This window comes from Salarchaeum japonicum, assembly GCF_020614395.1.
Lineage (GTDB): Archaea > Halobacteriota > Halobacteria > Halobacteriales > Halobacteriaceae > Salarchaeum > Salarchaeum japonicum.
In genome coordinates, this window is sequence record NZ_CP085324.1 from 1,842,371 (window position 1) to 2,057,735 (window position 215,365).

Annotated in this window: 246 protein-coding genes, 7 tRNA genes and 1 pseudogene (2 of these 254 cut by a window edge); 113 read left to right on the top strand and 141 right to left on the bottom strand. The window is 68.4% G+C overall.

Features of this window, described 5'->3' with window-relative positions; translation table 11 throughout:
- The 3 genes in view from LI334_RS10310 to lonB are tightly spaced (at most 46 nt apart) and all read right to left on the bottom strand, a layout consistent with a single transcriptional unit that may run on beyond the window.
- Positions 1-310 carry the 5' portion of a zinc ribbon domain-containing protein gene (locus LI334_RS10310; protein ID WP_227260742.1) on the bottom strand. The gene continues 152 nt to the left of window position 1, outside the view, so only the first 310 of its 462 coding nucleotides appear in the window; it begins with the start codon at positions 308-310; its stop codon lies off the left edge, out of view.
- Between the two features lie 30 nt (positions 311-340).
- Positions 341-1,024 carry a CPBP family intramembrane glutamic endopeptidase gene (locus tag LI334_RS10315; protein WP_227260743.1) on the bottom strand — a complete coding sequence of 228 codons (684 nt, stop codon included), beginning with the start codon at positions 1,022-1,024 and terminating at the stop codon, positions 341-343.
- Positions 1,025-1,070: 46 nt separating this feature from the next.
- Entirely contained in the window at positions 1,071-3,113 is a 2,043-nt protein-coding gene (gene lonB, locus LI334_RS10320; RefSeq protein ID WP_227260744.1) for an ATP-dependent protease LonB, read from the bottom strand.
- 175 nt (positions 3,114-3,288) lie between these two features.
- Between lonB and LI334_RS10325 the strand changes: the two genes are divergently transcribed.
- On the top strand, positions 3,289-3,801 hold the full coding sequence (locus LI334_RS10325) for a nicotinamide-nucleotide adenylyltransferase (protein WP_227260745.1): 513 nt from the start codon (positions 3,289-3,291) through the stop codon (positions 3,799-3,801).
- A gap of 138 nt (positions 3,802-3,939) precedes the next feature.
- Entirely contained in the window at positions 3,940-4,548 is a 609-nt protein-coding gene (locus LI334_RS10330) for a trimeric intracellular cation channel family protein (protein ID WP_227260746.1), read from the top strand.
- Here the strand turns inward: LI334_RS10330 and LI334_RS10335 are convergent.
- Positions 4,540-5,871 carry an APC family permease gene (locus tag LI334_RS10335; protein WP_227260747.1) on the bottom strand — a complete coding sequence of 444 codons (1,332 nt, stop codon included), beginning with the start codon at positions 5,869-5,871 and terminating at the stop codon, positions 4,540-4,542. The genes LI334_RS10330 and LI334_RS10335 overlap by 9 nt on opposite strands.
- Before the next feature lie 48 nt (positions 5,872-5,919).
- The gene (gene thsA / locus LI334_RS10340; protein WP_227260748.1) at positions 5,920-7,485 is read right to left on the bottom strand and encodes a thermosome subunit alpha; all 1,566 of its coding nucleotides are present in this window, start codon (positions 7,483-7,485) and stop codon (positions 5,920-5,922) included.
- Between the two features lie 107 nt (positions 7,486-7,592).
- Here thsA and LI334_RS10345 point away from each other — a divergent pair, with 107 nt between their 5' ends.
- Entirely contained in the window at positions 7,593-8,408 is an 816-nt protein-coding gene (locus LI334_RS10345) for an amidohydrolase family protein (RefSeq protein WP_227260749.1), read from the top strand.
- 56 nt (positions 8,409-8,464) lie between these two features.
- On the opposite strand, the gene LI334_RS10350 is transcribed toward LI334_RS10345, so the two are convergent.
- From LI334_RS10350 to LI334_RS10360, 3 genes are all read right to left on the bottom strand, one after another.
- Complete coding sequence (locus LI334_RS10350; RefSeq protein ID WP_227260750.1) at positions 8,465-9,379, bottom strand: glycosyltransferase family 2 protein; 915 nt, start codon at positions 9,377-9,379, stop codon at positions 8,465-8,467.
- Positions 9,380-9,440: 61 nt separating this feature from the next.
- Positions 9,441-10,145, bottom strand: coding sequence for a class I SAM-dependent methyltransferase (locus LI334_RS10355; protein WP_227260751.1), 705 nt, complete (start codon positions 10,143-10,145; stop codon positions 9,441-9,443).
- A gap of 53 nt (positions 10,146-10,198) precedes the next feature.
- Entirely contained in the window at positions 10,199-10,630 is a 432-nt protein-coding gene (locus tag LI334_RS10360) for a PPOX class F420-dependent oxidoreductase (RefSeq protein ID WP_227260752.1), read from the bottom strand.
- A gap of 109 nt (positions 10,631-10,739) precedes the next feature.
- On the opposite strand from LI334_RS10360, the gene LI334_RS10365 reads away from it, so the two are divergent.
- Genes LI334_RS10365 through LI334_RS10380 form a run of 4 tightly spaced genes read left to right on the top strand, consistent with a single transcriptional unit; the run spans position 10,740 to position 12,942 of the window.
- Positions 10,740-11,003, top strand: a complete 264-nt coding sequence (locus LI334_RS10365; protein ID WP_145843932.1) for a helix-turn-helix domain-containing protein — start codon at positions 10,740-10,742, stop codon at positions 11,001-11,003.
- Positions 11,004-11,034: 31 nt separating this feature from the next.
- A complete protein-coding gene (locus LI334_RS10370) occupies positions 11,035-11,793 on the top strand; it encodes an MBL fold metallo-hydrolase (RefSeq protein ID WP_227260753.1) in 759 nt (252 codons plus the stop codon).
- A 42-nt stretch (positions 11,794-11,835) separates the two neighbouring features.
- Positions 11,836-12,480 carry a YkgJ family cysteine cluster protein gene (locus LI334_RS10375; RefSeq protein WP_227260754.1) on the top strand — a complete coding sequence of 215 codons (645 nt, stop codon included), beginning with the start codon at positions 11,836-11,838 and terminating at the stop codon, positions 12,478-12,480.
- A 54-nt stretch (positions 12,481-12,534) separates the two neighbouring features.
- Positions 12,535-12,942, top strand: a complete 408-nt coding sequence (locus LI334_RS10380) for a TRAM domain-containing protein (protein WP_227260755.1) — start codon at positions 12,535-12,537, stop codon at positions 12,940-12,942.
- Here LI334_RS10380 and LI334_RS10385 read toward each other — a convergent pair whose 3' ends face one another.
- The gene (locus LI334_RS10385; RefSeq protein ID WP_227260756.1) at positions 12,943-14,610 is read right to left on the bottom strand and encodes a radical SAM protein; all 1,668 of its coding nucleotides are present in this window, start codon (positions 14,608-14,610) and stop codon (positions 12,943-12,945) included.
- A 132-nt stretch (positions 14,611-14,742) separates the two neighbouring features.
- Here LI334_RS10385 and LI334_RS10390 point away from each other — a divergent pair, with 132 nt between their 5' ends.
- Both LI334_RS10390 and LI334_RS10395 read left to right on the top strand, forming a co-directional pair.
- Positions 14,743-14,901, top strand: a complete 159-nt coding sequence (locus tag LI334_RS10390; protein ID WP_227260757.1) for a DUF7559 family protein — start codon at positions 14,743-14,745, stop codon at positions 14,899-14,901.
- Positions 14,898-15,269, top strand: a complete 372-nt coding sequence (locus LI334_RS10395; protein ID WP_227260758.1) for an Hsp20/alpha crystallin family protein — start codon at positions 14,898-14,900, stop codon at positions 15,267-15,269. The genes LI334_RS10390 and LI334_RS10395 overlap by 4 nt, the downstream gene beginning before the upstream one ends.
- Here the strand turns inward: LI334_RS10395 and LI334_RS10400 are convergent.
- Positions 15,266-16,363 carry an NAD(P)/FAD-dependent oxidoreductase gene (locus LI334_RS10400; protein WP_227260759.1) on the bottom strand — a complete coding sequence of 366 codons (1,098 nt, stop codon included), beginning with the start codon at positions 16,361-16,363 and terminating at the stop codon, positions 15,266-15,268. The genes LI334_RS10395 and LI334_RS10400 overlap by 4 nt on opposite strands.
- 111 nt (positions 16,364-16,474) lie before the next feature.
- Here LI334_RS10400 and LI334_RS13070 point away from each other — a divergent pair, with 111 nt between their 5' ends.
- On the top strand, positions 16,475-16,606 hold the full coding sequence (locus tag LI334_RS13070) for a hypothetical protein (protein WP_255473799.1): 132 nt from the start codon (positions 16,475-16,477) through the stop codon (positions 16,604-16,606).
- On the opposite strand, the gene LI334_RS10405 is transcribed toward LI334_RS13070, so the two are convergent.
- Genes LI334_RS10405 through LI334_RS10425 form a run of 5 tightly spaced genes read right to left on the bottom strand, consistent with a single transcriptional unit; the run spans position 16,596 to position 20,519 of the window.
- Positions 16,596-17,054: a hypothetical protein gene (locus LI334_RS10405; protein ID WP_227260760.1), complete on the bottom strand. Its 459-nt coding sequence runs from the start codon at positions 17,052-17,054 to the stop codon at positions 16,596-16,598. The two genes, LI334_RS13070 and LI334_RS10405, sit on opposite strands and share 11 nt — an antisense overlap.
- Positions 17,055-17,096: 42 nt before the next feature.
- Positions 17,097-17,690: an NUDIX hydrolase gene (locus LI334_RS10410; protein WP_227260761.1), complete on the bottom strand. Its 594-nt coding sequence runs from the start codon at positions 17,688-17,690 to the stop codon at positions 17,097-17,099.
- Positions 17,691-17,716: 26 nt separating this feature from the next.
- Positions 17,717-18,175, bottom strand: coding sequence for a DUF7109 family protein (locus LI334_RS10415; RefSeq protein ID WP_227260762.1), 459 nt, complete (start codon positions 18,173-18,175; stop codon positions 17,717-17,719).
- Positions 18,176-18,198: 23 nt separating this feature from the next.
- Positions 18,199-19,293, bottom strand: coding sequence for a glycosyltransferase family protein (locus tag LI334_RS10420; protein ID WP_227260763.1), 1,095 nt, complete (start codon positions 19,291-19,293; stop codon positions 18,199-18,201).
- A gap of 26 nt (positions 19,294-19,319) precedes the next feature.
- Positions 19,320-20,519, bottom strand: a complete 1,200-nt coding sequence (locus tag LI334_RS10425) for an MFS transporter (RefSeq protein WP_227260764.1) — start codon at positions 20,517-20,519, stop codon at positions 19,320-19,322.
- Positions 20,520-20,601: 82 nt separating this feature from the next.
- Between LI334_RS10425 and LI334_RS10430 the strand changes: the two genes are divergently transcribed.
- Complete coding sequence (locus LI334_RS10430) at positions 20,602-20,769, top strand: HVO_0758 family zinc finger protein (protein ID WP_227260765.1); 168 nt, start codon at positions 20,602-20,604, stop codon at positions 20,767-20,769.
- A 15-nt stretch (positions 20,770-20,784) separates the two neighbouring features.
- Here LI334_RS10430 and LI334_RS10435 read toward each other — a convergent pair whose 3' ends face one another.
- The 10 genes and pseudogenes from LI334_RS10435 to LI334_RS10475 all read right to left on the bottom strand — a co-directional run bounded on the left by LI334_RS10435 (position 20,785) and on the right by LI334_RS10475 (position 30,421).
- Positions 20,785-21,660: an SDR family oxidoreductase gene (locus LI334_RS10435; protein WP_227260766.1), complete on the bottom strand. Its 876-nt coding sequence runs from the start codon at positions 21,658-21,660 to the stop codon at positions 20,785-20,787.
- Positions 21,660-22,091, bottom strand: a complete 432-nt coding sequence (locus LI334_RS10440) for a DUF5791 family protein (protein ID WP_227260767.1) — start codon at positions 22,089-22,091, stop codon at positions 21,660-21,662. The genes LI334_RS10435 and LI334_RS10440 overlap by 1 nt, the downstream gene beginning before the upstream one ends.
- A gap of 38 nt (positions 22,092-22,129) precedes the next feature.
- Entirely contained in the window at positions 22,130-24,904 is a 2,775-nt protein-coding gene (locus tag LI334_RS10445) for a DUF7286 family protein (RefSeq protein WP_227260768.1), read from the bottom strand.
- Positions 24,904-25,329: a DUF7262 family protein gene (locus LI334_RS10450; RefSeq protein ID WP_227260769.1), complete on the bottom strand. Its 426-nt coding sequence runs from the start codon at positions 25,327-25,329 to the stop codon at positions 24,904-24,906. Before LI334_RS10450 ends, LI334_RS10445 begins: the two co-directional genes overlap by 1 nt.
- Complete coding sequence (locus LI334_RS10455) at positions 25,326-25,703, bottom strand: DUF7285 family protein (protein ID WP_227260770.1); 378 nt, start codon at positions 25,701-25,703, stop codon at positions 25,326-25,328. The genes LI334_RS10450 and LI334_RS10455 overlap by 4 nt, the downstream gene beginning before the upstream one ends.
- A complete protein-coding gene (locus tag LI334_RS10460; RefSeq protein ID WP_227260771.1) occupies positions 25,684-26,142 on the bottom strand; it encodes a DUF7283 family protein in 459 nt (152 codons plus the stop codon). The genes LI334_RS10455 and LI334_RS10460 overlap by 20 nt, the downstream gene beginning before the upstream one ends.
- 25 nt (positions 26,143-26,167) lie before the next feature.
- Positions 26,168-27,844 (bottom strand): type II secretion system protein, encoded by a 1,677-nt coding sequence (locus LI334_RS10465; protein WP_227260772.1) that lies wholly within the window; start codon positions 27,842-27,844, stop codon positions 26,168-26,170.
- Positions 27,841-29,628 (bottom strand): type II/IV secretion system ATPase subunit, encoded by a 1,788-nt coding sequence (locus LI334_RS10470; protein ID WP_227260773.1) that lies wholly within the window; start codon positions 29,626-29,628, stop codon positions 27,841-27,843. Before LI334_RS10470 ends, LI334_RS10465 begins: the two co-directional genes overlap by 4 nt.
- A gap of 77 nt (positions 29,629-29,705) precedes the next feature.
- Positions 29,706-30,056, bottom strand: a pseudogene (locus LI334_RS13135) (DUF7311 family protein); the annotation flags it as partial.
- Positions 30,053-30,421, bottom strand: coding sequence for a DUF7310 family coiled-coil domain-containing protein (locus LI334_RS10475; RefSeq protein ID WP_227260774.1), 369 nt, complete (start codon positions 30,419-30,421; stop codon positions 30,053-30,055). The gene LI334_RS10475 and the pseudogene LI334_RS13135, both read right to left, overlap by 4 nt.
- A gap of 75 nt (positions 30,422-30,496) precedes the next feature.
- On the opposite strand from LI334_RS10475, the gene LI334_RS10480 reads away from it, so the two are divergent.
- Positions 30,497-31,570, top strand: a complete 1,074-nt coding sequence (locus LI334_RS10480) for a tubulin/FtsZ family protein (RefSeq protein WP_227260775.1) — start codon at positions 30,497-30,499, stop codon at positions 31,568-31,570.
- Positions 31,571-31,727: 157 nt separating this feature from the next.
- Here the strand turns inward: LI334_RS10480 and LI334_RS10485 are convergent, their stop codons facing one another.
- Complete coding sequence (locus LI334_RS10485; protein ID WP_227260776.1) at positions 31,728-33,065, bottom strand: alkaline phosphatase family protein; 1,338 nt, start codon at positions 33,063-33,065, stop codon at positions 31,728-31,730.
- 239 nt (positions 33,066-33,304) lie between these two features.
- A complete protein-coding gene (locus tag LI334_RS10490) occupies positions 33,305-33,838 on the bottom strand; it encodes an inorganic diphosphatase (RefSeq protein WP_227260777.1) in 534 nt (177 codons plus the stop codon).
- A 111-nt stretch (positions 33,839-33,949) separates the two neighbouring features.
- Between LI334_RS10490 and LI334_RS10495 the strand changes: the two genes are divergently transcribed.
- Positions 33,950-34,297, top strand: a complete 348-nt coding sequence (locus LI334_RS10495; RefSeq protein ID WP_227260778.1) for a PadR family transcriptional regulator — start codon at positions 33,950-33,952, stop codon at positions 34,295-34,297.
- Here LI334_RS10495 and LI334_RS10500 read toward each other — a convergent pair.
- Positions 34,294-34,845: a DUF7108 family protein gene (locus LI334_RS10500; RefSeq protein ID WP_227260779.1), complete on the bottom strand. Its 552-nt coding sequence runs from the start codon at positions 34,843-34,845 to the stop codon at positions 34,294-34,296. The genes LI334_RS10495 and LI334_RS10500 overlap by 4 nt on opposite strands.
- Entirely contained in the window at positions 34,838-35,431 is a 594-nt protein-coding gene (gene rnhA, locus LI334_RS10505; protein ID WP_227260780.1) for a ribonuclease HI, read from the bottom strand. Before rnhA ends, LI334_RS10500 begins: the two co-directional genes overlap by 8 nt.
- A 118-nt stretch (positions 35,432-35,549) precedes the next feature.
- Here rnhA and LI334_RS10510 point away from each other — a divergent pair, with 118 nt between their 5' ends.
- The 6 genes from LI334_RS10510 (at position 35,550) to LI334_RS10535 (ending at position 40,356) form a co-directional block, all read left to right on the top strand.
- Entirely contained in the window at positions 35,550-36,503 is a 954-nt protein-coding gene (locus LI334_RS10510; protein ID WP_227260781.1) for a transcription initiation factor IIB, read from the top strand.
- A gap of 56 nt (positions 36,504-36,559) precedes the next feature.
- Entirely contained in the window at positions 36,560-37,279 is a 720-nt protein-coding gene (locus LI334_RS10515) for a phosphoglycerol geranylgeranyltransferase (RefSeq protein ID WP_227260782.1), read from the top strand.
- Between the two features lie 94 nt (positions 37,280-37,373).
- Complete coding sequence (locus tag LI334_RS10520; protein WP_227260783.1) at positions 37,374-37,877, top strand: hypothetical protein; 504 nt, start codon at positions 37,374-37,376, stop codon at positions 37,875-37,877.
- A 35-nt stretch (positions 37,878-37,912) separates the two neighbouring features.
- Entirely contained in the window at positions 37,913-38,740 is an 828-nt protein-coding gene (locus LI334_RS10525) for a pantoate kinase (RefSeq protein WP_227260784.1), read from the top strand.
- A gap of 37 nt (positions 38,741-38,777) precedes the next feature.
- Positions 38,778-39,530: a 4-phosphopantoate--beta-alanine ligase gene (locus LI334_RS10530; RefSeq protein ID WP_227260785.1), complete on the top strand. Its 753-nt coding sequence runs from the start codon at positions 38,778-38,780 to the stop codon at positions 39,528-39,530.
- 31 nt (positions 39,531-39,561) lie between these two features.
- Positions 39,562-40,356: a DUF7551 domain-containing protein gene (locus LI334_RS10535; RefSeq protein ID WP_227260786.1), complete on the top strand. Its 795-nt coding sequence runs from the start codon at positions 39,562-39,564 to the stop codon at positions 40,354-40,356.
- Here the strand turns inward: LI334_RS10535 and LI334_RS10540 are convergent.
- Both LI334_RS10540 and dcd read right to left on the bottom strand, forming a co-directional pair.
- Positions 40,353-41,258 (bottom strand): thiamine-phosphate synthase family protein, encoded by a 906-nt coding sequence (locus LI334_RS10540; protein ID WP_227260787.1) that lies wholly within the window; start codon positions 41,256-41,258, stop codon positions 40,353-40,355. The genes LI334_RS10535 and LI334_RS10540 overlap by 4 nt on opposite strands.
- Entirely contained in the window at positions 41,255-41,842 is a 588-nt protein-coding gene (gene dcd / locus LI334_RS10545) for a dCTP deaminase (protein ID WP_227260788.1), read from the bottom strand. The genes LI334_RS10540 and dcd overlap by 4 nt, the downstream gene beginning before the upstream one ends.
- 88 nt (positions 41,843-41,930) lie before the next feature.
- On the opposite strand from dcd, the gene pth2 reads away from it, so the two are divergent.
- The 9 genes from pth2 (at position 41,931) to LI334_RS10590 (ending at position 46,616) form a co-directional block, all read left to right on the top strand.
- Entirely contained in the window at positions 41,931-42,269 is a 339-nt protein-coding gene (pth2, locus tag LI334_RS10550; protein ID WP_227260789.1) for a peptidyl-tRNA hydrolase Pth2, read from the top strand.
- Positions 42,269-43,645, top strand: coding sequence for a tRNA pseudouridine(13) synthase TruD (gene truD, locus LI334_RS10555; protein WP_227260790.1), 1,377 nt, complete (start codon positions 42,269-42,271; stop codon positions 43,643-43,645). Before pth2 ends, truD begins: the two co-directional genes overlap by 1 nt.
- Before the next feature lie 54 nt (positions 43,646-43,699).
- Entirely contained in the window at positions 43,700-44,308 is a 609-nt protein-coding gene (locus tag LI334_RS10560) for a VOC family protein (protein WP_227260791.1), read from the top strand.
- Positions 44,309-44,350: 42 nt separating this feature from the next.
- On the top strand, positions 44,351-45,103 hold the full coding sequence (locus LI334_RS10565) for a DUF2103 domain-containing protein (protein WP_227260792.1): 753 nt from the start codon (positions 44,351-44,353) through the stop codon (positions 45,101-45,103).
- Positions 45,104-45,161: 58 nt separating this feature from the next.
- Positions 45,162-45,446 (top strand): 50S ribosomal protein L37ae, encoded by a 285-nt coding sequence (locus LI334_RS10570; protein ID WP_227260793.1) that lies wholly within the window; start codon positions 45,162-45,164, stop codon positions 45,444-45,446.
- Positions 45,446-45,580 carry a DNA-directed RNA polymerase subunit P gene (locus LI334_RS10575; protein WP_227260794.1) on the top strand — a complete coding sequence of 45 codons (135 nt, stop codon included), beginning with the start codon at positions 45,446-45,448 and terminating at the stop codon, positions 45,578-45,580. Before LI334_RS10570 ends, LI334_RS10575 begins: the two co-directional genes overlap by 1 nt.
- Positions 45,567-45,815, top strand: coding sequence for a KEOPS complex subunit Pcc1 (locus LI334_RS10580; protein ID WP_227260795.1), 249 nt, complete (start codon positions 45,567-45,569; stop codon positions 45,813-45,815). Before LI334_RS10575 ends, LI334_RS10580 begins: the two co-directional genes overlap by 14 nt.
- 162 nt (positions 45,816-45,977) lie before the next feature.
- Positions 45,978-46,376, top strand: coding sequence for a prefoldin subunit beta (locus tag LI334_RS10585; RefSeq protein WP_145843972.1), 399 nt, complete (start codon positions 45,978-45,980; stop codon positions 46,374-46,376).
- Positions 46,377-46,616 carry a DUF3194 domain-containing protein gene (locus tag LI334_RS10590; RefSeq protein WP_227260796.1) on the top strand — a complete coding sequence of 80 codons (240 nt, stop codon included), beginning with the start codon at positions 46,377-46,379 and terminating at the stop codon, positions 46,614-46,616. It abuts the gene before it with no gap.
- A 6-nt stretch (positions 46,617-46,622) separates the two neighbouring features.
- On the opposite strand, the gene LI334_RS10595 is transcribed toward LI334_RS10590, so the two are convergent.
- The 3 genes from LI334_RS10595 to LI334_RS10605 are packed head-to-tail and all read right to left on the bottom strand — an operon-like array spanning position 46,623 to position 49,723.
- Entirely contained in the window at positions 46,623-48,485 is a 1,863-nt protein-coding gene (locus tag LI334_RS10595; protein ID WP_227260797.1) for a DUF2070 family protein, read from the bottom strand.
- Between the two features lie 3 nt (positions 48,486-48,488).
- Entirely contained in the window at positions 48,489-49,034 is a 546-nt protein-coding gene (locus tag LI334_RS10600; RefSeq protein ID WP_227260798.1) for a GMP synthase subunit A, read from the bottom strand.
- Between the two features lie 44 nt (positions 49,035-49,078).
- Entirely contained in the window at positions 49,079-49,723 is a 645-nt protein-coding gene (locus tag LI334_RS10605; protein ID WP_227260799.1) for a DUF7097 family protein, read from the bottom strand.
- Positions 49,724-49,804: 81 nt separating this feature from the next.
- On the opposite strand from LI334_RS10605, the gene LI334_RS10610 reads away from it, so the two are divergent.
- On the top strand, positions 49,805-50,152 hold the full coding sequence (locus LI334_RS10610; protein WP_227260800.1) for a DUF192 domain-containing protein: 348 nt from the start codon (positions 49,805-49,807) through the stop codon (positions 50,150-50,152).
- A 60-nt stretch (positions 50,153-50,212) separates the two neighbouring features.
- The gene (locus LI334_RS10615) at positions 50,213-51,568 is read left to right on the top strand and encodes an FAD-dependent oxidoreductase (protein WP_227260801.1); all 1,356 of its coding nucleotides are present in this window, start codon (positions 50,213-50,215) and stop codon (positions 51,566-51,568) included.
- Positions 51,569-51,823: 255 nt separating this feature from the next.
- Here LI334_RS10615 and LI334_RS10620 read toward each other — a convergent pair.
- A tRNA-Ser gene (locus tag LI334_RS10620) sits at positions 51,824-51,908 on the bottom strand.
- Positions 51,909-51,996: 88 nt separating this feature from the next.
- On the opposite strand from LI334_RS10620, the gene LI334_RS10625 reads away from it, so the two are divergent.
- A complete protein-coding gene (locus LI334_RS10625; protein WP_227260802.1) occupies positions 51,997-52,947 on the top strand; it encodes an AAA family ATPase in 951 nt (316 codons plus the stop codon).
- Here the strand turns inward: LI334_RS10625 and LI334_RS10630 are convergent.
- The 4 genes from LI334_RS10630 to LI334_RS10645 are packed head-to-tail and all read right to left on the bottom strand — an operon-like array spanning position 52,944 to position 56,183.
- Positions 52,944-53,441, bottom strand: a complete 498-nt coding sequence (locus LI334_RS10630) for a DUF7519 family protein (RefSeq protein WP_227260803.1) — start codon at positions 53,439-53,441, stop codon at positions 52,944-52,946. The genes LI334_RS10625 and LI334_RS10630 overlap by 4 nt on opposite strands.
- Entirely contained in the window at positions 53,438-54,703 is a 1,266-nt protein-coding gene (locus LI334_RS10635; RefSeq protein WP_227260804.1) for a DUF58 domain-containing protein, read from the bottom strand. The genes LI334_RS10630 and LI334_RS10635 overlap by 4 nt, the downstream gene beginning before the upstream one ends.
- Positions 54,700-55,254 carry a DUF7269 family protein gene (locus LI334_RS10640; protein ID WP_227260805.1) on the bottom strand — a complete coding sequence of 185 codons (555 nt, stop codon included), beginning with the start codon at positions 55,252-55,254 and terminating at the stop codon, positions 54,700-54,702. Before LI334_RS10640 ends, LI334_RS10635 begins: the two co-directional genes overlap by 4 nt.
- Positions 55,251-56,183, bottom strand: a complete 933-nt coding sequence (locus LI334_RS10645) for a DUF4129 domain-containing protein (RefSeq protein ID WP_227260806.1) — start codon at positions 56,181-56,183, stop codon at positions 55,251-55,253. The genes LI334_RS10640 and LI334_RS10645 overlap by 4 nt, the downstream gene beginning before the upstream one ends.
- An 83-nt stretch (positions 56,184-56,266) precedes the next feature.
- On the opposite strand from LI334_RS10645, the gene LI334_RS10650 reads away from it, so the two are divergent.
- From LI334_RS10650 to LI334_RS10685, 8 genes are read left to right on the top strand one after another with little or no spacing between them, the layout of a single operon-like run.
- The gene (locus LI334_RS10650) at positions 56,267-58,414 is read left to right on the top strand and encodes a type II/IV secretion system ATPase subunit (RefSeq protein WP_406675874.1); all 2,148 of its coding nucleotides are present in this window, start codon (positions 56,267-56,269) and stop codon (positions 58,412-58,414) included.
- Positions 58,411-60,228: a type II secretion system F family protein gene (locus LI334_RS10655; protein ID WP_227260808.1), complete on the top strand. Its 1,818-nt coding sequence runs from the start codon at positions 58,411-58,413 to the stop codon at positions 60,226-60,228. The genes LI334_RS10650 and LI334_RS10655 overlap by 4 nt, the downstream gene beginning before the upstream one ends.
- A complete protein-coding gene (locus LI334_RS10660) occupies positions 60,225-60,932 on the top strand; it encodes a DUF7289 family protein (protein WP_227260809.1) in 708 nt (235 codons plus the stop codon). Before LI334_RS10655 ends, LI334_RS10660 begins: the two co-directional genes overlap by 4 nt.
- A complete protein-coding gene (locus LI334_RS10665) occupies positions 60,925-61,368 on the top strand; it encodes a DUF7266 family protein (RefSeq protein WP_227260810.1) in 444 nt (147 codons plus the stop codon). Before LI334_RS10660 ends, LI334_RS10665 begins: the two co-directional genes overlap by 8 nt.
- Entirely contained in the window at positions 61,365-62,027 is a 663-nt protein-coding gene (locus LI334_RS10670) for a DUF7263 family protein (protein WP_227260811.1), read from the top strand. The genes LI334_RS10665 and LI334_RS10670 overlap by 4 nt, the downstream gene beginning before the upstream one ends.
- On the top strand, positions 62,020-62,421 hold the full coding sequence (locus LI334_RS10675) for a DUF7262 family protein (RefSeq protein ID WP_227260812.1): 402 nt from the start codon (positions 62,020-62,022) through the stop codon (positions 62,419-62,421). The genes LI334_RS10670 and LI334_RS10675 overlap by 8 nt, the downstream gene beginning before the upstream one ends.
- A complete protein-coding gene (locus LI334_RS10680) occupies positions 62,409-62,921 on the top strand; it encodes a DUF7261 family protein (protein WP_227260813.1) in 513 nt (170 codons plus the stop codon). Before LI334_RS10675 ends, LI334_RS10680 begins: the two co-directional genes overlap by 13 nt.
- A gap of 31 nt (positions 62,922-62,952) precedes the next feature.
- Positions 62,953-63,891, top strand: coding sequence for a glycoside hydrolase family 26 protein (locus LI334_RS10685; protein ID WP_227260814.1), 939 nt, complete (start codon positions 62,953-62,955; stop codon positions 63,889-63,891).
- A 7-nt stretch (positions 63,892-63,898) separates the two neighbouring features.
- On the opposite strand, the gene LI334_RS10690 is transcribed toward LI334_RS10685, so the two are convergent.
- The 5 genes from LI334_RS10690 to LI334_RS10710 all read right to left on the bottom strand — a co-directional run bounded on the left by LI334_RS10690 (position 63,899) and on the right by LI334_RS10710 (position 68,447).
- Positions 63,899-65,275, bottom strand: coding sequence for a glycosyltransferase family 2 protein (locus LI334_RS10690; RefSeq protein WP_227260815.1), 1,377 nt, complete (start codon positions 65,273-65,275; stop codon positions 63,899-63,901).
- 65 nt (positions 65,276-65,340) lie between these two features.
- Positions 65,341-65,934: a thioredoxin family protein gene (locus LI334_RS10695; RefSeq protein ID WP_227260816.1), complete on the bottom strand. Its 594-nt coding sequence runs from the start codon at positions 65,932-65,934 to the stop codon at positions 65,341-65,343.
- Positions 65,935-65,988: 54 nt separating this feature from the next.
- Positions 65,989-66,483, bottom strand: a complete 495-nt coding sequence (locus LI334_RS10700) for a hypothetical protein (protein ID WP_227260817.1) — start codon at positions 66,481-66,483, stop codon at positions 65,989-65,991.
- Complete coding sequence (locus LI334_RS10705) at positions 66,480-67,253, bottom strand: nucleotide-binding protein (protein ID WP_227260818.1); 774 nt, start codon at positions 67,251-67,253, stop codon at positions 66,480-66,482. The genes LI334_RS10700 and LI334_RS10705 overlap by 4 nt, the downstream gene beginning before the upstream one ends.
- Before the next feature lie 39 nt (positions 67,254-67,292).
- Positions 67,293-68,447, bottom strand: coding sequence for a M24 family metallopeptidase (locus tag LI334_RS10710; RefSeq protein WP_227260819.1), 1,155 nt, complete (start codon positions 68,445-68,447; stop codon positions 67,293-67,295).
- Positions 68,448-68,537: 90 nt separating this feature from the next.
- Here LI334_RS10710 and LI334_RS13075 point away from each other — a divergent pair, with 90 nt between their 5' ends.
- On the top strand, positions 68,538-68,663 hold the full coding sequence (locus LI334_RS13075; RefSeq protein WP_264476812.1) for a hypothetical protein: 126 nt from the start codon (positions 68,538-68,540) through the stop codon (positions 68,661-68,663).
- 232 nt (positions 68,664-68,895) lie between these two features.
- Here LI334_RS13075 and LI334_RS10715 read toward each other — a convergent pair.
- Positions 68,896-68,969: transfer RNA gene (locus LI334_RS10715), tRNA-Tyr, on the bottom strand.
- Between the two features lie 118 nt (positions 68,970-69,087).
- Here LI334_RS10715 and LI334_RS10720 point away from each other — a divergent pair.
- The 3 genes from LI334_RS10720 to ftsZ all read left to right on the top strand — a co-directional run bounded on the left by LI334_RS10720 (position 69,088) and on the right by ftsZ (position 71,134).
- Positions 69,088-69,612 (top strand): double zinc ribbon domain-containing protein, encoded by a 525-nt coding sequence (locus LI334_RS10720; protein WP_227260820.1) that lies wholly within the window; start codon positions 69,088-69,090, stop codon positions 69,610-69,612.
- 154 nt (positions 69,613-69,766) lie between these two features.
- Entirely contained in the window at positions 69,767-69,931 is a 165-nt protein-coding gene (locus LI334_RS10725; protein WP_145844010.1) for a ribbon-helix-helix domain-containing protein, read from the top strand.
- A 3-nt stretch (positions 69,932-69,934) separates the two neighbouring features.
- On the top strand, positions 69,935-71,134 hold the full coding sequence (gene ftsZ / locus LI334_RS10730) for a cell division protein FtsZ (RefSeq protein WP_227260821.1): 1,200 nt from the start codon (positions 69,935-69,937) through the stop codon (positions 71,132-71,134).
- Positions 71,135-71,194: 60 nt separating this feature from the next.
- Here ftsZ and ncsA read toward each other — a convergent pair whose 3' ends face one another.
- Positions 71,195-72,163, bottom strand: a complete 969-nt coding sequence (gene ncsA, locus LI334_RS10735; RefSeq protein WP_227260822.1) for a tRNA 2-thiolation protein NcsA — start codon at positions 72,161-72,163, stop codon at positions 71,195-71,197.
- Positions 72,164-72,281: 118 nt separating this feature from the next.
- Here ncsA and rbcL point away from each other — a divergent pair, with 118 nt between their 5' ends.
- Positions 72,282-73,529 carry a type III ribulose-bisphosphate carboxylase gene (rbcL, locus tag LI334_RS10740; protein WP_227260823.1) on the top strand — a complete coding sequence of 416 codons (1,248 nt, stop codon included), beginning with the start codon at positions 72,282-72,284 and terminating at the stop codon, positions 73,527-73,529.
- 128 nt (positions 73,530-73,657) lie between these two features.
- Here the strand turns inward: rbcL and LI334_RS10745 are convergent, their stop codons facing one another.
- Positions 73,658-74,464 carry a class I SAM-dependent methyltransferase gene (locus LI334_RS10745; RefSeq protein ID WP_227260824.1) on the bottom strand — a complete coding sequence of 269 codons (807 nt, stop codon included), beginning with the start codon at positions 74,462-74,464 and terminating at the stop codon, positions 73,658-73,660.
- Between the two features lie 257 nt (positions 74,465-74,721).
- The gene (locus tag LI334_RS10750; protein WP_227260825.1) at positions 74,722-75,555 is read right to left on the bottom strand and encodes a deoxyribonuclease IV; all 834 of its coding nucleotides are present in this window, start codon (positions 75,553-75,555) and stop codon (positions 74,722-74,724) included.
- 86 nt (positions 75,556-75,641) lie between these two features.
- On the opposite strand from LI334_RS10750, the gene LI334_RS10755 reads away from it, so the two are divergent.
- On the top strand, positions 75,642-76,175 hold the full coding sequence (locus tag LI334_RS10755; protein WP_227260826.1) for a redoxin domain-containing protein: 534 nt from the start codon (positions 75,642-75,644) through the stop codon (positions 76,173-76,175).
- Here LI334_RS10755 and LI334_RS10760 read toward each other — a convergent pair.
- The 4 genes from LI334_RS10760 to LI334_RS10775 are packed head-to-tail and all read right to left on the bottom strand — an operon-like array spanning position 76,168 to position 80,705.
- A complete protein-coding gene (locus LI334_RS10760; protein WP_227260827.1) occupies positions 76,168-76,965 on the bottom strand; it encodes a lipoate--protein ligase family protein in 798 nt (265 codons plus the stop codon). The genes LI334_RS10755 and LI334_RS10760 overlap by 8 nt on opposite strands.
- A gap of 28 nt (positions 76,966-76,993) precedes the next feature.
- Entirely contained in the window at positions 76,994-77,311 is a 318-nt protein-coding gene (locus LI334_RS10765) for a tRNA-binding protein (RefSeq protein WP_227260828.1), read from the bottom strand.
- Positions 77,312-77,352: 41 nt separating this feature from the next.
- Positions 77,353-79,653: a TRAP transporter permease gene (locus LI334_RS10770; protein ID WP_227260829.1), complete on the bottom strand. Its 2,301-nt coding sequence runs from the start codon at positions 79,651-79,653 to the stop codon at positions 77,353-77,355.
- A gap of 8 nt (positions 79,654-79,661) precedes the next feature.
- Entirely contained in the window at positions 79,662-80,705 is a 1,044-nt protein-coding gene (locus LI334_RS10775; RefSeq protein WP_227260830.1) for a substrate-binding domain-containing protein, read from the bottom strand.
- 191 nt (positions 80,706-80,896) lie between these two features.
- On the opposite strand from LI334_RS10775, the gene LI334_RS10780 reads away from it, so the two are divergent.
- A complete protein-coding gene (locus LI334_RS10780; RefSeq protein ID WP_227260831.1) occupies positions 80,897-81,799 on the top strand; it encodes a serine/threonine-protein kinase RIO2 in 903 nt (300 codons plus the stop codon).
- Positions 81,800-81,907: 108 nt separating this feature from the next.
- On the opposite strand, the gene LI334_RS10785 is transcribed toward LI334_RS10780, so the two are convergent.
- The 6 genes from LI334_RS10785 to LI334_RS10810 all read right to left on the bottom strand — a co-directional run bounded on the left by LI334_RS10785 (position 81,908) and on the right by LI334_RS10810 (position 86,738).
- Positions 81,908-82,462: a signal peptidase I gene (locus LI334_RS10785; protein ID WP_227260832.1), complete on the bottom strand. Its 555-nt coding sequence runs from the start codon at positions 82,460-82,462 to the stop codon at positions 81,908-81,910.
- Positions 82,463-83,614: a hypothetical protein gene (locus LI334_RS10790; protein WP_227260833.1), complete on the bottom strand. Its 1,152-nt coding sequence runs from the start codon at positions 83,612-83,614 to the stop codon at positions 82,463-82,465.
- A complete protein-coding gene (locus LI334_RS10795) occupies positions 83,611-84,594 on the bottom strand; it encodes a hypothetical protein (RefSeq protein WP_227260834.1) in 984 nt (327 codons plus the stop codon). Before LI334_RS10795 ends, LI334_RS10790 begins: the two co-directional genes overlap by 4 nt.
- A 154-nt stretch (positions 84,595-84,748) precedes the next feature.
- Complete coding sequence (locus LI334_RS10800) at positions 84,749-85,336, bottom strand: TasA family protein (RefSeq protein ID WP_227260835.1); 588 nt, start codon at positions 85,334-85,336, stop codon at positions 84,749-84,751.
- An 89-nt stretch (positions 85,337-85,425) separates the two neighbouring features.
- Positions 85,426-86,139 (bottom strand): TasA family protein, encoded by a 714-nt coding sequence (locus LI334_RS10805; protein ID WP_227260836.1) that lies wholly within the window; start codon positions 86,137-86,139, stop codon positions 85,426-85,428.
- Between the two features lie 14 nt (positions 86,140-86,153).
- Positions 86,154-86,738: a TasA family protein gene (locus LI334_RS10810; RefSeq protein ID WP_227260837.1), complete on the bottom strand. Its 585-nt coding sequence runs from the start codon at positions 86,736-86,738 to the stop codon at positions 86,154-86,156.
- A gap of 363 nt (positions 86,739-87,101) precedes the next feature.
- On the opposite strand from LI334_RS10810, the gene LI334_RS10815 reads away from it, so the two are divergent.
- The 3 genes from LI334_RS10815 to LI334_RS10825 all read left to right on the top strand — a co-directional run bounded on the left by LI334_RS10815 (position 87,102) and on the right by LI334_RS10825 (position 88,797).
- Positions 87,102-87,686 carry a DUF7344 domain-containing protein gene (locus LI334_RS10815; protein WP_227260838.1) on the top strand — a complete coding sequence of 195 codons (585 nt, stop codon included), beginning with the start codon at positions 87,102-87,104 and terminating at the stop codon, positions 87,684-87,686.
- Positions 87,687-87,726: 40 nt separating this feature from the next.
- On the top strand, positions 87,727-88,077 hold the full coding sequence (locus LI334_RS10820) for a hypothetical protein (protein ID WP_227260839.1): 351 nt from the start codon (positions 87,727-87,729) through the stop codon (positions 88,075-88,077).
- Positions 88,078-88,221: 144 nt separating this feature from the next.
- Positions 88,222-88,797 carry a 50S ribosomal protein L15e gene (locus LI334_RS10825; RefSeq protein WP_227260840.1) on the top strand — a complete coding sequence of 192 codons (576 nt, stop codon included), beginning with the start codon at positions 88,222-88,224 and terminating at the stop codon, positions 88,795-88,797.
- Positions 88,798-88,801: 4 nt separating this feature from the next.
- Here the strand turns inward: LI334_RS10825 and LI334_RS10830 are convergent, their stop codons facing one another.
- The 3 genes from LI334_RS10830 to LI334_RS10840 are packed head-to-tail and all read right to left on the bottom strand — an operon-like array spanning position 88,802 to position 91,554.
- Entirely contained in the window at positions 88,802-89,311 is a 510-nt protein-coding gene (locus tag LI334_RS10830) for a CNNM domain-containing protein (protein WP_227260841.1), read from the bottom strand.
- Positions 89,312-89,340: 29 nt separating this feature from the next.
- Positions 89,341-91,080, bottom strand: a complete 1,740-nt coding sequence (locus LI334_RS10835) for a MutS-related protein (RefSeq protein WP_227260842.1) — start codon at positions 91,078-91,080, stop codon at positions 89,341-89,343.
- Between the two features lie 36 nt (positions 91,081-91,116).
- The gene (locus LI334_RS10840) at positions 91,117-91,554 is read right to left on the bottom strand and encodes a GtrA family protein (protein ID WP_227260843.1); all 438 of its coding nucleotides are present in this window, start codon (positions 91,552-91,554) and stop codon (positions 91,117-91,119) included.
- 104 nt (positions 91,555-91,658) lie between these two features.
- Between LI334_RS10840 and LI334_RS10845 the strand changes: the two genes are divergently transcribed.
- Positions 91,659-92,300, top strand: coding sequence for a DsbA family oxidoreductase (locus LI334_RS10845; RefSeq protein ID WP_227260844.1), 642 nt, complete (start codon positions 91,659-91,661; stop codon positions 92,298-92,300).
- Here the strand turns inward: LI334_RS10845 and LI334_RS10850 are convergent, their stop codons facing one another.
- Positions 92,301-92,648, bottom strand: a complete 348-nt coding sequence (locus tag LI334_RS10850) for a thioredoxin family protein (RefSeq protein WP_227260845.1) — start codon at positions 92,646-92,648, stop codon at positions 92,301-92,303.
- A gap of 164 nt (positions 92,649-92,812) precedes the next feature.
- A complete protein-coding gene (locus LI334_RS10855; RefSeq protein ID WP_227260846.1) occupies positions 92,813-93,019 on the bottom strand; it encodes a cold-shock protein in 207 nt (68 codons plus the stop codon).
- Between the two features lie 383 nt (positions 93,020-93,402).
- Here LI334_RS10855 and LI334_RS10860 point away from each other — a divergent pair, with 383 nt between their 5' ends.
- Positions 93,403-94,641, top strand: a complete 1,239-nt coding sequence (locus LI334_RS10860; RefSeq protein ID WP_227260847.1) for an MFS transporter — start codon at positions 93,403-93,405, stop codon at positions 94,639-94,641.
- Here the strand turns inward: LI334_RS10860 and LI334_RS10865 are convergent.
- Complete coding sequence (locus LI334_RS10865; RefSeq protein WP_227260848.1) at positions 94,638-95,399, bottom strand: NAD+ synthase; 762 nt, start codon at positions 95,397-95,399, stop codon at positions 94,638-94,640. The two genes, LI334_RS10860 and LI334_RS10865, sit on opposite strands and share 4 nt — an antisense overlap.
- Positions 95,400-95,525: 126 nt before the next feature.
- Here LI334_RS10865 and mutS point away from each other — a divergent pair, with 126 nt between their 5' ends.
- Positions 95,526-98,105 (top strand): DNA mismatch repair protein MutS, encoded by a 2,580-nt coding sequence (mutS, locus tag LI334_RS10870; RefSeq protein WP_227260849.1) that lies wholly within the window; start codon positions 95,526-95,528, stop codon positions 98,103-98,105.
- Here the strand turns inward: mutS and nucS are convergent.
- Together nucS and LI334_RS10880 are read right to left on the bottom strand one after the other, a co-directional pair.
- Positions 98,102-98,803, bottom strand: a complete 702-nt coding sequence (gene nucS / locus LI334_RS10875; protein WP_227260850.1) for an endonuclease NucS — start codon at positions 98,801-98,803, stop codon at positions 98,102-98,104. The two genes, mutS and nucS, sit on opposite strands and share 4 nt — an antisense overlap.
- 30 nt (positions 98,804-98,833) lie before the next feature.
- Positions 98,834-99,124 (bottom strand): FmdB family zinc ribbon protein, encoded by a 291-nt coding sequence (locus tag LI334_RS10880; protein ID WP_227260851.1) that lies wholly within the window; start codon positions 99,122-99,124, stop codon positions 98,834-98,836.
- A 78-nt stretch (positions 99,125-99,202) separates the two neighbouring features.
- Here LI334_RS10880 and LI334_RS10885 point away from each other — a divergent pair, with 78 nt between their 5' ends.
- Genes LI334_RS10885 through LI334_RS10895 form a run of 3 tightly spaced genes read left to right on the top strand, consistent with a single transcriptional unit; the run spans position 99,203 to position 102,474 of the window.
- Entirely contained in the window at positions 99,203-100,009 is an 807-nt protein-coding gene (locus LI334_RS10885) for an alpha/beta fold hydrolase (RefSeq protein ID WP_227260852.1), read from the top strand.
- 32 nt (positions 100,010-100,041) lie between these two features.
- On the top strand, positions 100,042-101,061 hold the full coding sequence (locus tag LI334_RS10890) for an AIR synthase family protein (RefSeq protein WP_227260853.1): 1,020 nt from the start codon (positions 100,042-100,044) through the stop codon (positions 101,059-101,061).
- Between the two features lie 24 nt (positions 101,062-101,085).
- Entirely contained in the window at positions 101,086-102,474 is a 1,389-nt protein-coding gene (locus LI334_RS10895; protein ID WP_227260854.1) for a dihydrolipoyl dehydrogenase family protein, read from the top strand.
- 117 nt (positions 102,475-102,591) lie between these two features.
- On the opposite strand, the gene ubaA is transcribed toward LI334_RS10895, so the two are convergent.
- Genes ubaA through LI334_RS10935 form a run of 8 tightly spaced genes read right to left on the bottom strand, consistent with a single transcriptional unit; the run spans position 102,592 to position 112,180 of the window.
- Positions 102,592-103,407 (bottom strand): SAMP-activating enzyme E1, encoded by an 816-nt coding sequence (gene ubaA / locus LI334_RS10900; protein ID WP_227260855.1) that lies wholly within the window; start codon positions 103,405-103,407, stop codon positions 102,592-102,594.
- A 30-nt stretch (positions 103,408-103,437) separates the two neighbouring features.
- Entirely contained in the window at positions 103,438-104,418 is a 981-nt protein-coding gene (locus tag LI334_RS10905; RefSeq protein WP_227260856.1) for a PLP-dependent cysteine synthase family protein, read from the bottom strand.
- A 25-nt stretch (positions 104,419-104,443) separates the two neighbouring features.
- A complete protein-coding gene (locus LI334_RS10910) occupies positions 104,444-105,751 on the bottom strand; it encodes an outer membrane protein assembly factor BamB family protein (protein WP_227260857.1) in 1,308 nt (435 codons plus the stop codon).
- Between the two features lie 41 nt (positions 105,752-105,792).
- Entirely contained in the window at positions 105,793-108,855 is a 3,063-nt protein-coding gene (locus LI334_RS10915) for an FAD-binding and (Fe-S)-binding domain-containing protein (protein WP_227260858.1), read from the bottom strand.
- Between the two features lie 51 nt (positions 108,856-108,906).
- On the bottom strand, positions 108,907-110,136 hold the full coding sequence (locus LI334_RS10920; RefSeq protein ID WP_227260859.1) for a CaiB/BaiF CoA transferase family protein: 1,230 nt from the start codon (positions 110,134-110,136) through the stop codon (positions 108,907-108,909).
- A gap of 38 nt (positions 110,137-110,174) precedes the next feature.
- Positions 110,175-110,999 (bottom strand): fumarylacetoacetate hydrolase family protein, encoded by an 825-nt coding sequence (locus LI334_RS10925; RefSeq protein WP_227260860.1) that lies wholly within the window; start codon positions 110,997-110,999, stop codon positions 110,175-110,177.
- Positions 110,996-111,340 carry a cupin domain-containing protein gene (locus LI334_RS10930; RefSeq protein WP_227260861.1) on the bottom strand — a complete coding sequence of 115 codons (345 nt, stop codon included), beginning with the start codon at positions 111,338-111,340 and terminating at the stop codon, positions 110,996-110,998. Before LI334_RS10930 ends, LI334_RS10925 begins: the two co-directional genes overlap by 4 nt.
- Positions 111,341-111,388: 48 nt before the next feature.
- Complete coding sequence (locus LI334_RS10935) at positions 111,389-112,180, bottom strand: SDR family oxidoreductase (protein WP_227260862.1); 792 nt, start codon at positions 112,178-112,180, stop codon at positions 111,389-111,391.
- Positions 112,181-112,278: 98 nt separating this feature from the next.
- Here LI334_RS10935 and lhgO point away from each other — a divergent pair, with 98 nt between their 5' ends.
- Positions 112,279-113,481, top strand: a complete 1,203-nt coding sequence (lhgO, locus tag LI334_RS10940) for an L-2-hydroxyglutarate oxidase (protein ID WP_227260863.1) — start codon at positions 112,279-112,281, stop codon at positions 113,479-113,481.
- Between the two features lie 33 nt (positions 113,482-113,514).
- The gene (locus LI334_RS10945) at positions 113,515-114,534 is read left to right on the top strand and encodes a mannonate dehydratase (RefSeq protein WP_227260864.1); all 1,020 of its coding nucleotides are present in this window, start codon (positions 113,515-113,517) and stop codon (positions 114,532-114,534) included.
- A gap of 14 nt (positions 114,535-114,548) precedes the next feature.
- Here LI334_RS10945 and LI334_RS10950 read toward each other — a convergent pair whose 3' ends face one another.
- Both LI334_RS10950 and LI334_RS10955 read right to left on the bottom strand, forming a co-directional pair.
- Positions 114,549-115,760 carry a mandelate racemase/muconate lactonizing enzyme family protein gene (locus LI334_RS10950; RefSeq protein ID WP_227260865.1) on the bottom strand — a complete coding sequence of 404 codons (1,212 nt, stop codon included), beginning with the start codon at positions 115,758-115,760 and terminating at the stop codon, positions 114,549-114,551.
- Entirely contained in the window at positions 115,757-116,863 is a 1,107-nt protein-coding gene (locus tag LI334_RS10955; RefSeq protein ID WP_227260866.1) for a mandelate racemase/muconate lactonizing enzyme family protein, read from the bottom strand. Before LI334_RS10955 ends, LI334_RS10950 begins: the two co-directional genes overlap by 4 nt.
- Before the next feature lie 108 nt (positions 116,864-116,971).
- On the opposite strand from LI334_RS10955, the gene LI334_RS10960 reads away from it, so the two are divergent.
- From LI334_RS10960 to LI334_RS10975, 4 genes are all read left to right on the top strand, one after another.
- Positions 116,972-117,421, top strand: a complete 450-nt coding sequence (locus LI334_RS10960) for a universal stress protein (RefSeq protein ID WP_227260867.1) — start codon at positions 116,972-116,974, stop codon at positions 117,419-117,421.
- A gap of 105 nt (positions 117,422-117,526) precedes the next feature.
- Positions 117,527-118,576, top strand: coding sequence for a substrate-binding domain-containing protein (locus LI334_RS10965; protein WP_227260868.1), 1,050 nt, complete (start codon positions 117,527-117,529; stop codon positions 118,574-118,576).
- 75 nt (positions 118,577-118,651) lie between these two features.
- Complete coding sequence (locus LI334_RS10970) at positions 118,652-120,646, top strand: TRAP transporter permease (protein WP_227260869.1); 1,995 nt, start codon at positions 118,652-118,654, stop codon at positions 120,644-120,646.
- Positions 120,643-120,867, top strand: coding sequence for a hypothetical protein (locus LI334_RS10975; protein WP_227260870.1), 225 nt, complete (start codon positions 120,643-120,645; stop codon positions 120,865-120,867). Before LI334_RS10970 ends, LI334_RS10975 begins: the two co-directional genes overlap by 4 nt.
- Positions 120,868-120,884: 17 nt before the next feature.
- On the opposite strand, the gene LI334_RS10980 is transcribed toward LI334_RS10975, so the two are convergent.
- Both LI334_RS10980 and LI334_RS10985 read right to left on the bottom strand, forming a co-directional pair.
- Entirely contained in the window at positions 120,885-122,333 is a 1,449-nt protein-coding gene (locus LI334_RS10980) for an acetyl-CoA hydrolase/transferase C-terminal domain-containing protein (protein WP_227260871.1), read from the bottom strand.
- Positions 122,334-122,405: 72 nt separating this feature from the next.
- Positions 122,406-123,566: an acyl-CoA dehydrogenase family protein gene (locus tag LI334_RS10985; RefSeq protein WP_227260872.1), complete on the bottom strand. Its 1,161-nt coding sequence runs from the start codon at positions 123,564-123,566 to the stop codon at positions 122,406-122,408.
- Positions 123,567-123,653: 87 nt separating this feature from the next.
- On the opposite strand from LI334_RS10985, the gene LI334_RS10990 reads away from it, so the two are divergent.
- A complete protein-coding gene (locus LI334_RS10990; RefSeq protein ID WP_227260873.1) occupies positions 123,654-124,127 on the top strand; it encodes a FlaD/FlaE family flagellar protein in 474 nt (157 codons plus the stop codon).
- A 4-nt stretch (positions 124,128-124,131) separates the two neighbouring features.
- Here LI334_RS10990 and flaJ read toward each other — a convergent pair whose 3' ends face one another.
- The 6 genes from flaJ to LI334_RS11020 are packed head-to-tail and all read right to left on the bottom strand — an operon-like array spanning position 124,132 to position 130,200.
- The gene (gene flaJ, locus LI334_RS10995; protein ID WP_227260874.1) at positions 124,132-125,871 is read right to left on the bottom strand and encodes an archaellar assembly protein FlaJ; all 1,740 of its coding nucleotides are present in this window, start codon (positions 125,869-125,871) and stop codon (positions 124,132-124,134) included.
- Positions 125,872-127,554, bottom strand: coding sequence for a type II/IV secretion system ATPase subunit (locus LI334_RS11000; protein WP_227260875.1), 1,683 nt, complete (start codon positions 127,552-127,554; stop codon positions 125,872-125,874).
- Entirely contained in the window at positions 127,555-128,295 is a 741-nt protein-coding gene (locus tag LI334_RS11005) for an ATPase domain-containing protein (RefSeq protein WP_227260876.1), read from the bottom strand.
- Positions 128,296-128,308: 13 nt separating this feature from the next.
- Positions 128,309-128,764, bottom strand: a complete 456-nt coding sequence (locus LI334_RS11010; protein WP_227260877.1) for a flagellar protein G — start codon at positions 128,762-128,764, stop codon at positions 128,309-128,311.
- A complete protein-coding gene (locus LI334_RS11015) occupies positions 128,764-129,204 on the bottom strand; it encodes a fla cluster protein FlaF (protein WP_227260878.1) in 441 nt (146 codons plus the stop codon). The genes LI334_RS11010 and LI334_RS11015 overlap by 1 nt, the downstream gene beginning before the upstream one ends.
- A gap of 6 nt (positions 129,205-129,210) precedes the next feature.
- On the bottom strand, positions 129,211-130,200 hold the full coding sequence (locus LI334_RS11020; protein ID WP_227260879.1) for a FlaD/FlaE family flagellar protein: 990 nt from the start codon (positions 130,198-130,200) through the stop codon (positions 129,211-129,213).
- A gap of 96 nt (positions 130,201-130,296) precedes the next feature.
- On the opposite strand from LI334_RS11020, the gene LI334_RS11025 reads away from it, so the two are divergent.
- Positions 130,297-130,908: a hypothetical protein gene (locus LI334_RS11025; protein ID WP_227260880.1), complete on the top strand. Its 612-nt coding sequence runs from the start codon at positions 130,297-130,299 to the stop codon at positions 130,906-130,908.
- On the opposite strand, the gene LI334_RS11030 is transcribed toward LI334_RS11025, so the two are convergent.
- Positions 130,905-131,357, bottom strand: a complete 453-nt coding sequence (locus tag LI334_RS11030) for a DUF7500 family protein (protein WP_227260881.1) — start codon at positions 131,355-131,357, stop codon at positions 130,905-130,907. The two genes, LI334_RS11025 and LI334_RS11030, sit on opposite strands and share 4 nt — an antisense overlap.
- A gap of 73 nt (positions 131,358-131,430) precedes the next feature.
- On the opposite strand from LI334_RS11030, the gene LI334_RS11035 reads away from it, so the two are divergent.
- Genes LI334_RS11035 through LI334_RS11055 form a run of 5 tightly spaced genes read left to right on the top strand, consistent with a single transcriptional unit; the run spans position 131,431 to position 133,541 of the window.
- Entirely contained in the window at positions 131,431-131,610 is a 180-nt protein-coding gene (locus LI334_RS11035) for a hypothetical protein (protein WP_227260882.1), read from the top strand.
- Between the two features lie 39 nt (positions 131,611-131,649).
- Complete coding sequence (locus LI334_RS11040) at positions 131,650-132,216, top strand: hypothetical protein (RefSeq protein WP_227260883.1); 567 nt, start codon at positions 131,650-131,652, stop codon at positions 132,214-132,216.
- A 26-nt stretch (positions 132,217-132,242) separates the two neighbouring features.
- Positions 132,243-132,392 carry a hypothetical protein gene (locus LI334_RS11045; RefSeq protein WP_227260884.1) on the top strand — a complete coding sequence of 50 codons (150 nt, stop codon included), beginning with the start codon at positions 132,243-132,245 and terminating at the stop codon, positions 132,390-132,392.
- A gap of 1 nt (position 132,393) precedes the next feature.
- Positions 132,394-133,140, top strand: coding sequence for a hypothetical protein (locus tag LI334_RS11050; RefSeq protein WP_227260885.1), 747 nt, complete (start codon positions 132,394-132,396; stop codon positions 133,138-133,140).
- A gap of 47 nt (positions 133,141-133,187) precedes the next feature.
- Positions 133,188-133,541 carry a hypothetical protein gene (locus LI334_RS11055; RefSeq protein WP_227260886.1) on the top strand — a complete coding sequence of 118 codons (354 nt, stop codon included), beginning with the start codon at positions 133,188-133,190 and terminating at the stop codon, positions 133,539-133,541.
- A 384-nt stretch (positions 133,542-133,925) separates the two neighbouring features.
- On the opposite strand, the gene LI334_RS11060 is transcribed toward LI334_RS11055, so the two are convergent.
- The 4 genes from LI334_RS11060 to LI334_RS11075 form a co-directional block, all read right to left on the bottom strand.
- Complete coding sequence (locus LI334_RS11060) at positions 133,926-134,537, bottom strand: archaellin/type IV pilin N-terminal domain-containing protein (protein WP_227260887.1); 612 nt, start codon at positions 134,535-134,537, stop codon at positions 133,926-133,928.
- 202 nt (positions 134,538-134,739) lie between these two features.
- Positions 134,740-136,056, bottom strand: a complete 1,317-nt coding sequence (locus LI334_RS11065; protein WP_227260888.1) for a hypothetical protein — start codon at positions 136,054-136,056, stop codon at positions 134,740-134,742.
- Positions 136,057-136,112: 56 nt separating this feature from the next.
- The gene (locus tag LI334_RS11070) at positions 136,113-136,625 is read right to left on the bottom strand and encodes a SprT-like domain-containing protein (protein ID WP_227260889.1); all 513 of its coding nucleotides are present in this window, start codon (positions 136,623-136,625) and stop codon (positions 136,113-136,115) included.
- 38 nt (positions 136,626-136,663) lie between these two features.
- The gene (locus tag LI334_RS11075) at positions 136,664-137,410 is read right to left on the bottom strand and encodes a pirin family protein (protein WP_227260890.1); all 747 of its coding nucleotides are present in this window, start codon (positions 137,408-137,410) and stop codon (positions 136,664-136,666) included.
- Positions 137,411-137,611: 201 nt separating this feature from the next.
- Between LI334_RS11075 and sod the strand changes: the two genes are divergently transcribed.
- Positions 137,612-138,214 (top strand): superoxide dismutase, encoded by a 603-nt coding sequence (gene sod / locus LI334_RS11080; protein ID WP_227260891.1) that lies wholly within the window; start codon positions 137,612-137,614, stop codon positions 138,212-138,214.
- A gap of 124 nt (positions 138,215-138,338) precedes the next feature.
- On the opposite strand, the gene LI334_RS11085 is transcribed toward sod, so the two are convergent.
- Entirely contained in the window at positions 138,339-138,839 is a 501-nt protein-coding gene (locus LI334_RS11085) for a flavin reductase family protein (RefSeq protein ID WP_227260892.1), read from the bottom strand.
- A 120-nt stretch (positions 138,840-138,959) separates the two neighbouring features.
- A complete protein-coding gene (locus LI334_RS11090; protein ID WP_227260893.1) occupies positions 138,960-139,922 on the bottom strand; it encodes a winged helix-turn-helix domain-containing protein in 963 nt (320 codons plus the stop codon).
- Between the two features lie 204 nt (positions 139,923-140,126).
- Between LI334_RS11090 and LI334_RS11095 the strand changes: the two genes are divergently transcribed.
- Positions 140,127-140,519: a hypothetical protein gene (locus LI334_RS11095; protein WP_227260894.1), complete on the top strand. Its 393-nt coding sequence runs from the start codon at positions 140,127-140,129 to the stop codon at positions 140,517-140,519.
- A gap of 250 nt (positions 140,520-140,769) precedes the next feature.
- Here LI334_RS11095 and LI334_RS11100 read toward each other — a convergent pair.
- A tRNA-Ile gene (locus LI334_RS11100) sits at positions 140,770-140,844 on the bottom strand.
- A 174-nt stretch (positions 140,845-141,018) separates the two neighbouring features.
- Positions 141,019-141,091, bottom strand: a tRNA-Arg gene (locus tag LI334_RS11105).
- 184 nt (positions 141,092-141,275) lie between these two features.
- On the opposite strand from LI334_RS11105, the gene LI334_RS11110 reads away from it, so the two are divergent.
- From LI334_RS11110 to LI334_RS11120, 3 genes are all read left to right on the top strand, one after another.
- Positions 141,276-142,661, top strand: coding sequence for a single-stranded DNA binding protein (locus LI334_RS11110; protein WP_227260895.1), 1,386 nt, complete (start codon positions 141,276-141,278; stop codon positions 142,659-142,661).
- A 104-nt stretch (positions 142,662-142,765) separates the two neighbouring features.
- A complete protein-coding gene (locus LI334_RS13115; RefSeq protein WP_227260896.1) occupies positions 142,766-143,197 on the top strand; it encodes a histone family protein in 432 nt (143 codons plus the stop codon).
- Entirely contained in the window at positions 143,194-144,210 is a 1,017-nt protein-coding gene (locus LI334_RS11120) for a histone deacetylase family protein (protein ID WP_227260897.1), read from the top strand. Before LI334_RS13115 ends, LI334_RS11120 begins: the two co-directional genes overlap by 4 nt.
- Here LI334_RS11120 and cca read toward each other — a convergent pair.
- Positions 144,189-145,538, bottom strand: coding sequence for a CCA tRNA nucleotidyltransferase (cca, locus tag LI334_RS11125; protein ID WP_227260898.1), 1,350 nt, complete (start codon positions 145,536-145,538; stop codon positions 144,189-144,191). The genes LI334_RS11120 and cca overlap by 22 nt on opposite strands.
- 97 nt (positions 145,539-145,635) lie before the next feature.
- On the opposite strand from cca, the gene LI334_RS11130 reads away from it, so the two are divergent.
- Positions 145,636-145,708: transfer RNA gene (locus tag LI334_RS11130), tRNA-Asn, on the top strand.
- A 288-nt stretch (positions 145,709-145,996) separates the two neighbouring features.
- A complete protein-coding gene (locus LI334_RS11135) occupies positions 145,997-146,584 on the top strand; it encodes a DUF309 domain-containing protein (protein WP_227260899.1) in 588 nt (195 codons plus the stop codon).
- Here the strand turns inward: LI334_RS11135 and LI334_RS11140 are convergent.
- The 3 genes from LI334_RS11140 to azf all read right to left on the bottom strand — a co-directional run bounded on the left by LI334_RS11140 (position 146,581) and on the right by azf (position 148,519).
- A complete protein-coding gene (locus tag LI334_RS11140) occupies positions 146,581-146,811 on the bottom strand; it encodes a hypothetical protein (protein WP_227260900.1) in 231 nt (76 codons plus the stop codon). The genes LI334_RS11135 and LI334_RS11140 overlap by 4 nt on opposite strands.
- A 38-nt stretch (positions 146,812-146,849) precedes the next feature.
- Positions 146,850-147,710, bottom strand: coding sequence for a M48 family metallopeptidase (locus LI334_RS11145; protein ID WP_343750114.1), 861 nt, complete (start codon positions 147,708-147,710; stop codon positions 146,850-146,852).
- A 65-nt stretch (positions 147,711-147,775) separates the two neighbouring features.
- Positions 147,776-148,519: an NAD-dependent glucose-6-phosphate dehydrogenase Azf gene (gene azf, locus LI334_RS11150; RefSeq protein ID WP_227260902.1), complete on the bottom strand. Its 744-nt coding sequence runs from the start codon at positions 148,517-148,519 to the stop codon at positions 147,776-147,778.
- A gap of 89 nt (positions 148,520-148,608) precedes the next feature.
- On the opposite strand from azf, the gene LI334_RS11155 reads away from it, so the two are divergent.
- Both LI334_RS11155 and LI334_RS11160 read left to right on the top strand, forming a co-directional pair.
- A complete protein-coding gene (locus LI334_RS11155) occupies positions 148,609-148,944 on the top strand; it encodes a dihydroneopterin aldolase family protein (RefSeq protein WP_227260903.1) in 336 nt (111 codons plus the stop codon).
- Positions 148,945-148,975: 31 nt separating this feature from the next.
- Positions 148,976-149,371: a DUF5790 family protein gene (locus LI334_RS11160; protein ID WP_227260904.1), complete on the top strand. Its 396-nt coding sequence runs from the start codon at positions 148,976-148,978 to the stop codon at positions 149,369-149,371.
- Here the strand turns inward: LI334_RS11160 and LI334_RS11165 are convergent, their stop codons facing one another.
- Positions 149,372-150,109 carry a creatininase family protein gene (locus LI334_RS11165; protein ID WP_227260905.1) on the bottom strand — a complete coding sequence of 246 codons (738 nt, stop codon included), beginning with the start codon at positions 150,107-150,109 and terminating at the stop codon, positions 149,372-149,374.
- A gap of 94 nt (positions 150,110-150,203) precedes the next feature.
- Here LI334_RS11165 and LI334_RS11170 point away from each other — a divergent pair, with 94 nt between their 5' ends.
- The 3 genes from LI334_RS11170 to LI334_RS11180 are packed head-to-tail and all read left to right on the top strand — an operon-like array spanning position 150,204 to position 153,399.
- Positions 150,204-150,362 (top strand): DUF7563 family protein, encoded by a 159-nt coding sequence (locus LI334_RS11170; protein ID WP_227260906.1) that lies wholly within the window; start codon positions 150,204-150,206, stop codon positions 150,360-150,362.
- 47 nt (positions 150,363-150,409) lie between these two features.
- Positions 150,410-152,251 carry a UvrD-helicase domain-containing protein gene (locus tag LI334_RS11175; protein WP_227260907.1) on the top strand — a complete coding sequence of 614 codons (1,842 nt, stop codon included), beginning with the start codon at positions 150,410-150,412 and terminating at the stop codon, positions 152,249-152,251.
- Positions 152,251-153,399: a M24 family metallopeptidase gene (locus tag LI334_RS11180; protein WP_227260908.1), complete on the top strand. Its 1,149-nt coding sequence runs from the start codon at positions 152,251-152,253 to the stop codon at positions 153,397-153,399. The genes LI334_RS11175 and LI334_RS11180 overlap by 1 nt, the downstream gene beginning before the upstream one ends.
- Here the strand turns inward: LI334_RS11180 and LI334_RS11185 are convergent.
- Positions 153,396-153,623: a DUF7533 family protein gene (locus LI334_RS11185; RefSeq protein WP_227260909.1), complete on the bottom strand. Its 228-nt coding sequence runs from the start codon at positions 153,621-153,623 to the stop codon at positions 153,396-153,398. The two genes, LI334_RS11180 and LI334_RS11185, sit on opposite strands and share 4 nt — an antisense overlap.
- Before the next feature lie 76 nt (positions 153,624-153,699).
- On the opposite strand from LI334_RS11185, the gene LI334_RS11190 reads away from it, so the two are divergent.
- A complete protein-coding gene (locus LI334_RS11190; protein WP_227260910.1) occupies positions 153,700-154,290 on the top strand; it encodes a riboflavin synthase in 591 nt (196 codons plus the stop codon).
- On the opposite strand, the gene LI334_RS11195 is transcribed toward LI334_RS11190, so the two are convergent.
- Positions 154,287-155,306 (bottom strand): PrsW family intramembrane metalloprotease, encoded by a 1,020-nt coding sequence (locus LI334_RS11195; RefSeq protein ID WP_227260911.1) that lies wholly within the window; start codon positions 155,304-155,306, stop codon positions 154,287-154,289. The two genes, LI334_RS11190 and LI334_RS11195, sit on opposite strands and share 4 nt — an antisense overlap.
- A gap of 250 nt (positions 155,307-155,556) precedes the next feature.
- On the opposite strand from LI334_RS11195, the gene LI334_RS11200 reads away from it, so the two are divergent.
- Together LI334_RS11200 and LI334_RS11205 are read left to right on the top strand one after the other, a co-directional pair.
- Positions 155,557-155,949, top strand: coding sequence for a DUF7532 family protein (locus LI334_RS11200; RefSeq protein ID WP_227260912.1), 393 nt, complete (start codon positions 155,557-155,559; stop codon positions 155,947-155,949).
- The gene (locus tag LI334_RS11205) at positions 155,946-157,340 is read left to right on the top strand and encodes a DUF402 domain-containing protein (RefSeq protein ID WP_227260913.1); all 1,395 of its coding nucleotides are present in this window, start codon (positions 155,946-155,948) and stop codon (positions 157,338-157,340) included. The genes LI334_RS11200 and LI334_RS11205 overlap by 4 nt, the downstream gene beginning before the upstream one ends.
- Here the strand turns inward: LI334_RS11205 and LI334_RS11210 are convergent.
- Genes LI334_RS11210 through LI334_RS11220 form a run of 3 tightly spaced genes read right to left on the bottom strand, consistent with a single transcriptional unit; the run spans position 157,333 to position 159,533 of the window.
- On the bottom strand, positions 157,333-157,701 hold the full coding sequence (locus LI334_RS11210) for a hypothetical protein (protein ID WP_227260914.1): 369 nt from the start codon (positions 157,699-157,701) through the stop codon (positions 157,333-157,335). The two genes, LI334_RS11205 and LI334_RS11210, sit on opposite strands and share 8 nt — an antisense overlap.
- Positions 157,702-158,082 carry a NifU family protein gene (locus LI334_RS11215; protein WP_227260915.1) on the bottom strand — a complete coding sequence of 127 codons (381 nt, stop codon included), beginning with the start codon at positions 158,080-158,082 and terminating at the stop codon, positions 157,702-157,704.
- Between the two features lie 26 nt (positions 158,083-158,108).
- The gene (locus tag LI334_RS11220; protein WP_227260916.1) at positions 158,109-159,533 is read right to left on the bottom strand and encodes an LVIVD repeat-containing protein; all 1,425 of its coding nucleotides are present in this window, start codon (positions 159,531-159,533) and stop codon (positions 158,109-158,111) included.
- Between the two features lie 77 nt (positions 159,534-159,610).
- Here LI334_RS11220 and LI334_RS11225 point away from each other — a divergent pair, with 77 nt between their 5' ends.
- Together LI334_RS11225 and LI334_RS11230 are read left to right on the top strand one after the other, a co-directional pair.
- Complete coding sequence (locus tag LI334_RS11225; protein WP_227260917.1) at positions 159,611-160,351, top strand: SDR family NAD(P)-dependent oxidoreductase; 741 nt, start codon at positions 159,611-159,613, stop codon at positions 160,349-160,351.
- Positions 160,352-160,517: 166 nt separating this feature from the next.
- Positions 160,518-160,991, top strand: a complete 474-nt coding sequence (locus tag LI334_RS11230) for a YbaK/EbsC family protein (protein WP_227260918.1) — start codon at positions 160,518-160,520, stop codon at positions 160,989-160,991.
- A 187-nt stretch (positions 160,992-161,178) separates the two neighbouring features.
- Here LI334_RS11230 and LI334_RS11235 read toward each other — a convergent pair whose 3' ends face one another.
- The gene (locus LI334_RS11235; RefSeq protein ID WP_227260919.1) at positions 161,179-161,751 is read right to left on the bottom strand and encodes an LURP-one-related/scramblase family protein; all 573 of its coding nucleotides are present in this window, start codon (positions 161,749-161,751) and stop codon (positions 161,179-161,181) included.
- 94 nt (positions 161,752-161,845) lie between these two features.
- Here LI334_RS11235 and uvrA point away from each other — a divergent pair, with 94 nt between their 5' ends.
- Both uvrA and LI334_RS11245 read left to right on the top strand, forming a co-directional pair.
- A complete protein-coding gene (gene uvrA / locus LI334_RS11240) occupies positions 161,846-164,803 on the top strand; it encodes an excinuclease ABC subunit UvrA (RefSeq protein ID WP_227260920.1) in 2,958 nt (985 codons plus the stop codon).
- 116 nt (positions 164,804-164,919) lie between these two features.
- The gene (locus LI334_RS11245) at positions 164,920-165,582 is read left to right on the top strand and encodes a lactate utilization protein (protein WP_227260921.1); all 663 of its coding nucleotides are present in this window, start codon (positions 164,920-164,922) and stop codon (positions 165,580-165,582) included.
- Between the two features lie 60 nt (positions 165,583-165,642).
- Here the strand turns inward: LI334_RS11245 and LI334_RS11250 are convergent, their stop codons facing one another.
- Positions 165,643-166,764: a serine hydrolase domain-containing protein gene (locus tag LI334_RS11250; protein WP_227260922.1), complete on the bottom strand. Its 1,122-nt coding sequence runs from the start codon at positions 166,762-166,764 to the stop codon at positions 165,643-165,645.
- A 72-nt stretch (positions 166,765-166,836) separates the two neighbouring features.
- Between LI334_RS11250 and LI334_RS11255 the strand changes: the two genes are divergently transcribed.
- Together LI334_RS11255 and LI334_RS11260 are read left to right on the top strand one after the other, a co-directional pair.
- Positions 166,837-167,100: a hypothetical protein gene (locus LI334_RS11255; RefSeq protein ID WP_227260923.1), complete on the top strand. Its 264-nt coding sequence runs from the start codon at positions 166,837-166,839 to the stop codon at positions 167,098-167,100.
- 43 nt (positions 167,101-167,143) lie between these two features.
- The gene (locus tag LI334_RS11260; RefSeq protein ID WP_227260924.1) at positions 167,144-168,235 is read left to right on the top strand and encodes a geranylgeranyl reductase family protein; all 1,092 of its coding nucleotides are present in this window, start codon (positions 167,144-167,146) and stop codon (positions 168,233-168,235) included.
- Here the strand turns inward: LI334_RS11260 and ygfZ are convergent.
- Complete coding sequence (gene ygfZ / locus LI334_RS11265) at positions 168,232-169,305, bottom strand: CAF17-like 4Fe-4S cluster assembly/insertion protein YgfZ (protein ID WP_227260925.1); 1,074 nt, start codon at positions 169,303-169,305, stop codon at positions 168,232-168,234. The genes LI334_RS11260 and ygfZ overlap by 4 nt on opposite strands.
- 46 nt (positions 169,306-169,351) lie before the next feature.
- A complete protein-coding gene (locus LI334_RS11270; RefSeq protein WP_227260926.1) occupies positions 169,352-169,639 on the bottom strand; it encodes a DUF6432 family protein in 288 nt (95 codons plus the stop codon).
- 86 nt (positions 169,640-169,725) lie between these two features.
- On the opposite strand from LI334_RS11270, the gene LI334_RS11275 reads away from it, so the two are divergent.
- Positions 169,726-170,634, top strand: coding sequence for a DUF7093 family protein (locus tag LI334_RS11275; protein ID WP_227260927.1), 909 nt, complete (start codon positions 169,726-169,728; stop codon positions 170,632-170,634).
- Between the two features lie 41 nt (positions 170,635-170,675).
- Positions 170,676-171,071 carry a DUF5611 family protein gene (locus LI334_RS11280; protein ID WP_227260928.1) on the top strand — a complete coding sequence of 132 codons (396 nt, stop codon included), beginning with the start codon at positions 170,676-170,678 and terminating at the stop codon, positions 171,069-171,071.
- Positions 171,072-171,073: 2 nt separating this feature from the next.
- On the opposite strand, the gene LI334_RS11285 is transcribed toward LI334_RS11280, so the two are convergent.
- A complete protein-coding gene (locus LI334_RS11285) occupies positions 171,074-171,427 on the bottom strand; it encodes a cell division protein SepF (RefSeq protein WP_227260929.1) in 354 nt (117 codons plus the stop codon).
- A gap of 90 nt (positions 171,428-171,517) precedes the next feature.
- On the opposite strand from LI334_RS11285, the gene LI334_RS11290 reads away from it, so the two are divergent.
- Positions 171,518-172,201, top strand: coding sequence for a DUF1028 domain-containing protein (locus tag LI334_RS11290; protein WP_227260930.1), 684 nt, complete (start codon positions 171,518-171,520; stop codon positions 172,199-172,201).
- Here LI334_RS11290 and LI334_RS13140 read toward each other — a convergent pair whose 3' ends face one another.
- Together LI334_RS13140 and LI334_RS11295 are read right to left on the bottom strand one after the other, a co-directional pair.
- Positions 172,202-172,393: a DUF7835 family putative zinc beta-ribbon protein gene (locus tag LI334_RS13140; protein WP_454824378.1), complete on the bottom strand. Its 192-nt coding sequence runs from the start codon at positions 172,391-172,393 to the stop codon at positions 172,202-172,204.
- A gap of 55 nt (positions 172,394-172,448) precedes the next feature.
- Positions 172,449-172,928, bottom strand: a complete 480-nt coding sequence (locus LI334_RS11295) for an RNA-binding protein (RefSeq protein ID WP_227260931.1) — start codon at positions 172,926-172,928, stop codon at positions 172,449-172,451.
- 105 nt (positions 172,929-173,033) lie between these two features.
- Here LI334_RS11295 and LI334_RS11300 point away from each other — a divergent pair, with 105 nt between their 5' ends.
- From LI334_RS11300 to LI334_RS11310, 3 genes are all read left to right on the top strand, one after another.
- Positions 173,034-174,323 carry an RNB domain-containing ribonuclease gene (locus tag LI334_RS11300; protein WP_227260932.1) on the top strand — a complete coding sequence of 430 codons (1,290 nt, stop codon included), beginning with the start codon at positions 173,034-173,036 and terminating at the stop codon, positions 174,321-174,323.
- A gap of 66 nt (positions 174,324-174,389) precedes the next feature.
- On the top strand, positions 174,390-175,169 hold the full coding sequence (locus LI334_RS11305) for a response regulator (RefSeq protein ID WP_227260933.1): 780 nt from the start codon (positions 174,390-174,392) through the stop codon (positions 175,167-175,169).
- Between the two features lie 114 nt (positions 175,170-175,283).
- Positions 175,284-175,958: a type IV pilin N-terminal domain-containing protein gene (locus LI334_RS11310; RefSeq protein WP_319799817.1), complete on the top strand. Its 675-nt coding sequence runs from the start codon at positions 175,284-175,286 to the stop codon at positions 175,956-175,958.
- A gap of 316 nt (positions 175,959-176,274) precedes the next feature.
- Here LI334_RS11310 and LI334_RS11315 read toward each other — a convergent pair whose 3' ends face one another.
- Complete coding sequence (locus LI334_RS11315) at positions 176,275-177,339, bottom strand: tyrosine-type recombinase/integrase (RefSeq protein WP_227260934.1); 1,065 nt, start codon at positions 177,337-177,339, stop codon at positions 176,275-176,277.
- A 485-nt stretch (positions 177,340-177,824) separates the two neighbouring features.
- Between LI334_RS11315 and LI334_RS11320 the strand changes: the two genes are divergently transcribed.
- The 12 genes from LI334_RS11320 to LI334_RS11370 all read left to right on the top strand — a co-directional run bounded on the left by LI334_RS11320 (position 177,825) and on the right by LI334_RS11370 (position 185,361).
- Positions 177,825-178,103 carry a transcriptional regulator gene (locus tag LI334_RS11320; protein ID WP_227260935.1) on the top strand — a complete coding sequence of 93 codons (279 nt, stop codon included), beginning with the start codon at positions 177,825-177,827 and terminating at the stop codon, positions 178,101-178,103.
- A 382-nt stretch (positions 178,104-178,485) separates the two neighbouring features.
- On the top strand, positions 178,486-179,007 hold the full coding sequence (locus LI334_RS11325; RefSeq protein WP_227260936.1) for a type IV pilin: 522 nt from the start codon (positions 178,486-178,488) through the stop codon (positions 179,005-179,007).
- Positions 179,008-179,109: 102 nt separating this feature from the next.
- Positions 179,110-179,514 (top strand): hypothetical protein, encoded by a 405-nt coding sequence (locus LI334_RS11330; protein WP_227260937.1) that lies wholly within the window; start codon positions 179,110-179,112, stop codon positions 179,512-179,514.
- Between the two features lie 32 nt (positions 179,515-179,546).
- Positions 179,547-179,768 (top strand): hypothetical protein, encoded by a 222-nt coding sequence (locus LI334_RS11335; RefSeq protein ID WP_227260938.1) that lies wholly within the window; start codon positions 179,547-179,549, stop codon positions 179,766-179,768.
- Between the two features lies 1 nt (position 179,769).
- Positions 179,770-179,922, top strand: a complete 153-nt coding sequence (locus LI334_RS11340) for a hypothetical protein (protein ID WP_227260939.1) — start codon at positions 179,770-179,772, stop codon at positions 179,920-179,922.
- Positions 179,919-181,775 (top strand): hypothetical protein, encoded by a 1,857-nt coding sequence (locus LI334_RS11345; protein ID WP_227260940.1) that lies wholly within the window; start codon positions 179,919-179,921, stop codon positions 181,773-181,775. Before LI334_RS11340 ends, LI334_RS11345 begins: the two co-directional genes overlap by 4 nt.
- Positions 181,776-181,779: 4 nt before the next feature.
- Positions 181,780-181,911 carry a hypothetical protein gene (locus LI334_RS13090; RefSeq protein WP_264476813.1) on the top strand — a complete coding sequence of 44 codons (132 nt, stop codon included), beginning with the start codon at positions 181,780-181,782 and terminating at the stop codon, positions 181,909-181,911.
- Between the two features lie 31 nt (positions 181,912-181,942).
- The gene (locus LI334_RS11350) at positions 181,943-182,536 is read left to right on the top strand and encodes a hypothetical protein (RefSeq protein ID WP_227260941.1); all 594 of its coding nucleotides are present in this window, start codon (positions 181,943-181,945) and stop codon (positions 182,534-182,536) included.
- Positions 182,537-182,538: 2 nt separating this feature from the next.
- Complete coding sequence (locus tag LI334_RS11355; RefSeq protein WP_227260942.1) at positions 182,539-183,306, top strand: hypothetical protein; 768 nt, start codon at positions 182,539-182,541, stop codon at positions 183,304-183,306.
- The gene (locus LI334_RS11360; protein WP_227260943.1) at positions 183,299-183,574 is read left to right on the top strand and encodes a hypothetical protein; all 276 of its coding nucleotides are present in this window, start codon (positions 183,299-183,301) and stop codon (positions 183,572-183,574) included. The genes LI334_RS11355 and LI334_RS11360 overlap by 8 nt, the downstream gene beginning before the upstream one ends.
- Entirely contained in the window at positions 183,571-184,716 is a 1,146-nt protein-coding gene (locus tag LI334_RS11365; RefSeq protein ID WP_227260944.1) for a hypothetical protein, read from the top strand. The genes LI334_RS11360 and LI334_RS11365 overlap by 4 nt, the downstream gene beginning before the upstream one ends.
- 381 nt (positions 184,717-185,097) lie before the next feature.
- Positions 185,098-185,361 (top strand): DUF7692 domain-containing protein, encoded by a 264-nt coding sequence (locus LI334_RS11370; RefSeq protein WP_227260945.1) that lies wholly within the window; start codon positions 185,098-185,100, stop codon positions 185,359-185,361.
- A 7-nt stretch (positions 185,362-185,368) separates the two neighbouring features.
- Here LI334_RS11370 and LI334_RS11375 read toward each other — a convergent pair whose 3' ends face one another.
- From LI334_RS11375 to LI334_RS11435, 13 genes are all read right to left on the bottom strand, one after another.
- Complete coding sequence (locus LI334_RS11375) at positions 185,369-186,082, bottom strand: HNH endonuclease (protein ID WP_227260946.1); 714 nt, start codon at positions 186,080-186,082, stop codon at positions 185,369-185,371.
- Between the two features lie 304 nt (positions 186,083-186,386).
- A complete protein-coding gene (locus tag LI334_RS11380) occupies positions 186,387-188,186 on the bottom strand; it encodes a helix-turn-helix transcriptional regulator (protein WP_227260947.1) in 1,800 nt (599 codons plus the stop codon).
- On the bottom strand, positions 188,186-188,386 hold the full coding sequence (locus LI334_RS11385; RefSeq protein ID WP_227260948.1) for a sigma-70 region 4 domain-containing protein: 201 nt from the start codon (positions 188,384-188,386) through the stop codon (positions 188,186-188,188). The genes LI334_RS11380 and LI334_RS11385 overlap by 1 nt, the downstream gene beginning before the upstream one ends.
- Complete coding sequence (locus tag LI334_RS11390; RefSeq protein ID WP_227260949.1) at positions 188,383-188,550, bottom strand: hypothetical protein; 168 nt, start codon at positions 188,548-188,550, stop codon at positions 188,383-188,385. The genes LI334_RS11385 and LI334_RS11390 overlap by 4 nt, the downstream gene beginning before the upstream one ends.
- Complete coding sequence (locus tag LI334_RS11395; protein WP_227260950.1) at positions 188,543-188,770, bottom strand: hypothetical protein; 228 nt, start codon at positions 188,768-188,770, stop codon at positions 188,543-188,545. Before LI334_RS11395 ends, LI334_RS11390 begins: the two co-directional genes overlap by 8 nt.
- A complete protein-coding gene (locus tag LI334_RS11400) occupies positions 188,767-189,033 on the bottom strand; it encodes a hypothetical protein (protein ID WP_227260951.1) in 267 nt (88 codons plus the stop codon). The genes LI334_RS11395 and LI334_RS11400 overlap by 4 nt, the downstream gene beginning before the upstream one ends.
- Positions 189,030-189,236 (bottom strand): hypothetical protein, encoded by a 207-nt coding sequence (locus LI334_RS11405; protein ID WP_227260952.1) that lies wholly within the window; start codon positions 189,234-189,236, stop codon positions 189,030-189,032. Before LI334_RS11405 ends, LI334_RS11400 begins: the two co-directional genes overlap by 4 nt.
- Positions 189,237-189,413: 177 nt before the next feature.
- A tRNA-Ala gene (locus tag LI334_RS11410) sits at positions 189,414-189,485 on the bottom strand.
- Between the two features lie 146 nt (positions 189,486-189,631).
- Entirely contained in the window at positions 189,632-189,940 is a 309-nt protein-coding gene (rpsJ, locus tag LI334_RS11415) for a 30S ribosomal protein S10 (protein WP_227260953.1), read from the bottom strand.
- Positions 189,941-189,947: 7 nt separating this feature from the next.
- Positions 189,948-191,213 (bottom strand): translation elongation factor EF-1 subunit alpha, encoded by a 1,266-nt coding sequence (gene tuf / locus LI334_RS11420; RefSeq protein ID WP_227260954.1) that lies wholly within the window; start codon positions 191,211-191,213, stop codon positions 189,948-189,950.
- Positions 191,214-191,350: 137 nt separating this feature from the next.
- Complete coding sequence (locus LI334_RS11425) at positions 191,351-192,295, bottom strand: homoserine dehydrogenase (RefSeq protein ID WP_227260955.1); 945 nt, start codon at positions 192,293-192,295, stop codon at positions 191,351-191,353.
- Entirely contained in the window at positions 192,296-192,826 is a 531-nt protein-coding gene (locus LI334_RS11430) for an amino acid-binding protein (RefSeq protein ID WP_406675860.1), read from the bottom strand.
- 455 nt (positions 192,827-193,281) lie between these two features.
- Complete coding sequence (locus tag LI334_RS11435) at positions 193,282-195,468, bottom strand: elongation factor EF-2 (RefSeq protein WP_227260957.1); 2,187 nt, start codon at positions 195,466-195,468, stop codon at positions 193,282-193,284.
- Positions 195,469-195,609: 141 nt separating this feature from the next.
- Here LI334_RS11435 and LI334_RS11440 point away from each other — a divergent pair, with 141 nt between their 5' ends.
- Positions 195,610-196,371, top strand: a complete 762-nt coding sequence (locus LI334_RS11440; RefSeq protein ID WP_227260958.1) for a DUF5781 family protein — start codon at positions 195,610-195,612, stop codon at positions 196,369-196,371.
- A gap of 41 nt (positions 196,372-196,412) precedes the next feature.
- Here the strand turns inward: LI334_RS11440 and LI334_RS11445 are convergent, their stop codons facing one another.
- The 8 genes from LI334_RS11445 to LI334_RS11480 all read right to left on the bottom strand — a co-directional run bounded on the left by LI334_RS11445 (position 196,413) and on the right by LI334_RS11480 (position 205,683).
- On the bottom strand, positions 196,413-197,024 hold the full coding sequence (locus LI334_RS11445) for a 30S ribosomal protein S7 (RefSeq protein ID WP_227260959.1): 612 nt from the start codon (positions 197,022-197,024) through the stop codon (positions 196,413-196,415).
- Entirely contained in the window at positions 197,021-197,449 is a 429-nt protein-coding gene (locus LI334_RS11450; RefSeq protein ID WP_227260960.1) for a 30S ribosomal protein S12, read from the bottom strand. Before LI334_RS11450 ends, LI334_RS11445 begins: the two co-directional genes overlap by 4 nt.
- An 84-nt stretch (positions 197,450-197,533) precedes the next feature.
- Entirely contained in the window at positions 197,534-197,959 is a 426-nt protein-coding gene (locus tag LI334_RS11455) for a NusA-like transcription termination signal-binding factor (RefSeq protein ID WP_227260961.1), read from the bottom strand.
- Positions 197,959-199,143, bottom strand: coding sequence for a DNA-directed RNA polymerase subunit A'' (rpoA2, locus tag LI334_RS11460; protein ID WP_227260962.1), 1,185 nt, complete (start codon positions 199,141-199,143; stop codon positions 197,959-197,961). The genes LI334_RS11455 and rpoA2 overlap by 1 nt, the downstream gene beginning before the upstream one ends.
- Positions 199,143-202,061 carry a DNA-directed RNA polymerase subunit A' gene (locus tag LI334_RS11465; protein ID WP_227260963.1) on the bottom strand — a complete coding sequence of 973 codons (2,919 nt, stop codon included), beginning with the start codon at positions 202,059-202,061 and terminating at the stop codon, positions 199,143-199,145. The genes rpoA2 and LI334_RS11465 overlap by 1 nt, the downstream gene beginning before the upstream one ends.
- A gap of 1 nt (position 202,062) precedes the next feature.
- Positions 202,063-203,889 (bottom strand): DNA-directed RNA polymerase subunit B, encoded by a 1,827-nt coding sequence (gene rpoB, locus LI334_RS11470; RefSeq protein WP_227260964.1) that lies wholly within the window; start codon positions 203,887-203,889, stop codon positions 202,063-202,065.
- Position 203,890: 1 nt separating this feature from the next.
- Positions 203,891-205,453 (bottom strand): DNA-directed RNA polymerase subunit B'', encoded by a 1,563-nt coding sequence (locus LI334_RS11475; protein ID WP_227260965.1) that lies wholly within the window; start codon positions 205,451-205,453, stop codon positions 203,891-203,893.
- Positions 205,453-205,683, bottom strand: coding sequence for a DNA-directed RNA polymerase subunit H (locus tag LI334_RS11480; protein WP_227260966.1), 231 nt, complete (start codon positions 205,681-205,683; stop codon positions 205,453-205,455). The genes LI334_RS11475 and LI334_RS11480 overlap by 1 nt, the downstream gene beginning before the upstream one ends.
- Positions 205,684-205,867: 184 nt before the next feature.
- Between LI334_RS11480 and LI334_RS11485 the strand changes: the two genes are divergently transcribed.
- Together LI334_RS11485 and LI334_RS11490 are read left to right on the top strand one after the other, a co-directional pair.
- Positions 205,868-205,940 (top strand) — tRNA-Asp (locus tag LI334_RS11485).
- 226 nt (positions 205,941-206,166) lie between these two features.
- Positions 206,167-206,580, top strand: coding sequence for a group I intron-associated PD-(D/E)XK endonuclease (locus LI334_RS11490; protein WP_227260967.1), 414 nt, complete (start codon positions 206,167-206,169; stop codon positions 206,578-206,580).
- On the opposite strand, the gene artA is transcribed toward LI334_RS11490, so the two are convergent.
- Both artA and LI334_RS11500 read right to left on the bottom strand, forming a co-directional pair.
- Positions 206,570-207,448, bottom strand: a complete 879-nt coding sequence (artA, locus tag LI334_RS11495; protein ID WP_227260968.1) for an archaeosortase A — start codon at positions 207,446-207,448, stop codon at positions 206,570-206,572. The two genes, LI334_RS11490 and artA, sit on opposite strands and share 11 nt — an antisense overlap.
- Before the next feature lie 39 nt (positions 207,449-207,487).
- Positions 207,488-208,489 (bottom strand): ATP-binding protein, encoded by a 1,002-nt coding sequence (locus tag LI334_RS11500; protein ID WP_227260969.1) that lies wholly within the window; start codon positions 208,487-208,489, stop codon positions 207,488-207,490.
- A 76-nt stretch (positions 208,490-208,565) separates the two neighbouring features.
- On the opposite strand from LI334_RS11500, the gene LI334_RS11505 reads away from it, so the two are divergent.
- Positions 208,566-209,018, top strand: a complete 453-nt coding sequence (locus tag LI334_RS11505) for a DUF7382 domain-containing protein (RefSeq protein ID WP_227260970.1) — start codon at positions 208,566-208,568, stop codon at positions 209,016-209,018.
- Here the strand turns inward: LI334_RS11505 and LI334_RS11510 are convergent.
- From LI334_RS11510 to LI334_RS11530, 5 genes are read right to left on the bottom strand one after another with little or no spacing between them, the layout of a single operon-like run.
- Entirely contained in the window at positions 209,015-209,755 is a 741-nt protein-coding gene (locus LI334_RS11510) for a protein-L-isoaspartate O-methyltransferase family protein (RefSeq protein WP_227260971.1), read from the bottom strand. The genes LI334_RS11505 and LI334_RS11510 overlap by 4 nt on opposite strands.
- Before the next feature lie 25 nt (positions 209,756-209,780).
- Entirely contained in the window at positions 209,781-210,695 is a 915-nt protein-coding gene (locus LI334_RS11515; RefSeq protein ID WP_227260972.1) for a methyltransferase domain-containing protein, read from the bottom strand.
- A gap of 30 nt (positions 210,696-210,725) precedes the next feature.
- Positions 210,726-211,358, bottom strand: coding sequence for a protein-L-isoaspartate(D-aspartate) O-methyltransferase (locus LI334_RS11520; RefSeq protein ID WP_227260973.1), 633 nt, complete (start codon positions 211,356-211,358; stop codon positions 210,726-210,728).
- Positions 211,358-212,011, bottom strand: coding sequence for an HVO_0476 family zinc finger protein (locus tag LI334_RS11525; protein WP_227260974.1), 654 nt, complete (start codon positions 212,009-212,011; stop codon positions 211,358-211,360). Before LI334_RS11525 ends, LI334_RS11520 begins: the two co-directional genes overlap by 1 nt.
- Before the next feature lie 39 nt (positions 212,012-212,050).
- Positions 212,051-212,998, bottom strand: coding sequence for an aminopeptidase (locus LI334_RS11530; protein WP_227260975.1), 948 nt, complete (start codon positions 212,996-212,998; stop codon positions 212,051-212,053).
- A gap of 80 nt (positions 212,999-213,078) precedes the next feature.
- On the opposite strand from LI334_RS11530, the gene LI334_RS11535 reads away from it, so the two are divergent.
- The gene (locus LI334_RS11535; RefSeq protein WP_227260976.1) at positions 213,079-214,086 is read left to right on the top strand and encodes a type II glyceraldehyde-3-phosphate dehydrogenase; all 1,008 of its coding nucleotides are present in this window, start codon (positions 213,079-213,081) and stop codon (positions 214,084-214,086) included.
- A gap of 43 nt (positions 214,087-214,129) precedes the next feature.
- On the top strand, positions 214,130-214,498 hold the full coding sequence (locus LI334_RS11540) for an Hsp20/alpha crystallin family protein (protein WP_227260977.1): 369 nt from the start codon (positions 214,130-214,132) through the stop codon (positions 214,496-214,498).
- Here LI334_RS11540 and LI334_RS11545 read toward each other — a convergent pair.
- Positions 214,485-215,330, bottom strand: a complete 846-nt coding sequence (locus LI334_RS11545; RefSeq protein WP_227260978.1) for an ATP-grasp domain-containing protein — start codon at positions 215,328-215,330, stop codon at positions 214,485-214,487. The genes LI334_RS11540 and LI334_RS11545 overlap by 14 nt on opposite strands.
- Positions 215,330-215,365, bottom strand: the 3' portion of a protein-coding gene (locus LI334_RS11550) for a 50S ribosomal protein L16 (protein ID WP_227260979.1). The gene runs 501 nt beyond the window's last position; only the last 36 of its 537 coding nucleotides appear in the window; the start codon falls outside the window, past its right edge; the stop codon is at positions 215,330-215,332. Before LI334_RS11550 ends, LI334_RS11545 begins: the two co-directional genes overlap by 1 nt.

Here is a 215,365-nt window from a genome sequence, read left to right on the forward strand (position 1 = left end):
CGTCCGCGAGCGCCGCGTCGCGGTCTGCGGCCTGCGCGACCGCGAGGAAGTAGGCGTCGGCGGCGCTGAGAACGCGAATCACGAGCAATGCGATAGTGAGTTCCATCGGGATGGTCGCCGTCTCGAACACCGCGAGTCCCTGCTCCTCGAACGCGGTGAGGAGTTCCGTCGGCGTGAGGAGGTACGCGATGGCGACGGCGAGGGTGACCCACGCGAACGCGCGAATCCACGCGCGGCGGTAGAGCTGGCCGAGACCGGGGTAGACGAACGAGAGGGCGGCGGCGAGGATGCCGCGTCGGTTCAGAGCCACGAGTACGCGAGTACTCCGCGCGCCGACTCCTTAATCCCCCCGGGTCGCGTGGCCGACGAGTTCGACGGCGTTCACGAGCGCGTGCGCGACGACGACGGCGACGAGGCTGTTCGTGAGGACGAAGACGGCGGCGAGCGCGACGCCGAGCACGCCGGCGACGACGACGCCGGCCACGCCCTGCGCGCCGTGCGCGAGGCCGAACAGGGCGCTGGAGAACGCGACCGCGACGACGACGGGCGTGTCGAACCCGGCGAGCACGCCGACCAAGGCGGCGCGGAAGAGCAGTTCCTCCGCGAGCGCCACCAGCGGCAGGACGCCGCCGAGCAACGCCACCCATCCCCGGGTGGACGCGGGCGTGAGGAGGTCGGTAAGGGCGTCCGAGTAGGGGACGCCGAGCGCGTCCGCGGCCCGCGCCGCCCCCGCGTTCCCGGCCGCGAGCACGACGCCGGCGAGCACGCCCGCGATCACCGCCTCGGGGAGCGGGCGCGTACCGACGCCGAGCAGGTCGCGGGGAACGTCGAACAGCCACGCCGTCGCCGCGACGACGACGAGGAGCGTGCCGTGCGTGAGCGCGACGTTCGCGTACAGCACGCCCGCCGACACGTCGGTCGTGTCCGGGACGGCGTCCGCCGGTGTCGCACGCGACAGCGCGACCACCGCGAACGCGAGGAAGACGCAGACGCCGAGGAACGCCGCAGTCGCGGGACTACTCATTCGTGAATGCTACACGACACGGTATCAAAAACGGGACGGAAGCGATTTACTGGGGGCTCGGACTGCTGTTCGGGCCGACCTGCTGGTCGAGCGCCTTCCCCGTGATGGACTTCAGGCGCGTGACGAGCGAGTCCTTCTCGGGTTCCCCGACGAGCGCCACGTCCAGCACTTCGCTGAGGTGGCTGACGGGGATGACCTCTATCTCGTCCTTGTACTCGTCCTCGATCATCACGTCCTGTTCGTTCGCCTTCGGGATGATGACCTTATCACAGCCGGCTTTCGCCGCGGCCTCGATCTTGTGCGTGACGCCGCCGACGGGCAGCACGTCCCCGCGGACGCTGAGGCTGCCGGTCATCGCGAGACTCTGGTCGATGGGGATGTCCTCCAGCGCGCTGATGACGGCCGTCGCGACCGTAATCGAGGCGGAGTCGCCCTCGACGCCCTCGTAGGACTGCACGAACTGGATGTGGATGTCCTTGTCCGCGATGGACTCGCCCGTGTACTTCTTGATGATGGCGGAGACGTTCTCCACGGCCTCCTGGGCGATTTCCTGGAGTTTCCCGGTGGCGAAGATTTCGCCGCCCTCGCCCTGCCGGGGCGTGACCTCGGCCATGACGGGCATCATGATACCGGAGTCGCCGCCCATCACCGCGAGTCCGTTGACGCGGCCGACCGCGTCCTGCTCCGTCGCGCGGAGTTCGTAGTCCTTCCGGCGCTCGATGTAGTCGTCCGCGACCTGCTGTTCGATGCTCCGCGAGCGCTTCTTCGCCTCCAGGACGTCCGCGCGCTGGGTCTTCTCGTGGCCCTTCGACTTCGCGATGTCGCCCGCGACGCGGACGAGACCGCCGAGGTTCCGGAGTTCGAGCGTCAGGCTGTCCTTCCGGCCGGCGCGGCGCTTCGCTTCGAGGATGATTTCGCTCACCGCGTCCGGTTCGAAGTGCGGGAGGCGGCCGTCGTTCTCCACCTCTTGGGCGACGAACCGCGCGTACTTCCGCCGCATCTCCGGGGTGTCGTCGATGGTGTCCTCCATGTACACCTCGTACCCGTACCCCTTGATGCGGGAGCGGAGCGCGGGGTGCATGTTCTCCATCGCGTCCATGTTCCCGGCGGCGACCATGATGAAGTCGCAGGGGACGGGTTCGGTCTGCACCATCGCGCCCGAACTGCGCTCGGACTGGCCGGTGATGGAGAACTCGCCCTCCTGAATCGCCGTCATCAGCTTCTGCTGGCTGCGGACGTCGAGCGTGTTGATTTCGTCGAGGAACAACACGCCCTTGTTCGCCTCGTGAATCGCGCCGGACTCCACGCGTTCGTGCGCGGGCGTCCCCATTCCGCCGGACTGGAAGGGGTCGTGGCGCACGTCGCCGAGGAGCGCGCCGGCGTGCGCGCCGGTCGCGTCCTTGAACGGCGCGGTCTGCCGGTCGGCGTTGTTGATGAGGAGTTTCGGCACCATCGCGTCCCCGCCCTGGTTCGTGTAGCGGAACGCGAAGTAGAGGATACCGGCCGCGAGAATCCCCATCAGCGGCTGGAACGCGATGAGGAACGCGTACCCGATGACGACCGCGATGATGACCCACATCAACAGCGACCGCATCTGGTTGCGTTTACGGGACTCCTCGCGGTGGGCTTCCACAATCTGGTCGCCCTTCCCCGCGGGGACGGTGCGAACTTTCGGTTCGTTCGAGTCGTCGGGGTTGTGGTAGACGAGGATGTCCTGGAGGTTCTCCTTCGGGAGGAGCTGGCTCATCGCCTTCGCCAGCATGGACTTCCCCGTTCCCGGCGACCCGATCATCATCACGTGACGGTGCTGTTTCGCCGCCCGCAGCACGATGTCGCGGGCGTCCTCCTGGCCGATGACTTGGTCGACCAGGCGGTCCGGGACCTTGATGTCCGAGGTGTCGTCGACCTTGAGGCCGCCGAGGAGGTCGTCCTCCGCCGCGTCCTCGTCGATTTCGACGTCACCCTCGACGTCGACCTCGCTACCGAGGTCTTCGAGGTCCCCGATGGGGTCAGCAGGCTCCTCGGGTTCGTTCCCGTGGCTGCCGTACTCGTTCTCGGGGGGTGAGTCTGTCGGGGGCTCGTTGCTCATAGAAGTCTACTCAGTACACGAAGGGAGGGTCGGGCGACTGATATACTTTCTCCCTCCGGCGAACGCGCGAGCGCCGTAATCAGCCGCGTAGAGCCGCTAGAACGCCGTTCTCGATTCGGGAGGTGTCGCGGACTCGTCACGCTTATGCGGACGCGCCCGCTCTGTCCGCTAACGAATGACGCGCGGGTTCTACATCGGCCGATTCCAGCCGTACCACGAGGGCCACCATCGCGTCGTCGAAGCCATCTCCGACGAAGTGGACGAACTCGTCGTCGGCGTCGGAAGCGGCGACAAATCCCACAGCACGCGCAACCCCTTCACGGCGGGCGAGCGCGTGATGATGATAACGAAAGCGCTCGTGGACGTGGACGTCGTCACGTACGTCGTCCCCATCGAGGACATCAACCGGAACGCCGTCTGGGTGAGCCACGTCCAGTCCATGACCCCGAAGTTCGACGTGGCGTACTCCAACAACCCCCTCGTCATCCGGCTGTTCGGCGAGGCCGGCGTCGAAGTCCGCCAGTCCCCGATGTTCGAACGCGACGTGCTGGAGGGAACCGAAATCCGCAACCGAATGGTGCAGGACGAGGACTGGCGCGAACTCGTCCCCGACCCCGTCGCCGGCGTCATCGACGAAATCGACGGCATCGAACGCATCCGCCAAGTCAGCGACACCGACGCCGGATAGGAGATGGACGTCTTCGACGTGATGAACAACGTCAGACCGAAGGCCTGACTGGCGCACAACACCGAATACCTGCATGGACGTATTCGGTGTTATGAACGACGCAAACGCTTCGCGTTTGCTGGCTCATCACGCGAAGACATGAACGTCTTCGACGTGATGAACGCGGTCGGGTTGGTCGCGTTCGCGATCGTCGGCTCTCTCAAGGCGAGCGACGCCGACCTCGACCTGCTCGGAATCGCCGTTCTGGGGTTCTTGACGGCGCTCGGCGGCGGTATCACGCGGGACGTGCTGGTGGGGCGGACGCCGGCGGCGCTGTCGGGGAGCGGGGACGTGCTGTGGACGTTCGTCGGGGTGCTGGTGGCGCTCGCGCTGGCGGTCGTGGTGGACGAGCGCGGCCTGCTGGACAGCCCCGCGCTTCTGGTGCCGGACGCGGTGGGGTTAGCGGCGTTCGCGGCGACGGGCGCGCTCGTCGGCGTTTCGGCGGGCGTGTCGTCGTTCGGGGTGGTGGTGCTCGCGACGTTGACGGGCGTCGGCGGCGGCACCATCAGCGACGTGCTGCTCGACCGCGTGCCGTTCGTCCTCACGGAGGACTTCTACGCGTCCTGTGCGCTCATCGGCGGCGTCCTGTTCGTTCTCGCCGTGGACGCGGGCGTGGGGCGGCGGACGGCCGCGCTCGCCTGTGCGGGCGTCGTGTTCGCGCTCCGCCTGCTCGCGGTTCACCGCGAGTGGCGGCTCCCGTCAGTGTAGGCCGTCCTCGATGCCGTCCTCGACGGCGCTGGCGACGCGCGCGAGTTTCCGTCGCTCGAAGTACGTGACCTCGACGACGAACACGGCGAGCGCGGTGAGGACGACCGCGCCGAACACGTTCGGTTCGCGGGTGGCGAGGTGGTAGAACATCAGGGGCGCGAACACCGCGCACCCGAGCGCGCCGAGCAGGGGAGGGAGCCAGGACACGCGGTCGTCGTGGCGCTGGGTGAACGCGAGCGCGCTCATCACGCCGAATACGGCGATGAAGGCGAGGGACGCGAACGACGTGATGCCGTCGAGGCTCCCGTAGACGGTGAACGCGACGGTGACGATGCCGAGCAGGACGAGCGTGCGCTCGGGCGCGCCGTCCGCGCCGGAGTCCCCGACGCGGTCGGGGAGGAGGTTCTCGTCTATCATGCCCTTCGCGAAGTGCGCGCCGGAGAAGAGCGTCGCGTTGATGGCGCTCCCCGTGGACACGAGCGCGGCGACGGAGACGACGGCGTAGCCCGCGCTCCCCATGAACGGCTCCGCGGCTTTCGCGAGCGCGACGTGCTTGTATTCGAGTATCTGGGCGGGCGTGAGGAGGCTGGTGGTGACGACGGCGACGAGCACGTAGACGAGGACGGCGACGGCGATAGCGGCGTACACCGACCGGGGGATGGTGCGGTCGGGGTCGCGGATGCTGTCGCGGTCGTAGAACAGCAACTGCCAGCCCTGGAAGGCGACGAAGGAGACGGCCGCGGCGACCAGCGGGTCAAGGCCGCCGACGCCGCCGACGCCGAACCCGAGACGCCCGGTCTGCGCGCCGTAGTACGCGCCCCATCCGCCGACGACGACGAGGATGAGGATTTTCGCGCCCACCAGGACGTTCTCGGTGGTGCCGGACGCCCGCGCGCCGAGGAGGTTCAGCGCGACGAACCCCGCGACGGCGAGCGCGGACACGACGGGCCGGGTGGGGACGCCGAGGACGGCGTGAACGCCCGCGAGTTCGACGGTGAAACTCCCGAACGCGTACGCGTACATCGCCATCGACCCGACGTACCCGAAGAGGAGCGTCCACCCGACCATCCCCGCGAGCGTGGTGTTCCCGGAGAACCGCTGGACGTACGTGACCGACCCGCCGTTCGGCTCGCTGACCTCGTTCAGTTTGTTGTACGAGTAGCCCGCGCAGGCCGCGACGACGCCCGCGAGGACGAACGCGAGCCACGTGCGGGGGCCGGCGATGGTCGCGACCAGCCCGAGGATGGAGAAGATGCCGCCGCCTATCATCCCGCCGAGCGCGATGGCGACGCTCGCGGACAGCCCGAGGCCGTCGTCGCTCATTACGAGCGGGCTACGGGGCGCGGCGTGTTAGGCGTGGGGGCCGGACGCCTAGTTCGCGGCGATGATGTCGTCGATGCGGACGACCATCGTCGCGGCCTCGGTGGCGGATTCGAGAGCGTCGCGCTTCACGGCGACGGGGTCGAGGACGCCGGCTTCGACGGGGTCGGCGAGCGTTCCGGTCTCGCCGTCGGTGACGATGCCGGCGCGGCCGGTTTCGTTCGCGGCGCGGAGGTCGACGAGCGCGTCGATGGAGTCCATGCCGGTGTTCTCCGCGAGCGTGCGGGGGAGGACGTCGAGCGCGTCCGCGAACGCCTCGGCGGCGAGCTGTGCGCGGCCGTCGATGCCGGGCGCGCCCTCGCGAATCGCGTCGGCGAGCACGATTTCGGTGCATCCCGCGCCGGGGACGACGCCGTCGCCGTCGAGCGCGACCGCGACGACGTCGAGCGCGTCGCCGAGCGCGCGTTCGAGTTCCGCCGCGACGTGTTCGGTGCTGCCGCGCACGAGGAGCGTGACGGACTCGGCGTCCCGGCCGCCCTCGACGAACGTCAGGTCGTCGTCGCCGTACGTCTCGACGCGGACGGACGCGGCGTACCCGAGGTCGTCGGGGTCGATGTCGCGCACGTCGCCGAGCGCGACCGCGCCGGTGGCGGACGCGATGGCGGTCGCGTCGGAGGTTTTCACGTTCGCGAACGTCGCGATGTCCTCGTCGGCGAGGTAGGCGGCGGCGCGCGAGTCCACCTTCTTCGTGCAGAACAGCACGTCCACGCCGGCGTCGGCGAGGCGGCGGGCGTACTCGCGGAGTTCGGCGTCCTCGGCGTCGAGCGCGGCGTTCAGTTGGCCTGCGCTCGTGATGTTATACTCGACGCTCGCGCTGGTCTCGCGGGTGTCGAGTTTCGCGTCGAGCACGGCGACGGTCGCGTCGGACACGTCGCGGGGCATGTCCTCGCGGACGGGCGATTTCTCGGTGAGGACTCCCTCGACGAGTTCGGTCGCGCCGGCGGACGCGCCGGCGAGCGTGTGGACGCGCACGTCGTCGCGGCGCACGCGGTCGCCGTCCGCGACGTGCCGGACGGCGGCGACGACGAGGTCGGCGAGCCGGTCGGCGGAGCCGTCGCCCGTGCCCTTCCCGGTCATGCTGGTCGCGGCGACGCGCGCGAGGAGGTCGTCGTCGAGTTCGGCGTCCAGCGCGAGGGTGGAGAGCGCGTCGAGCGCGATGTCGCGGGCGGCGGCGTACCCCTCGACGACGGTCGTGGGGTGCACGTCGCTGTCGAGGAGTTCCTCGGCGCGCGCGAGGAGGTTCCCGGCGAGCACGGCGGCCGTGGTCGTGCCGTCCCCGACCTCGTCCTCCTGGGTGCGCGCCACGTCCACGAGCATCTTCGCGGCGGGGTGTTCGACGTCCATCTCCTCCAGAATCGTGACGCCGTCGTTCGTGACGACGACGTTCCCCGTGGCGTCCACGAGCATCTTGTCCATCCCGCGCGGGCCGAGTGTGGTGCGGACGGCGTCCGCGACGGCCTTGCCGGCGGTGATGTTCGAGGACTGCGCGTCGCGGCCGCGGGTTCGGCGTGCGTCGTTTCCGAGGATAAAGACGGGACTCATCGTGTTCGCTGCCATGCTGTCCGGGAGGATTGCGAGTCTACATATACTCTTCGTGACACGTGATAGCAGTCGGCCGCGGGGCGACCGGTAGGACGAAATACGCGGCTGTTCGTCCTACGAGCATGTTGGAACTCGAACACGGGTTCCGCGTCGTGGACGTCCACGCGCGCCTCCACGCCGGCCCGGAACCCCCGCTCCGGGGGCGGGACGTAGACGCAGAACAGTTGGAGCGCGAACTCCACCAGGCGGGCGTGGTTCGCGCCGCCGTCTCCCCCGGCGAGCAGGCGGGCGAGCGCGGCTACCTCCGCGCGAACAACGCCGTCGCCCGGCAGACCGTCGAGCGGCCGTTCGTCGCGCTCGCCCGCATCGACGGCCCCCGCGACCCCGGAACGGACGCCGGCGCGCGCCTCCGCAACCTCCGCGCGGCGCGCGAGGACTACCACACCGACCCCGACGACGTGGAGCAGTACGCGTACGACGACCGCTTCCACGGGTTCCGCCTCCATCCGCCCCGGGACGGCCTGCCGGACGAGGAGACCCTGGACGCGCTCGGGGACGCCGGCCTCCCCGTGCTCGTGCACGCGGGCCGCGACTTCCGGCCCGAGACCGTCGCGGACACCCTCCTCGACCGCGGGTTCCCCGTGATTCTCGGGCACTTCGGCGGCCACCCGCTCGACCGGGACGCGATGACGGACGCCCTCGGCCTCCTCGACCGCTACGACGACCTCTACCTCGACACGAGCGCCGTCCGGTACCGCGACATCCTCGAACGCGGCATCACCGAACACCCCGACAGAATCGTGTTCGGGAGCGGCACGCCGAGCGTCCACCCCGACGTGGCCGTGATGGAGATACTGACGCTCGACGTGCCCGAGGACTTGATGAGTCGCGTGTTCTCGAAGAACCCGGGGCGCGTCATCGACGCCCTCAGCGAGTGACGCTCACTCCGGGAGCACAAAACCCGGGCCGCGTCATCGACGCCCTCGGCGAGTAGTCAGTCGTAGCGGGCGAGGGTGCGGTCCATGCGCTGGGAGACGCCGTTGGGGTTGCGGCGGGGCGGGCCGTCGGAGCGGCGGGCGCTGAGGCCGTCGCGCACGCCGCGGGCGGCGTTCCGGAGGACGGCGTTGCCGTTCGCGGCCCACTCGGAGGGGCGTTCGTCGCCCGTGAGCACGTCCTTGGCGACGCCGAGCGCGTCCGTGAGGGCGTGCCGTCCGAGGCGGTAGGGGACGGTCGGGTGGACGCCGTAGTTCTTCGCGAGGCGGTAGGCGAGCGACCGGTACTTCACGCCCCAGAGCGGCACGTCGGCGTCGGCGGCGACCCGGTGGGTCACGTCGTCGGCGTCGGTGCGGACGACCGCCATGCCGGACTGCCAGGAAACGGGTCGGTTCATGCCGGCGAGTCGGTGCGCGGCGTCGCGGGCCGCGCCGGTTTCGAGGTACTCGTCAAAGCCGTCGAGCGCCTCGATGGCGTCCCGAGTGAACGCGACGTTCCCGCCGTCGAAGTACGTCACGTCGCGGCCGCGGATGCGGCGACGTTCGACGGCCTCGGTGGTGTGTCCGCCGGCCACGTCGCGGTGGATTGGGCCGGTGACGGCGTCGGCGTTCGCGATGCCGTCGCGGAGCGCGTCCACCCAGCCCTCGCGGACGCAACTCGCCTGCCCGAGGAGCGCGAGCACGTCACCGGTCGCGGCGGCGAGGCCGGCGTTCCGGGCGGCGTTGACGTTCCGCTCGGAGAGTTCGAGGAGGATATCGACGACGGGGTGGTCGCGCACCAGGCCGCTCGTGCCGTCCGCGGACGGGCCGTTCACGACGACGACCTCGACGTTCGGCGCGTGCGCGGAGAGCGCGTCGAGGGTCGCCGCGAGGCGGTCGCGGGCGTTGAGCGTGGGCACTACCACCGACAGGTCCATACGGAGAGGTTCGGACGTACGACCAAAAACATCCCGGCACGTCCGCGAGAAGTCCGGAATCTTACACTCTCGCGTCCCAGTAGGAGACGGAGGCGAGCGCGTCCCCGACGCGCGTCCGGCCGAGGGAGGTGTCCGCGGAACGCAGCGAGTTCGCGAGCCAATCCGGGAGTTTCCGGTAGAGACCGTAGGGGAGGACGAAGTCGTGTTCCGCGCCCGCGAGGCGGAGGTTCGCGCCCGTGACGAGGTCGCGGACTTCGTCGTCCGAGTAGAGCCGCGACCCCATCGGGAGGAGCCAGTTGTAGATGGAGCGCGTCGAGGTGTCGTTGAAGGTGTCGAAGAACACCTGGTTCTTGGAGACGCGCGCCATCTCGCTGAGGAACTTCGCGGGCGTGTCCGCGAGGTGGAAAAACCGCATCGCGAACACGGCGTCGAAGTGGTCGTCGGGGAACGGGAGGCGGGCGGCGTCGCCGCGCATGAACTCCAGGTGGTCGTCCACGCCGGCGTCGCGCGCCTTCTCCCGGCCCTCCTGGAGCATCGCGCTGGAGATGTCGAGGCCGACGATGTCCGCGCCGCGGTCGGCGAGCATCACGGTGAACCGGCCGGTGCCGCAGGCGATTTCGAGGACGCGCTTGTCCTCGACTGGGCCGAGGGCTTCGAGAACGGCTCGTTTCTCGCGTCGGTCGATGAGCTGTCCGCCGCGGGAGAATCGCTTCTCGTCGTACTCCTCCGCGACGTCGGAGGCCTGGTACCACTCCTGTCCCTTCACGCTACGTTCACGTCCACGCCCGGCCCCTAAAACCGTACTGGAACGCGGGAGGGTTACGCGGTGACGACGCGGTCGGGGCGGATGCGGACGACGACCCGTTTGCCGTCCTCCTCGCCGTGGTGCGGGTACTCGTCCACGTCGAAGTACCGCCGGGCGAGCGCGTCGATGTGTTCGACCGCGCCCGTCGTGTCCACGCTCTCGACTTCGCCGCGGACGGAGAGGTAGCGGTAGGGGTCGTCGGGGTCGGTGATGGACACGCCGACCTTCGGGTTCTGTCGGACGTTCCGCTCTTTCCGGCGGCCGCGCGCGGTGTTGACGAGGAGGTGTTCGTCGCCGCTCGACCAGGGGTGGGCGTCCTCGCCCGGGGCTTCGTAGCCGACCCAGACGGGCGTGGTGTGCGGGGTGCCGTCGGGCATGACGGTGGCGAAGTGCGCGAACGATTCGGTCTCGAAGAGGTCGCGGTAGGCCTCGGGAATCGCGGGCATGGTCGGCCTTCGACCCCCGCACCCATCAACCCCACTACCTAATATTGTATTAATCCATTAGACACCAGTATAGCCAACCTTTACGTATAGCTGTGTGGCAGTAATTGTCATGAGTACGACCGCGGAGCAACACGTAGCCACGGACGACGAGGAATTCCGGGAGCGCCTGCGCGAACTCCCCCCGAGCGCGAAACTCGTCGCGAAGGTTCTGGAAATGGACTCCCCGCTCTCGCAGGGCGACCTCGCGGAGGAGACCCTGCTCCCCGACCGCACCGTCCGCTACGCGCTCAACCGCCTCGACGACGCCGGCCTCGTCAGCGCCCGGTACAGCTTCGAGGACGCGCGCAAGCAAGTGTACTACCTCGACGCGTAACTTTTCCTCCCCGCCCGTTCACGTTCCGGGCGTGTTCGAACGCATCTCCGTCCCCGTGGCGACGCGCGCCCCGACGGGCGCGACGAACGCCTACCTCGCCGACGGCGTCCTCCTCGACCCCGCCGCCCGCAGCGACGCGCTCGACCGCCGGGTCGCCGCCGCCGACATCGACCACGTCGCGGTCACGCACACCCACGAAGACCACGTCGGCGCGCTCGCGCACTACGCCGCCGAGACCGGGGCGACCGTGTGGGCGCGCGCCGGCCGCGCGGAGCGGTTCGCGGCCGCGACCGGCGTCACGCCCGACCGGACATTCCGTGAGGGCGACCGCGTGGGGCCGCTCACCGTGCTGGAGACGCCGGGGCACGCGCCCGACCACGTCGCGTTTGCCGGCGGCGGCGAACTCGCCATCGGCGACCTCGCGATGGCGGAGTCCAGCATCTTCGTCGGCACTCGGGACGGCGACATGCGGGCGTACTACGCCAGTCTCCGCCGCCTCCTCGCGCGGGACGCCGACGCGCTCCACCCGGGCCATGGGCACGCCATCGCGAACCCGGACGAGCGAATCGCCGACCTGCTCGCGCGCCGCGTCCGCCGCGAGCGGAACGTCGAGCGCGCCGTCCGCGAGGGCGCGCGCGCCATCGACGACATCGTGGACGCCGCGTACTCCCGGAACGTCGCGGACGTGCGCGACCTCGCGACCGAGACGGTGCGCGCGCACCTCGAAAAGCTCGATATCGAGGGGCGCGTGCGCTGGTATCCCGCGGACGACCGCGCGACGCCGCCGTAGGGCGAGCACGGGACTTTTCGTCGCGGAGCGCGACTATCCGGTATGGAGTCGCTCGAAGCCGAACTCGACCGCGCCCGCGACCTCGACGAGTCCGCGCTGGCGGACGCCATCGAGACCATCGGCTTCGAGTGCACCAGGTGCGGAGCGTGCTGTAAATCCGAGTCCGAGGAGCCGCACACGGCGACGGTGTTCCCGGACGAGGTGCGCGACCTCACGGACGAGACGGGCGGCGAGTGGCGGGACGTGGCGCGCCCGATGCCGTACGGACTGGACGAGAACGGCGAGGGCGAGACGTTCGAGTGGGCGCTCCAGACCGACGCGTGCGGGGACTGCGCGTTCTACACCGAGGAGGACGGCCAGGGGGCGTGTACGGTGCACGACGACCGACCGCTCATCTGCGAGACGTACCCGTTCAGCGTCGCGCTCGGCGGGACGAGCCAGCCGATGGGGGAGGCCGTGGACGAGTCCGGGATGGTGCGCGCCCACGAGTGCGAGGGGCTCGGGCGCGACATCAGCCGCGAGGACGCCGAAGCGCTGGCGGGCGCGCTGAAGGAGCGCGCGGTGCGCGAACTGGAGGAAGCCATCGGCGTTCGGGAGACCTACGAACCCGCGCGGCCCGACGCGGGCGCGGTCGTTCACGATTCCGAGGGCGCGAAACGCCCCGACGGAACGCCCTACGAGGGGTAGCGCCCCCATACTACTAAGACCACCCCCTCCCTGCGTTGGGATGAGTGTCTGACTATGGAAATCTCTGAGAAACTGCTGTGTCTGTTCAACGGCGAAGTCACGGTGAAGGACGACGAGTACGTCGTCACGGTGCCGAAGAGCGAGGTCGAAGCGGGCTCCATCGACCCCGGCGAGGTGTACCGGGTCGCGCTCATCGCGCGGGACGGCGAGGAGGAACGCACGGACGACGAGCGCGAACGCCGCGCCGCCGGCGAACCGCAGCCGCCCGTCGAGGAGGGCGAAATCCGGTACGTCGAAGTCGAGGACATCGGCAAGCAGGGCGACGGCATCGCGCGCGTCGAGCGCGGCTACGTCATCATCGTCCCCGGCGCGGACATCGGGGAGCGCGTGAAGGTCGAAATCACGGAAGTGAAGTCGAACTTCGCGGTCGGCGAAATCCTCGACGAGGACGTCGCGGAGTAGCTATATCGAGAGGAACCGGGAGAGGTCGACGTCGGCCTCCGGGAGCGTGTCGTGGGGGCGGGAGACGACGATGTCGCCCGCGGTGCCGCTCCCGATGCCGGGAATCGCGGTGAGTTCGTCCATCGACGCGGCGTTCACGTCGAGCGGGTAGGGAACGCCCGTGACGGAGCGGTAGCCGTGGTCGGTGATGACCACGTCGGTCGTCCGGCCGAGTTCGCGCTCGCCGGGGACGGCGACGAGGAGGCTGTACGTGCCGAGCGACCGCCCGAACGTCTTCCCGTCCTGATGGTACTCGAAGTGCACGTCCTCCAGCACCGCGCCCGGCGGGACGACGCGTTCGAGCATCGGCTGGTCGATCTCCTCGCGCACCTCCTGTTTGTACTTCTTGAATCGCTTCTTGTTGGCGTGCGCCACGTCCGCGCCGGTCTCGTCCATTTCGGTGCCCTCGAACGCCATCACCTGGCGGATGTTGATGCGGCGGAGCATCAGGCCCTCGTCGTACACGTCGTGGAGGAACTGCTTGTTGTGCTCGTAGGTCTCGGGGCGTTCGCCCGTGAGGCCGTGCAGGAGGTTGATGCCGGGCAGGAGTTTCGGGAGGCGGGGCGCGTCGTCGTCGCGGTCGGGTCGCCAGCCGCCGGCCTCGTTCACGACGCGCACCGCTTCGAGGCACTCGTCGGCGGTGACGAGGAGGTTGTTCTGCTCCTGCACGACGGGGTCGGCGGACTCCAGGCCGAACGCGGCCGTGTCCCCTGGCGTGTTGTGTTCCGCGATGACCTCGATTGCCTCCCGGGATTTCTCGGGGTAGTCCGTGATGGTCACGGGGTTCATGTTGTCGAGGTGGAGCGTGCGGAGGTCGGGCGCGACCTCCCGAATGCCGCCGTAGAGGTCGCGTAATGCGTCCGGGTTCGGGGCTTCGCCGTCCCCGCCGAACGCGAGGATGTCGGCCTGCCGGCCGAGCCGGAAGTCCCGCACGCCCGCGTCGGAGAGCGCGTCCACCTCCTCGACGACGGAGCGCGCCGACCGGAACGAGGGGTCGCCGTACATCGGTTCCGTGCAAAAGGAACACCGGTACGCACACCCCCGGCTGGTCTCCATCTCCGCGATGAGGTAGTCGGGATAGTTCGGGTGCTGTTCGACCACGAACGCCCCGGCTTCGGCCCACCGGTCGATTTCCTCGTTGTCCCGATACCGGTTGTTGAAGCCCTCCAGGCCGCTCTCCACGAGGTCGTGCGCGGCCGCCTCGATGTCCGCCATCGCGAGGAAGTCGAAGTCGAGGTCTTTGCGCTCCATCTCCGACGCGCCGGCGTTCTCCTCGCCGACGCCGAACCGGATGGGGCCGCCCATCAGGCTGGTGCCGTCCGCCGTCCACGCCAGCTCGCGAACCTCGTCGGGTTCGGCGGGCGTCCCGCCGACGTAGCTCCCGGGGACGGTCATTCCGCCGATGTAGATGAGGAGATCCGCGCGTTCCACGTCGAGCCAGCGCGAGCGCTCCTCGCGCAACGCGTCGATGGTGTAGTAGGTGACGTTCTCCTCGGGGACGCCCGCGTCCACGAGCGCGCCCGCCGTGTATCGCGGGTACGTCGAGATGTAGGGGGGGACGCCGAAGTGCGCGGGCTCGTCGACGTAGCCGTCCACGAGCACGACGTCGAGGTCTCCGGCAGCAGTCATAGCGGAGAGAAGAGCGCGAGCGAATAAAGGCTACACGAAGATGTGGCCCGCGAATCGGGGTTCACCGGAGTCCCGGGATGCGCGTGCAGGCCGCCCACGGGACTTATGCCGCCGCCCGTGGTAGGTTCGTGTATGCCTGCGACGCTCGAAGTGAAGTGTACGAGCGACGACTGCGAGATGGACATGTTCGAGATGCACTACACGTACGACATGCCGGACGGCGTCGGCGTCGCCGAGTTCCAGTGTCCGTACTGCGGCGGGACGGAGTGCCTGGAGGAGTTGTCGCCGTGAGGTTCGAGTCGGTGGGGCGGTCGGTCGGGAACGCCGTGCTCTCCCGGCTCGGACGCGCGGCGAGCAGGGTGAGCGAGGAGACGCCGCTCCCGGCGGACGTGCTGGAGGACGAGGACGAGTACCTCGTCGTGTTCGACGCGCCGGGCGCGGAACCCGGTGACGTTCAGGTCGGGTACACCGACGGCGCGGTCGAGGTCAGGGTCGAGCGCTTTCGCGACCCCCAGGCGGGGTTCGAGATGCGGTATCCGGGGCGCGCGCTCTCGCTCGACGGCCGCGTCGAACTGCCGGCGGGCGCGAGCGTGGACGCGGACGCGGCGCGCGCCGAACTCGTCGACGGGACGCTCCGCGTCTTCCTCCCGAAGAACTAGTCCGGGTCGCTACCCGAGCGCACGCGAAACTCCTCGTCGCCGGTGAACCGCGTCGGGTCGAAGGGCGCGATGGCGTCTCGGTCTCCGAGTATCTGTTCCGCGATGGCTTCGCCGGTGGCGGGTGCGCGCATGAAGCCGTGGCCCTGCCAGCCGGCGGCGACGAACACGTCCTCGCGGAGTTCGCCGAGCAGGGGGTTCTTGTCGGGGGTGGCGACGCAGAGACCGGCCCACGCGCGCTCCACGGACACGTCGGCGTCGGGGAGGCGATACTGGAGGTTCTCGCGCGCGTCGCGGACGAAGTCGTCGTCGGCCGTCCGGTCGTAGGTATCGGGGTCGAACTCGCGGCGCTGGGTGCCGTCCCCGGCGAGCACGCCGCGGGCGTGGGGGCGGGCGTAGTAGTCCCGGGTCGCGTCCCAGAACAGCGGCACGTCGGGGCCGGACGCGACGAGCGCCTGCACCCGATAAGGCTTCAGCGGCACGCGAACCCCCGCATCCGCGAGCACCTGTTTCGTGTGCGCGCCCGCCGCGACGAGCACCGAATCGTAGGGGGTTCCGTTCACGCGCGTCGGGTCGAGCGACACCGCGGCGGGCGTCTCCTCCCGAATCTCCGCGCCCGCCTCGCGGGCCTTCGCGGCGAGCAGGTCGGCGTACGTTCGGGGCGTGGTGTAGCCCGCGTTCCGCGCGACGGCCGCGGCCGCCACGTCGTCGGTGCGGAGCGCGGGGTACTCGCGGGCGAGTTCGGCGGGCGTCAGGCGTTCTACGTCGAGGCCCTGCGCGCGCATCTCGTCCGCGTCCCGCGCGATAGCGTCCGCCGCCGCGCCGGGTTCCGTGGCGAACCAGACGTAGGGCGCGCGCTCGAAGACGAAGTCGCCCTCGCCCGAGAACGCCGCGAAGCGCTCGATTGCGCGCTCCGCGATGCGGGCGTCCACGTCCTCCGCGTACGCGTCGTACAGCAGGCCGGCGGCGCGGCCCGTGCTCTCCGCCGCCACCTCGTCGCGCTCGTACAGCGTCACGTCCGCGCCGCGTCGCGCGAGGTCGTACGCGGCGGTGACGCCGACCGCACCGCCACCGACGACAGCGACCGACTCAGTCATATCCGAGAGAGCGCGTTCGGGATACTTAGCGTCCGTGCCTTCCGCCCTCAGTTACTTTCACTTTCACCGCGCACGGGTCGACTTGATAACCGAACGCGAGAACAGACGTGTATGGCCGCGAAGCAATCCGAACGAGTCGACGTGTCTGACCTCCCCCTGAACCAGATGGAAGCGTTCGTCGCCGGCGCAGAGGACGTGTACGTCGAGCGCACACCAGCGAAAACCTACGTCGTCACCGAGTAGTCTCTGCGGTCGTCCCCCGGTCGCACGGGAGCGCGAACACCCCGCTGAAGGTTCCCGTCGGCCGGACGTACCACCGGAGGTCGACGCACGCGGCGCGTTCGCGAACCTCGCGGGGTTCGAGGGTGAGCCACTCCCCGTCGTCGAGGCGCGAGCGCACCGTGTACGCGGCGGGGTCGTCCGACCAGCCGTCTGTCCAGATGCGCCCGCCCGGCGTTTCCGCTCCCGCGCCCGTCGCCGGTTCCATCCGCTGTGTTCTGTCGAAAACCGTGTCACCGTCGCGTTCGAGTCGAACCTGAAGCGTGTGAGGTTCAGCGTCTCGGTTCCACCCGCCGACCGATTCGACGCGGTACGTCGTCTGCTCGGGGGTATCGAGTCCGGCGCAGCCGGCGGTGAGGGTCGCGGCACCGAGCGCGAGGAAACCGCGACGAGACGAGCGGGAGTCGGCCATCAATACCTGATACACCCAACCATTTCAAAATCTGGGGTTTAGTTAGGGGTCGTTCTCCGCATCGACCACGCGTTCCGGTTCCCGGGGTGGCTCCCAGTCGAGCGCGAGTTCGAGGAACTGCACGAGGATGCGGCCGGTCGCGCCCCAGACGGTGTAGCCGTCGACGTGGAAGAAGTGAACGACGGCTTCGCCGTACCGGGGGTGGGTGCGGTGTTCGACCTCGTAGTTCTCGGGGTCGGTGAGTCCCGAGAGCGGGAGGAAGACGACTTCCGCGACCTCGCGCTCGTCCGGTGTGTACTCGCGGTCGGGGACGCGCGCGACGAACGGCGTCACCGCGTACGAGGACGTGGTGCGGATGTCGTCCAGTTGCCCGACGAACTCGACTTCCTCCGAGCGCAGGCCGATTTCCTCGTTCGACTCGCGGAGCGCGGTCGCGCGGAGGTCGCGGTCGCTCGGTTCGCGGCCGCCGCCGGGAAAGCTCATCTGGCCGGGGTGTTCGCCGAGGTGGTCGGCGCGCTTCGTGAACACGAGCGCGGGGCCGTCGGGGCGTTCGACGACGGGCGCGAGCACCGCGGCGTCCCGGTCTTCGTCCTCGATGGTGACCGGCTCGTGCGCGGCGACCCGACCCAAGTCCATGGAGGAGGGTACTTCCTCGTCCGCCATTAACCCTCCCGTCGGTCGGCCAGTCGCTCCCGGAGGCCCGCCGCGTCGATGTCCGCCCACGTCTCCGCGTCGTACGTCACGTCGAGCAGGAAGTCCCGGCGCTCGTCGCCGGGGTCGTCGGCGAGTTCGGCGGCGAACCGGGCGCGGAGGGCGTCCGCGAGTTCGTCCCGGGGCACGTCCCGGCGCTCCACGTCGAGGATGTGTGGGAGGTCGGGGCCGCCGTCTGGGACGGTGGGGAAGGCGGCGGGCCCGGGGACGATGAGGTCGGCGTCCTCGCGGGAGACGGCGACGAGCGCGTACTGGTCGATTGCGCGCTCGATGGCGGCGTCCACGGCGTCCGCGTCCACGTCCTCGCCGCGCTTGAACGCGAGTTCGTGGAGGGCGTCCGCGAGTTCGTCGCGGGTGAGCGCGCCGAACAGGTCGACGACGCCCGCGAGTTCGTCGAGCGTGCGGTTCATACCCGTGACACCAGCCTCCTCGGTCATGAGTCTACCGCGTCCAGGTCGGCGGCCGCGGCCTCGCGCACCGCGTCCGGGGAGAGCGCGGTGTCCGCCCAGGCGGGCAGGCGGTCGTCGCCATCGGGCGGGCGGACGGCGTCCGCGTACGTCTCGACTTGCGCGCGCTCGTCGGCGGCGTCGTAGTCGAGGCCGTTGAACGCGGCGTCCGCGGCGTACCCGCGGACGTACCGGCGCGCGGTCTCCCGGTAGCGCTCGGGGAGCGTGTCGTAGTCCACGTCCACGCCGTGTTCCTCGCAGGCGCGGAGGAGCGCGGCGACGACGCCCGCGCTCATGTCGGAGAGGCCGGACGGCCCGGAGACGGCGCGGTGGTCGTGCTCGTACCGCCCCAAATCGGCCTGGGCGGTGCCGTCGAACCCGGCGGCGTCGTACGCCTCGCCGAGCGTCCCGACCTCCAGCCCCCACGTTCGGGGGACGCGGATGGAGCGCGCGACTTCGCCGGTCATCGCGCACTCGCCGGCGAGCGCGTACCGGAACGCGCCGAGGTAGTCGAGAATCGGTTCGTCGTTGCGCGCGTCGAGCGCGTCCACGAGCGGTTCGTAGCAGAGGCGAAACAGCCGGCCGTAGAGCCGCTGGTTCTCGACGCGGGCGTAGTAGCCCTTCACGAAGTCGAAGCCCGAATTGAGGGGGTGGAGGAGTTTCGGCACGTCCCGCGGCGAGTACGTCTTCGTGTCGGCGTCGTGGACGGCGAGGAAGTCGGCGTCCGCCGCGACGCCGAGCGCCAGCCAGATGTCGCGGCCCTTCCCGGCGTCGCCGTTCAGGTCGTGTTCGTCGAGCAGGTCTGCGACCCGGGGGCCGTTACACCAGAGCACGTCCAGCGGGAGGTCGAAGGAGGCCAGCCACTCCGCGAACGCGCCCGCCTTCTCCGCCGAGGCGCGGAGCGGGACGACGACGCGGCCCACGTCGAGGGTTTCGAGCGTCGAAAGCACGCTCTCCGGCGCGAGGCCGCCGTACTCGCGTTCCGTCATCGGGACGACGACGGTCGCGCGCTCCGTCGGCGCGTCGGGGTGGGCGTCCCCGTAGTCGTGGAGCGTCGCCACGCGCTCCTGCGTGTAGTCCATACCCCGATATCTCCCGGGGGCGGCATTTAGGTTGGCGTCTCGGCCGCGCCCTCCGGGAGCAGGTCGGCGCGGTACGCGACGACGAGCGCGACCACGAGCGCGCCGAGCGCGACCGCGAGCAGGCGGAAGACGAGGTCGTACGGCAGGTCGGTGCTGAGCACGCCGACGACGGTGCCGCCTGCCGCCTGCATCGTCATCATGCCCGCGCTGTACGCGGAGTACGCGGAGGAGCGGTCGGCGTCCGGGAGGCTGTCGAGGAGGAAGGTGTCGATGGTGGGGAAGAGGCAGTGGACGACCGCGCCGGTCGCGAGCGTCGCGACGGTGACGGCGAGGAGACCGGAGGCGTACGTGAGCGCGAACAGGCAGACGACGAACCCGGCGAGCACGGCGAGGAGGAGGGGGACGTAGGCGACGCGGTCGGCGAGCCGGCCGGCGAACCAGAACGCGGGGACGCCCGCGGCGAACATCCCGGTGAGGAGGAGGTTCGCGGTGCCAGAGGTGAGGCCCTTTGCTTCGACGGCGTAGAGCGTGTAGAAGTTCCAGAACCCGTTCCAGACGAGCGTGGTGACGCCGAGGATGGCGATGCCGGCGAACACGAGCCGCCACTGCCGGCGCACCGCGCGGACGAGGTTGCGGTCTGCCGCGCCCGCCTCGGGGAGGTCGGCGCGCCGCGTCGTGGCGAAGAGGGCGAGCGTGGTGACGCCCGCGACGGCGGCGAGCAGCCAGAAGACGGTTCGCCAGTCGGTCACGCCGAGCAGCGCGCCGACGGTGACGGGCGCGCCGACGGCGGCGAGCTGCATCGCGGTGCCGTGCACGCCGATGACGCGGCCGACGCGCTCCGGGAACAGTTCGGAGATGAGGGGGTTGGCGGCGATGAAGTACGCGCCGGACGAGATGCCGATGAGGAACCCGCCGACGAACACCATCTCGATGGTCGCGGCGAGCGCGGTGAACGCGGACGCGCCGGTGAGGAAGCCGCCGGTCGCGAGGACGACGCGGTGGCGCGCGACCCGCGTGAGGAGATAGCCGGTCGGGATGCGGGGGAGCGCGCTCCCGAGCCAGACGAGGGAAGCGGTGACGCCGACGGTCGCCCGGTTCACGCCGAACTCCGCCATGAACGGCCCGTAGAGCGGCGCGAACGCCACCCGGCCGAAGTTCACGAAGAACACGAGCGCGCACAGCGACCCGAACACGTGGACGCGGCGCGACCGACTCGACTCTGACACACGTCGGGGGAGGGGCGAGCGCGGTTCAAGGCTTCCGGAGTCCGCGCGTGGGTTTTTACGGCGGGCGCGCGAAGCCCGGCCCATGAAATCAGTCAGGAAGGGCCTCCGGGCGGGCGAACTGGAGAAGGACACCTACGACCGACTGGTGTGCGCGGAGTGCGGGGAGAACCTCAAGACGGAGAACGACCCGGACGAGGTCGGGAGCGTTCGCGTGTGTCCCGAGTGCGGGAAGCGCTGGCAGCAGATATAGCGACCGAACGCCGCGTCAGTACGCGTCGAGGGCGGCGCGGTAGCCCTCGCGGAACGTGGGGTACGCGAACTCGTAGCCGAGCCGATGCAGGCGCGCGTTCGAACAGCGCTTGCTCGTCAGAACCCGGCGTTCCGCGGCCTCAGAGAGGTCGCCCTCCCGCAGGCGTTCCTCCTTCGTGCGTTTCGGCGGACGAGGGACGCCGGCCTCGTCCGCGAGCCAGTCCGCGAACGCGTGCTTCGAGACGGGTTCGTCGTCCACCGCCAACAGAACCTCGGGCGCGTCCTCGGTGAGCGCGAACCGCACGACTCCGGCGGCGTCGTCCCGGTGAATCATGTTCAGGTAGCCCTCCGTGACCGGGCCCTCCAGGTAGCGCTCCAGGCGGTAGCGGTCGGGGCCGTAGAGGCCGGCGAACCGGACGACCGACCCGTCGATGCCGTGGTCGGCGGTGCGCTCGCGCGCGAGGCGCTCGGCCTCGGCGAGCACCTCGGTCTTCTCCGTGGTGGGTTCGAGCGGCGTGTCCTCGTCAACCCAGTCGCCGCCGTGGTCGCCGTACACGCCCGTGCTCGACGTGTACACGAATCTCTCTGGTGGGTTCTCGCGCCCGCCGAAGTGGTCGATAGCGGTTCGGAGGCCCTCGACGTACACCTCGCGGGCGGCGTCGGCGTCCCGGCCGCCCGAGGACGCGATGAACACGACGGCGTCCGCGTCCGGCACGACTTCGAGGCTCTCGGGGTCGGTCACGTCCGCGCGCACGCCGTCGAACCCCGCGTCCGCGATGGCCGACAATCCGGCGTCCGACCGCCGGACGCCGACGGGGTCGTGGCCGGCGGCGGCGAGCTGGCGGCCGAGTTCGAGCCCGACGTACCCACAGCCCAGGATGGCGACCCGCATCACCAGGGGTTCTCGACCGCGAGGTAGTGATGAATCTCGGCGTACTCGCGGAGCGTCATCGGCTGGCGGCCCTCCACCTTCTGCTGGACCTCCTTCGGGTCGAGCGCGGACTCGATGCCGTCCGCGAGCGAGTCCACGTCCACGACCGCCGAGCTCATCTGGAGCATCACGTGGTCTTGGAGTTCGAGGCGGACGGTTTCGGCGTCCGGCCAGTCCTCCGTGAGCGCGAGCAAGTCCGCCGCCTCCGCGGTCGTCACGGGGTCGCCCTCGCCGGCTTCGATGTCGGCGACGCGGTCGGGGGAGAGCCCGGTCGCGTCGGCGACGGCGTCCGCGCCCTCGGCCTCGATGACGGCGAGCAGGGCGGCCTCGTACTCCGCGAACACCTCGTCCGCGGAGACGGACTCGGGTTCGGAGATGGTGTCGGTCAACATAGTCCGGGGTAGGCGGCCGGCGCGTATGTGGCTTTATGTTACCAGCCGGGCGAGCGCTCGTCCGCGTTCCCGTCGGTGTCGCCGACGCCGCGCGGGCCGGGCGGGACGGCCGCGACGACCACCGTGTCGAACGCGAACGCGACCCGGGTGTTCCGGCCGAGCGGGTCGGGGCGGCCGTCGCCGTCCACGTCGAGGGAGACCGCGGCGTTCTCGCGGACGTACTCGTACGCGCCGGCGTCGAATCCGGGCGGGAGCGCGCCGCCCGAAATCGCGACGCGGTCGTAGCCGCCGCGGACGGAGACCGTCCACGCGTTCACCGTGGCGTACCAGAACCCGGGCAGGGGGACGACCGGGAGGCCGGCGGGGAGCGCGGCGAGGCGTCCGCCGAGCGCCCGGCGGGCGCGTTCCGTGGACGCGCGTCCGAGCGCGTCGGTGAGTTCGCCCCGAACCCGCTCGCGCGCCGCCCGAACCACGTCCTCGTCCACGCCGCCCCCGTCCCGGGAGAGCGCGCGGGACTCCGCGCGGAGCGCCGCGGCGAGCGCCACGCGCTCCGTTCCACGCGACCCCGAATCCGCGACGACGGCCGCGGCGAGCGACCCGTTCGTCGCCGCCCGCGCCCGCGCCGCGTCCGTCCGCCAGCGCGCCGCCGCGTTCGAAACCACGCGTTCCGCCGAGTCCGAGTCGAGACCGGTTCGGTCGGCGAGCGCGGCCGCGAACCGCTCGCGGACGCGCGCGGTCTCGGCGCGCACGGCGGCCCCGAGGTCGGGGGTTCGTGCGCCCGCGACGGCGAGGAGGTCGGCAGCCGTCGCCAGTCGAACCGCGCGCGCACCGCCGTCGAACGCCGCGTCCGCGACGGCGTCGGCGGCGTCGCCGTAAGGGAGCGTGAACACGTTCACGTTCCGCGCCGCGAGGGCCTCGGCGTCCACCAGCGAGAGGTAGCGCGGGGACGCATCCACGTCGGAGACCACGGTTTCGGGGGTCTCGCGGGTCGTCGCGCCAGTGGGAATCCAGCCGCCGAGCCGGGAGACCGTGTCGCGGAGCGCGCCCCGAACGCCGGCCGCGTCGTCGGCGCGCTCCCGAACAGCGGCGAGGGTCGAATCGAGGTAGCGGGCGCGAGCGGCGGTGAGCGCGCGCTCCGCGAGCGAGCCGTAGCGGGCGGGCGCGGCGACCAGACGGTCGCGGTCGGCGGCGAGCGTGTCCGCGAGCGCCGCGACCGGCGACGACGCGAGGACGCCCGCGCCGCTCACCCGGGTCGTCGTCGAGGTGTTCGCCACCCGGTCACGGGTGCGTCCGAGCGACCGCGCCGCGCGCTCGACGAGCGCCGCGGGCGGAGACACTCGGACAGTCGCGGAGCGCGTGCCGGCGTCGTCCGTGGCGGCGCGGGCGGCGAGCGCGTCCGCGCCGCCCGGGAGGAGCGAGCGTCGAACCGCATCGGTCGCCCGCTGGCTAAGGGCGTCCACGGGACGGGTCGGAACCCCGTCGAGCGCCGCGGGTCGGGCGGCGAGCGCGACCGAGACGCGGTACGCCGACCGCTCGACGTCGGTGAGCGTGCGAACCGCAGAGCCGTTCGTCCACGAGGAACGGGTCGTCCTGGTCACCGTCACGCGCCGGCTGACCGAATCGAGCGCGCGGAACCCGCCGGGAACGTCGAACGACCCGGGGGACGCGGCCGGAGCGGACGCGACGGTCGTCTCGGTGGTGGTGTCGGTCGCGAGCCGCGTCCAGTTCGCGGGTGGAGTAGCGGCGTCGAGGCGGCGGTCGGTTCGCGTCACGCGGACGAGACGGCGGGCGTCGAGCCGGTAGGCGTCCGCGAGCGCGTCGGCGAGGCCGCCGTCGAGCGCGTCGAGGAGGGCGGTGTCGGCGGCCGCGGCGGGCGTGAGCGACGACGACGCGGCCGGGTCGGGCGGCGGGCGGGCGGGCGTGACGTTCACCGCGTCAAGGATGCGGGTCGCGCGCTCCCTGGCGCTCGCGCGGGTGACGGCGAGCGCGTCGGTGACGCCGGTGAGCGCGTACGCCCGACCAACGGCGTCGCTCGATGCGTTCGACGCGCGGCCGAACGTCGCGCGCTGGACGGCGAGCAGGCCGTCGTTCGCCGCGACCTCGACGTGGCGGTTCGCGAGGACGTTCGCGATGGGCGCGCCGGCGTACTGCGCGAGACCGCGCGCGGCGGTGTAGGGCGCGAGCCGCAGGGTCGCCTCGCGGGCGAGCCCGTAGCCGCGAAGGACGCCGCGGTCGAGTCGCGCGGCGAACGACGCCATTCGGTCGTGGAGCGCGAGTACGGGCGTGTCCACGACGACCGAGACGGCGCGCTCGCGGACGCCGACCGACTCGCCGTGGTCGGTGACGGCGAGCGTCGCGTTCCGGACGGTCACCCGAACCCGGTTCGGGAGGAGTTCGTCGAATTCGACCGCGCGAATCGCGCGGCGCGCGTCCCGGGGTGTGTCGAGCGGGTCGAGCGACACGCGGGCGGACGCGGCACCGTGGCTGGCGTCGAGGTCGTCGAACGCCGCGCGGGCGGCGGCGTAGACGCGGAGCGCGAGCGCGTCCCGGAAGGCGGAGTCGTCGCGGAGGACGCGCCCGTAGGGCGTGTCGGCGGGCGCGACGACGGGGTTGGCGGCCGCGGCGGCGCTCGCCTCGATGGTCGCGCGTTCGAGGGCGACGCGCGCGCCAGTGAGTGCGCGGTCTGCGGCCCGGTCGGCGGCGTTCGTCTCCGCGGGCGTGTCGCGGGTGGCGAGGGTCGCGCCGAGGGCGGTCGCGGTGACGAGGAGGACGACGCCGACGAGCGCGAACGGGACGCGGCCGCGGTCGTCCATCACGCCCACCACCGCCGGAGCACTATCGAGGCGTCCCCGACCCGGAGGACGGCGGCGGTCGTGTCCGCGTCCCGCGGCGGCGACGCGCCGACGCGGAGCGCTCGGCCGTCCGCGCGGACGAGCACGCTCGACCGGCCGGGAAGCGCGTCGATGCGGTCGCGCACGACGGCGGCGACGGCCCGCGCGTAGGACGAGTCCGGGCGGGGCGCGGCCGCGGCGAGGTGGACGGCGACGGTGGCGCGAACCGGCCCGGACGTGGCGTTCGCGGTGGCGGTGGTGACCGCGAGCGCGTCGAGCGCGTGACCGGCGTCCGGCGGCGACGGCTGCGGCGCGGGCGTCAAGACGAACAGCGCGGTGACGGCCGCGGCGACGAGGGAGACGGCGAGCACGGTGTCGATGGCGGTGCTGACGCCGCGCGCGCTCACCACACGACCACCCGGAGGCGGCCGAACCGCACGTCGCCGGGCGCGACGCGAACCGCGACGGGCCGGCTCGCGGCGTCCGCCTCCGCGGGCGGGTTCGGGCCGGTCGTCCACGTCCGGTCGCCCGTCGTGAGCGTGACGGTCACCGAGCGCGCGATGTCGAGCCGGGCGTCGTCGAGTCGGTCGGGCCGGGCGACACCGCGAACCAGGAGTGTGTCGGTCGCGGCGGCGAGGACGGGCGGGGCGAGGTCGCGGTCGGCGGTCGGGAGGCTGCGGTCGTACGCGGTCGCGTAGCCGGCGAGCGCCGCGCAGAGGACGGCGACGCAGACGAGCGCGACGAGCGGTTCCGCCTGCGCCCTACCCGACGAGGACGACATCTGTCCCCCGCCACGCGAGGTGGCGAACGCGGAGCGTTTCGGCGGCCCGCCAGACGGGTGGCTGGGCGCGGGCGGCGGCCGCGGCGCGGACGAACGCGACACTGGTGTCGAAGACGAGCGCGGGGTCGCGGCCGGCGAGCACGGCGGCGAGCGGGCCGTCCGGCGGAACCGGCACGACGCGCGCGACGAGCGCGGCGGACGCCCTGCCGCCGGATCCGCGCAGGCCGATGCTTCGAGGAGTGACGCGGACGCTGTCGGCGTCGAGGTGCACCGCCTCATCCGCGTCGTAGTCGCTCGCGGCGACCCGGTCGATGGTCGCGGCGACGGCGGTGGCGTCGGGCGGCGGTGCGGCGGGGATGGCGAGCGCGGCGGCGACCAAGGCGGCCCCAGCGAGCGTGAGACCGACCCAGGTCGCGAGCGCGTCTGCGGCGTCGAACACGCCCACGGCTGTGCCGGTATCCGATTTAAACGCTCGTGACGAGCGCGGCGAGGGTCGCGACGACGGGGTACACGACCGCCGCGACGGCGAGTGCGGAGCCGGCGGCGTGAACGGCGCGGGCGCGGTCGGCACCGTGTCGGACGACGGACGCGAACGCGGGGAGGAGGACGGCGAGCGCGGCGACGTACCCGCCGACGACGAGCGCGAGCGCGTCCGGCGAGTAGGGGAGCGCACCGTCCCCGAGCGGGCGGAGCGTGCGGGCGAGCGCGACGGTGACGCCGGCGACGCAGGGCGCGACCCAGCGACCGGTCGTGTCGAGCGCGTTCGTGACGGCGGCGAGGTCGGCGGCGGTGTCGCGTTCGACGCGGACGAGGCGGTCGAGGTGGTCGGCGAGCGAGACGAGGACGCGGCCACCGGGTGGGCCGGCCGCGGCGGCGTCCCCGAGCACGGCGACGGTCGAGCGCGCGCGGGCGCTGGGGAGGTCGCGGAGCGCGCCGTACCGCCCGAGAAACGCTGTTCGCGTATCGACGGTGAGCGTGCGCTGGAGGCGGCTCGCGTCCGCGAAGACGGTCGAGACGGTTCCGTCGAGTTCGGCGGCCGCGGCGGCGAGCGCGCCCTCCGGGGGTCGGCCGCGGCGGACGTGCTGGCCGACGACGACGAGCGCGTCGGGGAGGCCGCGTTCGAGCGCCGCGACGTCCTCGCGGACGCCGAGAACGGGGCGCGTCCAGCGGACGAGGCCCGCGCCGAGGCCGGCGACGGGCGCGAACGGGAGCGCCCACGGCGCGAGGACGGCGAAGACGGCGAGCGCGCAGGCGGCCGCGGCGGCGGCCCAGACGAGGGCTGGGCGGGCGCGGCCCGCGAGCGCGGGGTGGTCGCGGGGTATCGGGACGGCGGGGAAGGCGGCGGGGCGGCGCGCGAGCACGACGGCGATGGCGGCCGCGAGCGCGAGCGGGAGCACGAGGTCGTAGACGACGGCCAGGCCGACGAGCGGGACGGAGAGCCCGGAGACGGGGGCGACGGGGAGCAGGCCGACGAGAGCGAGCGGGAGGACGACTCCGGCGGCGTAGACGCCCGTGACGAGCGTCGAGAGCGTGCTCGCGTAGTCGGTGACGCGGGCGGCGACGGCGTCGAGAGAGACGGCGAGCGCGCGGTCGAGGAGGCGGGCGCGTTCGGCGTCGGGGGCGTTGGTGGCGGCTTCGACGAGCGCGACGGCGCGCGCGAGTTCGGGGTCGTGGTCGCGCCACGCGCGCCGGAAGCGCGTCCACGCGGTGGTCGGCGCGCCGAGCGCGTACCGGACGTGGCCGGCGAGTCGGGCGGCGAGCGCGCCGGGTGCGTCGGCGGCGAACGCGGCGGTGTGTTCGGGCGTGGGTTCGAGCGCTCCCGCGAGGACGGCGCGGCAGACGAGGTCGGGGCCGTCGCCGAGCGCGCGCGACCGCCGGGCGTCCGCGGCGAGCGCGGGGAGCGCGAGGATGCCCGCGGCGGCGAGCGACCCGCACGCGAGCACGGCGAGACCGAGCATGAGGGACGCGACGGTGGCGAGGACGAGCGCCGGGCCGGCGGCGAGCACCGGGAGCGCGAGGGCGGCGGTTCGGACGGTTTCGGCGTCCTCGGGCCGGTCGAGGAGCGCGAGCGCGCGGTCGAGGTCGGGGTCGCCGCCCGCGGACACGGGCGCGACGCGAGCGAGGCGGTCGAGGAGCGTCATCGGAAGCGCGCGGTTCGGGCATCAATATCGGCGCGCACGTCCGCGTACGTCTCGTCGTGGGCGGCGAGCGACGCGACGAGCGACGACTCGCCGCGGTCGGTGCGGCCCGTGGAGACGAGACCGTCCGGCGTGCGCTCGAACAGCGCGTGAAATCCGTCGTCGAACTCCTCGACGGCGACGATCTGTTTGCCGGCGGCGGTGTCGGCGAGGGTGACGACGAGGTCGGTCGCGGCGAACGAGTTCAGGGGAACGCCGAGGTCGGAGACGACGCGCTCGCGAACCGAATCGCCGCCGTCGCCGTGGATGGTTCCGAGAACGGCGCTCGCGCCCGCGCCGGTTCGCATCGCCTCGTACAGCACGCCAGCCTCCGCGCCACGAACCTCGCCGACGGCGAGCGCGCCCTCCCCGAGCCGGAGCGCGGTTCGGAGGGCGTCCGCGGTCGAGACGGCCGCGCCGTCGCCGTCGGCGGTCGCGCGGAGCGCCTGCACGTCCCGGCCCGCCGACTGGAGGCCGGGAACCGGGAGTTCTGGCGCGTCCTCGATGACGACCGTGCGAGCGTCGGCGGGGAGTTCCCAGAGGAGCGCGCCGAGGAACGTCGTCTTTCCGGCGGCGCGAGCGCCCGCGACGAGCACGGCCGCGCCGCGTTCGACCGCGACTGAGAGGACCGCCGCGGCGTCCGGCGTGAGCGTCCCCGTCTCGACCAGTCGCGGGAGCGTGAACCGGCGGTCGCCGTGCGCGCGGAAGGCGAACCCGACGCCGTCCGCGACCGGTTCGGACACGGCGGCGACCCGCACGCGGTCGGCCGCGCCCACGTCGGAGAGCACGGCGTCCAACGTGGGGTTCGCGGGCGAGAACGGCCGGCCGCTCGCGGCGCGGACGCGGGACGCGAGGGCGTCCACTCCGCGCGAGGTGAGACGGACGTTCGTCGGGAGAAGGTCGCCGTCGAGGACGACGCGGAGGCGGGTGGCGGCGGCGGGCGCGGACGCGTACACGTCGGTGACGCGGTCGTCCGCGAACAGGTCGTCGAGCACGCCGTAGCCCCGCGTGTGCTTCTCCAGGACGGCGGCGACGTGCCGGGCGGGTTCGGCGGCGGGGCCGGTCGCGCGGTCGGCGGCCCGGGTGGCGGCGCGGTCGCCCGTCACGACGCCGTCCGCGAGAAGTTCGTGCGCCCGGTCGAGCGCACGGTAGGCGTCCTCGCCGAACCCGGACTCGGGCGGTTCGACGTGGTAGGTTCGGCCGTCCGGGGTGTCGTATCTGCGGGCGGTCGCGCCGCCGGGGAGGTCACGGGAATCGACGAGCGCGGCGTCGGCGGGCGGGTCGGGGTCGATGCGGGCGTGGGCGATGCGGGGGCCGACGAACGCGCGAACGGCGTCGTATCCGTCTACGCCGTCGGCGGCGACGGCGAGTCCGGTTTCGGCGGCGGTGTCGGCGACGGGGCCGGCGCGGCCGGTGGCTTCGCGGGCGGCGGCGAGCGGGTCGGTGCCGGCGAGCGCGGCGAGGCGGGCGTCCCGGTCGCGGACGCGGGGGACGAACCGGCCGGCGGCGACGAGGAGGGCGGCGGTGGCGTCGTCGTATCGGCGGTCGCGACCGACGCCGCGGACGACCACGGCGTCGGCGTCCCGGTCGCAGAGCGCTCGAACCGCGGTCTCGCGGCACGCCGGAGCGGTGGCGAGGTCGCCGTCGCAGTCCGTCGCGTCGAGGACGAGCGTGTCGCGTTCGAAGGCGGGCCGGCAGCGACACCCGTCGTCGGTGTCGCCGCCGAGGAGCGCGCGGAGTCGTCGCATACCCCCGAGTCGTCCCGTTTCCCTACTTGAACGTTCGTCGCGCGGAGGCGGGGGCCGGCCGGGCACGCGACGAGCGCGAGGACGAGCGTCGTCCGCCCGCTCGCGGCCAGTCGGCGCGCGAACGCCGGCGGAACCGGAAGCCGGCAGACCCGGCGGTCGATGCCGTCGGTGTGAGCGCGAACCGCGCGATCGAGCGAGACGCTGGTTCCGGCGGGGAGCGAGAGCGCGAGAGTTCGGGTTGCTGCCGCCCCGGGCGGTGCGGCGTTCGAGGTGGCGACGAGGGCGTTCGCGGCGTCGCAGACGCGGTCGGCGGCGGCCGTCGCGGCGGCGAGCGCGCGGTCGGCGCGGGCGTCCTCGACGGCGGGGAGCGCGGCGGCGACCAGCGCGGCCGCGACGGTCATCGCGACGAGCGCGCGAACCGCGCTCACAGGAACCCGCGAACGCGCTCGCGGAGCGACGGCGGCTCTCCCGAGTCGTCCTCGCGCGGTTCGATGTCGGGCACGGGATGCGGGAAGTCGGCCGCCCGAGCGGGTCGCGCGTCGTCGCCCGCGGGTGCGTTCGAGAACGAGGCGTCGGTGTCCGGCGGCGTTCGGTCGCGCTCGCTGACGCGCCCGCGGACGGCCTGGAGGTCGGCGTCGAGGTCGGCGAGCGCGGACTCGACGCGGTCGAGGCGGGCCTCGATGGCGTCGAGTCGCTCGGGGGTCGCGGTGTCGAGGGCGGGGAGTTCGTCGGCGTCGGTGAGCGCGCGTTCGACCGCGCGAACGCGGTCGGCGAGCGAGGTCGTATCCGGCATACACAGGGGTGGCCGCGGCATCCGATTTCAACCCTCGGCGCAACCTTGAAGGCGTCTGACAGAGAGCATCCGTGCATGAAGGCCGCCCTCGTCGGCGTCGGCCAAGCCGGCGGTAAACTCACCCAAGCCCTCGTCCGAAACGACCGCGAGAACGGCTACGGAGCCGTGCAGGGAGCGCTCGCCGTCAACACCGCACGCCAGGACCTCACCCCGCTCGACATCCCCACCCTCCTCATCGGTCAGGACGTCGTCAGCGGCGACGGCGTCGGCGGCGAGAACGAACTCGGCGCGGAACTCATGCAGGAGGACACGCCCGAAGTCGTCAACGCCCTCGACGGCACCATCACCAGCCGCACCGAAGCCGTGTTCGTCGTCGCCGGCCTCGGCGGCGGCACCGGCAGCGGTGGCGCGCCCGTCCTCGTCCGCGAACTCAAACGCGTCTACGACATCCCCGTCTACTGCCTCGGCGTCCTCCCCGGCCGTAACGAAGGCGCGCTCTACCAGGCGAACGCCGGCCGCAGCCTCAAAACCGTCGTCCGGGAAGCCGACAACACCCTCCTCGTCGACAACGACGCCTGGCACGCGAGCGGCGAATCCGTCACCGACGCCTACGCCGCCATCAACCAGACCGTCGCCCACCGAATCGGCCTCCTGCTCGCCGCCGGCGAAGCCACGAACGGCGTCGCCGAATCCGTCGTCGACTCCTCCGAAATCATCAACACCCTCCGAAACGGCAGCATGGCCGCCATCGGCTACGCCAGCGCCGACGCCAGCCCCGACCCCGAGGAGAACATCAACGTCGTCACCAGCACCGCGCGAAAATCCCTCCTCACCGGCATGAGCGTCCCCGAAACCACCGAATCCGACGCCGCGCTCGTCGTCGTCGCCGGCCACCCCGACCGCATCCCCCGCAAAGGCGTCGAACGCGCCCGCCGCTGGATAGAAGACGAAACCGGCAGCACCCAGGTTCGCGGCGGCGACTACCCCCTCGACAGCGACCAACTCGCCGTCCTCGTCCTCCTCTCCGGCATCACCCGCTCCGACCGCATCGAATCCTTCCTCGACCGCGCCCGCGAAGCCGCCAAAACCGACCCCGAACCCGATCCCACGGAAGCCTTCCAGAACGACGAACTCGACGGGCTTTTCTAACGGACCTTTTTCTTCGTCGGGTTCGCCGGAGGCGAACCGCTCCTCGAAAAATCTCCACCAAAAAGGCCGAGCGCGCCGCGGGCGCGCTCGGTAGGGCGTCGGAGCGACTTCCGCACCGCGACCGCACCGCGACCGCACCGCGGCCGCGCCGCAGCCGCTACAGTAGTGTTTTGCCGTCGAAGTCGGTGGTGTCGTAGTCGATGTCGAGGAGGTCGAGCATCGTGGGGGTGAGGTCGTAGAGGCTGGCGGCGTCGGTGCGGAGGCCGGGTTCGTCGGTGACGAGGAGGGCGTCGTCGAACGTGTGCATGCCGGTGCGGTGGCCGGTCTCGAACACGTCGTGGCCGTCCCGGAAGCCGGCTTTGAGGTCGAAGCCGTCGGTGGGGATGGCGACGAGGTCGGGCGCGATGTCGTCGTGCGGACCGTCGAAGGCGGCCTCCTTCTCCACGACGCGCTCGACCACCGGGGTGCCGTCGGGGCCGGTGAGGTCGCGGAGTTCGTCCGCGAGTTCGTCCCGAACGGCGTGGTAGTCGTCTTCGCGGACGCTCCCGCGGGGTTCGCGGCCGTCGAGGTTCAGGTAGAACCGGCCGGGGCTGAGCGAGTACGCGCGGGTGTCGTCGCTGATGTCCGCGAGCGTCTCCGGGTCGCCGTCGAAGTCGAGCCAGCCCTCGCGTTCGAGCCACGCGTTCGCGTACACCTCGTGGTCGAGGCTCGTGAACCCGTGGTCGGACGCGACGACGAGCGCCACGTCGTCCGGGAGGCTGTCGTGGAGCGCGCCGACGTACCGGTCGAGTTTCTCGTAGAACGCCAGGAACTCCTCGCGGTAGTCGCCGTCGGCGAGGTAGTCCCGGTAGAGGAAGTGGTTCACGTGGTCGGTCGCGGTGAACGCGCCGCAGAAGAAGTCCCAGTCGTTCGCGTCGACGAAGTGGTCGAACGCCTCGTAGCGCGCGTCGAGGGTGTCGTGGGCGTTCGCGAGGAAGTCGGACTTGTCGTCGCGGTGGCCGAGTTTCGCGTTCGTCTGGAGGCGATACCCGATGCCGTCGAGGTACTCCGCGACGGCGGGCGGGTGCGCGGCCTGTTCGACGCTCGGGGAGAGGAACCCCGACACCATCCGCTGGGCGTCCTGCTGGGGCGGCGCGGTGACCGGGACGTTCAGGACGGTGGCGTTCCGGTCGGCGGCCGTGACGTAATCCCAGACGCGGTCTGTCTGCACGTCGCCGCCCATCGGCACGTACGTCTCGTACGTCCCGGTTTCGCGGTCTTGAATCCCGTACACGCCCGTGCGCCCGGGGTTCTTCCCGGCGGTGAGCGCGGGCCAGCACGCGAGTTCGTCCGGCGGCGCGATGGAGTCGATAGTGCCGGTGCTACCGGCGTCAGCGAGAGCGGTGAGGTTCGAGAAGACGTCCGGGTGCTGGGCGACGAGGCTCGCCGGCACTCCGTCGAGACCCAGGAACGCGACCCGTGGCGCGCCGCCGCCGAGGCGGTCGAGCAATCCCATACGCCGCCTTCACGCGGCACCGTCAAGAAACTTCTCAGGCCGTCCTACTCGTCCGCGTCGTCCGCGTCCGCTCCGTCCTCGTCCTCGTAGTTGGTCGGAACGACCGTGACGTGCCGGATGCCGACGGACTGTTTCGCTGCCATGGGCGAATGAAGGAGCGACACACACCTAAAATTACCCATGGGCATAACGCATCGGCTGGGGGCGTGCGAATGCGCGAGAAGAATACGAGGGCGGCGTTACGCGAAGTTCTCCTGGTAGAGGTCTTGGGCGTGCTCGATGGCGTCCTTCGCGGCCTGCTTGTCCTGCCAGCCCAGCACTTCGACTTCCTTGCCCGCTTCGAGGTTCTTGTACGTCTCGAAGAACTCCTCGATCTCCTCTTTCTTCTGGTCGGTGACGTCCTCGATGTCCTCGATGTGGTCGTACCGGGGGTCTTCGACGGGCACCGCGATGACCTTGTCGTCCTTCTCGCCGTCGTCGTCCATCTCCATCAGGCCGACGGGACGGGCTTCGATGACGCAGCCGGGGAACGTCTGGTCTTTCACGAGCACGAGCACGTCGAACGGGTCCTCGTCGTCGTAGTAGGACTGCGGGATGAATCCGTAGTCGGAGGGGTAGTGGACGTTCGAGTGGAGGACGCGGTCGAGCATCACGCCGGGGATGTCCTTGTCGTACTCGTACTTGTTCCGCTCGCCCTTCAGGCACTCCACGACGGCGTAGATGACGTCGGGCGCGTCGGGGCCGGTTTCGAGGTCTTCCCAGAGGTTCGTCATGTGGATTCGACTGCGTTGACGGGCCTAAAGGGCCTTTCGCATCGCTTCCGGCTGTCGAAACTCTCGACGGCGTGAGAAGCGTTTAAATAGAGGGATGACATGTAATCCGGTATGTCAGAGGCACAACGCGCGGTGCGTCAGGACGCCCGCGATCTGACTGCGTTCCAGAAGAACATCCTCGTCGTACTCGCGGAGGAGGCCCGCTACGGTCTCGCCATCAAACGCGAACTCGAAGACTACTACGGCGAAGAAGTGAACCACGGCCGTCTCTACCCCAACCTCGACGACCTCGTCAACAAGGGATTCGTGGAGAAGTCCGAACTCGACAAGCGCACGAACGAGTACGCGCTCACCGACGACGGCTTCGCGGCCGTCCTCGACGACATCGAGTGGACGCTCAGCAAGTTCGTCACCGACGACGACCGCGCCGAGACCGTCCGCGACCTCGTCGGGAACTAACTCGGGTACTGTTCTCCCGCTATTTCGAACACCGCGCGTAGCGACCGCTCCAGCGCCGCTTCCTGTTCGTCGGTCGGCCAGACGTTCCGCGGGTAGTACTCCTCGCGGAACTCCCGGAGTTCCGCGCGGGTCGCGGTCTCCATCCGCCGCGAGTAGTGGTTGCCCATGAAGTCCGCGAACGCCCGCGCGTTCGCCGCTTCGGCATCCCCGTGCGCCTCGCGCACCCGTTCGACGAGCGCGCGGTTGTGCTCCTCCACGGACTCCCACTCCTCGGCCTCGCCGCCCCGAGTGAGCGAGCGTTCGGCGGCGCGGTCGGTGTCCTCGATGCGCTCCACGCGAACCGTCCCGTCCGCCAGCCACTCCGCGGGATAGCAGACGAGCGTGTCGCCGTCGTCGTCCTCGCGGACGCGCGCCTCGTAGTCGTGTTCGGCGAGCAGGGCGTCGCGGCGCTCGCGGTACGCCGCCGCTTCCTCCTCGTCGCCGACGCGGCGCGCGAGCCGCGTCAGGCGTTCGGCCTCGTCCACGGCGTCCTCCGGAAGCTCAGTCATTGTCGAGCGCCTCGTTCGCCAGGTCGTCCGCGCGGTCGTTCACCTCGCGGGGGACGTGCGTGAGCGACCAGTCGTCGAACCGTTCGAGGAGTTCGCGCACCCGGACGCGTTTTTCCTTCAGCGTCGGGTCGTTCGTGTTCCACGCGCCCGTCACCTGCTTCACGACGAGCTGGGAGTCCCCGCGGATTTCGACCTCGTCGAACCCGTAGCGGTCGGCGGCTTCGAGGCCCGCGACGAGCGCGTCGTACTCGGCCTGATTGTTCGTCGCGCGGCCGATGCGGTCGCCGCCCTCCGCGACGATGCCGTCGCCGGAGACGAGCACCCAGCCGACCGCGGCGGGCCCCGGGTTGCCGCGGCTCGCGCCGTCGAAGTAGACGTGCACGCGGCCCGCGTGGTCTTCGATGACGGCCGTGATGTCCGTGGGGCTCGCTCCCTGCACGACGACCGTCTCGTCGTACGCGACCGCGGTCGCGTCCCCCAGGCTCGCGCGCCAGCGCTCGTGTTCGGTGTTCCCGTCCTCGACGGACGCGCCGGCCGCCTGGAGGCGCTCGCGGGCGTCGTCGGGGTCGCAGTCGATAACCGGCATTCGCCCGGTACGTGGTGGCTGGGGCGTAAACGCGTTGCGTGTTCCCCCGGGTTCGGGGATTCCGCGTGTAACGCGGCCGATGAATTTATGTGAAACACTACCACACAATTTAAGTACGATGTCACGGTCCACTCGCGAGCGGGAGCGCACCGACACCACCGAGACCGACAGCGGCGTGCGGACGTGCCCCGAGTGCGAGTCGGACTCGCTCGTCCTGAACGCCGACCGCGCCGAGCTCACCTGCGAGGACTGCGGCCTCGTCGTAGAAGACGAACAGATAGACCGGGGGCCGGAGTGGCGTGCGTTCAACCACTCGGAGCGCCAGGAGAAGTCCCGCGTCGGCGCGCCAACCACCCAGACGATGCACGACAAGGGCCTCACCACCCAGATCGACTGGAAGGACAAGGACGCCTACGGCCGGTCGCTCTCCTCCGAGAAGCGAAGCCAAATGCATCGGTTGCGGAAGTGGCAGGAGCGGATTCGGACGAAGGACGCCGGCGAGCGCAACCTCCAGTTCGCCCTCTCCGAAATCGACCGCATGGCCTCCGCCCTCGGTGTGCCGCGCTCGGTGCGCGAGGTCGCCTCCGTCATCTATCAGCGCGCGCTGAAGGAAGACCTCATCCGCGGCCGCAGCATCGAGGGCGTGGCGACGGCGTGTCTGTACGCCGCCTGCCGGAAGGAGGGGATTCCGCGGAGCCTGGAGGAGATTTCCGAGGTATCGAGGGTGGAACGGAAGGAAATCGGCCGCACGTACCGGTACGTCTCTCAGGAGTTGGGGTTGGAGATGAAGCCCGTCGACCCGAAGAAGTACGTGCCGCGGTTCTCCTCGGAACTCCAGTTGTCGGAGGAGGCGCAGTCGAAGGCGAACGAAATCATCGAGACGACGGCCGAGCAGGGCTTGCTGTCGGGGAAGTCACCGACGGGGTTCGCGGCGGCCGCGATTTACGCCGCGAGCCTGCTCTGCAACGAGAAGAAGACCCAGCGCGAGGTCGCCGAGGTGGCGCAAGTCACCGAAGTCACCATCCGGAACCGCTATCAGGAACAGATAGAGGCGATGGGGATTCACGGCTAGACGGGTGTGTTAAGCGTACCGAAGGGGTTTTTGCCGCGTGATAGAAACGACGGGGCATGAGTAACGCGTGGCGAAACTGGGACCACGTCCTGAAGGTCGACCCGGACAAGTCGCTCGTCGAGGGGGAGACGTTCGAGGACGTGTGTCGAACCGGAACCGACGCCATCGAGGTCGGTGGAACGCTGGACGTGACGTCGGAGAAGATGGAGCGCGTCATCGACGCGTGCCGGAAGCACGACGTGCCGCTCTACCAGGAGCCGTCGAACCCGGCGGTCGTGGTGGACGACGAGGCCCTGGACGGGTATCTCGTTCCCATCGTGTTGAACGCTGGCGGCGTCTCCTGGATTACGGGCGCGCACAAGGAGTGGGTGCGCATCGACGACGTGAACTGGGAGAAGACGACGACGGAGGCGTACATCGTCCTGAACGAGGAGTCGAGCGTCGCGGAGTTGACGGAGGCGAACTGCGACCAGACGCCGGAGGACGTGGCGGCGTACGCCACCGTCGCGGAACGCATGCTCGGCCAGGACATCGTGTACGTCGAGTACTCGGGCACCTACGGCGACCCCGAGGTCGTGGCGGCCGCGCACGACGCGCTCGACGAGGCGACGCTGTTCTACGGCGGCGGTATCGGCGACTACGACGCCGCGTACGAGATGGGCGAGCGCTCCGACGTAATCGTGGTCGGCGACCTCCTGCACGACGAGGGCTGTGACGCCGTCCGCGAGACCGTCGAAGGCGTGAAGGACGCGCACGGGAAGACCATCGACGCCTGACCAGCCACGCTTTTAGTGGAGGTTTTGCGCCGCGCGACAGCGCGAGTGACTGGGTGGCCGGAGATTTCTTGACGTGAGCGGCCGTGGCGCAGGTATGGCGACGGTGGACGACGACGTGCTCGTGGAGGCGGCGAGTCTGGGCGGGAATCTCGGGGCGGTCGGACTGGTGGCGCTCCTCGAACGCGCGCACGAGGCCGACGCGCCCGGCGTGTCCCGGGCGGTGGTGGACGCGTACGTCTCGGAACTCGGGGACTCCATGGACGCGGACGCGTTGCGGAGCGAGGTCGGGGAGCGGTTGACGAACAGTCCGCGCTGGGTGACCGAGGGAGCATTGTACGAGGTGGCGAACGGCCGGGTGAGCCGGTTCCCCCGGGAGTGGCACGACGAACTCGACGCGGGGAGCGGGCTGGTGGCGTTCGTCCGCGTGCTCGGCGCTGACCGGGACGGGGAGGGCGTGCCGCTGGAACTCCTGGTCGCGGCGGCGGCGACGCTCGGCGGCCGCGGGGAGGCGGAGACGCGGGACGCGGTCGAGTCCCTGACCGCTGACGGCGTGCTCGCGCGGGCGGACGAGTCGGTGCGGGTGGCGGAGTCGTCCTGAAACGTTTATCCTCGCGGGCGGCCGAGGGAGAGAGGATGACAGAGGGAGCGCGCGCGTTCGTCCCCGGGCACGTCACGGGGTTGTTCAGCATTCACCGCGACGACGACCCGGCGCGGGCGGGGTCGCGGGGCGCGGGACTGACGCTGACGGACGGCGTCACCGTGTCCGTGCGGCCGGCCGACGATTCTGTGGTGTTCCTGAACGGCGAGCGCGCGGACGTGGCGGCGGTCGCGGGCGTGCTGGACGCGCTCGGCGTGACGGCGCGCGTGGAGGCGGAGACGCCGCTCCCCGTGGGCGCGGGGTTCGGCGTGTCGGGTGCGATGGCGCTGGGCGCGGCGTACGCGGCGAACGCGGTGTTCGAGTGCGGGCACGCGGAGAACGCGCTCGTCCGGCTCGCGCACGAGGCGGAGGTCGAGGCCGGCACCGGTCTCGGGGACGTGGTGGCGCAGGCGCGGGGCGGCGCGCCGATTCGGGAGGAACCGGGCGCGCCGCCGCACGGCCGACTGGACGGCGTGCCGGAGACGGCGCGCGTCGAGTACGCGTCGTTCGGCGGGCTGTCCACGGCCGAGGTGCTCTCCGGGGACACCGAGACGCTCTCCGCGGCGGGCGAGCGCGCGCTCGACCGACTGCTCGACGCGCCGACGCTCGACCGGTTCGTCGCGGAGTCCCGGACGTTCGCGTCCGAAGCGGGACTGCTGACGGACGACATCGACGAGGTCGTGGGGGACGTGTTGGACGCGGGCGGGCGGGCGTCGATGGCGATGCTCGGCCGGACGGTGTTCGCGCTCGACCACGGCCTCACGGACGCGGGGTACGACGCCGAGGCCTGCCGGATTCATCCCGCGGGCGCGACGCTCCGGTAAACGGCTCTTTTTTCCCGGGGCGCGCGTGAGGAGTGGTATGAGCGACGTGGACGTGCCGGAAGACCACCCGCGCTACGAGTCCCTCCTCACCCGCCACCGCATCGAGGAGGGCGTCGAGAAGGGCATCACGAGCAAGCAGGGACTCATCGCGGAGGGCCGCGGCGAGGCGTTCGACTACCTCCTCGGGGAGGAGACGACGGAGAGCGCGGACGCGGCCGCGCGCGCCGCCGCGGCCCACCTCTTGCTCGCACGCCATCCCGTGCTCTCGGTGAACGGGAACGTCGCCGCGCTCGTGCCCGGCGAGATGGTGGAACTGTCGGAGGCCGTCGGGGCCGACCTCGAAGTCAACCTCTTCAACCGCACCGAGGAGCGGATGGAGGCCATCGCCGCGCACTTGCGCGAGCACGGCGCGAGCGACGTGAAGGGGCTGGCGGCGGACGCCAGCATCCCGGGGTTGTCGCACGAGCGCGCGAAGGTGGACGCGGACGGCATCTACGACGCGGACGTGGTGCTCGTCCCGCTGGAGGACGGCGACCGCGCGGCGGCGCTCGCGGAGATGGGGAAGACGGAGATAGTGGTCGACCTGAACCCGATGAGTCGGTCGGCGCGGAGCGCGGCCGTCCCCATCATCGACAACATCCTGCGCGCGGTACCGAACGTCACGCGGCACGCGCGCGACCTGGCGGACGCGAGCGACGAGGAACTCCGCGATGTCGTCGAGTCGTTCGACCGGACGGCGGCGCTGGCGGCCGCGGAGCGCCGCATCCGGGAGGGTGTGGGTGACCGATAGAACTACGGTGTTTTAGGCAAACCTAAACCGTATGTGTGGTGTGACGCTCGCCGACCTCCGACGGCGACTGACCGACCTCGCGACCGGCGGCTCCTACCGCGTCGCGTGCCTCGACACGGGTGAACGGCCCTACCCCGTCACCGACCAGCGCTTCCCCGACCGGGAGACCGCGCGCGACGCCGTGGAACTCGCGGCCAGGTACCGGGAGCGACTCGCCGCGTACGACCCGCGCGCGCCGACGTACGACCTCGCCGTCGAACACGCCCGCGACGCCGGCGGCGACCCCGACCGCGCGCCGCCCCGGGAGGCCTGCGGCCTGCTCGCGGGCGCGCTGTTCGACGCGCTCGGCGACTGCGGCGAGACCGACGTGGAGCGCACGATTCTCGATACCTACATCGCGGCCGCGAGCGAGACCACCGACCCCGACGCGCTCGGCGTCGCGCTCCTCGACACCATCGCGGGCGTCTTGGACGACGCGCTCCCGCCCGCGCGCCAGCAGGCCGTCGTCGCGCGCGCCACCGACCACCTCCCGGAGGACGCCGACACGGTGGCGGCCGCGCTCGACGCGCTCCGCGACGGGTCGCTGCTCTCCGGGTACGCGTACCGGACGCGCACCGGCCGCCTCGACCTCCGCCTCGACGGCTACGCGTTCGACGCGGACGACGACCGCCTGCCGACGCTCCCGCTCACGGTGGCGCTCGCGCGCGCGAACCGAACCGTCGCTGTGACGGACGCGCACCGAACGCGGACGGGCGACTGGCGGCTGTCGCTCTCCCTGGACGCCGACGCGCCCCGCGGTCTCGCGCGGGCGACGGTGACGCCCTAGTCCCGGAGGTCGCGGGCGACCGCGGCGACCGCGGGCGCGGACTCCCCGAGCACGTACAGCACGGGCTCGATGCCGTACCCGCCGGTCTGGTAGAGCACGGTCGCGTCCGGTCGGTCGGCGAGCGCGTCCGCGACGGCCGCCGAGAGGTCGTCGTAGTCCGCGTCGAACTCCGCCGTCACGTGACCGCGTTCTTCGAGCGCGGCGACGATGTCGGGGTCGTACCGGATGTCGAGCGCGGCGCTCGCGGAACTCCCCGCCGCGCGCGCGGCGAGCAGGACGCTCGCGACGTGCTCGGACACGCCGAACGCCGGCTCCCCGGGCACCTCGACGCGCCCCATCACGTCGAAGATGCGGCCCGGAACGCCCGCCACGTCCTCCACCGATTCCGTCGTCGGCAGGCACTCCACGAGGTTCGACCCGACGTTCGGGACGAGCGTCGCGAACCCGCTCGCGTGTTCGAGCGTCCGCACGCCCCGCCGCACGCTCGACCGCACGCGCTCGCGGACGAGGAGTTCGCTGTCCGGGTCGTGCACGCGGAAGTCGCCCTCGTACTCCGCGAGTTCGGGGACGGCGTCCTCGTGCAGGAGGGCGAGCACGTCCCCGCGCGCCTCCAGTTTCCGAATCAGGACTTCGGCCTCGACGAGCGCCTGCACCGCGCTCATGTCGCCGGCCGCGAGCCCCTCGCCGACGCGCTCCACGAGGTCTCGCACCCGGTCGTCCTCCGCGAGTTCCTCGTTGCGCGCCACGTCGCCCGTCGCGTACTTCGACACCGCGGACTGGCTCACGCCGAGCACGTCCGCGACCGCCTGCTGGGTGAGTCCGCGCTCCCGGAGGTCGGCGGCGAGCATCGACCGGAACGTGGGGAGGAACTCCTCCACCACGAGCTCCTCGACGAACTTCACTGCTCGCCCCCGAACTCGCGGTCGCCCCGGATGCGGGACGCCTGCGGACCGCCCTGGTCTTGGTACTTAGAGCCACGCGCGCTCCCGTACGGGCGGTCGGCGCGGCTCGTGAGCTCCGTGAACACGAGCTGGCTGATGCGCATCCCCGGACTGAGCGCGACCGGCGCGGTCCCGAGGTTGGAGAGTTCGAGCGTTATCTTCCCCCGGAACCCGGGGTCGATGAACCCGGCGGTCGCGTGCACGACGACGGCGAGGCGGCCGAGCGACGACCGGCCCTCGACCTGCGCGACGAGGTCGTCGGGGACTTCGACGCGCTCGTGCGTCGTCCCGAGGACGAAGTCGCCGGGGTGGAGGATGAACTCGCCCTCTTCCTCGACGACGGTCTCCGTGACGTAGTCGTCCACCTCGGTCTCGTCGTTCGGGTGGATGCAGGGGATGTTCGCGCGCTGGAACTCCAGGAACTCGCGGCCGAGCCGCACGTCGATACTCGCGGGCTGAATCTGCAAGTCGGGGTCGTCGAGCGGTTCGACGACGAGGTCGCCGGCCTCCAGTCGGTCGAGGAGGTCGGCGTCGGAGAGTATCATACCGACCCCTGTACGCCCGGGGCCTAATATGTTGTAGATGGCGGCTGTGAGTCGTAGCGGCTTTGACGCGTCCACGACACCACACCCTATGAAGCAAGCCATCGTCGTGCGCGCCGACCTCGGGATGGGAATGGGGAAGGTCGCCGCGCAGGCGTCGCACGCGTCGCTCCGGGCGTTCGAGTACGCGGACGACCGAGCGCAGCGGGCGTGGAAGCAGGGCGGACAGAAGAAGATAGTGCTCAAGGCGAACTCGGAGCGCGAACTGTACGAACTGAACGAGGAGGCGAAGGCCGCCGGCCTCCCGTCCGCGGTCATCGAGGACGCCGGACACACGCAGGTGGAACCGGGGACGCCGACCGCGCTCGCCATCGGCCCCGCGCCAGAGGCGGACGTGGACGCGATAACGGGCGACCTCTCCCTGTTCTGATGACGGACGCACACCCGCTCGAACGCGCCGTCGGCGTCGAGCGCTACGCGAGCAGTACGCCGGGAACCGGCGGCCGCCTCCGCGACTCGCCCGGGGATTTCCGGGTGCGCGAAATCGAGGACTTCGACGCCGAACCCGCGGACGAGCGCGCGGGCGACTACCCGCACGTCGTGGTACGGGCGACGCTCACCGACTGGGACACGAACGGGTTCGCGCGCGAACTCTCGAACCGCCTCGGCATCAGCCGCGAGCGCGTGAACTGGGCGGGCACGAAGGACAAGAACGCCGTCACCACCCAGCTGTTCACCGTGCGCGACATCGACCCCGACGACGTGCCCGAGGTTCGGAACGCCGAGGTCGAAGTGGTCGGGCGCGCGGGCCGAAACATCCAGTTCGGCGACCTCGTCGGGAACGGGTTCGAAATCGTCGTCCGCGACCCCGACCGCCCCGAGAACGCGGCCGCGATAACGGACGACCTCGCCGAGTTCGGCGGGCAGTCGGCGGACGCGGACGCGGGGAGTTCGGCCGGCGGCGACTCGGCGGCCGGCGGGCGGGCGATCGGGGTGCCGAACTTCTTCGGCCAGCAGCGCTTCGGGAGCTATCGACCGGTCACGCACGAGGTGGGGCTGGCGGTGGTGCGCGGGGACTGGGAGGACGCCGTCATGGCGTACGTCGGGAACCCGAGCGAGCACGAACCCCCGGAGACGCGTGCGGCGCGCGAGTTCGTCGAGGAGACGCGGGACTGGAGCGCGGCCATCGAGGAGTTCCCGGGCCACCTGCGGTACGAGCGCACCGTCCTGAACCGGCTGGCGGAGAACGGCGGGCGTACCGACGAGGAGTTCCGGGCGGCGCTGGAGACGTTCCCGTCGAACCTCCAGCGGTTGTTCGTGCACGCGGCGCAGTCGTACGCGTTCAACCGCATCCTCTCCGAGCGCCTCGAACGGGGGTTGCCGTTCCACGAACCCGTGACGGGCGACGTGGTGTGCTTCGCGGACGCGGACGCGCCCGGCGACCTCACGATTCCCGACCCCGACCGCCTCCAGCGCGCGACCAGCGAGCGCGTCTCGGTGCTCTCCCGGCACGCCGAGCGCGGCCGGGCGTTCGTCACCGCGCCCCTCGTCGGCACCGACACCGAACTCGCCGAGGGCGAACAGGGCGAGATAGAGCGCGACGTGCTCTCCGACCTCGACATCGCGCCGAGCGACTTCGACCTCCCCGGCGAGTTCCACTCGGAGGGAACGCGGCGCGCGATACTCCTCCGCACCGACGTGGCGGTCGAACGCGACCCCCTCTCGTTCACGTTCGCGCTCCCGAAGGGGTCGTACGCGACCGTCGTCCTCCGCGAGTACCTGAAGACGAGCCCGCTCGACCTGTAGGCAGTCCCCGCGCCGACACCCACGCTTTTCCCGGCGTAGGCCGTCCGTCCGGGTATGTCCGAGTACCCAGTCAGCGACGACCTGCCCGACGCGCCGTTCCACACGACGGGCGTCGACCACATCACGATGATCGGCTCGAACGAGGAGGACACAATCGAGTTCTACCGCGACCTCCTCGGGATGCCGCTCGTCCTCCGCCAGCCGAACCTCGACGACCCGAACCAAACTCACTTGTTCTTCGACGCGGGCGACGGCCGCATCCTCACGTTCTTCGTGAACGAGGACAGGGATTCGAACCCCCAGCCGCACCGCCACCGCGTCGGGTCGGTTCACCACCTCTCCGTCTCCATCGACCCCCACGAGTTCGAGACGGTGATGGAGAGCCTCGAAGACGCCGGCCACGGCTTCAACGTCTTCGACCGCGGCGTCTTCCACTCGCTCTACACGCGCGACCACAACGGATTGGTCATCGAACTCGCGACGGACAAGTACGAGATTCCGGACGACCGCCGGGGCGAAGTGCTCGCGAAGACCCAGGAGATTCGGGAGGCTGACGGCGCGGACTACGCCGAAGCCGAACACCTGGAGGAAGCCCTCGACGAACTCGGCCTCGACGCGGAGCCGGTGGAGCTGCCGGACGCGCCGACGGGCGCGGGCGTCTAAAGACCGTTCTGGTTTTACGGACATCCGCCGTAGGGTGAGGAAATGGAGTGTCGGCAGTGTGGCGCGCCGCTGGACAAGCCCGGCGACTACTGCCTGCTGTGCGACACCGCGAACTGCGACGCCGTCGTGGTCGCCATCGAGGCGTCGCGGGCGACGCTGACGTTTCTCGACGAGGAGCGCGTGGAGGACGACCCGCGCAGTCCCGTGCTGGGGGAGACGGTGGTGACGACGACGCCGGAGCCGGACGCGGAGCGCGAAGTGGCGCAGGTGCGGAACTTCGCGGGCCGCATCGCCGACGAAATCAGGCGCAAGCGCCCGGAGACGGTGTTCGTGACGGGCGAGCGCGACGTGGTGCGGGCGTTGCGGGGCGACCTCCACCACGAACTCTACCGGGTGAGCGGCGACGACCCCGTGGAGAGCGTGCTGGAGCGCTGGGGCGGCCGCGACCTCGAAATCGTGGAGAAACCCGCGGCGGAGAAAATCGGGGGGTCGCACACGACGCTCGTCGGGGAGCGCGAGGGCTGGCACGCCATCGAGACGGTCGCCGGCCACCCGCACGTGAAGAAAATCGTCCCCGGCCCCATCGACGCCGGCGGCGCGAGCACGCGCGGGGGCGTGCGGGCGAAGGTGACGCGCGCGGACACGAACGGGAACGTCCGCCTGCTCATCCGCGACGGCTCCTCGGTGCAGGAGAACCGCGTGGTGACGACGGCGATGGACCGGGAGACCGGCGAGCGCGTCCGCGACGACCTGAACGACGCGCTCGAAGACGAGGGCTTGAAGCAGGACGCGTAGCCCTGGGCGATAGCGACTCAAAGCCCTTATGTGGACGCTGTGGCTACGTGCTTGTACTATGGCCGAGAAGAAGTCCACGACCGGGAGCGCCGGCCGATTCGGCGCTCGGTACGGTCGCGTCGCGCGCCGCCGCGTCTCCGAGATTGAGTCCGACACGAACGCCAATCACGCCTGCCCCGAGTGCGGCGCGGAGAAGGTCTCCCGCAAAGGCACCGGCATCTGGCAGTGCGGCAAGTGCGACTACAAGTTCGCGGGCGGCGCGTACCGTCCGGAGACGCCCGGCGGCGAGTCCGTGCAGCGCTCCATCCGCACCGCGCTCTCCGAGGAAGAGAACGAGGCATAATGTCCTACAAGTGCTCGCGTTGCAAGCGGGACGTCGAACTCGACGAGTACGGCGGCATCCGCTGTCCGTACTGCGGGCACCGCGTGCTCCTCAAGGAGCGGGCGCGCGACGTGAAGGAAGTTGACGTCCGATAGGCACGCGACGACGCTCCGTTTCTCCTACGCTTCTCCCGCCGTCGCAGAGCGAATCGCCGCGAGCGTCCGCCCCGAAGCCGGCGCTATCGAGGGCGAGCGCACGTCCGCGTCGCTCTCCCGCGAGGGCGACACCGTGCGCGTGGAGATCACCGCGAGCGACCTGACCGCGCTCCGCGCCGGCCAGAACACGTGGGTGACCCTGCTGGAAGTCGCGGAACGCGCCGGGGATACCTAACCAGTTAGGGACTGCGCTCTTGAGGCTGACGCCGCTAGTATCGAGTGCCGGCCCCGCGGACGCTCCCCCTCCCCCTCTCCCCAGCGTCCGCGGACCTCCCCTTCGCCGGCCGCGGGCCCGAATGCAGGGTCTTTTTCCCTCTCGGGCCTCGACTTTTCGCGTATGCAGGGTAATCTTCCGCCGGAGGCCCAGGAGAAACTCGAAGAGCTTCAGGACCTCCAGGAGACCGCGCAGACGGTTTCGACGCAGAAACAGCAGGCCGAGACCCAGCTGAGCGAGGCCGAGGCCGCGCTCGACGAACTCGACGACATCGACGAGGACACGACGATGTACCGCGAGGTCGGTGAACTCCTCGTGCAGACGGAGTACGACGAGGCCGAGGACGACCTCTCCGAGAAGGTCGACAACCTCGAACTCCGCGTCGAGACGCTCCAGAAGCAGGAAGAGCGCGTGCAGGAGCAGTTCGAAGACCTCCAGCAGGAACTCCAGGAGATGCTCGGCGGCGGCGGTGCCGGCGGTCCCGCCCCGGGCGGCATGGGCGGCGGTCCCGGCGGCGCGTAAATGGAACCGACCGACGAGGAAGTCGTGGAGACCGCGGCCGAGGCCGCCGAGGGCTACGTGCTCTCCGAGTTGGCGACCTCGGACGTGGACGACCTCGACGTGACGGTGACGTTCGAGGACGGCGTGCTCGACGTGGAAGTGTACGTGAACGCGCCGGACGCGGACGCCGACGTGGAGCAGGTCGCGGACGACGCCGCGCTCGTCGCGGGCCAGGCCGTTGACGACCTGTTCGCGGAGTAAGCGCTTTTAGGCGAGGAAGAAGACGAGCGCGCTGAGCGCCATCGTGGCGAACGCGACGACGAGCGCGAGCGCGCCCCCCATGGAGACGGCGGCGTTCGCGTGACTGGCGAGCGTCTCGGTTCTGTCGTTCCCGAACACGGTGACCGTCGCGTGCTCGCTCGCCATCCCGGCCTCGACGGGTTCGAGGTCGTCGATGGCTTCGGCCGTGAGGTCGCGGAGGAGTGTTTCGAGTTCGCTCACGTCGAGCGCGCCGCCGACCTGGTTCACGGACTGCACGGTGTTCACGATGTGGGTGTCGGTCGTCATCACTTCCGCGTCGTCGAGCCCCTCGGTTTCGAGGGCGTCGACGAGGCGGTCGCGGACGCCGGGGTTCATGTTGTTTCCGTCCACGAGCACGTAGCCCGTGCGCTGGCCGTCTGTTTCGAGGACGGCGACGCGCACGCCGAGCGGGCCGATTCCCTCCGCGGGCGTCCAGTTCGTCTCGTCCCACGCGACGCCCATCCGGAGGGCGTGCTGGTCGGCGTCCACGAGGCGTTCCGCGACCTCGCCCGCGCCCCGAATCAGGTCGAAGGAGCGCTGGCTCCCGGGGACGACGTGCCCGAGGTCGTCGCCGTCCAGGCCGTCGTTCGAGTTGTGCGCGTCCGCGAGCAGGACGTCGTCCACGCCGGCGACCCGGGCTTCCGTGCTGGCGGTGAGTCCGACTGCGTACGCCACGTCGTCCGCGAACCCGGGCGCGAACGTGGAGGCGAGGACGAGGTCGTCACCGAACGCCTGCCCGAGCAGGGACGCCTCGCCGGACTGCACGCGCGCGCTCCGGGTGGCGGTGTCGGTGTACGCGATGCGGTCGTGCGCGCGGTCGGCGGCGTCGAGGAGGGGGCGCACCTCGCGTTCCGTGACGAGGTTGAAGTCGTGGCCGGCGGTGGCGTGCGGCGGGAACGCCAGGCCCTCCGCGGACTCCGCGATTCGCTGGGGGAGGTTCCCGCCACCGATTTCGCCCATCGGGCCGGGGTGAATCATCGGGAGGACGAACCGCGCCTTCTCGCCGTCTTCGGTGCGCGCGGAGAGCACGGTGACGGGGACGACGGCGTCCTCGCCGAGTTGCTCGAAGAAGTCCTCCAGTTCGCGCGTGCCCTCCGCGATGTGGCCGATGAACCCCCGGACGAAGTCGAGGACGCTGACGTCGAGACTGCGCTTCCACGGGCGGTCGATGACCGCGAGGAAGCCGTACGCGACGAGTCCGTAGAGGACGGTCATCCCGAGGAGGAGGAGGAAGTCGCCGGGCGTGAAGATGTACTGGATTTTGGTGGGCGCGCGCTCGGGCCGGGAGAGGAACGCGCCGACGAGCGGGCCGCCGAGTTCGAGGTAGTTCATCGCGCCCGAGTAGACGAACAGGAGGACGGCCGCCGTCGCGGTCTGGATGCCCGCGGGGACGGCGGCGAGAAGCGGCGAGTTCCGTGAGACCGCGAGCACGACGACCAGCCGAACCGCGAACACGAGCGCCAGCGCGGCGGTGAGCGCGTCGAACACGAACTGCTGGGCGAGCGGCGTGAGCACCGCGACCACGCCCGCGATGACGAGGATGGCGACGACGACGAGCTCGCAGACGAGCGCCAACAGCGAGGAACGGTTGTACGTGAGCTGGCCGCCGAGCCAGCGGTCGACGGGCGTCGTCACGAGCGCGGCGACGACGGTCGGGACGCCGACGAAGAAGACGCCCTGCCAGGCGTCCTCCAGCACGGACGGCGTCTCGAACGCGCCGATTCCCGTGATTGCGGCGACGAGCAGGGCGAACGCGACGCTGACGTACCAGTTCGGCGCGCGGAAGATGTACCGCGAGAGGCTCGCGAGGTCGCCCTGCGTCTCCGTCATCCCTTAGCAGCGTTCGAGGAAGTTCTCGAACACTTCCTCGCCGCGCTCCGTGTGCGCGACCTCGGGGTGCCACTGGACGCCGTAGAGGTCGCGGTCGGCGTCGCTCATCGCCTCCACGTCACACACGTCGCTCGTCGCGGTGAGCGTGAAGCCCTCGGGGAGTTCTTTCACCTCGTCGGCGTGACTCGCCCACACCCGCGTCTCGGGCGCGAGCGACCCGACCAGGGGGTCGTCCTCGTCCACGATGTCCACAGTCACGTCCGCGTACCCGCCGTAGTCGCCGGAGCCGACGCGCCCGCCGAGTTCGTCCGCGATGAGCTGCATCCCGAGACAGATACCGAGCACGGGAACGTCGAGGTCGAGGTAGTCCGCCGACCGGCCCGCGCGCTCCATGCTCGGCCCGCCGGAGAGCACGATACCGTCCGCGTCAACGTCCGCGGGGTCAGTGGTGTTCTCCACCAAGTCCACGTCCACCCCGAGGTCGCGCAACGCGCGCTTCTCCAGGTGCGTGAACTGGCCGTGGTTGTCCACGACGACGATGTGCGTCATTACCCGTGGTTGGACGCCGCCGAATAAAAACCCACGCGACTCGGCTACTCGTAGCGCTCCGCCGCCGTCTCGAACCCCAGTTCGTCGAGTTCGTCGCTCCGCCGCCCCTCGCGCTCCGCGAGCGCCGCCGCGTCCGGACTCGCGTCGTCGCCGACGGCCGCCCACGACCCGTGCACCTTCGCGTGACACCACCGACACAACGTCACCGTAATCTCGTGCGCGAGTTCGTCCTCACTGCCCGCCCGCGACTCACCGCGTTCGTCCGCATTGCTCGCGGCGTCGCCGCTCGCCTGTTCCGCGCGTTCGCTTCGCTCGTCCGCGCTGCTCACGGCGTCGCCGCTCGCCTGTTCCGCGCGTTCGCTTCGCTCACGCGCGTACGACAAGTGGTGTTCTTCGAGCAACGGCCGGGCGTCGGCGTGGGCGTTCCGGCGTTCTTCGAGGCCGCAGCGCGCGCACTCGTCGCTCGTGGTCGTGTCGCGGTAGTGCGGGCAGTCGCGCCACTCCCAGTCGTCGTCCGCGACGGGACACCGGTAGTCGTCCTCGCGGCGGTCGGCGGCGAACTCGGGGTCGTGCTGGGCGTGCTCGAAGGCGTACCGGCACGTGCCGTCGCCGGTGACGTGGTCGCAGACGCCGGCGTGCTCGTAGGGGTCGTCCACCCCGACGCTGGTGCCGGACGGCGTCTTCTCCATACCTCGCCCTCGGACGCCGCGGATTTAGGCGCGTCGGCGGCCGGGGGAACGCTTACCTCGCTGACCCGATTCGGGGAGTACGTGCGACTCCGACACAATCCCGACGACAGCGCGCGGACGCTCGCGAGCAAGGTGGAGGTGGCGGACGGCCTGGTGAGCCGCGGACTCGGCCTGATGTTCCGGCGGTCGATTCCGGACGACTACGCGCTCGCGTTCCGGCACGACGACGCGGCGGAACGAGGCCTCCACATGGTGTTCGTGCCGTTCGACATCGACGTGGTGTGGACGGAGAACGAGGAGGTGACGGCGGTGGAGACGCTGTCGGCGTGGACGGGCCGCGGGACGGCGGTGGCGGACGACCTGTACGAACTTCCGGCGGGCGCGGCGAGCGACGTGTCGGTCGGCGACCGCGTGTGGTTGGAGTCGTGACACTATTTCTGCCCGGTTTGTCAGGGGATTAAGTGCCTGAACGCGGTGCCTACTACTAAGATGGGAGCCGGAACCACCGAATCCGAGTACGACCTTATCATCGTCGGCGGCGGTATCAGCGGTGCCGCCCTGCTCTACACCACCGCGAAGTTCACCGACGTGGAACGCGTCGCCCTCGTGGAGAAAGAAGAGGAGATAGCGGATATCAACTCCCACCACACGAACAACTCGCAGACGCTCCACTTCGGCGACATCGAGACGAACTACACGCTCGAAAAGGCCGAGTCCGTCAAGGAGGGCGCGGAACTCCTCGCGGGCTACCTGGAGAACACAGACCCCGACCGCGAGTTCCACTCGAAGCGCTCGAAGATGGTGCTCGGCGTCGGCGACGAGGAAGTCGAGAGCCTCCGCGCGCGCTACGAAGACGAGGGCTTCGGCGACCTCTACCCGAAACTCCGCCAGATCGGCCGCGAAGAAATCGAAGACCTCGAACCGAAAGTCGTCGAGGGCCGCGACCCCTCGAAGGAACTCCGCGCGCTCCAGACGCCCGACGGCTACGTCGTGGACTACGGCGCGACCGCGAAGTCCTTCGTGGACGACGCCCGCGAGGAGGACGGCGTGGACGTGCTCACCGGCACGAAAGTCGAGGACATCGAACAGGGCCCGGACGGTTTCACCGTCGAAACCGCCACGGGGAGCCTGAAAGGTGACGTTGCGGTCGTCGCCGCGGGCTCGCACAGCCTCCAAATCGCGAAGGAGATGGGGTACGGGAAGAACATGAGCCTCCTGCCCGTCGCGGGCAGCTTCTTCCTCGCGGACAGCGGCCCTCTGAACGGGAAGGTGTACACGCTCCAGATGAAGAAACTCCCGTTCGCCGCCGTCCACGGCGACGCCGACGTCTACGACGACTCCATCACCCGATTCGGCCCGACCGCGAAACTCGTCCCCACGCTCGAACGCGGCCGCTTCAAGACCGTCGGCGACTTCTTCGACGTGTTCGGCCTCAACCTCGACAGCTTCCTCAGCTACGGGAACATCCTCGCCGACCGCATCCTCCTCCCCTACGTCCTGAAGAACCTCGTCTACGACGTGCCCGAGGTCGGCAAGCGCGCGTTCCTCCCCGAAGTCCAGAAAGTCGTCCCGACCGCCGAACTGGACGACATCGAACGCGCGAAGGGCTACGGCGGCGTCCGCCCCCAGATCGTCAACACCGAGAAGAAATCCCTCGACATGGGCGAAGCCAAAATCGTCGGCAACGACATCATCTTCAACATCACGCCCAGCCCCGGCGCGTCCACCTGCCTCAAGAACGCCATGCGCGACACCCGCCAGATCATGGACTTCCTCGGCGACTACGGCTTCGACGAGGACGCCTTCCGCAGCGAAACCATCGACAACTTCCCCCGCGCAGACTAACCCACCCCGTTTTTCGCGGTTCACGCGCTCACGACCGAGAAGCGACGCGAAACGCCGAGGGAGAGATTTGAACTAACGTCGGACACGTCCGATTGCGTTCAAACTCACCGTCGTTGTCTGTTCTCACGTCGTTCGAACAAGAGCGCCGAGGGAGAGAGTTGAACCTCCGAGAGACGACCTCGCTCTCGCTCGGCTGCGACTCTCGTGGTTCACACTATCCGTTCGCGTTTCGTCTTCACTCCGTTCCGACAGAAACGCCGAGGGAGAGATTTGAACTCCCGAGTCCGTGAGGACAGTAGATTTCGAATCTACCGCCTTGGCCAGGCTAGGCTACCTCGGCTCACCTGCGTCTTGTGGGGTTTCGCGCTTGTAGGTTTCGGTTCGGTGGCATCGGCAGACCTTTGGGCGCGCCGTCGGGGACGTGTTGTATGAACGTCACGCAGGCGAGCGAGGAGGTGTCGGCGGTGCTGGACGCGGTGTCGAAGGCGGTTATCGCGGACAGGGAGGTGTTGGAGACAGTGTTGGTTGGGTTTCTCGCGCGCGGACACGTCCTCCTGGAGGACGTGCCGGGAACCGGGAAGACGCTGACGGCGCGGAGCGTCACGACGGCGCTCGGCCTCGATTTCTCGCGGATTCAGTTCACGCCCGACCTGTTGCCGGCGGACGTGATGGGGACGCACGTGTTCAACGAGAAGACCCGTGAGTTCGAGTTCCAGGAGGGCCCGATTTTCGGGAACGTCGTGCTGGCCGACGAGATTAATCGCGCGCCGCCGAAGACGCAGGCCGCCCTCCTCGAAGCGATGGAGGAGGGGCAGGTGACGGTCGGCGGGGAGACCCACGACCTCCCCGAGCCCTTTTTCGTCATCGCGACCCAGAACCCCGTCGAGCAGGAGGGAACGTTCCCCCTGCCGGAGGCCCAGCTCGACCGGTTCGTGGTGAAGTCGAGCCTCGGGTATCCGGACGACGCGGGCGAAGTCGAGCTGTTGCGGCGGCGCGCGGGCCGCACCGAGCAGAGCCCGAGCGTCGAGTCGGTGCTCGACATCGAGGGCGTGCGGGCGTTGCGGGCCGTGCCCGAGGACGTGCGGGTGAACGACGACGTGCTGGAGTACGTCTCCGCGGTGGCACGGGCGACCCGCGAAGACCCCCGGGTCGAGGTCGGCGTCAGCCCGCGCGGCACCCAGCGGCTGTTCGAGGTGGCGCGGGCGCGCGCGGCAGGTCGCGGCCGCGAGTTCGTGACCCCGGAGGACGTAAAGCGGATGGCGGACGCGGCGCTCGCGCACCGACTCGTGCTCACGCCGGACGCGTCCGTGCAGAACGTGTCGAAACGGGACGTGGTCGGTGACGTGCTGGACGGCGTGCCGGTGCCGACGGTGAATTAGCGGAGCGCGCCGAACAGCGCGAGCGCGCCGGCGGCGAGCAAGACGACCGCGGCGACCGGCCGGCCGTCCACCCCGACGAGGTAGACGGCGTACCCGGCGGCGACGGCGAGCGCGGCGATACCGAGCGTGAGCGCGGCGTGGACGAGTTCGGCGTTCCGGGTGCGGGCGGCCGCGCCGACGTGTTCGCCGAGGCCGATGCCGTGTTCCGCGAGATCCCACGCGGCGACGGTGAGCGCGGCGGCGGCGAGCGGCGCGAACACGGCTGTTCTGAGCGTTATCGCGGCGAGCAACACCGAGAGGAAGACGGCGGCCGCGCCCGCGGTGACGGGGAACCGCGACCCCGCGAACGCGCCGTACGCGAACGCGAGGACGCCGACGGCGGCGACGCTCGCGACGCCCGCCGAGACGGTGGCGACGAGGACGGTGGCGACCGCGAGGGTGACGGTGGCGGCGGTCGCGGTGTTCCGGGGCGGCGTCGGTTCGAACTCGGTCACGCGCGCCACCTCCGTTCGGCGGTCGCGAGCGCGACGGTGAGCGGCGTCCCCGCCTCCCAGTCGAGCACGCGGATGCCGGCGCGCCGCACGTCCCGGACGCGGAGGCGGCGTTCGACGCGCGCGAGCGCCTCGCCGACCCCGCTCCCGTCGGTCGGGTCGGGGGAGACGACGGTGACGGCGTGGCCGTGCGCGTCGAGCTGGCGGGCGAACGCGGCGACGCCGTCGTCCACGAGCGGGGTGAGGCAGACGACCTGCGCGTTCGACGGGAGGCGGCCGAGGAGCCGCGTCAGGGTGGTTCGGCTGAAGAACGGGTCGGTCGGCGGGAGCGGGGCGAACGCGTCGTCGAGCGCGAGCGTGCGGCGGAGGCGCTGGCGGTGGTCGCGGCCGAGTCCGGGCGGGAGCCACGCCCTCCGGGGGCCGTAGCTCGCGAGTCCGACGCGGTCGCCGGCGTCGAGCAGGGAGTCCGCGATAGCGCCCGCCGCGCCGACGCTCCGCTCGACCGCGGCGGCCTCGTCCGGGCCGGCGACGTACGCCTCCAGCCGGGTGTCCACGACGAGCACGACGGTGCCGGCGCGTTCCTCGCGGAACTCGACGGTCGCGAGTTCGCCGGTGCGCGCGAGCCGACGCCAGTCCAGGCGGGAGAGCGGGTCTCCGCGGCGGTACTCGCGGGTCGCGTGGAACTCGACGCCCGTCCCGCCCTCGTTCGTGGTGAGGCGGCCCACGTGCCGGGTCGCCTGCGCGCGCAACGGGAACCCGCCGATGTCGTCCAGTTCGGGCACGCACCGGACGGCGGTGTCGCCGTCGGCCTCGACCGTGGTTTCGACCTCCGCCGACCCGGCGGCGTCCCGCGCGACGACGGTGAGGCCGTCGAACGCGTGGTCGCCCCGACTCGCCTCGACGCGGTAGGAGAACCGGGCTTCCTTGCCGGCGCGGAGCGCGGTTGCGAGCCGCGGCGACCCCTCCGTCACGTCGAGGGCGTCGGGGACGCCGTCCACGAGGCGGAGGTCGGGGAGGAAGCCGCCGTCGTTGCGGACGGTGACGGTCACCGCGACCTCGTCGCCGCGCGCCGGGTCGGTCTCCGACACCTCGCGCTCGACCGAGAGGTCGGGGGTCGGCGCGGCGTCGAAGCGCGCGTAGCCCGCGTACGCGCCGCCGACGACGCCGACGAGGAGCGCGCCGGGCGCGGTGAACAGGAGGGCGACCGCGGCGGCGAGGAAGGTGACGGCGGCGATACCGCGCCAGCGCTCGGTCTCGCGTCTCATGCGTCCTCCACGACGGCGGCGAGTTCGTCTACGGCGCGGGTCACGCGGCGGTCGAACGTCGGCGGGCCCGCGAACACGTCCCGAATCTGTCGGTAGAGCGGCCTGCTCGGCGGCGTTCGCGCGAAGAGCGCGGCGGCGTAGGGGTCGTCCGTCCACGTGCCCGCGTCCAGCGCGTCCTCCGCCTCGGCGGTCGTGTAGTCGCCGTACGTCGAGAGCACCGCCACGGCGGTGTCGCGGAGTTCGTCGCGGAGTTCGCGGATGTCCCGGTTGAGGCGGGTGGAGGACGCCGCGCGGACGCGCTCCGAGAACTCGGTTCCGGGCGGGTCGAACGTCACCCGGCCCTCGACCTCGGGGAGGGACGCGGACTCGCGGGACGCGGCGCGGCGCGCGCTGACCGCGCGGACGGCGAGCAGGAGCGCGACCACGCCGACGGCGAACACGGCGGTGCGGTTCGTGCCGAGCGCGCTCGCGAACCCGGGCGCGACGACGAACGCGACGCCGAGCGCCACCGCGGTGACGCCGACGGCGAGCGCGACGCGTCGCGTGTTCACTCCTCGTCACCCCCGTAGGCGGCCTCGATGTCGCGGAGCGCGTCGAGCGCGCGGCGCTCGCGCTCCTCGGTCACGGGTTCGTCGCCGTACCGCACCTCCCGGAACACGTCCGTGAGCGTGTCCACGTGCCGGGCGTCCATCCCGGCGTCGCGGGCGGCGCGCGCGAACTCGGCGGGCGTCGTCGTCTCCGGGGACGCGGTGTCGAGGTGGCCGGTCATGTCCCGCCACGCCCGGTAGACGGCGTTCTCCACGTCGGCGTCGCTCTCGATGCGGTCGGCGGCGGTGCCGGCGGCGGCCGCGACCGCGCCCAGGGAGTCCTCGGGGTCTGGTTCGCGAACCTCGGGCGCGTCCTCGTCGTCGCCGCTCCCGCGGACGAAGAGGTAGAGGAGGACGGCGAGCACGGCGACGAGCGCGAGCAGGAGAACCGGGGGCGTGGTGACGGTCTCCACGGGGTTCGTACCGGGCGACCCGCCGACGGAAGAGGTCTGGTTCGTGACCTCGTTGACGGCCGCCTGAACCGGATTCGAGGCGGTTCCGCACTTCGTGAGGAGCGCGTGCAGGATGAGCGTCGGGAAGGTGAGGACGAGGAGGAGCGCGAGCGCGATGGCGGTGTTCGCCCGCCACCGCACGACGAGGAAGAACGCGACGAACGCGAGCGCCGCGAGTCCGAGAAACGTCGGCGTCAACAGGAACGGGACGCAGACGGTGAACGCCGACCCGAGCGTGGGGAGGGGGGAGCCGGACTGGTTCTGTGCGGGACCGGCGTCGGTTCCGTTCGACGCGTCGGTTCCGGGACCGGTCGCGCCGCCGGCACCGCCGCCGGCACCGCCGGCACCGCTCGTGGTGGGGTTGGCGAGGGTCGCGGTGGCGAGGCCGAGCGCGACGACGACGAGGAGGGCGACGACGAGCGCGAGCCGGTTCCGCTTCACGTCATCGAGTTATCCGATAGCCCCTAAAGAAGTATCGCACCGCAAACACCACCAGGAATTCTGAAAATTTAAATACTATTTAGATTGATTCTAACTCCGTGAGTTCCCCGCCCGAGGTGCCCGCGCCGGTGCCGCCCGACGCGGCCGACGCCTGGTACGCCCCCGACGTTCACAGCCAGTACGAACCGACGCCCGGCGTCGTCGTCACCGTCACCCGCGACCGCAACGCGTTCCGCTACCGCGTCCGCGAGCCCGTCCTCACCGCCGCCGAAACGGACGCTCGCGGCCGCGTCAGCGACTACTTCGAGCGCGGCCACCCCAGCCAACCCCGCACTCGGGAGGGCGCGCGCGAGCGCTACGCCGCCGGCCTGGACGAGAAACACCGCCGCGCCGTCGCGCGCCTCGCGGATGCCACGCCCGCGGGCGAACGACGCCTCCGGTACTACGCGCTCCGGGACGTGCGGTGTCTCGGCGCGCTCACCCCGCTCGCGCTCGACGACCGCGTCGAGGTCGCGGACGCCGACGGCGACCGCCTCGTCGTCCACACCGCGGAGTACGCGCCCGCCCGCACAGACATTCCCGCCGACGCGGACGCGCTCGACCGGTTCCTCTCCGAGCGCCTCGACGCCTACACCGTCCCGTTCCGCGAGTTCGACGTGCCCGTCGTCGTCTACCGCGAACACGTCCTCGGAACCGACGCCTTCGACGTGCGGTACGCCGTCCGCGAACCCGACCTCCTCCCCGGCGACCGCGCCCTCCTCGACGACTGCAAGACCCACGTCTGGGACGCCCGCGTCGGCGACCTCGTGGACGACCACGCCGCGTTCGTCGCCGAGCACGCCGACCGCTACCTCGCGCGCCGCCTCGCCGCCAGGAACGCCGGCCGCTGGCTCGACACCCTCGAACACCGCGCCCGCGACGCCCTCTCTGCATACGACCTCGCGCTCCCGCCGGTCGACCGCCGGTTCGCCGACGACCGCCTCGACGACCTCCGGTACTACGTCCTCCGCGACTTCGTCGGCCACGGCGAACTCACCGTCCCCGTTCGCGACGACCACCTCGAAGACGTGGAGGCGAACCGCGTCGGCGAGCGCGTGAAGGTCGTCCCCCGGCACTCGCTCTGGAAGGACGGCCGCATCCCGACGAACCTCGTGTTCGACGACGAGCGGGCGTTCGTCGACCTCGTCACCCAGCTCGCCGCCGAGGACGGCGTCGAACTGAACGCGAGCAACCCGAGCGCGAAGGTGAACCTCCGGCCCGACGGCGTCGGCGACGACGTGACCGTCCGGTGCGCGGTCGCGCTCCCCGCAATCAGCGCGGACGGCCCGCACGTCTCCATCCGGAAACAAGCCCCGGACGCGCTCACGCCGACCGACCTCGTGCGCACGGACTCGATTTCGCCGGCGATGGTGGCCCTGCTCTGGATGGCGTACGAACACCACGGTGTCGTCGTGTTCTCCGGCCCGACCGGCGTCGGGAAGACCACGCTGATGAACGCGCACGCGCCCTTCATCCCCCACCGCGACCGCCCCGTCAGCATCGACGAGGGGAGTCGGGAGGTGAGTCTCCCGCACGAGACCGGCGTCTCCCTCACCACGCGCGACCACGAGAACCCGCACAAGCGCGTGACGATGGCCGACCTGATGACCGAATCAAACTACCTCAATCCCGACGTGGAAATCATCGCGGAAATAAATACACCGGAGAGCTTCGAGACGTTCGCGGACGTGCTGAACACGGGCCACGGCGTCATCGGGACGACGCACGCGGCGGACGCCGACCGCCTCGTGAACCGCGTGGTCGAACAGGGCCTGCCCGCGTACCTCCTGCGCGAAATCGACCTCGTCGTCTTCCCGCGGCACGTCGAGGGCGAGCGCTACGTCGGCGAGATGCTCGAACTCGTGGACGAAGCGGCGTACGACCGCCTCCCCGCCGACGAGCGGGGACGCATCGAGAAGGACGATACCGTGATTCACTACCACCGGGTCGCGGGCCGCCGCGAGGGCGCGTTCTCGTTCGCGGACGCGGGCGACGTGGCGTTCTTCGACCGGCTCGCCGCGCACACCGACCGGCCGCGCGAGGCGGTGGTGGCGGAGTTCGAGCGGAAACGGCGGTACGTCGAGTACTTCGTGCGCGACGATTTGAGCGACCGCGACGACCTGTTCGCGTTCCTCGCCGACCTGCGGACGGACGAGGCGGCGACCGTCGAGCGCGCCGCGGGGGACGCGTGAGCGGCGTTCTCGACCGCGCGCTCTACGCCCTCTTCGGCGGGCACGCCGACCGGCGGCGGCACGCGACCGACCGCCGGCGCTACCGCGGCACCACCGCCAGCGAGGGGTTCGACGTGTACCTCGCGCGCCTCTACGGCGCGTCCTGGCTCGCGTTCGCCCTCGTCGCCACGTTCGCCGGCGGTCTCGCGTGGCTGACGCCGCTCGCCGCGACCGTCGCGAGCATCACCGACCTGCTCACGCCGTTCGTGGCGGCCGCGCTCGTCGGCGCGCTCGCCGGCCTGCTCGCGAAACGCGGCGTCCTGCTCGCCGGGAGTCTCCACCTCCGGTGGGTGTTGCGGGCGCGGCGCGCGGACATCGACCGCACGCTCCCGAGCGCGGTGCGCTACCTGCGCGTGCTCGCGTCCGCCGGCTCCGGGGAGCGCGCGCTGTTCGACGCCGTCGCCGCCCGGGAGCGCGCGTACGGCGAGACCGCCGTGGCGTTCGGCACGGTTCGGAACAAGGCCGCGCTCTCCGGCAGTCTCGGGCAGGCGCTCCGCGTGGTCGCGCGCGACACGCCCTCTCGGGACGCGCTCGCGCCCTTCCTCCTGAAGTTCCGCGAGCACGCCGCGACCGGGCCGGACGCAGTCGAGCAGTTCCTGCGCCTCGAAGCCCGGATGCTCGCGAACCGACAGGCTCGCGCCCGCACCGAGGCCGAGGGCTTCCTCGAACTGCTTGCGGAGCTGTTCGTCGTCCTGCTCGTGATGCCCGCGCTCGTCGTCGTCTCCGTCACCGTGATGAGCGTGCTCGCGCCCGGGCTCGGCGCGCCAGTTGCGATTGCGGGCTACGTGACGACGCCGCGGACGCTCCTCGTCGCCGGCTGTGGCGTGTTCGTTCTCGCCATCGGCGCGATCGCGGCCGCGCTCGTCGGCGTGTTCCGCCCGAGCGGGTTCGGCGACCACTGGACGCGCTCGCGCGGGCTCGGAATCGTCGCGAACGCGCACCGGAACCCCGCGGACGCCCTGCTCGTCCTCGCGCCGCTCGCGCCCGGGCTCGCGGCCGGGTTCGCCGCGCTCGGCGTCGGCGTCTGGGACGCGCTGGTGCTCGCGTACGCGGGCGTCGCCGTCCCCGTCGGGGCCGTGGCGGCGCGGCGGGCGCGGGCGGACGACGCGAAAGACCGCGAGTTGAAGGACGCCGTGCACGCCATCGCCGGCCACGTCAGCCTCGGCGTGCCGTTCGCGGACGCGGTCGGCCGCGTCGTCGGCGACGGGTCGCTGGACGCGCTGCGCGCCGACACCGCCGACCTCGCGCGCCGCCTCGACCTCCCGCACCCGGACATCGACCGTCGAACCGCCGCGCTCTCCGCGTACGCGGAGCGCGTCGGCACGCCGCTCGCCGACCAGGCCATCGGCCTCGTCGCGGGCGCGCTCACCGCCGGAAGCGAGGTCGAGACCGCGTTCGACGCGCTCCAGGCCGAGGTCGGCCGGCTCTACCACGAGAAGAAGGCGCTTCGCTCCGAACTCGCGGTGTACGTCGCGGTCGGCTGGACGACCGCGCTCCTCGTGGTGGGTATCGTCGTCGCCATCAACGCGTACGTCCTCGACAGTTTCGCGCAACTCTCGACGGTTTCGACCGCCACGACCGGACTGTCGCTCGCGCCGGACGCCGTCCAGCCCGAACGCGACCGCCACCACTTCTACCTCGTGACGCAGGCGACGATGCTCTCCTGCGGCTGGTTCGCCGGGATGGCGAGCAGGGGCCGGTACGCCGCGCTCCTCCACTCCGGCCTGCTCGCGCTCGCCGCGTTCTGCGCGTTCCGCATCGGAGGGTTCGCGTGACTGACTCGCGCGCGCAGTCGAACGTCGTCGGCGTCGCCGTGCTGCTCGGCCTGACGGTGGTCGCGCTCGGCGCGGTGACGGCGAGCGTCGGTAGTCTCGTCGAGACGAACGCGGCCGCGGCGGACGCCAACCGGGTCGCGTCCGACCTCGCGGCGGCCGTCCAGCCCGTCCGAACCACGGGCGTCCGCACTGGGTCGCTCGCGTTCACGGACGGCCGCCTCGACACCGTCGAGCGCTCGATACGCGTGCTCGACGACTCCGGAGTCATACTGGAGCGCCCGGCGAACGCGCTCGTGTTCGAGGCGGGCGCGTACACGACGACCCTGCTGGGCGGCGCGGTGACGCTCGGCCGCGGCGACGGCGGGCGGTTCGTGCGCGACCCCCCGATAACTGCGGACGAGGACGTGCTCGTCGTCGGCGTCCCCGTGCTCGACGGCGCGGTGGTCGCCGGCGGCGAGAGCGAGCGCGTCCACCTCCGGACGCGCGTCACGCACACCAGACGCGACCTCGGAACCGGAACGTACGGCGTGGCGGTGGAGACGACGCGGCCGGGGCCGTGGAAGCGGTTCTTCGCGGCGGCGAACGCCACGCTCACGTCGCGCGATTTCGACGGCGACGGCGTGAAGAGCGTGGTCGCGCGGTTCCCGGGTGAGCGCGCGGGCTACGTCGTCGTCCACCGCGTGGAGGTGTCGCGTCGTGGATGACCGCGGCGTCGCGCCGGTCGTCGGGAAGGCCCTCGAAGCCGGTATCGTCCTGCTGTACGTCGGCGCGGTCGCGGCGGCGATGTACGGGTCGGTCGTCCCCGACTACCGGACGACCGCCGGGGACGCCGTCGCTGAGCGCGCACTCGCCGCCGCGGCGGAGGACGTGGAGGCCGCGATACCCGCGGAGGTACGGGAAGCAACCGTCCGCGCGGACGTGACGCTCCCGGCGACGATTCGCGGCCGGCCGTACACCGTCGCGGTGGAGAACCGAACGCTCGTGCTCGCGCACCCCGACCCCGAAGTGGGCGCGAGGGTTCGGCTGGCGCTCCCCGCGTCCGTGACCGCCGTGTCGGGGAGCTGGTCGAGCGGGACGCCGGCGGCCGTGCTGGTGGTGCGGGAGCACGGCGAGACCGTGGTTCGGTTGGTGGCGCGATGAGGGCGCAGTTGAACCTCCCGGCGCTCGGCGTCGCGTTACTGCTCGTGACGGCGGCGACGGGCGTGAGTCTCGCGGTGGCGAACGGCGCGTTCGACGCCGCGGAGCGCGACCCCGTCGCCGACCACGCCGCGACCGCGCTCGCCGACCGCCTCGTCGCAGCGAACGGCCCGCTCGCCATCCGTCAGAACGTGCTCGACGCCCGCGAACTCAGGAGGCTGGACGCCGCCGACGTGCGTTCGCTCGTCGGGGCGCGCGACGCGGTCGTCCGCCTCGACGGCGGTGTCGTCGCGCGGACGGGGGACGTGACCGACCCGCGGACGGTTCGGCGGCTGGTGCTCGTCGCGACCGTCGAGAACCGCACGCTCGCGCCCGCAATCGAGCGCGGCGCGGCGGTGACCATTCCGCGGCGCACGGACGCCGTGACCGTGACCATCGACCCGCCCGCGGGAACCGTGGTGCGGGCGGTGCGCGTGAACGGCCGCACCGCGCTCCTGAACGACGCGGGCCTCCGCGGGACGTTCACGCTCGACGCGTCGCGGTTTCGCACCACCCGCATCGGGTTCGACGCGACCGACCGCCTGCCGGCGGGGAGCGTCACCGTCGCGTACGCGGTCGAGCGAACCGAGAAGGGCGTGCTCGGGGTGAGCGTCGATGCGTAGGGCGCAGCTCTCGCTCTCCGCCGTCGAGGCGGGCGTCGGCGTCCTGCTGGTGTTCGCGGTGACCACGGGGTTCGTGCTCGGCAACCCCGCGTCCGCGGGGGACGCCCAGCTCGACGCGTACGCGACCGACCTCGGCGCGGTGCTGGCGAACGACGCGCCGCGGCACGGCGACGCCACCCGGCTGACCGAGGTGACGCGCTCCCCCGACGGGTTCGACCGCGAGGCGGACGCGCTCGCGAACCGAATCGTCCGCGTCCTCCCGGAGAACCTCATGTATCGGGTGGAGACCGAGCACGGAACGGTCGGGTATCCGCGGCCGGACGGCGTGGCGTACGGGACGGCGCGGCACGCGACCGCCTACGGCACCGTGACCATCTGGGTGTGGTACGCGTGAACCGCCGCGGCCAGCTCGTCTTGGTCGCGGCGGCGGTGGTCGCGCTCGCGCTCGTCCCCGTCGTCGCCGCCTACCTCCAGCTCGGGTACGCGCCCGGGTCGGGGACGGCCGCGGAACCGCGGCCGGGCGCGGACGCCGAGCGGTTGCTGTCGCGGGCGGTGGCACGCGCGCCCGTCCTCGCGGACTACGACTGGACGAACCGAGCAGACGCAGTCGCGGCCGTTCGGGGCGCGCTCGCGCCGCGACTGGACGCGCTGCGAACCGCGCGCCTGACCGGCGGAACGGCGGCCGTCGTGGCGTACGCGCCCGGCGTCGCGGACTCCTGGGCGGCCGCGCGGTGTCCGAGCGGGCCGAACCGCCAGTTCGGCGCGTGTCGCGCGGACGGCGGCGTGGTCGTGCAGGAGCGCGACGGTCGCACGCACCTCGTCGCGGTCGCAGTCGCGGTGCGCGTCGTCTCCGACGGGCGAACCGCGACCCTGACGCTGGTGGTCGAACGCTAACGGCTTTACTCGGGCGGCGCGAACCCCGGGTGTGACGGAATCGCTTCGCACCGGCGCGTTCGTCGGGTCGACGGTCGAATCGTTCTCGCGGGCGGACGCGATGGAGCGCTGGCAGGGCGCGGGCCTGGACGTGCAGAACGTGTTCGCGACCTGGGATACGGCCGTAGACCCCTTGCACGGCGTGTTCGACCGCCGCCTGCGCGCCATCGACGCCGCCGGTCGGACGCCGATGCTGACGTGGGAGCCGTTCACGGACGACCCCGAGGAGACGCCTGCGGACGTGGCTTCGCGAATCGTCGCGGGCGAACACGACGATTACCTCGCGGCGTTCGCGCGGTTCCTCCGCGAGTGGCTGGACGCGGACGAGACCCGGCGGCTCTTCCTCCGGTTCGCGCACGAACCGAACGGCGACTGGTACCCGTGGTCGCCCGCGACCGGCGGCCCCGGCGGCGCGGACGCGTACGTCGAACTCTGGCGGTACGTCCGGGACGCGCTCGCGCTCGACGACCGCGCCGACCGCGTGAACTGGGTGTGGGCCCCCAACCACGTCGACGTGGGCGGCTACGACGCCGAGTCGCTCTACCCGGGCGAGGCGTACGTCGACTGGGTCGGCGTGGACGGCTTCAACTGGGGGGCGACGGAGTCGTGGAGCGCGTGGCAGTCGCCCCGCGAGGTGTTCGACGACATGCTCGGACGCGTCGCGGAGCTAGGCGACCACTCGCTCTGTATTCCCGAGTACGCGAGCACGTCCGTGACCGCGGATGGCCACGACGTGAGCGCGAAGAACCGCTGGATTCGCGAGTTCTTCGCGTACGCCCGCGACTCCCCGGTGGAACTCGCGGTCTGGTTCAACATCGACAAGGAGACGGACTGGGCGGTGTTCGACGCCGAGCGCGGGGACACGGTGGTCTCGGTGGGCGACGAGCGGTACACGGCGTACTCTGCGTACGGCCGCGAAGTCGGACAGTAGTCGCGCGTCAGTCGTCGCGGCGGTCGGTGGCGTCGTCGTCCGCGAGGGGCGTGAGTTCGAGGACGGTCTCGGCGGCGTCCTCGACGGTGTTCGACACCTTCTCCGTGACGGCGAACTGCCGGGCGGGCGAGAGGATGCCGTAGAGCGCGCCCGCGGAGTGGAGGAGGACGACGAACGGCGTGAGCGCGAGCAGTCCCAGCCAGATGTGGGGGCGTTCGCGGTAGTAGAGCAGGCCGAGCAGCGACCAGAGGTAGACGTGCGCGAGCAGGACGAGCGAGAGCGCGACGTACACCTCGGGGAGCACGAGCACGGTGAGGGGTATCGTCTCGACGCCGACGTAGGTGAGCGCGGAGGTCACCCAGAACACGGGCCCGAAGACGGACACCGCCCACCCGATGTCGCGGAAGTGGTAGAGGATGCGGTAGTCCCAGGGGAGGAGGCGTGACTTGGAGCGCGTGCCGGTGAGCCAGCGGCGGCGCTGGCCGACCATGGCTCGGATGGAGGGCGGGGCCTGGTTCTCGAAGAACGTGTCCACGACCTCGAAGGTGGCGTCCTCGTCGAGGACGGCGCGCCACGCGAACACGGAGTCCTCGACGATGGTGTCGGTGTCCCACGTGATGCGGTCTTCGAGCGACCGGCGGATGGCGATGCCGCCGCCCCACGCGTAGAAGGGGACGCGGAGGTAGGGGAACGCGCGCTGTTCGATGTTGAAGCCGATGCGGTGGATTTCCGCGAGGTAGGGGAGGATTCCGCCGGTGCGGACGGGGCGTTCGCGGAACTGGACGATGTCGGCGTTCGAGGGGATGCCGTCGAACGAGGGGACGCGGGTGTCCTCGTCGAGGTAGAGGACGTACTCCTTGTCCGTGGGGTGGTGGATGCGGGCGTACTCGATGGCGCGGCCCTTGAACTGCGCGAACTCGCACGTGAACGACTCGGGGACGACGACGACCTCCGCGCCGTCAACGTGGATGTCGGCTTCCGCGACGACCACTACGTCGCTGAGGGTGTCGGGGAGGGAGTCCACGGTCTCCTGGACGACGGATTCGTTGTCGATGGTGAGCACGCGCACCTGGACGGCGTCCGGCGTCCACTCGACGGACACCTCGTCGTCGCCGCGGCGGGTGGGCCGGTAGTGCTTCCAGAGGTAGAAGACGAAGAGGTAGCTCCAGAAGCTCACGGGGATGGTGTAGAGGAGGACGAGCTGCCAGAGCACGAACGTCATCACGAGTGCGGGCGACTCGCGGAGCGTCTCCCAGAACGCGCCGATGACGCCGTCGAGGAGCCAGAGTTCCGGGGGGAGCACGAGAAGCGCCAGATCCACCGCGACGAACAGGACGGCGAGCGCTCCAACGGCGGCGAAGACTAATTGGCGGCGGCGAGTCATGAGGGAGTGGACGGGCGAGCGCGCCCGTCTGAGATACTGCGTATAGGCTCCGTGAGGATATGAAGCTAGAGGTCGCCCCAGTAGTCCGGCTCGTTCCCGGGTTTCCACTTGATGGTGCAGCCGCGGGCGGGCGCGAACTCCCGGGTCACGTCCCCGCCGGCGAGCACGGTGTCGATGGCGTCACGCATCTCGAATCCGGGGTCGTCGGACGGTTCCGCGTCGGGCGATTGGGCGTCGTCGAGGCGGCCGTGGTAGGCGAGTTCGAAGCCGTCGCGGTTCGCGAACAGGAAGGGGTCGGGCGTGCAGACCGCGCCGTAGGCCGCCGCGGTCGCCTGGGAGTCGTCGCGGAGGTAGGCGTCGTAGTCCACGGTGCCCTCGCTGACGGCGTCACGCATCGCGTCGAAGGAGTCGTCGGGGTAAGCGTCGGCGTCGTTGGGGTTGATGCCGACCACGGCCACGTCGTCGTAGTCGTCCGCGATTGCGTTCAGGGCGGGGTGTTTCGCCTGCGCGTACGGACAGTGGTTGCACGTGAACACGACGAGCAGGGCGTCGTACTCATGGAAGTCGTCGAGCGAGTGCGTTTCGCCGTCGGTGCCGGGGAGCGAGAAGTCGGGTGCCGAGTCGCCGCGGTCGAGCACGCGGGTTGATTCGCCAGCCATGCGTGGGGGAACGGAGAGCGGGCGGAAAAGCGCTCGGCCCGCGGACGCGTTCGCCTACTCGAACCCCCACTCGTCGGCGCGGCGTTCGGCCTCCTCGCGGGCGCGTTCGCGGATGTCCGCGATGGCGTCGTCGTCCGCGAGGAAGGCTTCGACGGCGTCGAGCGACCCGGCGTCGGCGTCGGGCGTGTCGGGGGCGCGCTCGCGGGTGCGGGCGGCGAGGTCGTCGTCGCCCGCGAGGTGGGACGCGGGGGCGTCGGGCGCGACGGCGCAGTCGGCGGGCGGCGACGGCGCGGGGTCGGCGTGGAGTTCGACGCGGACGGGGCCGGGATTCGCGAACGCGGCGAGCGCCGCGCCGCCGGCGCGACCGTCGCTGTGGCGTGCGTGCGTCGGCACCCCGTCGTCGAACCAGAGAGTGAGGCGGTCGGCGGCGTCGAGCAGGAGCGTCTGCTGGGGTTCGAGAACCGCGCGGCCCGTGTGCGCGACGTCGAGCGCGGTTTCGAGGGGTGCGGCGGTGTCGGGGACGGTGCGGGAGAAGACGAGGCGGCTCATACCTCGTCGGGGACGACCGCTCGCCGGAATCGGTCGGCGACGGCGGCCTCGCTCCCGGGTTCGACGGCGAGTTCGTCCGCGATGCGGCGGTAGGCGGCCGCGGCGGGGCTGTCCGGCGCGTGCGCGAGGAGCGGTTCGCCGGCGCGGCGGGCGTGCCGGGCGGCGTCGTCCTCCGGCACGCTCCCGAGGACGGGGCCGTCGAAGTAGCGTTCGGACTGCGCGGCGACGCGCTCGACGCCCGCCTCGTCGCGCACGCGGTTGTAGACGACGCCCGCGACGCCGGTGTCGTAGGACGCGGCGTACTCCTGAACCTTGAGCGCGTCGCTCAGCGCGGGAACCGTGGGCTGGGTGACGAGGACGACGCGGTCGGCGAGCACGATGGGGAGGACGGCGCGCCGCGACGCGAGGGTGGCCGGCGAGTCGAGGAGGAGCACGTCGGTGTCGGCGGCGAGCGTCGCGACCACGTCCCGGAGGCGGGTCGGGTCGGCGGCGCGGAAGTCGCCGAGGTCGGTGCCGCAGGGGACGACGCGCATCCCGAAGCGCTCGTAGGTGGCGTCGGCGACGCGAGCGTTCGAGTCGCCGAGCAGGAGGTCGTGGAGGGTCGTGTCGGCGTCCGCGAGGCCGGCGTGAAAGAGGAGGTTCGCCATCCCGGTGTCGGCGTCCACGACGGTGACGTCGTAGCGCTCCGCGAGCGCCATCCCGAGGGCGAGCGTGCTCGTCGTCTTCCCCGTCCCGCCCTTGCCGCTCGCCACCGCGAACACCTCGACCATTAGTTCTCCCGACGCGATAGCGAGTAATAAAGTCGCGGGTTAGAGGGTGTTCGACTCGATGTCCCGCGGGAAGTACGTCAGTCGGTCGGTGCCGTCCTCCGTGATGGCGACCGTGTCGGAGTGCCGGTAGCCGTACGTGTCCGTGTAGATGCCGGGTTCGATGGTGTAGACGTGCCCGGGTTCCATGGTGCCGTCCGCGCCCGCGTCGATGTACGGCGGTTCGTGCGCGCCCAGCCCGATGTTGTGGCCGACGTGGTGCTGGGCGTGCTCCGCGACGCCCTGCTCCGCGAAGTACTCCGTGACGAGGTCGTCCACGTACGCGAGTTCGACGCCCGGGCCGAGCGCGTCGATGGCGATAGTCTGGGCTTCGAGCATCAACTCGAAGTAGTCCGCCTGCTCGTCGCTGGGTTCGCCGACGAACATCGTGCGTTCGAGTTCGGAGTGGTAGCCGTCCACGTTCGCCGTCGCACCAGTCACCAGCACGTCGCCCTCCCGGAGGCGCTCGTTCGCCGTGTGGCCGTGCGGAAGCCGGGTCTGCTCGCCCGCGATGTAGCCCGCGTGCACGGGCCCGTCGCCGCGCGTCCGCACCGCGTACTCGTCGCCGAGCGCGTCCAGCATCGCCCGCGACCCCTCCAGGGACGCCCGCTGGCTCACCGTCACCGGATGCGCGCCCGCCTCCGTGTGCTCCGCGAGGTAGCGGTGCGCGAGGTTCGCCCAGCGCGCCGACTCACGAATCAACTCGATTTCCGCATTCGATTTCGCGTACCGCAGCCGCGCCACCCAGTCCTGGCTCTCCACGTCCACGAACTCGGAGAGCGCCGGCCCCTCGTAGCCCATCACGCCCGGCGCGCCGTCCATGTCCGCCGCCACCGACGCCGCACCGAGGTCGTCCAACATTCCCGCCGCCGTCTCCACCGGCGCACCCTGCGGATAATCGAAGTACGAATACACCGCGTCGATGCGCGGGTTCCCCGAGACGCGCTCGACCTCCAACCGCGGCACCGTAATCGCCACCTCGTCTATCGTCACCGCGAGCACGACCGGGCGCTCCGTCCGAATGTGCGCGAACCCAGACACGTACTCGATACTCGTCGCGCCGAACCACACGCCGGCGTCCACGCCAGCGTCCGCGATACGGTCGCGAACCGCGTCCAACCGCCGGTCGAACTCGCCCCCGGGAACCTCCGTGTGCATACCGACAGCGACCACAACCACCCCGAAAAAACTCCGCCTCCCGGAAAACCCGCCACCACGCCCTTCCGACCACACCACCACACGCCACGCGTGAACACCCACACCAAAGTCCTGCTCGTCGGCGCAGTCCTCTTCGCACTCCCCATCCCCGGCACGTTCGTCCTCGGCGCGCTCATCCTCCTCACCGGCACCGCCCTCTACTGGCTCGACAACTAACGCCGAAAACCCCGTTCAACCCGCATCCACTCACACAGAGTTCGCGGCCAACAGAACACGCACCCGGCGTTTACGGAGCTTCGGCTTCTGCGTGGAATCGACGGCAGGAGGAGTCCGCCCTCCCGAGTTTGAACTCCGTCAGACGACGCGCTCACTTCGCTCGCGCGCTGCGACTGACGTGCTCAAATCTGGTCACGTGGCGTTTCACGACTCACTCCGTTCGTCGAAAAAGTCCGCCCTCCCCGATTTGAACGGGGGGCAAGCCGATCTACAGTCGGCTGCTCTACCAGTCTGAGCTAAGGGCGGTCGTACTCAGTCGTAACCGCTGATTCGGATAAAAGGGTTATCATTCGGGAGGCGTGTGACAGCGTCCGACAGCGGCGGTAGGTTGATGTGGGAGACGTTAGTAGGTCTTGGTGAGTCGATGAGTAAGATAACGTTCCGGGCGGACGACGACCTCGTTCGGGCGGTGGAGTCGCTCGACGCGTCGAAGAGCGAGGTGATGCGGGACGCCCTCCGCGCGTACCTCGACGAGCGCGCGGGCGGTGCGGAGCGGGGGTCGTCGCGCGAGCGCGGGTCGTTGGACGCGCTGGTGGCGGAGCGCGTGGACGAACTCGTCGCGGAACGTCTCGGGAGCGCGAGGAGCGCGCAGGATATCAACGTAAACGTCAGTGTTGACGGCCAGAATGCCGATTCGGGGAGTTCTGTCGGGCGCGCTACGGACGTGGCGGAACGTCGCGAACGGGATGAGTCGTCGTCGGACGAGCTGTCGCGGACGTGCGCGCAGTGCGGGGACGACCTGGCGTCCGGGCACGTGTACTGCCCGAACTGCGGGGAGAAGGCGAGTAAACGCGCGTTCTGCGAGTGCGGCGGGGAGCTGCGGCCTGAATGGGCGTTCTGCCCGGAGTGCGGGCGTCGAACGGCGTCTACGGGCATCGTGGAACGGTAAGTCACTCGTTCCCAGCCCCCATTAACTATTTACGTCATTACATAGATTGTTGGTGTACGTAAGACGGGCGTCTTACACAGAACCCATCGACTGCGGCATAGTACGCCGCGTCCGGGCGCGATGTAAGACAAACGGCTTACTGGGGAAACAAACTATGGAGCGTGTGACTCTCCGGATACCACGGCAGCAAATCGAGGAGGTCGAGCGGATGGTCGAGCGGGGGAAGTACCCCAATCGTAGCGAAGCCATCCGGTCCGCCGTCCGCGAGATGCTTGACGAACAGCAAGAGAACAGCCCGAAAAACTGGGCCAAGGTGTAAACAATGCAGGATATAGTCAACGAGGCCCTCGAAAACGCCGAGAAAGAGCAGCGAGACATGAGCGACGCCAGCAGTGACGGAGACGAGTTCGGCGACCCCCGAATCGTCATCGTCGGCTGCGGCGGCGCCGGAAACAACACCGTCAATCGCCTCTACAACATCGGCGTCGAGGGCGCTGACACCGTGGCCATCAACACGGACAAACAGCACCTCAAGATGATCGAGGCCGACACGAAGATTCTCGTCGGGAAGTCCCTGACGAACGGCCTCGGCGCGGGCGGCGACCCCTCGATGGGCGAGCGCGCCACCGAAATGGCGCAGGGCACCATCAAGGAAGTCCTCGGGGACGCAGACCTCGTGTTCGTCACCGCCGGCATGGGCGGCGGCACGGGAACGGGCGCGGCACCCGTCGTCTCCAGCATCGCAAAAGAGCAGGGCGCAATCGTCGTCGGAATGGTCTCCACGCCGTTCAACGTCGAGCGCGCGCGCACGGTGAAGGCCGAGGAAGGCCTCGAAAAGCTCCGCGACGAAGCGGACTCCATCATCGTGCTGGACAACAACCGCCTGCTCGACTACGTCCCGAACCTCCCGATCGGCAAGGCGTTCAGCGTGATGGATCAGATCATCGCCGAGACCGTCAAGGGAATCTCGGAGACCATCACCCAGCCGAGCCTCATCAACCTCGACTACGCGGACATGACCGCCATCATGAACCAGGGCGGCGTCGCCGTCATGCTCGTCGGGGAGACCCAGGACAAGAACAAGACCGAGGAAGTGGTGAAGGACGCGATGAACCACCCGCTCCTCGACGTGGACTACCGCGGCGCGAGCGGCGGCCTCGTCCACATCACGGGCGGCCCCGACCTCACGCTCAAAGAGGCCGAGGGCATCGCCGACCACATCACGGAACGCCTCGACGCGTCCGCGAACGTCATCTGGGGCGCGCGCATCCAGGAGAACTACAAGGGCAAGGTGCGCGTCATGGCCATCATGACGGGCGTCCAGTCCGCGCAGGTGCTGGGGCCGAGCACCCAGAAGCAGGCGGACAAGTCCCGGCAGGAACTCCAGGACGTGGACACGAACCCGTCCCGTGACGTGGACGCGCAGACCCAGACCGGGAGCACGGGCTCTCAGTGGGGCGCGCACTCCGACGGCGGCGAGGACGAAGTCGAGCAGAACAACGGCCTCGACGTCATCCGATAACCGAACAGCCGGTCACGCGCCCGTCGCACAGTTCCCCAGTTCGTGGGACACCGGGGTGCGTCAGACCGACTGAACGGCGTCGACCAGCGCGCACTTCCGGCACACGTCGCGCGTCGTCGGCGCGCCGCACTCCGCGCAGGAGTCCAGTTCGGACTCCGGCTCACCGCCACGATACTTTTCCGCCGCAAGTCCCGCCAACTCCTCGTAGCCTGCCATAATCGAGTGTCGCGTCCCGGGATGGTTCTCCTCCAGCGACAGCAGGAGGTCTTGGATTTCGCCGCGGAACGCCTCGCTCGAATGCGGGCACTCCGCCATGTGCACGGGCAAGTCCTGGAGCTGGGCGTAGAGCGCGACCTCCTTCTCGGGCACGTCCCGGAGCGGTTTCGCGCGCGGCACCATCTCCTCGCGGGTCTCGCGCTCGTCGAACCCGCCGAGCGAGGCGTCGAAGTGCTTCGCGACCTGCTCGACGTTCCCCTCGAAGATGTTCATCAGCGCGGTCTCGGCCTCGTCGTCGAGGTTGTGGCCGGTGAGGAGTTTGTCCGCGTCGTACTCGTCGGCGTACCGCGCCAGGATGTCGCGACGGAACACCCCACAGTAGGCGCAGGGAGCCATGTTCTCCGGGTCGTCCTCGACCACGTCGTCCATCTCCAGGTCGAACTCGTCGCGGTACGTCACGAGTTCGTGGCGCACGTCGAGGTCGGCGGTGAGGTCCTCGCACGCGTCCACGGACGCGTCACGGTAGCCCTCGATGCCCTCGTGGATGGTGAGGCAGACGAGTTCCACCCGGGGGTCGTCGGCGAACGTGTCGTGGAGTATCTTCGTGAGAACGACGGAGTCCTTCCCGCCGGAGAGTCCGACCACCCACGTCTGGGGGTTCTCCGGGGTGGCGTCCCGCGGAAGCAAGTCGTCCTCGCGGACGCGGCGGCGCACCCGGCGTTCCACGGACTCGAAGAAGTGCGTGTCGCAGAGATGCGTCCCCGAGTACGCGGCGTGCATCACCGCCTCGCGGTCGCACTTGGTGCAGTCCATGCCCCAGATTGCGGGGGCGCGCGTTTCACCGTTTCGCACCCCCATAAACTATATGTCGAGATATCAAATCCGGTTGCGGCGGCAGTGTTTTGATGCTGCGGGGTGCAGTTTCGGGTCTATGACGGGAATCACGTACGAGGACTTCATCGACCTCGACTACGAACCGGCGGACGACGAACTCGTCTGTGACTTCCGCGTCACGCCCGCAAGCGACATGGACATGGAGTCCGCGGGCAGTCGGGTCGCCTCCGAGAGCTCGAACGGCACGTGGGCGGAACTCCAGGTCGAGGGGAGCATCACGGACTTGAGCGCGACCTGTTTCGACATCCAGGGCGACCGCATCAGGGTCGCGTACCCGGACGCGCTCTTCGAGCACGGGAACATGCCCCAGGTGCTCTCCTGCATCGCGGGCAACATCCTCGGAATGAAAGCCGTCGAGCGCATCCGACTGCTCGACTGCGACTGGCCGGAACCCCTCACGAGCTCGTTCCCCGGCCCCCAGTACGGAACGAGCGTTCGCTCGGAACTCCTGGACGCCGCCGACCGCCCCATCACCGCCACCGTCCCGAAACCCAAGGTCGGCCTCAGCACCGACCAGCACGTCCAGGTCGCCTACGAGGCGTGGACGGGCGGCATCGACCTCCTCAAGGACGACGAGAACCTCACCGACCAGTCGTTCAATCGGTACGAAGACCGGCTCTACCAGTCGCTCGAACGCCGCGACGAGGCCGAGGAGGAGACGGGCGAGCGCAAGAGCTACCTCGTGAACGTCACCGGGACGGGCGACCAGATGCTCGAACGCGTTCAGATGGCCGCGGACGCCGGCTGCGAGTTCGTGATGGTGGACGTCGTCACCGCCGGCTGGGCCGCCGTCCAGCAAGTACGCGAACTCACCGAGGAAGAAGGGCTGGCGATTCACGCGCACCGCGCGATGCACGCGGCGTTCGACCGCGTCCCCGACCACGGCGTGTCGATGCGCGCGCTCGCGCAGGTCGCGCGGCTCTGCGGCGTCGACCACATCCACACCGGCACCGCCGACCTCGGAAAACTCGAAAACGAGGACACCGCCGGCATCAACGAGTGGCTGGCGAGCGACCTCCACGGCCTCAAGGACGTGCTCCCGATGGCGTCCGGCGGCCTCCACCCCGGCCTCGTCCCCGAGCTCGTCGACCGCATCGGCACCAACATCGGCATCCAGGCCGGCGGCGGCGTGCACGGCCATCCCGACGGCACGCACGCCGGCGCGAAAGCCCTCCGCCAATCCATCGACGCCGCCGTCGCCGGCATCGACATCGAAGAGTACGCCGACACCCACCCCGAACTCCGCACCGCCCTCGACAAGTGGGGAACCGAAACGCCGCGCTGAAGGGCGACGTACTGATTTTCGGAGAGTAGTCGAACCAGAACGACGACCGCGAGGAGAAGTCCCGCGAGCGCGAGCGCGAGCACGTCGCACTCGTTCGCCGCGGGGAGGACCGGCCGGAACGCGGCCCGCTACGCCTCGGTGGCGTCCGGAACGCGGCCGACCGTGACGTAGAACGGAATCATCGCACGCCGGCGGTAGGCTTCGTCCTGCATCTGGGTGACCGCCGACCGCCCCATCTCGCGCCACGCGGAGCGGAGGCGGTCGTACTCGCTTCCCGTCATTCCGCCGGCTTCGAGCGTCGGGCGCTGTTCGGCGAGCCGGCTCGCCGTCGCCTTCCGCTGTGCGGACTCCAGTTCCGCGGGCGAGTACGGCGGTTCGACCGTGCGGACGTGTTCGTGCCGCCGCGTCCGCACGTCCACGAGGCCGGCGTCCTCGAACACGCTGGCGGCGCTCCGGCCGAGCGTCACGTCCGTCTCGACGCCCTCGATGTACGTTTGGCGCGCGGACTCCGCGAGCGACGCCTCGTCCGGAACCGTCGATTCGACCCGCACCTCGCTGTTGTCCGGTTCGATTGCGGCGACGAGATCCGAGGACGCCCGCGAGAACTCCCGTACCGCCGCCACTGGGTTGGGGAGGTTTATCAGTAGCGCCTGACACGTCACGAGGTCGAACGCGCCGTCCCGGACGGGAAGCCGGGTCGCGTCCGCCTGCAATCGACCGTCCGCCGCGACGTGCGCGAGCAGGTCGCTGTCGGCGTCCGCCCCCACGACCTCGCCCGGCGACTCCTCCGCGAGCACGCGCGTCAGCTCGCCGGTTCCACACCCCACGTCCAGCACGCGCTCCCGGTCGCCGAGTGACAGCGGCGCGAGCGCCTCCCGGTTCTCCCACATCCCCCGCCGCGTGTCCGTCAAGTACTCCGCCGAAAACCGTCGCACGCCCACGACTACAACCCCTGGTGAGAAAAACGAACCGCCTCCACGCGACCGCTCACCACGCATCGCCCGCTCGATGGTTCGTGAATCTACGATTCACGTAGTCTCGCGGTTCCACCGCTCGACGGCTCGCGACGCTTACGCGTCGCGTAGTATCTCACGCCTCGCTACCGCTCAGCGTTCAGTCGTTCCGCGACGCTTACGCGTCGCGTAGTATCTCACGCCTCGCTACCGCTCAGCGTTCAGTCGTTCCGCGACGCTTACGCGTCGCGTAGTTCCCGCACTTTCTCGATGTTCCACGCGAAGCCGCGGCCGTCCTCGTTCGGGGTTTCGAGGACGAGCGGCACGTCGCGGATGGCGTCGTGGTTGACGAACGCTGTCATGCCGTCGTCGCCGATGTGTCCCTCGCCGATGTGGGCGTGTTCGTCCTTGTTGGTGCCGCACTCGTGTTTCGAGTCGTTGAGGTGGACGCACGCGAGGTGGTCGAGGCCGATTTCGTCGTCGAACGCCTGGAGGGTTTCGTCGACGCCCGCGGGCGTGGAGAGGTCGTAGCCGGCGGCGAACGCGTGCGCGGTGTCGAGGCACACGTCGAGGTCTTGATTGGAGCGGTCGAGGACGCCCGCGAGGTGCGCGAAGTCGCCGCCGAGTTTGGTTCCCGACCCGGCGTCGGATTCGACGAGGACGGTGACGCTGTCCGGAATGCTGAGTTCGTCGAGCGCGCTCGCGGCGTTGTCGAGGCCGTTCTCGACGCCCGCGCCGGTGTGCGCGCCGAGGTGGACGTTCACGTACTCGATGCCGAGTTCGGCGGCAGCGTCCACTTCCTTCTGCATGGAGTCGATGGACTTCTCGCGGAGGTCGTCCTTCGGCGTGCAGAGGTTCACGAGGTAGGACGAGTGAATCACCCAGGGGCCGTCGAGTTCCGCGGTTGTTTCCTCGCGGAACGCGGCGGCTTCGTCGTCCCCGATGTTGGGGTCTTGCCAGACCTGGGGGGAGTGCGTGAATATCTGGCCGCAGTTCCCGCCGACGTCGACCTCGCGCTCGACGGCGTTGTCGACGCCGCCGGCGATGGAGACGTGTGCGCCTACTCTGAGCATACGAGGAGTGCGTGGCGGGTGGACGAAAGCGCTTCGGAACCGCCGGAGCACGAACGCTTTAGGCCGTCCCCGCCCTTCGTGGAGGTATGCCGGAGTCGCCGCTGGCGGTGGGCGCGGACGCGCCCTTGTTCAGCGCGCCGCTCGTCACGCCGGACGGCGAGGTGGAGGAGACGGCGCTGGGGGAGTTGCTGGGGGAGAAGCCCGTGCTGTTGGCGTTCTACACGAACGACTTCAGCCCGGACTGCGTGAACGAGTGGTGTTCGTTCCGGGATTACGACTGGTTCGCGACGGGGGAGCGCGTGCAGGTCGTGGGCGTGAGTCGGTCGCGGACGTACACGCACAAGAAGTTCATCGACTACCTCGACCTCGGGTTCCCGCTGTACACCGACCGCGACCTCAGCATCGCGGAGTCGTACGGCGTGAAGTACCGGGCGTTCAAGATAGCGGCGCGCGCGAAGCGCTCCGTGTTCTTCATCGACCGGGACGGCGTCATCAAGTATCGCTGGGTGGGCGAGCATCCGCTCGACCCGACCCGTGATTCGCCGCCGCTGGGCGAGATTCAGCGGGCGCTGGAGGACGTGCTCGGGCCGCTGGAGGAGGAGTCGTTCGGGTTCAAGTAGTTTTCTCGCGCGTCCACGCGTCGGTCGCGTACGTCTCGGCGGCGAGGTCGCGGGCGTCCGCGAGTTCGTCGTCACGCCACTCGCCGGGGTCGGCGTCCGCCCAGTCCGCGAGCGCGTTCTCGACGGCGGCGACGGCGTCGTCGCGCGAAATCCCGGTGAGGTCGCGGATGGACGTGACGCGTCCCTCGAACTCGTCGGGCGCGGGCGGGTCGCTGAACGCGCCGAGGTGGCGGTCGGTGGCGAGCGAGTAGGAGAGCGAGCCGTGCTGGATGACGGCGTCTCGCTGTCGGTACTGGGCGTTCCCGCTTATCTTCTTGCCGTCGGCGACGATGTCGTGGGCGGGGTGGAGTTCGCGGAGGTAGCACGCGGGCCGATGAATCTCGGGCATCGACTCGGAGACGTAGTCGGCGTCGATTCCCATCCGGGAGAGCGCGTCGAGAATCGGCCGGCAGAGGACGTGGTAGGCGTCCATGAGGTCGCCGGGGAGTTCGTCCGCGGGCGCGACAACGGTGTAGGAGATGTCGCCCGTGTAGTCGTGGTAGATGCCGCCGCCGCCCGTCGGTCGGCGGGTGACGGTGATTCCTTCGTCCTCGCAGTACGCCCAGTCCACGCTCTCCGGACTCTGGTTGTAGCCGAGGGAGAGCGTGCTCGGCCCCCAGCGGTAGATGCGCGCCGTGCGGAGGCCGTCCGCGGCGGCGGTGCGCGCGGCGACCTCGTCGAGCGCCATGTTCGTCGGGCCGTGCCAGGTCTCCTCCGTGATGAGCCGCCACTCGCGGTCGGCGAGGGTCATGCGGTGGTGTTCGGCCCGCGGGACTTAATCAGTAGAGTTCGCCGCCGGCCGGCACGTCGTCGTCGGGCCGGACGAGCACGGGGTTGCCGTCGTCGCCGGGGACGCCGAGCGTGAGCGCTTCGGACTCGTAGCCCGCGATGTTCACGGTTCCGAGGCCGAGCGCGCACAGGACTTGGGTTCCGGGGAGCGCGTCGGGGTCGTGGTGGTAGCCGAGTTGGGCGGCGGACTGCACGGTGTCGTCCCCGAGGTCGATGGTGAGTTTCACCATCTCGGGTTTCCGCGTCTCCGGGAACGGTTCGGCGGATTCGACGGTGCCGACGCGCACCTCCGTGTCGAGCGGTGACATACGGGGGCGAACGGGAGAGGGGGAGAAAACGGTTCGGGTCGCTACGTGCCCGCGGGCGTCGGCGTCTCCGACCCCCGGAGGTTCGCGACGGCGAACAGCGCGAGCGCGGCGACGGCCGCGCCGGCCTGCACGGCGAGCGCGGCGGAGCTACCGAGCACCATCTCGGCCGCCGGCCCGAACAGACAGAGCGCGGCGAGCGCGAGGAAGACCGCGCGCCGCAACGTCGTGAGCGTCTGCGCGCCGTCGTGGCCGATGGTGGCGGCGGTGAGCGAGACGACGCCGAGGAACACGCCGAACACGGCGAGCGGGGTTCCCGTGAGCGTCCAGTCGATGAGCGCGGGGTTGGTGACGAGCGCGAACGGGATGAGGAATCCGGCCGCGCCGATGCGGAGCGACTGCATCGCGGTCTGCATGAAGCTACTGTCTGCGATGCGGGAGCCGACCGCGACGCCGACCGCGACCGGCGGCGTGATGGCGGAGAGCATCGCGAAGTAGAACACGTAGAGGTGGGCGGTGATGGAGCCGACGCCGAGGTCGACGAGCGCGGGCGTGATGAGCGCCTGCACGAGGATGTAGGCCGCGGGCGTCGGCATCCCCATGCCGAAGAGGATGCTGCACACCATCGCGATGAGCAGGACGAACACGAGCACGCCGCCGCCGAGCGAAATCATGCGGAGGCTGATGGTCTGCGTGAGTCCCGTCTGGGTGAGCATCGCGATGATGACGCCCATCGACGCGAGCACGCCGACCAGCGGGGCCATGTCGAGCGACCCGCGCTTGAACCCGCGGAGGGTGTCCACGGTCGTCGCGAGCACCGCGGAGAGGACGTCCCGGGACGCGGCGTCGGCGTCCGCTGCGTCCTCGCTGGACGCGTCGCCGAGCGCGGCGAGCAGGACGTTCCGGGCGTACATCGTCCCGACCATCGTGAGGGTCGTGTAGAGTCCGGCGGCGAGCGGGGAGAGCCGCATCACGACGAGCGTGTAGAGGAGAACCGCCATCGGGACGAGGAAGTGCGTGCCCTCGAAGAACCGGCGAACCGCCCCGACGAAGTCGTCCGTCGCGGTGTCCGAGAACGCGACCGCCTGAATCAGGCGGGCGACGAGGAGCGTGAAGCCGGCGACGAGCGCGGACTGCACGGGGCCGAGCGCGAGCGTGTCGCGCGCGAGCAGGAACGCGCCCACGGTGAGCGCCGTGTAGAGGACGGTCGTGAGCGTGCGGACGCTGAACAGGGCGGCGAGCATGCTGTCGTCGGTCGCGCGCTCGGTCGTCCAGCCGTGCCGGAGGACGGCGAACTGGATGGCGATGCCGACGCTGAAGTAGAAGAGGAGCGCCGGGAGGAACGCCGCCTGGATGACGCGGAAGTAGGAGACGCCGAGGATGTCAGCCATCAGGAACGCCGCGACCCCCATGACGGGCGGCATTATCTGGCCGCCGGAGGACGCGACGCTCTCGATTGCGCCCGCGTAGTCCTCGCGGACGCCCTGACGCTTCATCATCGGAATCGTGAAGCTCCCGGTGGTCGCGGCGTTCGCGGCCGCGCTCCCCGTGATAGACCCCATCGCCATGCTGGAGAGGACGGCGACGTGGACGACGCCGCTCTTGAGGTTCCGGCCGAGGCGTTCGCCGAGGCCGAGGATGACGTCGAGCGCGCCGTAGACGCGGGCGAGGCCGGCGAACATGATGAAGACGGCGACCCACGTCGAGCCGATTTCGGTGATGAAGCCGTACGCGCCGTTGATTCGCATCGCGCCGTACGTCGCCACGTCCGCCCACGAGAACCCGGAGTGCGAGAGGAACCCGGGGAGCGCGGGGCCGACGAGCGCGTACAGGACGGAGCCGATGCCGACGAGCGCGATGGCCCAGCCGTACGCGCGCCGGGTCGCGTCGATGACCAGCGCGACGACGACGAGACCGACGACGATGTCGGTCTGCTGGAACCCGACGACGATGGCGCTCTCGTAGAGCCGCATGAAGTTCAGTTCGACGTAGATGCTCGCCGCGGCGGCCGCGAGCGCGGACAGCACGCAGAGGTGTGAGTCGATGCGGCCGACGTGGTCGTGGTAGCGGTCGGGGACGTACCCGAGGAGCCGCGAGTCTCCCTCTTGGGCCTGCACGGAGAGGTTGAGGTAGTAGATGACGAGGCCGAGGCCGAGGAAGATGTTCGCCCAGCGAACGCGGACGATGGGGCGGAACCACGCGAACGCGAGCGTGGACGCGGTCAGCAGGACGGCGAGCGCCGAGACCGTGGCGAGGATGACGCGCTCGCTGGCCGGGCGGCTACTGAAGGATTCGCGCAGTTCGGCGACTGTCGTGCCGTCGGTCAGTCGAAGGGAGTCGAACATCGAGAGCGCTACTCGTCAGCGACCTCGAACTCGTCCGACCAGACGCCCTTTTCCTGGTAGAAGTCGGCGGCGGCCGGGTGGAACGGGAGCGTGTCGTACGCGTTCTGCGTCCAGAACTCGCCGTCCGCGAGGCCGCCGAGGAGCGCGTTGTCCTCCTGGAGGGCTTCGCGCTGCGCCCAGAGGGTTTCGAGGAAGGAGTAGAGCGTGTCGTAGGAGAAGTCGTTCCGTACGACGAAGTTGTACGCGAGCGTCGGCGTGTGGAGGGTGTCCGGCGCGTACGCGTAACCCTCGAAGCCGCCCATGTCGATGTCGGAGATGATGACCGCGGGGTCGTCTTCGAGCTGGGAGACCGCGTCCTCCGGCCACTGGAGGACGCGGAGGTCGACGGTGCTCTTCATCTGCTGCACCCAGCCGGGTTCGACGGACTCGTTGATGAAGGTCGCCGCGCCCACGTCGAGGCGACCCTCGCTCATCGCGCTCGCCTGGTTGCCGTAACTGATGCTCACGCGCTCGTAGTCGTCGACGACGTAGTCGAGGGAGTGCTGGAGCATCTCGGCGGTACCGGATCCGCGCGGCGTCGGGGACACCCGACTGTTCGGCTGGATGTCGGAGACGGACGTCCAGCCGTCGTTCGGGGACGTGAGGAGCCACGCGAGGTCGTAGAGGTGGAAGACCTGCGTCGGCGTGAACTCGATGTCCTCGAAGGGCGCTTCGTTGTTCGCGACCTTGCTCGCGGTCCAGTTCTGGATGTAGGAGATGTCGGCTTCGTCGCGCGAGAGACGGCCGATGTTGGCGTTCGTTCCTTCGCTCGGTCGAGCGTCGACGGTGACCGCGTCCGTGTTCTGGTTTACGCGGTTCGCGATTGCCTGACTCATCGCGTACGCGGACGTGGTTTCCGTCGAGGTGGTCATTATCATCTCGCCGTCCGCGCCCGGCGCGTCACCGCTCCCGCTTCCGCTGTCTCCGAGACAGCCGGCGGCGGTGGTGAGTGCGAGCGCTCCGACGGAGCCTTTCAAGAAGGTTCTGCGATTGGAGTTCAGATTGGCAGTCATACCCGTGCAGGGTTCTAACGTTGGTAACGTATATAGATTAGTACTGTCCAAGAGTCACTATACGCTTTTAAGGCTCGAATCTCGGTAGAGCGACCGCAGTCCGAACCCGAGAACGCGTTTCTATATCGCCCCATGGAGTTTATCGATGGCTCCGGGGTGTTTTTACCCGGCGCGACCCACGTTCGTGGTAGATGGTTCAGAACGTCGCCCAGGAGGTCGCGGAACTGGAGCAGGAGGACTTCAACCTCCTCTCGGGCGTGGAGCACGGGATGCGTTTTTCGGAGTGGGTGGCGCGGGAGAAGCTCCCCGAGTTCGCGCGGCTCACCGAGGAGGAGGTGGATTACCGACTCGACCGCGTGGAAGACCGCGGACTGGTGGAGCGCCAGACCATCCAGTACGAGGGGTTCCGGCTGACCTTCGAGGGGTACGACGTGCTCGCGCTGAAGTCCTTTGCGGAGCGCGACACCGTCGAAGGGTTCGGCGCGCCACTGGGCGTCGGGAAGGAGTCCGACGTGTTCGAGGTGCAGTCGTACAAGCCGATGGCGCTCAAGTTCCACCGCGAGGGGTACACGAACTTCCGCGAGGTGAACAAAGAACGCGATTACACGAGCGAGAAAGAACACGTCTCGTGGTTCTACACCGCGCGGAAAGCCGCCGAACGCGAGCACGAGGCGCTCGAAACCCTGTATCCCGACGTGCGGGTGCCGCGGCCCGTCGACCAGAACCGGCACGCCATCGTGATGGAGAAGATCGACGGCGTGGAGCTGAACCGCGCGAAGCTCGACACCGACCAGGCGGAGGGCGTGCTCGACCTCGTCCTGCAGGAGATGGCGCTCGCGTACGCGAAGGGGTTCGTGCACGCGGACATCTCCGAGTACAACGTGTTCGTCCACGAGTCCGGTATCACGCTGTTCGACTGGCCGCAGTCCGTTCCGACGGAACACGAGAACGCGCGCGAGTTGCTGGGCCGGGACGTGAAGAACATCGTCTCCTACTTCCAGCGGAAGTACCCGAACGCCGTCTCCGAACCGGACGTCGACGCGGTCGCGGACGCCGTCGCCGCCGATTCTTTCGAGCGTATCGAGAACTACTGAGCGGGCTGTTTTCGCGGCAGTCGCGTGTCTCGGGAGAGAGCGCCGAACAGCGAGGATAAACTGATAGTCGAGATATCGAATCGGGGTTCGCGGGAAGGCGGAGCGGGATTAGTCGTTTTCCGCGGGTGTGTCGGGGTCTTCGTCGTCGGTGAGGGCGGTTCGGAAGTTCCAGAGTTCGTTCAGGACGAGGAGGACGGCGGGGACGACGACGAACAGGAGCATGCCGTTGCCGGTGTTGACGAACTGGACGAGGTAGCCGAAGTAGGGGATGTGGAAGCGGACGACGCCGACGACGTTCTCGGCGGGGACGAGTTCGCCGTCGGGTTCCTCGTTCGCGTCGCCCTGCGTGCGGAAGTACCGGCCGTCGTCGCGTTCGACGACGTCGATGACGCGGTGGGTGACGAGGCCGGTGTCGGCGGTCGCGCCGGTCGCGTGGAAGGTGATGATGTCGCGTTCGTCGATGTCGTCCGGGGAGACGCCGTCGACGACGACCGCGTCGCCCGCGTGAATCGTCGGGGACATGCTGGAGGAGAGGACGACGTAGCTGTTGTCCGCGCCGGCGACCTGCGGAACCGCGAACACGACGGACGGAACGACGACGGCGAGGAGGAGTGCGACTCCGGCGTACTGTGCGACTCTCGTGAGGGTGTCTCTGGTGAGCATCTATGTCGTGGACGTGAGAACGTACGAGACGTTCAGGGTGACCGAGTCGGTCTGGATGGCGTTTCCGGTGGCGGCGGGGACGCGCCACTGCGCGACGACGCGGACGGATTCGCCGGCGGCGAGCGGGTAGTCCGCGGCGAGAACGGTCTCGTCGAGGGTAGCGGCGGTGACGTAGGCGTCGGGGCCGCCGACGAGGTAGGTTCGCGCGCCGTCGTCGCGGACGAGCGCGACGCGGAGTTCGAGCGCGGACGCGAGTTCGCCGCCGTTCCCGGGGCGGTCGACGCCGCGTTCGAGTTCGATGAGTCCGTTCTCCGCGGAGTCGACGCCGGTGAGAACCACGTCGAGCGCGCCGGCGGCGTCGCCGTCGTTGGTGACGACGGTTTCGGTGCGGCCGGACGCGCCGGGGGCGGCGTTCGAGACGCCGAGGACGCCGGGGTTCGAGACGGAGAGGTTCGGCGTGCTCGGGGTGGCGAGGTTCGCGACCGAGAACGCGTACGAGTCCATGGACTGCGCTTCGACGGTCGCGCCGTCGGCGGCGACGAACGCGGTCACGGTGACGTAGCCCTCGCGGAGGACGGTGGTGTCGTCGTTCGAGTTGTTGAACTCGTCCGCGCGCTCGCCCGAGGCGTACGTGACGGGCGCGTCGAGGACGCGCGAGAGCGCGAGGGTGCCGGTGTCGTTCACGGCGCGCTCGACGGTTCGCTGGCGCGCCCACTCGCTTTCGGGCGTCCACGTCGACACGACGACGGTGAGGGTTCGGGCGTCCGAGACGTTCCAGGAGAGCGTGCCGGTGAGTCGGCCGTCGAGGTGGACGACCTCGCCGAGCGTGTTCTCGACGTTCTCCGGGCTCTCCGCGGAGAACTGCACGCCGACCGACCCGGGCGTCGTCGTGGTCGTCGTAGTCGTCGCCCCGCTGGTCGTCGTAGTCGTCGTGGTTGTGGACGCCGGAGCGCCGGCGTTCGCGTCGCCGCCCGCGCTCCCGCTCCCGTTCTGCGTGGGCGTCACCGTCGGCGGCGCGGGCGCGTCCCCGTCACTCGCGTCGCTCGCGGCCGACTCGAACTGCGAGAGCCCGAACCCCGCCGCGGCGGCCGCGACGAGCAACACGGCGATGACGACGACGCGCCGCCGCGTCGCCTCCCGTGACGTGTTCACGACGCACCACCTCCGCCGTCGTCGTCATCGCGCTCGGTGTCGTCGCCGGATTGCTCACCACCACCGCCCCCGTCGTCTTCACTTCCTGCTCCACCGCCCGCCGTCGATTCCTCGCCGGGCGCGTCGTCGCTTTCCCCGTCGCTCTCGCCGGCGTCCGCATCCCCGGCGTCCGCGCCGCTTCCGTCGTTCTCCCCGCGGGTCTCTCCCCCGTCAGCGTTCCCGTCAGTCGAACCGTCGTCCGCGTCCTCGCCGGCGTTCGCCGACTCGTTGCCGGCGTCACCGGACTTGGTGTCGTTCTCCAGAGACTCACTCTCGTTCTCCAACGGCGTCGAGTCGTTCTCCAGAGACTCGCTCTCGTTGAGTGTGTTCTCCGACGCGTTGCGCTCGCCGTCACTCTGCTTCGACGTGTTGCCCTTCGTCTCGTTCCGCCGGTCGGTCTCGTTCTCGACGACCCTCGACTCGTCCGAGTCCGTCTCCGTGAACCCGGAGTCGTCGCCGGTGTTCGTCCCTCCCACGGTCTGCGTTCCGGGCGATGCGTGTTGCACGTCGAGGGTGGTTGTGGCGCTCGCGGTGAACCCCGACTCGAATCTGACCGTGACCGTGACATCGTACGTACCGGAGCCGTTCACGGCGTCCACGAGGTCAGCACGGGAGAACTTCGCGTTCGAGGAATCGCACGCCTGATTGAGCGACGTAATCGTATCCCCCGTTTTCAGAACGCGGAGCGTTGTCTCCCCGCACCGAACGCTCGCGTCGCCCGAGATATCGAGATGAACCGTGAATTTGGCGTTACTCTTCGCGTTGAGTTTCTTCGGCGTGATTTTCTCGAGGGTGATGTCGCCGCCGGTCGCCGCGTCGATGCTCCCGGACGCGGTTTCGGTGTCGGAGAGGTAGCTCGCGGTCGTGCCGTACCCGCCCGTCATCGTGAGCGCGGACGCGACGACGAGCAACACGGCCACCTTGGACGCGAACCCCCTCACCGCGAACCACCTCGTGTGTCCCGGGGATGGACACGCGGCTCCGCGACCCCTGTGACCGCCGAATCCGGCCGTCCACTACGATTCGTCACCGGACGACCCACGGGCGGAATCGAACCGCCCGCACTGCACCAGCGTGGGCCAGAGTGTGCTCGTGTTACGGGCTTCCGCCGTCCTGGACGAGCTGCATGTACACGTCGATGGTGACGGACTCGCCCTGCGCCTCGTTCTGGACGGACGTCGGGAGTTCGAGGCCGATGTCGCCGCTCACGGTGTCCCCGCCGGCGAGGGTTTGCCCCGTGTCGAGCCACGAGGTCGGTGCGTTTTCGAGGTCGACGGAGCCACTCCCTCCGCTGTCGAGGTTCCAGGTGAGGTCGAGGTCGTCTTCGAGGCCGGAGCCGTCGCTGTCGCCGTTCGTCGCGGTGCCGTCGCTTCCGCTGACGCCGAACTGGATGTAGAGGTCGCCGCTGACCGTTCCGTCGTTCCCGAGTTCCAGGCCGTACGAGTCAGACCAGCCGGGCGCGATGTCGGCGACCGAGAGGCTCGCGCCGCCGATATCGGACGCGCCGTTGACCGTCAAGTCGAGCGTGCCCGCTCTGACAGTGTTGTCGGTGCTGGTCTCGGTGTCGCTGAAGTACGCCATCGTTCCCGCGCCGCCCGCGGCCCCTGCGGCTCCGAGCGTCAGGAGGCCGCCGAGCGCGCGACGCCGCGTGAGTTCGAACGTGCGTTGGTCGTCGTCTGACATTGGTGTGCATCCCCGTGTGGGGAAGACCCACGGGCGGAGTCGAACCGCCCGCGATGCACCGGCGTGGGTCGGAGCGTGTGGTTCGTCCCCTAGAGGACGTCCTGTCCGGGTTCCTGTGCGAGCGCCATCGTGACCGTGATAGAGAGTTCGTCGCCCTGGAAATCGTCGTCGTCGAAGTCGCCCGTGTACTCCGGGTGTGTTTCCGTGCTGACGAATTTCAAGTCCATCGTGAGGTCGCGGGGAATGTTTGACTGGGGGGCGGGTTGGAGGTCGTCGAAAACCCCGTGTCGAACGACATCGTCGAGGTCGATGATGCCGTTGTCGTTCAGGTCTCCGTCGCCGTCGAGGTTGTCGAGGAGTTCTCCGCCGCCAGTTTCCTCCGGATAGCTGAGCGTGTCCACTTCGAACAAGCTCGCCATCCCGTCGGCGCTCTCGGGCATGGTGTCGCCGTCGTCGCTCCCGTTCCCGGATGCCTCGGTTCCGCTCGCCTCGATTTTGAGTTCGAGGTGATCTGCTGCGAGAGAGCCATCGTTTCGGGCGACGACGGTTCCGCCGAGCGTGTCGCCGGGCACGAGGTTTCCTACCGAGAACACGCCGGAGACGCCATCACCGTAGGTGCCGCCAGGCGTGCCGAGTTCCAGGTTCATCGTGCCCGCGCTGACAGTGTTGTCGGTGCTGGTCTCGGTGTCGCTGAAGTACGCCATCGTTCCCGCGCCGCTCGCCGCCCCTGCGGCTCCGAGCGTCAGGAGCCCGCCGAGCGCGCGACGCCGCGTGAGTTCGATTCCGTCTGTGTCGTCACTCATCTGGAGTCACCGAGTTATTCGTCGGTCTCCTGATCGAGCGTGATGGTGGCGTTGACGGTGGCGCTGTCCGACTGAATCTCGTTACCGGCGTCACTGACGATGCGCCACTCGACGGTGTACTCGACTTCCTCGCCCGCTTCGAGCGTCGCGAACTCGGAGTACGTGCCGAGGTCGGAGGCGTTCACCCAGCCGACGTTCGGAGCGTCGTCCGAGGTGAGCTTGACCTGGAGGTTCTCCGGTAGCTCGCTGTCGGACGGACTGTTGTCGACTCCCTCTTCGGGTTCGACGATACCGTTCTCGGCGCTCGAAACGTCGAAGTCGATGCTGAGGGTGCCGTCGATGGTGCCGTTGTTGGAGACGTTGAGCGTCGTGCTACCGGAGTCACCGGGCGCGGCTTCACTGACCTCGACGAGCGTGACGTCGCTGTCGCCGTCGTCGAGCTGGAGGTCGAGCGTGCCTGCGCTGACGGTGTTGTCGGTGCTGGTCTCGGTGTCGCTGAAGTACGCCATCGTTCCCGCGCCCGCGCCTGCGGCCGCAAGACTGATGACGAGGAGCGACGCCAGTACTCTACGCCGTGTGAGTTTGATCGTGCGTGACATTGGTGGTCACCCGATGGACAATCGGACGGCATTGGTGTGCTTGCGCGATCGGACTCGCGCGGTGTTTTCCGTCACGTCGTCCATCGACAGGACACCCTCTCTCCTACACCCCCGTATGTATGCGCTCCGAGATGTTTCCTAACGCCGGCCATAATTCGCTTAGTTCGAGGTTACCGGCGGCATCCTCATACCGACGCCTTCGCGCGGTTTCCGGGTTTAACGACTGATTTGTAGATACTAATACATATTTTTCGTTCGGAAGGTGTTCGATATCTACGGCCGCCGGCCGGGCGTGGTAATTCATGTCGAGAACCCGTAGAGTTATGAGATGACAGTATCGAGTGTATTCCAGGCAACACGTGTATGACGGGCGTGCTACGAGACGCCGGGAACGAGGGGCGAACCGAGCCGACCAGAGAGGACGTGTTCCACCTGTTGAGCAACCGGCGGCGGCGACACACCCTTCACTACCTCCGCCAGCGTGACGGCGAACAAGTCGACCTCCGCGAACTCTCCCAGCAACTCTCCGCGTGGGAGAACGGCGTTCCGCCCGCGGAAATCACGCACCGCGACCGGAAGACCGTGTACACGTCGCTCCGGCAGACCCACCTGCCGAAGATGGACGACGCGAACGTCGTGGACTACGACCCGAACCGGGGGCACGTCGAACCCGCGGAGGAGTTCGAGGACGTGGAGGTCTACCTCGACGTGGTTCCCGAACAGGAGATACCGCGCAGCGAGTACTACCTCGGGTTGAGCGCGTTCGCGGCCGCGTTGCTCGCCGTCGCGTGGGTGGACGTGTTCCCGTTCGACCTGCTCTCGGACGTCACGTGGGCGGCGGTCATCGTCGCGCTGTTCGCGGTGTCCGCGGCGGTAGACACCTACTACGACGCGCGCCGCCAGCTCGGCTCGGACGGCGCGCCGCCCGACCTCCCGGAGCAGGACTGACGGTGGAGGTTTTTGTAGGTCGAACGCGAGCGTTCGCCCGATGAGGTGGCTGACCGTCGACGGAGACGTGGGGAGCGAGCAGGAGTTCTACTGGCTGTGGATACTCGCGACGACGGGGTACGGCGTCGGCGACATCGTCACGACGGTGGCGCTCGTGTACTATGCGCCGGCGGTTCGCGAGGGGAATCCGCTGGTGGCGTTCGCGCTCGACAGCCTGGGGCTGGCGGGACTGGTGGGGGTGAAGCTCGCGGCGTTCTTCGCGTGTCTCGCGTTGAGCGTGTACGCGATGCACGCGTGGAAAGACCGGTTCGTCTACCTGACGCCGCCCGTCGCGCTCGCCGGCGTCGGATTCCTCCTCACGGTGTTGAACGTTCGACTGCTCGCGGCGTAGCCGGGCACGTTCCGTAGTCCTTTTACTCGCGCTCCCCGAACGTTGGGTAACTCGCTGGCCACGGGCTCCAGCGGGCACCCGTTTCGACGGGACGAAATGTGGTTCGCGTCCGCGAACTGAATCGCAAGCGCCCGACTGATAACCATGGCACGAAGTTTCTACTCCCACATCCGGGACGCGTGGAAGCAGCCCGGCGAGGGCAAGCTCGCCGAACTGCAGTGGCAGCGAAAGCAGGAGTGGCGCGACCAGGGCGCTATCGTCCGCGTCGACAACCCGACTCGCCTCGACAAGGCCCGCGACCTGGGCTACAAGGCGAAGCAGGGCGTCGTCGTCGCGCGCGTCTCCGTGCGGAAGGGGACGGCGCGCAAGCAGCGGTTCAAGGCCGGGCGTCGGACGAAGCGCCAGGGCGTGAACCGTATCGGTCGCTCGAAGAACCTCCAGCGCATCGCGGAGGAGCGCGCGACCCGGAAGTACCGGAACCTCCGCGTCCTGAACTCGTACTGGGTGGGTGAGGACGGCAGTCAGAAGTGGTTCGAGGTCATCTTCCTCGACCCCGAGCATCCCGCCATCCAGAACGACGACGACCTGAACTGGATCTGTGACGACTCCCAGGAGAACCGCGCGCACCGCGGTCTCACCGCCGCCGGCAAGCGCGGGCGCGGTCTCTCGAAGAAGGGCAAGGGCACGGAGCGCACGCGCCCGAGCGTGAACTCCGACTAACCGCCTACTTTTCGTCGAGGTATTCGCGTTCGATTTCGGTTTCGCCGCCCGCGAGCCGTGCGAGCAGTCCGGTGAGCGTGTCGAAGAACACGACGAGCGGGTAGAGGAGGAGTTCGATGACGCGCATCGGACCGACGACGCGCAGCGACCAGGCTTCGGCGTTCGCGAGCCCCCAGGTCTTCGGGAGGATTTCGCCGAACACGAGAACCAACGTGGTGGCGGTGAGGGTGGCGGCGACGGCGGCGTAACTCGGCGGGAGGTAGGTGACGAGGACGACGGTGACGATGCTGGAGATGGCGATGTTCACGACGTTGTTCCCGACGAGGAGGGTGACGAGGAGGCGGTGAGAGTTCTCCCGGGTCTCCGCGAGCTGTTTGCCGGTGGGGGTGTCCGCGAGTTCGCGGACGCGTTCGATGGGGAGGGAGAACAGTGCGATTTCCGCGCTGGAGAAGAACGCGCTCACGGCGAGCAAGAGGGCGACGCCGCCGACTATCGGGAGGAGTGTCCAGTCCATACAGGGCCGTGGTGGGGAGGGACTGTAAGTTACTGCGTCCACTCGGCGTCCGCGAGCGTGCGCTGGACGGCGTCGTGGCCGACGGCGTCCGCGAGCGTGCGGAACGCGGCCTGTTCTTCGCGGTTCTCGGTTTCGGCGACCAGCCGGGAGACGATGAACTCGGGCGTGGACTTCCCGACGGTGTCGAAGCGGGGCTGGTAGTCCACGGCGAGTTCGAGGTCGGGCGTGAGGCCCTCGGCGAAGATGCCGTCGATGCGGGCGTTCCCGGGGAGGGGAGCGAGGTCGTCGGCGAGGTGGGTGACGTAGACGCCGAGCGCGTTTTCTCTACCTGTGAGCGTGACGAGGCCGTGGAGGAGGTCGGCGGCGCTCCCGGGTTCGGTGATGGCTTCGAACTCGTCCACGAGCATGAGGGTGCGGCGGTCGCCGGAGAGCGGCGGGACGACGGAGCGCAGCGTGGATTCGAGGACGCCGGCGTTGAAACTGGCGTGCCGGCGGTGGAAGACGAGCGCGTCCACCAGGCCGACCTCGGCGGAGTCAGCGGGGACGGGGAGACCCATCTGCGCGAGCAGGGCGACCTGACAGAGCGTTTCGAGGAGCGTCGTCTTCCCGCCGGAGTTCGCGCCGGTGAGCACGGTGACGCGGTCGCCGCTCGGCGCGTCTCCGGTCGAGTGGTCGCCGACGCCGTACGTGACGGGCTGGACGTCCACGCCGTCCCGGCGGAGGGAGAGGTTTCGCGCGCCGACGACGGCGATCGTATCCGTCTCGACGATGTCGGGCCGCGTGAGGTCGAACGCGTCGGCGAAGCGGGCGATCGAGAGGTAGAACGCGATGTTGGAGACGGCCTCGACGGCGGCGTCCACGTCCTCGCGCGCCGCATCGACGCGCTCCCGGAGGTCGGTTCGGACGGTGTCCTCGCGGGACTCGACCGCCGCGGCGAGGTCGGTTTCGAGGGCGCGGGCGGTGGCGGCGAGGAAGTCCGCGGCGTCGGTCGCGCCGTCGCCCATCGCCTCGCGCGCCCGCGAGGGGTCGATGGCGGTCTGCTCGCGGACGTACGCGACGAACGCCTCCCGGAACTCCTCGGTGCCGCGCACGCCCGAGCCCCGAATCTCCTCCAGCACGTCGAACGTGTCGCGTTCGAGGCGTTCGGCGTCCGCGTGAGCGTCCCGGAGTTCGTCGAGGCGGGCGTCCGCGCCGGCGGTGACGCGTTCGCCGTCGAGGTACTGGAGGGCGTCCGCGGCGTCCGCGAGCGCGTCGGGGTCGCAGTCCGCGAGCGGCGCGAACACGCCGTCGTGCAAGCCAGTCTCGCGGAGGACGAGCGCCGCGTCCACAGCGGCGCGGTCGGTGCCGCCCGCGTCGTCGTAGCGCTCGAACGCGTCCAGCACGTCGGTTCGCGTGGCGTCGTCGAGCGCGCGCCAGGATTCGACGGCGGCGGTCACGCGGTCGAGGCGCGCCTCCACAGCGTCCCGGTCGAGGAGCGGCGTGAGGACGCGGACGCGGTCGGCGGCGTGGTCGGTGACGGCGTAGGATTCGGCGAGCGAGACGATGTCCTTGTAGACGGCGCGGGCGTCCTCGGTCGCGAGCACGTCCATGCCGTCCCCGCCGTTCGCGCGTCGGAGGATGCGGGTCGCGCGGCCCCGGGAGAGACCGGCGTCCACGAGCGTCCGACTGTCCGCGGATTCGATGGCGGCGACGGCGGCCTCGGTGCCGAGCGAGTCGTCGAGGAGCGCGGCGGTCTTCGGGCCGACGCCCCAGTAGTCCTCCAGTCGCATACCGGAGGAGAGAGGAGAAGTCCGGTTAGGTGTTTCTCACGCGATGCGTTCGCTCCCCCAGTAGTTCCAGACGCCGCCGACGCCGGTGGCGGCGAGGCCGGAGAGCCAGGCGGGGAGCGCGAGCGCCAGGCCGACGGTGAGGAAGCCGGCGTAGATGACGTAGCCGACGGCGTAGACGCCGACGTAGTGGGGGACGCGTTCGAGCGCGCCGCCGTCGAAGTCGAACGTCACGAGGCGGTTGAGGCCGTACGTCCAGAGGACGCCCGCGAGGAACGCGGCGAGCGCGGGCAGGAGGATGCCGTCGCCGTCCGCGAGCGCGAGGAGGACGAGGAGGTTGACGAGCGCGCCGGTCGCGCCCACCCCGCCGAACTCCGCGACGCGAACCGCTCGCTCGGGCGCGACGTACTCGGCGAGGAACGTCCCGCGAACGGCGGACGCGAGTGCGGTCTCGATGCGCTCCATTCGTGTCCTCACGCTTGCGACTCGTTTCGGTTAAATGTTTTGTGGTGGTGTGAGTGGTTCCCAGAGTCCCGTGCCGCCACCGCGTCCCTTTTCGGCTACCGGAGAGTAGTCGGGGTATGAGCGACATCGTTCCCGAGGACACCCTCGCGGTGTACTCCGACTTCGTCTGCCCGTTCTGCTACCTCGGCCGTGCGAGCCTCCAGCAGTACCTTGATCAGTCCGACGACCCGCCCGCCGTCGAGTGGCGCTTTTTCGACCTCCGCGGGTACAAGCGCGGGCCCGACGGCGACATCGACGACAGCGTCGAGGACGGGAAGGACGAGGACTACTTCGCGAACGTGAAGGACAACGTCGAACGCCTCAAGGAGGAGTACGACGCGGACGAGATGCTCGGCCTCGACGAGGTGCCGGACGTGGACTCATGGGACGCCCAGCAGGCCGCGCTCTACGTGAAACAGTCCTACGACGACGAGACCTTCAAGGAGTTCTACAACGCGCTCTTCGACACGCACTGGGTGGACGGCCGCCCCATCGACGACCCGGACGTGCTCGCGGACGTAGCCGAATCGGTCGGCGTGGACGGCGACGAAATCCGGGACGCCATCACGGACGAGACGCTCGAAGCCGAACTCGAAGACCGGTTCGAGGACGCCACCGACGTCGGCATCACCGGCATCCCCACGTTCGTCTACGACGACCACGCCGCCCGCGGCTCCGTCCCACCCGAACAGCTCGACCGCCTCGTCAACGGCCGCTAACTACTCGACGCGCTCCGCGGAACTGTTCTCGGTGACGAACTCGACGACCGCTTCCGTCCCCTGGAAGCCCTCGGCCAATCGGCCGACGACCTCGCCGTCCTCGAAGAGGAGGAGGGTCGGGACGCTCCGGATGTTGTACTCGTCCACGAGGTCGAGGTCGGTCTGAGGGTTGCACATCGCGACGGTCGCGGTGGTGGCGCGCGCGACGTTCCCGACGATGGGTTCGATGGACTGACAGAGCGTACAGCCCTTCGTGTAGAAGTCCACGAGCACCACGTCCTCTGACGCGACGAGCGCGTCGAGGTCGCCGCCCGTCTCCAGCTGTCGGGGTTTCTCGGTGAGAGACATACTCGTTCTTGGAGGCGAACGCGTTTAGGCGGCGCGCCCCCGGGGCCGTTCACCGGCTTCCGAACCACCCTCTGTGAGAGAGCGGTTCGCCGGAGAGCGGTGGCTCAGGCGTAAAATAACGGGAAAATCTGGAGTGCTGTCCGTCGCTCTCGCGACAGGAAGTGTTACTGGCGAACGACGTTCGCCGCGCGCGGGCCCTTGGGGGAGGACTCGATGTCGAATTCGACGTCCTGACCCTCTTCGAGGTCCGGGCCGCCGACGTCCTCCATGTGGAAGAACACGTCTTCGCCGTCGTCGAGGTCGCCGTCGTCAGTCGAGATGAAACCGTAGCCGCCTGTGTCGTTGAAGAAGTCAACGGTACCGATTGCCATTACAACCAAACAGTAGGCCGCCCCCCGGATAACACTTCCGAGAGTCAAGGTACCACGACTCCCTACGAGACGTTTGTCCACCCGAGACCGTGGTGGCGCGTTCCTGAAACCACCAAGCACTTACCGGTCGTCGCTGAACGCCCGGTGATGGTTCGACGGCCGCGGCCGGTCTACGACCCTCGTTCTCCCCCCGCCGCGCGGGCGGCCCGATAGCCGCAGCACTCGGGTTCGCCACGCTCCCCGCTACCGACCGGGAGTCGCAGTTCTCGCCGTCTACCGCACGAAATGCAGACACACGCCGCGTCCCCCCGGGACGCACCGGACAGCGCACCGCTCGCTAGCCACAGCCACGCTCGCCGTTCGCGAACGCGGGGTGGTGGGTCGTGACCGACTCCGTCTGGCGGAACCGGAGTTTCCGCCGGTTCTTCGCCGGCCAGTTCGTGACGAACGCCGGGGACAGCCTCTACACCGTCGCGGTGCTCTGGCTGGCGTTCGAACTCACCGGCTCCACGGGAGTGACTGGCGCGCTGAACGCGATTCTCCTCCTGCCGTGGCTCCTCCAGATACTCGCGGGGCCGCTCGTCGACCGCCTCCCGCTGAAGGGCGTGCTCGTCGGCGCGCAACTCGCGCAGGGCGTCGTCGTGCTCGCGCTCCCCGTCGCCGCCGCGACCGGCGTCCTCGGCGTCGAGGTGCTGTTCGCGGTCGCGCCATTGTTGATGCTGGCGTCGCTCGCGATGGCACCGATGGAGACCGCCGTCCTCCCGCGAATCGTCGAGGACGGCCGGCTCTCGGCGGCGAACTCGGCGCTCGCCACCGTGACGCTCGGTCTCGACATGGTGTTCGACGCCGTCGGGGGCGCGCTCGTCGCGACCGTCGGCGCGACCGCGCTGTTCCTCGCGGACGCGGGGACGTTCGCGCTCGCCGCCGTCCTGTTCGCCGGCGTCGGCCTCGACGCGCCCGAATCGCGCGATGAGAACCCGTCCGTCCGCCAGGTTCTCGGGTCGTACCGCGCCGACCTCCGGGAGGGCGTCGAGATTCTTCGCGGAACGGTGTTCGTCGAACTCGTCCTCACCACCGCCGTCGCGAACTTCACCACGGGAGTGACGCTCGCGGTGCTGCCGGCGTTCGGCGCGTCGCTCGGCGGCCCCCTGTACTACGGCCTGCTGCTGGGCGCGCTCGGCGTCGGCCGCCTCCTCGGGTCGCTCGCCGGGCCGTACGTCGAGGGCGTGCCGTTCGGCCGCCTCCTGGTCGCGCACGGCGTCGGCGCGGCCTGCTGGCTCGCCGCCGTGCTCGCGCCGTCCCCCGCGCTCACCGTCGCCCTGTTCTGTCTCGCGTGGGTGCCCGTCGGCGCGAGCGGCGTGGTGTCCTCGACGCTGAACCAGCGCGTCTTCCCCACCGAGGCGCTCGGCCGGGTGTCCGCGACGAAGGGCACGGCGTCGGGCGCGACGCTCCCGCTCGGCTCCCTGCTGGGCGGTCTCCTGGGCGACCTCGCGGGGGTTCGGGCGACCATGGCGCTCGCCGCGTCCGGGTTCGCGTTCACCGCCGCCTACGTCCTCCTGCGCCCGCGACTCCGCCGCCTCCCGCCGGTTCGGGACGCGGAGCCGAGCGACTTCGGCCTCTAGAGGCCGGGCGTCGGCGGCCGCCGGCGCTTGTGCTCCGTGGAGTCGTGGAGGGAGACGAAGCGCTCGACGAGGTCGCGCTCGATACCGGTGTCGGCGACGATTTCCGGGACGGTGAGTTCGTGGTCGAGGTAGCGCCGGAGCACGGCGTCGATAGTCTCGTAGGACGCGCCCAGTTCGCCCTCGTCGGTCTGGCCCTCCCAGAGCTCCGCTGTCGGCTGTTTCTCCACGAACGTCTCGGGGAGGCCGACGTACTCCGCGAACTCGTAGAGGTCGGTCTTGTAGAGGTCGGCGAAGGGAGCCACGTCCACTCCACCGTCGCCGTGCTTCGTGAAGTAGCCGAGTTCGTACTCGGAGCGGTTGTCCGCGCCGAGCACGAGGAAGTCCCGGGCGTTCGCGGCCTCGTAGCAGTACGTCATCCGGACGCGCGCTCGGACGTTCCCGACCGTCTTCTCGTCGAAGTCGCCGGGGAGTCCCTCGCGGACGGACGCGACCGCGGGCTGGATGTCGTCTTCCTCGTATGGGACGGAGAGCGACTCGCAGAGCTCGCGGGCGTCCCGCATGTTCGCCGCGGAACTCGGCGCGCCCGGGAGGACGAGTCCGAGGACGTTCTCGGGGCCGACGGCGTCCGCGGCGACCCGCGCGCCGAGCGCGGAGTCCAGGCCGCCGCTGACGCCGAGCACGTAGCCCTCGGCGTTCGCGTCGTCCAGGCGCTCGCGGAGGAACTCGTGGATGCGGGCTTCGGCGCGCGCGTAGTCCATACGCGGCGTCTCGGCCGCCGGACAGTTAACGGGTGCGGCGGTCGTCGGTTGCGCGTCGGTGTCTCTGGGGCGGAAAACCGCGTGAGTGCGACGACTATTTCCGGCAGAACCCCCTGAATCTGGGGTATGACTGAGGCGCTCGGCGCTCCCGAGAAGATGGCGGAGCGCCGCGAGGAACTGACGCCGATGCTCTCTCAGTACCTCGACCTCTGCGAGCGCTACGACGACGCGCTCGTCCTCTTCCAGGTCGGGGACTTCTACGAGACGTTCTGCGAGGCCGCCGAGGAGGCCGCTCGCGTGCTCGAAATCACGCTCACCGCCCGCGAGGACTCCACGGGCACCTATCCGATGGCGGGCATCCCCATCGACAACGCCGAACCGTACATCGAGACCCTCCTCGAATCCGGCTACCGGGTCGCGGTCGCCGACCAGGTGGAGGACGCGGACGCGACGAACAGCCTGGTCGAGCGCGCGGTCACCCGTATCGTCACGCCCGGTACCGTGACGGAGGACGAACTCCTCGGGGGCGACGAGAACAACTTCGTCGCCGCGCTCACCGGCGGGGACTCCTACGGGCTCGCGTTCCTCGACGTGTCCACCGGCGACTTCGTCGCGACGAGCGCGGACTCGCGCCAGCAGGTCAGGGACGAACTCGGGCGGTTTGCGCCCGCGGAGGCCGTGGTGGAACCGGGCGTTGACGCCGAGTTGTTCGGCGCGGACTGCATGGTGACGCGGTTCCGCGAGGACGCGTTCGACGCCGCGAGCGCGCGCGAGAAGCTCGACGCGTACTTCGGCGCGCCCGAGCGACGGCTCGCGGGCGACAGCGAGATTCGGGCGTGCGGCGCGCTCCTCTCGTACGCCGAGTACACGCGCGCCGGCCAGCAGGACACCCTGGAGTACCTGAACCACCTGACGCGCTACGACCCCCGCGACTACATGGTGCTCGACGCCGTCGCCCTGCGGAGCCTCGAACTGTTCGAACCGCGGAGCGTCCACGGCCGCGAGGGGACGACGCTGGTGGACGTGCTGGACGAGACCTCGTGTGCGCTCGGCCGCCGGAAACTCACGGACTGGCTACGCCGCCCGCTCGTGGACAGAGACCGTATCGACGCCCGGTTGGACGGCGTGGAGGAACTCCGCGGCGACCTCCGGACGCGCGAGGAGCTCGCGGAGGCCCTGCGGGACGTGTACGACATCGAACGCCTGATTTCGCGGGTGTCCCGGGGGCGCGCGAACGCCCGCGACCTCCGCTCCCTGGAGACGACGCTGGACGTGATTCCCGACCTCCGCGAGTTGCTCGTGGACGCCGACTCGGGGAAGCTACGCGACCTCCGCGCGCGCCTCCAGGACCTCTCGGACGTGCGCGAGGAAATCGGGAGCGCCATCGTGGACGACCCGCCCCAGGAACTCACCGAGGGCGGCGTCATCCGGGACGGCTACGACGAGACGCTGGACGAGTTACGGGAGACGGAGCGCGAGGGCAAGCAGTGGATTCGCGACCTCGAAGCCGCGGAGAAAGAGCGGACGGGCGTCGAGTCGCTGAAGGTCGGGCACAACAGCGTGCACGGCTACTACATCGAGGTGACGAAGGCGAACACGGAACACGTCCCCGAGAACTACGAGCGCCGCCAGACCCTGAAGAACGCAGAGCGGTACGTGACGCCCAAACTCAAGGCCCGGGAGGACGAAATCGTGCGCGCCGAGGGCCGGGCGGACGACCGCGAGTACGAGCTGTTCGTCGGGGTGCGGGAGTCGGTCGCGGCCGAGGCCGAGCGCGTGCAGGACGTGGCGGCCGCGGTCGCGGAACTCGACGCGCTCTGCTCGCTCGCGACCGTCGCGGCGGAGTACGACTACGCGCGCCCGGAGATGCGGGAGGCGGGCGCGCCCATCGACATCGAGGGCGGCCGTCACCCGGTCGTGGAGCGCACCGAGGAGGGGTTCGTGCCGAACGGCGTCCACCTCGGCGGCGACGAGCGCGTCGCGGTCATCACCGGTCCGAACATGAGCGGGAAATCCACGTACATGCGGCAGGTCGCGCTCGTCTGCGTGCTCGCGCAGGTCGGGAGTTTCGTGCCCGCGGAGTCCGCGGAACTCGGCGTGCTGAACCGCGTGTTCACGCGCGTCGGCGCGAGCGACGACATCGCGGGCGGCCGCTCGACGTTCATGGTGGAGATGACGGAGCTCGCGGACATCCTCCGGGACGCCGACGACGGGTCGCTCGTGCTCCTCGACGAGGTCGGGCGGGGGACGAGCACGGCGGACGGCCTCGCCATCGCGCGCGCCATCACGGAGTACATCCACGACGAGACGGACGCGTTGACGCTGTTCGCGACGCACCACCACGAACTCACCGACCTCGCGGACGACCTCGGGGAGGCGGTGAACCTCCACTTCCCCGCGACCCAGACCGGCGACGGCGTGGCGTTCCGGCACGACGTGGCGTACGGCGCGGCGACCGCGTCCTACGGCATCGAGGTGGCGAAGGCCGCGGGCGTGCCGGACGACGTGGTGCGGCGCGCGCGAGAACTCGTGGAGCGCGAACGCGAGCGGAACGCGGTCGAGGGCGCGACCAGCGGGGGCGCGCAGGAGGCCGACGGCGGGAGCGCGCCGAGCGACATCGAGGACGCGCTCCGGGACGTGGACCTGGCGCAGACGACGCCGCTCGAAGCGATGACCGTCCTGCAGGAACTGAAGCGCCGGCTCTAGGGGGTGAGCGGGACGAAGTCGTGGCCGGCCTCCGCGAGCAGGTGGCGGGCGCGGTCGGTGACGGATGGCGCGACGAGCACGCCCCGCACGGCCGCGTCCGCGTGCAGGTCGCGGGCGAGCGCGTCGACGTATCGGTCGAGTTGGCTGGCGGCGTCGGGGCCGACCCGGCGGCGTTTCAGTTCCACGACCACGCGGGTGCCGTCGGCGTCCTCGCCGTAGATATCGACGGGGCCGGCGGCGGTGTCGCGTTCGGTCGCGAGCGGGCGAAAGCCCTCCGAAATCAGGTCGGGGTCGGCGAGCACGCGCTCGCGGAGGTCGTCTTCGGTGCCGGAGACTTCGGCGTCGGCGTCGTCCAGCGGGAGGAGCGAGACGTGAGAAACGTGAGTGAATCGGCAGTCGAGGGTTTCGCCGTCGCGTTCACCGTGGAGACGGAGTTCGTCGTCCTCGACGGAGACGGAGAGGGTTGCGCCGGGCGCGAGCCAGTTCACGGGCTGGTGGCCGGTGGCGGCGTGCGCGAGCAGGGTGCCGTCGGGCTTGTGGAGGACGTGCCGGCGGCCGACGGGGAGCGTGCTGGTGGCGCGGCCGTCGTACGCGAGTTCGCACGCGCCGTACAGCGCGACGGCGCGGTCGTCCGCGTCCCGGAGGGCGTCGGCGGCCTCCGCGGGCGAGGGGTCGGCGAGGAACGCCGCGTCTGACATACGCGAAGCGTGGGCGTGCGGGGGTTTACGCTATTCGACGCGCGCGCCGCACCGCGGGCAGTACGTCGCGGCGGTGAGCACGGGGTGGAGGGGTTTCACCTGGAACTCGTAGCCGCAGTCGGAGCACGCGTAGGTGGGGGCCCGGCGAATCCAGACGGAGCGGCCGCCGACCGACTTCTGTCGAACGTCGTCGGACTCGACGAGCGCGCGGAGCGCGCGCTTCACGGCGTCCCGGGTGCGGTCGAGGCGGGACGCCACTTCCTCGGTGGTGTACGGTTCGAGCGGCGTCATCGCGTCCCGCACGGCGTCGGCGTCGGTCACGGCGGAGACTGCGTGGCGAGCGCGGATAACGGTTCGCCGACACCCACCTATATACATTATAATAATTAAAGAATTAGTATGTCACGTGATGGCGCGCCACTGTACACGCACCGACCCGAAACCGTCTCGACCGACCGCGGGAGCGGGGACGCCGTCGTGTTCGCGCACGGCACCCTGATGGATCGCACGATGTTCGCGCCCCAGATAGAGGCGTTCGCGGACGACTACCGAACCGTCGCGTTCGACCTGCGCGCGCGAACCGACCGGTACGCGGACGACTACGACCTCGACGACCTCGTCGCGGACACCGAGCGGTTCCTCGACGCGAAAGGCATCGACTCCTGCGTCCTCGCCGGCATGTCCATGGGCGGGTTCATGGGGTTGAAGTTCGCGCTCACCCACCCCGACCGCCTCGACGGCCTCGTCCTCGTGGACTCGATGGCGAAACCGCACTCGCCCGCAGACCGCGAACGCCACCGGGAGACCGTGGACGCGCTCGAAGGCCTTCCGACCCTTCCCGAGGAGGCCGCGCGACCCGTCACGCACGAACTGTTCGGGGAGACGACGCGCGAGGAGCGGGCCGACCTCGTGGACGACTGGGTGGCGCGCTGGACGACCTACCCGGGGGACGCCGTGAAGGGCGAAGTGTACTCGTGGCTCGACCGCGACGACCTCCGCGACGACGTAGCGGCTATCGACGCGCCCGTGCTCGCGGTGCACGGCGAGGAGGACGCCACCCTCGGCATCGAGGAAGCCAGAGAGTCCTATCGGGGGATTCCCGACCTGACGTTCGAGCCGATTCCGGAGGCGGGCCACTCCTCGAACTGCGAGAACCCCGCTGCGGTGAACGCCGCGCTCGACGGCTTCCTCGACCGCGTCTACTGAGGGTTCTTAATCCCGGACGCGCTCGACTCGGTATGGATCACGGGAAGGCGAGTCGCGAGTTCTTCGACCGGCACGTCGCGCCGAACCTCGGCGCGGAGCGCGACGACGTGCTGCTGGGGCCGACGCACGGCGCTGACTTCGGCGCGCTCGACCTCGGCGACCGCGTACTCGCGCTCGCGAGCGACCCCCTGTTCGTGCTCGGCGACCTCGGCGTGCGGGACGCGGCGTGGTTCGCGTTCCACATCGCTGTCTCCGACGTGGCGCTCTCCGGACTGCCCCCGACGCACCTCGCGGTGGACTGGAACCTCCCGCTCGACGCCGACCCCGCGTTCGTCGGCGAGGTGTTCTCCGTGTTCGACGCGGAGGCCCGCGACCTCGGCGCGAGCATCGTCACCGGCCACACGGGCGCGTACGAGGACTGTTCGTTCCCGACCGTCGGCGGCGCGACGGCGCTCGCGCTCGGCGACCACAGCGACCTCGTCCTCCCGACGGGCGCGACCCCGGGCGACCGCGTCGTCGTCACCAAAGGCCCCGCCATCGAGACGGTGGGCGTCGTCGCGAGCGTGTTCGGCGACCGGCTCGACCTCCCCGAAGAGACCGTGAATCGGGCGCGCGACCGCCTCCGGGACGCCTCGCCGGTTCGGGACGCGCTCGCCGCCGCGGCGACGGGCGAGGTGACGGCGATGCACGACGCGACGGAGCGCGGCCTGGCGAACGGCCTGCACGAACTCGCCGCCGCGAGCGGCGTCGGCGTCGACATCGCCCGGGACGCAGTACCAGTCTCGCCGGGCGTGCGCGAGGTCTGCGACGCCCTGGGTATCGACCCGTGGACGGCGTCGAGTTCCGGGACGGTGGTGCTCGCCGCGCGCGACAGCATGCCCGTCGTGGACGCGCTCGCCGACGAGGGGATTCCCGCCGCCGACGCGGGGCGCGTGACCGAATCGGGCGTCCGCGTGGACGGCAGTCCGCTCCCCGAACCTGACTCCGACCCCTTCTGGCCGGCGTACGCCGACCTCCGGAACCGCGACGACCGCCGCGGGCCGAACGCCTAACTTCGCCGCCGCCGTTTTCGGCGTATGCCCCACGTAGTCGTCATCGGTGCGTACGGGAGCGCCGGCGTCGCGGCGGCGGAGACGCTCGCGGACTCCGACTTCGAGGTGACGCTGGTCGACGACGGCGACCCCGGCGGCGGCCTCTGCATCCTCCGCGGGTGCATGCCGTCGAAGGAACTGCTCTCCGTCGCTGAGCACGCGCATCAGGCGCGCCACGACCACCGAATCGAGGGCGCGGACGCGCTCTCCGTCGACCTCGCGGACACGGTCGAGACGAAGAACGACCGCGTGCTCGGGTTCGCGGAGCACCGGCGGAACGCCGTGCACGACCTCGCGGAGCGCGAGAACGTGACGTTCGTCCACGACACCGCGCGCATCGTCGGCGAGCACGAGGTCGAAATCGGCGGCGACACCGTCGAAGCGGACTACGTCGTCGTCGCCACCGGCTCTAGCCTGAACGTCCCCGCCGTCCCGGGTATCGAGGACGTGGACTGGATGGGGAGCCGGGACGTGCTCGACGCGACCGCGTTCCCGGACTCCGGGGTGGTGATGGGGTTCGGGTACGTCGGCGTCGAACTCGTCCCCTACCTCACTGAGGCCGCGGGGATGGACATCACGGTCATCGAGCACGACGCGCGGCCGCTCGACCGCGCGGACGACCGCATCGGTGACGAACTCCTCGACCTCTACCGCGAGGAGTTCGACGTGACCGTGGAGACGGGCGTGATGGAGACCGCCGTGGAGGAGCGGGACGACGGCGGCGTGCGGTTGTTCCTCGACGACGGCAGTCACGTGGACGCAGACCAGTTGTTCTGCTTCACGGGCCGCGCGCCGAACACCGACGGCGTCGGCCTGGAGAACGCCGGTATCGATGCCACCGGGGAGTGGGTGGCGGACACGATGCAGTCGCGGGACGCGCCGTGGGTGTTCGCGGCGGGAGACGTGCTCGGCGAGCGCATGATACTCCACATGGCGAAAGAAGAGGGGTATCTCGCGGGCGAGAACGTCCTGCGGCATCACGCGGGCGAGTCGCTGGAGTCGTACGACCCGATTCCGCACTACGTGATGTTCGCGGGCGCGGGCGTCTACCCGTACGCGTCCGTCGGGTACACCGTCGAGGAGGCCGAATCCCGAGGCTACGAGGACGTGGTGACGGCGTCGCGGGCGGCGAGCAGCGACGGCATCTTCAAGTCGAAGCAGGTGCCGTGGGGCCGGGCGAAGCTCGTCGTCGCCGCGGATGGAACCGTCCTCGGCTACCACGGACTCCACCACCACGCGGACGTGATGGCGAAGACGCTCCAGGTCGTCGTGGAGAACGGGCTGGACGTGCGCGACCTCCCCGACCGCGCGTACCACCCGACGACGCCCGAGATTCTGGACGGCCTGTTCCGGGACGCGAAGTCACAGCTGTAGGCGTGCTGGGGGCGTTCAGGCGACGCGTCCGCGTCCGTGCGCGGCGCGCCGCCGTTCCGAAGTAGCCCGCGCACGGCCCGAGTCAGGGCACGCCGGCCGCTGGCCGCGGCTTCCTACTTAAACTCTGCAGCCGTCGGCGTACTCGACCTCGCGCACGCTCTCGATTTCGGGGTGGTCGCCGCAGACGGGACAGTCGGGGTTCTTCTCGAAGTCGATTTCCTCGAAAGTGGTGTCGGCGGCGTCGTAGAAGAGGAGGCGGCCGTCGAGCAGGTCGCCGTGGTCGAGCAGGCTCTTCACGGCCTCGGTCGCCTGAATGCATCCGACGGTGCCGGGGAGGACGCCGAGCACGCCCGCGGTCGCGCAGTCCGGAACCGTTCCCTCGGGCGGGGCTTCGGGGAACAGACACCGATAGCAGGGGGAGTCGTCGGTCGTGTCGAACGTGACGACCTGGCCCTCGAAGCGGTAGATTGCGCCGTGGCTGAACGGGACGGCTTCGAGCTTGCAGGCGTCGTTCACGAGGTAGCGGGTGGCGAAGTTGTCCGAGCAGTCCACGACGAAGTCGCGGTCGGCGACGAGGTCGTGGGCGTTCTCGACGGTGAGGCGGGCGTGGTGGGTTTCGACCGAGATGTCGGGGTTGAGGGACTGGACGTAGTCGCGGGCGCTCTCGACCTTCGGCGTGCCGATGTCGCTGTCCGCGTGAATCACCTGGCGCTGGAGGTTCGAGCGCTCGACGGCGTCGTCGTCCACGATGGCGAGGTGGCCGACGCCGGCGGCGGCGAGGTACTGAATCACGGGCGCGCCCAGGCCGCCCGCGCCGACCACGAGCACGTTCGCGTCGAGGAGGCGTCGCTGTCCCTCGGGGCCCACGTCGTCCATGATGATGTGCCGGGAGTACCGGTCGAGCTGGGTGGGGTCGAGGTCGAGGCCGCTCATACCCGGGTTTGTCGGCGGGCGGCCTAACGACTATCGGTGGCAGAACCGGCCCCAGGGCGGGAGCGTCCGGTAGCGGTCGCCGCGGTCGGGGAGCGGGACGACCACGGTGTCGTCGGACGCGAAGCGGCCGCGGCGGTCGAGTTCGTGGACGGCGGCGACGGCCCCGCCGGCGGACGCGCCGACGAGGAAGTCGCCGTCGACCCGGAGGCGGTCACGGACGACGGATTCGTCGTACCGGCCGGTGTCGCGGATGTCGATGGTTCGGTCGGCGTAGCGGCCGCGGAGGCGGTGGGCGTGCGCGTACGCCTCGCGGGTGGAGACGTCGAGTCGGTCGTCGAGCACGGACTCGTCGTATATTTCGGGTTTCTCGAACCGGCTCCCGCGCACGTATTTCAGGCCGTCGATGGCGTGGTAGGGTTTCCGGGGTTCGTACCCGATGATTTCGACGCCGTCGGGCGAGAGCGCGCGGCCGACGCCGGTGATGGTGCCGCCGGAGCCGACGCCGGCGACGAAGTGCGTCACCTCGCCGTCGGTCTGCGCGCGGAGTTCGGGGCCGGTGCCGGTCTCGTGCGCGCGGGGGTTCGCGGGGTTCGCGTACTGGTCGGGCCGATAGTAGTCATCAGAATCGAGCAGGCGCTCGGCTTTCGCGAGCATCCCTTCGTACGTTTCCGCGAGGTGGACGGTGCCGCCGGCGTCCCGGATGGCGTCGAGTTTCGTCCGGCTCGTCCCCTCGTAGCTCACGATTTCCACGTCGTATCCCCGCGAGACGCCGACGCGGGTGAGCGCGAGCCCGGTGTTTCCACTGGATGGTTCGAGGATCGTCCGGTCGCCGATTTCGCCCCGGGCTTCGGCGGCGTCGAGCATCGACACGGCGATTCGGGACTTCACGCTCCCGCCGCCGTACGGCTGGTCGTGGAAGTTCAGCCACTCGACCTTCCCGTACACCGTCGGCGCTACGTCGAGGTCGAGGACGACGAGCGGCGTGTCGCCGACCGCGGACTCCGCGCGCATACCCCTGGCTGGGTGCGCGGGGAGATTAAGCGTCGGGGCCGGACGCGAGCGCGAGGAGCGTGCCGTCTCGGAGCGCGGCGTATAGGAAGTCGCCCGCGAGAACGAGTCTGACGGCGGGCGCGGGGAGCGTGCGTCGCCAGCGCTCGCCGTCGCCGTCGACGGCGACGAGAACCGGTCGTTTCGGGGAGTCGTCCGCGGGCGCGGGGTTGCCGTCGAGCGCGGCGTACACGACGCCGTCGGCGGTGACCGGCGGGGCCGCCCCGCCGCCGAGTCCGGGGTAGTGCTCCGACCAGCGCGGTTCGCCGGTTCGTGGGTCGTACGCCCGTATCGTCGCGTCGCGCGCCGAATACCGCACGTCGTTTTGGACGGCGGTGTCGGTGGTTCGATGCGTGACGGCGTACACCGCCTGGGGGGTGACGGCGGGAGGGAGACACCGCGACCCGACGACGTGCTGCCAGCGCTCGGTGCCGTCGGCGGCGTACGCGGTGAGCGTCCCGTCGTTCTCGGACTCGAACCGACCGAACCGGGAGACGGGGACGAACGCGGTGTCGTCGCGCGCGGCGGGCGTGAACGCGAGGCGGCCCGAGACGTGGTCCGCCCACAGGGTGTTCGGCGGACTGCCGAGGAGTCTGTCGAGGATGCCGTGGGCGCGGGAGAGCCGGGTGACGCGGCGAACCGGCCGCGTGATGTAGACGCTGTCCGCGGTGACGGCGGGCGCGAACGCGAACCCGGACTTCTCGACGGTCCAGTGCACGGTGCCCGCGTCGGCGTCGAGCGCGAACAGGCGGGTGGTGTCGGCGACGAACACGTCGCCGTTCGCGACGAGCGGCGGCGTGAGCAGGCCCCAGTCGGGCGACACCGACCACTCCGGGGTGGTGTCGGGGAGGCGGTAGGTCGCGAGCGTCGCGCCGCGCTCGCGAGTCCAGCGGGTGGCGTAGGCGGTTTCGTCGTGGACGGCGAGGCCGTAGACGGGGTCGACGGGGTCGTGTGTCCAGCGGTGCGCGCCGGTATGTGCGTCGTAGCAGTCGAGCATCTCCCCGCCGACGAGCAGCTGTCCGTCGGCGACGACGGGGTTCGGGGTGCGCGCGTACTGGGGGTAGGGCGCGGTGTACTCGGTGCGCCACGCGACTTCGGGCGGGTCCGTCGGCGGGGTCGCGTGGGGATTGTGGCTCGTGTGTCCGGGGTCGTGTCCGGCCATCGGCCAGCCGGCGGCGTCCACGCTCGGTGTGAGCGTGTCGGGCGCGGTGGCGGCACAGCCGGCGAGCGCGGCGGACGCGCCGACTCCAGCGGCGGCGAGGAGGCGACGGCGGGAGGTGGAGGGCGTCTCGACCATACGCCGAATGGACACGTGACGGGAAAATAAGGGTTCGGTGGTCAGGCGTCGAGCGCGTCCGCGAGCGCCTCGACGGGCGTCCGGGGGTCGTCGGGGGCGTCGGGGAGGTCGTGGAGCTGGGTGCGGCAGGACGCGCCGGGCGCGACGACCTCGTCCACGTCGGTCGCGGACACCTGGTCTTCGAGGAGTTCGCCGATGGCCATGCTCATCGAGTGGTGTTCGGCCTCGTAGCCGAAGGAGCCGGCCATCCCGCAGCAGCCGGAGTCGAGGGCGTTCACGCGGTAGCCGGCGCGGCGGAGCACGCCGACGGCGTGGTGGTCTTTCTTCGTGGATTTCTGGTGGCAGTGGCCGTGGTAGGCGAGGCTGCCGTCGCCCGCGAGGTCGAGTGCCTCGTCGAGGCGGTGGCGGTCGAGGTATTCGAGGACGCCGTACGCGTGCGTGCTGACGCGCTCCATCTCGGGGCCGTCGAGGAGGTCGCGGTAGTCGGACTGGAGCATGACGGCGTCCGACGGTTCGACGAGCACGATATCCTTCCCGGCTTCGACGGCGGGCGCGAGGTCGTCGACGGTGGCTTCGGCGCGCTCCCGGGAGCGGTCGAGGAAGCCCTTCGAGAAGGCGGGGCGGCCCACGTCGGTGCGGTCGGCGACGGAGACGTGGACGCCCGCGGCCTCCAGCACCCGAACGGCGGCCTTCGCGGGGGCGGGCGTGCAGTAGTTCGAGTACGTGTCCGCCACCAGGACGACCGCGTGGTCGGCGTCGGCTTCGGGCACTCGGCTGCCGCCCCGTGACCCGAACCAGTCCTGGAAGGTCTCCCGCGTGAAGGAGGGGAGCGTGCGCGATTTGGAGATGCCGAGGACGCGTTCGCCGATTTCGCGCGCGCCCGGGAGTTTCGTCGCGAGGTTCGAGACGGGCGCGGTGGCGCTCCCGAGTTTGCAGAAGGTGTCGATGTTCGCGAACAGTTTCGAGCGGACGCTCGCGCCCTCGCGCTGGTGGTGTTCGTGCGTGAGTTCGGCCTTCATCTTCGCCATGTCCACCTCGCTCGGGCAGTCGCGCGAGCAGCCCTTGCAGCCGATGCAGAGGTCGAGGACTTCGGTGACGAACTCCTCTGAGAACTGTTCGTCCTCGGGGAGGTCGCCGCTCATCGCCTGCCGGAGGAGGTTCGCGCGCCCCCGGGTGGCCTGGATTTCCTCGTCTGCGGCGCGGTACGTCGGGCACATCACGCCGCCCGTGGTGTCCTGGCTACCACGACAACCGCCGCAGCCGTGGCAGAGTTCGGCCATCCCCTGGAAGCCGTTCTCGTTCTCCCAGGAGAGCGTCGGCTCGAAGCCCGCGTCGAACTCGTAGTCCGCGCCGTACCGGAGGTTCTCCGTCATCGACACGGCGGTCGCGCGCTCGGGGAGCCCGGCGGACTCGGCGCTCGCGGGGTCGTCGAACCCGCACACCTGTCCGGGGTTGAGCAGCCAGTCGGGGTCGAACGCTGACTTGAGGTCGCGGAACGCGCGCCAGAGGCGGTCGCCGTACAGTTTCTTGTTCCACTGGGTGCGCGCGCGGCCGTCGCCGTGCTCGCCGGAGACGCTCCCCCCGTACTCGACGACGAGGTCGGTGACGGCGTCCGAAATCGACTCCATCGTCTCCGCGCCGTCGATGGCTTTCGTGTTGACGAGCGGGCGGACGTGGAGGACGCCGGGGCCGGCGTGCGCGTAGAAGGACGCGAACGTGTCGTGCGCTTCGAGCACGTCCTGGAAGTCCTGGACGTACTCGGGGAGGCGCTCGGGCGGAACGGCGCAGTCCTCGATGAAGGAGATGTGTTTCTCGTCGGAGGTCCGGGAGAGCAGAATCGGCATCCCGGCCTTCCGCATCTTCCAGAACCGGCTTCGCTGTTCCTCGTCGTGGGCTTCCATCGCGTGCGTCGCGAAGACGGGCGCGTCGGCGGTCGCGCGGTCGGCGGTCGCGTCGAACTCGGTGTCGGTGCCGGGCGCGCGGTCGGCGACGACGTCGGCGACCTGCTGTTTGCCGTGGTCGTCGCTGTCGGCGTAGAACTCCACGAGCAGCGCGGAGCCGGTGCCCTCTGGGAGCATCCCGACCACGTCCGCGAACTCCTCGGTGTCGGCGGCGAGGTCGAGGAGCACGTCGTCCACGAGTTCGACGGCCGCGGGGTCGTGTTCGAGCATCGGCGCGACGTCCGAGACGGCGTCAACGAGGTCGTCGTACGCGAACAGCGCCACGGCCTTCGTCTCCGGGACCGGTTCGAGGGAGACGGTCGCCTCCGTGATGACGCCCAGAGTTCCCTCGCTTCCGGCCAGGAGCGCGGCGACGTTCACGACGCCGCCGTCAGGGTCGGCGTCCCGGAACGCGTAGTCGAGGTTGTACCCGGAGACGTTCCGCTTCATGTCCGGGTACCGGGCGTCGATTTCCTCGCCGTCCTCGTCGAGGAGGCGTTCGAGTTCGGCGTAGATTCGGGCTTCGCGGTCGCCGTCGGGGTCGGCGCGCTCTCGGAGTTCCGCGACGGAGACCTGGCCGAACGTGGTTCGCGTGCCGTCCGCGAGCACGACCTCCAGGGACTCGACGTAAGCGTCCGTCTTCCCGTAGACGAGCGAGTGCGACCCCGAGGAGTTGTTCCCGATCGCGCCGCCGAGCGCGGACTTATCGCCCCACGCGGGGTCGGGCGCGAACTTCAGGCCGTGCTCGGCGAGCTGGGCGTTGAGGTCGCCGAGTTTGATGCCGGGCTGTGCGGTGACGCGGCGGTCGTCGGGAGAGACCGACCGCACGGCGTCCATGTACCGGGAGAAGTCGAGGACGACAGCCTCGTTCACGGTCTGGCCGGCGAGGCTCGTGCCGCCGCCCCGCGGGAGGACGGGCACGCCGTGGTCGGCGCAGTAGGAGACGGTCGCCTCCACGTCCGCGGCGCTCTCCGGGAAGACGACGCCGATGGGCGTGACCTCGTACGCGCTCGCGTCGGTCGCGTACAGCTGGCGGGTGTAGGTGTCGAAGCGGACGTCGCCCTCGACGACGCGGGAGAGCGCGTCCACGAGGTCGGGGCGCTCCACGTCCTCGCTCGCGTAGTCGTACGCCGCCCGGGAGTCGGCGGCGGGGTCGATTGCCATACGCCACCCTTGCACGTCGGGGGGTGTAAAGCCGGACGGTCGCGGCAGGCGTCAGTCGAACGCGCCGGCGTCCCGGAGTTCCGCGAGTTCCGCTTCGGTGAAGCCGTACTCCGCGAGCACGTCGTCGGTGTGTTCGCCGAGGCGGGGCGGGTACTGGCGGATGCTCGTGGGCGTCCGGGAGAAGTGCATCGGACTGCCCGGCATCTCGACCTCGCCCGCGGTCGGGTGGGGCACCGACTGATGCATGCCGCGTGCCTCGACCTGCGGGTTCTCGAAGACGGCTTCCATGTCCTTCACGTCGCTCGCGGGCACGTCGTGCTCCCGGAGGGCGTCGAGGGCGTCCGCGGTTTCGAGCGCCGCGAACTCCTCGTCGAGGATGGCGTCGAGTTCCTCGCGGTTCTCGACGCGGTCGGCGTTCTGCGCGAACCGGGGGTCGTCCGCGAGGTCGGAGCGCCCGATGGCGTCGCAGAAGCGCGGCCAGATGTGTTCGCTCGCGCACGCGACGACCACGTAGCCGTCCGCAGTCTCGAACGCCTGGTACGGCGCGATGGTCGGGTGCTTGGAGCCCATTCGGCCGGGCGACTCGCCGGTCGCGAAGTAGTTCGACGCCATGTAGGACATCCACGCGACCTGGCCGTCGAGCAGGCTCACGTCTATCTTCTGTCCCGTGCCGTCCCCGAGTTCGCGCTCCAGGAGCGCGGCGAGGATGGCCTGCGCGGCGTACATGCCCGCGCCGATGTCCGCGATGGCGACGCCGACGCGGACGGGCGCGCCGCCCTCCTCGCCCGTGATGGACATCATCCCGCCCTCCGCCTGCATCATGATGTCGTACGCGGGCCGGTCTTTCTGCGGCCCCCACTCGCCGTACCCGGAGAGCCCGCAGTAGACGAGTTCGGGGTTGTCCTCGCGGAGGTCGTCGTAGCCGAGCCCCCAGTCCTCCATCGCGCCGACGCGGAAGTTCTCCACGACCACGTCCGCCTCGGCGGCGAGGTCGCGGAACACCTCGCGGCCCTCCTCGCTCTGGAGGTCGAGCGTGACGGAGCGCTTGTTCCGGTTCACGCTCATGTAGTACGCGGACTCCTCCGCGTCGCCGTACCGCGGCGGGTGCCAGCCGCGGGTCTGGTCGCCCGTTCCCGGGCGTTCTATCTTCACGACGTCCGCGCCGAGGTCGCCGAGTTGCATCGTGCAGAACGGTCCGACGAGCACGCGCGACGCGTCGAGCACGGTCACGCCGTCCAGCGGCCCGGTCTCGCCGCTCGCGTGTTCGGCTTCGCCAGTCATACGCGGGAGAAGGGGGGTCGGAACGAAGAAGGTGTGGATTACTGTCGGACGACGTCGGTTTCGAGGTCGGTGATGGGTTCGACCTCGGCGCGCGCGGTGTCGCCGTCCTCGATGACGCCCGCACCCGGGGTGCCCGTGCTGATTATGTCGCCGGGCTGGAACGTGGTGGACTGAGAGAGGTAATTGAGGAGTTCCGGCGGCTTGAACAGCATCCCGTCGAGGGTGTTCTCGGAGACGACCTCGTCGTTCACGACGGTGCGAACGGCGACCTGGTCGAAGAACTCCTCGACGTTCTCGGGGACGGCGATGTAGGGGCCGGCGACGAGGAACGTGTCGAAGGACTTCGCGCGCGTGAGGAAGCGCGGGTTGCGTTCGAGGATGTCCTCGGAGGTCATGTCGATGATGGGGACGAACCCGGCGACGACGCTCTCGAAGTCGTCCTCGGGGACGTTCGAGCACGTGCGGCCGAGCACGACGCCGAGTTCGGCTTCCGCGGTGACGCGGTCGGTTACGTCCGCGGGCGGGAGGCGAATCGGCGTGTCGGGGCCGGCGGCGACCGACGGCGGCTTGATGAAGCTCGCGGGCTCCTCGGGACGCACCTCGTCGAGGTCTTCGGCGTGATCGGCGTAGTTCAGGCCGATACCCCAGAGTTTGCCGGGCTGGTCGAGCGGGAAGCCGAACGCGAGGTCGGCCGCGGCGACGCGTTCGGCGGTGGCGTCCGCGGGACTCGGAAGCCCGTCGGGTGCCTGCGCGAGCGCGTCCTCGACGGTTTCGAGCGCGGGGTCGGCCGCGTTCAGCGGGACGAACCCGTCGTCGTCGCCGAGCAGGGGCGTGCCGTCCGCGGCGCGTGCGATGTACTTCATTGGCGGTCAGTCCAGAAGTCGAAGCTCCGGCCCGGCGCGAACACGTCGAGGCCGACGGCGCGCTCGTCGCCCGTGTTCTCCACGCGGTGTTCCTCCCAGGAGTCGAGGTGGACGGAGTCGTACTCGTGGAGGGTGACGGAGTCGTCCTCCGTGTAGATGGTGAGTTCGCCTTCGAGGCAGACGCACACCTGTTCGTTCTCGTGGTCGTGCATCGGGGAACTGTGGCCCGCGGGCTTCTCGAACCACTCGAACGTGAACTTATCACTGCCGGCGAGGGCCTTCCGGCCCCATCCTTCGTCGGGTTCGTACGTCTCCGCGTCGTCGAAGTCGACTGGCTCCATGCGAAACCCAACCCGGGGCCGAGATAAGTAGATGACGGAACCCGTAATCTAGAGGTTCGAACTGCCCGCGCCGCCGTCGATGGGCACCGCCGTGCCGTTGATGTAGCCGGACTTCGGCGAGGAGAGGAAGGCGACGGTGTCACCGAGTTCCATCGGGTCGCCGATGCGGCCGAGCGGGTTGCCCTTCCCGCGCTCTTCGAGGCCGTGCTCGTAGGAGTCGTACTCGCCGCGCTCGACGCCCTGCTCGATGAGGTCCTGGATACGGCTGGTCTCGTGGGGGCCGGGGAGGACGGCGTTCGCGCGCACCTCGGGCGCGAGTTCCGTGGACAGCGTCTTTTCGAGGCCGATGACGCTCATGCGGACGGAGTTCGAGAGGACGAGCGACGGGATGGCTTCCTTCACGCTCCGGGACGTGATGTTGACGATGGTGCCGCCGTCGCCTGCCTGGAGGTGTTCGGTGGCCTCCCGGACGGTGCGGACGACGCTCATGACGAGGAGGTCGTAGGCGTCGTACCAGTCCTCGTCGGTGGTGTCGAGGAAGGGGCCGGACGGCGGGCCGCCGGCGGACGTGACGAGGTGGTCGAGGCCGCCGAACTCGTCAACCGTCGTCTGCACGAGGTTCTCGATGTCCGCCTTCTCGGTGAGGTCGGCCTTCACGCCGACCACGTCACCGGTCGCGACCTCCTCGACCGCCGCGACGCCCTCCTCGACGGATTCGTCGCTGCGGCCGTTCACGACGACGTTCGCCCCCTCGCGGGCGAGCGCCTTCGCGGAAGCCTGGCCGAGACCGCTACTGGATGCCGTTACGAGCGCCGCGTTCCCCTCGATATCGAGGTCCATACGCACAGCATAGCCTCCCGGGACTTAGGTATTGAGAAGTCGCGCTAACTCTGCCGGAAAACGGTACACCAAAACCCGGGGCGGAGAAGACCTACGTGATGACGACACACGACGTGGCAATCGTCGGCGGCGGCTGTGTCGGGCTGTCGGTCGCGAAGCACCTCGCGGAACGCACCGACCTCGACGTCGCCGTCCTGGAGAAGGAGTACCACCTCGCGGAACACCAGTCCGGCCGGAACTCGGGCGTCCTCCACCCCGGGTTCAACTATCCGCCCGAGTCCGAGAAGGCGCGGTTCGCGACCGAGGGAACGCGGCGGATGAAGGAGTACTGCGCGGAGCACGACATCCCCTGCGAGGAACTCGGCGTGCTCGTCGTCGCGACGGACGACAGCGAGGAAGCCCGGCTCGGCGAACTCGCGGAGCAGGCGGAGGCGAACGGCGTCGAGTACGAGATGCTCGACTCCCAGGAGGAGATTCAGGAGTACGAGCCGCACGCGGTCGGGCAGGCCGCGCTCCGCGCGCCGGAGGCGGCGTCCGTGGACTCCCAGCAGTACGTGTACACGCTCGGCCGCGAAGTCCAGCGCAAAGGCGTGACGCTCTACCTCGGCCACGAAGTGACGGGCGTCCGGGAGACCGGCGACGGCTACCGGCTCGCCACGTCGAACAGCGACATCGACGCGGACGTGCTCGTGAACGCCGCGGGCCTGCACGCGGACACGCTCGCCCACCAGGTCGGCGTCGGCGAGGAGTACCAGGTCGTGCCGTTCCGCGGCGAGTACTACGAGGTCACGCCCGACCGCGCGCACCTCTGTCAGTCGATGATTTACCCGACGCCCGACCCCGACCTCCCCTTCCTCGGCGTGCACTACACGCGGCGCTCCGACGGGAAGGTCATCGTCGGGCCGAACGCCGTGCTCGCGTTCGGCCGCGAGGCCTACGAGAACACGGACTTCGACCTCGCCGACCTGAAGGAAACCCTCACCTACGACGGGTTCTGGAAACTCATCGCCGACCCGATGATGATTCGGGTGGCGTGGGACGAGCTCAACAAGTCCTACCGGAAGGAGAAGTTCGCGGAGGCGTCCCAGAAGCTCGTGCCCGAGGTTCGCGAGCGCGACCTGAACAAGAGCTACGCGGGCATCCGCGCCCAGCTCCTGAGCGAGGACGGCGAGCTCGTGAAAGACCCGCTGTTCGTCGAGACGGACGACGCCGTCCACATCCTGAACGCCGTCTCGCCCGGGTTCACGTCCTCCCTGCCGTTCGGCGACCACATCGCCAGCCTCGTCGAGGAGAAACTCTAGACGTTAAGTACCGACCCGTGGTTTGGGGTGACAATGCCTACGGAGTTCCCCGACGAGATGCGGGTCGCCATCGGCACGTACAAACCCGCGACCGACGATTTCCTGCGGTTCGCCGCGCAACTCGGCGTCGACGACATCCTCCTCACGCCCCACCGCCACCCCGGCTTCGAGTCCGCGCTCCCGCTCGGCGAAGCGTGGAGCGAGGACGCGCTCGCGGAACTGAAGTCGCGCGCGAACGGCGCTGACCTCCGGCTGTACGCGGTGGAGAAGATGCCCGTCCCGCTCTACGAGATTCTGCTCACGGACGACGCCGACGAGCGCGCCGAACTCACGAGCATCATCACGGAGACCATCACGAACATGGGCGCGGCGGGCGTCCCCGTCCTCGGGTACAGCGGCCACCCGCCGGACGGTGCGGTGCGCACCACCCGCGAGCATCCCGTGCGGGGCGGCGCGCTCGCGTCCGCCTACGACGTGGACGACCTCCACGAACTCGACCGCGACGACGACGACGTCGAGCGCGACGTGTCGGAAGACCTGATGTGGGAGCGCTACGAGGCGTTCCTGCACGAGGTCGTGCCGGTCGCGGAGGACGCGGGCGTGACGCTCGGCGTCCACCCGAGCGACCCGCCGGTCGAACAGCTGTTCGGGATTCCCCTCCTGTTCCGGAACCGCGAGAACTTCCAGCGCGCGCTCGACATCCATCCCAGCGACAACCACGGCCTCAAACTCGGGATGGGGTGCTGGTCCGAGATGGGCGAAGACCTCGTGGACGTCATCGAGCACTTCGGCGGCGACCAGATCGTGTACGCGCACTTCCGGGACGTCGTCGGCACGGTTCCGCGGTTCCACGAGACGTTCGTGGACGACCCCGCGGGGAACTTCGACGAGTACGAGGTCGTCGAGGCGCTCGACCGCGTCGGGTTCGGCGGCGTGATGACGCCCGACCACGTCCCCCTGATGGAGGGCGAGTCCGACTGGGAGTTCGGGAGCACGCTCGGGCGCTCCTACACCGTCGGCTACCTCAAGGGAATGCTGAAATCGCTCGAATAGAGAAGGAAGAAGCGTTAGAACGCGGTCGTGCCGTCGAGGACGTGTTCTTCGACGACGGACTCGTCCAGTTCGATGCCGAGACCCGGTTCTTCGGGAACCTCGATGTAGCCGTCCTCGATGAGGTCGCTGCCGGTGTGGAGGTCGTCCCACCAGTCCACTTCGAGCGCGTGGAACTCCAGCACGTCGAAGTTCGGCATCGCGGCGGCGAGGTGGACGCACGCCATCGTGCCGACGGGACTGCAGACGTTGTGCGGCGAGACGGGCATGTAGTTCTCTTCAGCGCGGTCGGCGACCCGCAGGGTCTCCGCGAGGCCGCCGACCGTGGTCGGGTCGGGCGTGAGCACGTCCACGCCGTGGTCGTAGATGAGGTCGGTGAGTTCGAACACCCGGAACCGGTTCTCGCCGGTGGCGACGGGCGTGCGGGTGGCCTTCGTCACCTCGGTCTGGGCGTCCATGTTCTCCGGGGGAACGAGGTCTTCGAGCCACATCAGGTCGAACTCCTCCAGTTCGTACGCGAGGCGTTTCGCGCTCTCGACGGAGTAGTCCCAGTGGCAGTCGAACGCGAGGTCGACCTCGTCGCCGATTTCGTCGCGAACGGCTTCGACGATTTCGCGCTTCTCCCGAATCGCCGTGTTGGAGAGGCGGCCGTTGTAGGGGTCGGGGTCGTTGTCCCGGGGGAGGTCGAGGTCGAACTTCAGCGCGCTGAACCCCATGTCCACGACGCGCCGGGCTTCGGCGGCGTACGCCTCCGGGGAGTACGCGTCGGCCTCGGCGTAGGCGGTCGCGCCGTCCTCGACGGCGTACGCCTCGCCGGCGTGACAGTCGCAGTACATCCGGATTTCGTCGCGGTACTTCGACCCGAGGAGCTGGTAGACCGGGAGGTCGAGGAGTTTCCCGGCCGCGTCCCAGAGCGCCACCTCGATGCCGGACGCGGCAGTGACGACCTTGCCCGTGGTGCCGCCGTGACCGCTCATCTCCTGGAAGATGTAGCGCGTGAGGCGTTCAACGTCGAGCGGGTTCTCGCCGATGAGGAAGCGCTTCGTGTACTCGATTATCTCGGGGACGCCGCCGCCCCGGTACGACTCGCCGATGCCGGTGACGCCGGCGTCGGTCTCGATTTTGACGAGGTTCCACTCGAAGTTCCCCTCGACGACCGCGGTCTTGATGTCCGTGATTTCCACGTCGCGGGCGTCCGCGCGGGTCGTCTGGAGCGAGTAGTCCCTCATAGGCGGTACTCCGCGAGGGCGTCCTTGTCGAGCGGCACGCCGTGGCCGGGCTGGTCGGGGAGCGGAATCATGCCGTCGTCGTCGGGCGCGAGCGGTTCCTCGACCACGTCGTCGAACACCTTCACGTCCATGTCCCGGTAGAAGTACTCGATCCAGAGGCCGTTCTCGATTGCGCCGAGGAGGCTGGCGTGGATGTTCCAGTTGTAGTGGGGGGCGATGGGGACGTCGTAGGCGGACGCGTAGTGCGCTATCTTCAGCCACTCCGTGATGCCGCCGCAGACGGTCACGTCGGGCTGGAGGATGGTCGCCGCGCCGGAGTCCACGAGGTTCGCGAACTGGTGGCGGGTGCCTTCGAGTTCGCCCGTGGCGACCGGGTAGGAGAGCGCGTCGTTCACCTCCGCCATCGTGTCCACGCGGTCGATCATCACGGGTTCCTCGATGAAGTAGGGGTCGTAGGGTTCGAACGCGCGGCACGCGCGCACGGCCTCCGTCGTGTTCGGGTAGACGCCGTTCCCGTCGAGCAGGAGGGTAACGCCGTCGCCGATTTCGTCGCGGACGGCGGCGACGCGGGCTTCCTCTTCCTGCACGGACTTCCGGCCGACCTTCATCTTCACCACGTCGTGGCCCTCGTCGAGGTAGCGCCGCATCTCCGCGCGCAGGCCCTCGTGGCCCTTCTCGTCGCGGTAGTAGCCGCCGCTCCCGTAGGACGGAACCGCGTCGGCGTGTCCGCCGAGGAGCTTGTGGAGGGGTTCGCCCGCCGCCTTGGCTTTCACGTCCCAGAGCGCGATGTCCACGGTGGAGATGGCGCGGAGGAAGAGGCCGTGGCGGCCGATCTGGACGTTCCCGTTGTACATCTCGTGCCAGAGGCGCTCGGTGTCTCGGGGGTCTTCGCCGACGAGCAGTGGTTCGAGGAGGTCGTTGACGGCGTCGGCGATGAGGCCCGCGCCGTCGTAGCCGAGGGAGTACCCGACGCCCTCGTGGCCCTCGTCCGTCCGGACGTACGTGATGGCGTGGTCGCGGTAGGTGAGGGTTCGGTTGGAGAACGATACGGGGGTTTCAAGTGGAATCTGTATCGGGAAGGATTCCACCTCGGTTATCTCCATACGTGGACGCTACTCCCCCCGAGGAAAGAGACGCGTATGCCGGCAATGGTTGCCGGCGGCTGGCGGGGCCACCGAATCTTTATACCGGGCGAGGCGAGTGCACCCTGTATGTACGAAGTGTTGCTGCCGGTCGGGGAGAGCGAATCGCGCGCAAAGCGGGCCGCGGAGGTCGTGACGGACTTCCCGGGGGACGCCGACGAGGTTTCGGTGGTCGTGTTGAACGTGTTCGAAGACTTCGAGGTGTCCGGGGAGGCCGGGCACGTGTCGTCCGACAGCGCGTTCGAGGGCGAGATTACGGACGCACACGAGAACGAGTTCCCGCCGAGCGTCGACGCCGCCGTGGAACACCTGGAGGCCGCGGGCGTCGAGGTATCGAAGCGCCGGGAGGAGGGCGAACCAGAGGAGATCGTGCCGTCCGTCGCGGAGGAACTCGACGTGGACAACATCGTGATGAGCGCTCGCAAGCGCAGTCCCACCGGGAAGCTCCTGTTCGGGAGTACGACCCAGGCGACGATGCTGTCGGTCGACCGTCCGGTGACGGTTATCACCAGCGAGTAACCTACTTAACTATCGTTAACATTCACGTTATTTAGTCCAGTTAGTGCCACTAATAGTCTGAAAGGAACAGATTATTATATATGGTCGTGAGTGTTATGAACGACTATGTCGGATGATGGCATGAACCGACGGGAGTTCTTGTACGGCTCAGCAGCTGTTGGTGCGCTCGGCCTGGCCGGGTGTACGAGCGGCGGCAGTGGGGACGACGGCAGCGACATGACGCTTCGCGTCGGCACGTCCGCCGGCGAGACGAAGAACGTCGGCCTCGCGGTCGAACAGGCAGCATCGAACCACAGCGACAGCCTGGACTACTCGACCGTCGAGAGTCCCGGATACATCGGTACCATCCGACGGATGGCGCAGGGCCAGTTCAACTCCGGTATCACGGACAACAACTCGCTCCTCAAGGCCGTCGACGGCCGCGGCACGTTCGAAGAACAGGGCGTGGACAGCGTCCCCTGGTACGGGTTCTACGCGTTCCCGTACAGCATCTACATCGTCGCGCGTGACGGCACGGACATCGAGACGTTCGACGACCTCGCCGGCAAGAACGTCTACCCCGCCGAACCCGGCTACTCGACGCGCGCGACGACGCTCGACGTCTGGGCGCAGGACCCGACCGCGGACGTCTACGACCAGATGAACATCGTCGACCTCAGCGTCGAGGACGCGCCCGGCGCGATGGAGGAAGGCGAGATCGACGCGTGTATCGCGTACGGGACGCCCGGCGTGAGCTACACCGGCTTCGTCACCCAGATCGCGTCCCGCATCGACGTGCACTACGTCGAGCCGACGGACGCGCTCATCGAGTCCGCCGAGAACTACGGCGGCGCGGGTACGTCCACCACGCCGTACAGCGAGTGGACGCTCGGCAACGCGGACATCGGCACGGACGAAGTGTTCACCTGGAACCTCGAAGTGAACTACACGTTCAACCCGAGCGCGAGCGACGACGCAGTGTACGAGCTCTGCCGGGTCGTCGAGGAGAACAACCAGAGCATCAACGACACGGAACCGCAGTTCAACAACTTTGAGTCGACGAGCGACATGCTCGCGTCCGCCCGCGAACAGCTCCCGGTTCACCCCGGCGCGGCCCAGTACTACAAGGACAACGACGCGTGGGACGACAGCCTCACCGAGGCGTCGCGAGACTAACCGCGTAGCCGGCGCGCGGATCGACCGCGCATTTTTGAGATTTAGTCGCATGCACGACACCAAGCAATACCACACATGAGTACTCAATCGAATCAAAGCTCACCTAACACACTCGTCAGCCGCGGGCTCGACATTTCAGTCACGGTAAGCGCGCTCCTATTCTGGGCGATCGTCCTCTACCGATCGTACACGGAAGGCTTCCTGCCGTCCACGGTGCAGTACGGCGTCGTCTTCGTCGGCGGTATCATGACGGTCTACGCGTTGAACGAGACGAAGGAGGCGGTGGAGGAACGGAACTGGATCGACGGTATCGTCCTCCTCCCGTCCTCGATAGTCCTCATCAGCGCCGCCGTCTTCTTCGCCACGAACTTCGAGCTCGTCTACCTCCAGCAGCAGGGGTACGCGACCGAACACCAGTACATGCTCGCGCGCCTCATCATCCTCTCCATCCTCTACCTCACGTGGCGCGAGTTCGGGAACCTCTTCCTCGGGCTCGTCGGCGGGATGATACTGTACGGGCTGTACGGGAACTACATCGCCGACAGCATCATTCTCAGCCACGGTGGGATGGATCAGCTCACGCTCCTGCAGACCCTCGTCACCGACCTCGGCGGGTTCTACGGGAGCCTGACCCAGCTCACCGCGTCCTGGATCGCGCCGTTCCTCCTGTACGCGGGCCTCCTGTTCGCGTACGGCGCGTTCGACCTCATCCTCCGGGTGGCGATTCAGTCCGCGAAGTACATCGAGTCCGGCGTCGCGCAGACCGCCGTGCTCGCGTCCGCGGTCATCGGCTCCATCAACGGCTCGTACACCGCGAACGCCGCGATGACGGGGTCGTTCAGCATTCCGACGATGAAGGAGTCCGGGATGTCCGGCCACCGCGCGGCCGCCATCGAGGCGGTCGCGTCCACGTCCGGCCAAGTGTTGCCGCCGGTGATGGGCGCGTCCGCGTTCATCATGGCGTCCACGCTCCAGACGGGCTACATCAACATCGTCGTCGCCGGGCTCGTGCCGGCCGCGATTCTGGTCGCGTGTATCAGCATCGCCGTCCACTACACGGCCATCAGCGACCAGAGCACGCAGAACATGGACTTCGAGAGCTTCTTCGACGACGCTCTCACCACGACTGACAAAATCGTCGAAACCATCCGGTTCGGCGTGCCGTTCCTCGTCCTCATCGGCCTGCTGGGCGTCCTCCAGTACACGGTGACGACGTCCGCGATGTGGACGATCTTCTCGATGGTCGCGTTCGGCGTGCTTCTCCCGATCATCCGCGCCGTGGTCACGGGCGACTCGCCGGTCGCCGAGTTCGTGAATCAGTTCTGGAACACCGTCCACGGCTTCCGCCGCGGCGCGGTGATTCTCGCACCCATCGCCATCATCCTCGTCGCGGTCAGCGGCGTCGTCGGCATCCTTCAGGTCACCGGCGTCCCGAGCAAGATAGCCATCATGATTATGGGTATCTCGGGCGGCGTTCTCCTGTTCGCCGTCCTGCTCGCGATGGCCGTGAGCATCCTGATGGGCGTCGGCATGCCGACGGCCGCGGCGTACGTCATCGTCTCCGTGCTCATCGCACCGGCGCTGACGAACAACTTCGACATCCCCCAGATCGCCTCGCACTACACGGTGTTCTACGCCGCCATCCTGGCGGGTATCACGCCACCGGTCGCGACGGCGGCCGTCGTCGCCGCGGGTATCGCGGAGGCGAACTTCTGGCGGACGTGCGGAGCGGCTATCAAGATCGCCGCGCCGCTGTTCGTCCTGCCGGTCGCGTTCGTCTACAACACCTCGCTCGTGTCGTTCTCGCTCGGCCTGACGACCATCTGGGTCGGCCTGCTCGTGCTGCTCGGCGCGATAGCCATCATCTACGGCCTGAACTACCCGTTCTCGCTCGGGTTCTGGCAGACCGTGCTCGCGCGCATCGGCCTCTCGGCCGTCGGCGTGGTCGTGATGGTGTACCCGAACGACATCGTGAAGCTCGCGGGTATCGCCGTGTTCGCCGCAGTGTTCTTCGGTGAGAAGATGCTGTACGGAGACATGGAGAAACCCACCACGGGTGGTGCGCAATGAGCGAGCGCCGCGAGGACCCCGAAGACCAGGTCGACACGACCGACGTCGGCGGCCTCGGCGAAGTCCTCCCCGAACCCCTGAAGCCGTTCTGGATGCCGATTCAGCGGATTCAGGAGTTCCGGGACACCTGGGGTGACACGTACACGGGCATCATGGAGCTCGTGCTCGGTCTCGGACTCGCCATCGGCTACGTCTGGTGGCTCGTCCTCTACCTCGGCTAAAAACCGGATTTTCTTTTCTACTGCCAGTTCGCGGCACGCTCCACGTCCATCGGGATGTGGGCGTCCTGCGTCTTCACGTCCGCCAGGTAGTCGCGGAGGTCGTCTACGAACGCGGGGTGCGCGCAGTTCTCGATAATGCGTTCAGCGCGCTCGACCGGGGAAAGGCCGCGTACGTCCGCGACGCCCTGTTCGGTGACGAACACGTCGATGTCGTGTTCGGTGTGGTCGACGTGGAACGCCATCGGCACCACGCGCGATATCTCGCCGTCCTTGATGGTGGAGGGGAGCGCGCAGACGGAGACGAGGCTGTTCCGGTTGAAGTCCGCGCTCCCGCCGACGCCGTTTATCATGCGGCTGCCGTTGACGTGCGTGGAGTTGACGTTCCCGTAGATGTCGAACTCGATGGCGCTGTTCACGCCGACGACGCCGAACTGGTCGATGAGTCCGGGGTGGTTGGAGACGTCGGCGGGCCGGAGGACGATGTCCTCTGCGTAGCGTTCCACGTCGTCGAAGAGACGTTCCTGGCCCTCGGTGGTGAGCGCGAGCGAGGTCGCGCTCGCGGCTTCGAGGCGGCCCTCGTCCAGCATGTCGAACAGCCCGTCCTGGATGAGTTCGCCGAAGTACACCACGTCGCGGCCGCCGAAGTCGAGTTCCTTCAGTTCGCCCATGAGGGCGTTCCCGAGGCTCCCGACGCCGAACTGGAGGTGGATGGCGTCCTCGAAGACGGGCGAGCGCTCCAACTCCCGGGTGAGGAAGTCCCCGAGGTTCTCGGCGATGGCGAGGTCGTCCTCCGTGGGGTCGCGGAACGTGTAGGTGTCGTCGGGGCGGTCGGACTCCACGACCGCGGTGAGTTTCTCGGGGTCGAACTCGACGCGCGTGCTCCCGATGCGCTCGCCGGGGTCGGTGAGCGGGACGGGGTCGCGGTTCGGCGGCGCGTCCGGCCGGTAGATGTCGTGGAGCGCCTGGAGTTCGAGCGGCTGTGCGGCGTTCACTTCGACCACGAGTTCGTCCGCGGCCTCGACGAACGCCGGCACCTGCCCGAGCGACGTGGAGGGAACGAACCAGTCCGGGCCGACGGCGACCGCTTCGACGACGCAGACGTCGGGGTCTACCACGCCGCGGTACTGCACGTCGTCGCCCATCGAGGACGCGTTCCGGTCGCTGAACGCAATGTCGCGGCGGTTCGTCGCGGCGCGCGCCACCTCGGAGGACTGGTAGGTGAACCGGCGAGCGATAGCGCCCGACTCGACGAGTTCGACGTCGATTTCGTCGCCGACGTTCCCGCTACTGACGAGCGTGAGCGCGAGGTCGCGGTCGTCGGCGGCGAGCGCGAGCGGCACCAGTTTGGGGTAGCCGACGCTCCCGAACCCGCTCGTGAGCACGGTCGCGTCCGGCGCGATGTCGGCGGCGACCGAGTCGGCGTCCCGGAGGGGGAGGTCGCCGTTGAGGCGGTCGCTGACGGTCATCGAGAATCAGACTCGGAGAAGTCCTGCATGCCCCCCGGTACCCCGTACGCGATGAAAAAGCCTTCCGTCGGTCTACTGGAACGCCTGGATGCCGGTGAGTTCCTGGCCGAGGACGAGCGTGTGGATGTCGTGGGTTCCCTCGTACGTGTAGACGGTCTCCATGTTCGCCATGTGCCGCATCGGCGAGTAGTCCGCGCTGATGCCGTTCCCGCCGAGCATCTCGCGGGCGACCCGGCTCATGTCGCGCGCCATCCGGACGTTGTTCCGCTTCGCCATCGAGACGTGCGCGGGTTCGAGGTCGCCGCGCTCCTTCAGGTCGGCGAGCCGGTGCGCGAGCAGTTGTGCGGTGGTAATCTGGGTCGCCTGCTCCGCGAGCTTCTGCTGCTGGAGCTGGAAGCCCGCGATGGGCTGGCCGAACTGCTCGCGGCCCTTCGCGTACTCGCGGGCCTCCTCGAAGGCGTCGCGCGCCGCGCCGATGACGCCCCAGGCGATGCCGTAGCGCGCCTGCGTGAGACACGAGAGCGGACCCTTCATCCCGGAGACGCCGGGAAGGACGTTCTCCTCGGGGACGACCACGTCGTTCAGCCCGATTTCGCCCGTGATGGACGCGCGGAGGCTGAGCTTCTCGTCGAGCTTGTTCGTCGTCACGCCCTCGCGGTCGGTCTCCACGAGGAACCCGCGGACGGTGTCGTCGTCGCTCCGGTCTTTCGCCCACACGACGGCCACGTCGGCGATGGGTGAGTTCGTAATCCAGGTCTTCGCGCCGTTCAGCACGTACTCGTCGCCGCGCTTCTCAGCGTGCGTCTCCATCCCGGACGGGTTCGAGCCGTGCTGGGGTTCGGTGAGACCGAAACAGCCGACGGCGTCGCCGCGACCCATCGCGGGCAACCACTCCTCCTTCTGTTCCTCGCTCCCGTACGCGTGAATCGGGTACATGACGAGCGCGCCCTGCACGCTCGCCATCGACCGAAGCCCGGAGTCGCCGGCTTCGAGTTCCTGCATGAGGAGGCCGTACGCGGTCTCCGAGACGCCGGGGAGACCGTAGCCGTCGAGGTTCGGGGCGAAAAAGCCCATCTCGCCCATCTTCGGGATGATGTCCGTCGGGAACGTCCCCTCGATGAAGTGCTCGCCGATGTCCGGTTTGATTTCGGACTCGACGAAGTCGCGGGCGGTGTCCCGAATCATCCGCTCCTCGGCTGAGAGGTCGTCCTCCAGACCAACGAAGTCCAACATTACCTGTAACTAGGCGAAACGACGCTTAAGGATTGTGCAACCGGGCCGGAAAACCAATAAGATGGGGCGCGAAAGAGGGGATAACGTATGCCTGACGGACGAGTACGCCGGGACGCGTCGCCGTACCTCACGTCGCTCGACGGGAGCGCGGCCGAACGCGTCACCGCGATGGAGTGGGGACGACACCTCGGCCGCGCGTTCGGCGCGTCCGGCGCTATCAGCGCGCTCCGTTACTACGAGGAGGTCGGCTGGGTGAGCGAGGCCGTGAAGGAGACGATGGCAGACTACGTGCGCGGCCTCCCGCTCGACGCGCTCGAATCCGACCCGGAGTACGAGCCGGAGTTGAGCGCGGAACTGGACGACCTCGGAGAGTCGCCGTTCGACGCACACGCGAAGTCGCTTGAGTACGTCGCGGCCATCGCGAACGACAACATCACGCACCAGCTCGCGACGATTTCGGGGAGCGCGGCCGCGCGCGAGGCCGCCGCGGCGGCGGGCGAGTTCCAGGAGGACATCCCGGAGCCGGCGCAGGCCGCGGCGCGCGACGAGGACGAGGAGTGAGTTTTTAGACGGAGACGAGCGCGCCGACGAGGTAGCCCGTGGCGACGGCGACGACGGCGCTTATCCACACCTGGACGACGAAGTGCGTGAGCGTGGTGAGCGAGTGGCCGCGGCTGACGATGCGAATCATCACGGACGTGAGGAGGGCGTTGAGGAGGACGATGACGAACAGCATGAACTGGAGTTGGGGGATGTCGTACTGGCTGACGGAGAGCAGGCCGCCGAGTTGGGCGTTGCTGAGGTCCATGTCCTGCGCGATGGTCATGAACAGCCGGGAGATTTCGAGGCCGACGAACATCGCGAACACGCTCGCGCCCGTGATTCCGTAGATGGTGCCGACGACGGTGCCGGCTTCCTGACTGCGTTTCCGGCGGAGGTTCAGGACTTCGCTGATGTTCGCTTCGATGAGACTGCCGAGCTGGCGGGGTTCGCCGCCCATGCGGCGGCCGGTGACGTACATGTCGCTGAACTTCTGGATGAGGTAGGAGCCGGTTTCGGCGGCGAAGTACCGCCACGCGAGGTTGGAGTCGATGCGCATCGAGAGGCGCTTGTAGAGGTCGTCGACGTTCGTGGTGAGGTTCCCGAAGTCCTTCTTCCGGAGGCTCTGGAGGACGGAGCCGGTGGAGCTCTGCTTGACGGATTCGACCGCGCCGAGCGCGCGGATGAAGGAGGGGAAGGACTCGTCGCGGTTCTTGATGCGGTTCTGTTCCTGGCGGGCGATGAGGCCGGGGATGATGAAGGGCGTGAACGGGACGGCGAGGAAGAGCGGGAGCGGGATGTCGTTCCCGACGGGGACGAGTCCGGAGAGGATGCCGTACGTGAGCGCGGTGAGCGCGAGGCTGAGGCCGGTGCCGACGAGCAGGCCGGTGCGGAGGCGAGCGTTCCGGTCGAGCGCGATTTCGGTGCGGTAGAACCAGACGGGGTCTTTCGGGGCGACGCTGTTCATCGCGTACACGAACACCACCTGGAGGAAGAGGTAGAGGAGGATGACCGCCATCACGGGCGTCATCGGGTCGATACCGACGATGAACGGGACGACGAGCGCGAACACGAGGCCGAACGTCGTGGAGAGCACGATGCTCATGTAGACGTCCTTGATGAGCGCGAGGCGGTCGAGTTGGGCTTCGTAGCGCGTGACGAAGCTCTGGATGATGGAGTCCTGTTCGGAGAGCAGGAAGTCGTCGATGGTCTGGCCCGCGCCGACGGTGTACGCGAGGCGTTCGAGGAAGTCCTGCATCAGGGGGCTGGGGACGCGTTTCGCGCGCATCCGGCAGGCGTCTTCGAGGCTCTGGTTCCACGTGTCGATCAATCCGACGATGTGCCCCATCTCCTCCGCGATGGCCTCGTACTCGTCTTCCTTGGCGAGCGTGCGGAACACCTCCACGCGGTCGATGTTCGTCGTGGAGAGGATGGTGATGTGGGTGATGAAGAGGTGGAAGTGCTCCCGGATCTGTTTGCGCTTCCTGTCCTGGAGGATTTTCGGGTAGATGAGCGCGACCAGCGGGAGGAACAGGCCGAACAGGACGGTGACGGGAACGACGAACAGCGGGAGACCGAGGAAGAACGGTAACAGCATGACGGCGAACCCGAGCACGACCGAGGGGAGGATGACGACCAGCGCGTACCGCTGGGCGGGCATCCCCATGTACTCGTAGTCCCGCAGGAGCGACCGGACGACGTTCCCGATGTCGAACTCGTCGTCGTCGGCCCCGACCTGCGTTCCCGTCCCGGTCTCCGTCGCCATCTATGCTTCCGGTGAGTCCGGGAGCCCACCAGTATTTATCGGCAGCGCCTCGACGCCGTCGCGCTGGAACGTCGAGATGGCGTTGTTCGCCTCCGACCACGACAGCACGTCCTCGTCGATGAGCCGGCGGATGATTTCGGCGCGCCGCCGGAGTTCGTCGTAAATCTCCCGGGTGTCCTGGTAGCCGAGGAGTTCCGCGATCTGGTCTTCGAGCACGTGGCTGTTGTTCATGCCCGTGAACACGACCTCGTCGTCGCGGGGATCCCAGTTGAACGCCTGTCGGGTGATGACGCCGCCGTCGTGGTCGCTGTAGCCCTCGATTTCCTGGACGGAGGTGACGCGGCGGAGCACGCGGTCGCCCTGTTTCACGCGGTTCTGGAAGAGCGCCACGTCGCAGTTGTCCATGAACGTCTCGGGGACGTTGATGGGTTCGCCCGTGAACCGCTGAATCATCGAGACGATGTCGCTCGCGTGGAACGTCAACATCACGGGGTGGCCGGTTTGTGCGGCCTGGAACGCCATCTGGCCCTCCGCGCCGCGAACCTCGCCGACGATGATGTAGTCGGGCCGAGAGCGGAGCGCGGCGGCGACGAGGTCGAACATGTCCACGTCCGCGTTCTCGTCGCTCCCCTGTCCCTCGCGGGTGAGGAGTTGCTGCCAGGTCGAGTGGGGGACGTTCACCTCGGCCGTGTCCTCGGCGGTGTAGATTTTGGAGTCGCGGGGGATGAGGGAGATGGAGGCGTTCAGGGTCGTGGTCTTCCCGGACGCCGTTTCCCCGACGACGAACACCGTGCGTTCGTTCTCCAGGCAGAGCCAGAGGTAGGCGGCGAGTTCGGGGCTGAGCGTCCCCCACTTCGTAATCTGGAAGATGGAGAGGGGGACTTCCTCGCTCTGACGGATGGTGAGGCTCGGCCCCTGCACGGACACGTCGTCCGAGTAGATGATGTTGATACGGGAGCCGTCGGGGAGCGTGGAGTCGATGATGGGGTTCGAGTCGGACACCGGGGTGTCCATACGTTCGCCCATGTTCCGAATCCAGTTCTCGAACTCCTCGCTCGACCCGAAGTCCACCGTGGTCGGGAGCATGCTGTAGGTCGCGTGGTCGACGTAGCACTGGTGGGGGCCGATGACGTGAATGTCCTCGTTCTCGGGGTCGCTCATGATGGGGTCGAGCGGGCCGAGTCCGACGATGTCGCGCTGGAGGCGGTACCGCACCCGGCGGTAGGTCTCCTCGTCGACGTTCACGGTGGTTCCGATGAACGACCCGACCATGCCGGACGCGACGCCGCCGACGGAGACGATGTCGTCGAGGAGGTCGTCGAGGTGTTCGTCGAACTGGCGTTCCTCGCTCGGCGCGGGCTTGGTGACGCTCTTGTCGAGGAGGAGTTGGCGAATCGTCTCGTACTGCTGGTGTTCGTTCGGCCGGAGGGAGGGTTCGACGACGTAGTACGTGGTGTCGATACCCACGTCCCCGTGGATGTGGCAGAACGTCGGGTGTTCCGACGCCGTCGGGTAGATGACGTGGGGGTTGTGCATCTCGTGTTCGTCCGCTAGTTCGTCCACGTACAGCGGGTACTCGCCGTGTTCCTCCCGGAACGTCTCCAGGTGGTCGCGGAGGTGGGTGTGTTCGTCCATCAGCGCCTGGAGTTCCGCGCTCGCGCGCTGGGAGCCGAGTTCCGTCATCTATGCCACCGTCCGCGTCACGATTGTCAGGCCGCGACCCGTCTGTACCTCGTACCCGATGGTGTCGTCCACCTGGTTCCCCATGCCCGCGAACTTCTTCACGACCATCTGTCGGCGGATGTCGTTCCCGACCTCCTCGGAGGAGAGTTTGAGGTAGATGTCGGAGACGTCGCGGACGGGTCGGAGCGCCGCGTTCGTCAGCGAGTCGGGATTGACGGTGAGGAGAATCGTCTTCCCGCGGGCGGTTATCGTGCGGAAGAAACTGATGAGGTTCTGCATCACGTCGTCCTCGTCGCCGTGTTCGCGGATGGACTCGTAGTGGGGGTCGTGGAGGAGGACGGAGTCGAACCCGTCGAAGATGATGACGTCGCTGTTCCACATCGTCTCCGCCTCCATCAATCGCTGGAGGAGCGGGCGTTTCGCGTCCACCTCGCTGAACGTGTTCGTCGTGTCCACGTCCGCGTGCAGGAACAGCATGTTCTCGCGAGTGAGGTGTTTGACGACGCCGTAGTCGAGGGACTCCATCTGGTCGATGAAGCTCGCCGCCGTCTCCTCCGTGGAGACGTACGTGACCGTGTTCCCGGTCTCCGCGATACCGTACGCGAACCGCTGCGTGATAACGCTCTTCCCGGATCCGTGTTCGCCCTCGATGATGCCGAGGCTGCCCGCGGGGATGCCGCCGCCGAGCTGCGCGTTCACGCGGTCACGGGTGTCGAGTCCGAGTTCGTAGAGGTCTGGCATGGTGGTGGGTGGCCTACACGTAGACGGTCACGGTCTCCTCGTCTCCGACGACGTGCACCGAGATGGTGTGTTCGCCGGCATCGAGCGTGTGGGAGACGGTGAGGCGAAGGATTTCGCCGGGCGCCCACACGTCGCCCGTCGCGTTGTCGGGTCTCGAAAGGGCGTCAACCGTCGCGTACTGGCCGTCAATGAATACGTCTATTTGGGAGGTCTGGGCGTATAAGTCCTTTTGCCCGGTGTTCTTCACGAGGAGCGTGACGTTTCCGGTGGAGTCGTTGTAGAACGCGTCGCTCCCCGTGTCGCCGACGATGTCGATGTCGGTCTCGATTTTGTCCGCGGCGGCGAGCCCCGACCCCTGAAGGGTCTGGTCGAGGTCGACGACGCTCGCGGTGAGCGTGGACGCGACCGTCGCGGCGACGAGGAGGGACGCGATGAAGATGACGAGTTTGTCGACGGAGACGCTCGCCATCAGGACACCACCGTCACGTCGTTCGTCCCCTCACTCACCGCGTACTCGGTCACGACGACGACCCGCGCGGGTTCGTTCGCGAGCGACAGCGTGAGCGTGAGGTTCTCGCCCGGTGCCCAGACGGTTCGCGCGCTCGCGCCCTCGACGGCCGTCCCGGGGTTCGTGAAGACGCCGTCCACGAGCAGGTCGGTGTCGTTCACGTGCAGGCTCGTCGTGCCCGTGTTCGCGACGCGCACCGTGAGCTCGTCGGACGTGTTGTTGTACGTCACGTCGTCGAGCGTGATGTCCGTGTTCCCGGTCGCGAGCGCGCGGTTCTCGTGTGCGCCCATCGAGTCCGAGATGTCCTCGAACCCGGCCTGCGCCGCCGGGACGACGACGCCGACGACCATGAACGCCGCGACGAACAGGATAGCGGCCGCGCCGTTCGTACTGAACCCCATGCGAGGCTACGTCCCCGCGAGCTCCGTCTGTTGGGCCAGCTTCTGGATGTGTTCGAAACTCTCGCTGTGCGCCTCGACGGACAGTTCGCTCGGCGGCCGGGACGGCTGGTCTTCGTCCAGGTCGTGCGCGCCCGACAGCACGGTCTCCAGTTGGCGTTTCACGGAGGGGCTTATCCAGTCGATTTGGGCGTAGTAGTCGATGGTCTTCAGCGCGCCCGCCGGCCCCGCGGTGTCCACGAGCATCGACACCCACTGCATCAGGAGGACGTCCGTCGCGTACGTCGGCGCGAGCGCGTTCAGGTAGGGCGAGTCCCCGGACTGTGACGCGGACACCGGGCGCGCCGGCGGTTCCACGGGTTCGTCCGCCGCCTCGTCGTCTTCCGCGTCGGGTTCCTCGTCCGCATCCGCGTCCGCGTCGAGGTTCGCCTTCAGGTCTTCGAAGCTCACCACGTCCTCGTCGTCGCTCTCGTCCTCGTCGGCGTCCTCGGTGGTGTGGCGTTCGTGGCCGATGTCGTCGGACGCCTCGCCGGACATCACGCCGTACGTCTCGTCGTCGGGCGCGACGGCGTCGCGCTCGCTCGACGACGAGAAGGGGTTGATGTCGTCGGTCAGCCGGTCGTACACGCCGAGCAGGGTCGCGTTCGTCTCCTGAATCTCGTCGAGCCGGGCCTCCATCGACTCCTGGTCGTTCTCCAGGGACTCGATGGCCGACTCGTTCGTGCCGACGCGGTTCCGGACTTCGTCGAGGTTGTACTGGAGTTCCTCGACCGCGTCACCCACGTCGCCCTCGAACGCCTCCGTCGAAATCCGGGGCGGCTGAGGTTCCGGTTCCGATTCCGTCTCGGTCTCTCCCGAGTCGGCGGCTTCGTCGTCGGTCTCCGAGTCCGCGTCCGTCTGCTCCGCGTCCGCCTCGGCGTCCCGTTCCTCGTCCTTCGATTGCGTGTTCGGGACGAGGGAGTCGAGGCCGAGTTCCCGCATCACGTCGCCGAGGTTCATTCGTAAACGGATTCGGGGCCGGTAAGGAAGAACCTTTGGGCAGAGAGGACTGGGTTTAAGCCCGCTCGGGGAGACCACCAGACGGAGACTGTACGGATGGCTGACGAGAACGCGGTGCACGACATGGTCGTCGACCTGCTCTCGGAATGGGAGAGCCCGGTCGCCGACAAGCGCGTGTTCACCCGGCGGCTCACGACCTACCTCTCGGAGGAACTCGCCGACCGTGGCCTGGACATGGCCGTCGAGCGGACGGCGCAGGGCCCCTGCGACATCGTCGTGGGCGACGTGGGCGTGCTCGTGTTCACCGACTTCAGTCACGCCGACACCATCGAGTTGCGCTCGCAGAGCGACCGCATCCGGGAGCGCGTGGAGACGCTGGTCGTGTTCGGCTACCTGCTCCCGGAGCGCGACCTCGACCGCTGGCGGATGGGCGAGTTCAAGTACGAGGCGATGGGGTTGCGGCTGGACGAGGTGACGTTCCTGCGGCGCGACCCGAAGACGGAGACCGTCGAGGAGCACGGGTGGCCGAGTCGCGTGTGGCGGTTCGCGATCGCGGTCGTCGCGCTCCTCAGCATCGTCATCGGCATCGAACTCGCCATCCTCTACCAGGCGTTCGGCGGGGTCGCGCCGAGCCCCGAGTTCACGCTCGCGGCGGTGGTCGTGCTGTCCGCGCTGCTCGTGTTCATCTACGAGCGCATCCCCGTCTAGAGGTCGAGGTCGGACTCCGCGAGCAGGACGCGGAGCACGTCCTCCGGCGGCTCCGAGGGGTCGATTCGATGGGCGTACCAGCGGAGCGCGCGCTCGAACGTATCGACGACGTTGTTCGACGCGAACCGCTCGTCCGCGACGCCGTGGTCGGTCTTCACGGCGAGCGCGGCCGCGTACTGCTCGGGAACCGCGGAGAGCGCCGCGGCCGCGGACGGGGTTTCCGCTGGCGTCGGCGAGTCGTCCGTCTCACCCGGGAGGTCGTCCGCGGGCCGGGGGTCGGGCGACCGGCCCTCGCTCGTCGAGACAACGTACCGACCGTCGCCTATCTCCTCGACTTCCTCGCGACCCTCGACGTCGAGGTCTTCAGGGGAGAGCACGCCGTCCTCGGCGAGGTCTTCGGGCGGAACGTCCTCCACGTCCTCGACCGTGGGGTTCGAATCGTCGGCCATACGGGAGCGTGGAGCGCGAGCGACATAATCTCGTGGGCGAAGCATTCAGGGCGCGCGCCCGCGTCTCTCGGGTATGGTCTCGCTCTCCATCGTCGCGGCCGGCCTCGGACTGGTGGTCGCGGCGGCGGCGTTCCTCCGGCTCGCGGACAGCGACGAGACCGACGCCGTCCACCTCGTGGTACTCGAATACGGGTTCGCGTTCGCGCTCCTCATCGCGGGGTTCGGCCTCATCGTCATCGAGATGCTCACGTGAGGCAACAACGCTTTTCCCCGTCAGGGGCCGCGTACTGGTATGGAACTCGGACGACGCGCGTTCGCCGGCATCCTGGGTGCGGCGGGCGCGGGCGCGCTCGCGGGCTGTTCGTCGCTCACCGGCGACGGCGGGCGGAGCGAGGAGACGGTGACGGCGACGGAGCCGAACGCGGACGGCGAGGGGACGCTCGGGGAGCTCCGCTACCTCATCGAGACGAAGCAGGGGGAAAACGACCGCGCGATACAGCTCACGCGGATGGCGACGGGCACCGCGAGCAACGACGACGGCGAGTTCACGTACGTCACCGCGACCTACGACTCACAGGCGAGCGACCGCGGCGACTTCATCAACGAGGTGGGCGTGTTCGCGCGGAGTTACGCGACGTACGTCGGCGCGGGCGGGGAGGCGGCGACGGACTTCACGGTCACCGTGGCGGACGGGTACGACGGCCAGCCGTCCTCGTTCGGCATCGCGCGGGCGTGGGCGCGGCGGTACAACGCGGGCGAGATGTCCGGGAATCAGTACATCGGGAACATCGTCTCGACGTTCGAGGAGACGACGACCGGGAGCGGCGCGAACACCTCAATCCGGGGCGATAAGCTATAAGCCCCCGTGGTCGCCAGAGTTGGACGATGAACGTATCGTTCGAGAGCGTGTCGGCGCGCGTCCCGAGTCGGCTGTGGCCCGGACGCCGCGCACACCTCCCGCTCCGAGTGGCTCCCATGCTCCTCGTCGGGATGATTCTGCTCGTTCTCGGCGTGTTGAGCACGGCGGCGTTCTGAGATGTCCTCGAAGACGCCGAGCACGAAGGAAGTAGAGGCGGTGAGCTGGCTCGTCTCCCGGAAGATTTGGGCGAGCACGGCCGTGATAGCGGGCGTGTTCGTCGTGCTCATCGCCCTCACGGGCGTCGTGCTGTACGACGCGCCCCTGATGCGGGGGTTCCGGCGGAGCGCGTCGAACCCCATCGCGGTGCTCTACATCGTCCTGTTCGCTCGCGCGCTCGCGTTCGTGCTCGCGCAAGTGCGGCGGGACGCGGCGGTCGCGCGCGGCGACCTCTCGATAGTGAGCGACGCCTCGCTGATGGGGATGACGACGGTCGCGGCGTTCTCCGTCATCGGCGTCATCGCGACCGGGGTCGCGCTCCCGCTGTTGGTCGCGACGACCGACCAGTTCACGTACCTCGCGGTCGGCATCGCGGGGCTCGTCGTGCCCGTGAGCTACCCGATACTCGTCTACCAGCTCGGCCAGCGCACCGCCACCGACCGCTACGAGCGCGGGTTCCACGTCCTGCCCGCGGCCTGGCACTACCTCTGGACGCTCCCCGTGGTCGTGCTCGTGTGGTACCTCGCGCTCGGCGTCGACCCCCTGCCCGTGACGGGTGACGCCGCGCGGTTGTTCGACGCGCAGACGGTGTTCGTGGACGTCTGGACGTTGCTCTACGTCGCCATCGGCACCCCGACCCTGCTCGTCTTCCTCTATCCCTTCCGGTGGTACGCGGAGCGCGTCGTCCGCGTCGTCCTTCCCTCGTAACCGACAGCCCTTGATATTTAAGGCGTCGGGCGGTGTAGCGAGCGTCAATGGCCGACACGAAAGACTACCTCCCCGAGAGGCTCCCCGGCTTCCGCGACATCAAACCCCGCAACCAGGCCGCGCTCGTCGTCCTCTCGGCGTTCGTCGTCAGCATCGCCGTCGCCGCCGTCGCGACAGTCGCCGGCATCGAACCAGGTCACGTCATCCCGGTGCTCGCCACCGTCGTCTTCCTGCTGTTCCTCGGCGCGAGCCTCGTCGTCTTCCGCGCGATGTTCGTCGCCGCGCAGAAAGCAGACGGCAGCGTCCAGACCGCCTTCACCCACCCCGCGTTCGCCGTGCTCTTCGCGCTCGTCGTCTTCGCCGGCGCGCTCTTCCTCGGCTTCCTCAACCAGTACGTGTAGGCAACCGCCGACACGCACGCCCCGACGAAGCCACCCCACGACTACTCGAACGCCACCAGCGACACCCTCCGCGAACCCACATCGAGCAGACGGAACAACAGCGCCATAGCGTGAGACGATGTTCTTCGTCCGGCCGGAAGCGACGACGCCCGAGACACGGCACTGCAACAGCAAGAACGCGAAGAACAGCCACCGCGTCATCGCACACACGTGAGGAACGAAGACGGTCGAAAGCGTGTCACGCGACGAAACTCAGCAGCGTGTATCGGCGGCGCGTATGGAATACACGGAGAGTACGAGTCGGAATCGCCAGTGTGTAGCCTCACGGCTATCGGGTGTTGGTTCGAAAGAAAACCGCGGCGTGTTCGGAAGTGGAAGTCCGGCTTAGAGGCGGACTGCTTCGCCGTCCTCAGCGTCCGCGAGGGAAGCCGGGACGTTGAGCTGGAAGACCGTCTCAGCACCGGAGGAGGTCACGAAGGTGAGGTGGACTTCGTCACCGCCTTCAAGGTCTTCAAGCTCCGCGACGGGGTTGGTGCCGTCGCTGATGTTAATGACGACCTGGAAGCGGTCGTTCTGCGAGTTGAGGACGGGAACCGTGCCGCCCTCGTCCGTCACTGCGTTAACGCTGAAGTCCTCGTTGGTGAGGGTCGTAGCGCCGCTCGGACCAGTCCACCGAATCGTGGTCTTGCTGACGTTGATGGAGTCGGAACCGGGCGCGAGGCTGACCGAGATGGTCGTCTGGTTGATGACCTTTCCATCAGTGCTGTTGTTCACGATGCCGGTTGCGGCGCTCACGTCGAGCCGGTCGGTGACGCCGGACTGGGCGTCCTGGCTCGTTGACTGCGCGGATGTCTGAAGCAGGCCGGCCGTGTTGATGAGGACGCCGGCCGCGAGCGCGGCGACGAGGATCATCGCGATGAACACGACGAGCGTTTCGATACCGATCTGGCCCCGGTCTTTCTCGAAGTCGGGGCGGGGAATGCTGATGTCTACCATGATTGGATTTGGGTTTTGTTGGCGGTCCGTCAGCGACGCAGTCACACAGCTGCGCGCCGCCTGTACCACTACACATACGGGACATACACATAAACGCGTTGGCTAAATCAGGGGTTGAGGCGGGTGTTTTCGAGACATGTGTCCGACATTTTAATGGGTGGTTTAGCCCGGGTTCGGCCGGGTTGTGGAGGCGGAGAGGAGGTTACGCGACGCCGATCGTCGTGTCCGTATCGACGATGACCTGTTCACCGGATTCGGTGAGTATGTATCCGATGTCTCCGCTGGGTCCCTGCATGTACCGTATCGGGGCCGGGTCGCCGGCGTTCGAGGCGTACTCGACGTAGATTATCTCGGGTGTGTCGTCGTCGTCGATGTCCGCCGCTCCCATACCCGTCCCGGTTTCCGGTTGTTCCTGAACCCCGTTGGGTTGGTAGGAGGTGAGCGAGCCGGACGTGAATTCGAGAATCGAGATGTATCCCGAGCCGTCGCGGTAGGGGACGCCGACGTTTCCGTCATCGTCGAAGTCGCCGGGCGTCCCGACGCCGAGGGGAGAAGAGAGACTCTGGGAGGACGAGTGGACGGTGCCGTCGTCGTCCAGGAAGGTGATGCCGGGGTTCGACGTGACGAAGAGGAGTTCGTCGGCGGAATCGCCGTCGAAGTCGGTGATTCCGATGATACCGTTGGCCTGCGCGTTCGACTGGTCGGCCACGGTGAACACGTCTCGGCTGTCGAGCGTGACGCCGTAGATACCGGAGTTGTTCCCGAAGAATATCGAGCGGTCGGAGCCGTTCCACGTGCCGACCGCGACCCGGGTGCCTTCGTTCGTACTGTCGCTGGTGAACGGCTGACCGGGGAGGGTGACGTTGGTGCCGTTCCCGTACGCGATCTTCAGCGCGCCGGACTGGTTCACGTACGGGATGTCTGCCGCGCCGTCCTCGTCGAAGTCCTGGGACGGCCCGAGTCCTTCGGGAACCGTCTCGTTGAGGTAGGTGGTGACGGCTTGTGTGTCCGCGTCGTACAGTTTCACGGAGCCGGAGAACACCACGTCTCCGCTGAGGTCGGCGGCGCTCCCGTAGAACGGGAACGTCAGGAGGGAGCGGCGTTCGTTGGAGCGGACGACGACGCGGTGTGCGCCCTCGTCGATGGTGGTGTTGAGGGTGATGCGGGCGACGTTGCCGGGCCGCCAGTAGTCGCCGTCGAGGACGGTGATGTCGGTCTCCTGGACGAACTGGCCGTCGATGAGGGTGTCGACGCGGTCGGGGTTGGTGGAGAGGACGTTCTCGCCGGTGTTCTTGACGAGGAGGGTGACGGTCGTCTCAGAGGCGTTGTAGATGGCGCTGGAGCCGGGGTCGCTGATGATGGCGAAGTCGGTGTCGAGCGTCTCGCCGTAGTCCTGGCCGGTGTCGCGGATGGCGGTGGAGACGTCGTTGGCGACGCCGGTGGCGGTGCCGGCGAGCATCGCGGCGACGGCGACGGCGGCGATGAAGAGGATGACGTGGGAGGCGGAGACGCTGGCCATCGATTGGGAGTGCTTCGTCGCACGGACGGATAAGCGTTGAGGCAGGCCGTTTCGGGTTATTCGGGCGCGTGGACGGTGAGCGGGCCGCCGCAGCGGCCGCAGGCGTACTGTCCGGGGTTGCGGACGAGGCGGGATTCGCGGTAGCGGGGGAGGCGGTTCTCGCAGTCGGCGCAGACGACCCACCAGTCGGGGTCGGTGAAGCGCTCGCAGTGGGTCGTGGTGTCGAGGCGGTCGGAGAGTCGCTGGAAGCGGTGGCCGTGGGTTGGGTCTGCGTGTTCGGTGACGAGGTGGGCGTGCGCGAGTTCGTGGCGGACGGTGCTGGCGACGGCGTGCCAGCCCTGGTTCTGGAAGAGCCGCCACGCGAGGCGTACTTCGAGGGGTGTGTCGTCGCGGTAGCGGAGGAGGCCGGCGCGGCGTTTCGCGCGCGTGCTCACCGACCACTCCAGGTCGGAGACATTGACGGAGAGGTCGTGGTGGGCGACGAGGTCGCGGGCGTACACGCGGACGGCGGCGAGGAGTTCGTCGTGACTGCAGGGCGGCGTGACGGCGTACCACTCGACCTCGTTCACGACGCGAGTGTCGGGCGGCGCGAGTATAGAAGGCGGGGTTAGAAGACGAACGGGCCCTGCTGGCGGATGGGTTCGTCGTGGGGTTCGCCGGAGACGGCGACGAGGCGGAGGCCGTCGTCGGTCTCGACGTGGTAGTCGCCGCCGGTCGTGGTGGGGAACGCGTCGCCGTCCGCGAAGTCGTCGCCGTCGACGGTTCCGTCGCCGGCGACGCCGTAGAGGAAGCCGGTCCAGTCGTCGGGCACGCTCCACGTCCACTCGTCGGTGACGCGCACGTCGAGGTACTCCATGTGGGTGTGGAGGCTGAGCGGGGAGCCGTCGCCGACGACGGTCGTGACAGTCGCGCCTTCGCGTTCGTCGGTGGGGAGGTCGCTCTGGTCTGCGCCCTCGTAGTCGGCGTCGATTTCTTTCTTCTCGCGCGGGAGGTTCACCCAGAGCTGGAGGCCGTTACAGGCGTCGCCGTCGGCGGGGAACTCGGAGTGTTCGATGCCGCCGCCGGTGGTGATGCGCATCGCCTCGTTCTCGTAGGCGGTGTGGCTGACGCCGAGGGAGTCCTCGTGTTCCATCCCGCCGTCTATCATGTAGGAGACGATTTCGAACCCCTTGTGCGGGTGCATCGGGAACCCCTTGTCCGGGTCGATGTAGAACCGCTCGAACAGCACGAAGGGGTCGAGGTTGTGCGGGTAGTTGTTGGTGGGGAACGCGCGGTTCGAGTTCACGCCGGTTCCGTGCCGGACGGTCTGTCCGGCGACCGGTTCGGGCCGTCGCTCGGGGTCGTCAGTAGACATACCGAAACGAACCCACCCAATACTGATAAGCATCACGTAGCCGGAAGTCAAAACGTGTCGTTATAGAGACCATTATTCCGAGCTTTCCCGAATTGGGACTCAATAAGCCACTATAGACCAGTTTCATAAGAGTTGGTTTTTCTACTTGAACGCGCTACAGAGAACGTTCATACCCGTGGCGACGGTAGGACGGAGTGCACTATGAGCGACTACGAACTTCCCGCGCTGCCGTACGACTACGACGCGCTCGAACCGCACATCAGCGAACAGGTGCTCACGTGGCATCACGACACCCACCACCAGGGCTACGTGAACGGCTGGAACTCCGCAGAAGAAACGCTCGCCGAGAACCGCGAGGACGGCGACTTCTCCAGCTCCGCGGGCGCAATCCGAGACGTCACCCACAACGGGAGCGGGCACGTGCTCCACACGCTGTTCTGGGAGTCGATGAGCCCCGAGGGCGGCGACGAACCCGAGGGCGACCTCCGAGACCGCATCGAGGAGGACTTCGGCTCCTACGACGCCTGGAAGGGCGAGTTCGAAGCCGCGGCGTCCGCCGCCGGCGGCTGGGCGCTCCTCGTCTACGACAGCCACAGCCAGCAGCTCCGCAACGTCGTGGTCGACAAGCACGACCAGGGCGCGCTCTGGGGCAGCCACCCCATCCTCGCGCTCGACGTCTGGGAGCACTCCTACTACTACGATTATGGACCTGACCGCGGTGACTTCATCAGCAACTTCTTCGACGTCGTCGACTGGGAGGAACCCGCGAGCCGGTTCGCGGACGCGGTCGAGCGCTTCGAATAAGCGAACGCCAGTCCGCCCGCGGTGACAGTCGGCCCACGGTTGGCACCTTTTCGGAACCCCACGCGGGTTCCATCGGTCTCACGTCCGGATAGCCACGCGTACGCTGTGAAAACAGGAGAGGACGTTAGTCGTCGACGGGGTCGTCGGTGATGGTTCCCCAGTCGCCCCGGTAGAAGGTGAGGGGGTCGGCGGTCTCGTCGCGGACGGCGGCGTGTTCGGCGCGGCCGGCGTAGATGGTGTGGTCGCCGACGGTGAACGTGTCGTGGAGCGTGCAGTCCACGGTGGCGAGTGCGTCCTCGAAGACGGGTGCGCCGGTGGCTTCGGTGGTCGTCGATTCCTCGGTGAAGGGGTCGCCGTCCTCGCTCATGCCCGCGAAGTGTTCGGCGAGGCCGCGCTGGTCGGTGGTGAGGACGTTGACGGCGTAGGCGTCGGTGTCGGTCTCCTGGAGGAGGCGGTGGGCTTCGGTGCCGTGGTCGAGGGAGACGAGGACGACGGGCGGGTCGAGGCTGAGGCTGGCGAAGGCGTTGACGGTGATGCCGTGCGGTTCCTCGCCGGGCAGGGTGACGACGGTGACGCCCGTCGCGAAGTTCCCGAGGACGGTGCGGAAGGCGTCCGCGTCCACCATTACGCCCCACCCCGGAGCGCGGCGTGTTCGAGAGCGATGCGTGCGTGACGACGCTGATACGTCATACACGGAGCGTGGAGTGGGAGGGGGAAGAGCGCTTTCTGCAGACGCGTACAGCAGTCAGTTGGAGAGGTGTTCGACGACGGCGGTGTCGGTGACGGTGACGTCGTCGTCCACGAGCACGCGGAGTTCGTCGCCGCCGCATTCGAGCGTGAGTTCGACCTCCAGGGGGTCTTCGGAGACGACTTCGGTGTGCCGGTCGCTCACGCACCAGTCGAAGTGCCAGAACGGCTCGGTGTTGAGGTCGACGCCGCGCTCGGAGTGAAAGACGAGGACGTGCGCGTCGTCGAGGAGGGTGACGCCGACGGTGGACTGAAGCTGGTAGCCGCATCGCGAGCACACGTGGCGGACGGCGACGTCGAGGTCGTCGCGGTCGGGGTCGCGGACGAGACTGGTGTCCACGCTCCCCGTGCACTCGGGGCAGACGCCGTCCGCGGCGAGACAGTAGTGGTGGCGGACGTAGTGGTGGAACGCCTGCATCAGGTCGTCCGTCGTCCGGTCGTCCAGGCCGCCCGAGGGGAACGGATAGCTCACCTGAATGGTGCCGCACTCGGTACACCCGACGGTGAGCGTGTCGTCCACGTACCAGCCGTGCAGGCTCCCGTCGCAGTCGTAACACGACCCCGTGACGGGGAAGAACCCGAGCTGTGCGCGCTCCGTCAGCGTCCCCGTGAAGATGGAGCTCACGACCTTCCGCCCCGGATACCGGAACGCGTAGCCGTCCTCCGTCTGCTTCACGAAGTGCCCCGTGAGCTTCCGGAGGTGGTAGTTGAAGTTCGCGCTGTCCTCGATGTCCACGCGCTCGAACAGGTCGGTGAAACTCACGGGCTCCTCGTCCGCGCCGAGTTCGAGCAGCGCCTGCAGGATGTCCACGCGCGTGTCGTTCCCCAGCACCGAGAACACGTCCGCGGGCGGAATGCGCTCCTCCGTCCGCGGCGTCGCCACACCACCGTTCCCGGCGGCCTCCCCCGCGCCGTCCGCGCCCTCCACGTCCTCGCGCACGGATCGGTCGAACTGACTCATACCCCGAACATGGACGACCGGCCGGTAAAGCGTATCGGGACCACCCCTCAAACGACAGTGACACACCACCGAATACGTACGACGCGTCAGGTAGGATCAAAATCCGAGTGACTGCTACCCAGGCGGATGAGAGGCTGGTGAGTGCCCCCGGGGCGGGGGTGCGGACTACAGAAAGTATTCACCACTCCGCACACCCCTTCCGATATGACAGTTTCCCGTCGAACGTTCCTCCAACTCGGCGGAGTAGGCGCGGTCGCATCGCTCGCAGGATGTAACGCCCTCTCCCCCTCTCCAGAAGGAACCCCAGACTTGATCTTCGTCAACCAGAACGAGAACCCAGTCACGATCGAGGCGGCCGTGAGCAACGAAGCCGGTGAAACCCTGGTGTCCATGCAGCTTGACGTGCCGGTCGTTGAAGGCCACGGACGGCCGAACGCGTCAATCGACAACGTCTTCGAGAGTGACGGACAGTACACGGTCTCAGTAGACGTTACGGACGGCCCCTCCGCCACGGAAACACTCGAAGTCACCGGAACAGAAGACGACTCCGACAGCCATCAGGTGTATCTCGACGGTGATGAAATAGCGTTCTCGTAGAGCAGTACTCGAACCCCCTGACTTCGAATCGAACGAACTCCGCGAGCGACCGCTGGGAGGAACCGCTCATGCCGTCCACCCCCGAGATTCAGTCATGAGTTTCGCCGGACGGCGGCGACCCCCAACGAGTTCCTCGTTCTCTTCCCTCTGAGAAAGGCGGTTTCTGAGAGTTCTGAAAGAGGGTTTTCGAGCGGTAGACGTGTCTCTACACGTTGTTTTCGTTTCGGCCAGGAGTCGGGCGCGAATCGGATGGGCCCTGGCGGATTTGAACCACCGCTCACCCGGTTATGAGCCGGGCGCTTTAACCAGACTAAGCTAAGGGCCCTCGCGTCTACGTAGCCGAGTCCCCGACTTTAGACTACCGGGACGCGGCGAGCCGGTGCTGGCGGAAACGTCCGGACGGAGTCCCCGCGAGCCAGCGGCGAGCGGGGGCAGGCCGGACGTGACTGAGTGAGTGGAGCGACGAGCGGAACGCTCGTCGCGTAGTGAAACGAAGGAACGTCCGGACGGAGATTTGAACTCCGGTCCCTGGCTCCGCAAGCCAAGAGGATAGTCCACTACCCTACCCGGACTCATCTATCCGTAGCGCGGTGGTATGTAAAGCGGTTACGATTCGGGCGTCGGGGTGAGGGTTCTTGTAGGATGACGGGAGGAGTCGGGGGTATGTGTGCGTGGGTGAGAATTCGGAGTTTGCGGGTGTGTGGGGTGGAGAGGACAATGTTTATGCGCGGGACTCCCGTGGCTTGATTTACGATTATGGGCGCTATTGAGGAGACGTACGAGGACCTCGACACGGACGTTTCCCTGGAGGAGTTTCGGGAGGCGGTGGAGGCGAAGGTGGAGCAGATGGGGGGGTTGGCGGACGAGGAGACGGCGGCGATGCTGTTGGCGCACGAGCTCGACGAGGGGGAGGTGAACGGTATCGCGGATATCGAGCCCGAGATGGAGGAGGTGAAGTTCCTGGCGAAGGTGACGAGCGTGGGGGAGTTGCGGACGTTCGAGCGCGACGAGGAGGACGAGGATGGACGGGTGTTGAACGTGGACGTGGCGGACGAGTCGGGGTCGGTTCGGGTGTCGTTCTGGGACGAGCAGGCCGCGGCGGCGACGGACGAACTGGAGCCGGGGCAGGTTCTCCGAATCAAGGGCCGGCCGAAAGACGGCTACAACGGCGTCGAGGTGAACGTCTCGCAGGTCGAGGTGGACGAGGACGAGGAGATAGACGTGCAGGTCGTGGACACGTATCGCGTGGAGGATTTGACGATGGGTGCGTCGGACGTAGACCTCGTGGGCGAGGTGTTGTCGACGGACGACGTGCGGACGTTCAGTCGCGACGACGGCTCGGAGGGGAAGGTGTCGAACCTGCTCGTGGGCGACGAGACGGGGCGGGTTCGGGTGACGCTCTGGGACGAGCAGGCCGACCTCGCCGAGGAGTTCGCGGCGGGCGACGTGGTGGAGGTGACGGACGGGTACGTGCGGGAGCGCGACGGGTCGCTCGAACTCCACGTCGGGAACCGCGGGCGCGTTGAGACCGTCGCGGAGGACGTGTCGTTCGTGCCGGACGCGAAACCCATCGACGACCTGGAACTGGACGAGACCGCTGACATCGCGGGCGTGGTGCGGTCGGTGGACGAGAAGCGGACGTTCGACCGGGACGACGGCAGCGAGGGGCAGGTCCGGAACGTTCGCTTGCAGGACCAGTCGGGCGACATCCGGGTGGCGCTCTGGGGGGAGAAGGCCGACCTCGACATCGGGCCCGGTGACGAACTCCTGTTCACGGACGTGGGCGTGCAGGACGGCTGGCAGGACGACCTCGAAGCGTCCGCTGGCTGGCAGTCCACGGTCATCACGCTGGACGACGGCGCGGCGACCGAGTCCAGTTCGGAGTCCGCGGGCGCTGATCTCTCCTCGTTCGAGGACGGGACGAGCCCCGACGCGTCGTCGGGCGACGATGACGGCGACTCGGACGGCGGCGAGGACGTGGAGTTCACGGGTGTCGTCGTGCAGGCGGGGTCACCCGTAATTCTGGACGACGGCGAGGAGACGATGAGCGTCGCCACCGAGACGGACGTGACGCTCGGGCAGGAAGTGACGGTGCGCGGGACGCTCCGGGACGGGACGCTGGACGCCGAGGACGTGCGGTAATCGGCGGCCGGGACGCCCGGGTCGTGTCGTTCGATTGGATGGAGTGGTGTGCGAGACGCGCCCACACGATAAGTGTTAAGAGAGAGACTACCCCGTAGTTGGGTATGAGCGTCGAACTCCCGTTCGCGCCGGTGGACGATATCATCCGGCGGCACGCGGGCGACTTGCGGGTGAGCGCCGACGCGGCAGAGGAACTCGCGCGACGCATCCAAGACCACGGCGCGGCGGTGGCCGCGACGGCCGCCGAGCGCGCCGACGAGGACGGCCGGAAGACGCTGATGGCGGCGGATTTCGGCGTCGATGACGTGACCGACAGGGAGTCGCTCGCGCTCCCGGTCGCGCCCGTCGACCGCATCGCGCGACTCGACATCCCCGACGCGTACCGGGTGTCGAAGGACGCGCGACTCGCGCTCGCCGCGCGCCTGGAGGAGTACGCGGCGGACGCCGCGGCGGGGGCGGCGGTGCTGGCGGAGCACGCGGGGCGACGCACTGTGCAGGCAGAGGACGTCGAGACGTACTTCGAGCTCGTGGAATGAGGTTCGGGTACGACGACGCGTGTCTCGACCACGACCCGGGACCCCGTCATCCGGAGAGCCCGGACCGCCTCCGCGCGATTCGGCAGGAGTTGTCGAAGCGTCACGGCGTCGAGTACGTCTCAGCGCGGGACGCGAAGCGCGAGGAGGTCGAGCGCGCGCACGAGTCGGGGTACGTGGACAGGCTCGTGGAGTTCTGCGAGTCCGGCGGCGGGAGTTGGGATCCGGACACGACCGCGGTGGAGGAGACGTGGCCGGCGGCGTTGGCGTCCGCCGGGCAGTCGATGTGGGCGGCGCGGCGCGCGGTCGCGGGTGATTCGGGCAGGGAGACGCCGTTCGCCATCGGGCGGCCGCCCGGCCATCACGCGGTCGCGGACAACGCGATGGGTTTCTGTTTCCTGAACAACGTCGCCGTCGCGGCGGAGCACGCGCTCGCGACGACGGAGACGGAGCGCGTCGCGATTCTGGACTGGGACGTCCACCACGGGAACGGCACGCAGGACATCTTCTACGACCGCGGCGACGTGTTCTACGCGTCCGTGCACGAGGACGGCCTCTACCCGGGGACGGGCGACATCGACGAGACCGGGGAGGGCGACGGCGAGGGGACGACGCTGAACGTGCCGTTCGACGCGGGCGCGGGGGACGCGGAGTACGTCGCGGCGTTCGACGAGCTCGTGATTCCGGCGTTCGAGGCGTTCGACCCCGACCTCGTCCTGGTGAGCGCGGGGTTCGACGCGCACCGCCACGACCCCATCTCGCGGATGCACGTCTCCACGGACGGCTACGGCGTGCTCACGGAGCGCATGCAGACCGTCTCGGACGCCGTGAACGCGGGCCTCGGGTTCGTGCTCGAAGGCGGGTACAGTCTCGACACGCTCTCCGAGGGCGTCGGGATGGTGCACGAGGTGTTCGACGGGATGACGCCCGTCACTCCGGAAGAAGACGTGTCGGAGGACGCACGCGAGGTCATCGACGACGTGCTCGACGCGCGTCAGGGAATCGGGTCGAAGTAGGCCGCGAGTTCCCGACCGAACTCCTCCGCGAGCACCGCGACGTCGGCGTCCACGAGCACCTCGTAGTCGCCCGCCTCGACGATGGACGCGACGTGCGTCCCGAGCGCAACCTCACCGAGTCGCTCGGTCGCGAACCCGGCGGCGGTGCGAACGTCGCGTTCGCGCTCCACGACGTACCGGTGGCCGTCGAGGAACGGCCCGTACACGTCCGCGTCCTCGTACTTCTCGAAGAACCCGGTGGCGTGCTCGCCGACGTGCACGGGCGGCCCCTCGTGGCGCTCGATCGCCGGCAGGGTCGCGGTCGCGAGTTCGACGAACAAGACCGCGGAGTCGTCGGCCCACGCGGCCGACCGCACCACCTCGAACCCGGCGTGTTCGAGGCCGCGGACGAGTCCTTTCCGGGAGCGCCGGAGCTGGGGGTAGAGCTGGTCTTCCACGAGGTCGGGGGCGTCGAAGCGCACCGCGAGCGCGTTCGTTCCGCGGCGCTCCAGGTGTGAACGCACGTCGGCCGGGTCGAGCGCGAGGCGGGCGTCCGGGAAGAACACGTCCTCCCGGGGGTCGTCGAGGAAGGCGCGGGCGTAGTGCTGGAGGCGCGCGACCTGCTCGCGGGAGACGACGGCCGCGACGTTCCGCTCGGGGTCGGTCGGGTCGATGACGACGAGTGGGTCGTCGAACGTCGCCGCCGCGTGCGCCTCCGGGTCGTGCTCGACGGGCGGGTGCCAGTCCCGCGCCGCCTCCAGGACCTCGCGGAACCCGCCGTATTCGAGGACGAGGAGTTCCGTGAGATAGCCCGAAAACCCCTGGGTGCGGAGGTCGCTCCCGTACGCGCCGATGCCCTTCAGGAACTGCTTCAGGAGTCGGACGTCCGCCGCGAGGTCGTCCGTCAGGCGCTCGCGGAGGTAGACGTTGTGGAAGGGCGTGCGGTCGACCGCGGACTGAATCTCCGTCGCCGCCTCCACGCGATAACACGGCACGAGGTCGACCTCGTACCCCTCGAACGACCCCTTCACGTACGGATGCTCCGCGTACTCCTCGTGGCCGTCCGGCAACACCTGATTCCCGACCGCCAGCCCGAGGTCTTCCAGTTCCTCCCGGGACAGAGTCGGGTCGAACCGCACGAACACGTCGATGTCGCGGTCGCCCCGCACCCACGTCCCCCGCGCCGTACTCCCGACCTGCATCACGTCCGCCTCGACGCCGTGGTCGGCGAGCGCGTCTTCCGCCCGCGCCACCAGCCGCCCCGCCGCCTCCCGCAACTCCGCGCGCTCGCTCGGCGTCGGATCCACGCGCTCCCGAACCCGCGCCACCACGTCCTCGAACTCACTCATACTCCCGGATTCGACCGCCCTCCGGGAAAGAATACCGGCACACTACCGCGGAGAAACGAAAGCCCTTTCAAAAGCACGCGACTACTGACGGGTGCGAGCCGCCGTAGCTCAGTTGGTAGAGCACCTGGTTGTTACCCAGGTTGTCCCAGGTTCGAGCCCTGGCGGCGGCGTCCTTCTGTGACCGACAATCGAGGAGCGAACGCTCCGAGGGCGTCGGTCACGAATACGCCCACGACAGGGGTCGGGCAAGCGAGTCGCAGCGCCCGAGTAACGCGAGGCCGACCGTCTCGCCACGTTCGAGCCCTGTCGTGGGCGTGTTTTTCTGCAGAAAACACGCTCAGCCAGACGCGAAGCGTCTGGCGCGAGCCCAGACACCCAGAGGGTTTCTGGGTGGATTCGTCTTTTCGCGTGGGTTCGGTAATCGGGAGTCGTTTCAGTCGGTGACTCCTGGGTGGGGTATGATGGAGGCGTTGCGTGCGGGGGTGGCGGTGTTCGATTCGGGGTACTATTACGCGGCGCACGACGTGTGGGAGGCGGCGTGGTTGGAGGAGCGCGACGGTCTCTTGCAGGGGTTAATTCAGTACGCGGGGGCGGTGCATCACGCCCGGGAGCGGAACTGGGAGGGGTGTGTGAGTCTGGCGGGGAGTGCGCGGGAGTACCTCGTGGCAGCGGACGCGCGCGGGGTGAACGTGTCGGACGTGCGGGAGTACTTGGTGGCGCTGGAAGCCGACCCGGAGCGCGTGGAGCGCGGGCCGCCGCAGGGTATCACGATAGACGGCGAGATAGTGGGGTTGGGGGAGTTGGATGCGGAGGCGGCGTTGTGGGCGTCGCCGGCGCTCGCCGAGGAGCGCGGGGAGAATGCCGTGATTCAGGGCGTGGCGTACGCGCGGGAGGACTTCGAGTCTGGGGAGGCGGACAGCGTGTTCGTGCGGTTAGCTATCGATTTCGTGACGGACGCGGACAAGCGCGCGATAATCGCACAGCGGCTCGGGGAGCACGCGGAGGAGCGGCGGCGGCGCGAGCGGGACGTCGAGGGCTTGTTCTAGAGGAGTTGGAGGGCGACGTAGCCGGCGGCGAGCAGGCAGGCGACGCCGAGGAGTTGGACGACGCGCGCCCAGCCGTTCGGCGAGCCGTCGCTCCCGTAGCCGCCGTGTCTGTCGTGGGGGATGCGGCCGAGCGTCTGGATGCGGATGAACGCGTGCGGGTAGACGACGAGCAGAACGCCGAGCGCGACGCCGAGCACGACGGCGAGAAGTTCGCGGAGACCAGCCATAGCTAGGGGGAACGGCGAGACGAGTAAAAACCCCTGCGTTACTCGCGGAGGCGCTCGATGCGCTTCTCCATCGGCGGGTGCGTCGAGAACACCTTCTCCAGGAACCCGCGTTCGGGGCTGGAGATGCAGAGCGCGCTCACTTGCTGGTCAACCGCGGAGTCGCGGCGGCGGTCTTGCCGGCCGCGACCGCGCGTGCGCTGGGCGTTCCGGGACGCCTGCGCGGCCTGCTTGTTCCCCTGGCTGATTTTTTCGAGCGCGCGGGCGAGCGGGTCGCCGTTCCCGATGGCGCGCTTCGCGTCCGCGTCAGCGACGTACTCGCGGTAGCGGCTGATAGCGAGCACGAAGATCATCACGATGAACTGGACGACTTGTCCGACGACCATCGCGAGGAAGAAGTCCGCGAGGTCGTTGTCGCCCGTGAACAGCACGGCGTACTGCGCGACGATGGCGACGACGGACGCGATTCCCTGCCCGACGACCATCGTGACCACGTCGCGGTTCGCGATGTGCGCGAGTTCGTGCGCGAGCACGCCTTCGAGTTCGTCCTTCTCCAGGATCTGCATGAGTTCGCGGGAGACGACAACCGTTCCCGCGCCCTTCCGACCGACCGCGAACGCGTTCGGCACGCCCATGTTCGCGACCATCAGCCGGGGTTTCTTGATGTTCATCTCCTCGGAGAGGTCTTCGACCATCCAGTGTACGTCCTGGTACTCCTGTTCGGGCATGTCTTCCGCGCCGACCGACCGGAGCGCGGCCCACTTCCCGATCTTGTACTGAACACCGACGAGCAGAATGCTTCCCGCAATCGCTATCGGGAACACACCCTGTCCGAACAGGGCGACCGCGGCGAGGACGGCGACCCCGTAGAACGCGAACAGGATAGCGCCGACAACGGCCATCCGCACTTTCAGACCGAAGTGTCTCATGGGTCTGTCTTGGCCATAGGTGGCGATAAAGGCGGCGGTCAGGCGTCGTGTTCCGCGCTGTTATCCTGTGGTTCGTACCCCAGAATCTCCTTCGCGCGCTCGATGGAGTAGTACTTCCGGTCGTTGTCCGAGATGCCGTAGACGATTTCGTAGTCGTAGTCGGCTTCGAGGCAGCGTTCGAAGAGGTGCGCGCAGTCCCGGTAGGAGAGCCACATCGCCTGTCCGCGTTCGTAGTCGATGGGGGGGTGGCCCTTGGTGAGGTTACCGATGCGGACGCAGACGACGGAGAGGTCGTGTTCGTCGTGGTAGTATCTCCCGAGGACTTCGCCGGCGGCCTTCGAGACGCCGTAGAGGTTGCTGGGTCGGGGGAGTTCGGTGCCGTCGAGGCGGAAGTCGTCGCCCTCGCGGTAGAGGTCGGGCTTCCGGTCGGTCTCGTAGTGGCCGACGGCGTGGTTGGAGGACGCAAAGGCGAGTTTCTCGACGCCGGCATCGACGGCGGCCTCGTAGACGGTCTGGGTGCCGTCGATGTTGTTCTGGAGGACGGACTCCCAGGGGGCGTCCGGTCGGGGGTCGCCGGCGAGGTGGATGACCGCGCCGACGCCGTCCATGGCGTCGCGGACGGCGTTCTCGTCGGTGATGTCGGCGACGACGACCTCGTGGTCGGCGGCGTCCGCCGGGGGTTCGCGGTCGAGCAGTCGCCACTCGTAGTCGTCCTCGTTGCCGCCGAGGATGGCCTGGCCGACGCGCCCCGACGCGCCCGTGAGCAGTACCGGGTCGTCCATTCGAGTAGACACTCCACCGGTACCGAAATCAATGGTGCGGTTCGCCGCGGAGGCGACACGGCTTACACCGCGGAGGCCCGACGAGGCGTATGGCGAGCACTCCAGAGGAGGCGTGTTTCGAGGCGGGAATCAAGTTCGGCGCGCTCTACCACCAGTTCGCGGGGACGCCGGTGAGCCCCGAGAGCGCGCCGTCGCTGGAGCGCGCTATCGAGGAGTCCATCGAGAACCAGCCGTACTGCGAGCGCGTCTCGGTCACGATTCTCGACGACCGACTCGACACCAGTCACGGCTACACGGAACTGACGGGCGAGTACATGGAGGTCGAGCTGGTCGTCGCGTACGAGGGCGCGGAAGTGGTGGCGTCGATGGCGATGGAGGACGGCTACCCGCTGATGCGCCTCGATTCCGTCGAATCCCCGGCGTAGTTTTAAACCCCTCTCGGTCGAATCCCCGGGTATGAGTGACATGGAGGACGAGGAGCTGTTCGGCGAGGCGGCGGACGAGATTCGCGGCGACGTGGAAGAACACCTCGCGGCGGCGCGCGACGCCCTCCCCGACGCGGACGCCATCTGGACGGTGGAGGCGGACAACACGCTCGGCGTGCTCAACGGCCTGCGCTCCGCGCTCGCCGCCGAGGAAGTCGAGGGGCACTTGCGGGACGCGAAGAAGTGGTTCACCATCGGGGAGCGCGCGGACGCCTTCGAGGACGCCGATGACTTGCGCGAGGAAATCGAGACCATCGAGGACGTGCTCGACGACCTCGAAGACGTCTCCGACACCGTCGGCGACCTCGCGTCCACGATTCCCGAACTCCGCGGAGAACTGGAGAGCCTCGAGGACGACGAGGAGTAGTTACTTGTGCGGCGGCCGGGCGGTGTCCCGGTCGTCGAGTTCCGCGACGAGCCGGCAGAGCGCGTCGGTCGCGAGCGAGAGGAGTTCCTCGCCGCGTTCTTTCGTGCCTTCTGTGGGGTCGCCGACGACGCCGTTCTCGGAGAACTCGGCGGTGTCGTAGGCGAGATTGGTGTAGCTGGTCCAGTCGCCCCAGCCGTCGCTCGCGCCGTCCCGGGCGTCCGCGACGCGGTCTTCGCGCACGAGTCCGGGGTGGGTGTGGCGGAGGAACGCGGTTTCGAGCGGGCCGGCGTGCCCCATGTCGGAGCTGTGGTCGCCGACGGCGTCGAACCACGTGTAGGCGGCGGCGTACGCGTCCTCGTGGCGGGTGATGTCGGCGGCGACCTCGCGGAGGGCGTCGGTGTTGCCGCCGTGGCCGTTCACGAAGACGATGGTGCGCCAGTCGTGGTCGAGGACGGAGGTGGCGGCGTCCCGGACGTAGTCCCGGAAGGTGTCGGGGGAGACGTACATCGTCCCGGGAAACTGGCGGTGTTCCTCGCTGACGCCGACGGTGATGGTGGGAGCGACGGCGAGCGCGCCGTCGTAGGCGTCGTCCGCGGCGTTCGCGACTGTTTCCGCGGTGACGTGGTCGGTGCCGAGCGGGGCGTGCGGGCCGTGCTGTTCGGTGGAGCCGACGGGGACGAGGACGGCGTCGGGGTCGATGTCGGCGGCGTCCGGCCACGCTGCCTCGCTGAGTCGCATACCCGGGGGGACGACGGAGAGCGTAATCGGCCTTTCCCTTCGTGCATCGGCCGACGGCATTAATATAGGCGAAAGAAAAGGATGGTGTACAGCTATGCCGGAGTGCCAGAACTGCGAGTCGTTCGTGACGGACGCGTACGCCCGAGTGTTCACCCCGGACGGTGAGTCGGAGCCGCGCGTCTGCCCGAACTGCGAGGACAAGATTCGGGACGGTGCGCAAGTGAGAGAGGCCCGGTCGACGCGGCGAACGTAACCGCGAAGTCACGCTATTTATAGGGTGTCGGTTCCTGTTGTGGTTCAATGAGCGAGTCGGAGCCGGCAGTCACCAGGTTGTTCGGTGGGCCGGGTAGCGGGAAGACGACCGCACTGCTCGACCACGTCGAGGAAATCCTCGAAGACGACGACGTCGACGTTCGCGACATCCTCGTCGTCTCCTACACGCGCGCCGCGGCCGCCGAGGTTCGAGAACGGCTGGCGGAGCGGTTGGACGTGAACCCGCGTTCCCTCCAGGGGAACGTCTGCACGATGCACGCGAAGGCGTACGAACTCCTCGACCTCTCGCGGAGCGACGTGGTGGGGGAGTCCGCCAAGGAGGACTTCTGCGAGGACTACGGCCTGCCGTACGAGGACGAGTACTCCTCGGGGAGTCGGCGGACGGCGCGTTCGACGACGCTCGGGAACAAGGTCATCGCGACGAGCCAGTGGCTCCAGCGCACGAGCCGGGACGTGGCGGACTGGTACGACGTCCCGTTCCGCTGGAACGACGAGGAGGTTCGGCTGCCGCCGGACATCGACGAGAACGCACAGACGGGGAACAAGTACACGCCGACGTGGCCGTCGGACGACGACCGCTTCGACATCCCCGAGGCGATTCGGGCGTGGCGGGCGTACAAGGGCGAGGAGGGCCTGGTCGGGTTCGCGGACATGCTCGAACGCGTCGAACAGCGCTCCCTGGTTCCGAACGTGGACTACCTCGTCATCGACGAGTTCCAGGACATCACGACGCTCCAGTACGACGTGTACGAGGAGTGGAAACCCCACATGGACGCCGTGCTCATCGCGGGCGACGACGACCAGGTCGTGTACGCGTGGCAGGGCGCAGACCCCGACCTCCTCCTCGAAACCGAGGTGACGGACGACGTCATCCTCCCGAACTCCTACCGCCTCCCCTCGGAGGTCTTGAAGGTCGTCCAGCAGGAGGTCGGACACATCGAGAACCGCCAGGAGAAAGACCTCAAACCCCGGAAAGAGGGCGGGACGGTGGAGGCAGTGGAGAGCCCGTCGATGCTGGACGTGGCGCGGAACGTCAAGCAGACCATCGCCGCGACGGAGGACGACACGGTGATGGTGCTGTTCCGGGCGCGCTACCAGTTGTTCGAATTCGTGGACGAGTTCATCGGGAACGGCATCCCGTTCAAGGCGCTGACCGACCAGCGGCTGTGGACCGACCGGCTCGCGGACTACGTGCACGCCGTGGAGAAAATCGACGCGGGCGACCCCGTGACGGCGCTCGAAGCGCGGCGGGTCGCGGACATGCTGCAGGACTCGGCGTTCAGCACGAACGAGCGAAGCGACCTCCGGGACGAAATCGAAGACCGCGAGGAGGCCGCGGACACCGACGACGCGACCGAAATCGAAATCGAGTCCGAGGTCATCCGGGAGTACGCGCCGTTCATGCCGTCGCCGGGCGCGGCCGCGGACATGCTGCGGAAGGTCACGCGCTACCAGCGCAAGTCCGTGGACGCGTACTTCGCGGGCGACTACCGCGGCATGGATCCCTCGCGGGTTCGCGTGGGGACGATTCACTCCGCGAAGGGTCGGGAGGCCGACCACGTGTTCCTCGGTACCGACCTGACGGAGAAGGTCGTCGAGCAGATGGCGGCGACCGTGGACGAGTCGGAGATTCCGGCGGGCGTGGAGGAGTTCACGCGCCAGACCGACCCAGTTCCCCTCCTGACGGACAACGAGCGCCGCGTGTTCTACGTCGGGATGAGTCGCGCCCGCGAGCGCCTCGTCCTGATGCAGAACGTCATCAACGGCGCGCCGACGCTCCCCATCGACGTGCTGTTGTACGGGGAGCCGTCGGGCGACCCGCTCGCGGAGTCGCTCGGTGACGCCGAGGCCCCCATCCAGTTGAACTGATGGTCGCGCCGGAGACCACGTTCGCGTTTCTCTACGACGAACTCGAAGCCCGGGACGCGACCGGGTTCGTGCACGTCGGCGGCCGCTTCGACGACACGCTCAGGTATCTCACGCGGTTTTCCGGCCCCGAGGAGCGGTACGCGTTCGTGTTCGTCGGCGGGGACGCCGTGCTCTGCGCACCTTCGGGGTTCGAGCGGCAGGCCAAGCGGGAGTTCGCGGGCGACTACGTCTACACGCCCGACGACCTGCGCGCGGACACGCCGGGCGGGCGCGCGGTCGAGGTGCTGGAAGCGTACGACGCCGACGGAACGCTACTCGTCCCGCAGGCCGTGCCGCACGACGCCGCCGTCCGCCTCGAACGCGCCGGGTTCGCGCTCGAATCCACCGATGTCGTGGCGCGCGAGCGCGTCGTGAAAGACCCGGAGGAAATCGAGGCACTGCGGAAGGCGCAGGCCGCGGCGGCCGCGGGGATGCGGCGCGCGGAGACCGTGCTCGCCGCCGCGGACGCCCGGGGTGATGGCGACGCGCTCCGGTTCGAGGGCGAGCGGTTGACGACCACCAGCCTCCGCCGCGAGGTGGACGCGGCGCTCGTCCAGGAGGGCGCGACCCCCCGGGAGAACACCGTGGTCGCGGCGGGCGGCGCGTGCACCGACCGCCACTTCCGCGGGGACGTGCCGGTGCGGTCGGGCGAGACCGTCGTCGTGGACGTGTCGCCGCGCGGCCCGCACGGCTACCACGGCGCGCTGACGCGGACGTTCGTCGTGGACTCAGAGGGCGGCTGGGAGCGCCGCGCGTTCCTCGCGGTCGAGTCCGCCCAGCAGGCGGGGTTGGACGAACTCGCGGGCGGCGCGGACGCGAGTCTGGTGCACGAGGAGACGGCGGCGGAGATCGGCGCGTACGGCTTCCCCGCGGGCTACGGCGACACGGGGTTCACGCACGGCGCGGGCTACGGCGTCGGCGTGAGTCGGCGCGAGAACCCGCGGCTTCCGAGCGACGCGCGCCTCGAACCGGGGACGGTGCTCGCGGTGGAACCGGGCGTCTACGACCCCGCGGAGGGCGGCGTCCGCCTCGGCGACCTCGTGGTCGTGACCGACGAGGGGTTCGAGTACCTCCGCGAGTACCCCCGCGAGTTCACGCCGCGCGCCTAGGTCTCGTCGTCGTCCGCGACGGCCTCGGCGGCTTCTTCGGCGGCGCGCTCGGGGAGGTCGAAGAGCGTCGTGATGTAGCGTTCGGCGACGAGCATCAGGAGGGCGATGGCGACGAACGCCCAGCCGGTCGTGTGGCCGGCGACGAGGCGGTTCACGCCGTAGAGGGCGACGGGGAGCGCGAACGCGAACGTCGCGGCGAACTTCACGGTGCCGATGATACCCATTACCCGAGTGGGGGCGTTCGAGCGTCGTAAACCCCGCGTTCGCAACACACTTGAGTCGCATCCCAGTACTGGAAGTATGTTCACGGGAATCGTCGAGGACACCGGCACGGTGGCGTCGGTGGAATCGACGGCCGACGGCCGACGGCTTCGCATCGAGACCGAGGAGTTACGCGAGTTCGAGCACGGGCAGTCCATCAGCGTGAGCGGCGTCTGCCTCACCGTCGAAGACCACGGGGAGAACTGGTTTTCGGCGTTCACGGCGGCGGAGACCCTGGAGAAGACGTACCTCGGGGAGCTCGACGCGGGGGACGCAGTGAACCTCGAACGCGCGCTCCCGGCGGACGGCCGGCTGGACGGCCACATCGTGCAGGGACACGTGGATACGGTCACGGAGGTCGTGGGCGTCGAGCAGGTCGGGGAGGACTGGACGTTCACGTTCGCGCTCCCGGCGGGCTACGCGCAGTACGTCGCGGAGAAGGGGTCGGTGGCGCTCGACGGCATCAGCCTCACCGTCGCGGACGTGGACGACGACGCCGGAACGTTCTCGGTGGCGGTGATTCCGACGACGTACGAGCTGACGACGCTCTCCGAGAAGTCGGCGGGGAGTCCGGTGCACGTCGAGGTGGACGTGGTCGCGAAGTACGTCGAGCGCCTGGATTCGTACTAGTCGAGTCTGCGGACGGCGCTCTTCAGGTCGGTGTCGCCCTCGTCGTAGCGCGCGGCGTCGGACTCCTCGTACGCGGCCTTGTAGCGTTTGAGTTTCCGGGCGAGCACGGAGAGGAAGAAGCCGTCGTAGAGGACGACGAACGCGAGGAAGACGAGGCCTTCGGGGACGCCGAGCGGCTGGTAGACGAGGTGGAGGTTGCTGACGGCGGTGTTGTAGGTGGCGTGGATGAGCGCGGCGACGAGCAGGCCTTTCACGACGATCGGGCCCTTGTTCTCGGGGTTGAACTTCGCGAGGCCGAGGTAGTAGCCGGCGAACGCGGAGTAGATGACGTGTCCGGGGCCGGCGAACGTGCGGACGGCGGCTATCTGGAGGACGGCGGCGTCGGCGTTCACGCCGGTCGCCTGGAGGGTCTGGAGGACGTCGCGGCCGATGTAGATGGCGTTCTCGATGGTGGCGAACCCGAGGCCGGCGACCGCGCCGTACACCGCGCCGTCCACGACGGCGTCGAAGCGGTCGCTCCGGTAGGCGTAGAGGCGGACGGCGAGGAGTTTCACGGTCTCCTCGACGGGGCCGACGACGAGGTAGAAGACGACGACCATCCACGTGATGCCGACGACGGCGAACGCGTCCTGGAAGAGCGTGTTGAGGACGGCGGCGAACCCGGCGAAGAGGAAGCCGAGGACGAAGGTGGCGGCGAGCAGGTGGAGGGGTTCGCCGGTGGTGGCGTCCGCGTGCCAGACGTAGGCGACGAGGGCGAGCGCGGGGAGGACGGAGAGGACGACGTACGCGGCGACGTAGGGGCGTTCGAGGAAGACGAACCCGAGGCTGGCGGCGAACAGCGCGGCGACGACGAGGAGGGCGAGGAGGACGACGGCGTAGCGACTGCTGGTGAGGAGGCCGTCGTAGACGGCGACCGCGGCCCGGTCGAGGGCGTTGCGAACCTCCCAGTCGGTCACGTCGTAGAGGTCGCGGTCGCCGGATGCGGCGCGCTGCACGGGGTCGCGTTTCTCCGGCATGGTCGGAGCTACCGAAGCGGCCCACAAAACCGTTCCCGCCGAAATATAAGTATGCCATAATATGCCTAAAGGACACGGCTTATCTACGGTGGTCGTGTCACGAGATGTCATGGCATTCAGTGAGAGCCGCGGACTCCTGTACACGGAGCCGCCCGAGGAAGAGCGACGAACACCGACGACCGAGAGCGAGGGCGCGACGCCGGCACCCGCCGACGACTGATTTTAGGGAGTGCGGTATCGAGATAGGGACATGCTGTTCGACCAGCGGGTACGCACGGAACTCCACGACGCGGGCGTGGACCCGGCGACCCTCCGCGAGATAGAAGAACGGGTGGCGGCGGACGCCCGGGAGACGGCGGAGCGCGTCGCGGCCTTCTTCGACGCCCACGACACCGTCTACTCCGACATGGAGCTGACGCACAGTTCGAGCGAGCACCCCGAGCACGCCGTCGAGTACGCCGACCTGTTCACGCACAGCGAGGACGTGCGCGGGTTCCTGCGGTTCGACACGTGGGGCGCGTACGTGGAGAACGCGCGCGTCCTCGACGCCGAGGACGGCCGGGCGACGTTCGTGGAACTCGAACTCGGCCAGACGGTGCACGACCGGGTGCGGTTCGCGCCGGCGCGCGAGAGGCTGGAATGACGGTCTCGGTTCGCGGCATCTACGCCACGGCGCTCACGGAACTCCTCGCGGACGTCGGCGTCACGAACCCCTCCGGCCCGATTCGGGAGCGCTTCGACCGCGAGTTCGCGGCGGGGCCGGCGGCGGCGCACGTCGCCACGACGAGCGACCGCCAGGGCGTCGGCGTCACCGGCGACCCGGACACCGTCGATTCGGTCGTCGCGCGCCTCCGCGAGGTCGGAACCGACACCTTCCGGTATCGGGACGGCGCGCCCCGCGGCGCGGTGTTCGAGGGGTACGTCGCGGAGACCCGGGGCGGCGGCGCGGTCGTCGACCTCGGCGACACCGAGGGCTACCTGCCGTTCGAGGACTCCCGGGAGTACGTCGATGAGGGCGACACGGTGCGCGTGCAGGTGGTGACGCCGAAGCCGCCGTGGGCGTCGCGGCGGCCGCGGCTCTCGACCGAACTGTGGGCGTTCGGGGACGCGGCGGCGCTCGTCCGGGGGCGGGACGCGCTCGTCGCGGACACCCCGAGCGGCGCGCCCGAACTCGCGCGCACGACCGAAATCCTCCCGCCCGAGGTACCCGACGGCTGGGCGGTCGAGTGGGGGGACGCGGCGACAGACCTGTCGATGGACGCGCTCGGGGACGCGCTCGCGGCGGCCGTCGAGTCGGCGGCGTCGCTGGAGGATTCGCTTGGCGGCGTGGACATCGACGACGTGCCCGCGCGGGTGGCCGCGCCGGACGCGACGACCTGGGTGTGGTTCGGCGGGGACGCGCGGCGCGCGCTCGACGACGTGCGGCGGAACGTGACCGACACCATCGTCGGCCACCACCGCATCAAGGCGGGGAGTTCGGCGGCGAGCACGGCCGTGGACTTCGCGGAGTCGCTCGGCGCGCTCCCGGAGGAGTTCCCGTTCGCGGCGGTGAGCGAGCAGTTCGGGCCGGCGGCGGGCGACCGCGTCGCAATCGAGCACGGGAAGCCCGACGGCCGCCTCATCACGCTCGGTCGCGGCGATATCACGGACTGCGACCCGGACGCGGGCCGCATCACCGTGGAGCGCGAGATGACTGCGGGCGGAACCTACGACGCGCTCGGCGTCGAGCGCCAGGAGGGCGACGTGGCGGTCACGCGCTTCCAGGAGGGCCGGTGGTGGTACCCGACGGTGTACCGGGGCGAGGACGGCACCCGCCGCGGGACGTACATCAACGTGAACACGCCGCTCGAACTCTTTCCGTCGGGCGTCCGGTACGTCGACCTCCACCTCGACGTGGTGAAGCACGCGGACGGCACTGTCGAGCAGGTGGACATGGACGAACTCCGGGCGTGCGTCGCTGACGGCCTCGTCACGGACGAGTTGGCGGAGAAAGCGGCGGGCGTCGCCGACCGCATCGAGGACGCGTTCAGCTAGACTGGAGGGTCTGCTGGCACTTCACGACGAATCCCGCGAGGTTCTTCGCGATGTCCACCTCGAACGCGAGCACGACGCCGCTCCGCGCGCCCTCGCGGAGGTGGATGAGAACGCCGTTCTCGTACAGTTCGACGCTCGCGCGCACGTCGCCGAACGGGCTGTCCTGCTCCCGCAGGGATTTGTGGTCGCGCGCGCGGTCAACGATGGCCTGATTGCGCTCTCTGAGCCGCTGGTCGGGGAGGTCGTCGCGGCGGTAGATGACCTCCCAGCCGAAGGACGTGTAGCGGACGCCGGTGCGGAAGTACTCGCCGGCCTCGGCGTTCACGAGGCGGACGAGTCGGGCGTGGCGGTCGCTCGCCATCTAGAAGTGGCTCTGGTGGTTTGCGTCGCCCGGCCCGCCCTCGCCGCGGCCGCCGCGTCCGCCCTCGTTCCGGTCGATTCCCATGACGGACTCGGCCTGCTCCGTCCCCCAGTTGTCCGAGCCGTCGCTCGCGAACCGCACGGTCACGTCGGTGACTTGCGGGAACTCCTTCGCGAGTTCGGTCTTGATTCGCTGGGCCGTCCGCGGGCTGATGCCACAGCCGCTGCAGGTGCCGCCGAGTTCGACGACGACCGCTCCCGTCTCCGGGTCGGCCTCCCTGACGGCGCTCGTCCCGCCGTGCATCTTGATGATGGGCATCTGGGCCGTGAGCCAGGTCTCCACCTCGTCGTGGAGGCTGGCGTCGGTCGCGGCATCACTCATTACGTCCTAGCTGGGCGTCGAGACTCCTAACTGTTCGGTTCGTCCCCGAGCCACCGCGCCACGCCAACTGCGCCCGCGACGCCCGCGAGACCGGCGAGCGTCCCGAACCCGGGCGTACTCCCCGACGACGTTGACTCCGTCGTTCGCGTCGTTGTCGGCGTCCGCGTGGCCGTCTCGGCGGTGGTCGCGGTCGTCGCGTTCGCGGTGGTCGTGGTCGCGGTGAGCGACGGCGCGTCCGGCTGGTAGCCGGCGTGGTCGGGGAACGCGTAGAGCGCGCCCCGGGTGTCGGCGGGAACGCCGGCGTAACTGCTCGCGACGAAGCAGTCCGCCGCCGCGCGCGCCGTCCAGAACGCGGCCTCCGCGGGCTGACGCCACCACGCGAGTTCGTAGGGATTCTCGGGGTCGCGCACGTCGAACAGTTTCACGCCGCCCTGGTACCACGACGTGTAGAGGCGGTCGCCCGCGAGTTCGAAGTTGTGGCTGGTCGTCCACGTCCCGTCGAGGCCGGGGTCGGCGGTCTCGGGCGCGGGGATGTGGGAGAGTTCGCGCGGGCTGGCGGGGTCGGTGATGTCGTAGAGCGTGATGCCGCCCGGCCCGCCCGCGCTGTCGTTCTCGGGCGTGGCGTCCCAGGCTTCGCTGTTGACGGCGAGGACGCTGGCGTCGTCGTTCGGCGCGGCGTAGTGGTGGTTCCCGGGGAGTTCGTACCCCTGGCTCGTCGGCGCGTCCGCGAGGTCGGCGGGGTCGTGCGGCGCGAGGTGCGACAGCACGGCCGGGTTCGCGGGGTCGGACACGTCGAGCAGCCACGTGCCGGCGTCCCAGTGCGCGACGTACGCGACCTCGTCCTGGACGTACACGTCGTGACACGACCAGAGGAAGCCGGGCACGTCGAGCCACGCCGGGTTCTCGTCCGCCGCCCCCCAGCGCGCGACCTCCCGCGGCGTCCCGGACACGTCTATGATGGCGAGTTCGCGGCGGTCGCTCCCGTTCGCGGTGAGGTACGCGTGCGAGTCCGTGAGGAAGCAGTTGTGTATCGGGTAGTCGGTCTCGTAGACGGATTCCAGAATCGGGTTCGCGGGGTCGCGCACGTCGTAGAGGAGGAGCGCGCGCGGACTCCCCGCGTTCGCGGGGCCGACGACGGCGAGCCGCGACCCCCGAACCGCCACGTCGTGAATCCCGGTGAGCGGGCCGTTCTCGTGGTCGGCGAGGAGGTCGCGGCGCTCTGCGAGCACCGTGAGGTCGGCCGGGTCGCTCGCGTCCACGACCGCGAACCCGGTCGTGGCGGCGACGAACACCGTGGTTCCGTCCGACCCCACGACCGCCTCCGTCGCGCCCTCGATAGCGACGCTGTCACGGGGTTCGTACGGCTCCGGATGCGCGCTCGCTCGCCCCGCAAGCGGGAGGGCGAACGCCGCGCCACCCGCCTTGAGCGCGGCGCGCCGGGAGAACTCCATACCGCGAGTTCGCCCACCGCGGAGAAAAACGTGGCGTCCGTCGGAACGCTCTCGTCGCTGGCGGTCGAGGGGTCGGTATGCTCTCTCCAGACCTCGACGGTCGGACGGCGCTCGTGACGGGAAGCGCGGCTGGCCTCGGGCGGGCGTTCGCGCTCGCGCTCGCGCGGAACGGCGCGGACGTGGCCGTGCACTATCATTCGAGCGAGGCCGCGGCGTACGCGACCGCCGAAGAAGCCCGGGAGGCGGGCGGCGGGGACGCGGTGGTCGTGCAGGGCGACGTGACGCACCCCGATTCGGTGGACGACCTCTTCGGCGAAATCGAGGCCGAACTCGGGTCGGTGGACGTGCTCGTGAACAACGTCGGGAACTTCGCGCCGAAACACTGGACGGACATCGAGTACGACGAGTGGGTGAACGTCCTCCACACGAACCTCACCGCGACCTACCTCACGTCGAAGCGCGCGCTCCCCGGGATGCGCGAGCAGGAGTGGGGGCGCGTCGTGAACGTCGGGTACGCGTCCGGCGAGAAGGGACTCGTCAGCCCGAAGAACTTCCCGTACTTCGCCGCGAAAACGGGCGTCCTGATGTTCACGCGGATGCTCGCCGCCGACACCCAGTCTGACGGCATCACCGCGAACGCCGTCTCGCCCTACGTCGTCGAGAACTCCGACGAGTTCCCGGACGACCTCCCCAGGGGCCGCCCCGCCGACTACCGCGACGTGACGCAGGCGCTCCTGTTCTTCTGCGACGAGAACTCCGACTACATCAGCGGGGAAAATATCGAAATCGACGGCGGCTGGCTTCCAGAAGACGTCTAACCCACGTTTTGGTGGAGATTTTGCGGCCGAACGCACGTGAGGCCGCAAAAGGTCCGTGTAGAACATCGAAATCGACGGCGGCTGGCTCCCCGAAAACGTCTAGCGGGGTTTCGGTGGCGGTTGAGTGAGCGCGAACGTTTTTGAGGGAGTGGGGGGACAAGCGGGTATGCACGAGCGCGCAGTCGAGTTCGCGGGACGCGTGGAGTCCGAGTACGGGTTTCGGCCCGAGGTGGAGGAGTTCCCGGAGGGGACGAAGACGGCGGCGGACGCGGCCGACGCCCTGGGGTGTGCGGTGGCGCAGATAGCGTCGAGCATCGTCCTGGTGGCGGACGGCGAGGCGGTGGTTGTGGTGACGAGCGGCGCGAACCGCGTGGACACCGCGGCGGTCGCGGCGCTCGCGGGCGCGGAGTCGGCGCGGATGGCGGACGCGGACGAGGTGAAAGCGGCGACGGGGTACAGCATCGGCGGCGTGCCGCCGGTGTGTCACGACGGGAGTCCGCGCGTGCTGTTCGACGAGACCCTCCTGGAGCACGAGCGGGTGTGGGCGGCGGCGGGAACGCCGGAGGCGGTGTGGCCGAGCGACCCCGACGAACTCGCGGAGCTGGCGGACGCCGAGGTCGCGGACGTGGCGGAGAAGTGAGTTCGTTTTCGCCGACCGAGCGGGTCGGAGACCCCGGAAGGTCGGCGATTCACTCGCACGACCGGAGGAAGTGCGAGGCCGACGACGGAGGGGAGTGCGAAGCACGAACCGACGGAGGAGCGCTTTTCGTGCAGGTTTTACCGAGCGAGGCCAGCGCTGCTGGCCGGAGCGCAGCGTAAAACGTGCGTCAGTTGTTTTCGAGGGCGTCGAGGATGCAGGCGGCGGCGAGCACGGCCTCCTTGGGCACGTCGCTCGCGTCGTCGATGGTGACGGTGTAGGTGTCCTTGAGGGAGAACTGGCCCTCGATGTCGCCGACGTGGTCGCCCTGGGGGTCGCGTATCTCGTACTTGTTCGGGATGAGGTTCGCAGCGCCGACGAGGTGGCGGAGCACCTGGAGGACTTTGTTCTTCGAGGTGATGGTGGCGAGAGCTTCGCCGGTGTCGGGGTCTCGAACCGTCCAGTTCTCCATGAACCACGACCAGTCTTCGTCCAGCACGACGACCGGTTCGCCGGTGCCGGCGTCGGTGATGGTGTAGTTCCCGGCGATGTCCATGATGCCGCCGGCTTTCACGGTGAAGGCGTCCTGGTCGTCGCCGGTGACGAACGGGAACTCCTCCTTGAGTTTGAACATCTTCTGTTTCCCGCGGAGGACGACGTTCCCGGCGTCGTCGCGGACGGTGTACTTGTTCCGGACGAGGGACTGTTTGACCTCGTAGCGGTCGCCTGTGAGGTCGAGGGTGGAGATGTCGTAGTCGTTCACACCGGGAGGTCACCGTCGGACGGGAAAAGCCTCGTGGTGGGCGGGGGCCGGCACCGAGGGGTTTTCGTTCGTCCGCGCGTAATAACGGTAACTAATGAGTGAGGACTACATCGAGGTCCGCGGGGCGGAAGAGCACAACCTGAAGGACCTCGACGTTCGGATTCCGCGCGAGGAGTTCACGGTCGTCACCGGCCTCTCGGGGTCGGGGAAATCCTCGCTGGCGTTCGAGACGATTTACGCGGAGGGCCAGCGGCGGTACATCGAGAGCCTCTCTGCCTATGCGCGGAACTTCCTCGGGCAGATGGACAAACCGCAGGTCGAGTCGGTGGAGGGGTTGTCGCCGGCTATCAGCATCGACCAGAAGAACGCGGCGAACAACCCGCGTTCGACGGTCGGCACCGTCACCGAACTCCACGACTACCTCCGCTTGCTGTACGCGCGCGTCGGCGTTCCGCACTGTCCGGAGTGCGGGCGCGAGGTGGGCGAGCAGTCCGCCCAGCAGATGGTGCGTCGCGTGATGGAACTCCCGGAGGGGACGCGGGCGAAAATCGCGGCACCCGTGGTGCGCGACCAGAAGGGCGCGTTCGAAGACCTGTTCGAGGAACTCATGGCCGAGGGGTACTCGCGGGTCGAGGTGGACGGCGAGTCGTACGACCTCGCGGTCGAGTCTCCAGACCTGGACGAGAACTACGACCACACAATCGACGTGATAGTGGACCGCGTGACGGTGAGCGAGGACGCGCGCTCGCGCATCACGGACTCCGTGGAGACGGCGCTCGACGAGGCCGAGGGCGTGCTGAAGGTCGTCGTCCCCGACCCGCCGGAGGGCGTGGAACTCGGCGGGTCGGTCGCGCGCGCGACGGGCGACCTCGCGGACGACGACGGCGACGACCGGCTGGTGGTGGAGTTCAGCGAAGACCTCGCGTGCACGCACTGCGGCATCGACATCAGCGAAATCGAGACGCGGAGTTTCTCCTTCAACAGCCCGCACGGCGCGTGCCCCGAATGTGAGGGGCTCGGGCAGTCGAAGGAAGTGTCGGAAGACCTCGTGGTGCAGGACGCGTCGAAGCCCGTGAAGCACGTGTTCGAGCCGTGGAGTTACAACCGGTCGTACTACCGGAACCTCCTCGACAACGTCGCGCGGCACTTCGACGTCGACCTCTCGACGCCGTTCGAACAGTTGGACGCGGACGTGCAGGAGGCGTTCCTGTGGGGGACCACGGAGGACGTGGTGTTCCGGCGGGAGACGAAGAACGGCGTGCGGCGGAAGGAAGAGCCGTTCGAGGGCGTGATTCCGAACCTCGAACGGCGGTATGGAGAGACGGATTCGGAGCGGGTGCGCGAGCACATCGAGGACTTCATGAGCACGACGGCGTGTCCGGCGTGCGACGGCACGCGCCTGAAACCCGAGTCGCGGGCGGTGCTCGTGAAGGACACGTCGATTACGGAGGTGAATCAGTTGAGCATCGGGGACGCCCGCGAGCACTTCGAGGGCCTCGAAGCCGGGATGTCCGAGCGCGACCGCAAAATTGCGGAGGAGATCCTGAAGGAGATTCGGGCGCGCCTCGGGTTCATGGAGGAGGTCGGGCTCGAATACTTGACGCTCGACCGCGAGGCCTCGACGCTCTCCGGCGGCGAGTCCCAGCGGATTCGGCTCGCCACCCAGATCGGGAGCGGGCTCGTCGGCGTCCTCTACGTGCTGGACGAGCCCTCGATCGGCCTGCACCAGCGGGACAACGACCGCCTCCTGAACACCCTGGAGGAGCTCCGCGACCTCGGGAACACCCTGCTGGTGGTGGAGCACGACGAGGAGACGATGCGGCGCGCGGACACCATCGTTGACATGGGGCCGGGGCCGGGCCGGCACGGCGGCGAGGTGGTCGCGCAGGGCGACTTCGACGACATCGTCGCGTCCGAGGACTCCATCACGGGCGACTACCTCGCGGGCCGCAAGCAGATTCCGGTGCCGGAGGAGCGCCGCGAGTGGTCGGACACCCTGACGGTTCGCGGGGCGCGCCAGCACAACCTCAAGAACGTGGACGTGGACATCCCGGTCGGCGCGTTCACCGCCATCACGGGCGTCTCCGGGAGCGGGAAGTCCACGCTGATGCACGACGTGCTCTACAAGGGGCTCGCGCGCGGGATGAACGGGAACACGAGCGTCGACCCCGGCGAGCACGACGGCATCGAGGGCACCGAACACATCGAGAAGGTGCGCCTCATCGACCAGTCGCCCATCGGTCGGACGCCCCGGTCGAACCCGGCGACGTACACGGGCGTGTTCGACTACGTGCGCGAGAAGTTCGCGCAGACGAAGCTCGCCCAGCAACGCGGCTACGACAAGGGCCGCTTCTCGTTCAACGTGAAGGGCGGGCGCTGCGAGGAGTGTGGCGGGCAGGGGACGGTGACCATCGAGATGAACTTCCTCTCGGACGTGCAGGTGCCCTGCGAGGAGTGCGGGGGCGCGCGGTACAACGACGAGACGCTCGACGTGACGTTCAAGGGGAAGACCATCGCGGACGTGCTCGACATGAGCGTCGAGGAAGCCCGGGAGTTCTTCGAGGCGGACAGCCGGCTCGGCCGCCGCCTCCAGCTGTTGGAGGACGTGGGCCTGGACTACATGCGGCTCGGCCAGCCCTCGACCACGCTCTCCGGCGGGGAGGCCCAGCGCGTGAAGCTCGCGGAAGAGCTCGGGAAGAAGGCGACGGGGGACACGCTCTACCTGCTGGACGAGCCGACGACGGGCCTCCACTCGGAGGACGAGCGGAAGCTGATTCAGGTGCTCCAGCGGCTCACCGACCGCGGGAACAGTATCGCGGTCATCGAGCACGAACTCGACCTCGTGAAGAACGCCGACCACGTCATCGACCTGGGGCCGGAGGGCGGGGAGCGTGGCGGCGAGATAGTCGCCACTGGAACGCCGGAGGCGGTCGCGCGCGAGGACGACAGTCACACCGGCCGCTACCTCCGCGACAAACTCCCCGCGGTGGACGTCGAGGGGCCGCGCGACGGCCGCGAGAAGCCCGACGCGCCCGCGCCCGCACAGGACTGACGCGTGTGAGTCGGTGTCGATGAAACCGGCGTAATCGGGTGACACGGGGGTTACTCGCTCGGGCAGTCGCCGCCGCAACCCCGGCGTTCTTCCGGATACCAGCCCACCGTTCGGGTATGTCCGAGCAGACGAAAGCCGACTACATCGACGACGTGAGCGTGGACGAGGAGTGGGACGCCCATCCGAGTCAGAGCGAACTCGACGAGGCCGTCGAGAGCCTGGAAGCGAGCGGGTTCGAGGTCGAGGTCGTTCCGGACGCCGAGGCCGCGCTCGACTTCCTCACGGAGGAGATTCCCGCGGAGGCGTCCGTGATGAACGGGCACTCCACGACCCTCGAAGAGATCGGGTTCACGGAGTACCTCACCGAGGGCGACCACGACTGGGAGAACCTCCACGCGGAAGTCTTCAGCATCGACGACGACCAGGCGCGCGCGAAGGCCCGCCGCGAGGCCCAGACCGCCGACTACTTCCTCGGGAGCGTGAACGCCATCGGCCGCGAGGACGGCACGCTCGTCGCCGCCGACCTCTCCGGCAGCCGCATCGGCGCGTACCCGTTCGCCGCCGGGCACGTCGTCACCGTCGCGGGCGTGAACAAGATCACGACCGACGAGGACGCCGCGCGCGAGCGCCTCCAGGAGTACGCGTACGCGTTCGAGAACGAGCGCGCGCAGGAGGCCTACGGCGTCGAGAGCTACCCCTCGAAGGAACTCGTCTTCCGCCAGGAGACCGTCGAAGGCCGCACGACGGTCGTCCTCGTCGAGGAGACGCTCGGCTACTAAACTCCCGTAGTTTTCTCTCGCGACGCGAGACGGAGAGCGGCGGCTACCGTCGCGGTCGCGTTAGGCGTACACCGTCCGCACCGCGTCCGCGAGTTCGTTGACGCGCTGGCGGTGCTCGATGGGGTCGCGGATGCCGTTGGTGACGTAGGCGAAGGCGAGTCCGGTACCGGGGTCGGCCCAGGCGACGCTGCTGCCGAGGCCGCCGTGGCCGAAGACGCGGTCGGGCGCGATAGTGCCGTACTTGTCGTGAGCGGTGCCGGCGCGGACGACGCCCAATCCGTAGCGCCGGGGGACGGAGAGGGTCGGGTCGCGTTCGGTCTGGGCGTGGACGCGGGTGAGGGTGGCGACGGTGTCGGTGGCGAGGATGCGGTCGTCGCCGATGCGGCCGCCGTTGGCGAGGCAGGCGTAGAAGCGCGCCATGTCCTCGGCGGTGCCGACGCCTCCGGCGGCGGGGATTTCGGCGCGGTGGATGGCCTCGCGGTTGAAGGTCGCGGCGGTGTCGCTCCGGTCGAGGCCGAGGCCGCTGTCGGGGGTGCGACAGCGGTCGGGGTCGGCGAACCCGGTGAGCGTCGCGATGTCGTCGGGTTCGCTCGCGGGCAATCCGATGTGGGTGTGTTCCATCTCGATGGGCTCGAAGACGTGGTCGCGGGCGTACGCGCCGACGGAGCGCCCGCTGACGCGGCGGACGAGTTCGCCGGCGAGGAACCCGAAACTCACGGGGTGGTAGGCGGGCGTGCCGAGGCCCCGGGGCGTGGCGTCTTCGAGGATGCTGACGGAGGCGTCCCAGTCCGTCCACGCGTCGGGCTGGCGGTCGAGGTCGGTGAGCGCGAGGCCGGCGCGGTGCGTGAGCACGTCCGCGACCGTCGTCTCCGCCTTCTCCGTTCCCGCGTCGGCGTACTCGGGCCAGTGGTCGGTGAGTTGGTCGTCGTACGCGAGGTCGCCCTCGTCGGCGAGGTGGTGGACGCACGCGGCCGTGTAGGGTTTCGTGCAGGAGAACAGGACGAACTTCCGGTCGGGCGTCACGGGGTCGCCGTCCGGCCCCGTCTCGCCGCCCGCGAGCGAGAGGACGCGGTCGTCGCCGTCGTAGACCGCGAGCTGTGCGCCGTGGTGGAGTCCCGCGTCGAGCTGGGCGGCGAACAGCTGTTCGATTCGCGCCGGGCCGTCCGCGTCGAAGACCGACATACCGAAACCTGGCGTTCGTTCGACAAATACGTTCGGCCTAACGACTTAGTGAGTCGACGAGAAACGCCGGATATGGAGCGCCTGTACGTGTACGACGGTGCGCTCGCACTCATCGGACTGTCCGTGATAGTGCAGACCGCGGTGACGGGGGATAACGCCGCGCTGACCGCGTTCGTCGCAGTCAGCGGCGGCGCGATGGTCGTCGGCGCGGGCTACGACGCGCTTCGCCGCGACCCGGCGGAGTTCGCGGTTCCCGCGGGCGCGGTGCTCGCGCTCGTCGTCGCCGCCGGGATAGCGGTGTGCGGCGCGCTGTTGAACCTCGCGCTCGCCGCGTGAAGTCTCCCAAGACCTATCTCGATACGGGGCCTACGCCGGGGTGATGTACGATTTCGCCGTCGTGGGCGTCGGACCGCCGGGCGCGCGGTTCGCGCGGCGGGCCGCCGAGGAGGGCTACGACGTCGTCGCGTTCGAGCGCGGCGAACTCGGGAAGCCGCTCGCGTGCTCGGGCCACGTCAGCCTCGATATCTGGGAGTACGTGCCCGAGGAGGCGCGCGAGGAGTTGTTCCAGAACGACATCTACGGCGCGCGCTTCCACACGAGCGGCGCGGACTCCGAGAGCCACGAGTTCTACACGGAGACGCCGATTTCGAACGCGGTAGACCGCGTCGAGTTGGACAAGACGCTCGCGGGCGCGGCGGCGGACGCGGGCGCGGACGTGCGCGAACACCACACCGTGACGGGCGTCACGGAGCGCGCGGGCCACGTCGAACTCTCGGTGAACGGGCCGGACGGCGCGTTCGAGACCGAGGCGCGCATGGTCGCGGGCTGTGACGGCCCGCGCTCGCGCGTCCGCGACGAACTCGGGCTCCCGGAACCCGAGGAGTTCCTGCACGGCGTGCTCGCGTTCGACCCCGAGCCGGACAGTCAAGACTTCGTGGACGTGCACCTCACCGTGCCCGGGTTTTTCGCGTGGCGCATCCCGCGCGGGCCGGGCGGCGTGGAGTACGGGCTGGCGGCCGCGCCGTCGGCGGACGGCGACGTGTCCGCGCGGTTCGACGACCTCGTCGCGGACTACGGCGTCGCGGAGCGCATCGAACACCGATGTTCGGGGTTGATTCCGGTCGGCCCCGCGGAGTCGGTGACGAGCACGCGCGGCTTCCTCGTCGGTGACGCGGCGGGGATGACGAAGCCGTTCACGGGCGGCGGCATCCTCTACGGGATGACCGCGGCCGACCACGCCGCGGCCACCATCGACCCCGCGAACCCGCGGACGCTCGACGACTACGAGCGGGCGTGGCGGGACGACCTCGAACGCGAAATCAGGCTCGGGAAACTCATCCGGCGGGGCTACGACGCGCCCGAGGCCGTGCAGAAACTGGGAATGCGGGTGTTCGAGGGGGAGATCGGCGTGCACATGGATCGCCCGACGAGTCTGTTCTCGGCGGAGCAGGTGCGGTCGATGCTTCGCTAGTAGGTTGGGAGGCGGGCGGAGCGGTCGCTCCCCTCGACGAACGGGAGTTCGGTGAGTTCGCCGCGCGTGTCGTCCACGGAGACGGTGGCGTCCGCGGGCGTGTCGAAGGCGACGTACGCGAGCGCGAGGTGCGCGTCGAGACTGCGGCTGTACCGGACGCGCGTGAGTTCGCCCACGGCGTCGCCGTCGTGGTGGACGTCCGCGCCGCCCTCGGTCGTGTCGTCGAGGCGGACGCCGACGAGGCGTTTGCTGGGGCGGCCGCGGTTCTCGACCTTGGAGACGATTTCCTGGCCGACGTAACAGCCCTTCTCGAAGTCGAGCGCGTTCCGGACGCCGGCGACGTTCGGGATTCTGTCCTTGAGTTCGTACTCGAAGAGCGGCGTGCCCGCTTCGAGCGTGAGGGACTCCCAGACGGTGCGGCCGAACGGCGCGGCGTTCAGGCCGCGCGTGAGCAGGGTGTCGAACACGGTCTCGGCGTCCGCGGCGGCGCACACCACGTCGTAGCCCTCCTCGCCGGTGAGGCCGTCCGTGCGCACGACGGTGACGCCCGCCTCGTTGATGCGGCCGCGGTCGAACGCTAACTGCTCGTCCGGCGGGGTGCCGCCGTTCATCACGCTCGCTATCTTCTCCGTGGACTTCGGGCCGTGCACGCCGAACACCGCGAACTCCTCGGTGGCCTCCCGGATCTCCACGTCCTCGATGAAGACGTTCTCCCGCCACTCCTCCGCGAGGTCGCCCGCGGTCTCCGGGGGCGTGAACACGAGGAGTTTGTCGTCGGCGTTGTAGACGTACATGTCGGTGCGGACGCGCGCCTGCGGGTCGAGCAGGAGCGCGTAACAGCCCTCGCCGTCGCGCTCCGGAACGTGGTTCGAGACGGCGTTGTCGACGAAATCGACGCGGTCGTCGCCCGTGACGACGAGCACGCCGTACGCCATCTCGGTCGCGCCCGCGGCGTTTCGGACGGCGCGCTGCGTGCGCTCGGGCCGACCGTAGTCCGCGGGGAGGTCTCGGTCGCCGACCGCGACGAACGACGCCCCGTAGTCCTCGTGGAACTCCCGCAACACAGTCATACCTAGAGGAGCGGGCCGCGGGCGGTTAAAGCCATAGAAAACGCGGTCAGAACGGGAGGCGGTCGAGCACGCGGTTGAGCCACGTCTCCTCGGCGTCCTCGCGGTCGGGTTCGGCCTTCGCGGTGGCGGTGATGACGGTGCGGCCGTTCTCCGTGTCCGCGGTGATGAGGGAGTCCGACTTGAGGTCGGAGAGCGCGTCTTCGAGGGTGTCGATGTCGGCGTCCACGTGCGAGCGGAGTTCGAACACCGTCATCCCCTCGTCGCGGCCGACGAGCGCGTCGAGTATCTCCGTCTGGGGGTTCTCTCGGTCGCGGTGTTCGCGCGCTGCCTGCATGGCGAGACGTACGCGTCGCCGGCCCTTAGCCGTATTCCCCGGGCGAGCGGTAGTCTTTTGTCGCTGGCTCGGATACGCGTTCGCCAATGGGACTCAGGTGTTCGCTGCTCGGTCACGACTTCGGGGAGCCCGAGGTCGAACGCGAGCGCGAAGAACGCGGGAACGAGGTCGTCGAAACCGTTCGGGAGGTCAAGGTCTGCGAACGGTGCGGGTCGGAGTCGGTCGTGAGCGAGAACACCGAGGTCCGCTCCATCAAGCCCGACCCGCGGGCCGACGAGGAACCCGAGGACACCGAATCGGAGACGGAGGCGGCGTCGCCGTCGTCGCCCGCGCCCGACCTGGAAGCCGCCGTCACGCGCGTCTCCGACGACGATTCGGGGGCCGCGGACGCCGCCGGGGCGTCGGGCGCGAGCACCGGCGAGTTCGAGGACGTGTCGGCCGAGGAGGACGACGGCGTCATCCTCTCCGACGACGAACCCGACGAGGAGGCGGTGCCGGCCGACCGGGAGCCCGGGCAGTGGCCGGACGCGGACGACACTCGCCAGGACGAGCGGGACGTGGCGGCCGCGCCGGCGGGCGGTGACGCGCCCGAGGACGTGGCGGGCGACGCGGACGGCGGCGCGGAAGTCATCGACGCGGACGCCGAGAGCGAGCCGAGCGAGGCGGACGCGGGCGAGGAGCACGACCCGTGGCCGGACGTGGACGGCGAGGACGAGGGGTTCGACGCGAAACCGGGGACGGGCGGCGGCGTCGAACTCGACAGCGGCGGCGGCGCGGCCGCGCAGGCCGAGCCGGCGAGCGAGGAGGAGGACGTGGAGTACGTCGAGGCCGGGTTCGAGTCCACGGGCAGTCTCGACCCGGAGCGCGCGGCCGAGTCGGACGGCACCGAACTCGTCTGCCCGCAGTGCGGGCACCGGACGGCGTCCAGCGGGTCGTCGCTTCGCGCGGGCGATATCTGTCCCGAGTGCCGGAAGGGCTACCTCGCGGAGCAGTAGGACACGAAGGGGTTATGGTTCCGCCGCGGCTTCTCCCGTGCATGAAGGAGTACAAGATGCGGCGGGGAGAGCACCTCGAAGACCGAGTTCCCGACCTGAAGGGGAAAGTCGAGGAGTACTTCGGCGACGTTTCTGCGACGGAGGAGTACAAGGGGAGTGACCTCTACGTCGTCGAAGACCCCGACAATCCCGTGTTCGAGCGCGTCGTCGCCGGCGCGGTCGAGTACTCGGGGAAGAAGGACAAACTCGGCGTGGACTTCGTCGAGCGCGACGCCGCGGACGTCATCGCGGAAGGGAACGCGGACGCCGCGCAGGACGCCGTGAGCGCGAAGAACGACTTCCTGAAGGAAGTGACGGGCCGGGACGCGAAGTCCCGCCGCGACTCGATGAAGCGCGCCGTCGAGGATGATGCCGACAAGCCGGACGGCGTCTCGTAACCTTATCGGTTGAGTTTTTCGCGGCTGATGGAGATGCCGGACGGCGTGACGATGAGTTGGTCGTCGCCCTTCTGGACGATGTCGCCGCCGACCTCCTGGGCGACCTGGCGGAGTTCGTCGATGACGTGGTCGACCATCTTGTCCTCAGTGCGGAGGCGGGTGATGTCGGCGAGCACGACGTCGCCGTCGTAGACGGCGTCCTTGATGGCGATGACGTCCTCTTGGCCGTCTATTTCGGCGATGTGAACGCTCTTGCGTGCGTTTCCGGCGCTGGTCTCGAAGTCGCCGACGTCGAGTTCGACGTAGTCCTCGGTCGAGTTACCGCCCGCGCCGAGAATCTTATCCATGAATCCCATACCATAGTCCTCCCGAGGCGTCTCAATAGAGTTTACGGAGGGCCTGCCGGTTCACGGACTTTTACGCGGACGCGCCGACTCTCGGCGTGTATGACGTTCAGCATCTGCGTGCGCGAGGAGTACGAGGACGACGGCGACACCCAGTATCGGTTCGGGGTGGCGGTGACGACGCGGCTTCCCGGGGTGGGGACGCTGTGCCCGTTCGTCTCCGAGCACGGCGCGGTGGCGACGCAGAGCCTCGTGAACGTCGAGCTCGGCCGGAAGGGCGTCGAGTACCTCGGGGACGGGCTCGCGGTGGAGGACGCGCTGGACGCGCTGTTGAACGCGGACGACGGGAAACCGGAGCGGCAGTTGCACGGCGTCGGCGCGGACGGCGAGTTCGCGTTCTCGGGCGACGAGTGCGGGGAGTGGTTCGGCGACCTCGTCGGGGAGAACTACACGGTCGCGGGGAACCTCCTCACGGGCGAGTCCGTCATCGAGGCGGCGGCGGCGGCGTACGAGGACGGCGACCGCGAGGAACCGCTGGCGAAGCGCCTCATCGACGCGCTCGGCGCGGGGCAGGCCGAGGGCGGGGACAAGCGCGACGACCTCGAAGTGCAGTCCGCGGCCGTGAAGGTGGCGACGACGGAAGACCGCGAGTTCGACCCGTACTACGACGACCTGCGCGTGGACGCGAGCACGGAGCCAGTCCAGGACCTCCGGGAGACGTTCCGGCTCGCGAGCGAGGGCCAGGAGACGGTGCTGGAGAAGTACGCGGAGGAGAGCGAGGAGTAGTCAGGCGCTTCGGACGCGGCTGGCGCGCGAGCGGCCGCACGCGGTGCATTCTGCGATTCGATAGGGTTCGCGGGAGTACGCGCAGTTCTCGCCGTCGGGACGTTCCTGTCGGAGTTCGATGGTCACCAGGTGGGTCGTGGTCGCGTCACAGAGCGGACAGGGTTCGTCGTGGCGTTGCGGGCCCCGAGACATCGTGCTTCGCTCGGAAGTACACCGACCGTCCGCATATAATTTTCTCCCGAACTAGTCAGGGAACGAACTCGTAGAGGTCGTCGCCGACGTGGTGGATAGAGTCAACGACCTTCCCGGAGTCCCCGGTCATCTCGCTTCCGGGGACGAGCGCGCGGCCGACCGCGAGCGCCTTCCCGTGCGTCTCCTCCACGATGACGACGAGGTCACCCTCACTGATGGCGTCGTCCGCGTCGACGATGCCGGGTCGCATCACGTCCGCGCCGCCGCTGACGAACGAGATAGCGCCCGCGTCCACCGTCACGGTTCCCGTCTCGGGGTCGGTCTCGTTCGCGCCGCGCACGGTGACGAACGGTTCGTCGTCGATGTAGCACGCGAGCGGGTCGCCGTCCACGAGGATGAGGTCGAACTCGGAGTCCGCGAGTTCCACGAGTTCGTACGTGTCCGCGTCGAACGACACCCCGAGCGTGTCCGCGAGGTTGTCGTTCAGCCGCGACACTTCGTCGCTCCGCAGGTGGTGGCGCGAGGATATCTCCATACCCCCTGCTGGGAGCGCTCGGCGCTTAAAACGTCCGTCTCGCGACATCGGGTCGTGCGCGGGGAGGGCGACACCACTAACTACGGGACTCACCTACCTCGGGGTATGTCAGACGAGCAGGCCGCGGCGGGCACCCCCGAAGGCCAGGGGCCCGTGCGCGTCCCCCAGGATCTCGCGGATCGACTCGAATCGAAGCGCGAGGATCTCTTCGAGAAGTTCGGCATCGAGGACGCGTTCCCGCCCGAAGTCGTCGAGGAAGCCGAGGCTCGCACCGAGGGCGTCCAGCAGGAGATCCAGGACGAACTCGACGAGCGCGAAGACCTCCGGGAGATGACGACGTGGACGACCGACCCGGTGGACGCGCAGGACTTCGACGACGCCATCAGCGTCGAGGAGCGCGAGGACGAGTACGTGCTCTGGGTGCACATCGCGGACGTGACGCACTACGTCACGCCGGACACGGAGATGTGGGAGTCCGCGGTGACGCGCGCGAACACCGTCTACCTCCCGGGGTACACGGTGCACATGCTCCCGCCCGTGCTCGCGGAGACGGTGTGTTCGCTCGTGCCGAACGAAGACCGGCTCGCGCACACGGTCGAGATGCACCTCGACAAGGAGACGCTCTCCTACGACACCATCGACATCTACAAGTCCGTCATCCACTCGGACGAACGCCTCACGTACACGCAGGCCGAAGACCGCCTCGACGACCCCGACAGCCCGCTGCACGACGAGATTTCGCTCGTGTTCGACCTCGCCGACCAGATGCACGAACAGCGCAAGGAGGACGGCTCGCTCGTGCTCAATCCGCGACGTGACCGCGCGCACACCATCATCGAGGAGTGCATGCTGAAGGCGAACAAGGCCGTCACGCACGAACTCATGTGGAACCGGGGCGTCGAAGCCGTCTACCGCGTCCACCCCCAGCCGAGTCCGGACGAGTGGAGCGACGCGCTCCGGGAGATTCAGGAACTCGACGGCGTCTCCGTCCCCGGCGACTCCTGGGACGACCCGCGGAAGGCCGTGAACGCGACATTGGAGCAAGCGCCCGACCGCCAGCTCGGGAAGATTCAGTGGGCGGTGATGAAGGTGATGCCGCGCGCGAAGTACATGAACGACCCGTTCGGCGGCCACCACGCCCTCAACTTCGAGATTTACGGACACTTCACGAGCCCCATCCGGCGGATGAGCGACCTCGTGAACCACTGGATCGTCTACCAGAACGACGTGCCGGAGACGCTCATCGAACTCTGCGACCACGCGAGCGACAAGCAGAAGGACGGCGAGCAGGCGGAACGCGAGTACAAGCAGTTCCTCGAAGAAGTAGGCTTGGATCCGAACGCCGTCAACAACCGCGGTATCGAGGTCGCTGACGTGGACGACATCGAGTACTGATAAATCTACCTTGATAAACAGCCCTGATAAACACTAAGTAGGGGGAGCGACGAGACTCAGGCCAAGATGGATGCTGCCGGGGACGACACGACGCAATACCGCGTTCTCGTCGTCGACGACGACGAAGAGGTCGCCGCGACGATCAGTCTCTACCTCGAAGACGGAACGAACCTCGAAACCGTCATCGAGACGAGCGCCGATGACGCGCTCGACCGCCTCGAAGACGCCGACATCCACTGCGTCATCTCCGACTACCAGATGCCGCGCGCCACCGGCATCGACCTCCTCGAAGACATCCGCGAGGACTACCCCGCCCTTCCCTTCCTCCTCTTTACCGCGCGCGGCAGCGAACTCGTCGCGAGCAAGGCGATTTCGGCGGGCGCAACCGACTACCTCCCGAAGGGCAGCCCCGAGAAGTACGACCTGCTCGCGAACCGCACCCAGAACGCCATCGAGCAAGCGGCGGCGCGCGCCGACCTCGAACGCGCGAAAGCCCGGTTCGACGCGCTCGTGAAGAACACCGAGTACACCGTCGTCACCATCGACGAGACCAGCCGCATCGAGTACGTCAACGACGCCGTCGAAGACCTCCTCGGGTACGCGCCCGGCGACCTCGACGGCGAACCCCTCGACACCATCATTCCCGAACGGCTCGCCGGAACCCACGAACAAGCCGTCGAGGACTACCTCGAAACCGGCGAGAAGCACGTGGACTGGGACGGCACCGAGTTCCCCGCCGTTCACGCCGACGGCACCGAACTCACCGTCGAAATCGCGTTCGACGAGTACGAAACCCGGAGCGCCGGCCGTCTCTTCACCGGCGTCATGCGCCGCGCCGACGACTGAACGCGCGCCGGCCGCTGCGCCAGCACCCACACGCGAGCACCCGCCATCGCCATCGAGAACCCGGCGCGTCAGCAGCGGCCGTTCGACCGACGTGTGTCAGACGGCAGCAAGGTAATGTCAGACTACGCGGCGAATGCTTTTAAGCAATTGGACGGCCTATTGACTCGTAAGCACGCAGGATGTGGAAAAGACGGCGAGCTTCCGACCGCTCCCCGCGCACCAGCTTTTCCGGACATCCAGGGTGCACTCACCACAATCATGAAACTGACATTCCCATCCATAGACGCCGACGACGACCGGGCCGTGAGCCCCGTCATCGGGGTTATTCTGATGGTCGCCATCACGGTCATCCTGGCGGCCGTCATCGGCGCATTCGTCCTCAACCTCGGCAACGACATCCAGAACACCGCACCCCAGGCCAGCATCCAAGTCGTTGACGCTGGTGACAACTTCGACGCAGATAATATGGACAATGGCACCGCCATGTTCTACATCAATCACCAGCAGGGCGACGACATCCAGTTCCAGAACTTGAAAATTGTCGTGACCGCTGAAAGCGGTAACCAAATAGCAAACTTCACTGCGGCAGAAAACTGGGAAAACGGCCCCGTTGAAATCACCGGCGCAGGAAGCGGCGAGTTCAGTACCGGTACTCAGCTGACGGTCGCAGTCGCGGATAACGGAACCCTGTCCGGCTCGGAGTGGAGCGCCAATACGCAGTACACGTTCCAGTTCATCGACCAGAACTCCGGCAGTACGGTCGGAACGTCCACCGCGACGCTCCAGTAACGCCGGCAATCGATTTCTTCGCGTTTTCCGATTCGCTACCGACGGATAGCGAACGACGCCGCGAACCCGCTCGTTCTACGCACCGCCACGGGTGCTGTCTTTCTCATCGAAAACGTTGCCCGCCCGGAGCCTCGCGAGCGAACGAGTACCAGCCGACGATACGGGGCGCGGAGACCAGACTACCGCATCCGTTGAACGAACCGAACGGAAGCCAAGCTACGGAACGAGAGCGACGAAAGAGGAAGTGAAGTGGACTCGCTGGGTAGGAACCGCAAGAGGGCGGCGAGTTCTAACCGATTTCTGTGTCTCGAACATCTCACTCACCACCCGGAAGCTGCTCCCGGCGAACGTCCATCTTCTCCCGCTCCGTCCGCGCATCGTAGTGCTCGTACAGCACGTCGAGCGACACGTCCATCCGCTCGCTCACCGTCTCCGGCGGCGTGTCCTGATTCAAATGATGCGTAATCGCACCCCGGCGAATCGCGTGCGGCGACCGCGACGACGGACACCGCGCCGGATGCCCATCCACACCCCGCGCCTCGCACGTCCCCGGGTCGCGGTCGTGCGGACACTCCCGCCCAATCTCACACGGCTGCGTCAACCGGCAGACGTTCGCGTAAATCGTGTCCCCCGTCGGCCGCCCCTTCCGCGTCGTAAGCAACGGCGACCGCCCGGACTCGTCCGTCACATCCGGCCGGTTCGGGTTCTGAACATACCGCTCCACGACCTGATACCACCGCGGCCCGAGGTACACCCAGCGCTCGCCACTCTCCCCATTCTTCAACCGAGTACCCTCCTCGATGCGATGCCGGAGAACGACCGCGTGGTCGTCCGGTCGAAGGTCGTCCTCGTCGAGCGACCGGAGCGCACCGCGACGCATCCCCGTCCGCCACAAGAGAGCGAGCAGCACGTGTTCACGGCTCCCCGGCTGGTACGTCCCGTAGTGTTCGAGCATCCGATCCGCCCGCGCCGGCTTCAAATGCACGTCTCGCGAGTTCGCGCCGTCCGGCAGCTCGGGCGCGTGAACCTTCTCCGCCAGCCCGTCTCGGACGGCCTCAATATCCGCCCACCACCGAAGCGCCACCCGAATCGTGGAGAGCTGTTTCTGCAACGTGATAGCCGCAATATCCTCCCGCCGCCAGGCGACGAAATCAGCGAGGTCGCGGCCGGTAAGCGTGTTCAGGTTCTCGATCTCGCGCTCCTCGCACCACTCCGTGAAGTACCGGAGGCGAGTGCGGGCGTTCGAGAGTGTCGAATCCCGGACGCTCGGTTCTCGATGCCGGAGGAACCGCGTTACGCCCTCCTCGGGCGGGAGCGGTTGGAGGTCGTCGTTACTTTCACTCGATTCGCTAGTCTCTTGCCGCTGATTATCGTAATCCATCGTGTCTCGTTGGTAGGGCAGACCGGGGGTTTCCCGGCCTGTTTGTCTCGGCGAGACCGCGACCGCTGGCACGCCGCCCACCTCCCACAGCAGGGGCGTGCCGATTGGTCGCGAGTGCGCCGGAGACGACGTATTGTTTTCGCGCTGGCCACTTAGACAGGAGCCATACGCGTGGTGAAAGTGAAACTGAACTGCTCGCGCGCTGACGCGTAGGTTTCTCTCGGGAAGCGTGTCGCTTCCCTGAGTCCTTCGGTTAAGTGCGCAGTCGTCCACTTTCATGATGTGGTTCGAGCGCGCGGCGGCCGCCGTATGCCCATACTGTTTCTCACGGCCGCCCGCGCCCACCTCCCACAATTCAGCACACCCACTTAGACTTTTGCAATAGAACTTGCACACATGAGAGTTAGATACTATTCGCGGAAGACACCGGAGCGACTAAGCGCGCATTGTCCAACAACCAACGTATGCGGCCCCGAGTGCCCGGTATGAACGAGGTAGACGACGCTATCCTAGAGTTCTACTCAGACCTCGGGGAAGTTGGAGGGAAGCGCGTCGCCCTTCCCCCAACTGCCGTGAAGCGCCACCTCACCGACGAACTCGAATCTCTCGATAAGTCCCTATCCACATACTCGCGCAGGATGACGAAGCTCGAAGAGCGCGGACTCTTAGAATCCCCCTTCGAGGAAGGTTCGTACTATCGAATTACGGACATGGGCCTCGCGTATCTCGCGGGCGAGCTTGACGCGGACGATCTTGCGGAATAGAGTTCTCTACGAGTAGTGAGCGGGAGTTGAAGGCCTTGGTCGCGCGGGGTGGCTTGGCAGTGCGCCCCCGCTATCCAGCAAGCGCCAAGGCGCTGACATCCCCATCCAGGGGATGCGTCCGGATGGACGCGTGCAAACGTAGCCCGTCAGTAAATAAAAAGGTAGTGCCGCAGCCAATTCGTGAAACATCCCTAACAGCCCCCAGACGTGCGTCAGACACAATCAGGCGTGTTTATACGAAACAGCGATTGCTTTTAAGGTTCTGAAGGTACCACTATAGAGTAAGCACACGAGAAAGTCCGCGACACCGCCTGACCTCCACCGGATTTTCCGGCCTCCGTCACTATGGGTGTTGTGGTGCTCTCGGTGCCTCCACCCAATCATGAAACTCGAAATACCATCCATTGACGCCGACGAGCGCGGTGTCAGCCCGGTTATCGGGGTTATTCTGATGGTCGCCATCACGGTCATCCTGGCGGCGGTCATCGGCGCGTTCGTCCTCAACCTCGGCCAAGACATCCAACAGACCGCACCCACCGCCAGTATCGGTGCCGTTGACGCAGGAGACCAGCTTAACGATTCGGAGCCAGACACAGTTCTGTACGTCAATCACCAGCAGGGCGACTCCATCGAAAAGTCGAATCTTCGGATAACCGTAACGAACGAAAGCGGTGCCCAAATAGCGGACATTACGTGGAACAGCGATACCGGGAGCTGGGATGCAGGCACGAATAGTGAACTGAATATTTCGACTGACCTCACGGACAATTCGTTCGATGCGGGAGATCAGCTCGTGCTCAACGAAATATCTGGTAACAACGTGTCTGCGGGCGAATTCACAGTGCAGATTATCGACACTGAGTCTGGTTCAACCGTCGCCTCTCCGACTGCTAGCGTCGAGTAACTCACTCAGTTCGCCGTTCTTTTTAGTGGCTCCCGGATTCGCATAGCTACTGAATCCTTCGGTTAAGTTCGGGCATCGGGTCGTTCTTCGTGGGTACTACCCATGAAAAAAGAGTTCGACCCGCTTGACGCGGCTCTCACGATCCTCACGATGATCTCCGGGTTCATCGTGACTGGTATCGCACAGTTCAACCTCTTCGATGTGGACTTCGGCGCGACCGCATTCACGCTCGCCGGCCACGGCCTCTCGACGGCCTACGTCATCGGCGCGCTGGCGCTCGTCGGTACCGTGCTCACCAACGAGAACGCCGAACTCTCCTCGCTCCAAGAGGACGCAAAAGACCTCGGCGACTACTACTACGGCGCGGTCATCGGCACCGCCGGCCTCATGGTCGCCTGGGTCTTCGTCGGCGACGTTTCCACCTTCTTCCAGAGTAGCGACCTCTGGGGCCTCGCCTACGTCGGCGTCGTCACCACCGGCCAGTTCGTCATCGGCTGGATGCTCTAATCGCCCGCAAACAACCACCTCAACACTCAACAATGGAAAATCCACTCGAAGCCTACGAAACGACGGAAGCACTCACGTACGGACTCGCCGGCCTCGGCTCTCTCAACGTCGGCGCAACAGAACTCCTCGGCACCAACTACGTCCAGGACGCCATCGGCACGGGGAACATGGAACTCGCCGCGTTCGCGTTCGGCGCGGGCGGCGCGGCGCTCCTCGCGCAGAAGCTCGACCTCGCCGAAGTCTGGGAGGACTAACATGGCCGCCGAATCAGAATCGCCTGCGCTCACCGATGCGGACGCCCGCTACGTGAGCCGCGACCTCGACGCCCGCGACCTCGCCATGTTCGCCACGGGCGCGGTCTCCGCGCTCGCCGGCCTGGCGCTCCCCGCGCTCGGGGTGATGCCGTGACCCGTCTCCCGACGCCGACGCTCCGCGGGCTGGCCGCCGTGCTGTTCGCGCTCGGTCTCGTCACGACCGCCGCCGGCGCAGGCGTGCTCGGCCCTGGCGCGCAGGACACGCTCGACGACACCAGCCCGGTCGGGGAGACCGAGGCTATCGCTCCCGTGGTCGTCGGCGGCTTCCTCGCCGGCGCGGCCACCGCCTCCTTCGTCGCCTCCTACCTCAACGACGACGGCGGCGTCCCCGAGGAGAAGGTGGAGAAAATCAAGAGCATAGAAGCCCTACAGCAGAAGCTCGACCTGCACGCGCTCGGCGTCTCCGCCCACGAGTCCGGCGAGCAGTATCGGACCTCGATGGAGAATTTCCTCGTGGACAGTCGTAGTATCGCTAGTCAGAAGGCGAAGGCGGCGGCGTTGAAACTCCTGAACAACGGCACGAAAAACGCCACCAAGGTCAGGAACGCCATGCACGAGTCCATCGAGGACTACTACAGCGTTCGCGAGCACAACCTCGTGGCGAAGTATAACAGCCATATTGCGCAACTCCGCTACATTATCAACACCTCGCGGAACGATAGCGGAATCTCCGTTGATATGGTTTCTTACGAATCAAAAGGTGGTGGTGACGTTGTTCACGGATATGATTCGCTTGTCTATAACTCGACTCTTACCCTCGCAAACGGAACTGCCGTCAATACCACCGGGTTCAAACTCTCTATTGACCCTGACGGCTACTCTGGTAGTCCGTGGACGTACCCCCCATATATCCTCAATCAAACTCCGCAAAATAGCGGTACACAAACCTACTGGGAACTTGATGCGTGGAACGTCTCCGGAACAAACGAGACAACGAGCGTGTCCAAAGAGACCGCAATCAATCTAGAGGCATATAACGACCTCTATCAAGACATTAATGGTCAAGTCTCGCAGATGGAGGCGAACTATAATCTGAGTTTCGCTCAGGAAGTCGTTGCTGGCTACAAGCAGGGCACCATCAACTCCAGCGACCTGGTGACGCCGGAAATGCTCGCTCAAGAGTTCGGCACGGCGTACAACGAGACGGGTGCGAGTATCTATCAGTGGGCGTCCCTCGCTTCCATGGGGCTTGCGTCGCCCGACCTCGCGAACACCTCCTACATGACGGTCTCGTACGCGAAGGCGACGCAGACCCGATACGTCACCCTCAACGCCAGTGGTACGCCGACCGCGCCGACGCCGTACAACGTCACGGTGGGCGGCGAGGTCGTCGGCCAGCTCTTCACCACCGAGAACGACACCTCGGCGCGTGTCCCCATCCCCGAGGACGTGAACGCCACAAAGTACGGCGACCAGCCGCCCACCGTCGAAATCGTGACCTACGGCGGCCTCTCGACCTCGTGGAGCACGCAGAAGGTTGACGCCGGCGAGACCACCGCCGTCGAAGGCGTGAACATCACCGCGGAACAGCCCGGAAACTGGGTGCGCGTCACCGAACCCGGGATGCTGTTCGCGCGGAACGCCCCGAACGGCACCTGGACGACCGGCACCACCTACAACGCCACCACCAACCCCGGAACCGAGTTCTTCGCCCCCTCCGGGAAGTACACGTCCATCACGAAGCTAGACGGCGAGTTCACGATTGAACAAATCGTGACCGAATCGGGGAACGTCTCCACGCTCGACACCCGGAACTACAACTACCAGACCGCCAACGCCAGCCAGTTCGTAAACGACCTGCGCGAACTCGAAGAAGTCCGCGAGGACGCCGAATCCCGGATGCCGACCACCGGCGGCGGTGGCGGCGGTTCCGGCGCGACCCAGGCCGGTATCGCGCTCATCGTGCTCGCCGGCGCGCTCCTCGCGCTCGACCGGAGGGAGGACTGATCCGATGACGACCGAGGAGAAGCTCGCGGTCGTCGCGCTCGCCCTCGGTTACTGCATCCTCACCGGCTTCGACCCCCTCGCCGGCCTCGAAGCCTGGATAGAATCACAAGCACAGGACGCCCTCACACCGTGGTAGAGGGCTGAACTCACCGTTTTCATTCATACAGATGCGAAGACTCCTCACCGTGCTCGCCGTGCTCGTGCTCGCCGCCGCGACTAGCTGTGGCGTCGGCGCGGTCGCCGCCCAGGACGCGAGCACCACGACCGCGACGAACAGCACCACAACCACCGCGACCGACGGGCCGACCGTCGTGAACACCCAACTCTCCCGCGGCGTCACCGTCACCAGCTACGAGTACGACGCCGCGAGCGGAAGCGTGCGCGTCGTCATCCAGGCGGAGACCGGCGGCCACGTCGTCTCCCTCGCAGACCAATCCGGCGTCGTGCGCGCCGTCACCGGCGACGGGGCCACCCAGACCCGTACCGAGTCCCGGCGCGTCGTGCTCGACCCCGGGCGGAACGTCGTGGACGTGCAGGTCTCGCCCATCCAGGGCGTCGCCGTGTTCTCCGTCTCCTCGGGCGCGGTGTCCGTGACGTGGACGACCGGCACTATCGACACCGGCGGCGCGGGCGCGCCCGTCCCCCGCCAGACCGTCCTGATGCTCCTCCTCGGCTCGGTCGGCCTCACCGCGGGCGCAACCGTCTACCGCACCCGCCAGCGCGCCGAAGACGACGACTTCCAGGCCGAACGGGTGAACTAATCATGTGGCGAGACCTCGTGAAGTACGCGCTCCTCGCCGGTGGCGGGTGGCTCGCGCTCGGGAACGACGTGCCGAGCGCGCCGGAGTGGGTGGGCGTCGCGGTGCTCGCGCTCGTGCTCGTCGCGGTCGCCGTCATGATAGCGACCGGTCGCCTCGACGACCTCCTCCCCGACCCGCCGCGTGTGACGCTCTACGTCATCAACGACGAAGACACGGAAGTCATCGAGGAGTGGGAACTGTCGCCCGACCAGTTCGCGGACGCGCAGGTTCGCGGGCAGTTGAACCACCTGCCGGAGTGCAAGACCGAGACCTACGAGTGCCGCGCCTACGACCCCCAAGAGAACGTCATCGAGGGCACCTGGCGCGGGAGTATCGCCGCGTCCGACGCTATCGGCGCGGAGACCGCGAACGACGCGCTCAACGCCATCGAGGAAGTCCGCGGCGACCTCGAACAACAGGCGCGCTACGGCGAGCGCCTTCAACGTCACCTGCCGTCGGTGGTGCGGACGCTCGACCGCCTCCGAGCGATGGAGCAGAACCGCGCACTCAGTCCGCACCTGACGCCGAGCGTCGGCGGCGGCGACACCGTCACCGACGTGATTCAAAACCAGATGCCGGACTCGCTCCTGCCGGAGCGAATGCAGATGAACGAAGCCGACACGACCGACGCGCACGACGACGACGCCGACGAACTCCTGAACGGCCTCGCGACGTTCGCGGGCGTCCGCGACGCCGACGCGGCGACCGATGGAGGTGGAGAAGATGCGTAACCCGGTCGCCGCCTGGCGCTCTATCCGAGAGATGGAGGAAGCCGGCTACGACGCCGACGAACTCCACACCGAAGACCTCCTCAGCGTGTTCGCCGCCGCGGCCGCGGTCGCCGTCGTCGGCCTCGGGGTCGCCGCCGTCACCGGTGGCGTGCTCGCGGCCGTCGGACTCCTCGCCGGATGTACCGGCGTCGCGCTCGCTATCCACCTCACTATCCCGCTCGCCCCGCGTCTCCTCGCCTACCTCACCACGTGGAGGTATCCACGATGAGCGGGAGTAGCGACAAGTCGGTGGTGTACGCCGCCGGCGAGGGCCGGGAGTGGCTCCGCGGGGAGCTGGAGGACAAGCCGAACGAGTGGGTGCGGGAGTTCGCCGGCATGGTCAACGACCCGGACACGCTCGACCTCCTGAACTACTACTGCTCGTTGTGGGAAGACGACCCCAGCGCGGGCAACTTCCTCGACACCACCCTCGCGGAGCGTATCCTCTCGTCGGCGGCGACGCGCTCGATGGATACCGCGTTCCGCGAGGGCCGTACCTCCCAACTCAAGGGCTTCGTCGGCATGACGGGCCAGCGGAAGGAGTCGGCGGGCGATTGGATGAGCGCCGTCGTAGACCGGCTGGAACACGAGGGCGCTATCGGTCTCGTGCTCGGCCCTCCGGGCGCGGGCAAAACCGCCATGACCCTCGACGTGGCGCGGACGTGGGCGGCCCGCACCGGTGGCGCGCTCATTGGAAACACGTCCTGGGAGGGGTTCGACCGCGTGGTTCACTCGGACCAGGAACTCCTCGAAGCGATGGCCGAAATCGAGGGGGCGGTACTCGCGGTTATCGACGAGACCGCGCAGGAACTCTCGGGGTTCGGGAGCGGGAACAAAGCGGCGGAGACGTTCAGCGACTCGTTGACGTTCGTGCGGAAGAAGGAGGCGAAGCACGGGCCGTACGCGAAGCGCGGGAGCGTGTTGATGGTGAACCACACGCGGACGAAGACCGCGAAGCCGTTCCGCGACCTGTGTAGTTTCGCCGTCGAGAAACCCCACCGCTCGAAGCCGAACTTCGCGCGCATCCTCGAATCCGAGGGCGGGCAAGACCGGTTCGAGGAGGGCTTAGAGACGGACAAGCTCACGGACACCCGCGAGACCTACGCTGAACACGAAGCGAGCGAGTTCGAGATTGTCGGCGACCGCGACGACGACGACGAGGTGGGCGACACGGACGGGCGCGGTCTGAGCGAGCGGGAGCAGGCGGTACAGACGGCGCTCCGCGCGGTGCAGCCGTGGGACGACGAGGACGGCGTGAGATACAAGGACGCGGCGGAAATCGTAGGGTACTCGAAAGGCTGGGTGACGAACCGGGTGAGTGACTGGCGAGACGGCGACTATCCCGACCTCGTGACCGAGCAGCCCGAGTAACCAGCACACGGCGCGGTGACACACTCGGTCAGTCAGACACCACCCCCCGGCGCGCACATATATTTATACAAGGCCCGACCCCTGGCGGATTTTCTGACCTCCCGGCCCCCATCCGACCCCGGTTTTTCGTCGAAAATCGGCCGATTTTCTCGGTTCGAGGAGTGTCGTGGCGTGACTGCTTGGGTTCACGCGCTCGGAAACGTGCTCGACCGAGTATGCACACGAGCCCGCGAACCCTCGTGTGCATATTCGCGCTCGCGGACGCTCACGACCTGGCGAACACCTTCGCCTATCGACAGTTCTGGGTGAAATCGCCCCGAGATCGGGGTTCGAGTGAGCCAAGTTCAATGGGTCAAGTGGGGCCGTACACACGAACTTCGTATGCGAATCCGAACCAACGGTGAGTACGCGTACCGAAAGGACACTATTGAGGCGGCCGCTGAACGCCTCGGCGTCAACAAAACCGAGGCCGTGCTCATCGCCTGCGACTCGGTTGGCCCGCTTCTCGACGGCGTGGAAGAGGCCCTAGAGCACCCCGATATCCCACCGCGGCTAAAGAAAGAACTTGCCAATATTATTAGCACTAGTAGGGTCCAAGTCTGTGTTAACCCGGGAACGGCAGAGGTAACTCAGAATAAAAGATAGTCTAAGTCTACTTGGTTGATAGTGCCAGAGCCCCACCACAGTCAATAAACGTACATCCAATCACTTGGTTATTTCCAGGAAATACGATTTTCGAGGGAGTAGCGCGAACCAAGGCGCCATCTTTGTAGAAATTACCCCTCATAAATAGTCTATCAGTATCCGAGTTATACCGTATCTCGATCCCAATATCACGCTTATCGTGCCAGATTTTGAATTGGTTTCCGTTGTAAGTTAGATCCCATACGTCCTCAGTATAAGCTATCCACTCGTTTTCATTTAGTTCGGCCACCAAATCCCCTTCCTGGTTATAGAGCCTCGCACTAAACTGTAAAACCCCGTCTGAGTAGGACATAGTCACCAAATCTTCACCGTTTACGCTCAAAATAGACATCTCGTCCAGATCTCTAAGTTGGCATTTACACCCTGCAAATTCAACTAAGGGAGTTTCAGACTCGAAGTAGAAGTCGTAGTCAACGAGATCCGAATTATACGGATCTTTTTTGTATTCATACAGCTGGTCTGGAGTGATTCCCTCAGCTTGCGGCCCCGCCAATTCGTGGTGATTCCGACAGAGAGCGATCATCCTCTCAGGATCATTGTGCTCCTCCTCACTCCGAGGAACGATGTGATGGATCTCTATAATAGGATTGCCACAGATGGCACACCCAAAATTCGCCTCCTGTCGAACTTCTCTGCGAACAGGCTCAGGTATATCTGACATTGAAAAAACACTCTCGCGGAAGGGCTTAAATTCTGTTTCGAGATCAGCCTATACTTTTCAGAGACCAGCCGAGTGCGGAAGAGCTGTGCGGTGTATTATTTGGTTTTGCCCTTAGGCACACGCCCAAGGGGGAATCGGCCACGAAGAGGCCGATTCCTCCTCGGGTGTCGCCTCGGGGCGCACCGAAACAAAGTGGAGTGTGCGCCCCGAGGCGACCCAGCGCGCGCCCCAAACCCGGGAAAACCGCGCGCACACCCGAATATACAGACCGAAGAATAGTGTTGCCACTCCGCCGCGGGCCGTCTTAGCCTGGCGTCACGTCACCCGCGCCGCCCGCTCGCCGCCGCTCTCGCTCCGCCCACGCCTCCCAGTCCACGTCCTCTGCCTCCCGCCGCGCCTTCGCGTTCCGCGCGTCCTCCGCGCGTTGTGCGGCGGTTTGTAGCGAGTCCACGACACTCCAGGTATCCCGCACCCGTCGGTGCTCGCCGTCCGCTCGCGTGTACGACACCGTCAGGTGGCGCACCGGCTCGTCGTGCGTCTGTTCCCAGGCGAGCGCGAGCTGCCGCAGCATCGACCGCTCGTCCGCCGCGTCCGTCGGCTTGTAGTGGACTTCAACGCGCGTCTCGTGGTCGTACTCACCCGGCCGAACGGCCGCGTTGTACTCGCGTCGCCACCGACTCCACGCGTCCGCGGTGTCGCCGCGCTCGGCCGCCTGCGCCACCTGCATCGCCGCGCTCCCAACCGTCTCCCGGAAGTTCTGTTCCGCCGCCTGCACCCGCGACAGGAGTTCCTGCTGCACGTGCTTCGAGGTAAACTCAAGCTGGCCGTACGTGTGCTCGATGAGGTCGCCCAACCGGTCAACGACCCGGCGCACCGTCCGGTAGCTGTACCCGGTCTTCTCGGCCGCGTCGGCCGGGGAGACCTCGCCGCCGTCCGCGAGCAAGGTGTCTACGACGGCGCGGTCGGACTCCTCCATCTCACCCCACAGCCGGGTGACGGCCGCCGTCTGTGCGTCTTCGACCTCGGGGAGTGGGTCGTCGTAGAGCCGGAGCGAGCGCTCGATCTCCTCGCCGGCCGCGAAGTACGCATCACTCACCCACTGCTCGCCGCCGCGGAGCGAGAGGCCGGCCCACTCCACCATGTTGAACAGGGTTTCGTCGAGTTCGTGGAGGAGGTCGCTGGTGTCGAACTCGTCGGGGTGGTCCCAGCGCACGGTGCGATTCGTGATGCTGGACTGGTAGGCGACCTCGAATTTCGGATGGTAGCCGAACTCGTCCGGGTCGTACGTCTGCGGGTCTCTCATGTAGTAGTGCTTCGCCTCGAAGCCAACGCGGTGCCCGCGGAGCAGGTCGCTCGCCCGCTCGTCTGTGACCATGGCGGCGACGTGGTCGCCGGGCCGTTCGCGGTGGTCCTCGGTGTGTTTCCGATACCCCGACCGGTCGGAGACGAGCACGTCGTGACACCGACTAATCGGGCCGGACGCGGCGTACAACGGCCCACTCTTCGCGCGGTCGGGGCGCACGTAGAGCGCGCAGTCCGAGACGTGGCTAATCGGGTGTGGGTCCATCGTGTACCGCGGGTCGATATCGAAGCTCGTCAAGACGGTGCGCGCGAGGTCGAGGTACTTCTCCGGGTCGATATTGCTCGCCTGTGCGCGGACGGAGACGTATGGGCCGCCGAGGTCGGGGACGCTCGGGGTGTCGTACTCGGAGAGGCTGTCGAGGTCGGGCCACCGCGGGCGGAGCGTAAGCGTGCCGCCGCGGACGCGCTGGCTGTTGTCGGCGCGCTCGCCATCGTACGTGCTGTCCTGAGCGACGAAGTAGAACTGGAATTCCCGGACCTGTTCGAGCTGGAACTCGGGTGGGGCGGTATCGGGGTCGAGGCCGCCGGTGTAGTAGTCGAAGCAGGCGGCCCACTCCTCGCCGTCGAACCGGAACGACTCGGTGGGCTTCCCCTCGGTTTGCCAGTCCTCGCCGTGGTCTTTGTAGACCGAGTCGGCGGCGTAGTAGAGGCCGAGCCCGTGGTCGTCGCGGTGTGTCGCGCCGAAGTGCCAAGTCACGTCGAACTCGTGGGCCTGGGGGCGGACAGTTTCGACGTGCGCCATCACGACCCCCCGAGTTTTGCGTCAGCCCGCGCGAGCAGATTCCCGACGGTTCCAGGCGCGCGGTCAGTCCGACGAGCGTACTCCCGAACGCCGGAGTCGCCCTGGCGGATAGCCTGGTAGGCGTCGCGTTCCGCCTCGGTGAGTTCGTCGAGCGACGGCCCGGCGAACGTCGCGAGCGTCGCCTGTTCTCGTCCCGTCATTCGGGCTTCACCTCGTAGGAATAGGCGAGTTCACCGCGGACTTCGTGGCCGTACTTGTCGGCGTGCTGGGCGGCGACACCTTGTGCGTTGTTCGCCTCTAACTGCCAGTCACAGTCTTCGCAGAAGGCTCGCGCGAACACCATCCACTGCTCGACATCACTCATCCTGACCACCCCAGAGGCCGCGGCACGGCCGACAGAGCGCCACGCGTTCGTCCCGGTCGGGGAGGCGGACGCGCCGGCAGTCGGGGCCGTCCGCGCTGCACATGGCGCACGCGTCGGCGCTGGGGGCGTCGTCGGCGACCTGTTCCCAGTAGTCCTGCCGGCGGGCTTCAGCGCCGCCGTCGGTTCGGAGCTGGGAAGCGCGGACGAACTCCTGGGTCACGGCAACCACCCCGCGGCTTCGACGGCCGCCCGAATCGCCGGCTTCGCCGTGGGCGCGTAGATCGCCGTGCGAATCACGCCGTCACGAACCGGGAGCACGACGCGGGTGGTGGGGTCGTAGCGCGCACGCTCGCCGTGGAGCCACCCGCCGCCTGGAATCTCGTGGGCCTGTCGCCAGGCGTCCTCGATAGTGGGCGCGAGGTGGAGCGCGTCGGCACGCCGCAGGTACTTCTCCTCGGCGTGCTCGGTCACCGCGACGTTCACCGTTGGACACCTCCGAAGAGCGGGGCGTCGTGGCCGGGTGCGATTTCGCCCGCGGGCGTGAGGCCGGCGTCCTCGGGGTCGTGTTCGTCGAGAAGGTGCTTCCAGCGCGGCTCGTTAGGCTGGAAGTCGTGGCCGCAGAACGGACAGGAAACGAGGGTGTGGACGCGTCTGCCGCGTGAGTACCGGGTCGTCTGGATACTCACGCAGACCACCCCCGGTTTCCTTCGGGTGAATCACGGGAGGGCGTCGGCCCGGATTTGTACCGGGAATCCACTCGGTTCTGAGCGGTGTTCGTTACGGTTGCGTGTAGAACGAAGGTTGTGGAGAGAAGGCCGGAGATGTGGCTCTCCGGGATAGTTCGACGGGAAGAACGGGGGTAGTGGACTCGCTGGGATTTGAACCCAGGGCCTCTTCCTTGCGAAGGAAGCGATCTACCACTGATCTACGAGCCCGCGTGTTTGTGTGGAGTGGCGGCGCGAATTTGTACCTTGCGCTTTCCGGTGACTGGGGGGACGCGAACGCCGTGGCTGTTCGGTGTGAAAAACGGGAGAGAGTAGAGTCGCGTGAGAGCCGCTCAGTGAGAAGCGCGAGGCGCTTCTTAGTCTTCCAGAACGATTTCGATGCTGACGTCGTTCGGGACCTGGATGCGCATGAGCTGTCGGAGCGCGCGTTCGTCCGCGTCGATGTCGATGAGACGCTTGTGGACGCGCATCTCCCAGTGTTCCCACGTTGCCGTCCCTTCACCGTCGGGGGACTTCCGCGAGGGGATTTCGAGGGTTTTCGTGGGGAGCGGAACCGGCCCGCTGAGGTTAACGCCGGTCTTCTCCGCGATCTCTCGGACATCTGCGCAGATGTCGTCGAGGTCGTCGGGGCTGACACCGGCGAGGCGAACGCGTGCCTGTTGCATGCGTTAGTTAGGCCTCGTTGACGTCGAGGACCTTGCCGGCCGCGATGGTCTGACCCATGTCGCGGACCGCGAAGGAGCCGAGTTCCGGAATCTCGGAGGACGGCTCGATGCTGAGGGGCTTCTGCGGGCGGACGGTGACGACCGCGGCGTCGCCGGACTGGATGAAGTCCGGGTTCTCCTCGGCGACCTCGCCGCTCGCGGGATCCATCTTCTTGTCGATGGATTCGATGGTACACGCGACCTGCGCCGTGTGCGCGTGGAAGACGGGCGTGTAGCCGGCCGTGATGACGGACGGGTGCTGCATCACGACGACCTGCGCCGTGAACGTCTCCGCGACCGTCGGCGGTTCGTCGGCGGGGCCACAGACGTCACCGCGGCGGATGTCGTCCTTGCCGATGCCGCGGACGTTGAATCCGACGTTGTCACCGGGCTCGGCGCTCGGGACTTCCTCGTGGTGCATCTCGATGGTCTTGACCTCGCCACCGACGTCAGACGGCTGGAAGCTGACGTTGTCGCCCGTGTTCATCGTCCCGGTCTCGATACGTCCGACGGGGACGGTACCGATGCCGGAGATGGTGTAGACGTCCTGAATCGGGAGGCGCAGCGGCGCGTCCGTCGGCGGCTGCGGCTCCGGCAGGCTGTTGAGGGCCTCGAGGAGGGTTTCGCCGTCGTACCACGGCGTGTTCTCGGAGGCTTCCGAGACGTTGTCGCCCTCGAAGGCGGACGTCGGGATGAAGGACGCGTCTTCCGTGTTGAACTGAACCTGCTTGAGGAGGTCCTGGACGTCGGAGACGACCTGCTTGTAGGTGTCCTCCTTGTAGTCGACGACGTCCATCTTGTTGACGGCGACGATGAGTTCGTCGATACCGAGGGTGCGCGCGAGGAAGACGTGCTCGCGGGTCTGGGGCGCGACACCGTCGTCGGCGGCGACGACGAGAACGGCGTTGTCGGCCTGGGACGCGCCCGTGATCATGTTCTTGACGAAGTCGCGGTGGCCCGGACAGTCGACGATGGTGAAGTAGTAATCGTCGGTGTCGAACTCCTGGTGGGCGATGTCGATGGTGACACCGCGCTCACGCTCTTCCGCGAGGTTGTCCATGACGTAGGCGAACTCGAATCCGCCCTTGCCCTTCTCCTCGGCTTCTTCCTTGTGCTGTTCGATGACGTGCTCGGGCACGCTCCCCGTCTCGTAGAGGAGTCGCCCGACCATCGTGCTCTTCCCGTGGTCGACGTGGCCGATGACGGCCAGGTTCTGGTGCGGTTTGTCGCTCATGGTCAGGATTCGCGCGTAAGTGCGCTCTGTGCGTTTTATTCGCCTGATTCGGTTAAAACCATTTCGGAATCCCCTTAGCCGCATCCCCGCGCCGTCCGGCGATTAGTGGGAACGTGTGCCGTGCCAGACTGTCCCACTCAGTCGAGTCGCGTGACGTCCGCCAGCACCGCGGTCGCGGTCTCCGGACCGCCCGCCCCCGCCCCGCTGAGGTTCAACCGCCCGGCGTGCTCCGTGTCGAGCTGGACGATGTTCTCCGTCCCAGTCACCGCGAGCGGGTCGTTCTCCGGAACCAGGCGCGGGCCGACCCGGATATCGCCGGTCGCCGTGACCTCGCCGATGAGGCGAACCGTCCGGCCGTCCTCCGCGGCGACCTCCAGCGCGCTCCCCGGGAAGTCCTCAATGCCTTCCACGTCCACGTCCGCGAGCGAGTACCCGCCGCCGTGGATGACGTTCGCGAGAATCGCGCCCTTGAGCGCGGCGTCCGTCCCGTCCACGTCGAACGACGGGTCGGCCTCCGCGACCCCGAGGTCTTGGGCCTCCGCGAGCACGTGCTCGTACCCCAGGCCGTCCGCGCTCATCCGGGAGAGCACGAAGTTCGCGGTGCCGTTGAGCACGCCGCGCACGGCGTTCACGCGCTCCGCGCCGACGCCCTCGATGGTGGAGAGCACGGGAATCGTGCCGGCGACGGTCGCCTCGAACCGCAACTCGCCCGCGCTCGCCTCCGCGAGCGCGACCACGTCGTCGTAGCGCTCGGCGACCGGGCCCTTGTTCGCGAGCACGACGTGCTTGTCCCGCTCGAACGCCGCCTCGACGTGCTCGAACCCGGGATGGGCGTCCCCGAGCGTCGTCGGCGTCGCCTCCACGAGCGCGTCGTACTCGGCGGCGAGCGCGTCCGACGGGTCGGACTCGCCGACCGACCCGACGCGCTCCTTGTGCGCGAGCGCGCCGTCCACGTCGATTCCATCGCTATCGACGACGGCACCGGTGGAGTCCGCGAACGCGGTCACCGTGTGCCCGTACTCGCTCGCCAGCCGCGCCGTGGACGCGCCGACCGCGCCCGCGCCGAGGACGCACAGCCGCATTCAGGCCACCCCCGCGAACGGCGCGACCACGCGCAGTCCCTTCTCGTCCGCGATGTCGCGAACGGCGTCGAGCGTCCGCTCCACCGACCCGGACTCGACCGCGAGGCGGACGCGCGCGCTGGAGCGCTCGCTCGTCCCCTCCTCCGAGGTCAGCGAGAAGTCCGTCACGCTCGCATTCGCCTCCGATTCGAGCCGGGAGAGCGTATCGGAGAGGTCGGTGTCGATGAGGTGGCCGGCGACGATGACCGTCACCTCCTCGCCGTACTCCTCCGTCCCCGCCTGCGTGACGTTCACGCCGTTCTCCCGGAGCGCGGCGACGATGTCGTCGAACTGGCCCGCGGTACACTCCAAGTCCACTTCGACCGGGATGTGGCCGCGCGGCGTGACGTGCCCGCGCTCGTGGAACACGCTCAGAAGATTTCCGCCGTTCTCCGCGATGGGCTGGAGCGCCGCGAGGAGTTCGCCCGGTTCGTCCACGAGTTCGAGGCGAACCGTGTGCGCCTGCCGCGCCGCGTCCTCACTCACGCCCACCACCCCGTGCAGTCAGGATGACTGTAATTGTCGACACGAAGCCCGATACTGGTGGCTCCGCGTCGATACGGCTCGCAGCAACCCTGCCTGCGTGCATACCCACTCCTCACAGCCCTGTCCGGTATAAGCCTTCGGCAGGGGTCGAAATTGCCGGACGCTGCGGCGGAGCCACGAACTACGTTCAACCAGACTCACTACACCGACTCGATTCGGGAACCCAAAGAAAGGGCGGTGTGAGACTCAGAGCGCTTCGTCGGCGTACTCGGCGAACAGATAGACGACGAGCGGTCTTGCGTCAGACCTCCGGTCTGACTACGTCACACTCGCTTCGCTCGCGTGACCGATAGAGCCCGGTGGTGAGGCGATTCGCTCGCTCGCGTAGCGAGCGAGTTTTTTGGTGCAGATTTTTTGCGCGAGAGGTTCGCGAAGCGAACCCGAGCGGAAAAAAGGTGCGTTTAGAAGTAGTCGATGCTCTCGGGGAGCTCGGTCTTCATGCCCTTGCGCTCTCGAATTTCCGTGATCTTCTCGGGCTGGAGGTTGTCGGAGAGCACGCGGAACCCGGCGTTCTCGGTGTTCCAGGACGCACGCCCCTCGGTCGCGGAGCGGATGTCGCTGGAGAACCCGATCATCTCCTCGACGGGCGCGATACCCTCGACGACCATCAGGTCGCCTTCCTGGTACATGTCGTCGACGCGGCCGCGACGGCCCTGAATCTCGCCGGACGCGGCACCCATGTGTTCGCTCGGAACGTCGATGCGGACGTCCTGAATGGGTTCGAGGAGTTTGACCTGCGCGTCGATGAGGGAGCGGTGCACGGCGTCACGCACTGCGGGGATGACCTGTGCGGGGCCGCGGTGGATGGCGTCCTCGTGGAGGCGAGCGTCGTGCAGGCGGAACAGCGCGCCCTGCACGGGCTCGTTCGCGAGCGGGCCGTTGTCGAGGGCTTCCTGCAGGCCTTCGAGGACGAGTTCCATCGTCTCGTTCAGGTGCTGGATACCCTTCGTGTCGTCGATGAAGATGTTCGTCTTGTGGATCTCCTCGACGTTCTGCGTGGTGTCCTTGTCCATCCCGAGTTCCTGGAGCGCCTCGCGGCGTTCCTGCTCGGGCATGTCCATGGAGACCTCGCCGAGCTGGATGGCGTCGACGATGTCCTGCGCGAGCGGTTCGACGGTGATGTAGAACCGGTTGTGGTTGTTCGGGGAGCGTCCCTCGACCTCGCGGGACTCCTGGGTCGGGGCTTCGCGGTAGACGACGATGGGTTCGCCCGTGATGACCGGGATGCCCTGGTTGCGCTCGATGCGCTGGGTGATGACTTCGAGGTGGAGTTCACCCTGACCGCTGACGAGGTGTTCGCCGGTGTCCTCGTTGATCTCGATCTGGATGGTGGGGTCTTCCTTCGCGACCTGCTGGAGCGTCTCGATGAGCTTCGGCAGGTCGTCCATGTTCTGCGCCTCGATGGACTTCGTGATGACGGGCTCCGAGATGTGTTCGATGGACTCGAACGGCGTCATCTCCACGCTGGAGACGGTGGAGCCGGCGATGGCGTCCTTCAGGCCGGTGACGGCGGCGATGTTCCCGGCGGGAACGCGGTCGACTTCCTCGCGCTCGCCACCCATGTAGATACCGACGGACTGCACGCGGTTCGTGCTCGCGGTGCCGGAGACGTGGAGGTCTTGGCCCTTCTCCAGCGTCCCGGAGAACACGCGACCGGCGGCGATTTCGCCCGCGTGGGGGTCGACGCCGATGTCCGTCACCATCAGGACGACTTCGCCGTCGGGGTTCACGTCACGCATGTCCACGGCGAGGTCGGACTCCGCGTCGCCGCGCCAGATGGTGGGGATACGGCGGGGCTGGGCTTCGATGGGGTTCGGGAAGTGCTCCGCGACCATGTCCAGGACGACGTCCGCGAGCGGCGTGCGGTCGTGGAGTTCCTGGCGCTTGTCGTTGCGTTCGAGCTCGATGATGTCGCCGAAGTCGATGCCGGTACGCTGCATCGAGGGCATGGAGACGCCCCACTTGTAGAGCGCGGACCCGAACGCGACCGTGCCGTCCTCGACGCTGACCGTCCAGTCGTCGATGTCGTCGCGGTCTTCGGTCATCCCGCGGATGAGCTCGTTCACGTCGTTGATGACGTCGAGGAGGCGCTCCTGCATCTCCTGGGGGCCTTCCTGGAGCTCGCTGATGAGGCGGTCGACCTTGTTGATGAACAGCGTCGGCTTCACGCCCTCGCGGAGCGCCTGCCGGACGACCGTCTCGGTCTGCGGCATCGCGCCCTCGACGGCGTCCACGACGACGAGCGCGCCGTCGACCGCACGCATCGCACGCGTCACGTCGCCACCGAAGTCGACGTGGCCGGGCGTGTCGATGAGGTTCACGAGGTGGTTCGTGCCCTCGTACTCGTGCGTCATGGAGACGTTCGCGGCGTCGATGGTGATACCGCGCTCCTGTTCGTCCTCCTCGGTGTCCATCGCGAGCTGCTGGCCCGCGGTCTCGTCCGAAATCATCCCCGCGCCGGCGAGGAGGTTGTCGGTGAGGGTCGTCTTCCCGTGGTCGACGTGGGCGGCGATGGCGATGTTCCGGATGTTCTCCGGTTCGTCCATCAGCCGCTCACACTGTTCGACGATCTTCTTGCGTCGGCCCATTATGGAGGATTATACCGGTAGCGGGTTCAAAAGGGTAGTGTTTCTCCGCGAGGAAGCCGTCTCCGTACGGTATCGGCTATCACAGCAGACCCCGCGGGGGGCGCAAGAGCCTTATCCGAGCATCCCGTGCTAACAAGGTACATGGATGTTCTCGTGCAAGGCGCGGGTCCGACCGCGCCCTTTCTCGGCGCCCGCGACGTCTTCGAGATAGACCACGACCTCGACAAGCCCGTGCACGTCCACGTGCGCGAGAACCCGGACGAGCGCACGTGGGCGGGCCACCACGACGACCACCACGTCCTCAACATCTCCCGGAAGGCCGCCACGTCCGCGATGGCGCGCGAACTCGCGCTCCACGAGTACTCGCACATGCGCCGCCACGAGGAAGGCCACCCCTCGCACACGCTCTCGATGGACGAAGTCCTCTTCCTCGCGCTCCCCGGCCGACAGGTCGAACAGCGCGTGCTCACGCAGTGCTACCAGCTCGCGAACCACGCGAAAGACATCTACGCGGACGACATCACGCTCAGCGTCGGCCCGACCGACAAACTCGCCGCGTTCCTCGAATCCGAACTCGCCGCCGCCGTCAGCGACCGCCCCAGCCCGAACCGGGACGGCCACCGCATCACCGCCGGCGCGGACACCGAGATGACCGCCGTGAACGCCGCGTTCGCGCTCGCGCTCCTGGAGCGCCACGACGCCATCAGCCCGACCAGCCGGCTCTACGACCTCGCGCACGCGGCCGACGAGGACACCCCGCACGTGAGCGTCGACGAGTTCCGCGACCGGTTCGCGTCCTTCGCCGACGACCCCGACCAGTCCACGTACCGCCGCGAACTCGTCGACCTCGTCCGCGCGTACGTCGACAGCCAGCCCAGCACGAACGGCCCCGCCGCCGACTGAGCCGTCGCTACCGAACGAGAGAAACGAAAGAAAACCCCGCGTTAGCGTGCCGCCGCCGCGACGCGCTCCTTCTCCTCCTTCTGACTGACGGCGTACGTCTGCACGTCGTAGTCAGCCGCGCCGAGAAGCTGTTCCGCGAGCGCGTCCGCCGCGCTCGTCGAGGTCTTGAAGGACGCGGAGTACATGCCGTCCGCGATGAACTTCAGGGCCTGGTCGACGCGGCGCTGGGGCGCGACGTCGACGGCCTTCGGCACCGAGATACCGCCGTACTTCAGGCGAACCGTCTCCTCGCGGGGCGCGGCGTTCTCGACCGCGCGCACGAGCACCTGCACGGGGTTCTCCTCCGTGCGCTCGTGAATCGTGTCGAACGCCTCGCGCACGATCTTGAGCGCTTTCTGCTTCTTCCCCGTGTTCTCCTCCGTCTGCATCAGACGGTTCGTGAGGCGCTCCACGATGGAGATCTCGCTCTTCTTGAACTGCTTGTTCGCGTGGCGACCCATCGTGTGCGCGATGGGCGTCACGGTGATGTACCGCCGCGTGCTCGGGTCGCGGTACTGGATGTCCGTGACGTCCCACTTGCCGAAGAGTTCGGCGTTCGCCTCCGCTTCCTCGCTACCCGCGGGCGTCTCGGGTTCGGGTGCTTCGCTGCTCATCGTACCGGTTTCTCCGCGTTCCCGCGAACGAGTTCGATCATCGAGACACCGTTCACCTTCTCGACCTTGTAGTTCACGCCGGAGAGGTCGCCCATCGCACGACCCTTCGCACCGCCGATACCGGCGATGGTGACTTCGTCGTGCTCGTCGATGAACGAGATAGCGCCGTCACCGGGACAGAACGCGGTGACCTGCTTCCCGTTCTTGATGAGCTGCACCCGAACACACTTCCGAATCGCGGAGTTCGGCTGCTTCGCTTCGATACCAACCTTCTCCAGGACGATGCCGCGACCCTGCGGCGCGCCCTCGAGCGGGTCGGACTTCGACCGGAGCCCGCGCTCTCGCCGCGCGTAATCCGAGTCGGACCACCGCTGGCTCTGGCGGTCCTTCTTCAGCTTACGGGCGGCATACTTGCCGTTAGCCATAGGGATGGATTACGGAGGCAAATACTTAAATTCGGCCTTTCGCGTTCACGCGCGTGGTACGCGTGAACATGGAAGACCGGGCGCTCAGGTCAGCTGGATGTCGTCGATGTCGTAGTGGCGCTTCGCGAGCGTCTTCGCGAGTTCGATGTTGTGTCCGGCTTCGCCGATGGCGACGCCGCGGTCTTCGTGCGCGACCTCGGCGTACGCGACCGTGTCCCGGTTCTCGCTGATGGTGACGTTGTAGACGGCGGCGGGGCTGAGGGCGTTCGCGACGAACCCCTCGGGCGTGGGCGCGTCCTCCACGAGTTTGACGTCCCGGCCGAGTTCGTCCTCGACGCGTTCGACGTTCCGGCCGCCGGGGCCGATGGCGCTCCCGATTTCGCCCGCTTTGACGACGAAGACGACGCGGTCGTGGTCGTCGTCGACGAGGCAGTCGACGGCCGTGGTGTCCGTGACCTCCTCGAACGCGACGATGCACTGCCGGGCTTCGTCGGAGAGCGTGACCGTCATCAGTCGGACTTAGACCCCATGCGGAGGTCGACGTCGCCGGTGCCGAGTTTGACCGGTTTCCCGACGATGACGTTCTCGATGACGCCGTCGAGGTCGTCCGCTTCGCCGTAGATGGCGGCGTCGAGGAGGTGGTTGACCGTGACCTCGAACGCCGCGCGGGCGAGCACGGAGTCCTTGTTCCCGCTGATGCCGTGCCGGCCGATGGACTGGATGGTGCCGTCGTTCGTCATGATGTCCGCGACCAGCATCAGGTGGCGGATGTTCACGTCGCCCAGCCCCTGTTCTTCGAGGGTGTCCATCGTCTCGTTGATGATGGCTTCTCGCGCGGCCTCGATGCCGAGCGTCTTGTGAATCTCGTGGATGTTGTTACACGAGGTGCGCGTGGCGTCCACGCCGTCGATGCGGAGCACCTTCTTGAGCGCCGACCCCTCCGTGTAGAGGACGAACTCCTCGCCCTCCTCGGTGTCCTCCTTCCGGACGACGACGCGCGTGATGTCCTCGATTCCCTTGAACACCACGTCGCGGAGCTGTTCGACGAGCTGGAGGAGGTCGCGGTAGCTCGGCTCCTCGGGGCCGAATTCGAGGACGGTGCCCTGCTGGGTGACCTTCACGCCGAGGGAGTCCTCGATGATGTCCGCGATGTCGCCCGCGATCTCGTTCGTCGAGTCCATGGTCGGCCAGCGCTCCTGAAGCGTGTCCTCGTTCAGGTTGATGCTGACGATCATGTCCGCGACGTTCGTCGAGATGTCGCCGAGCGAGAGGATTTTCGTGGACTCGATGTTCCACACGACCTCGTGGGCTTTCTCGCGGTCGTCCCGGTGTTCCTCGTCCAGGTGGACGGTCATCACGGGCGTGTCCGGGTTCTTCCGGGCGTCCACGAGCTCGATGAGCCGCGGGAGGCCCTGGGTCACGTCCATCTCCGCGACGCCCGCGTAGTGGAACGTGTTCATCGTCATCTGGGTTCCGGGTTCCCCGATGGACTGCGCGCTCACCGTCCCGACGGGGTCGAGGGGGTCGACGCGCGTGTCCATGTACTGGGACTCGACGGCTTTCGCGATCTGTTCGGCCTGCTTGGTCGTGACGCCGTCACGGGATTCGATGGCGTCGTAGACCTCTTCTTTGAGCCGTCGCGGGAGACTGCGGTCTTCCACGGCGGCTTCGATGTCGTCGGTGATTTCGGTCATTAGTCGTCACCCTCCGCGAGCCAGGACTCGCCGTGTTCGGAGAGGTTCGTCGGCGGTTCCTTCTCGCCGAGGAACTCTTCGAGGTCCTCGTCGGTCTCGAACTCGGTTTCGAGGATGCGGTCAGCGACGTTCTCCACGTCGATGTCGGTGTCCTCGCTGGAGGACACGCGGACGGGACTGGTGCCGTCCTCGCCGAACTCGAACTGGACGATGGTGTCCGAGGTGTCCCGGACCGTGCCGTCGTACTGGGTTTCGAGTTCGCTGAGCGCGTTGATGAGGCGGCGCTGGAGGTAGCCGGACTTCGACGTCCGAACCGCCGTGTCCACGAGGCCCTCGCGGCCGCCCATCGCGTGGAAGAAGAACTCCGTCGGCGTCAGGCCGTCCGCGTACGAGTTCTCCACGAAGCCGTGGGCTTCCGCGGAGAGTTCGTTCTCGGGGTAGTGGCTGAGCGTGCGGTTCTCGTACCCGCGGTTGATGCGTTCACCACGGACTGCCTGCTGGCCGACCATGCCGGCCATCTGCGTGAGGTTCAACATTCCACCACGCGCGCCGGATTCGGCCATGACGACGGCGGGATTGTCGTCGTCGAAGTCGTCCTCCGCGATGTCGCCCGCGGAGTCACGCGCCTTCGAGAGCGTCTGCATGATCTTCATTTCGAGCGTCTCGTCGACGGTGCGGCCGGGCAGGCTTTCGAGGTCGCCGTTCTCGTACGTCTCGATGAGTTCCTGCACGCGGTCGTACGCGTTCTCGACGGACTCGTCGATGCGGTCGCGGGCCTCCGAGCTAATCGTCTCGTCGTCGATGCCGATACTGAACCCGAAGTGCATGATGGCGCGCATCGCGAGCGCCGCAATCTCGTTGATGAAGATGCGCGAGCGCGTGTTCCCGTACACCTTCGTGATGGTGTCGACGATCTCGCTCCCGAACTCGCCGACCTCGTCCTCGGCGATGGTGCCCTCGACGAGCTGGCCGTCCTCGATGACGACCTGATCGCCGGTGGTGCCCGTGAATTCGAGGTTGAGGTCGTCGGGGAGGAGTTCGCTGAACAGCTGGCGGCCCGTCCAGTAGGGCGTGCCGTCCTCCTCCTCGCCCGCCGGTTCGGGGAGTTCGGTGATGCGGGTCTCCCGCAGGAGGTCGAGCGCCTGCGTCTCGTTGAACGACGGGTTGTCGTTCGTCAACAGGTACATCCCGCTGATGTGGTCTTGAATCGCGCCGATGATGTTCTCGCCGAACCGCGGGCTGAGAATCTGCTCCTGCACGCGCATCAGCACGCGCGCCTCCGCGCGGGCTTCCTCGTTCTGGAGGGCGTGCATGTTCATCTCGTCGCCGTCGAAGTCAGCGTTGTACGGCGGACACACAACCGTGTTGAGGCGGAACGTCTTGTACGGCATCACGACGACTTCGTGCGCCATGATGCTCATCCGGTGGAGGCTGGGCTGGCGGTTGAAGATGATGATGTCGCCGTCGATGAGGTGGCGCTGCACCTCCCAGCCGGGTCCGACGCGTTCCGCGAGTTCCTCACACACTTTCTCGGTGACGCGGACGCGGCGGCCGTCGGGCCGCTTCACGTAGTTCGCGCCCGGGTGCGTCTCGGGGCCGTTCCGGACGTACCGGCGGGCGCGTTCGATGTTCTGGTCGTTCACGACCATCGTCTGCGTCATCTCCGTCGCCACGCGGTCGGGCACGCCGACCTCGTTCAGGCTGAGCGTCGGGTCGGGGCTGATGACGGTACGCGCGCTGAAGTTCACGCGCTTCCCGGAGAGGCTGCCGCGGAACCGTCCTTCCTTGCCCTTGAGGCGCTGACTGAGCGTCTTGAGCGGGCGGCCGGAGCGGTGGCGGGCGGGCGGCGTCCCCGAAATCTCGTTGTCCATGAACGTCGTGACGTGGTACTGGAGGAGTTCCCAGAGGTCCTCGATGATGAGCTGGGGCGCGCCCGCTTCGCGGTTCTCCATGAACCGCTGGTTGATGCGGATGATGTCCACGAGCTTGTGCGTCAGGTCGTCCTCGCTACGCTGGCCGTTGTCCAGCGTGATCGAGGGACGCGCCGTGACCGGCGGCACGGGAAGGACGGTGAGAATCATCCACTCGGGACGGCTGTGTTCGGCGTCCACGCCGAGCACTTCGAGATCTTCGTTCGGGATGTCCTCGAACCAGTCCCGGATGTCCGAGGGCATGAGCTTGTTCATGTCCTCGGTGGTGAGGTCCGTGCCGAGCGCCTTCTCCAGCGCCTCGCGGTCTTCGCGCCGCGGCCGGAACTCCCCGCTGAGGATGTCGTTGATGCGGGAGAGGTCGACGCCGGACTCGTCCGCGAGCTCCTGGGGACTGATGGCGTCCGCGTCTTCTTCCTCCTCGTCGGGCTGCATCGCGGACGCGATGCGCTCGGGGTAATCGGAGGCCAGCACCTGCTGGACCTCGTAGTACGTCGTGGGTTTCTCGTGTTTCACGTCGTACTGGACTTCCCCGCAGTGCGGACAGTGCGACTTCTTCCGGGCCTCCCGGATGGCGTTCTTCGTCACGTCCGAAACGTCCTCGCGGAGGCTGCGGGTGCGTTCCACGTCGCCGAGGAACTGCTCCTGTTCGTCCTCCGTGAGCAGGAGGTGACTGCACTCGCGACACGTCCCGCGGAGGAGGCGACGGATGAGCTTCGAGAACCCGACGTGGATGACGGGCGCGGCGAGTTCGATGTGGCCGAAGTGGCCGTTACACGACCCGGAGCGACCGCCGCAGGTCTTGCACTCCAGTCCGGGGTCGATGACGCCGAGACGCGGATCCATCAGCCCCATGTCGATGGGGAAGCCGTCGTCGTCGTACGTGTCGGCCGTGATGACCTTCGTCGCACTCATGTCCCGGTACTCCTCGGGATCCATCAGCCCGAAGCTGATTTCACCGATCTCCTTGGGTGATTGTCCTGCACTCATGTTAGACTGCGTCCTCCAGTTCGAGTCGCGGCGCGATGCCGAGCGCCTTCATCTCGTCGAGGAGGAGTTTGAACGCGTAACTCATCTCGATGCTGTGCACGTCCGTCTCCTCGCCGCAGTTCGGACAGTAGACGCGGCGCTGTTCTCTGTTCTCCACCGCGGTCATCCCGCAGTTCCCACAGATGTCCACGTACTCCTGGTCGGAGGATTCGAGGAGGCGTTCCTTGAGCACCATCGCCGCGCCGTGGGCGATGACGGTGTCGCGCTCCATCTCCCCGAGCCGGAGACCGCCTTCGCGGGCGCGTCCCTCCGTCGGCTGTCGGGTCAAGACCTGCACCGGCCCCTTCGACCGGGCGTGCATCTTGTTCGACACCATGTGGTAGAGCTTGTGGTAGAAGATGTTCCCGACGAAGATCTCCGCCTCGATCTTCTCGCCGGAGACGCCCGAGTAGAGGACTTCCTTCCCGCTCGACTTGAACCCGCGCTCCTGGAGCGAGTTCCGGATCTCCTCTTCGTCCTCGCCCGTGAACGCGGTGCCGTCGACCGTCCGGCCTTCGAGCGCGCCCGACTTCCCGCCGAGCATCTCCAGCACGTGACCGACGGTCATCCGGGACGGGAGCGCGTGCGGGTTGAGGACGAGGTCGGGCACGACGCCCTCCTGCGTGAACGGCATGTCCTCCTGGGGCGCGAGGTGGCCGACGACGCCCTTCTGGCCGTGTCGGCTCGCGAACTTGTCCCCGAGTTCGGGGATGCGTTCGTCTCGAACGCTCACCTTCGCGAGCTTACTGCCGTCCTCGCCCTCCATCAGCGTCACCGTGTCGACGACGCCGTCCTCGCCCGAGCGCATCGTCACCGAGGTCTCGCGGCGCTTCTGCGGGCTCAGTCCACCCATCTCGTCCGGTTCTTCGAGGAACCGAGGCGGACTGGTCTTCCCGAGCAGGACGCTGTTCTCGTCCACGCGCGTCTCGGGGTTGACGAGGCCGTCCTCGTCGAGGTGCTTGTACGCGTCCTCGCCGCGCGCGCCACGCACGTCGTCGTCCGGAATCTCGAAGCGGTCTTCCTGACCGCCGGGGTAGCGGCGTTCCTCGCCCTCGTAGGTGCGGAAGAAGTGCGAACGGGCGAGCGCGCGCTCCACGGAGCCCTTGTTCATGACGAGCGCGTCCTCAATGTTGAACCCCTCGTAGGACATGACGGCGACCGTGAAGTTCTGGCCGGCCGGCCGGTCGTCGTACCCGATCTGTTTCGTCGTCTGGGTGTTCACCATCGCCTTCTGCGGGTAGTGCATCAGGTGCTGGCGGGTGTCCGGACGAATCCGGTAGTTCGCGGCCGGCAGCCCCAGACTCTGCTTCATCATCCCCGCGCCCATCGTAATGCGCGGACTGGCGTTGTGCTCGGGGTACGGAATCATCCCCGCGCCGATACCGAAGATGAGCTGCGGGTCGATTTCGAGGTGCGTGTGGTCGTCGGTGAGGTCGTCCTCCTCGACGGCGACGAGGATGTCCTCTTCCTCCTCGGCGTCGATGAACTCGACCTTCCCCTCCTCGACGAGCGTCTCGAACTCGACTTCCTCGTTTTCGAGGGCTTCGAGGTCGTCCTCGGTGACGAGGGGTTCGCCGTCCTCAACGACGAGGAGCGGGCGGCGGGCGCGGCCCGCGTCCGCGTTCACGATGACTTCGCCCGTGCGTTCTTTCACCGAGACGTTCACCATGTCGCTGATGTCGCCGCGGCGTCGCGCTTCCCGGATGTTCTCGGCGAGCTCGTGCGGGTCGTCGTGCGTCCCGACGAGACTGCCGTTTACGTAGACTTTGGCTTCCTGTGACTGGCTCATGTTAGTCGTCTGCGGAGGTGGGTTCGGTGGTGAGACCGGGCACGCCCTCGACCCCCATCGAGGAGAGTTCCCGTTTCAATCCCTGTTCGTCGTCGACGTTCTGTGAGAGCTCCATCGCCTGCGCGAAGTTCTTCACCAACCCACAGTTCGGCCCCTCCGGCGTCTCGGAGGGACAGATGCGACCCCACTGGGTCGCGTGGAGGTCGCGCGCCTCGAAGTGCGGCTGCGAGCGCGAGAGCGGGCTGCGGAGCCGCCGCAGGTGGCTGAGCACGCCCATGTGGTCGGTGCGGTCGACGAGCTGACTCACGCCCGAGCGGCCGCCAACCCAGTTCCCCGTCGCGATGGGGTGTTCGAGGCGTTCCGTGAGCACGTCAGACCGAACGACCGTGTTCACGGTGAGCTGTCGGTTCCGCATGTTCGCGCGTTCGAGCTGGTACTTCACGTCCCGCGACAGCTTGTTCAGCGCGGTGCGGAACAGGTCGCGCATCAGGTCGCCGCTGACCTTCAGGCGCTTGTTCGCGTAGTGGTCTTTGTCGTCGGACTCGCGGCGGTCGAGCGCGAGTTCGAAGCACGCCTCCGCCATCCGGCAGAGGTAGAACGCCTTGTTCATCCGCGTCTCCTCCTCCTCGACGCCCTCCTCGTGGAGGTGCGGGAGCAGGTAGCGGTCGATGACGTAGTTCGCGCGCTTCAACTGGTAGTTCTTGCCCTGGCCGGACGCGACGCGCTTCCCGAGCGTCTCGATGGCTTCCTCCTGGGTCTGAACGTCCGCTTCCTCCAGGTTTTCGAGCATGAACTTCACGATCTCGGGGTCGTCGCTGACGCGGTGGACGATCTCCTCGTCGGATTCGAGGCCGAGCGCGCGAACGAGCGTGACGAAATCGATAGAACCGGAGACGGAGGGGAAGGAGACTTCGAGCAGACCGGAGCGGTTGCGCTCACACAGTACGAGCGCTCGATACCCGCGTCGCTGACTGAACGTCTTCGCGACCTGAATCTCGTCGCCGTACTTCGTGTCGTACTCCGCGAGAATCTTGTTCGGCGCGAGATCCTCGCTCGTCATCAGCACGCGCTCGCTCCCGTTCACGATGAAGTACCCACCCGGGTCGGCGGGGTCTTCGCCGATGTCGATGAGTTCCTCCTCGCTGAAGTCCGAGATGTTGCACTTCTCGGAACCGACCATGATGGGCATCCGCCCCACCTTCGTCTCCGTCGTGTCGAGGAGTTCCTCGGGTTCCTCCTCGCCGCCGCGCTTGATGGACATCTCCATGAACACCGGCGCGGAGTACGTGATGTTCCGGAGTCGCGCCTCCTGCGGGTAGAGGAGTTCCTCGGAACCGTCCGCCTCACGAACGCGCGGCGTCAGGATGCGAACGTCACCGAGTTCCACCCACACCGGCTCCTCCTCTTCCTTGTCGCCGATGTCCGTGTCGATGGTCTCCTTCTCGTCAACGACCTCCTGCATCCCGCGCTCCAGGAAGGCGTTGAACGAGCGATAGTGATGTTCTGCGAGTCGTTCCTTCGAGAAGTACGCCTTCGAGAGCGTGCGTTTGTTGTCGAGTTCCATCAATCGATCACCAATCGGTACACAATCGCTGTGTCGGTCGTTCGGGAATCCCGCGTGATCTGCACGACATCACCCGCGCTCGCGTCGTCCGGGAGCGCCGGATCCTTGCGCTTGATCTTCGGGAGGTCGGTACGTTCGATATCGTACTCCTCGAGAACGGACTCCACCGCGTCCTCCTCGAGAAGCTCATGCTCGGGTACGAGTTCGTGGTTAGTTACGTCATCTACCATGGGAACACCTGCCTGGGGGGAGAAGTGGCTCTCACGAGATACTACAGGCACGTACACACGAAACCCACTTAACCCTTACCAAAACAACACGCCATGCCCCAGGATACCGGACGAGACGCCCTCACACGCCACTCCCGATTGGAAACCCTTATCAGTAACACCCGGCTACGAAAGAGTGCAGGGAGCCCGGGTGGTGTAGTGGCCCATCATACAACCCTGTCACGGTTGTGACGCGGGTTCAAATCCCGCCTCGGGCGTCTTTCTGTTCCGAACAATTCCGACGAGCACCGCGTAGCGTGTGTGAGTCTTCTGTGAGGGACTGAACGCGCCAGGGATTTGAAAACCGACAGACGCACGCTCGTGAACGAAGTGAGCGACCGTCTGTGCAGGGTTCAAATCCCGCCTCGGGCGATTTCCGTTCGACGCAAACCTCGTAGCGGCTGTACTCCGAACGATTATTCGTTCAGGGTGTATCTGACGGCTATGCAGAACAGCAAGTCGGTCGGCGACGAGACGGAGGTGGCGGCGTTGCACGAGCTCGTCAGCCACGGGTATCGGGTGTCGATACCGTTCGGAGACAACGACAAGTACGACCTGGTGGTTGACGACGGAGAGACGCTGTACCGCGTGCAGTGTAAGACGGCGTGGAAGAACAAGCCGCGAACGATTCGGTTCAACACGCACTCACAGACGACGCGGGACGGCGAGTACCACGAGACGACGTACGAGGAAGAGATAGACGCGTTCTTCGTCCGGTATCCCGAGACGGAGACGTTCTACTGGATTCCGATAGCGGACGCGACGACGCAGAAGATGGAGTTACGGTTCGAGGCGGATATCGATCATCCGTCGATTAATTGGGCGTCGGCGTTCGAGTTTTCTGGGGTTATCGTGTGAGGCGGTCTTCGAGGTTGTAGTCGGTTTTGGTGGCGACGTAGAGGGCGTCGTCGAGGAGGGCGGCGAGTTCGGGGATGATGCGGAGGAGGCCGAGGGTGATGAGGACGAGTGCGACGACGGAGAGGCTTTGGGCGAGGATTTTGTCGGCGAAGAGGTAGGAGATGCGGGGTTCGCTGCGGAGGGGGGAGTAGAGGAGGGTGACGAGGGGGCGCGTCCACTGGAACCATTGGTTGCCGAAGGCGATGGCGATGAAGCTGACGCGGGCGACGTTGAGGAGGTAGATGAGGGGGACGACGAGGGCGATGCCGGTGAGGCGGCGGCGGATGGGGGCGGTGGTGGCGGCGATGAGGCCGCTGACGATGGCGATGCTGCCGATGCCGCTGCAGGCGAGGAGGATGTTGGTGGTGATGGTGTGGCCGTCGTGGACGAAGACGACGGCGCTGGGGTAGGGGTCGGTGACGAACTGGGGGGTGTAGCCGAGGAGGGTGATGAGGAAGTACGTGCTTTCGGCGGTGATGGTGATGGCGGCCTGAGTGAGTGCGGGGATGGTCTGGAAGGGGAGGTAGATGAGGCCCATGACGGCGATGGCGCGGGAGAGGCGGACGAGGGTCGGGCGGTCGGTGAGGACGAGGTAGGCGGCGTAGAGGCTGAGGGGGACAGCGAGGGCGGCGAGGATGCCTTCGATGAAGCTGTTCTGGGTGAAGAGGAAGTGGTCGATGAGGAGCGCCCAGAAGACGGCGAACACGGCCCACGCGGCGGCGGCGGCGACGCGGGCGGGGTGTTCGTCGTCGCGGGTGGCGAGGACGGCGCTGAGGGCGAAGGCGGCGACGACGACCCACGCGAGGGTGTCCGTGAGGGCGAGCGACATTGCACGTGAGTTCGGGGTTCTCGGGGATAGGCGTGACGGTCAGGTGACGGTGCGGCTGCGGCCGCCGTGCGGGGCGTCGCGTTCGCGGACGGTGATGTCGTGGGCGGTTTCGCCGGTGTCGTCGACGACGAGGGCGTCGCCGGGCGTTCGGGGGAGTGCGTCGGCGAGCGCGGACTCGAAGTAGGTCGGGCTAGCGGTTTCGAGGGCGTCGATGTCGTCGCGGGCGGTGAGTCGGTGGGCGACGAGGAGGTCGGCCTGGGAGACGGCGGCCGGGGGGAGTGCGCCGGGCCGTTGGGTGGCGAGGACGGTGCTGACGCCGGGTTTGCGGCCGCGGGTGAGGAGGCGGCGGAGGCCGGGCCAGGCGGCGGTGTCGGTGACGGCGTGGGCTTCGTCCACCAAGACCCAGGGAAGGGCGTCGATGTCGCCGGCGATGGCGGCGGCGTAGACGGTGTCGGTGACGGCGCGGGTGACGGCGGCGAGCGCGGGCCGGGGGAGTCCGGCGCAGTCGAGGACGGTGGCGCGGTCGGGGTCGAGGACGTCCGTTCCGTCCGCGTCGAAGACGCTCCAGGCGTCCGCGAGGGCGAGGGCGTTCCGGGCGGCGCGGCCGCCGGGCGCGCCGCTGGCGTCGAGAAACCGCGTCATCGCGTCGAGCGTCTCACTCTCGGCGGCGGCCTGCCAGAGGAGCGCGCCGGCGGGCGTGTGCGGGGGGAGGGAGAGAACGTCGCACCACGCGCGCGGCGGGAGCGCGCTCGCCGGAATCCGGGGCTGGACGACGGTGGCGGGGACGGCGTCGGGGAGCGTGGCGAACGCCCGCATCGGGTCGAGTACGACCGGGGTGACGCCGTCGGTGCGGGCGAGCGCTTCGGCGAGCACGCCGAGCGTGTACGTCTTCCCGCTCCCGCGCTTCCCGACGACCATCGCGGCGTGCGGGGCGTTCGCGTCCACGCCCACCCGGGTGCCGTGGCTGCCGTCGGGCGCGCGGAACCGGCCGACGGGGAGGACGGGGCCAGCGGTCTCGTCGGAGCGACCAAGCACGTACATCACCCCGTCTGGTCGCGGCTTCCGGTATGAACGCTCGGCCGAGAGTTCAAGTAGGAGAGCGCGGCCAGCCGGGGGTATGTTCCACGAACTGCGGCGGGACGAGCGGGCGATAGAGGGGCTTCCGGTGCGGTTGCTCATCGCGTTCGTCGTCGGGGTGGCGACGCTCGGCGTGCTCCTCCAGACGGTGTCCGGGGTGGGGACGCTCGCGACGACCGAACTCGACGTGAAACCGACGCCGGACGTGGTCGCACCGGGCGAGCAGACGCTCGCGCTCTCGGTGGTGGACGCGTCCGGGAACGGCGTGGCGGGCGCGACCGTGCTGGTGAAGTCGGGGACGGCGCGGCTGGACGGAACCGTGGTGGCGCGCACGAACGAGTCCGGGGTGGCGACGGTGGCGGTCGCGCCGGCGCTCGGCGCGAATCAGGCGGACGGCACGCTCACGGTATCGGTGAAACCGCCCGCGGGCGGCGAGTACGTCGACCGCCGCGGGAACACGCGAATCCTGGTCGTCCGCGGCTACGGCGGCTAGCGCGCGTCCCAGTCGATCCAGTCCTGCTCCCAGCCGTGGCGGCGCTCGTTCGCCTTCGCGGCGCGCTCGCGGTCTTCGCGGACGGTGCGGTTGCGGACGGGAGCGCTCGCCTGTTCGCCCTCGACGAGCAGGGGGGCGAACTCGACCTCGCCGTAGTCGCGTCGGTCGTCGTCCTCGAGCGCGACGAGGCGCTGGCGGTGCGCGCCCTCGGGGTAGACGAGGCGGCCGCCGTCCGCGAGCTGAGCGCGGAGCGCGCGGGGCGGCCGAACGGCGGCGGCTTCGACGAGAATCCGGTCGTAGGGCGCGTACGCGGGCAGGCCGTCCGCGCCGTTCGCGCAGTCCACGAGCACGTCGCCGTAGCCGGCGTCGGCGAGCGTGCGGCGGGCGTCGTAGACGAGGCGGCGGTCGATGTCAACCGCGTGCACGCGCTGTGCGCCGACGAGTTCCGCGAGCAACGCGGCCGTGTAGCCGACGCCGACGCCGACGACGAGCACGTCGTTTCCGGGTTCGGGGTGGAGGGCTTCGACGAGGCGGGCGGCCGTTGAGGGCGCGAGCACGCGCGTGCCGCGGTGTTCGAACTCGCGGTCGGCGTACGCGCGGTGGCCGGCGTCGTCGTCCACGAACTCGTGGCGGGGGACGGTGCGCATCGCGTCCGCGACCGCGGGGTCGTGAACGACGTCCTTCGTGTCGTGTTCGAGGCTCGTCACCATGTCGTCCCGAACCGCCGCGTACTCCATACGACTGGATTGGTGCGAGCGGCCTTCAATCGTTCGCGGGGCGGTCGGCGGCGACCGCCTGCGAGCGCGTGCCGGGCACGTCGGAGACGCGGGGGCGTTCGAAGCCGGCGGCGGCGAACCACTCGCCGAAGTCGGCTTCCGCGTAGGCGTTCCCGCCGTCGGTGCGCGCGAGCATCTCGGCGGCGAGCAATCCCGGGTTCTCGGCGTGGTCGCGGAGGCGGTCGACGTGCACGACGGTGCCGCCGGGCGGGACGGCGTCGTAGAGCGCGTCGAGCAGGCGTTCGTTGTCGTCGGGTGAGAGCGTGCGCGCGGTGTTCGCGCAGAACACGAGGTCGTACGTGCCCTCGACGCCGTCGAGCGGGTCGGTCGCCTGCAGGGAGACGGGTTCGTGTTCGAGGAGGGGTTCGTCCACCTCCACGACGTCCTGGGTGTCCGCGAGCGTCACGTCGTACCCGCGGCGCGCGAACTCCCGAGAGAACGTTCCCGACCCGCCGTAGGCGTCGAGGACGGTGGCGGCGTCGGGGTGTTCGTGGACGGCGGCAGTGACGGCGGCGCGCACGTCCCCCTCGTCGAGCGCGGCCATCGCGCCGAGGCGGTTCCGGGTGGCGTCCGGACTCGGGACGGGGCGGTCGCCGGTCTGCATCGTCTCGGGGAGCGCTATCCAGTCGTCGAGCGTGTCGAGTTCGTGGGGGAGCGAGCCGATGGAGCGGAGGTCGGTCTTCGAGAGGAAGCCGAGCATGCGGTTCGTCGGTTCGAACCCGTCGTCGGTTCGGTGGAGGAAGCCGAGGTCGCAGAGCGTTTCGACGCCTATTCGGGCGGCGCGTTCGGTGACGCCGGTCTCGTCGGCGACGGCGGCGACGGTGTCGGCGTCGGTGACGACGGCGTCGAGGACGCCGGTTTCACGGGCGGCGCGGAGGAACAGGAGTTCCCGATAGTCCATACGGCGTAGTGAGTCCGGCGGGGGATAAAGTCACTCGCCGTCGCCCTGCATGCGGACGAACCGGACGTCGGAGAGGTACTCGCGGTCGAGCCGTCCGTCGGATTTCTCGGCGGAGACGAGCGTCTGCGTCACGTCGCCGACGGGGGCGAGCACGCGCCCGCCGTCGCGGAGCTGGTCGCGTATCGCGGTCGGAATCGACCGGGTGGCGCACGTGAGGTAGGCGGCGTCGTAGGGCGCGTGGGCGGGCCAGCCGTCGTGGCCGTCGCCGTGGCGCACGGACACGTCGCCGTAGCCCGCGTTCGCGAGGTTCTCGCGGGCGGTGTCGGCGAGCGATTCGAGGTACTCGACGCTGTAGACGTTCTCGGGGCCGACGAGTTCGGCGGTGACCGCGGCGTGGTAGCCGCAGCCGGTGCCGATTTCGAGCGTCTCGTCGCCCTCGCGGAGGGCGAGGCGGTCGCACATCGCGGCGACCATGTGCGGCGCGCTCACGGTCTGGCCGTCGCCGATTGGGAGCGGGCGGTCGGCGTACGCGCCCCCCTGCTGGTCGTCGGGGACGAACTCGTGGCGGGGGACGGTGCGGAGGGCGTCGAGGACGCGCTCGGAGAAGTCGTGTCTGCGGGCGAGGCGGTCGGCGAGGCTGTCGCGGGCGTCCGCGAAGTCCATTACCAGGCAGACCAGGCGGTCGAGGTCTCGTCGTAGCCGTACACGCGCTTGATGTCCTTCGCCATCGCCACGTCGCCGTCGTGGCCGATCTTCTGGAAGTCGTAGCGTTCGAGGGCGTCCTCGCGGACGTGGATACCCGTGATGGAGAACTCCTCGTCCCCGAACTCGTGGTTCTCCCCGACGGTGAACTCGTAGTCACCGGGGACGTGAAGGGTGATGCTTCGCGTGCGGTCGTGCGCGCCGTCCCGCGGGTGGAGCGTGACGGCCACTTCGACGTTGTCCACGGCGCGCGTCCAGAACGTCCCCACGTCCTCGGCGGTCGCGCGAACCTCGCGCGTCTCGTCGCCGGTCTGGAGGTCGGTGATGCGAACCTGCATGATGGCTTCCTCCGTCTCGACGATGAACTCCTCGCCGGTCTCCACGGTCTCGTCCGCGGGAACCTCGACGGTCGTGGTGAACGACTCGCCGCCCTGGGAGACGACGACATCCCGCTCGACCGTTCGCTCGGACTCCAGGGGTTCCTTGTGGACGTGCCCGCAGTCCGTGCACTTCACGGTCGCCGTCCCGCCGCCCGTCGTGAGGACCTCGTGTTCCGTTTCGAGGTCCGGCGAGCACGACGGACACGCCAGGCCGACGCGTTGCTGTTGGCTCATACCGACTACGAGGGCGCGGAGCCGTAAAAATCCGCGGAGTCAGTCGTCCGCGCTCGGGAGCGTGACCGCGTCCCCGTCCGCGTAGACGGTGGGGTTCTCGATGATGCCGTCGAGGTGGAGGGGGGCGTCGGTGTCGCCGCCGATACCGGCGTCGTCGCCGATGGCGATGTGGACGGTTCCGGCGGCCTTCTCGTCGAGCAGCACGGAGCCGACGAGGTCGCTGACGGCGACGTTCGTGCCGATGCCGAGTTCCGCGAGGTTGCGCGCGGCGCGTCCGACCTCGTCCTCGCCGGCCTCGACCTGTGCGCGCACGTCGTCGTCAGAGATGTGTGTGACGTAGCCGTCCTCGACCTCGAACGTGAGTTCCGTGTCGAGGCGTCCGTGGGGCATCATCGTGCCGTCCACGACGTACGTGCCGTTCGCGGTCTCGGGGCTGACGAACACCTCGCCCGCGGGGAGGTTCGAGAACTCGCCGTCCTCGTGGACGATGCCCGTGTCCTGCAACCACTCGCGGTCGCCGGGTTCGAACGTGATGTCGGTGCCGGCGGGCGTCGTCACACGAACCTCGTCGGCGTCCGCGACCTGGCTCAGCACGTCCGCGCAGTGCCGGCGAATCAGCGTGTAGTCCGCGTCCAGGCCCGTGGTGAACACGTCCTCCGTGATGCCGGGGAGGGTCGCGCCGCGAGCGCCCGCCTCGTTCGCCCGGGAGCGCGCGCGAGTGTGCGAGAGCGACTTCGTGGTGGGCGCGAGGAACACGTCGCTGTCGCGCATCGCGGCGGCGACGGGCGCGGGCGGTTCCGCGCCGTGCTGGTCGCCGGGCGGGTAGCGGAGAATCGTCGCGTCGTCGGTGACCTCGCGGGCGGCGGCGTACAGCGCGTCCCCGATGAATTCGCGCTTGTCGTCGGTGACGACGACGCACGTCTCACCGGGTTCGACGCCGAGACACTGGACGACCGCGGTCTCCGCGGCCTCTTCGAGTACCGTCATGGCGGAACCCTCGCGGGCGGGGAGGTTAGGCGTTGTCTTCTCTCGAAACGATTATCCGGCGTCCGTGGGGAGTGAGCAGTATGATTCGCGTCGGTATCAACGGCTACGGAACCATCGGGAAGCGCGTGGCGGACGCGGTCCGCGACCAGCCGGACATGGAGGTCGTCGGCGTCGCGAAGACGCGGCCGAACTTCGAGGCCGAGCGCGCGGTTGCGCGCGGCTACGACCTGTACGCGGCCATCGAAGACCGGGCGAGCCAGTTCGCGGACGCCGGCATCGAGACCGCCGGCCTCGTGGACGAACTCGTCGCACAGAGCGACGTGGTGGTGGACGCGACGCCCTCGGGTATCGGCGCGCAGAACAAGGAACTGTACGAGGAGTACGACACGCCCGCGCTCTATCAGGGCGGCGAGGACGCCGACGTGGCGGACGTGAGCTTCAACGCCCGCGGGAACTTCGACGACGCCCGGAACGCAGACCACGTGCGCGTCGTCTCCTGTAACACCACCGGCCTCAGCCGACTCCTCGCACCGCTCCGTGAGGAGTACGGCGTCGAGAAGGCGCGCGTCACGCTCGTCCGGCGCGGCGGCGACCCCGGACAGACGAGCCGCGGCCCCATCGACGACATCCTCCCGAACCCCATCACGCTCCCCTCCCACCACGGCCCGGACGTGAACACCATCTTCCCCGACCTCGACATCGACACCCTCGGCCTGAAGGTGCCGGCGACCCTGATGCACATGCACTCCGTGAACGTCACGCTCGAATCCGAACCGAGCGCGGACGACGTGCGCGACCTCCTCGAAGGCGAGTCCCGTATCTTCTGCATCCCGCCCGAGTTCGACATCGACGGCACGGGCAAACTCAAGGAGTACGCGAAAGACCTGGGTCGGCCGCGCGGCGACGTGTGGGAGAACGGCCTCTGGAGCGAGTCCGTGACGATGGAAGGAAACGACCTCTACCTGTTCCAGGCCATCCACCAGGAGTCCGACGTGGTGCCGGAGAACGTGGACGCCATCCGCGCGGTCACCGACTCGATGGACGGCGCGGAGAGCATCGAGACGACGAACAGCGCGCTCGGCATCTAGACACCCCCGAAACCTTATCCCCGACCCGGGGCAAGGGAGCGGTATGCGCCGCGACGACCGCGACGACCCGTTCGACGACTTCTTCGACGAGATAGAGCGGATGATGAACGACATGCGCGGCGGGATGGACGAGTCCGGGTTCGGCACCGACACGCACGTCACCGTCTACGAGGAGGACGACGAGGTGCGCGTGGTCGCCGACCTCCCGGGCGTCGAGAAGGAGGACATCGACCTGAAGTGCGACGGCGACGTCCTCACCATCAGCGCGGCGACGGACGCCCGCGAGTACGACGAACGCATCGAACTTCCCGCGCGCGTGGACGAACACTCGGCGAGCGCGACCTACAACAACGGCGTGCTCGAAGTGTCGTTCGACCGCCTGGAGGACTCCGCGGACATCAGCGTCGAGTAGCCCGCACCAGTCCGGCGAGGCGGTCGTAGAAGCCGGGTTCGTACTTCGTTTCTGCGTCTATCGTCGGTCGCGCGTTCGTCTCGTTCACCACCGTCCGCGCGCCCGTGTCCAGTACGTCCACGCCGAGGAGCGGAATGTCGAGTACGTCGGCGGCGTCCTCCGCGAGAGTTTTGACGCGGTCGGGCGGGTCGGTTCCGGTGGCGTCCGCGCCCCGGTGGACGTTGTGCTTCCAGCCGGAGCCGCGGCGTTCGACCGCGCCCGCGTACTCGCCGTCGAGCACCATCACCCGATAGTCGGTCGCGTCCGGGACGCACTCCTGGACGAGGTATGACGTGTCGTCGGTCGCGGGGAAGTCGTGAATCAGGTCGAGGTAGTCCGTCACCCCGAGGAGCGAATCGGGGTCGTCGAGCTTGGTGACGCCGACGCCGCGGGTGGCGGAGTTCGGTTTCACGACGACGGGATAGTCGAAGCCGGCGAGCGCGTCGAGCACGTCCGCGTCGTCGGTGGGGTTCGAGACGAACACCGTCTCCGGCACCGGGACGCCGGCGGTTTCGAGGCGCGCGAGCACGCCCGCCTTGTTCCGCGAGCGAAGCACCGCGTTCCGGTCGTTCACCCACGGCACGTCCAGGAACGCGTCGAGCACACCGCCCTCCATCAGGCGACCAGGATAGACGAGGCCGACGTCGAAGTCACCGGGAGAGAATGGTGGGTCGGAGAGCGAGAGCGTTCGCTTCCGGTAGTTGACGTAGGAGGCTGAGATACCGCGGTCGGCGAGCGGGCCTCGAATCCGGTCGAGGGTCTCCGCGTCGGTCGCGACCGCGAGGGAGAGCACTAGTCGAGCTGCGTGATGAGTTCCTCGCCGCGCTC

Coding starts and splice junctions, on each gene's coding strand:
- LI334_RS11220 (WP_227260916.1), bottom strand. CDS start 159,533: ATGGAGTTCTCCCGGCGCGCCGCGCTCAAGGCGGGTGGCGCGGCGTTC.
- LI334_RS10485 (WP_227260776.1), bottom strand. CDS start 33,065: ATGGGATTGCTCGACCGCCTCGGCGGCGGCGCGCCACGGGTCGCGTTC.
- lonB (WP_227260744.1), bottom strand. CDS start 3,113: ATGAGCAACGAGCCCCCGACAGACTCACCCCCCGAGAACGAGTACGGC.
- LI334_RS11295 (WP_227260931.1), bottom strand. CDS start 172,928: ATGGAGATATCCTCGCGCCACCACCTGCGGAGCGACGAAGTGTCGCGG.
- LI334_RS10595 (WP_227260797.1), bottom strand. CDS start 48,485: ATGACGGAGACGCAGGGCGACCTCGCGAGCCTCTCGCGGTACATCTTC.
- ygfZ (WP_227260925.1), bottom strand. CDS start 169,305: ATGACTGTGTTGCGGGAGTTCCACGAGGACTACGGGGCGTCGTTCGTC.
- flaJ (WP_227260874.1), bottom strand. CDS start 125,871: ATGGCGACGGAGACCGGGACGGGAACGCAGGTCGGGGCCGACGACGAC.
- tuf (WP_227260954.1), bottom strand. CDS start 191,213: ATGAGCGACAAACCGCACCAGAACCTGGCCGTCATCGGCCACGTCGAC.
- LI334_RS10325 (WP_227260745.1), top strand. CDS start 3,289: ATGACGCGCGGGTTCTACATCGGCCGATTCCAGCCGTACCACGAGGGC.
- LI334_RS11450 (WP_227260960.1), bottom strand. CDS start 197,449: ATGGCTAACGGCAAGTATGCCGCCCGTAAGCTGAAGAAGGACCGCCAG.
- LI334_RS10920 (WP_227260859.1), bottom strand. CDS start 110,136: ATGACTGGCGAAGCCGAACACGCGAGCGGCGAGACCGGGCCGCTGGAC.
- LI334_RS11075 (WP_227260890.1), bottom strand. CDS start 137,410: ATGTCTACTGACGACCCCGAGCGACGGCCCGAACCGGTCGCCGGACAG.
- LI334_RS10845 (WP_227260844.1), top strand. CDS start 91,659: ATGAGCGACATCGTTCCCGAGGACACCCTCGCGGTGTACTCCGACTTC.
- LI334_RS10420 (WP_227260763.1), bottom strand. CDS start 19,293: ATGGACTACACGCAGGAGCGCGTGGCGACGCTCCACGACTACGGGGAC.
- LI334_RS11360 (WP_227260943.1), top strand. CDS start 183,299: ATGCGTAACCCGGTCGCCGCCTGGCGCTCTATCCGAGAGATGGAGGAA.
- LI334_RS11175 (WP_227260907.1), top strand. CDS start 150,410: ATGAGCGAGTCGGAGCCGGCAGTCACCAGGTTGTTCGGTGGGCCGGGT.
- LI334_RS10835 (WP_227260842.1), bottom strand. CDS start 91,080: ATGCGACTGGAGGACTACTGGGGCGTCGGCCCGAAGACCGCCGCGCTC.
- LI334_RS11525 (WP_227260974.1), bottom strand. CDS start 212,011: ATGAGCCAACAGCAACGCGTCGGCCTGGCGTGTCCGTCGTGCTCGCCG.
- LI334_RS10365 (WP_145843932.1), top strand. CDS start 10,740: ATGAGTACGACCGCGGAGCAACACGTAGCCACGGACGACGAGGAATTC.
- LI334_RS10935 (WP_227260862.1), bottom strand. CDS start 112,180: ATGGACCTCGATATCGAGGGGAACGCGGCGCTCGTAACGGCATCCAGT.
- LI334_RS11230 (WP_227260918.1), top strand. CDS start 160,518: ATGCACGAGCGCGCAGTCGAGTTCGCGGGACGCGTGGAGTCCGAGTAC.
- LI334_RS10710 (WP_227260819.1), bottom strand. CDS start 68,447: ATGCACACGGAGGTTCCCGGGGGCGAGTTCGACCGGCGGTTGGACGCG.
- LI334_RS10525 (WP_227260784.1), top strand. CDS start 37,913: ATGACAGAGGGAGCGCGCGCGTTCGTCCCCGGGCACGTCACGGGGTTG.
- LI334_RS11465 (WP_227260963.1), bottom strand. CDS start 202,061: ATGAGTGCAGGACAATCACCCAAGGAGATCGGTGAAATCAGCTTCGGG.
- LI334_RS11480 (WP_227260966.1), bottom strand. CDS start 205,683: ATGGTAGATGACGTAACTAACCACGAACTCGTACCCGAGCATGAGCTT.
- dcd (WP_227260788.1), bottom strand. CDS start 41,842: ATGATACTCTCCGACGCCGACCTCCTCGACCGACTGGAGGCCGGCGAC.
- LI334_RS10905 (WP_227260856.1), bottom strand. CDS start 104,418: ATGCGCGCGGAGTCCGCGGTCGGCGACACGCCGCTCGTCGTCCTCGAC.
- LI334_RS10910 (WP_227260857.1), bottom strand. CDS start 105,751: ATGGTCGAGACGCCCTCCACCTCCCGCCGTCGCCTCCTCGCCGCCGCT.
- LI334_RS11155 (WP_227260903.1), top strand. CDS start 148,609: ATGGCGAGCACTCCAGAGGAGGCGTGTTTCGAGGCGGGAATCAAGTTC.
- pth2 (WP_227260789.1), top strand. CDS start 41,931: ATGAAGCAAGCCATCGTCGTGCGCGCCGACCTCGGGATGGGAATGGGG.
- LI334_RS11425 (WP_227260955.1), bottom strand. CDS start 192,295: ATGCGGCTGTGCGTCCTCGGCGCGGGCGCGGTCGGCGCGTCCACGGCG.
- LI334_RS10670 (WP_227260811.1), top strand. CDS start 61,365: ATGAGGGCGCAGTTGAACCTCCCGGCGCTCGGCGTCGCGTTACTGCTC.
- LI334_RS10980 (WP_227260871.1), bottom strand. CDS start 122,333: ATGACCGTCAGCGACCGCCTCAACGGCGACCTCCCCCTCCGGGACGCC.
- LI334_RS10895 (WP_227260854.1), top strand. CDS start 101,086: ATGCCCCACGTAGTCGTCATCGGTGCGTACGGGAGCGCCGGCGTCGCG.
- LI334_RS11205 (WP_227260913.1), top strand. CDS start 155,946: ATGACGGTCTCGGTTCGCGGCATCTACGCCACGGCGCTCACGGAACTC.
- LI334_RS10435 (WP_227260766.1), bottom strand. CDS start 21,660: ATGCGGGTCGCCATCCTGGGCTGTGGGTACGTCGGGCTCGAACTCGGC.
- LI334_RS10500 (WP_227260779.1), bottom strand. CDS start 34,845: ATGACTGAGCTTCCGGAGGACGCCGTGGACGAGGCCGAACGCCTGACG.
- LI334_RS11060 (WP_227260887.1), bottom strand. CDS start 134,537: ATGGTAGACATCAGCATTCCCCGCCCCGACTTCGAGAAAGACCGGGGC.
- LI334_RS11325 (WP_227260936.1), top strand. CDS start 178,486: ATGAAACTCGAAATACCATCCATTGACGCCGACGAGCGCGGTGTCAGC.
- LI334_RS11270 (WP_227260926.1), bottom strand. CDS start 169,639: ATGCAGGCAGCGCGCGAACACCGCGACCGAGAGAACCCCCAGACGGAG.
- rbcL (WP_227260823.1), top strand. CDS start 72,282: ATGACGGGAATCACGTACGAGGACTTCATCGACCTCGACTACGAACCG.
- LI334_RS11040 (WP_227260883.1), top strand. CDS start 131,650: ATGGAACTCGGACGACGCGCGTTCGCCGGCATCCTGGGTGCGGCGGGC.
- LI334_RS10675 (WP_227260812.1), top strand. CDS start 62,020: ATGCGTAGGGCGCAGCTCTCGCTCTCCGCCGTCGAGGCGGGCGTCGGC.
- LI334_RS10820 (WP_227260839.1), top strand. CDS start 87,727: ATGAGGTGGCTGACCGTCGACGGAGACGTGGGGAGCGAGCAGGAGTTC.
- rpsJ (WP_227260953.1), bottom strand. CDS start 189,940: ATGCAACAGGCACGCGTTCGCCTCGCCGGTGTCAGCCCCGACGACCTC.
- LI334_RS10925 (WP_227260860.1), bottom strand. CDS start 110,999: ATGAAGTACATCGCACGCGCCGCGGACGGCACGCCCCTGCTCGGCGAC.
- sod (WP_227260891.1), top strand. CDS start 137,612: ATGAGCGACTACGAACTTCCCGCGCTGCCGTACGACTACGACGCGCTC.
- LI334_RS11145 (WP_343750114.1), bottom strand. CDS start 147,710: ATGGCCGTTGTCGGCGCTATCCTGTTCGCGTTCTACGGGGTCGCCGTC.
- LI334_RS11055 (WP_227260886.1), top strand. CDS start 133,188: ATGGCCGACACGAAAGACTACCTCCCCGAGAGGCTCCCCGGCTTCCGC.
- LI334_RS10390 (WP_227260757.1), top strand. CDS start 14,743: ATGCCTGCGACGCTCGAAGTGAAGTGTACGAGCGACGACTGCGAGATG.
- LI334_RS10755 (WP_227260826.1), top strand. CDS start 75,642: ATGCCGGAGTCGCCGCTGGCGGTGGGCGCGGACGCGCCCTTGTTCAGC.
- LI334_RS10475 (WP_227260774.1), bottom strand. CDS start 30,421: ATGCCGGATACGACCTCGCTCGCCGACCGCGTTCGCGCGGTCGAACGC.
- LI334_RS10780 (WP_227260831.1), top strand. CDS start 80,897: ATGGTTCAGAACGTCGCCCAGGAGGTCGCGGAACTGGAGCAGGAGGAC.
- LI334_RS10750 (WP_227260825.1), bottom strand. CDS start 75,555: ATGCTCAGAGTAGGCGCACACGTCTCCATCGCCGGCGGCGTCGACAAC.
- LI334_RS13070 (WP_255473799.1), top strand. CDS start 16,475: ATGGCCGCGAAGCAATCCGAACGAGTCGACGTGTCTGACCTCCCCCTG.
- LI334_RS10445 (WP_227260768.1), bottom strand. CDS start 24,904: ATGGACGACCGCGGCCGCGTCCCGTTCGCGCTCGTCGGCGTCGTCCTC.
- LI334_RS10810 (WP_227260837.1), bottom strand. CDS start 86,738: ATGTCACGCACGATCAAACTCACACGGCGTAGAGTACTGGCGTCGCTC.
- LI334_RS11475 (WP_227260965.1), bottom strand. CDS start 205,453: ATGGAACTCGACAACAAACGCACGCTCTCGAAGGCGTACTTCTCGAAG.
- LI334_RS13090 (WP_264476813.1), top strand. CDS start 181,780: ATGACGACCGAGGAGAAGCTCGCGGTCGTCGCGCTCGCCCTCGGTTAC.
- LI334_RS10560 (WP_227260791.1), top strand. CDS start 43,700: ATGTCCGAGTACCCAGTCAGCGACGACCTGCCCGACGCGCCGTTCCAC.
- LI334_RS10775 (WP_227260830.1), bottom strand. CDS start 80,705: ATGACTGCCAATCTGAACTCCAATCGCAGAACCTTCTTGAAAGGCTCC.
- LI334_RS10720 (WP_227260820.1), top strand. CDS start 69,088: ATGAGTAAGATAACGTTCCGGGCGGACGACGACCTCGTTCGGGCGGTG.
- LI334_RS10410 (WP_227260761.1), bottom strand. CDS start 17,690: ATGGACTTGGGTCGGGTCGCCGCGCACGAGCCGGTCACCATCGAGGAC.
- LI334_RS10430 (WP_227260765.1), top strand. CDS start 20,602: ATGAAATCAGTCAGGAAGGGCCTCCGGGCGGGCGAACTGGAGAAGGAC.
- LI334_RS11520 (WP_227260973.1), bottom strand. CDS start 211,358: ATGGACTTCGCGGACGCCCGCGACAGCCTCGCCGACCGCCTCGCCCGC.
- LI334_RS10955 (WP_227260866.1), bottom strand. CDS start 116,863: ATGGAGATAACCGAGGTGGAATCCTTCCCGATACAGATTCCACTTGAA.
- LI334_RS11170 (WP_227260906.1), top strand. CDS start 150,204: ATGCCGGAGTGCCAGAACTGCGAGTCGTTCGTGACGGACGCGTACGCC.
- LI334_RS11350 (WP_227260941.1), top strand. CDS start 181,943: ATGCGAAGACTCCTCACCGTGCTCGCCGTGCTCGTGCTCGCCGCCGCG.
- LI334_RS11035 (WP_227260882.1), top strand. CDS start 131,431: ATGGTCTCGCTCTCCATCGTCGCGGCCGGCCTCGGACTGGTGGTCGCG.
- LI334_RS11010 (WP_227260877.1), bottom strand. CDS start 128,764: ATGGCGAGCGTCTCCGTCGACAAACTCGTCATCTTCATCGCGTCCCTC.
- LI334_RS10510 (WP_227260781.1), top strand. CDS start 35,550: ATGTCACGGTCCACTCGCGAGCGGGAGCGCACCGACACCACCGAGACC.
- LI334_RS11190 (WP_227260910.1), top strand. CDS start 153,700: ATGTTCACGGGAATCGTCGAGGACACCGGCACGGTGGCGTCGGTGGAA.
- LI334_RS11225 (WP_227260917.1), top strand. CDS start 159,611: ATGCTCTCTCCAGACCTCGACGGTCGGACGGCGCTCGTGACGGGAAGC.
- rpoB (WP_227260964.1), bottom strand. CDS start 203,889: ATGAGCCAGTCACAGGAAGCCAAAGTCTACGTAAACGGCAGTCTCGTC.
- LI334_RS10360 (WP_227260752.1), bottom strand. CDS start 10,630: ATGCCCGCGATTCCCGAGGCCTACCGCGACCTCTTCGAGACCGAATCG.
- LI334_RS11515 (WP_227260972.1), bottom strand. CDS start 210,695: ATGGACTATCGGGAACTCCTGTTCCTCCGCGCCGCCCGTGAAACCGGC.
- LI334_RS11005 (WP_227260876.1), bottom strand. CDS start 128,295: ATGCCAGACCTCTACGAACTCGGACTCGACACCCGTGACCGCGTGAAC.
- LI334_RS11440 (WP_227260958.1), top strand. CDS start 195,610: ATGGATGTTCTCGTGCAAGGCGCGGGTCCGACCGCGCCCTTTCTCGGC.
- LI334_RS11210 (WP_227260914.1), bottom strand. CDS start 157,701: ATGGCGAGCGACCGCCACGCCCGACTCGTCCGCCTCGTGAACGCCGAG.
- LI334_RS11390 (WP_227260949.1), bottom strand. CDS start 188,550: ATGAGTGATGTCGAGCAGTGGATGGTGTTCGCGCGAGCCTTCTGCGAA.
- LI334_RS10380 (WP_227260755.1), top strand. CDS start 12,535: ATGGAAATCTCTGAGAAACTGCTGTGTCTGTTCAACGGCGAAGTCACG.
- LI334_RS10515 (WP_227260782.1), top strand. CDS start 36,560: ATGAGTAACGCGTGGCGAAACTGGGACCACGTCCTGAAGGTCGACCCG.
- LI334_RS11340 (WP_227260939.1), top strand. CDS start 179,770: ATGGCCGCCGAATCAGAATCGCCTGCGCTCACCGATGCGGACGCCCGC.
- LI334_RS11275 (WP_227260927.1), top strand. CDS start 169,726: ATGGGACTCAGGTGTTCGCTGCTCGGTCACGACTTCGGGGAGCCCGAG.
- LI334_RS10565 (WP_227260792.1), top strand. CDS start 44,351: ATGGAGTGTCGGCAGTGTGGCGCGCCGCTGGACAAGCCCGGCGACTAC.
- LI334_RS10765 (WP_227260828.1), bottom strand. CDS start 77,311: ATGTCACCGCTCGACACGGAGGTGCGCGTCGGCACCGTCGAATCCGCC.
- LI334_RS11305 (WP_227260933.1), top strand. CDS start 174,390: ATGGATGCTGCCGGGGACGACACGACGCAATACCGCGTTCTCGTCGTC.
- LI334_RS10800 (WP_227260835.1), bottom strand. CDS start 85,336: ATGTCAGACGACGACCAACGCACGTTCGAACTCACGCGGCGTCGCGCG.
- LI334_RS11490 (WP_227260967.1), top strand. CDS start 206,167: ATGCAGAACAGCAAGTCGGTCGGCGACGAGACGGAGGTGGCGGCGTTG.
- LI334_RS10495 (WP_227260778.1), top strand. CDS start 33,950: ATGTCAGAGGCACAACGCGCGGTGCGTCAGGACGCCCGCGATCTGACT.
- LI334_RS10625 (WP_227260802.1), top strand. CDS start 51,997: ATGAACGTCACGCAGGCGAGCGAGGAGGTGTCGGCGGTGCTGGACGCG.
- ubaA (WP_227260855.1), bottom strand. CDS start 103,407: ATGAGCGGCCTCGACCTCGACCCCACCCAGCTCGACCGGTACTCCCGG.
- LI334_RS11120 (WP_227260897.1), top strand. CDS start 143,194: ATGAGGTTCGGGTACGACGACGCGTGTCTCGACCACGACCCGGGACCC.
- LI334_RS11505 (WP_227260970.1), top strand. CDS start 208,566: ATGTTCCACGAACTGCGGCGGGACGAGCGGGCGATAGAGGGGCTTCCG.
- LI334_RS11435 (WP_227260957.1), bottom strand. CDS start 195,468: ATGGGCCGACGCAAGAAGATCGTCGAACAGTGTGAGCGGCTGATGGAC.
- LI334_RS11085 (WP_227260892.1), bottom strand. CDS start 138,839: ATGGTGGACGCGGACGCCTTCCGCACCGTCCTCGGGAACTTCGCGACG.
- LI334_RS10890 (WP_227260853.1), top strand. CDS start 100,042: ATGGATCACGGGAAGGCGAGTCGCGAGTTCTTCGACCGGCACGTCGCG.
- LI334_RS11510 (WP_227260971.1), bottom strand. CDS start 209,755: ATGGAGTACGCGGCGGTTCGGGACGACATGGTGACGAGCCTCGAACAC.
- LI334_RS11385 (WP_227260948.1), bottom strand. CDS start 188,386: ATGACGGGACGAGAACAGGCGACGCTCGCGACGTTCGCCGGGCCGTCG.
- azf (WP_227260902.1), bottom strand. CDS start 148,519: ATGGACGACCCGGTACTGCTCACGGGCGCGTCGGGGCGCGTCGGCCAG.
- rnhA (WP_227260780.1), bottom strand. CDS start 35,431: ATGCCGGTTATCGACTGCGACCCCGACGACGCCCGCGAGCGCCTCCAG.
- LI334_RS11015 (WP_227260878.1), bottom strand. CDS start 129,204: ATGGGGTTCAGTACGAACGGCGCGGCCGCTATCCTGTTCGTCGCGGCG.
- LI334_RS11375 (WP_227260946.1), bottom strand. CDS start 186,082: ATGTCAGATATACCTGAGCCTGTTCGCAGAGAAGTTCGACAGGAGGCG.
- artA (WP_227260968.1), bottom strand. CDS start 207,448: ATGTCGCTCGCCCTCACGGACACCCTCGCGTGGGTCGTCGTCGCCGCC.
- LI334_RS11365 (WP_227260944.1), top strand. CDS start 183,571: ATGAGCGGGAGTAGCGACAAGTCGGTGGTGTACGCCGCCGGCGAGGGC.
- LI334_RS10315 (WP_227260743.1), bottom strand. CDS start 1,024: ATGAGTAGTCCCGCGACTGCGGCGTTCCTCGGCGTCTGCGTCTTCCTC.
- LI334_RS11200 (WP_227260912.1), top strand. CDS start 155,557: ATGCTGTTCGACCAGCGGGTACGCACGGAACTCCACGACGCGGGCGTG.
- LI334_RS10965 (WP_227260868.1), top strand. CDS start 117,527: ATGTCGGATGATGGCATGAACCGACGGGAGTTCTTGTACGGCTCAGCA.
- LI334_RS10590 (WP_227260796.1), top strand. CDS start 46,377: ATGGAACCGACCGACGAGGAAGTCGTGGAGACCGCGGCCGAGGCCGCC.
- cca (WP_227260898.1), bottom strand. CDS start 145,538: ATGAGTGAGTTCGAGGACGTGGTGGCGCGGGTTCGGGAGCGCGTGGAT.
- thsA (WP_227260748.1), bottom strand. CDS start 7,485: ATGGCAGCGAACACGATGAGTCCCGTCTTTATCCTCGGAAACGACGCA.
- LI334_RS11530 (WP_227260975.1), bottom strand. CDS start 212,998: ATGACGGTACTCGAAGAGGCCGCGGAGACCGCGGTCGTCCAGTGTCTC.
- LI334_RS10945 (WP_227260864.1), top strand. CDS start 113,515: ATGCCTACGGAGTTCCCCGACGAGATGCGGGTCGCCATCGGCACGTAC.
- LI334_RS10700 (WP_227260817.1), bottom strand. CDS start 66,483: ATGAGCCGCCTCGTCTTCTCCCGCACCGTCCCCGACACCGCCGCACCC.
- LI334_RS11540 (WP_227260977.1), top strand. CDS start 214,130: ATGCGCCGCGACGACCGCGACGACCCGTTCGACGACTTCTTCGACGAG.
- LI334_RS10865 (WP_227260848.1), bottom strand. CDS start 95,399: ATGGACTACGCGCGCGCCGAAGCCCGCATCCACGAGTTCCTCCGCGAG.
- LI334_RS10960 (WP_227260867.1), top strand. CDS start 116,972: ATGTACGAAGTGTTGCTGCCGGTCGGGGAGAGCGAATCGCGCGCAAAG.
- LI334_RS10520 (WP_227260783.1), top strand. CDS start 37,374: ATGGCGACGGTGGACGACGACGTGCTCGTGGAGGCGGCGAGTCTGGGC.
- LI334_RS10975 (WP_227260870.1), top strand. CDS start 120,643: ATGAGCGAGCGCCGCGAGGACCCCGAAGACCAGGTCGACACGACCGAC.
- LI334_RS11370 (WP_227260945.1), top strand. CDS start 185,098: ATGCGAATCCGAACCAACGGTGAGTACGCGTACCGAAAGGACACTATT.
- LI334_RS11095 (WP_227260894.1), top strand. CDS start 140,127: ATGACAGTTTCCCGTCGAACGTTCCTCCAACTCGGCGGAGTAGGCGCG.
- LI334_RS11500 (WP_227260969.1), bottom strand. CDS start 208,489: ATGTACGTGCTTGGTCGCTCCGACGAGACCGCTGGCCCCGTCCTCCCC.
- LI334_RS13140 (WP_454824378.1), bottom strand. CDS start 172,393: ATGTCTCGGGGCCCGCAACGCCACGACGAACCCTGTCCGCTCTGTGAC.
- LI334_RS10490 (WP_227260777.1), bottom strand. CDS start 33,838: ATGACGAACCTCTGGGAAGACCTCGAAACCGGCCCCGACGCGCCCGAC.
- LI334_RS11255 (WP_227260923.1), top strand. CDS start 166,837: ATGGAGCGCCTGTACGTGTACGACGGTGCGCTCGCACTCATCGGACTG.
- truD (WP_227260790.1), top strand. CDS start 42,269: ATGACGGACGCACACCCGCTCGAACGCGCCGTCGGCGTCGAGCGCTAC.
- mutS (WP_227260849.1), top strand. CDS start 95,526: ATGACTGAGGCGCTCGGCGCTCCCGAGAAGATGGCGGAGCGCCGCGAG.
- LI334_RS11165 (WP_227260905.1), bottom strand. CDS start 150,109: ATGCGACTCAGCGAGGCAGCGTGGCCGGACGCCGCCGACATCGACCCC.
- LI334_RS11320 (WP_227260935.1), top strand. CDS start 177,825: ATGAACGAGGTAGACGACGCTATCCTAGAGTTCTACTCAGACCTCGGG.
- LI334_RS10400 (WP_227260759.1), bottom strand. CDS start 16,363: ATGACTGAGTCGGTCGCTGTCGTCGGTGGCGGTGCGGTCGGCGTCACC.
- LI334_RS10705 (WP_227260818.1), bottom strand. CDS start 67,253: ATGGTCGAGGTGTTCGCGGTGGCGAGCGGCAAGGGCGGGACGGGGAAG.
- LI334_RS10330 (WP_227260746.1), top strand. CDS start 3,940: ATGAACGTCTTCGACGTGATGAACGCGGTCGGGTTGGTCGCGTTCGCG.
- LI334_RS11455 (WP_227260961.1), bottom strand. CDS start 197,959: ATGACGGTCACGCTCTCCGACGAAGCCCGGCAGTGCATCGTCGCGTTC.
- LI334_RS11330 (WP_227260937.1), top strand. CDS start 179,110: ATGAAAAAAGAGTTCGACCCGCTTGACGCGGCTCTCACGATCCTCACG.
- LI334_RS10570 (WP_227260793.1), top strand. CDS start 45,162: ATGGCCGAGAAGAAGTCCACGACCGGGAGCGCCGGCCGATTCGGCGCT.
- ftsZ (WP_227260821.1), top strand. CDS start 69,935: ATGCAGGATATAGTCAACGAGGCCCTCGAAAACGCCGAGAAAGAGCAG.
- LI334_RS10480 (WP_227260775.1), top strand. CDS start 30,497: ATGAAGGCCGCCCTCGTCGGCGTCGGCCAAGCCGGCGGTAAACTCACC.
- LI334_RS10385 (WP_227260756.1), bottom strand. CDS start 14,610: ATGACTGCTGCCGGAGACCTCGACGTCGTGCTCGTGGACGGCTACGTC.
- LI334_RS11310 (WP_319799817.1), top strand. CDS start 175,284: ATGTCAGACTACGCGGCGAATGCTTTTAAGCAATTGGACGGCCTATTG.
- LI334_RS10440 (WP_227260767.1), bottom strand. CDS start 22,091: ATGTTGACCGACACCATCTCCGAACCCGAGTCCGTCTCCGCGGACGAG.
- LI334_RS10530 (WP_227260785.1), top strand. CDS start 38,778: ATGAGCGACGTGGACGTGCCGGAAGACCACCCGCGCTACGAGTCCCTC.
- LI334_RS10825 (WP_227260840.1), top strand. CDS start 88,222: ATGGCACGAAGTTTCTACTCCCACATCCGGGACGCGTGGAAGCAGCCC.
- LI334_RS10785 (WP_227260832.1), bottom strand. CDS start 82,462: ATGCTCACCAGAGACACCCTCACGAGAGTCGCACAGTACGCCGGAGTC.
- LI334_RS11290 (WP_227260930.1), top strand. CDS start 171,518: ATGACGTTCAGCATCTGCGTGCGCGAGGAGTACGAGGACGACGGCGAC.
- LI334_RS10915 (WP_227260858.1), bottom strand. CDS start 108,855: ATGGCAATCGACCCCGCCGCCGACTCCCGGGCGGCGTACGACTACGCG.
- uvrA (WP_227260920.1), top strand. CDS start 161,846: ATGAGTGAGGACTACATCGAGGTCCGCGGGGCGGAAGAGCACAACCTG.
- LI334_RS10470 (WP_227260773.1), bottom strand. CDS start 29,628: ATGCGACGACTCCGCGCGCTCCTCGGCGGCGACACCGACGACGGGTGT.
- LI334_RS11160 (WP_227260904.1), top strand. CDS start 148,976: ATGAGTGACATGGAGGACGAGGAGCTGTTCGGCGAGGCGGCGGACGAG.
- LI334_RS10375 (WP_227260754.1), top strand. CDS start 11,836: ATGGAGTCGCTCGAAGCCGAACTCGACCGCGCCCGCGACCTCGACGAG.
- LI334_RS10815 (WP_227260838.1), top strand. CDS start 87,102: ATGACGGGCGTGCTACGAGACGCCGGGAACGAGGGGCGAACCGAGCCG.
- LI334_RS10885 (WP_227260852.1), top strand. CDS start 99,203: ATGTCACGTGATGGCGCGCCACTGTACACGCACCGACCCGAAACCGTC.
- ncsA (WP_227260822.1), bottom strand. CDS start 72,163: ATGGACTGCACCAAGTGCGACCGCGAGGCGGTGATGCACGCCGCGTAC.
- LI334_RS10805 (WP_227260836.1), bottom strand. CDS start 86,139: ATGAGTGACGACACAGACGGAATCGAACTCACGCGGCGTCGCGCGCTC.
- LI334_RS11445 (WP_227260959.1), bottom strand. CDS start 197,024: ATGAGCAGCGAAGCACCCGAACCCGAGACGCCCGCGGGTAGCGAGGAA.
- LI334_RS11245 (WP_227260921.1), top strand. CDS start 164,920: ATGTCCGAGCAGACGAAAGCCGACTACATCGACGACGTGAGCGTGGAC.
- LI334_RS11020 (WP_227260879.1), bottom strand. CDS start 130,200: ATGAACCTCGGCGACGTGATGCGGGAACTCGGCCTCGACTCCCTCGTC.
- LI334_RS10455 (WP_227260770.1), bottom strand. CDS start 25,703: ATGTCGTCCTCGTCGGGTAGGGCGCAGGCGGAACCGCTCGTCGCGCTC.
- LI334_RS11280 (WP_227260928.1), top strand. CDS start 170,676: ATGAAGGAGTACAAGATGCGGCGGGGAGAGCACCTCGAAGACCGAGTT.
- LI334_RS10335 (WP_227260747.1), bottom strand. CDS start 5,871: ATGAGCGACGACGGCCTCGGGCTGTCCGCGAGCGTCGCCATCGCGCTC.
- LI334_RS10350 (WP_227260750.1), bottom strand. CDS start 9,379: ATGGACCTGTCGGTGGTAGTGCCCACGCTCAACGCCCGCGACCGCCTC.
- LI334_RS11140 (WP_227260900.1), bottom strand. CDS start 146,811: ATGGCTGGTCTCCGCGAACTTCTCGCCGTCGTGCTCGGCGTCGCGCTC.
- LI334_RS11180 (WP_227260908.1), top strand. CDS start 152,251: ATGGTCGCGCCGGAGACCACGTTCGCGTTTCTCTACGACGAACTCGAA.
- LI334_RS11380 (WP_227260947.1), bottom strand. CDS start 188,186: ATGGCGCACGTCGAAACTGTCCGCCCCCAGGCCCACGAGTTCGACGTG.
- LI334_RS11535 (WP_227260976.1), top strand. CDS start 213,079: ATGATTCGCGTCGGTATCAACGGCTACGGAACCATCGGGAAGCGCGTG.
- LI334_RS10405 (WP_227260760.1), bottom strand. CDS start 17,054: ATGGCCGACTCCCGCTCGTCTCGTCGCGGTTTCCTCGCGCTCGGTGCC.
- LI334_RS11215 (WP_227260915.1), bottom strand. CDS start 158,082: ATGAGTGATGCCGCGACCGACGCCAGCCTCCACGACGAGGTGGAGACC.
- LI334_RS10725 (WP_145844010.1), top strand. CDS start 69,767: ATGGAGCGTGTGACTCTCCGGATACCACGGCAGCAAATCGAGGAGGTC.
- LI334_RS10990 (WP_227260873.1), top strand. CDS start 123,654: ATGCCTGACGGACGAGTACGCCGGGACGCGTCGCCGTACCTCACGTCG.
- LI334_RS10770 (WP_227260829.1), bottom strand. CDS start 79,653: ATGTTCGACTCCCTTCGACTGACCGACGGCACGACAGTCGCCGAACTG.
- LI334_RS11050 (WP_227260885.1), top strand. CDS start 132,394: ATGTCCTCGAAGACGCCGAGCACGAAGGAAGTAGAGGCGGTGAGCTGG.
- LI334_RS11045 (WP_227260884.1), top strand. CDS start 132,243: ATGAACGTATCGTTCGAGAGCGTGTCGGCGCGCGTCCCGAGTCGGCTG.
- LI334_RS10760 (WP_227260827.1), bottom strand. CDS start 76,965: ATGACCCTCGCCGACCGCGAGTGGCGGCTCATCACGGAGGAGACCTGG.
- rpoA2 (WP_227260962.1), bottom strand. CDS start 199,143: ATGACCGAAATCACCGACGACATCGAAGCCGCCGTGGAAGACCGCAGT.
- LI334_RS11300 (WP_227260932.1), top strand. CDS start 173,034: ATGTCAGACGAGCAGGCCGCGGCGGGCACCCCCGAAGGCCAGGGGCCC.
- LI334_RS13115 (WP_227260896.1), top strand. CDS start 142,766: ATGAGCGTCGAACTCCCGTTCGCGCCGGTGGACGATATCATCCGGCGG.
- LI334_RS11110 (WP_227260895.1), top strand. CDS start 141,276: ATGGGCGCTATTGAGGAGACGTACGAGGACCTCGACACGGACGTTTCC.
- LI334_RS10465 (WP_227260772.1), bottom strand. CDS start 27,844: ATGACGCTCCTCGACCGCCTCGCTCGCGTCGCGCCCGTGTCCGCGGGC.
- LI334_RS10585 (WP_145843972.1), top strand. CDS start 45,978: ATGCAGGGTAATCTTCCGCCGGAGGCCCAGGAGAAACTCGAAGAGCTT.
- LI334_RS10600 (WP_227260798.1), bottom strand. CDS start 49,034: ATGACGCACATCGTCGTCGTGGACAACCACGGCCAGTTCACGCACCTG.
- LI334_RS10605 (WP_227260799.1), bottom strand. CDS start 49,723: ATGGAGAAGACGCCGTCCGGCACCAGCGTCGGGGTGGACGACCCCTAC.
- LI334_RS10695 (WP_227260816.1), bottom strand. CDS start 65,934: ATGGCTGGCGAATCAACCCGCGTGCTCGACCGCGGCGACTCGGCACCC.
- lhgO (WP_227260863.1), top strand. CDS start 112,279: ATGACGACACACGACGTGGCAATCGTCGGCGGCGGCTGTGTCGGGCTG.
- LI334_RS11355 (WP_227260942.1), top strand. CDS start 182,539: ATGTGGCGAGACCTCGTGAAGTACGCGCTCCTCGCCGGTGGCGGGTGG.
- LI334_RS11285 (WP_227260929.1), bottom strand. CDS start 171,427: ATGGGATTCATGGATAAGATTCTCGGCGCGGGCGGTAACTCGACCGAG.
- LI334_RS10575 (WP_227260794.1), top strand. CDS start 45,446: ATGTCCTACAAGTGCTCGCGTTGCAAGCGGGACGTCGAACTCGACGAG.
- LI334_RS10830 (WP_227260841.1), bottom strand. CDS start 89,311: ATGGACTGGACACTCCTCCCGATAGTCGGCGGCGTCGCCCTCTTGCTC.
- LI334_RS10950 (WP_227260865.1), bottom strand. CDS start 115,760: ATGAGGGACTACTCGCTCCAGACGACCCGCGCGGACGCCCGCGACGTG.
- nucS (WP_227260850.1), bottom strand. CDS start 98,803: ATGTCAGACGCGGCGTTCCTCGCCGACCCCTCGCCCGCGGAGGCCGCC.
- LI334_RS11135 (WP_227260899.1), top strand. CDS start 145,997: ATGATGGAGGCGTTGCGTGCGGGGGTGGCGGTGTTCGATTCGGGGTAC.
- LI334_RS10635 (WP_227260804.1), bottom strand. CDS start 54,703: ATGAGACGCGAGACCGAGCGCTGGCGCGGTATCGCCGCCGTCACCTTC.
- LI334_RS11315 (WP_227260934.1), bottom strand. CDS start 177,339: ATGGATTACGATAATCAGCGGCAAGAGACTAGCGAATCGAGTGAAAGT.
- LI334_RS10690 (WP_227260815.1), bottom strand. CDS start 65,275: ATGACTCGCCGCCGCCAATTAGTCTTCGCCGCCGTTGGAGCGCTCGCC.
- LI334_RS10615 (WP_227260801.1), top strand. CDS start 50,213: ATGGGAGCCGGAACCACCGAATCCGAGTACGACCTTATCATCGTCGGC.
- LI334_RS10535 (WP_227260786.1), top strand. CDS start 39,562: ATGTGTGGTGTGACGCTCGCCGACCTCCGACGGCGACTGACCGACCTC.
- LI334_RS10985 (WP_227260872.1), bottom strand. CDS start 123,566: ATGTTGGACTTCGTTGGTCTGGAGGACGACCTCTCAGCCGAGGAGCGG.
- LI334_RS11090 (WP_227260893.1), bottom strand. CDS start 139,922: ATGAGTCAGTTCGACCGATCCGTGCGCGAGGACGTGGAGGGCGCGGAC.
- LI334_RS11195 (WP_227260911.1), bottom strand. CDS start 155,306: ATGCCGGAGAAACGCGACCCCGTGCAGCGCGCCGCATCCGGCGACCGC.
- LI334_RS10855 (WP_227260846.1), bottom strand. CDS start 93,019: ATGGCAATCGGTACCGTTGACTTCTTCAACGACACAGGCGGCTACGGT.
- LI334_RS10415 (WP_227260762.1), bottom strand. CDS start 18,175: ATGAACCGCACGCTCGACGAACTCGCGGGCGTCGTCGACCTGTTCGGC.
- LI334_RS11250 (WP_227260922.1), bottom strand. CDS start 166,764: ATGTCGGTCTTCGACGCGGACGGCCCGGCGCGAATCGAACAGCTGTTC.
- LI334_RS11030 (WP_227260881.1), bottom strand. CDS start 131,357: ATGGCCGACGATTCGAACCCCACGGTCGAGGACGTGGAGGACGTTCCG.
- LI334_RS11335 (WP_227260938.1), top strand. CDS start 179,547: ATGGAAAATCCACTCGAAGCCTACGAAACGACGGAAGCACTCACGTAC.
- LI334_RS10970 (WP_227260869.1), top strand. CDS start 118,652: ATGAGTACTCAATCGAATCAAAGCTCACCTAACACACTCGTCAGCCGC.
- LI334_RS10930 (WP_227260861.1), bottom strand. CDS start 111,340: ATGGAGCCAGTCGACTTCGACGACGCGGAGACGTACGAACCCGACGAA.
- LI334_RS11185 (WP_227260909.1), bottom strand. CDS start 153,623: ATGGGTATCATCGGCACCGTGAAGTTCGCCGCGACGTTCGCGTTCGCG.
- LI334_RS11000 (WP_227260875.1), bottom strand. CDS start 127,554: ATGACGGAACTCGGCTCCCAGCGCGCGAGCGCGGAACTCCAGGCGCTG.
- LI334_RS11025 (WP_227260880.1), top strand. CDS start 130,297: ATGGCTGACGAGAACGCGGTGCACGACATGGTCGTCGACCTGCTCTCG.
- LI334_RS11065 (WP_227260888.1), bottom strand. CDS start 136,056: ATGGCCAGCGTCTCCGCCTCCCACGTCATCCTCTTCATCGCCGCCGTC.
- LI334_RS10850 (WP_227260845.1), bottom strand. CDS start 92,648: ATGTCTCTCACCGAGAAACCCCGACAGCTGGAGACGGGCGGCGACCTC.
- LI334_RS10345 (WP_227260749.1), top strand. CDS start 7,593: ATGTTGGAACTCGAACACGGGTTCCGCGTCGTGGACGTCCACGCGCGC.
- LI334_RS11260 (WP_227260924.1), top strand. CDS start 167,144: ATGTACGATTTCGCCGTCGTGGGCGTCGGACCGCCGGGCGCGCGGTTC.